Origin of the sequence: Streptomyces sp. NPDC059785 (assembly GCF_042732375.1) — a bacterium.
Taxonomy (GTDB): domain Bacteria; phylum Actinomycetota; class Actinomycetes; order Streptomycetales; family Streptomycetaceae; genus Streptomyces.
In genome coordinates, this window is the sequence record NZ_JBHWHV010000003.1 from 57,672 (window position 1) to 268,944 (window position 211,273).

Genomic DNA, 211,273 nt, shown 5'->3' on the forward strand with positions numbered 1-211,273 from the left:
ACGACCGTGTCCTCGTGGCGGAGGAGCGGACCGGACTGGCCTACCGCAAGCCGGCGCGGCTCGGACACTGGTCGCTGGAGAACGCGCCGGACGGCGTGAGCCCGGAGCGGAACGGCGGGACACCGCTGACCCTCGGTACGGGAGCGGACATCTATCGTAAGTCCGACACTTGCGACCCCTTCCTCGACCCGGAATGCGTCCCCGACCCGGAGCCGCTCGTCGGCGACGGCCACCTCCGGTTGGACGGCGAGACCGGTTACGCCACCACCGGCAGTGCCGTCGTGGACACCACCGACAGTTTCACCGTGAGCGTGGTCGTCCGGCTCGCCGACGCGGAACCGGACCACCCGATGACCGTGCTGTCCCAGCCGGGCGAGCACACGGACGCCTTCAAGGTGCGCTACGAACCGTCCGCCCACGCATGGCAGTTGGTGATGCCGCAGCGGGACGAGGCGGGCGCCCCGGAGACCGTGGTGTCCCAGACGGCCGTGGCGGACGGCGGCTCGGGCGGGGGCCGCAGGCTGGCCGTGGTGTACGACGACGCCACCGACCGGGTCACGCTCTACCTCGACGGTCAGGCGGCTGGAGCCGCGACGGCGTCCTTCGCCGGCAGCCCGCTGAGCTCGGGCGCCCTCCAGGTCGGCCGGGCCCGGGACGGCGACGGCTGGGGCGAGTACCTGCACGGCGACGTCGACGAGGTGCAGGCGTACGCCGGGGCACTGCGGGCCGGTGACATCGGGCTGCTCGGCGGCGGCGCGGACCTCTGCTTCTGCTGACCGGCATTCCGCACGACGACCGGCGTCAGGGGATGTCCTGGCGCCGGTGGTCGTGGCCGGGGCCGTGCTCGAGGGCGGCGGTGGCCGAGGTCCGTACGGTGGGCTCCGGGTCCCGGGCGAGGGTGAGGAGGATCCGTCTGGTCCCGGGGGCGAGGGGGGCGCCGTCCGGACAGCACGGAGCAGACGGCGCCGCGGACTTCCGAGTCCGCGTCGGCGGCGAGGGCGGACAGCGCGGCGGTGGCGGCGGGGGTGTTGAGACAGTAGGGCACCTGGCGGCGTACCCGGGGGTCCGAGTGGTCGGGGAAGCGGCGGCCGACGGCCTCCATGCCCGGGTGGTCGTACTCGGTGCAGGCGTCCAGGATCCTGGCGAGCACCTCGCTGTCCGTCTCCTCCGTCGCCCAGGCGGCGAGCAGGGGGCAGTCCTCCCCGGCATGGGCGGCGTACGCCGTGTGCCAGGTGGACGAAGGGGCGTCCGTGTCGATGGTGAAGGACCTGATCCACAGGTAGTCGGCCACGAAGCGGCGGTGGACGGGCGACGGGTGGTGACGGTAGGCGATCACGGCCGACCGGGTCTCCGCGCTCCGGCGCCTGCCGAGGACCGGGCAGGAGGCGAACCACGTCGCGTGGAACCGGTCGCGGTGACGGACGGCCCGGGCCACCAGCTCGTCGACCGGGGTGAGGATCCGGAAGGCCCACTCCAGCGAGGTGAGGACGGCGGTGTGCCCCGCCCGTACGGTGAGGCCGCCGAGGGAGACCTCCTCCACGTCGTTGAAGTCGTGCTCCACGACCAGGCGGGTGCGGGCCGGGGCCGCCGCGCCCGTTCTGCGGCGCAACTCCTCGGCCGCGCCCCGCTCGTGCCGGCTCCGGGCCAGTGCGAGCAGCCGCTCGCGCGCGGCCGGCGGCAGCCGCAGCCGGGGCTCGTCGCCCAGGACCGCCGCGACCGCGGCGGGAGAGCCTAGGTCCACGGCTCGCAGCAGGGGTGTCGTGCCGTCCGGCAGCGGCCGGTCCTGATCGGCGCCGCCCTCGATCAGCGCCTCGACGACCGGCGCGTCGTACGCCGCCACGGCCGCGCACAGCACCGGAAGTCCGCCGGCACCGGGGGTGTCGGGGTCCGCGCCGGCGGCCGGCGCCGCACGCACCGCTTCGGCGTCCCCCGCACGGCCGTCACGAGCACGTCAGGATCCGCCGCTCCACCGTCGCATGCCTGCGAGGGACCCACCTCCAGCCCCCGGCCCGACCCCATACCGACCTCTTCCCATCACCGTGACGCGGAGCGCGGGGAAGCGCCCGGCCGCCGACCGGCATCCTCAGCTCGCCGGGGCGCCGCTCGCAACCACGTTTCCCCGGCGACCGCCCACGGCCCCTCTCCGCCTCACTCGCCGCGCCAGATGTTGTCGAACGCCGCCTGCTCGACGCTGCGCTTCTGGCGGACCGCTTCCAGTTCCAGTACCGCTTCGTTGACGGCGGTGAGCACGGTCAGGGCCGCATCGTCCCCGACGTCCGGGAGGTCCTCGGCCGGTGTGCCGTGAATTCCGGCGGCCGCCGCGAGGACGGCCAGGACGGGGTCGCCCGCTGCCCAGCGGTCGGCGGCGCGGCTGCGGTCGGGTGAGTCGACCAGCGCGGTGCGGCTGGTCCTGACGGGTGCGAGGCGGCGGCGCTGCCGGGTGACGACCCCGTCCGCCTCCAGGGCCGCGAGGTAGACCGCGGACAGGCCGCGGCCCCGGCGCCACAGCCAGTCCTCGACCGGCTCGCGGGGCGTCGCCCGTACGAGCGCCGACGCGGCCTCGGCCAGCAGACGGTCGGCCGGTGCCCGCTGCTCACCCGGGACGATGCGGTCGCCGTCCAGCGTGACGGCCCCGGCGGCGAGGAGATCGATCAGCTCGGCCCCCGCGAGGGCGAGCGACAGATCACCCGCTTCCACCGTGCGGCCGGACTCGACGTCCATGGTGACGATCAGCAGATCCCGCGGTGTGCTCATCGGGCGCTCCTTGCACGAACAGGCCCCGCGCATCGGCCCCGGGCTGGGGTACGGGGGAGAGCAGCGTACCCGGCCCGGACCGGTACGGCGGCGGGGGCACGCGGCCGCGCCTCCCTCAGGCGAACGGCACGTTGACGCAGGCCAGTCGGGCTCCGGCCATGCCCGCGTGGCCCGGGGCGGTCTCGGTGGCGTGTTCGTGGATCACCACCGAGTGGGCCCCGCCGGAGCGGAAGTGCCAGTCGGACACGGAGACGGCTCCTCCGTTGCCGTTCGCGTTCGTCGTGAAGTCGAGCCACACCTCGTTGGCGGAGTTGGCGTACGCGGGGTCCACGGAGGGCTGTACCGGATCCTTGACGTTCTGGTAGTGCGGCCCGGCGTCCTCCGGTGCGGGGCCGCAGGGCTCGGTGTGGACGTGGGCGCCGTACGTACGGTCGGACTCCAGGCCCTTCAGGACGAGGGCGATGACGGTCGTGCCGTCCTTGTCCGGGTGCTCCATGACCATGACCCGGCTGCCGTCCGGGACGGAGTCGGGGTCGTAGGTGATGGCCGACTCCGGCGAGGACCCGAAGTGCTCGTCGACCATCACGCCGTGACAGTGCGGTCCCGCGGAGGGCGTGGTCGCCAGTGCCACGGCCAGCAGCGTCGTCGCGACTACGGACATCGGTGCTCCCTCTTCTCTCGGATCTTCGCTCTCGAGTCTTCCGTTGCGGATCTCCGGAACTCTCGCGTCCGCTGCGAACCCTCGTCCCGCCGGGCCGCGGGCACCACCGGATATCGAGCCATGCCGGACGCGCCTTGCCGCGGCGGGCGCGAGGCCGGTCCGCGGCGGCCCCGCCGCCGTCCCCGCACCCCCGCGCCCTTGTGAGGGCCGCTCACGTCCGCGACCCTGAGGGCGGCCGGGGTGACACGATCAAGCCGGGAGGACGGGACCAGTAACGTTATTGATCACTCGAGGGTTTGAACACCACGCTCTGACGCGTGACGGCAGCCATCCATCCCATGAGGAGCATCATGTCCACTGCCCAGCAGGTCCCCGACATCCTCTCGGCCGAGTTCGCGGCGGACCCGTACCCCGCCTACCGCGTCATGCGGGAGAAGGAGCCCCTGTTCTGGCACGAGGCCACGCAGAGCTGGATCATCTCCCGGTACGACGACGTCGAGCGCGTCTTCAAGGACAAGGCGTCGGAGTTCACCACCGACAACTACGACTGGCAGCTCGAGCCCGTGCACGGCAAGACCATCCTTCAGCTCAGCGGCCGTGAACACGCCGTACGACGGGCTCTCGTCGCACCGGCGTTCCGGGGCAGCGACCTGCAGGAGAAGTTCATGCCCGTCATCGAGCGGAACTCGCGTGAACTCATCGACACCTTCCGGCACTCCGGCTCCGCCGACATCGTCACCGACTACGCGACCCGCTTCCCGGTCAACGTCATCGCCGACATGCTGGGCCTGGACAAGGCCGACCACGGCCGCTTCCACGGCTGGTACACGGCGGTCATCGCCTTCCTCGGCAACCTCTCCGGCGACGCCGAGGTGACCGCGGCCGGCGAACGCACCCGCGTGGAGTTCGCCGAGTACATGCTCCCGATCATCCGCGAACGGCGGGACGACCTCGGCGACGACCTGCTCTCCACGCTGTGCGCCGCCGAGGTGGACGGCGTGCGGATGAGCGACGAGGACATCAAGGCGTTCTGCAGCCTGCTGCTCGCGGCGGGCGGCGAGACCACCGACAAGGCGATCGCGGGCATCCTCGCCAACCTGCTGCTGCACCCCGAGCAGTTGGCGGCCGTCCGCGAGGACCGCGGTCTCATAGCCGCGGCCTTCGCCGAAACCCTGCGGTACACGCCCCCGGTCCACATGATCATGCGGCAGGCGGCCACCGACGTCGAGGTCACCGGCGGCGTCATCCCGGCGGGCGCCACGGTGACCTGTCTGATCGGCGCCGCCAACCGGGACGAGAGCCGGTACCGCGACCCGGACCGCTTCGACATCTTCCGCGACGACCTGAAGACAACGTCCGCGTTCTCCGCCGCCGCGGGACACCTCGCCTTCGCGCTCGGCCGGCACTTCTGCGTCGGTGCGCTGCTCGCCAAGGCGGAGGTCGAGACGGGGCTGAACCAGCTCCTGGACGCGATGCCCGACGTGCGTCTCGCCGACGGCTTCGACCCGGTCGAGCAGGGCGTGTTCACCCGGGGCCCGCAGTCGCTGCCGGTGCGCTTCACCCCGGTGACCGCCTGACCCGAGGTTCCCGGCCGGCCCGCGCCCCGCCGTACCGCGATCGGTGCGGCCTCCGGGGGAGCGGGCCGACGGCCTACTGGACGACCGGTGTGAACAGCACCGGAAGCGATGCCAGACCCCGCATCCAGATGGACGGGCGCCAGGTCAACTCCTCCGGCTCGACGGCCAGTACGAGGTCCGGCAGGTGCTCGAGCAGCGTCTCCACCGCCGTACGCGCCATCACGTCCGCGAGCAACGGCGCGGGGTAGGGGCAGCGGTGTTCGCCGTTGCTGAACGACAGATGCGCGGAGTTCTCGGCCCCTACATGCGACTCGGGCCAGATCTGCGGGTCGGTGTTGGCCGCCGCGAGGCCGAGGACGACGCAGTCGCCGGCGCGGATCAGCCGGCCACCGAGCTGGGTGTCGCGCACCGCCCAGCGGCCGATGAAGTTCTGGGTGGGCGTGTCCAGCCACAGCACTTCGTTCAGAGCCTCACCGACGCTGAGCCGGCCGCCGGAGACGTTCACCGCGAACCGCTCGTCGGTGAGCAGGAGACGCAGTGTGTTGCAGATCCAGTTGGCCGTCGGCTGTTGCGCCGCGGCGATCACCGAGATCAGATCCTGCACGATCTCCTCGTCGCTGAGCCCGGCCGGGTCCAGGATCATGCGGGAGGTGACGTCCGGGCCCGGCCGCTCCCGCTTCTCCTCCACCAGCCGCTGGATGCGCTCGCCGACCCGCCCGTACGCCGCCACCGGGTCGTCGCCCTCGGCCGCGTCGAGCGAGATCCGCAGGTCGTCCACGAGCCGTTCGGTGTCCTGGCCGTCCTGCGGCATCCCGCACATCCACAGCACGACCCGGGCCGGGAGGGCATGCGCGTAACCGCTCATCAGCTCGGCCCGCCCGCTTCCGGAGAAGACGGCGATGAGCTGCTCGGAGATCTCCCGGCACACCCGGGCCAGCTCGAACTGGTCCACGGCCTCCAGGGCCTGCGTGATCACACCGGCCCGCCGCTGGTGCTCCCGGCCCTCGGCGAACAGTACGGACGGCTGGTACCCGACGAACGGCAGCAGCGGCCAGTCGGCGGGGATGGCGGGCCACTGGTTCCAGCGCCGGGAGTCCCGCGCGAACACCTCGTCGTGGCCGGTCACGTAACAGAGTTCCGAGTACCCGAGCACGAGCCACGCGGGGATGTCGCCGTCGAGCAGCACCGGTGCCACGGCGCCGTGCGTCCGGCGCAGGTCGCGATAGAGCTGCGAGGGCGTCTGCTGGTACTCCAGACCGCCCAGGCGCACCGCGCCCGCGTGGGCGGGGCAGCCGGGTGGCGGGGCGGGCGGGGAAGGGGATCCGGTGTCGGTCACGGTGTCCTCTCCTGTGACAGGGCCAAGGTGTGGACATGGTCCACGAGGGTGATCAGCACGTGCTTGACCGAGGACCGGACCCGGGCGTCGCAGTCGATCAGCGGTACGTGCTCGGGCAGGGCCAGGGCCTGCCGTATCTCGTCCAGCGAGAACCGGCTGCGGTCGTCGTCGAACCGGTTGACGGCCACCACGAAAGGAGTCCTGTGGTGTTCCAGCCGGTCGATCGCGTACCAGGAGTCGTCCATCCGGCGGGTGTCGACGAGCACGACCGCGCCCAGGGTGCCGGAGAACAGCCGGTCCCACAGGAACCAGAAGCGCTTCTGACCGGGTGCGCCGAACAGGTAGAGCACCATGCGTTCGCTGAGGCTGATCCGGCCGAAGTCGAAGGCCACGGTCGTGGTGGTCTTCTGCTGCACACCGGACGTCTCGTCCACGCCGACGCCGGCCTGCGTCATCACCTCTTCGGTGTTCAGCGGCCGGATCTCGCTGACCGAGCGGACCAGGGTCGTCTTGCCGACGCCGAAGCCGCCCACGACGACGATCTTCAGTCCGGCCTCGGCGGCGTCGGACAGCGGCTGGCGCTGCGAGGGCAGCTCAGAGATTGCGGAGCCCATGGAGCACTTCCTGTAGCAGGGCGGTATCGGGGAGGGCGGCGACGGACTCCGCCGCGGGCGGGTGGCGGAGGCTGATCCGGCCGGTGGCGTGCAGATCGCCGAGGAGGATACGGACGACGGTGATCGGCAACCGCAGCTCGGCGGAGATCTCGACCAGGGCCGAGGGATGCCGGCACAGCTCGAGGATCTTGACGTGCTCCGACTGCATGCCCGCGGTGGGTTCGCACTCGCTGACCACGAGGGTGACCAGGTCGAACGATTCGTCCGCGCGGGCGCGTCCGCCGGTGACCGTGTAGAGCCGGTCGGGATCACCGGTGTCGACAGGCTTGCGGGTCACGACGAGGCGTCCCTCGGGGCAGGCGTCCGGGGCTCGGCGCGCAGGTGGTCGCCGATCTGCTCCACCAGTTCGGTCATCTGGTGGCCCACCACGCCCGGATCGGCGTGCTCGTCGGCGACGACCGCGAGGTGGGCGCCCTGGCCGGCCTCGACGATGAACAGCAGGCCGCCGTGGAACTCGGTCATGGAGTGCCGGACGCCGCCCGTGCCGTCGCCGAACTCCATGGACGCGCCCTGTGCGAGGGCCTGGATGCCGGAGCAGATGGCCGCGAGCTGGTCCGCCTGGTCGGGGTTCAGATGCTCCGTCCAGCACAGCTTGAGGCCGTCCCGGGACAGGACGAGAGCGTGCCGGGTACCGGGGGTGCGCTCCAGGAGGTTCTGGAGGAGCCAGGTGAGGCTGTTGTCAGTGGTTTGCATGGTGGTTGGGGCGTGGTGACCGGTCGGCGGTCACCCGGCCCTGTCCTCCGAATTCAGCGAGTGGGTCGGTGCGTGGTTGCCGGTGGTGGCTGCGGGGAGAGGCGGGCCGGCGGAGGTTCCCGCCGGGGTACCGGCGGACACTCCCGCCGGGGGACGCCGGGACGCTCAGGTGAGGAGCGCCTAGGCGTCGTCGAGGGGCCCGGTACCCGGTCGGGCGGGTGTCGCGTCGCCGGTGTTCCCGCCCCGTCGGCCCCGGTGGAAGGCGCCGAAGCGGGACCCGGCGTCCCGCGCGGGACCGGCCTCGGTCTCACGGGCGGCCGCCGCCCTGGCCGCCGCCATGCGCTGTTCGCGCTCGGCGTCGGCCATGGTGCGGCCGGGCGCGCGGACCGGCAGCCCGTTGAGCGTGGAGCCGGTGGCAGGACGCGGGGCGTCGTGGCCGGACGGTTCCGGCAGGCCCGCCGGGCTCGGGTCGTCCGGCCGGGCGGCGGGCGGGGAGGGCGGCACGGGAGTCTCCTTCACGGCCGGCGCGGCGGGAAGACCCGGCACCGCGGAGGCCGCGACCTGCTCGCGCGGGCTGTCGTACGGGCCCGGGTCGCGCTGCTGGGCGATCAGCTGCGGCGGGAGCAGCACCACGACTCCGGTACCGCCGTGCGAGGACGGCCGGTAGTTGACACTGATGCCGTACTTGAGGGCGATGCGGCCGACGACCGCGAGGCCGAGGCGGGTGCCCTGCAGCGAGGCCAGGTCGGTGATCCGACCCGACACCGACTCCTCCGCCCGTCGCATGGCCGCGTCGGCCATCTTCAGGCCGCTGTCCTCGATGGTGACGACGATGCCGGCGCTGCGCTCGTTCACGTAGACGTGGACCTCGTCGATCGGGGGCGAGAAGTTCGCGGCATTGTCGACGAGTTCCGCGAGCAGGTGCATCACGCCCTCGGCGGCGAAACCGGCGATGGCCGCCTGGCTGGAGCAGTGAAGACGCACCCGCCGGTAGGCGGCGATGCGGCCGACGGCCCCGCGCAGCACGCTCTCCATCACGATCGGCTTGTTCCACGCGCGACTGGAGCGGCCGCCCATGAGCAGCGCCAGCCGGTCGGTCATCAGGCCGAGCTGGGAGGTGCTGTGGTCCAGGCGCAGCAGGTCCCCGAACACCTCCCCGGTGTGCCGGTCCTGCATCTCCCTCAGGTCGGCGAGCATGCTGACGGTCTTGGCCTGCACGCGGCTGAGCGCCTTGGCGGAGGCGGCCTGCGCGGCGGCGGACCGGCGCTCGCTGTGCGCGAGTTCGCGGACGAACGATTCAGCAAGGGTACGCAGCAGGGCGGAGCGCGGGCTGTCGAGCTCGGCGAGGACGGTGTCGGCGGAGCTGCCCGCGCGCAGCGCGGCCACCGCGGCCGGGAGCGTCTTGTGGACGAATCGTTCCGCTTCCTCGGTGGCGTCGGCCAGCTCGCGCCGCGTGTCCTGCCGTTCGGCCTCGGCCCGGGCGGCCTGCGCCGCCGCGTCGCCGAGCGCGGCGACGCAGGTGTGCAGCACCTGGCGCAGCTGCGGCTCCGACGGCGGCGTGACGCCCTCCAGGGCCTGGCCCGCACTGGCTCCCTCGCGTATCCGCTGCGCGACGGCCGGCAGGGTGACGTGGACCAGGTGCGCGGACTCGCCGTCCTGCCGGGCCAGTTGCGAGCGGAACCCGAGGCATTCACTGCCGCGTGCGGCGGCGAGACGCTGCGCGCGGCGGAGCAGGAGCCAGCCGGTGGCGGCGGCGAGCACGACGCACACCCAGGCGACGACCACCGTGACCAGGGTCCAGGTGCGGGCCGAGGCGGGCGCCAGGAGCGCCGCCGTCACGGCGCCGGCGGCGGCGACCGCCGCCGGCGCGGCCAGAAGCGCGACCGACGCGGGGCGCGGCCCCCTTTCCGTCCGTTGCTGACTGGGATGAGCAGGCACTGACATTCCGCGGTCCCTCGGTCCGTGAGAGGCAGGAGCAATTGCGAACAGCTGGAGGTGGGTCGACGGTCCACAAGGGTGGCCACATGGGAGCCGACTCAGGGACGACAAACTTCCGGATCAAGCTCGGCCTCATGGTAGTTACCGTCTCGAACGCGGGGGTCGAGCAGATGGATCGACGCCCGCGCGAGTGACTTTCACGGGAAAGATGCCATGTGAAAGCAGCGACGTGTTACAGGGGGTACGGACTACACCGGTCCTGCACTTCGTCTGCACCTTTCTCGCATCATCCGACGACAGGAACCGATGCCGCCCGCCTCTCCTCGGCGTCACGCGTGCACGCGTAGTACCTCGCGACCCGGGCACTCTCACTACGCACCGGTCAGGAACCGAGAGAAGGAAGCCGCGCGTGGCCGAACCCGTACCCGCCCGGAAGGCGATCCCCGCGAACGCCGAGGGCACCCGCGACGAGGTCGATCTGCTCGACGGACTGCTCGTCGACGAGGAACGGCCCGAGCAGCCGGTGCTCCTCGACCCGTCGGGCAGGCCTCTCGACACCTGGCGCGAGAACTACCCCTACGACACGAAGCTCGGCCGGGGGCCGTACGAACGGCAGAAGCGGATCCTCCAGATCGAACTGCTCAAGCTGCAGAAATGGGTGAAGGAGACCGGGCAGCGCGTCGTGGTGGTCTGCGAGGGACGGGACGCGGCGGGCAAGGGCGGCACGATCAAGCGCTTCACCGAACGCCTCAACCCCCGTGGCGCGCGGGTCGTCGCGCTGGAGAAGCCCTCGGAACGCGAGGCGGGCCAGTGGTACTTCCAGCGCTACGTGCCGCACCTGCCCACCCCCGGCGAGATCGTGTTCTTCGACCGGTCCTGGTACAACCGGGCGGGGGTGGAACGGGTCATGGGATTCTGCGAGCCCGCCGACTACCGGCTGTTCTACACCCAGGCACCGGTCTTCGAGCGGCTGCTGACCGATGACGGCATCATCCTCGTGAAGTTCTGGTTCTCCGTCTCCCGCGCCGAACAGCGCACCCGCTTCGCCATCCGGCAGGTCGATCCGGTACGGCGGTGGAAACTGTCGCCCACCGATCTCGCCTCGCTCGACCTGTGGGACGCCTACACCGAGGCCAAGGTGGAGATGTTCCGGGCGACGGACACGCCGTACGCCCCGTGGACCGTGGTGAAGAACAACGACAAGCGGCGCGGGCGGCTGGAAGCGATGCGGCACCTGCTGCTGCGCTGCGGCTACACGTCAAAGGACGAGGACGCCGTCGGCGCCGCCGACCCCCGTGTCATCGGCGCGGCCAACACCCTGCTGGAGAGCGGCGAGGAACCCACCGACCTGTCTCCCACACCGCTCGCCTCCCGGCAGCACGGCCCTGGGGAGCATCCCGACCGGGACGAGTAGCGGGTCAGCGGTCAAGTCTCCGTCACCGCCGGTGACTTTGCCCGCTCTTTACAACCCGGCCGGCCGCCGCCTCGTCTCTCCGCTCGATCCATCCGGCCCACCGCACCCCGTATACGGGCCGGACCGACGAGAGAGAGCGACCGATGCGCCGAACCGTTCCCAGCGCCATGGCCCTCGCGGCCACCGCCGTCCTGGCGGGTGCCGTACCCGCGTTCGCCGACGGGGCGAGCGCGTCCCCGGTGCCGAGCGCCACCACCGCCCGAACCTCCCCGACGCCCGTGCCGAGCAGCGCGCCCGCCGAGCGCACGGAACCGACCCGGGCGCCCGCCGGGGACCAGGTGACCGTCGTACCGGAGGGCGCGGCCGACACCGGTGTGGCGACGGACGCCCCGGAGTCGGGGAACACCGGCGGCCTGATCGGCGGGGGCGCCGCCGCGGTGCTGCTCGCGGGCGGGGCGACGGCCTTCGTCGTACGCCGCCGCCGGGCGACCGGGGAATGACGCCGCTCTCCAGGCGCGCGTTCGTGACCGCCGCGCCGGCCTTGCTCCTGGCGGGCTGCGGCGGCCACGGGTCCCGTCGGGGCACGCCCGGGGCGGCGATCGCGCCGGACAGCGGTACGCCGTCCCCGTCGGGTACGCCGTCCCCGTCGGGTACCGGAGGGGACGGGATGCCCGTCCTCGGGCGTTCCGTGCCGGTCCGGCTGCGGATCCCGGCCATCGGGGTCGACACCCCGGTCGTACGGCTGGGGCTCGCGGCCGACGGCACGGTGGAGGTGCCGCCCGTCACGGCGCACGACCGGGCGGGCTGGTACCGGCACTCGCCGACGCCGGGCCAGGTGGGCCCTTCGGTGATCCTCGGTCATGTCACCGTCGGCGCCCAGGGGGACGGTGTCTTCCGGCACCTGGCCGAGGTGCGCCGCGGCGACCGGATCACGGTGCGCCTGGAGAACGGCACGACGGCGGCGTTCACCGTCGGCGAGGTACGGACGGTCGGCAAGGCCGAGTTCCCGACCGACGACGTCTACGGGAACGTGGACCGCCCTGAGCTGCGGCTCATCACGTGCGGCGGCCCCCGTACCGGTGACGGCTACCGCGACAACGTGATCGTCTTCGCCGGGCCGGGCTCCGCCGCCCCCTGAGCCGTCCGCATGGACGCCGGACCGCCGGTTGCATGGAACGCGGCCCGGCGGTCCGGCATCCAACCCCACGAGCGCCCTTTCGACCCACATCCACCGAGAGGGCCCGCACGACCATGGAGAAAGTTGAAACGGTCCCGCGACAGGGCAGCGTCCGAGCTGTTCTCCGTCGTCTACCCGCGCCTCGCCGGCTGGTGCCGCCGGCTCGTCGACGACGACGAGACCGCTCACGAGATCGCCTCCGAGGCGTTCACCCGGCTCTGGGCCCGCTGGACGTCGGTCGAGGAGCCCCGCGGTTTCCTCTACGTCACCGCGGCCAATCTCGTCCGGGACCACTGGCGCAGACTGGAGCGTGAGCGCAGGGCCGTACGGCGGGCCACCACGGAGGCGGCCGTACGGCCGCACGCGGAACCGGCCGATCCCTCGGTGCGGCTGCTCGTACAGTCACTGCCGGAACGACTGCGCGTCCCCATCCTGCTGCACTACTACGCCGACATGACGGTCCGTGAGGTGTCCGCACTGACCGGACGCAAGGAAGGAACCGTCAAGGCCGACCTCCACGCGGCCCGGGAACTGCTCCGCGTCCACCTGAGGAGAAGCCTTGACCATTCGCTCTGACGACGACGGCCCGGAGTTCGGCTCCGCCGACGACCCGCTCGCGGTGCTCCTCGGGCCTCCCTCCGACCGTCTCGGGCCGCCGCCCGGCCGTTACGAGGCGATCCGCCGCACCGCGTCCCGCCGCCGACTGTTCCGCGCCGCCGCCGGGGCCGGAGTGTCCGCCGCCGTCGCCGCCGCGATCGCGGTCCCGCTGTTCTTCGCCGGGCCCGGGGCGCCCGCGTCCCCGGCGGTCCCGCTCGCGCCACCGCCCGCGCCAGGCAGTACGACCCCCGCTCCGTCCGCGTCCCCCGCTCCGTCCGCGTCGCTCACTCCGTCGACCACGCCCGTTCCGTCGGCGTCGGGGTCGCCGTCCCCGACCAGGGCGGGCGGCGACCCGTCGGAGAGAAGGCGCGCCGCCGCCACCCCCTCCGAGGACTCGCGCCGGTGAAGCCGGAGGGGAAGGCCGAACGGTGGGGGGCCCTCGGTCAGGCGTCGTCGGCGGGCAGCGCGTACAGCTTCGGGAGGTTGACCACGATCGCCTCCTGGGTGCTGCGGGCGATGACGACCACGGCTTCCTCGGCGGGGTCGGGATTCTCCTCGCGGTGCGGCACGAACGGCGGGACGAAGACGTAGTCGCCGGGGGAGGTGCGCAGCCGTACCTCCTGCGGCTCGTCGCCGGAGTCGTCGAGGAGGACGAACCCGGGGTGTCCGCCGACGCGCTGCTCGGCGCCGACTTCCGGCACCCCGACATCACCTCCGCCACCGCCCTGTTCGAGCAGGCCGCCGGGGTGGTCATCGGCACTGCGGTGCACAAGGCGGCGTACTCGGGTGTGTTGAAGTCGCTGCTCGATCTGCTGCCGCAGTACGCGCTGACGGGCAAGACGGTGCTGCCGCCGGCCACCGGCGGTTTTGTCGCCCACGTGCCGGCCATCGACTACGCGCTGCGCCCGGTGCTCAGCTCCATGGGCGCCGCGCACATCGTGCAGGGCTGGTTCACCCTCGACAAGGACTTCTCCGCAGGAGAGGACGGCCGGCCGGTGTTCGCGCCCGCAGCCGCCGAGGCCCTGGCCCAGGTCACCGACCGCTTCTCCGCCGCCCTGCCGACCTGCCGATTTGCCGAAACGGCAAGTCCGCTCGCCCCGGCCGGAACCGGCCGCGCATGATCGGGAACGCCGGGGCGCGGTGACCCGAGTACGCCCCGGCGTCACGTCGTACCACGAAGTACCACGGCTCCTGGAGGGCACATGCCGCAGCACGCCACCGCACTCACGCACCGGACGGTCCCCGCACCGGCGGGCCGGATCCATCTCGTGGAGCAGGGGACCGGGCCGCTGGTGCTGCTCGTGCACGGCTTCCCGGAGACCTGGTACTCCTGGCGCCGGCAGCTGCCCGCGCTCGCCGCGGCCGGGTACCGCGCGGTCGCCCTGGACGTGCGCGGCTACGGCCGTTCCTCGAAGCCCGCCGCGGCCGACGCGTACCGGATGACCGAGCTGGTGGCGGACAACGTCGCCGTGGTGCGCGCCCTGGGCGAGGAGTCGGCGGTGATCGTCGGCCACGACTGGGGCGCGACGATCGCCGCGAATTCCGCCCTGCTGGCACCGGACGTCTTCCGGGCGGTCGGACTGCTCAGCGTCCCCTACACGCCGCGCGGCGGACCCCGGCCCGGCGAGATCTTCGCGGGCATGGGCGGCGACGAGGAGTTCTACGTCTCCTACCTCCAGGAGCCGGGCCGCGCCGAGGCGGAGATCGAACCCGACGTACGCGGCTGGCTCACCGGTTTCTACGCGGCGCTGTCCGCCGACACCATGCCCGGACCCGGCGCGCCCGACCCGCACTTCGTCACCCGGGGCGGCACCCTGCGCGAGCGCTTCCCCGCGGACCGGCGCCCCGGCTGGCTCAGCGAGGAGGAACTGGACGTCTACGTGGGCGAGTTCGAGCGGACCGGCCTGACCGGCGCGCTCAACCGCTACCGCAACATGGACCGCGACTGGGCGGATCTCGAAGGCTTCGACGGTGCTCCCGTCACCCAGCCGTCCCTGTTCGCCGGCGGCACCGAGGACGCCTCCACCACCTGGCTCTCCGCCGCCATCGACGCCTTCCCCGTCACGCTGCCCGGGCTCGTCTCCTCGCATCTGCTGGACGGCTGCGGCCACTGGCTCCAGCAGGAGCGTCCCGCCGAGCTCAACCGGATCCTGACCGACTGGCTGGCGGCACTGCCCGGGTGAACCCGGTCGTACGCCGGCCGGGTCCACCCCGGGCCGCGCGCGAACCGGACCCGGGGCGGCGAGGTGGCGTGCCACCCGCACGGGTGAGGCCGCCCGGCCCCCGGGCGCGTCGTCCGTACGGGTCCTTCCGCAAGAGGTGACCTGGTGCTGGATCCTTCAGCGCGCGCCGCGACGGCGGGCCGGATGCGGAAGCGGGGCACATGGGACGCAGGGCGCACACATCGCACGCCAGGACCGGTGGCCGGCGCAAGCGGTCGAGGGCGGCGGCCGCGCTGCTGGCGGCGGCGGGCCTGACCTACAACGACTGGCTGCTCCAGTTCGTCGTGCCCACGGGCATGGACCAGCGCAACTCCTACGTCAGCGAGGTCTTCGCCGCCGACCAGCCGCACCGCGTGCTCTTCGGCGGCATCGAGACGGGCACCGCGCTGCTGGTCACGGGCGCCGCCGCGCTGGCCCTGCCCGGCGTGCGCCGGGACGGGGCCGGTGCCCGCTGGGCGGCGGCCGGCTGGGCCGCCGTCGCGGCGTTCGGACTGTGCTCCCTGGCGGACGTCGCATGGCCGATGCGGTGCGCGCCCTCACGGGAGGCGGGCTGCCCGACGGACAACGCCGCCCACACGCTGACCAGCGGCTCGGTGCACTTCGCGCTGTTCGCCTCGATGGCCGCGTTCCTCTGCGCGGCCCGCGCGGACCCCGCCCGGTGGCGGCGGCTCGCGCGCCGCACACGGTGGCTGCTGCCGGTCTCCATGACCGCCGCGATCCTCTCGGCGGGCCCGTACGTGGGACTACAGGGCAGCCAGGGCACCGCACAGCGGATCCACCTGGCGACCGTCGCGGTGTGGTTCTGGCTGCTGGCCGCCGAACTGCTCGGCGAGCGCCCGGAGCCCGCGCCCGCCCGGCAGCCCGGCGTGTCAGGCGAACGGCCGTCCTGGCCGGGTGTGCTGCTGCTCCTCGCCCGGGGCGGGAAGCCGCAGAAACAGAACTGATCAACCGCCGTTCGCCGGGCGCCAGATCTTGATCTCGGTCGGCGGCGGCTGCTCCGCGAAGCGGTCGTCGGGCGACGCCTCCCGCAGCAGCGCGCGCAGCTCGCCCTCGAAGTCCGCCAGCCGGTCGCCGAAGAGATGAGGGGCGGCGTCGGACCGGGAGAACGCCCAGGCCACCAGGTCATCGGCGGTGCGTTCCAGCTCCGCACCGGCCGGCACCACATGCCGTTCGAGGTGCACGAACCCGGCCCGCCGCAGCACCAGGTCCTCCCCGCCCGGCGTCCCCCCGACCAGCGTGCCCTGCCCCGCGCGGCGCACCGGCCCCAGATACCGCCGCACCAGCCCGCCGATCCGCTCGTACGGGGGAGCGGGCCGCGCCGACGGCACCGCCACGGGCGGCGGATCCTTGAGGTCGCTGATGTGGACGAAGGCGCCTGACGGCGCGAGCATCCGCCGCACGGCGGCGGCGACCCGCTCGCGGTCCGTCCAGTGGAAGGACTGGGCGAACACCACGGCCCGGAACGCGCCCAGACCGGCCGGCAGGTCCTCGGCGCGGCCGGTCACCCACCGCGCGTTGGCCACCCCGTGCCGCGCGGCCCGCCGCTCGGCCTCGGCCAGCATGTCGGCGTCCGGGTCCATGCCGGTCACCTCGGCGAAGTACGGCGCCGCCGCGAGCGTCACGATGCCGGGACCGCAGCCGACGTCCAGCAGCCGGTCGGAGCCGGTCGCGCCGAGGGCCCCGGCCAGTGTCCCGGCGAAGCCGGGCGCGTACGGCAGCCGCCCGCGTTCGTAGTAGGCCGCGCTCCCCCGGAAGAGCGTCGGGTCCCACTGCCATCCGTCAGGCATCTCGCGTCCTCGCATCCGTCGTTCCTCAGGCCCTGGCGGCTCCCATCCCATCCCACCGGGCGCCCCGGCCGCGAGCCGGTTTCCGCGGCGCCCGCCCGGCCGCGGACCGCGTTCACCCGCCGTGGGTGAGGCCGGAGGTATCGGGCGGGCGGACGCTGGCCGGGTGCGCGTCGGTGGCGGGAGCGGTGGCGGGCGCCTGGCCGCGCTGCTCAAGCGCCCGGGGCCCGGGGAGCCCGGGAGGCGCCTCGGTACGGGCCCGGCCGTGGGCGGCGCCGTCGCCGTGCTCGCGGTCGCCAACGTGACCGTCCACCGATGGGCGTCCCCGTTCGGCCTGCTGACCTCCCTCGTGGCCACCGCGCTGCTGCTGGCGGTGCTCTTCGCGGCCGGCGGCACCTGGGCCGACGCGGGCCTGGACGGAGCGGCCCTCCGGCGCGGCGCACGCTGGGCCCTGGTACTGACCGCACTGGTCGGCGCGGTCTACACGGCCGGCGCGCTGCTCCCGCCGACCCGCGGGCTCTTCGCGGACGAGCGGCACAGCGGGCTGACCGGCGCAGAGGTCGCGCTCCGCGCGCTGGTCACCGTCCCGCTCGGCACGGTGCTGCTGGAGGAGACCGGCTTCCGGGGCGTGCTGTACGGCCTGGTGCGCCGGACCCGGGGCACCGGCTGGGCGACGGCGGTGTCGAGCGCGCTGTTCGGCCTGTGGCACGTCCTGCCGTCGCTGCACCTGGTCACGGACAAGCCCGTACTCACGCCGGTGTTCGGCCACTCCGCGCTCGGCTCGGGTCTCGTCATGGCGGGCGTGGTGCTGTTCACCGGTGCCGCGGGCGTCCTCTTCTGCGAGCTGCGCCGCCGCAGCGGAAGCCTGCTGGCCCCCATGGGCCTGCACTGGGCCGTCAACTCGCTGGGCTACGTGGCCGGTCACCTGCTCAGGTGACGATGACGGTGATGCGGGGCAGCGGCCGGTGCCGGGGGTCAGTCGCCCGCGGCGATGATGCCCCTGAGGTTGTCGAGGTCCAGCGCGGTGACCCCGGCGGGCCGCAGCACGCTGTTCCAGCCGTCGACGTACTCGGCGGAGTACTTGTGACCGTGCCCGTCCGGCACCCCGGTGGCGAACGGCAGGTCGGCCGTGACCTGCCAGAACGTCACGAACGGTATCCAGACCATCTCCTCGAGCACGTCGTCGCCCGGCGACTGGCCGATCCAGTCGGGCTCGCGGTAGGCGAGCCGCGGACTCCACCAGACGATCGGGTCGGAGGGATGCATCAGGTAGAGGACACGGGTGCCGTCCCAGGGCCGGTCCGACGGCGGGACCGCCGCGCCGGGATCGCTCGCGAACCGGACGGTCCGCCCGTCCTTGTACACGGGCCGCGCCTCAGGACTGCCGGCGGCCCGGTGGTCGCTGAACTCTCGGAAGAGCGTGTTGAAGTTGGGCGGGCCCGCGAACAGCGTGCCCGAGGTGCGGTTGCGCAGGTCGTACTCGCCGCTGAAGGCGGTCTCGCCGCCGAACGAGCCCAGGCTCTCCCCGGCGACGAACAGCCGCGGCCGCGCGTCCAGGGGCAGCCTCGACCACGCTTCGTAGACGGCGTCGAAGAGCGCCCGGCCCGCCTCCCGGGCCTTCGTCTGGTCGACCAGGTAGGACATCCACGACGGCAGATAGGAGTACTGGATCGCCACGGTCGCCGAGTCGCCGCCACTGAGGTACTCGAAGCTGTCCACCGCCGCGGGGTCGACCCAGCCGCTGCCGGTCGTCGTCATCACCAGCAGGTTCGCACGCCGGAAAGCGCCCTGGCGGTCCAGTTCCGCGACCGCCTTCGCCGCCCGTGACTCGGTGTCGTCCGAGGAGGCGAGACCGGCGTACGAACGGATCGGGGTCGGGGCCGGGCGGCCGGTGAACTTCTCGATCGCGGCCGGTGACGGACCGGTGGCGGCGAAGATCCGGCCCTGCATGCCGAGCGAGTCCCACGGGACGAGCGAACCGGGACCGCCCGAGCGCAGCGTGCTCGTGGGCCGGTGCACGCCCTCGGGGGTGGTCGCGTCGCGTACCGAGAACGCCTCGTTGGCGGCGCCGACGAGGCCGTCGAGCAGCAGACCGGTGAAGAGCACCCACGTCAGGCCCGCGACCAGGGCCCAGCCGACGGCGGTCGCCGCGCGCGGTCCGATCCAGCGCCTGAGCAGGCCCACGACCCAGTGGTAGAGCCCGCGCAGACCACGCCCGATCAGCAGCAGGAGACAGAAGACCAGCGCCGCGACGACGGGGGAGAGGACGACGGACCAGACGTCGTAGTCGTCGACGCCCATCAGACGGCGGATCTCGTACTGCCAGTACTGCCCGAAGCCGAACGACACACCGAACAGGACACCGGCGGCGACGAGGAACCCGAGCCAGGACCGGCGTTCGGCGGGCCGCGGCTCCCGGTCGGCGAAGGCCCGCCCCACCCACGCGGCCAGCACGCCGAGCCCGTAGCCGATGGCTGCGGTGATGCCGCAGACCAGGCCCTGGAGCAGGCCGCCGCGCGGGAGCAGCGACGGGGTGAAGGAGAGGCACGCGAGGACCAGCGCGCCCCAGCAGCCGGGGAGCGTGAGGAACAGCAGTCTGCGCCGCTTCGGGGGTCCGGGGGCCGGTTCGGCGACCTCTTCGTCCGGCGCCCTTCGTACGTCCCTCACGACGGTCACCTCCGCCTGCGCAGGGTCCTCGTCCGTCCCCGTCCGTCCCCGTTCGTCCTCGCGAACCGAGACTAGGGCGGCGGTGCGCGGGGAGCCAGAGCGGACGAGCAGAATGGCCGGGGCGTCGCGGCCCGCCGGGTGGGGGGGTGACGTGACGGCAGGTGCGGGAAGAATCAAGGACGGGACAGGGCGCGGCCGGTGGCCGCGGCGCCGGACGAGGCAGAGGGGTGTCGATGGGGTCGGGCGACGGGACGGGGCGGGGTCGTGAGTGGACGGCGATGACACCGTCGGACTTCGACCGGGAAGCCCCCTTGCGCCTGCGGGTCGGCGGCGGCCCCGCCCTGGTGCCGGCCGAGCCGGACGAGTACGGCACGACACCGCTGTTCGGCAGCGAGAAGCCCGCGCCCCGCACGCGCCGCGCGCCCCGGCGCGGAACCCCGCCCGCCGGTCAGGGCCGGCTGTTCTGAGCGGACCGGCTCCCCGAAGTCTTCGCTAGGGTCCGTCGCACGGGGTCTTCGCCGGGGTCCGTCGCACGGGGTCTTCGCTGAAACCCTTCACACAGGGTCTTCGCCGGGGCTCGTCGCACAGTGCCCCGGGGCCGGAGCACCGGCCGCGGCCGTGTGTCCGCGTCCCGCCGACCGGGGCGGCCGACCCGTCTGCCTTCAGGAGTCCGGATGGATTACTACGACCTCGGTACCCACGGCCGGCCGGTCACGACGTCCTCGCCCGAGGCCCGGCTCTGGTTCGACCGCGGGCTCGTGTGGACGTACGCCTTCCACCACGAGGAGGCGGTCCGCTGCTTCGAGGCCGCCGCCGCGGCAGACCCCGGCTGCGCCATGGCCGACTGGGGCGTGGCCTACGCGCTGGGGCCCAACTACAACAAACCCTGGGAGTTCTTCGACGACCAGGACCTGGAGCGGACGGTCGAGCGGGCGCACGCCGCCGTGGAGCGCGCCCACGCCAAGGCGGCCGGTGCCACCCCGGTCGAGCGCGCGCTGATCGCCGCCCTGCGCGACCGCTATCCGCAGACGACGGCGGCCGAGGACTGCTCGGTGTGGAACACGGCCTACGCCGACCGCATGCGGGCCGTCCACGAACTGGCCCCCGGCGACCCCGACGTGGCCACCCTGTACGCCGACGCCCTGATGAACCTCACCCCGTGGCAGCTCTGGGACATCCGCACCGGCGAACCGGCCGCCGGGGCACGCACCGCCGAGGCGAAGGCCGTGCTGGAACGGGCGCTCGCCACGGACGCGGGCGCGGACCACCCCGGCCTGCTGCACCTGTACATCCATCTGATGGAGATGTCCCCGACCCCCGAGGCGGCCCTGCCGGCCGGCGACCGGCTGCGCGGTCTGGTGCCCGACGCGGGCCACCTCCAGCACATGCCGTCCCATCTGGAGGTGCTGTGCGGCGACTACCGGCGGGTGGTCGCCGACAACGCCGCCGCGGTCGACGCGGACGAGAAGGCCCTCGCCCGGTCCGGGGCGATGAACTTCTACACCCTCTACCGCTGCCACAACCACCACTTCAGGATCTACGGGGCGATGTTCCTGGGCCGGTACCGGGAGGCCGCCGACGCCGTCCAGCGGCTCGAAGCGGCCGTCCCGGAGGAACTGCTGCGGGTGGAGAGCCCGCCCATGGCGGACTGGCTGGAGGGGTTTCTCGCCATGCGGGTGCACGTCCTCGTCCGCTTCGGCCGCTGGGCCGACGTCCTCGCCCTGCCGTTGCCCGCCGACCCGGAGCTGTACTGCGTGAGCACGGCGATGCTGCGCTACGCGCGCGGCGTCGCGCTCTCCGCCACCGGCCGGACCGCCGAGGCCGGGGCGGAGCGCGAGCGGTTCCGTGACGCGGCTGCCCGGGTCCCGAAGACCCGCATGCTGTTCAACAACACCTGCGCCGACATCCTGGCGATCGCCTCGGCGATGCTCGACGGGGAACTCGAGTACCGCGAGGGCGATCACGACGCGGCGTTCGCCTCCCTGCGCCGGTCGATCGCCCTGGACGACGGCCTACCGTACGACGAACCGTGGGGCTGGATGCAGCCCACCCGGCACGCCTACGGGGCGCTGCTCCTGGAACGGGGCCGTGTCGCGGAGGCGGAGGCCGTCTACCGCGCCGACCTCGGGCTCGACGACACGCTGCCGCGCGCGTTGCAGCACCCGGGCAACGTCTGGGCGCTGCACGGCTTCCACGAGTGCCTGGTGCGGCTCGGCAAGGAGGGCGAGGCGCGGATCGTGGCCCAGCAGCTGAAGATCGCCGCGGCGCTCGCGGACGTACGGATCGAGGCGTCCTGCTTCTGCCGGCTTGAGACCGGCGCCGTGCCGGAGGCGGGCTGCTGCGACCCGGAGGCGTGAGACGGGGTCAGCGGCTGCCCGCGGCGGCCGTCCCGGCGTCCATGTCGCGGCGGAACAGGGCGGTCCAGAGGAAGGGTTCGCCGAAGCGGTCGGAGTCCTCGGGCTCGTCACGCATGCGCCGCAGCTCGAGCTCCGTCAGACCGGCGAAGACCCGGCGCAGCGAATCCGGGGTGTAGGCGAGGCCGCCTCCGAGGCGGCCGCGGCGGTAGAACTCCGCGTCGGGCAGTTCGGATCCGGTGGCCCCGGCGGCGAAGCAGGCGAGGCCGAACAGGCCGCCGGGCGCGAGCAGTCCGCCGAGGAGCGCGAGGTAGCTGATACGGCGGTGCGGCGGCAGCTGGTGGAAGCAGCCGGAGTCGTGGATCAGGTCGTAGGGACCGGCGAGTGCGCCGCCGAAGGTCAGCAGGTCACGCGCCCTGATCGTGCTTCGAGAGCGTGCTTTCACGCCGTAGGGCGACGCTTGTGCGCCGGGCGTCCGGGCGAACCGGCAGTGACCCCGGCGTCCGCCGTGACCCCGGTGGCGTCCTCCGGTACCCCGACGTCCGCGCGGATCACGGCGAACGCCTCCACCTCCAGCAGCAGTTCGGGGCGGAACAGCGCCGCCACCTGGACGGCCGTGCTCGCGGGCGGGCGTCGGGTGTCGACGTACGCGTCACGCGCCAGCCGTACGGCCGGCAGGTGTGCCACGTCGGTTACGTAATAGGTGAGTTTGACGACGTCGTCGAACGTCGCCCCGGCCGCCGTCAGGCAGCGGCGCAGATTCTCGAAGACCTGGCGTGCCTGCGCGGCGGGATCGCCGGGCCCGACGAGACCGCCCCGCTCGTCCACCGCCACTTGGCCGGACAGCGCGACCAGCCGGCCGGTTCCGGTGACCACGTGCGTGTATCCGCTGCCGGGCGCGACGCCCTCGGGTGCGGTGATGTGCGTGAGATGCGTTTCGTCCACGCGCCCATCGTCGGCGGTCGTACGCCATCCCGCCAGCGCATATGCCGCAGAGCAGGTATGCGCCCGGCGCATGGCGCGGTTACGATGCACGGCCGTGGACCTCATCGCGCTGCGCTCGTTCCGGGAGGTGTGCCGCACCGGTTCGATCAGCGCCGCGGCGGACACCCTCGGCTACACCCAGTCCGCCGTCTCCCGGCAGGTCGCGGCTCTGGAGGCCCGGTTGGGCACGCCTCTGCTGGAACGGCACGCGCGCGGGGTGCGGCCGACGCCCGCCGGAGAGGCGCTGCTGGGGCACGCCGTCGCGATACTGCGGCGGATCGAGCACGCGGAACAGGACGTCGCGGCGCTGCGGGACCGGCCCGTCGCACGGCTGCGGGTCGGCGCCGTGCCCAGTGCCGCCGCCGCGCTGCTGCCCGAGGCGCTGACCCGGTACGCCACGGCCGCGCCGGACGTACGCGTCACGTTCGCGGAGGACGTCACGCCCCGTCTGCTGCCCCGGCTCCTCGACGGCGAGCTGGACGCCGCCGTCGTCACCGACTATCCGCCGGGCCTCCCGGCCGGGGCCGCGCTCGCCCTGACGCATCTGCTCGACGACCCGCTCGTGTGCGTGCTGCCGCGGGACCACGCACGTGCCGGGCAGGACGTGGTGGACCTCGCCGAACTCGCCGGGGAGACCTGGGTGGAGGACTACGACGGCGCCGCGTCCGTGCTCATGTCGGCCTGCGCGCGGGCGGGGTTCGCCCCGCGCATCGACATCGAGTGCGGCAGCTGGCCGGCCAAGCAGGCGTTCGTGGCCGGCGGGCTCGGCGTGATGCTGGCGCCCCGGACGCTCGTCCCGGCCCTGCGCCGTGACGTGGCCGTCCGCGCCCTGACGGACCCGCCCCGCCGACGCGTGTACGCCGCCGTGCGCCGGCCCACGGGCGCGGCACCGGCACCGGCGGCCGACGCGTTCGTGGCGGCCCTGCTCGAAGCGGCGGCGGTCACCGTGGAGCGGACCTGAACACGGCGGCGGTCACCGTGGAGCGGACCTGACCGGCACGGGACCTCACCGTGCACGAGGTGGCCCGGGGCGGCCTGCCCGGACTTCGGCTCAGCGCATAACCTCCGGTGGGCGCGGCTCCTCCTTCGTTAGGGTCCTGGCATGGCCGAGGAGTTCGTGGACGTGGGAGGGGTGCGCCTGGCCCACCGGGTGTGGGGCCCGGCGGACGCTCCGCCGCTCGTCCTGCTGCCCGCGCTCGGCGAGGGCGCCCGGGACTGGGACGGCGTGGCGCCCCGCTTCTCCCGGAACTGGCGGGTGCACGCGCTCGACCTGCGGGGGCACGGTCGGAGCGACTGGCCGGGGGAGTACTCGCTGGAGCTCATGCGCGACGACGTGATCGGCTTCCTCGACGCCCTGGGGCTGGACCGGGTGGACGTCATCGGGCACTCGATGGGCGGAGTCGTCGCCTATCTGGTCGCCGAGGAGCGGCCGTGGCGGGTGCACCGGCTCGTCCTGGAGGACGTCCCGGTGCCCTGGCCCCGGGATCCGACGAACCCGGTCAGGCCCGAAGGGCCGCTGGAGTTCGACTGGGACATGGTGCTCGCCGTCAGGCGGCAGCTGGACACGCCCGACCGGACATGGCTCGACCGCCTGCGCGTCATCACCGCCGAGACGCTGGTGCTGGCCGGCGGGCCGGACAGCCACGTGCCCCAGGAGGGCGTGGTGGAGATGGTCCGCCACATTCCGCACGCGCGGAGCGTCACCGTTCCGGTGGGCCATCTGATCCACCGCACCGCGCCGCGCGAGTTCACCGACGCGGTCCTGGAGTTCCTGCGCTCGTAGGAAGCCTGCGTCGGCGCCGGTGTCGGTGTCGGCGCCGGTGTCGACAGGTGCCCGGCTGCTGGACGTACCCCGTCTTCAAATTCCCTTAGTGTCGCCAGAGTTCGCGCTATTTCTCTGTCACGCCTCTTGTTGGCGGCAAAGTGTCGACAGTAGTGTCCGAGTCGACCTTCACGTGAGGAGGGTGTCCCCCCGTGCCGTGTGGGTCCGGCATGCCCGAAAACACTGGAAGACAAGGGAGTTCACAGTGGTACGCAGCAGCAGTACGAGCGCCGGCCGGACGGCGGGCGCGAGCCTGATGGAGCGGGACGTCGCCTACCGGGCCCGCCCCCGCGCGCTCCTCGTGGCGGTCGCCGGTCTCGCGATGCCGACCCTCGCCGTGCCCGCCACGGCGCACGCCTCCACGAAGGGCGCGACGAGCGGCAAGCACGGCAAGTCCCTCGTGGTGAAGGCCGGGGAGACCCTGGAGCTGGAGAAGACCACCACGGTGAACGTGCTGACCATCGCCGAGGGCGGGGTCATCACCGTCCCCGAGGGCTACCGGCTCACCCTCACCGTCAACGGCGTGGAGACCGGCGGCCGCCTGAGCGAACTCACCGACGGCTACGCGGGCCTGGCCACCGCCATCGCCGCCGGCACCTACCGCGGCACGGTGATCCTCACCGTCGCCACCGCCAACGACGTCACCTACAGCGACCTCACCTTCCCCGTCCGGCAGGCCCTCTACGTCGACGCGAACGGCGTGGACGAGGCCAGGTCCGTCCCCTCGGACGTCCGCGGCGGCACCGTCACGAACAGCGCCGCGCGCGACATCACCCTGCTCTCCAACGGCGAGTCCTTCAACGGCGTGTACGTCACCGGGGGTGCCACGTACCGGCTCACCCGGCCGAAGGTCGCGTTCGCGGGCAACGGCCGCTGCGACTTCATCGGCTACGGCGCCTCCGTGGTCGGCACCGGCGAGGGCACCAACCTCGTGCTCGACGGCGCCGTCATCAAGAACGAGGGCGTGGTCCGCACCGCGGTCATCGCCGACGCCACCGCCAACGTCGTCGTCAAGAACTCCACGATCCACTGCGCCGACGGCGACCACGTGCCCGACGAGTACCCGGAGACCGGCACCGGCGACACCCGGTACATGATCACCGTGCCGTGGATGCTGGGTCTGTCGGGCAACGTCCGCGCCACCAACCTGCTCGGCGCGAGCACCAGAGCGTCGTACGTCAACTCCTCGGTCTCCTCCGAGAAGTGGGGCGCCCTGTCGGTCGACGGCGGCAGCAACTGCACGCTCACCGCCATCAACACCAAGATCGCCAACACCGGCGGCCAGGGCTACGGCAGCTATGCCATCGGCCAGGTCACCGAGAACTTCCTCGGCTGCACCTTCGACGTCGGCGACTACGCGCTCATCCACTGGGGCGCCTCGGCCCACTACGGCGACAGCACCCCCGAGGCCGTCGCCGCGCTGAACGAGTCGCTGGAGATCGGTCTGTCCCGCGCCGAGCTGAGGGCGCTGCCGCAGCGGCGGACCACCGTCGACGCCGGTCGCTTCATGGTCCTGTGGTACGCCGCGGGCTCGGTCACCATCGACGGCGGGACCCGGGTGCGTACCGGGAAGACCGCGTTCATGTGCAAGGCGGTCGCCGCGTCGCTCACCGTCGACGGCTCGAAGGGCGCCTCGATCACCCCGGGCAACGGGATCGTCTTCCAGCTCATGGACACCGACCGGCCCAGCAGCCAGGCGGTGACCGGAAAGCCCTGGTCCACCGAGATGACCGGCACGTACACCGACCCCACGGGCACTCCGGCCAAGTCCGCCACCTGGGACACCACCAGTGCCCAGGCCACCGACGCCAAGGCGTCCTTCACCGACATCGAGATCGAGGGGGACTTCTACAACGCGGTGCGCGGCGGCGGCAACGCGAACCTCCAGGGTCAGAACCTGGTCCTGACGTTCACCGGCTCGACCGTGGCGGGCGTCATCTCCGCCTCCACCACCAAGCACCACGTCACGACCATCGACTACACCCAGTACCGGCAGGTCAGCGAGGTCACCAACACCCCGGGCGCGGTGGTCAACAACGGCGTCGTCGTGACGCTGGGCGCCGGCTCCGTCTGGAAGGTCACCGGCACCTCGTACCTGAGCGCGCTGACGCTGGCCGCCGACGCCGCGGTCAAGGCGCCTCGCGGGAAGAAGGTGACCCTGACGGTGGACGGCACGGTCACGGCCATCGAGCCCGGCACCACCTACACCGGGGCGCTCACGCTGAGCGTGGCCTGACCGGGACGCCGCGGCGGGTCCCCGCGCACCGCGCGCCGACCCGCCGCGGCGGCGGCCGGACCGCCCGCCGCGCATGCGGCCGGCGCCCCGCCGCCGACAACGGCTCGTCTGCCGGGCGGTGACGTCGTACCGTCTTCGTGCACAGGTCGTCCCGGGTTCTCGTGCGCCTGCGGGAAATCGGGGAATGTCCGATTGTGTCGACACGTCTGCCCCGTGCGCGGTCAACTTCGGGTCAGTTCATGCGATAGTGTCGACACCGTTGCAGAAACTGTGAATCCGACCCGGCAGGGAGACGCACCGCATGGCTGAACAGGACACGCACCTCGTGCTGGACCGCCTGCTGCGGCTGCGCGACCGGCGTGAACCGCTCGTCGCGCAGATCGCCGAATGGGTCGGTGCCGGGATCATCGAGGGACGCCTCGAAGCGGGCCAGGACCTCAACAGCGTCGAGCTGTCACGGCGGTTCGACACCAGCCGCACCCCCGTGCGCGAGGCGCTGATGCTCCTCGAACAGGAGGGCCTGGTCGAGATGAAGGCGCGGCGCAGGCCACGGGTGGCCGCGCCCTCCCTCCAGGACATCCGGGACATCTACCAGGTGCGCCGGCGGCTGCTCGCGATGCTCGCAGGACTGCTCGTCGAGCGCGCCACGGACGAGGAACTCGCCGAACTGCGCGCCCAGGTCGAGCACATGCGGGAGCTGGCCGACGCGGGGGACGTGGACGGCTACTTCTGGAGCCACGTCCAGCTCCAGGAGCGGATGACGGAGATCGCCCAGAACGCCACCCTGAAGCAGATCCTCGACTCGCTCGCCCTGCGCACCCTGGTACTGCGCCATCTCAGCCTGACCCGCCCGGGCCGCATCGCCTACAGCGTCGACGACCAGGAACGGCTGATCCAGGCGTACGAGGAGCGCGACGGCGAACTCGCCTCTGCGCTGATCGCGGGGGCCACGGTACGGGCGCTGCGCGCGGTCGAGGAGCAGATCGAGCAGGACGGCGCCCGCCCCCGCAAGACCCCGCGCAAACGCCGTACCACGCCTGCCTGAGCGCCGGTGCGCGGGGGCTACTTGGCGAGCACCCCGCCGTCCACCGGGAAGTTGCCGCCGGTGACCCACGCCGACTCGTCCGAGGCCAGGTAGACCGCGCACCAGGCGATGTCCTCGGGCGTGCCGACCCGGCCGAGCGGAATGCGGCTCAGCAGCGCCTGCTGGGCCGCTCCCTCGTGGGCGCCGGCCGACTCGGTGGCGGGCGTACGCACCATGCCGGGGGAGATGGTGTTGGCGCGGATGCCCATCGGGCCGCCCTCCGCGGCCAGTTGCCGGGTCAGCCCGAGCACGGCCGCCTTGCCCGCGCAGTGCGCGACCATCCCGAACGTGCCGCTGCCCCGGAAGGCGTTCACCGAGGCGAAGTTGATGATCGAGCCGCCGCCCGACGCCTCCATGTACCGCCAGGCGGCCTGCACCGGCAGGAACACGACGTCGACCTCGCCCCGCATCGTCGGGGTCCACTGGTCCTCGAAGTCCATGTCGGCGGCGGTGGCCATGTGCGGCGCGATGGCCCCGGCCGTCACCAGCGCGTCCACGCGGCCGTACCGCTGATACGCCTCGTCGGCGAAGCGCCGGGCGTCGTCCGGGTCGGTCATGTCGTACGGCGCCAGCACGTCCAGGGCGAGTCCGCGCTCGGCGGCCAGCTTGCGGGTGCGCTCCGCCGCGGCCGGGTCGATGTCGCAGCCGACGACCGTCGCGCCCTGCTCGGCGAAGAGCAGCGCGCAGCCCTGCCCGATACCGGCGCCCGCGCCGGTGACGAGGGCGACCTTGCCGCCGAGCCTGCCGCCGGCGCCGTCCCGCTGCTCGCTCATGTTCTCCTTCTCCTCCTGGTCGTGAGGTGCCTTGCCGGACGGGTCCGCCACATCGAGGGCGACGAGAAAACGGGACACCATGTTGTACGCGGCCGCCGTCGCGGTCAGCTCCACCAGTTCCGCCTCGGCGAAGTCGGCGCGCAGCGCGTCGAACACGGCGTCGGGGACGTGTACCTGCCGGGTCATGGCGTCGGTGTAGGCGACGACCCGGCGCTGCCGCGCGTCGAGGTCAGGATGGTGCGCGGCGTCCGCTGCGCGGACGGCCGCGAGCTGCCGGTCGCCGAGCCCGGCGGCGCGCGCTTCGGGCTCGTGCGCCGTCCACTCGTAGCCGGCCCGGTTGAGCACGGCGATCCTGAGGATCACCAGCTCACGGAGGCCGGCGGGCAGCGTCATGCGCTGCCGTACGGCGCCCAGCAGGCTGTTCCAGCCGTCGGCGAGCGGGGGACTGTGCAGCAGCATCCGGTCGAGCGGCCGCAGGGCTCCGCCCCGCCGTGCCCGGATGCGGTCCGCGATGTCCCCGCTCCCGTCGGTACCCGGGAGTCGTGCCACGGTCTTCCTTTCTCACTGCTGTAGGGGAGCGCGCGGCTCACCGCTGCCGGGGCGCGCGCAGGACACCCGGTTCGACGGTGTCGCCGAAGAGCATCACGGGTGTCTCGTCGGGGCCGGTGAACCGCGGCCAGGGCGGCAACCCGGCCCCGCCCGGGTCGCCCGTGGCCACGAACCGCGCCCAGGTGCCGGCCATGACGGCCGCGAGACGCCGGTCGGTGTCCTGCCACGGCCAGCCGCGCCGCATCGCCAAAGTGTCCAGCGCGTAGGGGAGTTCGGCGGTGTGGTGGACGCCGAGGTCGGGCAGGCCCGGCGGCAGCGGTGGCCTGCGGGTGAAGCGGTACATCCAGGTGGCCGCGGTGGCGGCGTGCGTACGGGCCCACTGCCAGACGGGGCCGGTGAAGCGCGCGTCCCCCACGGTCCCCGCGTCCTCCGCGGCGGACGCGTACACCGTGCCTTCGTCGGAGTTGGTGCCGAGCAGCAGCGGGACGGCGTGCTGGCGGCCCGCGGCGAAGACGCCGTCGGTCGGCTCGGTGAGCAGCCTGCCGTCCACGACGGGACCGAAGTGACCGCGCACGACCAGCTCGACGCCCGAGACGCGGCGCAGCGCGCCGATGTCACGGGCGCCGAAGCCGTCCGCGTACGCAAGGCCCAGCTTCTGGGCGTCCTCCTGGCCCGGCAGCGGGCCCTCCGCGCGGCCCACCCCGGAGGCGCTCTGCCCGATGGCGCCACAAAAGAGCGGGCGGGCCGCCCGCGAGGCCATCAGATGGCAGATGTGGGCGGCTCCGGCGGAGTTGCCCGCCAGGGTCACCCGGTCCGGGTCGCCGCCGAAGGCCGCGATGTTCTCCCGGACCCAGGTCAGCGCGGCGAGGATGTCGAGCATCCCGTAGTTGCCCGACGCGCCGGCGTCGTCCTCGGCGGCCAGCCCGGAGTGGGCGAGGAAGCCGAGCGCGCCGAGGCGGTGGTTGAGGGTGACGACGACCAGGCCGCGGGCGGCCATGGCGGCGCCGTCGTGGATGTCCTGAGAGCCGTACCCGTAGCGGTTGCCGCCGCCGTGGATCCAGACCATGACCGGGAGCCCGGCGGCGGGGGAGGGCTCGGGCGTCCACACGTTCAGGTAGAGGCAGTCCTCGCTCATCACCAGGGCCTGCCGGTCGTCGAAGTTGGCGCGGTACATGACCGAGTCGCGCGGCGGCTGCGGTTGCAGGGGCGCGGGCGCGAAGCGGTCCGCGGGGCGCTCGCCGTCCCAGCCCGCCGCGCGCCGCGGGGGCCGCCAGCGCCCCGCGCCGACCGGCGGCTCGGCGAAGGGCACCCCGCGGAACACGGCCACGGAGCCGTCCCACGCGCCGAGCAGCCGCCCGGTGACCGTGCGGGCGCGCGGAGCCGTCATGCGCGCGCCTTGTGCAGCGCGCCGTCCTTCATGATCGCGGCGAGCCGGCCGGGGTCCTGGAGGACGGAGATGTCGTCCAGCGGGTCGCCGTCGACCAGCACGAGGTCGGCCAGGCAGCCCTCGCGGACCAGGCCGAGTTCGTCGCCCATGTCCATGACCTGGCCGCCGTACTGGGTGGCGGCCCGCAGTGCCTCGGCCGGGGTGAAGCCGAACCACTCCACGAACAGCTGGAGGTCGCGCAGATTGCGGCCGACCGGGTTCCACGGGAAGCCGTAGTCGCCGCCGGGGACGACCCGGATGCCGCGCCGCACGAGCTCGGGCACGACCTGCCGGACCGCCTTCTCGGTGGCCTCGACCTCCATACCGGGCTCGGGCTCGCTGTCGGCCTCGTGCAGATTGGCGTAGATGATGCCGGGGGTGGGCGCCACGAACAGCCGGTCGCGGGCCGCCTCCAGCAGGTCGAGGGCTTCCTCGTCGGCGAACGTGCAGTGGTAGACGGCCCGGATGCCGTGCCGTACGGCCATCTTGACCGACTCGGCGGCGTGCGCGTGCGCGGTGAGCCACACCCCGCGTTCGCGGGCGACGGCCGACGCGGCGGCGACCTCCTCCTCGGTGAACTGCACGATCCGGGAGGTGCCCTGCACCACCGCGCTCTCGCCCGACAGGGACAGCTTCACGATGTCGACACCCAGGTCCGCCATCTCCCCGACGAAGCCGCTCACCGAGTCCGGGTCGGAGGCCCGGCCGTCGATGCCGGGGAAGTCGTAGACCCCCGGTGTGCGCATGCCCGCCGTGCCCTCCCAGGAGGCGGCCTTGAACCGCGGCCCCGGCATCCAGCCCTCGGCGAACGCCTTGCGCGCGGCGGTCTCCGTACGGGGCAGCCGGTTGCCGCCCGAGTAGGCGCTGGTGATGCCGTGGTCCAGCATGACGCGCCCGGCGTGCGCGACCAGCAGGGCCTTCTCCTCGTCGGGTTCGTCCCGGCGCAGCGAGCGGTGTTCGACGGTGGAGCCGAAGCCGAGGTGGGTGTGGGAGTCCACGAGTCCCGGCAGCAGGGTGCCGCCACCGCCCTCGACCACCCGCGCCCCGGCCCACAGCCCGGCCGGTATGCGGTGTCCGACCTTCGCGATGCGGTTGCCCTCGACGAGGACCTCGGCGGCGAAGGGGTCTCGTCCGGTGCCGTCGAAGACCTGGACGTCGGTGAAGAGGGTCTTCCCGCTGCTGCTGCCGCTCATGGTGCGCTCCTGAAGGTGTGCCGCATCTCGCCGAGCCCCCCGATCCTGCTGACCAGGGTGTCGCCGGGGGTGAGGAAGCGTTGCGGGGTCCGGCGGTTGCCGACGCCCGCGGGGGTGCCGGTGAAGATCAGGTCGCCGGGCCGCAGCGGGCAGACGGCGCTGATCCGGGCGACCAGCTCCGGCACCGGGAAGATCATGTTCGAGGTGCGGTCGTGCTGGACCGGCTCCCCGTTCAGCTCGCAGGTCAGTTCCAGGTCGTCGCGGTCCGGTACGTCGCCGAGGCTCACCAGCGCGGGTCCCACCGGGCCGAAGCCGGGGAAGGACTTGCCCAGCGAGAACTGCGCGGGCCGCCCCGCGAGCTGCGAGACCCGCTCGGACAGGTCCTGTCCCACGGTCAGCGCGACCACCGGCTCCCAGCCCTTCTCGGCCGGCACCCGGTGGGCGTCGCGGCCGATGACGGCGACCATCTCCAGCTCCCAGTCGACATGACCGGGCGGCAGCCCGATCGTGGTGCACGGACCTGTGAGGCAGCTGGGGAACTTGGTGAAGATCAGCGGCTCGGCCGGTTCCTCGTACCCCGCCTCGGCGGTGTGCGGGCGGTAGTTGAGGGCGACGGCGAAGACCTGGCGCGGCTCGGGAACCGGGGCGAGGAGATCGGACTCCTGGTACGGGACGGCCGTCGCCGGGTCGACCCCGGCGGACCAGTCGAGCAGCGCGTCCCACTGGCGGAAGACCGCGTCCGGGCCGGGGTCGAAGCCGCCGGCGGCCACGTCGACGGCCCCGCCGCCGGTCAGCAGGGCCGGCCGGCCCGCGAGATTGGCGATCCGCATGCCGTCACACCCACTGTTCCGCTGGGGGCTCTTCGCTGCCGTACGCCTCCTGCCAGGACACCACCCGGTTGCGCAGCACGCCCAGCTTCTCGATCTCCGCCTCGACCACGTCACCGGGCTTCAGGTAGTTCGCGAACGGGTCGGCGGTGCTCGCCGCGACCCCGGCGATCGTGCCGGTGGTGATGAGGTCGCCCGCGCTGTAGGTCTGCGGGGAGTGGTACGCCACGAGCTGCGGGATCGACACCGACATGCGCGAGGTGTTGGACTTCTGGCGCACGTCGCCGTTGACCCGCAGCTCCATGTCCAGATCGTGCGGGTCGCCGATCTCGTCGGCGGTCACGATGTACGGGCCGATCGGGCAGAAGGTGTCGATGGCCTTGGAGAAGGAGAAGACGCCCGACTCCATCTCCTTGCGCTGGATGTCGCGCGCGGTGATGTCGTTGAAGACCAGGTAGCCCGCGATGTGTTCGGCGGCCTGCTCGGCGGTGAAGAACTTGCCCGGCTTGCCGATGACCACCGCGAGCTCCAGCTCGTAGTCCATCTCCCGGGTCAGATGGGCGGGATGGACGATCGGTTCGTCCGGGCCGATGATCGCGTCCACGTTCTGGAAGAAGACGATGCCCTTGTTGACGGGGTGGGACCAGTCGACGCGTTCCAGATCCTCGTGGTGCTCGCGGAAGTTCCCGGCCGTGTGGAAGAACTTCTTCGGTGTGATCGGGGCGCGCAGCCGGACGTCGGCGAGCGCGAACGTCCGCCCCGTCTCCCCGGCCCGGCCCTCGCGCTCGAAGAACGCCCGCGTCGACGGGACGTCGAGCTCGATCACCGTGTCCCCGTCGAGGCGCCCCACGAGCCCCTCGTCGAATGTCACCAGCTTCATCAAGACCTCCTAGCAACTGTCGACACTCAGCCTGCATCAAGCGATTGGGGCCGTCAATAGTGGGGTGAAGTGTGGACACCTTGTTCTCGCGTCCATTACGGTCCGATCCATGCAGACCCAGTGGAACTTCTCCGGGACCCGCGCGCTCGTCGCCGGCGCCGGAGGCATCGGAGCCGCCGTGGCCCAGGCCCTGGCGGACGCCGGCGCCGACGTGGTCGTGGTGGACCGCGACCCCGAACAACTGGCCAAGGTCAGCAGGACCCGTACCGCCGAGGGATTCGGCGCCGTGCACGGCCTGACCGCCGACCTCTCCGACGGCGACGGCTGCGCGCGCGCCGTCACCGAGGCCGCCGAACGGCTCGGCGGCCTCGACGTCTTCGTGCACGCCGTCGGCGCCAACGACCGCAGACCCGTGCTCGAAACCCCCGACGACGTGTGGGAGCGGCTGGTCGGCATCAACCTGAGCAGCGCCTTCCGGCTCGGCCGGGCCGTCGGCGCCCGCATGGTGGCGAGCGGCTACGGCCGGATCGTCTACCTCTCCTCCGTCTCGGGCCTGCTCGCCCACCGCGACCACGCGCCGTACGCGGCCACCAAGGGCGGCGTCAACCAGCTCATGCGCGTGATGGCCCGCGAATGGGCCGCCGACGGCGTCACCGTCAACGCGGTGGCCCCCGGCTACACCGAGACCGACCTGACCCGCGCCTACCTCGCCGAGCCCGGCATGCGCGCGTCGATGGAGGCGCTGGTGCCCGCCGGGCGCCTGGGCCGCACGGACGACCTGGTCGGTCCCGTGCTCTTCCTCGCCTCGGCGGAGGCCGCGTTCGTCACCGGACACGTGCTCTACGCCGACGGCGGCCGCACCCTCGTATGACAGCGCCGCCGCACCCTCGTACGACACCTCGTTGGAACGGAGCTCCCATGACCCACTCCCAGCGCTTCACCGGAAAGACCGTCCTGGTCACCGGCGCCGGTACCGGCTTCGGTGCCGAGATCGCGGTACGGGCCGCCCAGGAGGGCGCCGACGTCGCGGTCCACTATCGCAGTTCGCGCGCGGGCGCGGAACGCACCGCGGAGCGCGTGACGGCGCTCGGCCGCAAGGCGTTCGTCGTCCAGGCCGACATCGCCGAGCACGACCAGATCAAGCGGATGGCCGACGACGTCTTCGAGCACTTCGGCCGGCTCGACGTCGCCGTGAACAACGTCGGTGACGTGGCCCGCGAGCAGATGTCCTGGCGCGACATCACCGAGGAGTCCGTCGACCACGTCCTCGCGGTCGACATCAAGGGCACCCTGCTGTGCACGCACGAGTTCGGCGCCCGCATGCTGGAGCAGGAGGGCGGCGGCGCCATCGTCAACATCGGCTCCACGGTGGTGGCCCGGGGCAGCGCCCGCGCCCCGCAGTACGCGGCGGCCAAGTACGGGATCATCGGCCTCACCAAGTCCTACGCCCACGCCTTCGCCCCGGCCGTCCGCGTCAACGTCTTCGCGCCCGGCTTCATCGAGACCGAGGCGACGCTCGGCCGGGACGACTGGAAGAGCGGACGCGGGGACAAGCTGCGCGAGCTGACGCCGATGGGCCGCATCCCGGGCCCGCAGGAACTGGCGGGCGCCGCGCTGTTCCTGGCCACCGAGGACGCCCACCACATCACCGGCGGCTTCCTCATCGCCGACGGCGGCTACAACATGATCGGCGCCTGAACGGCGCACACGGGAGGGGCCCCGGACACCTGTCCGGGGCCCCTCCCGCATGGGGTCACTTACGGTCGAGCAGTTCGATCAGATTGCCGTACGGGTCGCGGACGAAGGCCATCCGGGCGCCGGGGCGCGGCGCCGCCTGCGGAGCCATGGCGGTCGTCGCGCCGAGCCCGGTCAGCCGGGCGAACTCGGCGTCCACGTCCTCGACGCACAGACACATGTGCCCGAAGCCCAGCGTGCCGGCCGCGTCCAGCGGGGTGTCCGTCACGGGGCCGGGCCGGGCCCCCGGGCGGTGCAGCAACTCGACGCGGTAGCCGCTGTCGTGCAGCAGCATCACCCCGCGCAGATCGGTGCCCGCGACCTGGAAGGCGGGTGCGGCACTCAGGCCGAGCGCGGCGCAGTACCACCGCGCCGCGGCCTCCAGGTCGGGCACCGAGAGCCCCACGTGGTCGAAGCGGATCACTTCTGGATCACTTCCCGCGCGGCCGGTGCCGTCCTCGTGGACCGCTCGGAAGTCTCTTGGTCCCCCCGGCCGCCGCGGATCAGGGTCAGCACGCGCGTGCGCAGGCCGGCGAAGCGGGGGTCGGCGCGGGTGGTGAGCTGGTCGCGGTCCCGGCCCAGGTCGACGGTGAGGTTGTCGACGACGGAGGTGGGCCGGCCGCCGAGCACCACGACCCGGTCGCCCAGGTAGACGGCCTCGTCGATGTCGTGGGTGACGACGATGACGGTGATGCCGAGCCGCTCGCGCAGCGACAGGGCCAGGTCCTCCAGGTCGAAGCGGGACTGGGCGTCCACCGAGCCGAACGGCTCGTCCATCAGCAGCACCGGGGCCTCGTAGGCGAGCCCGCGGGCGATGGCGACCCGCTGCTGCATACCGCCCGACAGCTGCCAGGGGTACTTGTCGCCGACGTCCTCGAGGCCGACGGCGGCCAGGCACTCGTCGGCCCGCCGGCGCCGCTCGGCCCGCTTGACGCCGACTCCCTCCAGCGGGAAGGCGACGTTGTCCCGTACCCGCATCCAGGGCATCAGCGAACCCCGGTAGTCCTGGAAGACCACCGCGATGTCGGCGAGCGGCCGGGTCAGGGGCGTGTCCCCGTAGTGGACGGTGCCGGAAGTGGGGCGGGTCAGTCCGGAAAGACAGCGCAGCAGGGTCGTCTTGCCCGCGCCGGACGGGCCGACGACACAGACGAACTCACCGGGGTCCACCCGCAGCGACAGGCCCTCGATCACCCGGTGCTCGTCCGCGCCGTGCCCGAACGACTTGCAGACGTCCCGTACGACCAGGCTGGATCCGCCCGCTTTCAGATGCCGCTGCATCACGACTCGACCTCGTTCCGGGTCTCGGTCCGCCGGGTACGGGGCGGACGCTGGTGGTACCAGCCGAGCAGCACGTACTCGGCCGCGAGGAGCAGCACGCTCAGGCCGTAGCCGAGGATGCCGATCAGGACGGTGCCGGCCCAGGTCTCCGGGACGGCGAAGCTGGAGCCGCTTTGCAGGATGAAGTTGCCGAGGCCCACCGGGGAGCCGTAGATCTCGCTGACCACCATCAGGACCACCGCGATGGACAGGGCGACGCGGATGCCGGCGAAGATCTGCGGCAGCGCACCGGGCAGCACCACCTTCAGCAGCCGCAGCCGCCAGGGGACGCGGTAGCTGTGCGCGGTCTCGTGCACGGCCGGGTTGATGCCGTGCACGCCGCTGATGGTGTTCAGCAGGATCGGCCAGAGCGAGCCGAACGCGATCAGGAAGATCTTCGGGCCCGAGCCGATGCCCAGGGTCAGGATGATGACGGGCACGAACGCCACGGTCGGCGTCGCGCGGGCGAAGTCCAGGAGCGGGGCGGTGATCTGGCGCAGCAGCTCGACCTCGCCGATGACGAGCCCGGCGCCGACGCCGACGGCGGTCGCGATGGCCAGGCCCGCGGCGATGTTGCGCAGCGAGAACAGCAGATCGCCCACGAGCCCGCCGTGGACCAGCTCCCGCCACAGGGTGGCGAGCACGTCGGTGGCCGGCGGGAAGTAGAAACTGGTGTTGCCGGCGGTGGCCAGCAGCAGTACGGCGACGACCAGGACCGGCAGCCAGAGCTGGACCAGCGCGGACCGCCACAGGGCGCCGGAGCGGTTGTCGTCCATGTCGGCCTCCCTTCTCAGTCGGTGTGCGCGGGCGGGCGCCGGCGCAGCAGCAGCCGTTCGGTGATCTGGGACAGCAGATTGATCGTGTAGCCGATCGCACCCGCGGTGAGGATGTACGCGTACGCCTGCGCGGAGGCGTCGCCCTGCTGCGACTGGACCACCTCGTGGCCGATGCCGGGCAGCGTGGTGAGCACCTCGACCCCGATGGCCACGAGCACCGAGGTGGTCGCCGCGAGCCGCAGCCCGGTCATGACCGAGGGCGTGGCGCTGGGCAGCACCACCTTGCGGAAGTGCAGATGCCGCGGGATGCGGTAGCTGCGCACCGTCTCGTCGATCATCGGGGTCACGGTCCGGGCGCCGTACTGGGCCTGGAGGAAGACCGGGAAGACGCAGGCGATGAAGACGACGGTGGCCTTCATCGTCGGGGTCGAACCCAGGACCAGCAGGAACACCGGCAGCAGCGCGATGACGGGGAACGAGCGCAGCACGTCGACCAGGAGCCGCGAGGAGCGCTCGGCGGCGGCGTAGGTGCCGGTGGCCAGGCCCAGCGGGATGCCGGCGACGGCCGCCAGGGCGAAGCCGGTGACGGCGCCGCGCAGGGTCTCGCCCACCGCCTGCCAGTACGTGGCGCTGCCGAGCAGCGCGGGGAACTTCCCGAACACCGCGCCGGGTCCCGGCAGGGCCGTCGCGGTCACCAGGCCCGCCGCCGCGACCGCCGCCCAGAGGCCGAGCGCCACCAGGACGGCGGCGAGTTGGAGGAGCCGGAGCCGGTGGCGTCCGGGGCGCCCCGCGCGGCGGGCGGGCGGCACCCCGGCTTTGGCGGGGCGCCGCTCGGTGAGTGAAGTAGCCATGGTGCTTCCTCGGCCGGGTCAGCTGGTGGAGGTGACGGTGGAGACCCCGTCCCAGTACAGGGCGTCGTCCTTCGGGGCGCTGGTGAGGATGCCGTACTCGTTCATCTTCGTGATGACGGTCCGCATCACCTTGGTGTTGATGGACTTGTCGTAGTAGGCGATCTCGGAGTTGTCGATGAAGTCGTCGGAGAGCTGGGTGTACTCCTTGTCGATCGCCTTGACCGCTTCGGGGTGCGCGTTGGCGTAGGTGATCGCCTTGGCGATGGCGCCGGTGAACTTCTTCGCCGTGGCGGCGTTCTTCGACAGGTACTCCTGGCCGGCGAAGAGCACGCCCTGGGTGATGCCGGGCAGGTCGTTCATGCCGTTGCCGATCGAGCGCAGCCCGGCCTGCTTGCCGGCCGCGTAGAAGGCGCCGAAGGAGTAGACGGCGTCGGTCTTGCCGCTGCTGGCCGCGTCGGTGAGCGAGGTGGTCGGCAGGGAGACGAACTTGACCTTCTCCGGGTCGCCGCCGTCCTTCTCGACCAGGTACTCGACGATGAACTGGATCGTGCCGCCGAGCGCCGAGAGGCCGACCGTCTTGCCCTCCAGGTCGGCGAAGGAGTCGATGGAGCTGGACTTCTTCACCAGCAGACCGTCGGTGGGTTCGGTCTTGTTGGTGGCGGTCACCAGGCCGGTCGCGATGCGGATGGGCATCTTCTTCGCGGCGCCCTTGAGGAAGCCGGAGCTGTCCGTCATCGCGAACTGGGCCTCGCCGTTGAGGACGGACGGGGCGTTCTGCGAGGTGTCCTGGGCGCCGGCCTTGATGGTGACGTCCAGACCCGCGTCCTTGAAGTAGCCCTGCTGCTGGGCGATGAAGAGCGGCTCGAAGAGCGAGCCGTTGGAGCGCAGCACGGTGATCTTGGCTTTGCCGTCACTGCTGGTGGCGGCGGTGGAGTCGCCCGAGCCGCAGGCGGCGACGGGCGCGGCGACGGCCAGCGTCACCACCGCGACGGAGAGTCGGCGCCACGGGTTTCTCCTGCTCTTCGGCATGACGTTGTGCTCCTTTGCACGGATGCGGCTCGATGAGGGTGCGGTGCGGGGCGTGCGCTGAGAAGGGGGGTTTACGGGCGGCGGTCGGCCGCGTAGGCGGTGGTGGACTCGGCGGGCGCCATGTAGGTGCGGAAGAGCCCGTCGGGGTCGTACACGGCGCGGATCTTCTCCAGCCGTTCGGCGTTCTCGGGGCTGAGGCCGTGGTCGAAGCGGTCCGCCACGTTGTTGTCGGAGAATTGCAGGCCCTTGGACAGGTGCTGCACCCCGGCCAGCGACCCGTGCACCCAGTCCTCGTGGCGCAGGTCCTGCGCCGGGTCGTGCCAGCCCGAGTTGGGGGAGAGGTACGCCTTGGCCTGCGCCGACCAGCAGGCGTTCGGGCGCGGCGGGTAGTGGCCCCACAGCATCCACAGCACGAAGCTGATGCCGCCGGGCATGGCGTCCAGTACGGGCGCGGCGGCGCGCAGCAGTCCGGCCGCGTCGCCCTCGGCCCACACCCCGTCCACGGCCCAGCGCAGGCCGGCCGGGTTGAGGCGGTCCGCGATGTCGTACAGCTCCTCGATGGTGGTCTCCTCGGCGACCACTGCGCGCAGGGCCCGGTCACGGAAGGGCGCGTCCTCCAGGGGCGCCAGCGCCTCGGGGCCGTGTTCCGGGGTGCAGAAGGCGGTGGCGGTCACGGAGACGGCCTGGGCGCCGAGTCCGGGCGTGAAGCCGACCTTGGCGGAGAACTCCACCATGCTGGGCAGGGTGTCCAGCAGGTCGTACGTCCAGGCCAGCACCTCGTCGCGCAGGGCGAGCGGGTAGCTGTGCACCGTGCGCACGATGCTGGTCGGGCGCTCGTACACGTCCAGGTAGAAGCGGGTGACGACGCCGAAGAAGCCGGGGCCGCTGCCCCGCGCCGCCCACAGCAGGTCGGGGTGGTTGTCGTCGGTGGCGTGCACCAGGGTGCCGTCGGCGAGCACCACGTCGATGGCGCGGATGCTCAGGCAGGCGGGTCCGAGATGGCGGGAGTTCCAGCCGTAGCCGCCGCCGAGGATGAAGCCGCCGATGCCCACGGTCGGCGCGTGCCCGGTGGGGAAGAACAGGCCGTGCGGCGCCAGCGCCTCCTGGACGGCGGGCCCCTTGGCCGACGGCTGCACGGCGGCGGTACGGGCCTCCGGGTCGACGGTGATCTCCGTCAGGCGGGAGAGGTCGATCAGCAGGCCGCCGTCCCGTACGCCGTTGCCGACCCAGCTGTGCCCGCCCGAGCGCACGGAGACCCGCATGCCCTCGGCGCGCGCGTGGCGCACGGCGAGGACCACGTCCCGCTCGTTCTCGGCCATGACGATGACGTCGGGGAACCGGTCCGGCTTGCGCTCGTTCCAGACCGCGTCGAGGCGGGCCGGTTCATAGGATTCGTCCCCTCGGCGGACGACGGCTCCGCGCATAGCCTGGGCAGAGTGCGGAGCGGGCGAGGGCTCGGGCGGCGTACCGGGCGACCTGGACAACTGTGTCTCCTTGGGATGGTGCGGCAATCGGGACGTTACTGTCGACACTAAGAGGGGGTCAAGGGGTCAGGAAGCCCTATTTCGCGGTCTCTGTCGACACTAATCGGCAGATGGTGACGGTGGAGCGCGAGTGCCGTCGTGGACTCCGCGGGAGACAGGTAGGTGCGGAACAGGCCCTCGGGGTCGTAGCGCCGCCGCAGCCGCTCCAGGCGTGCCGCCTGCGCCGGTTCGAGCCCGTGGTCGGGCCGGTCGGCCGGGTTGGCGTCGGCGAACTGCGTGCCGCGCGCGACCGGGGCCATGGCGCGCAGTGCCTCGTGCGCCCACAGCTCGGTGCGCAGATCGTCGGCGGGGTCCTGCCAGACCGCGTTGGGGGAGAAGTACAGCCGGGCCTGTGTGGACCAGCAGGCGTTCTCCCGGGTCGGCTGCCCGCCCCACAGCATCCACAGCAGGAAGCTCTCGCGGGTCGGCAGTTCTTCGAGCAGCGGCCGGCCGGCGTCCAGCACCTCCCGCGCCGGGGCGTCGGTCCAGATCCCGTCGACGGCGTACCGGTTGCCCTTGGGGGTGAGCGCGTCGGAGAGTGCGTACAGGTCGTCGAGTGTCGACGGCACGCGCTCCGCCTTGCGCAGGGCGTGCTGGAGGAAGGGCGCCCGCTCCAGCGGATCCAGCATCTCCGGGCCCGTGCCCGGGGTGCAGAAGGCCGCCGCGGTGATCATCGTCGTCGGCCGCCCGGCGCCCGGGGAGAAGGCCACCTTCGCGGACATCTCCAGGGCGTCGGACACCTCGGGCACGGTGTCGTACGTCCAGGCCAGCACCTCGTCGCGCAGCTCCTCCGGGAAGACGTAGAAGCTGCGCAGGATCTCGTCGTACGCCGGATACACGCGCAGGTGGAAGCGCGTGACGATGGCGAAGAAACCGGGGCCCGAGCCGCGCACCGCCCACATCAGGTCGGGGTGGCTCTCGTCGGTGGCGTGCACCAGGCTGCCGTCGGCCAGGACGGCGTCCACCGCCTCGACGCTGAAACAGGCCGGGCCGAGCGCACGGGAGTTCCAGCCGTAGCCGCCGCCGATCAGGAAGCCGCCGACCCCCACCGAGGGGCAGTGGCCGCTGGGGAAGACCAGACCCTCGGCCGCCAGCAGCGCGTTGAAGCGGGTGCCCTGGACGGCGGGCCGGACGGTGGCGCGGCGCTGCGCGGTGTCGATGGTCACCTCGTCCAGCGCGGACAGGTCGATCAGCAGGCCCCCGTCGCGGATCCCGCTGCCGATCCAGCTGTGCCCGCCGGAGCGCACCGAGACCCGCAGGCCGCGGACCGCGGCGTGGCGCACCCCGCGCTGGACGTCCCGGTCGCTCGCGGCGAGCAGGATGGCCTCGGGGTGGCGGTCGGGCTTGCGCTCGTTCCACACCGCGCCGAGCCGCGCGGCCTCGTAGCCCCGGGAGCCCCGGGTGAGAAGGACTCCGTCGAAGTCGGTCATACGTCCTCCACCGGCGGGAAGTCGAAGAGGCCGGCCGGGTTGTCGACCAGCAGCCGGTGCAGATGGGCGGGGTCCGGCGCGATGTCCGCGAGCAGGTCGACCAGCAGCCCGTCGTCCGGGGCGGCACCCTCGATGTTCACGTGCGGATAGTCGGTGCCCCACACCACCCGCTCGGGCGCGTACGTCACGAACGACGCGGCCAGCGCCACGGCGTCGGCGTAGGGCGGGCCCTGCCGCGACACCCGGTCGACGCCGCTGACCTTCAGCCAGACGTTCCCCGTGTCGAGCAGGGCGCGCAGGCTGCGCAGCGGGGCGCTGCCGTACCCCTCCGTCAGGTCGACCCGGGCCAGGTGGTCGATCACGACCCGGCCCGGGAACGCGCGGATGACGTGCTCGTACTCGGCCGCCTCCCGCCCGGCGAGATGCAGTTCGGCGACCCAGCCGAGGCCGTCCACGCGCGCGAGGACCGAGTCGATCTCCTCGCGGGTCGGCGCGCTGCGCAGATGCGGCAGGAAGTTGAGGCGGAAACCGCGCACCCCGGCCCGGTGCAGTTCCTCGATCTCCGCCCGGGTGGTCGTCTCGCCGATCAGCGCCACGCCGCGCAGCCGCCCCGCCCCGGCCTCCAGGGCGTCGACCAGCCCCCGGTGGTCGACTCCGCTGCACGAGGACTGCACCACCACGGCACGGGACAGGCCCAGGTGCGCGTGGAGCGCGGCCAGGTGCTCCTTGGGCGCGTCGAACGGGGTGAAGGTGCGCTCGGCCGCGTACGGGAAGACGTCGGCCGGGCCGAAGATGTGGCAGTGCGCGTCACAGCTGCCGGGCGGCAGCACCAGGCCGGGTCTGCGCGGGGAGGGGTGCGGGGGCGGGCAGCCGGGGGAGGGGGCGGTCGCGGGAGGCCGCGGGGCCGGTGCGCGGGGGACGGCGGTCGCCGTCTTGTCTGCCTCGGCGCGGGCGGCTTCGGCAGGGGCCGTCTCGGTACGGGCCGTCTCGGGACGGGCGGCTTCGGCCAAGGGGGTTCCGGCCAGGGGGCTCCCGGCCACGGGGCTTCCGGTCAGGGCGGCTTCGGTGAGGGCGGGCTCAGTCACAGCGGGCCGTCATTCCGCCGTCGACGACGATCTCCGTGCCGGTGACGAACCGGGCCTCGTCGGAGGCCAGGAACAGCGCGGCGTACGCGGTGTCGCGGCCGTCCCCCATGAAGCCGAGCGGGATGCGGGCCTGCCGCTGGGCGAGCAGCTTCCCGACGTCGCCGCCCGCGCGCTGCCCCGCGAGCCGCGCCTCGACCATCGGGGTGTGCAACTGGCCGGGGACCACGGTGTTCACGCGGATGCCGTCCGGCGCGTACTGCACGGCCGTGACCCGGGAGAGCTGGATGACCGCCGCCTTGGCCGACGCGTAGCCGACCTGGGCGGCGCCGGTCCAGCGCTGCCCGGACGCCGAGGCGGTGTTGACGATGGCGCCGCCACCGCCCCGCCGCATGATCGGCACGACGCTCCTGCACGCCAGGAAGGCGGTGGTGAGGTTGGTGCGGAGCTGGCTGTCCCAGTCCTCCAGGGAGAGTTCGGCCACCCCGCCGTGCCGGGAACCCCCGACGTTGTTGACGAGTACGTCGATGCGTCCGGCCCGCCGCGCGGTCTCCTCCAGGTAGCCCTGGACGCCGTCGGGGTCGGTCACGTCGAGGACCTGGGTGTGGGCGGTGCCGCCCTCCTCGCGGATCTGCCGGGCGGTGACCTCCAGCGCGTCCTCGTCGCGGTCGGTGAGGTACACGGTGGCGCCCTCGCGGGCGAAGACGATCGCGGTGGCGCGGCCGTTGCCCCAGCCGGGGCCGACACTGCCGGCGCCGCTGATCACCGCGATCCGGTCCGCGAGGCGCCCCCGGCGGGGCCCGTGTGCGTCGGAGTCGGGGCGGGGGCCCGGGGCTGCGCCGGGCGCGTCTGCCGTCACGGTGTTCTCCTTCGGTTCGGGTCGGACGGCGACTGCTTGCGCGAGCGGCCGCCGAGTTGTCGACAGTGTCGGAGAGTGTCGACAGAAAGTAAACACTCGGCGATGAAAATGCAGTACAGAGCGGTGAGTGGCTATCCGTTATCGCGTGAGTGTCGACAGAATGCGGGCGGAATGCTTGGATGGGGAAGCGGCCGGAGCGGTCGCGGAGGCCGGAAACGGACCGAGACACCCACCCGGGAGGGACCCATGGACAAGCCGGCGGTGTTCACCGAAGAGGAGATCGCCCGTTTCCGGGCCGAACTGGCCGCCAAGCGCGAGCCCGGCGCGTACGAGCCGGGGCGCTGGTCGGTCAGCCCGCTCAACCGCCGCCCGGAGGTCAGCGGGACCATGCCGCCCTCCGTACGGCTGCGCGACGCCACCCTGCGCTCGGTCGAGACCCTGCCCGGCGTCGTCGCCACCCCCGAGGCCAAGGAGGCGTATCTGCGCCGGCTCATCGGCGTGGGCGTCCGCGAGGTCGTCACCGCGGGGCTCGCGGGCCGCGACGACAACGCGCTGCGGGCCGAGGTCGAACGCGTCAAGGGCGAGGCCCCGGACTGCCGCGCCGTACTGCCGCTGCTGCGCACCACCGAGGACATCGACCGCGCCGCCGACGCCGGTTACGACGCCGTACAGATCTGGGTACAGGGCCTCGGCGAGGCGTCGCTGATCTACAACCCGGCCGTCTACCAGCAGGCCTGGCGTGGCGACGACTGGCGCGCCGGCGCTCCCGTGCGCAGCCGTGCCGACGTGCTCGCCCGCGCCGTCCCGCTCATCCGGCACGCCCGGACGCGCGGCCTCGACGCCATCGTGCCGATGCTGATGGTCTCCTACCTCACCGACGAGGTCCTGGAGGAGTCGGTCACCGCCCTGGCCGGCGCGGGCGCCACCGAGCTCACCCTCTTCGACGGGCCGGGCGCCGTGAGCCCCGAGGCCTACGCCCACCTGGTCACCCGCACCAAGCAGCTCGCCCCCGCCGTCCAGGTCGGCCTGCACCCGCACAACACCTTCGGGCTCGCCGTCGGCTGCGCCGTCAGCTCCGTACGGGCCGGGGCCGACGTCGTCGAACTGTCCGTCAACGGTTACTGCGGCGGCCCCGGCAACGCCGACCTGGCCGCCACCGCGACCGCCTTCGAGGTGCTGTACGGCGTGCGCACCGGCATCCGCACCGAGCGGCTGACGGACCTGGCCCGCGCCGGCGAGGACCTGACCGGCTACCACCTCGCCTGGAACCACCCGGTCACCGGAGTCAGCGCCTTCTCCTGGGGCGGGATGGACCTCATCACCCAGGAGACCGCCGTCGACCCGCTGCTCCACAACTGCCTGGAGCCCGCCCTCTTCGGCAACGCCCGCAAGGTCCCCTTCACCCCGGACAGCGGCCCCTACACCCTCACGGACAAGCTGACCGAGCTGGGTGCCGAGCTCACGACCACCGGTCAGGTCGACGAAGTACTGCGGCGGGCCCGCGCGCTGATGGCCCGCGAGCGCCGGCTGATCACGGACGCCGAACTGGCTGGGCTGGCCGACGAGGTGAAGGCCGGGTCCGGTTCCTGACGGGTCCGACAGGTCTGACGGGTCTGACGGGTCCGACAGGTCCGACAGGTCTGACGGGTCCGACAGGTCTGACGTCGGGCGAATCCTGCGCACGGCGTGAACCGAATCGCATGGCTCGTCCGATGAATGAGCAGAAGCATCCGCCGGCAGAGCACAGCATCCTTCCGCACGAGGACACGATTTGTATGCGCGAGCCGACCACCGACACCCCTGAACCCCGCACGCCCGCGTCCCCCGACGCCGGCCGGCTGCCCCTGCTCGAACCGCACCGGCTCGACGCCGGACAACGCGCCCTGTACGAGGAGATCACCGGCGGCCCCCGCGCCGACGGACCCCAGCTCTTCGCGCTCACCGACGCCGAGGGACGCCTCAACGGCCCGTTCAACGCCATGCTGTTCAGCCCGCCGCTGGGCGGCGCCCTCCAGGCCCTCGGCTCGGCGATCCGCTACCGCACAGGGCTGCCGCCCCGCGTCCGCGAGACCGCCGTCCTCGTCGTGGCCGCCGAGTGGGACAGCGACTTCGAGCGCTACGCCCATGAACCCGTCGGCCGGGCCGCCGGACTCACCGACGCGGAGATACGCGCCCTGCGCACGGGCGGCGACCCCGGCCTGACCGACCCGTTCGAGCACGCCGCCTGGTCCGCCGTCCGCGCCCTGTCCGGCCGCGCGGACGGACTCGACGACGCCTGGTACGCCTCCGCCCGCGCCGCCCTCGGCGAGCGCACCCTCTTCGAGCTGTCCACCCTCGTCGGCTACTACGCGACGCTCGCGCTGCAACTGCGCCTCTTCGCCGTCCCGGCACCCCCACACCTCGAGAACCCCGAGAACCCCGAGAACCCCGAAGATCCCGAGACTTAGGAGCCCGCCCCCGTGAACAAGGTGTGCGCGACCGCCGCCGAGGCGGTCCACGACATCGCCGACGGCTCGTCCCTCGCGGTCGGCGGCTTCGGCCTCAGCGGAGTCCCCGACGTCGTGATCGGCGCCCTGTACGAGCAGGGCGCCACCGGACTGTCGGTCGTGTCCAACAACTGCGGCGTGGACGGCGCGGGGCTCGGCATCCTGCTCGCCGCCCACCGCATCGACCGGGTGACCGGGTCGTACGTGGGCGAGAACAAGGAGTTCGCCCGGCAGTACCTCTCCGGCGAGCTGGAGGTCGAGCTCGTCCCGCAGGGCACCCTCGCCGAGCGGCTGCGCGCCGGGGGCTGCGGCATACCGGCCTTCTACACCCCGGCCGGCGTCGGCACCCAGATCGCCGAGGGCGGCCTGCCCTGGCGGTACGCGCCCGGAGGCGGCACGGCCGTGGCCTCGCCGCCCAAGGAGACCCGCACCTTCGGTGGCCGGACGTACGTGCTGGAAGAGGGCATCACCACCGACTACGCCCTGGTCCGTGCCTGGCGCGGCGACCACCACGGCAACCTGGTGTTCCGCCGGGCCGCCGCCAACTTCAACCCCCTGGCCGCGATGGCCGGACGGATCACCGTCGCCGAGGTGGAGGAGCTCGTCGCCCCGGGCACCCTCGACCCCGAACACGTCCATGTGCCCGGGGTGTTCGTCCAGCGCGTCGTCGTCCTCACCCCCGAGCAGGCGGCCGCGAAGAAGATCGAGAAGAGGACGGTACGGGTCTGATGGGCACGATCGAGCAGAGGACGGTGCGGCGCTGATGGCCTGGACCCGCGAGCAGATGGCGGCCCGCGCCGCCGAGGAACTGACCGACGGTTCGTACGTCAACCTGGGCATCGGACTGCCCACGGCGATCCCCGGCCACCTCCCGCCGGGCGTGCACGTCACCCTGCACTCCGAGAACGGCATCCTCGGCACCGGCCCCTACCCCTACGCGCACGAGGTGGACCCGGATCTGATCAATGCCGGGAAGGAGACGGTCACCGTGCTGCCCGGCGCCTCCTTCTTCGACTCGGCGCTCTCCTTCGGGATGATCCGCGGCGGCCACGTCGACATCGCCGTGCTCGGCGCCATGCAGGTCTCCGCCGCCGGCGACCTGGCCAACTGGAGCGTCCCCGGCAAAATGATCAAAGGCATGGGCGGGGCGATGGACCTCGTGCACGGGGCCCGCCGCGTCATCGTCCTCATGGACCACACCGCCAAGGACGGCAGCCCCAAACTGGTCCGGCGCTGCACGCTGCCGCTCACCGGCCGGGCGTGCGTGCACCGGGTCGTGACCGACCTGGGCGTCATCGACGTGACCCCCGGCGGCTTCGTCCTCGTGGAGAGGGCACCGGGCGTCCACCCGGAGGAGATAGCGGCCCGCACGGCCGCACCGCTGCGAACGGAAGCCACCGAGCCGGCCGCACCGCCGCGGACGTGAGCCACGAGCCGGGCGCGCCCCCGCGGCCGCCGGGCCCCTCATCCGACGCGTTCCCGCGGACGCACGCCGCTCAACGCGAGTAGCACACGCCGCGGAACGCAATAGTCCACACACGGCCCGTCATCGTCCACAGCCGTCCCCCTAGTCTCACAACAAGCCGACCGCGCGGCCCCGGTGGTGCACCCCCACAGCACGACACCTTCTCCACTAACCCCACGGACGGAGAACAACATGCGCAGGACGAGCGCACGGTTCACCCTGGCAGGGGCCACGGCGGCGAGCGCCGTCGCCCTGGCGGTCATCGGAGCCACCACCGCCAGCGGTTCCACCACCGGCGCGCAGGACACGACGGCGGCGCTGGCCGCGGCCCCCATCGGGTTCGGCGCCGCCACCACGGGCGGCGCCGGCGGCAGCACGGTGACCGTCACCACCGCCTCCGCCTTCATCTCGGCGGTGCAGAGCAGCACCACGCAGACGGTCCGGGTCAACGGCACCATCTCGCTGTCGTCGATGACGAAGGTCGCCTCGAACAAGACCATCGTCGGCGTCGGTACCGCAGGAAAGATCACCGGCTACGGCCTCAACGTCGCCAGCGTCAGCAACGTCATCATCCAGAACCTGACGTTCACCGGCTCCGCCGACGACGCGATCAACGTGCAGTACTCGACCAACGTGTTCATCGACCACAACGACATCTCGAACGCCTACGACGGCGCCGTGGACATCAAGCGGTCGTCCACCAACATCACGGTGTCCTGGAACCGCACGCACAACCAGGACAAGAACATGCTGCTCGGTCACTCCGACGACAACGCCAGCGAGGACACCGGCAAGCTGAAGGTCACCTACGCCTTCAACTGGTTCGACGGCACGACGCAGCGCAACCCGCGCGTCCGCTTCGGCAACCCGGTGCACGTGCTGAACAACTACTTCAGCAACGTCAGCTCCTACGGCGTCGCCTCCACCGAGAACGCCGGCGTACTGGTCGAGGGCAACTACTTCGAGAACACCGACGACCCCTTCCACCTCGGTGAGGGCGACTCGGACGCGGGCTCGCTCGTGGCGAAGAACAACTACTTCGTCAACTCCGGCTCCGGGCAGACCGGCGGCAGCGTGGCCTCCATCCCGTACAGCTACTCCGCGCAGTCGGCGTCGGGCGTCAAGGCGACGGTGACCGCGGGCGCCGGTGTCGGCAAGATCTGATCCCCCCACCGCCGGCGGAACGGGGCGGCCGGGCCGGTGATCCCCAAGTCACCGGTCTTGCCGCCCGACCGCCCCTCGTCTACGGTTCCGCCACCGCGGCCACGCCGGCACCGGAGCCGGGGAGAGCCCGGCCGCGGACGTGGCGAGGGAGCCCGTATGGAGGCAGAGCCGTCCTCCGCGCCCGGGTGGCCGGCACCGAACCGGCCCCTGACCATCGGCCTGCTCACCGCCAACATCCACCTCGGCGTCGGCGCCACCCTCTGGTCCGGTGCCCGCGCCGCCGCCGAACGCAACGGCGTCAACCTGGTCTGCTTCCCCGGCGGCAATCTGCGCCACCGCGACTCCGCCCGCAGCGCCCTGTACGAACTCGTCGGCCCGGCCCGGCTCGACGGCGTCGTGTGCTGGAGCTCCACCCTGGGCCTGCCCGCGCCGGGGGCCGCCGCCCGGCGGCTGCTGCGACAGCTCGCCCACCTGCCGGTGATCAGCGTCAACCATCCGCTCAACGGCGAGACGGACGTGCTGTCCATCGACTCGCACACGGGGATGCGCAAGCTCGTCGGCCACCTCGTCGTCCGGCACGGCCGCCGCAGGCCCGCCTGCATCCGCGGCCCGCTCGACAACCCGGTCTCCGAGGACCGCTACCACGCCTACGTCGACGCCCTGCGCCACCACGGCATCCAGTACGACCACACCTATGTGTGCGCGGCGGCCGACTTCGCCGCCACCTCCGGCGCCTCGGCGATGCGGGTCCTGATGGAGGCGCGCGGACTGAGACCGGGCACCGACTTCGACGCGGTGGTGGCGTGCAGCGACGTACTCGCCGCGGACGCGCTGCGGTTCCTCACCGAACGCGGCGTGCGGGTACCGGCGGACGTCGCGGTCGTCGGCTTCAACGACTCCCCGGAGGCGCAGCTCGGCGACCCGCCGCTGACCTCGGTGGCCCTGCCCTTCGCCGAACTCGGCGCGCTGGCCGTCGACACGCTCGTGGCCCGGCTGCGCGGCACCCGCCCGCCCGACCGCACCACCGTCCCCGCCACCCTGGTGCCCCGCCGCTCCTGCGGCTGCCGGCACACCCCGGCGCAGAGCCCGCTCACCCGGCCGCCGCCGACCGCGCAGCGGGCGGACCGGCGGGGCGGTGCGGGACCGCCCGGCTGGTCCGCGTTCGAACCCGTACTGCCCGGCGCGCGGCACTCACTCGCCCGGGCCTTTCACACCGACCTCGCCGGCACCGCCTCCGCCGGACCCGCCTCCGCCGGACCCGCCTCCGCCGGACCCGCCTCCGCCGGGGACGGCACCGGGGACTTCCTGCCCCTCGTCGAACGGCTGCTGCGCGCCCACGCCGACAGCCCGTCCGACGTGGACCGGTGGCAGGAGGCGCTGGAGCGGGCCCGGCGCGACGTCGTCGGCACGCTGCCCGCCGCCGTCCACCGGGAGGCCGAGGTGCTGTTCGGCCGGGCCCACCTGATCGCCGCGGAGCGCTCGCGCGGGCTGCTGGAGTACGAGCGCTGGGCGCAGGGCCGGCAGGACCGCCGGTTACGCGAGTTCGGCCGGGCCCTGACCATGGTCGTCGACCTGGAGGGGCTGGCCGACGTACTGGAACGGCACAGCGCGGAGCCCGGCCTGCCGCCGTGCCGGATCGTGCTGTACGACCGGGCGCGGTCACCGGACGACGCCCCCGTGCGCGGCATGGCGCGTCCCCTCCTCACCCAGCCGGAACGCCGGGTCCGCGGCCATCCGGGCGCGCTGGACAGCCCGCCGTTCCCGGCCTCCACGCTGCTGCCCGACGCCCTGCTGCCTCGCGAACACGATTTCCGGCTCGTCCTCGAACCCCTGCACATCGGCGACGAGCACCTGGGTTTCGCCGTCTTCGACGCCGACCGCCCCGGTGTGTCCGAACGCGACGGCGCCCTCTACCGGGAGCTGGGCGACCTGATCAGCGCCGCGCTCCAGGCCGTCGGCCTCTTCGACGAGGTGCGCCGGGCCCGGGACGCCGCCGAGCAGGCGAGCCGGTTCCAGACCCGGCTGCTCGCGCACGTCACCGGTGAACTCCGGTCCCCGGTACGGGCCATGCTGCGCCGCGACGGCGGCGACGACCCGGCAGGGGCGCTCGCGGAGGTGCGCCAGGACGCCGCCCGGCTGCTGCATCTCATCGACGACCTGCTCGACCTCGCCCGCTCCGAGGCCGACGACCTGGTCCTCGTGCGCCGTCTCACCGACCCGCTGCCGGTGGTGCGCGAGGCGTGCGACGCGGCGGCCGAACTGCTCCCCGGACACCCCCGCTGGGCGCTCGACCTCCCGGTCCGGCTGCCCGCCGTGCGCTGCGACGAGACCCGGTTGCGGCAGATCCTGCGGAACCTGCTGACGGCGGCCGCGGACCGGTCCGCCGACGGCCCGGTGACGGTCACCGCCCGACTGCACCCCCGCGGCGTCCGGATCACCGTGGCCGCGACGGCCGCGACGGCCGCGACGGCCGCGACGGCCGCGACGGCCCTATCGGCCCCGACGGACCAGACGAACGTGACGGACGACCCGACGACCCCGGCGATTGCGACGGCCCCGACAGCTCCGACGCACCCGGCGACTCCGACCGGTCCGACGCACCCGACCGGTCCAACGGCTGCGACAACCCCGCCAACCCCGGCAACCCTGGCGGCTCCGACGGACCAGACGAACGTGACGGACGACCCGACTACCCCGACGGCCCCGGCGATTGCGACGGCCCCGGCAGCTCCGACGCACCCGGCGACTCCGACGCACCCGACCGGTCCGATGACTGCGACAACCCTGTCAACCCCGGCAGCCCCGACGCACCCGACAGACCCCCGAGCCCCGGCCGACCTCACCGAACCGCCCACCGAACCGCCCGCCGAACCGCTCGCCGAACGGCCCCCCGAACCGCCCACCGCGCGGCCGTCCTCCCGCGGGCATCTCGACGTAGGGCTGGCGACCGCCCGGCGTCTGGCGATGATGCACGGCGGCTCGCTGACCGGCGGGGACTCGGCCGGCCCGGCGCGCTACCGGCTCGATCTGCCGCTGCCCTCGCCCGACGGGCACACCCACCTCGCCGCCCCCGACAGCGGCCCGCTGCTCGTGGTCACCCCGGGCGAGATCGCCGCGGACGTACGGCTGCTCGCCGTCCGGCACGGGCTCGGCGTGCAGCAGCCGGACCCGGCGTACGACACCGATCCGGTCGAGTCGCGCAGCCCGGCCGCCGTGGTCTGGGACGCCCGCGCCGACCGGCCGCAGGAGTGGCGCGAGATGGTGCGCCTGCACGACCACCCCGCCCTGCGGCACACCCCGTTCCTGCTCTACGGTGCGGCCGGCGCCGATCTGCGGCAGGCGCTGTGGGCGCTGCGGCCGCCCGGCGTCGCGGAACCGGTCGTCGTCGCGGGCCGCTCGCCGCGGTCCCGCGAGAGACTGCGGCGGCTGGCGGAGGGGGCGCTGCCGGACTACCCCACCCGGGTCGTGGCCGACGGCGCGACCGTGCTCGCCCTGGTCGCCGAGGAACCCCCGCACCTGGTGGTGCTGGAACGCTCGCTCTCCGACATGCAGGCGTGGGACGTCGTGGACCGCCTCCACGACGGTTCGGGGCACGCCCTGTGCCCCGCGGCGATCGTCGGCCACCTGGGTCTGACGGCCGTGGACGCGCGGCGCGCCCGGCCGCATCCGGCGCTGCTCGTCCTCGACCTGGACGTCTTCACCCAGGCGGAGGCCGCGTCGCTGGTGCGGCGGCTGACCCGGATGGACGGCCGGGCACCCGCCCGTACCAGCGCCTGCGTGCGCGAGGCACTGGTCTTCCTCTACGAGAACTACCGCGGTCAGTTCTCCCGCTGGCAGGTGGCGCGGGCCGCCGGGGTCAGCCCCGATCACCTCGGCAAGCTGTTCCGGCTCTGGTACGGGCTGACCGTGTGGGAGTACCTGACCCGGCTGCGGATCCGGCGGGCGGCGGAGCGGCTGCGCGCCGGTGACGACAGCATCCAGAGCGTGGCCCGCGCGGTGGGCTTCCGAGACCGTGCCTACTTCAGCCGCGCCTTCCGCAAAGCCACCGGCATCGCGCCGCACGCCTTCCGCGCCTCGCCCCCGACCGGTGCCGGCGGTTCCACCGGCTCCGCCGGGGAGAGCTGGTGGGACCCCTAGGGCGCGAGCCCGACGCAGGTGTGACTCCGCCGATGGCCGACCATGAGGTAATTACAGCGGTTCGACCCGGCAGAGAGGAAAGAAGCATGCTGATCGAGCACCGGGGGCGCAGGCCCGTCGTCCCGGACTCGGCCTATGTCGCGCCGTCGGCAACCCTGTGCGGGGCCGTCGTGCTCGGCGCGGGCGCGCGGGTGCTGCACGGCGCGGTACTGACCGCCGAGGACGGGGAGGTGCGGATCGGCGAGAACACCGTCGTCATGGAGAACGCGCTGGTGCGCGGCCGCGCGGGGCATCCGGCGGTGATCGGGGACGCCGTCATGATCGGACCGCACGCGCACGTCAACGGCGCGACCGTGCGGGACGAGGCGTTCGTCGCCACCGGCGCCGCCCTTTTCCCGGGGGCGGTCGTGGGCGCGGGCGCCGAGGTACGGATCAACGCGGTGGTGCACGTCAACTCCCGGCTCGAACCGGGCGCCACCGTACCGATCGGCTGGATCGCGGTCGGCGACCCGGCCTGGCTGTTCTCCCCGGACCGGCACGAGGAGATCTGGGCCGTCCAGCGGGAGTCGGACTTCCCCGGCACGGTGTACGGCGTGTCCCGGGGTACGCCGATGCGCGACATCATGGCCCGGCAGAGCGAGTTCTACGGCGCCCACCGGCAGGACGTCGTGCTCGACGAGGACCATTGACACCCGTGCGTCCCGCTCCCGTCGCCGTGCCGTAACGGAGTGGTCTCGGCCATTGGCATCGGCGGACGATCTTCGTTGTAGTGGCGGGATGAGGTACAAGCTGCTCGGGAGTTCGACAAGCGGGGCGCGATGGCGCGGGGGTGTCGCCGCCGTGGCCGTCGTGGTGGTGGCGTGCGGGGCGACGAGTTCGCGGAACCGGGAGGTCGTCGCCCCCATCGCGGACAGCGCCTGCACGGCGTCGGCCGGTGCCACCGGACCCGTCGGCCAGGCGGGCGGCGAGACCCCCGACGTCGACGGTGACGGCCGCTTCGATCTCGTCGTCGGTGTGTTCGGTGACGACGGCGACGACGCGATCGCGGTGGTACCCGGCTCCGCGCAGGGCCCCGACCTCGCGCACCGCACGCTGTTCACCCGCGAGGACTTCGGGCTCCCGGACGACCGGGAGCCCATGACCAGCGGCTACGCCGGGCCCATCGTCGCCGACCTGGACGGCGACGGGTATCCCGACCTGATCGCGGGCGGTGCCGCGCGCGTGCAGTGGGGCGGACCCGAGGGCCCGGATCCCGCCCGCGCGCCGACCCGGCTCGCGCTGCCGCACCTCGACAAGCACCGCCCGGGCAGGGCCGGACCGGGCACCTACCTGGACGTCCCGGTGGCGGGAGACTTCGACGGCGACGGTCACACCGATCTCGCCACCTACCGTACGAACGACCCCGAGCGGACGCTCGTGGTGATGCACGGCCCGTTCACGCGCGACGGCCGGCCCGCGCGGACGACGGAGCAGCCCGACCCCGATCCACGGGGGCTGAACGTCGCGCCCTCGCTCACCCTGTTCGCGGCGGAGGCCACCGGCGACGACGCCACCGACCTGATCGTCTACGAACCGTGGTCGGTGATGGAGCCGCTGCTGCTGGCAGGCGGCTCGGACACGGAGAGCGGGCTCGCCGCGGATCCCGAGCGGCTGCCGGCGGGGCAGTCCGTGGCCGTCGGCGACTTCGACGGCGACGGACGCCCCGACATCGCGGTCGGCGACAGCGGCATGGGGGACGGCGAGGTCGCGAAGCCCGACAGTCTGGGCAAGGTGACGATCCGCTACGGCAAGGCGCCGAAGGCCCCCGTCACCGTCGAGAGCGGCGACCGCGGCAGCGGTTTCGGCATGAACCTGCGGGCGGCCGACCTCAATGGCGACGGCTGCGACGAACTCGCCGTACAGCGCGGCCCCGACGTGTACGCGGAGACGGACAGCGTCGACGTCCTGCGGGGCGGATCGTCCCCCGGGCTCGGGTCCGAACCCTGGCGGCATCTGGAACGGCACGGGGTGAAGCCGGGCGCCGACGAACTCCAGGACGACGAGCTGTGGTCGGGCGAACTGGACGCCGTCGGCGACTTCGACGGCGACGGCGAGGAGGAACTCGTCCTGAACGCCGCCGCGGAGGACGACAGCCCGGACTGGTGGATCGTCGATGGCAACGGCAAGAACCTGCTGACCTTCACCGACGACGAGCTCACGGAGTAGGGACCCGGCCCTGGTCGGGCAGTTCGACGCGCTTGATCTCGCGGACGATGAAGAGGTAGCTGACCACGGCCATCGCGGCGCAGGCGCTGACGAAGGCCAGGGCGAGGTCGAAGGAGCCGGTGGCGTCGAGGATGTAGCCGATCACCAGCGGGGTGACGATGCCCGCGACGGCCCCGAAGGTGTTGAAGACACCGCCCGCGAGACCGGCGATCTGCTTGGGGGAGACGTCGGACATCACGGCCCAGCCGAGCGCGCCCATGCCCTTGCCGAAGAAGGCGAGGGACATGATCAGCACCACGAGCCAGGAGGCGCTCACGTAGTTGCAGATGATGATGCTGGTGGACAGCAGCAGTCCGGCCACGATGGGGATCTTGCGGGCGCGGGTCAGGCTGGTGCCGCGCTGGGCGAGCCGGTCGGAGAGGAAGCCGCCGAGGACGCCGCCGACGAAGCCGCACAGCGCGGGCAGCGAGGCGACGAAACCGGCCTCCAGTATCGACATGTCGCGCTCCTGGACCAGATACACCGGGAACCAGGTCAGGAAGAACCAGGTGATGGTGTTGATGAAGTACTGGCCGACGAAGACACCGAGCGTGGTGCGGTTCCTCAGCAGGGTGGCGATGTGCCGCAGGTTCTGCCGCCCCGAAGTGGTGTGCTTGGCGCTCATCTCCTCCTCGGCGGTGGGCGCGTCCATGTCCACCAGGGCGCCGCCCGCGGCGATGTGGTCGAGCTCGGCCTTCCGCATCCGCGGGTGGCTGCGCGGGGCGTAGACGACCTTCGTCCACACCAGGGCGAGGACGACACCGACGCCGCCCACGACGGTGAAGACGTGTTCCCAGCCCATCGCGGTGACCAGCCAGCCCATGAGCGGGGCGAAGGCCACGGTGGCGAAGTACTGCGCGGAGTTGAACAGGGCGGAGGCGAAGCCGCGTTCCTTCGTCGGGAACCAGGCGGCGACGATCCGGGAGTTGCCCGGGAACGACGGCGCCTCCGCCATGCCGACTGCGAAGCGCAGAATGAACAGCAGCACCACCGCGGCACCGGCGAAGAAGCCGATGGCGCCCTGGCCCATGGTGAACAGCGACCACACGAAGATCGCACCGCCGTAGACCTTCTTCGAGCCGAAGCGGTCGAGCAGCCAGCCGCCCGGTATCTGGGCGATGAGATAGGACCAGGAGAAGGCGGAGAACAGGACGCCGAGTTCGCCGGAGCTGATGTGCAGATCGCGCTGCATCGAATCGCCCGCGATGGAGAGCGTGGAGCGGTCGGCGTAGTTGATCGTCGTGACGGTGAAGAGCATGGCCAGAATCAGGTACCTGAGACGGCCGGGCTTGGCGGTGGCCATGGGGGCGGCGGTCGCCGGCTCGTCCTGCCGGTCGAGAGCGGGCATGGTCAAACTCCTGGACCTAGGTGATGCGGCTGCGCTGCCGCGTGTGGTCTGAGCCACAGCTCCGGTGGCTGAGATGACCGTAGAGACGCTTTCGATTCACGTCCATGTCGAATTTTGTTGGTTGCGATACCTTCCTTGGATGACTCGGCCGTGTCGGGCGGATGCCGGCCGTGTACCGGGCGCGTGTCGGCCGGATGCCGGGCAGGTGTCAGAGCGCGGGCCGGAGGTGCTGGAGCAGGCCCTGGAGCGCCGGATTGTCGTTGGTTTTGCGCCATACGTAGTCCAGCTCGACCGGCCGGGGATGCCCCGGCAGACGCAGCGGCCGGTAGACCACGCCCGCGTGCCGCATCCGCGTGGCCGCCTCCGGGACGAGTGCGATGCCCCAGCCGGTGTTGACCAGGGCGAGGATGCTGTGGACCTGGCTGAGGTACTGGGTGAACACCGGCCGCACGTCACCGGCCCGGAACGTGGTGAGCAGCAGCTCGTGGAAGTAGCGGGCCTCGATCGGCGAGTACATCAGGAAGTCCTGGCCGTCGAAGTCCGCGAGCCCGACCGGCCCGTCGGCGGCCGCCAGCGGATGGGCCACGGGCAGGGCGGCCACCAGCCCCTCCCGGACAGCCGTGCGCGAGGTCAGGTCGGCGCCGACCGCGGACGGGCGGATCAGCCCCAGGTCGAGGGAGCCCTCGCTGAGCGCCTCCAGCTGGTCGCGGGTCACCAGCTCGTGCAGCAGCAGCTCGACCCCGGGCAGCGCGCTCCGCGCGGTCTCGAGGAGTTCGCCGAGCGCGGAGTAGGCGCTCGCGGCGGTGAAGCCGACGGCGATCGCCCCGGCCTCCCCGGTGGAGACCTGCCGCACGGCGAGCGCCGCGTGCTCGGCCTGCCGCACGATCCGGCGCGCCTCGGCGAGGAAGGCACGGCCCGCCGGGGTCAGCCGCACGGTGCGGTTGGTGCGGTCGAGCAGCTTCACGCGCAGCTCGTTCTCCAGCAACTGGATCTGCCGGCTGAGCGGCGGCTGCGTCATGCTCAGCCGCTCGGCGGCCCGCGTGAAGTGCAGCTCCTCCGCGACGGCGACGAAACACGTCAACTGGGTCAGCGTGAACAACGAAGCGCTCCCTGCTCTAAATGATGCGCGTCCTGAATCGTGGTATCCAAAATCTATGTTGGACGTGGATCAATCGCGAACGTAGCGTCGAACGCATTCGACACGGCGACTCGACCCAGGGACACAAGTGGTGACGACGAACACGACAGCTCACGCCGCGCAGGCCGCAGGCGCAGCCACCCTCGACCGCATCGCCTGGCTGCGCCTGTCCTCCGTGACGCTGCCGCTGGCCGCGCCGATCAGCGACGCTAAGGTGCTCACCGGCCGGCAGAAGCCGATGACGGAGGTGGCGTTCCTCTTCGTGGAGATCACCACCGAGCAGGGCCACGAGGGCGTCGGCTTCAGCTACTCCAAGCGGGCCGGCGGCCCTGGCCAGTTCGCCCACGCCAAGGAGATCGCCGAGAACCTGATCGGCGAGGACCCCAGCGACATCGGCCGGATATGGACGAAGCTGGTGTGGGCGGGCGCGTCCGTCGGCCGCAGCGGTCTCGCCACCCAGGCGATCGCCGCCTTCGACGTCGCGCTGTGGGACCTCAAGGCCAAGCGGGCCGGGCTGCCGCTGGCCAAGCTGCTCGGCGCGCACCGCGACTCGGTGCGCTGCTACAACACCTCCGGCGGGTTCCTGCACACCCCGACCGAGCAGGTCCTGGAGAACGCCTCCGCCTCGCTGTCCAGCGGCATCGGCGGCATCAAGATCAAGGTCGGGCACCCGGACGGCAGGTACGACCTGGCCCGTCTGACCGCCGTGCGCGAGCACATCGGCGACGACGTCCCGCTCATGGTCGACGCCAACCAGCAGTGGGACCGGCCCACCGCCCAGCGCATGGGCCGCGCCCTGGAACAGTTCGGCCTCGTGTGGATCGAGGAGCCGCTCGACGCCTACGACGCGGCCGGTCACGCCGCGCTCGCCGCCTCCCTGGACACCCCCGTCGCCACCGGGGAGATGCTGGCCTCCGTCGCCGAACACGTCGAACTGATCCGGGCGGGCGCCGCCGACGTCATCCAGCCGGACGCCCCGCGCATCGGCGGCATCACCCAGTTCCTCAAGCTGGCCGCGCTCGCCGAGCACCACCAGCTCCAGCTCGCCCCGCACTTCGCCATGGAGATCCACCTCCACCTGGCCGCCGCGTACCCGATCGAGCCCTGGGTGGAGCACTTCGACTGGCTGGAGCCGCTGTTCAACGAGCGGCTGGAGATCCGCGACGGACGCATGCACGTCTCCGCGCGGCCCGGACTCGGCTTCACCCTCAGCGACCAGGCCCGCGCCTGGACCGTCGCCACGCACGAGGCGGGCGCCCGCCCCTGATCCGTCCCCGGCCCTCTTCACCACGACCCCGCGAATCCCCAGGAGCAGTACTCCCATGACGTCCTACACCCCGGCAGAGCTCCGCGGCCGTCTCGGCTCCGGTCTGCTGTCGTTCCCCGTGACGCACTTCAAGGACGACCTGTCCTTCGACGAGGACGCCTACCGCGAGCACATCGTCCGGCTGGCCAAGTACGACGTCGGCGGCCTCTTCGCGGCCGGCGGCACGGGGGAGTTCTTCTCGCTCACTGCCGCCGAGGTGGAGCGCGTCGTCTCCGCCGCCGTGGACAGCGCCCCCGACGACACCCCGATCCTCGCCCCGGCCGGCTACGGCACCCGCACCGCGGTCGAGTTCGCCGCCGCGGCCGAACGCGCCGGCGCGGACGGCATCCTGCTGTTCCCGCCCTACCTCACCGAAGCGGGCCAGGAGGGCCTGGCCCGGCACGTCGAGGCCGTCTGCCGCGCCACCTCCCTCGGCGTGGTGATCTACAGCCGGGCCAATGCCGTCTACGGCGCCGACACCGTGGCCCGGCTCGCCGAGAGCTGCCCCAACCTCATCGGGTACAAGGACGGCGTCGGCGACATCGACACCATGACCCGCGTCTACACCCGCCTCGGCGACCGCCTGACCTACATCGGCGGCCTGCCCACCGCGGAGACCTTCGCCCTGCCCTACCTGGAGCTGGGCGTCACCACCTACTCGTCGGCGATCTTCAACTTCCTGCCCGGGTTCGCCCTCGACTTCTACACCGCGGTCCGCGAGCGCCGTCACGACGCCGTCGTCCGGTCGCTGACCGACTTCGTGCTGCCGTACACCGAGATCCGCAACCGGCAGGCCGGTTACGCGGTCAGCATCGTCAAGGCCGGCCTCACCGCCACCGGTCACGCCGCCGGTCCGGTCCGGCCGCCGCTCACGGACCTGACGGCGACCGAACTCGCGGAACTGACCGCCCTGATCGGCAAGGTGTCCCCGGTCACGGCCTGACCGGCGGGACCGCGGGTGCCCGTTTCTCCGGCGGCCGTCTGACCGCCGGAGAAACGGGTACCAGCCGGCCCATGCAGCCGTCACCGCGTTTCACGCTGTCCGCGACCACCCTGGACGCCCCCGACGCCCGCGAACTCGCCCGGTTCTACCAGGACCTGCTCGGCTGGCAGGTCCGCGAGGAGGAGCCCGACTGGGTCGCGATCGGACCGGCCGGTGCCGGTGCCGGGCTCTCGTTCCAGTCGGAGCCCGCGTTCACCCGGCCGGTCTGGCCGTCCACCCCGGACGGGCAGCAGATGATGATGCACCTGGACATCGAGGTGGACGAGCCGGCCCCGGCCGTCGAGCGTGCCGTCGCCCTCGGCGCGGCCGTCGCGGACCTCCAGCCCCAGGACGACGTACGCGTCCTGCTCGACCCGGTGGGCCACCCGTTCTGCCTCTGGACACGGGCCCGGGGACACGCCTGACGGAACCGTCACGGCCCGGGCGGCACCGTGGCCGGCCCCGCCGGGCCGGCGTCGAGGGCCTGCTCGATACGGGAACGGATGTGGGCGATCAGGGCCGCCAGGTCGTGGCAGTAGACCGAGGGGTTCGCGAACCGGTTGCGGGCGTCGAAACGGTGCGCGTACAGGCCGCCCCCGCAGAGCTCGGCCAGGCGGCACCTCCCGCAGGTGTCGCTCAGCGCGGCCGACCCGGACTGGCGGGCGCGGAACTCCGGGAGTCGCAGCGCCTCGTCGAAGGAGTGCCGCAAGACGTCCATACCGGTCTCGGGAGCACCCGGGTACGAGGTCTTCAGCGAGTCCGACTGCTCGATCGTGCCGTCCGTCTCGATCACCACGAGGTCCACCGGTGCGAGGCCCACCGACTCGCTGCGGACCGTGCCGCCGAGGATCCCGGACATCAACTCCTCGAAGAGCCGGATGCCCGTCTCCCGTACCGGCGCGTCGAACCAGCGGTCGAAGACCCGGCACAGCCAGTCGGCGTACGGGGTGCCGCCCGCGCCGGTGGCCGCCGGTCCTGGCGGTGCGGCCGGCGGGACCGTGCGGTGCGCCAGACCGGGCGGCGGCGTCTCCCAGGTGCCGTGCGGCAGCAGCAGGTCGAGCCGCGGCGGGGCCGCGGACAGCAGTGCCTCGTAGGTCTCCAACGGGTCGTTGGCCAGGTCGACCGTGCACAGCAGGCCCGCGAACAGGTCTTTGTGGGAGGGAGAGTTGAGCAGTCGCAGGCCCCGGGTCACCCGGTCGTGGCTGCCCCGGCCGTCGGCGGAGCGGCGGTGCCGGTCGTGGGCGCGCCGGGAGCCGTCCAGACTCACGCTCACCCGGACCGACCGGCGCCGCAGCACGTCCAGCAGCTCTTCGTCGAGGAGTACGCCGTTGGTCTGCACGGAGAACCGCGGCGGGACCACGGGGGCCAGCCGTTCGGTCAGCGCGCCGAGCAGGTCGTCCAGGCGCCGCGGTCCGAGCAGGAGCGGTTCGCCGCCGTGCAGGATGATCCGAACATCGGGGAGCCCGTGCGTGCGGGCGTGTTCGGCGATCCGGCCGGCGACACGGCCGACCGTGGCCGGAGCCATGCTCCGCGGCTTGCGGCGCCAGCTCTGGTCGGGGGAGTGGTAGACGTAGCAGTAGTCGCAGTCGAGATTGCACCGGCTGTGGACCTTGAGAAGGAACTGCCGGAACGGAACGACACCCTCCGCCCCTGGCCCGCTCGTCCCGGACCCGCTCGTCCCAGGCCCGCCCGTCCCGGACCCGCGCGCCCCCGGCCCGCCCGTCCCGGACCCGCGCGGCACCGGCCCGTCCGATTCCGGCCCGTCCGGCACAGGCCCACCCTTCCCCGTCTCACCCGTCCCCGGCCCGTCCCTCACCGGGCCCTCGCCCGGCCCGCTCGCCCCGCCCCGTTCGGCCGGCTCACTCGGCTCACTCCATCGAGGACTCGAACGGTGCCCGGGGTCCGGTGCCGGGCACGGCGGCTTCCGCGGCGACCCGGCGCAGCACATGGGCGAGGACGGTGTCCCCGCCCGCCAGCCGGTCGACGGCCGGACCGCTCGGCCGGACCAGGCCCGCCGACGGCGGGGCACCACCGGCCGTGAGCGGCGGGTCTTTCGGGTTTGGCACCCCTACTCCCTTGTTCTGCTGCCGACTTGACTCCCCTGAGGCCGGGAGGCAGACGGAGGATACCGAGAACTGCTTCGGACATGCGGAAGGCGCCGGGGCGCGGCGCCGGCGATCAGGTGAACGGTGGTTCGATGTCGGCGTCGAGACGCTTCCCTTCCGCCACCGCCAGATAGGTGGGATGGGAGGTCCCCAGCGTGCGCGCGGCGAGCGCCAGGGTGTCCTGATGAAGTTGCGCCGCTTCGTCGTCCGCACCGGACGCCCGCAAGTCCACGGCCAAATTGGAACAGGCGCCGAGGACGTCGTAATGATCCGTGCCGAGGCTGGTGCGCAGTCCGTCCACGGCCTTGCGCTCCAGCGCGATCGCCTCGTCCAGCTCACCCGCCGCGACCAGGTCGTTGGCGTGGTTGAGCAGGCTGCCGAAGGAATAAGGATGGGTCGGTCCGAGGACCTGGTGCAGGGCGCGGGAGGTCTGGGCGGAGAGCTCGCGGGCCTCCGCGAGACGGCCGCTGAGCCTGAGGTAGATCGACAGGTTGTTGGCGCTGCCCAGGGTGTACGGGTGCTCGTCGCCCAGGGTCTGCCGCTGCCGGGCGAGGGCCCGCTCCGAGTGCTCGCGCGCGGTCTCGATGTCGCCGAGCGCGGCGCGCACGCTGGCCAGGTCGATGAGCGCGGCGAGGGTGTCGGGGTGGTCGCGGCCCAGGTTCTCCGCGTAGACGCGGTGGACCGACTCGACGAGTTCCTTCGCCTCCTCGTAGCGGCCCGCCCGGCGCAGCGCGACGGCGTGGTTGCGCTGGGCGGTGAGGGTCTGCGCGTGCCGCGGGCCGACCAGCCGTTCCAGGTGGCGGCAGGTCTCCTGGAGGATGTCCAGGGCCAGGCCGATGTTCCCCGTCTCGCGCAGGTCACGGGCGTAGTTGGCGGCCGAGCTGAGGGTGTACATGTCGGTGCGGCCCTTGTCCGCGATCCGGTCCTCGTACAGCTTCTTGTGGATCTCCAGGGCCGCCCGCCGGTCACCGCACAGGTACTCGGAGACCCCGAGGTTGCTGGCGTGCATCGTGGTGCGCAGGAAGTCGTCGTCCCACACCCGCCTGCTGGCGCGCAGCGTCTCGCGGTCCAGGTCCCGGGCCTCGTAGTACCGGCCGAGCGCGTTGAGGTCGGCGCCCAGGTTCGCGGCGGCGACGAGGGTGTGCGGATGCTCCAGGCCGAGCGTCCTGGCGAACCGGGCGTGGACGTCCTGGTCCGTGGCGTACGCCTTGTGGAACTCGCCCTGGGAGCGCAGCGCGTTGCTCAACTGCGTGCGCAGGTTGAGGACTTGGACGTCGTCCTCGCCGAAGCGCGCGGTCCACTCCGCGAGGACGCGCGTCGCGGTGTCCTGGGCGGCCGGGAACAGGCTGCGCCGCCACAGGCAGCGGACCGAGTTGATGATCCACTGCCGAACCTCGCGGACCGGGCTGCGCTCGGCGCGGCTGGGCCACAGGTGCGGTAAGAGCTGGTCGTAGCGCGGCCAGTGCTCCGGGTTGGCGGGGTGCTCGGGATCGCAGTCGGCCAGGGCGGCGTGCACCACGGACCGCAGGTGCAGGAAACGGTCCTCGGGCAGCGAGTCGCGGATCTCGGCCTGCACGAGCCGGTGCACGGTCACCGTGCCCTTGTCCTGGTCCGCCTTGGCCAGGCCGAAGCGGTTGATCTCACGGAAGATCCGGCTGATCGTGAGCGAGTCCCGCGGCTCCGCCGGGGCCAGCGACAGGGCGTCCGTCACCGGCGGGCTGTAGAGCAGGTCCATCGGGATGGGGTCGGAGCCGAAGAACGAGCAGATCTCCAGCAGGTCGGCGGCGGCCGGGCTGTGGCTGCGCACCTGGCCCATCGACAGCAGCCAGCCGGCCGCGGCCACCGAGTGCGGCTGGTCGTTGGCCCTGGTCCGCTTCAGCAGCTCGGTCATGTGCGTGCGCAGCAGGTTCAGATAGTGGTCGATGGGCATGGCGCTGGCGTGCAGCCAGGCCGCCGACTGGCCCACCGCGAGCGGCAGGTCGCCCAGCTCGTGGGCGACCGCGCCCGCTTCTTCGAGGGTGAGCGCGGGGTTGGTCCGCCGCAGGTGCTCCACGCTCTCCTCGCGGCTGAAGACGTCGACCTCGAGCAGATTGCCGTACCTGGTCCACGTCCGGTCGCGGGAGGTGATCAGCACATGGCCGCCGGGGAAGGCGACCGAGGGCAGCCAGGCGCTCATCTCGTCGGGCGCTCCGGCGCTGTCGAAGACCAGCAGCCAGTTGCGGTACGGCGTGCCGCGGCGCAGCGCCCTGAGCACCGAGCGGGCGGTGGCCGCGGTGTCGCCCGGCTCGATTCCCAACTCCGGTGCCAGATCGGCCAGTTCGGCGGCGATGATGCTGGGCTCCGCGGCGTGGATCCACCACATCACGTCGTAGGAGCCGCGGTAGCGGTGCGCGTACTCCAGCGCCACCTGGGTCTTGCCGACCCCGCCGAGACCCACGAGCACCTGTTTGTGCGCACTGTCGTCGGGGTGCGTGAAACGGTCGCGCAGCTCCTCCAGGAGCAGGTCGCGGCCGGTGAAACCGTCGTGCCGGGACGGCAGGTTCTCCACCTCGGGCGCCGCGGCGGGGAAGCGGGGCGCAGTCGCGGCCGGCCCGACCGGCGCCGGCTCCGGGGTACCGGCTGGGGCGGGGCCGACCGCCGCGAGCAGTGCCTGTGCGGCGGCCTGAGCCGGGACGTCGGCGAGATTCAGCACGGGCAGCACGTCGAACGGCGGGGTGAACGTCCCGTCGCCGGGGCGCACGGTGACCGGCAGCAGCGTCAGCGGCGTGTCCGCCTCCCGCTCGGTGGCGGCCGACCACAGGGCGACGGCGCGCGGCCTGCGGACGTAGTCACGGGAGAGCAGCGCGACGATCCGGCCGTCCCCCGCCAGCGCGCGGGCCGCCTCGGCCGGCGGTGTGCCGTCCTCGACCGGCCGGGCCACGCTGTGCAGGGAGACGTTGAACCCGGCCGTACGCAGGTGGGCCGCCGCCCATTCGGCCCAGACCCGCTCGTGCGGCGCGTAACTGACGAAGAGGCAGTTCGCCACCACGCGGCTCTTGCGGAGGTAGGCGCTCAGCAGCCGCTGCCGTTCGTCCGCGGGCAGCGGGCGCTGGCCGGTCACCGCCCCGTCGGTGATCCACTTGGTCAGCCGCTCGGTGGCCTTGAGCATGGTGCCCGTCTGGTGCGGCCCGTCCCCGACGGTCGCGGGCACCTCCTCGTACGCGAAGTACGTCTTGTACGGGATCTCGACCTGGCCCCAGTACTGCTCGCGCTGGTCCTCCGGAACCCAGTCCAGGTAGGGGCCGAACGCCTCCCGGGCGTGCTGCCGGCCGACGTCGAGCCGGTCCCGCTCGGCGTCCTCGACCCGCATCGGCACCGGCAGCAGCCGGATCGGCCGGATGTCGCTGCGGTCCACGGAACGGGCCACGTCCACCGAGCCCCGGATGTTCTGCGTGTTGAGCGCGAAGCACATCACGACCGTGTCGGGCAGCAGCACCGTACAGATGCCCGAGCTGTCGCTGACGCCGGTGCGGCTGTCCACCAGTACGTAGTCGTAGCGCGAGATCATCTCCTCGCGCAGCGCCTGGAGGAAGATCCCGCCGCCCAGCCGCTCGTAGAACTGGTGCCAGTTGAAGCTGGTCACGGCGTCCTTGTACGCCGCGTTCTGCCGGCCCGCGGGCAGGAAGTCGAGCCGGCCGCCCCCGTCGAAGTGCAGCCCGAGCCCCACGACATAGGGGTCGAGGTCCACGGTGTCCTCGAACCACGAGTCGTCCAGCGGGGGCGGCGCGTCCTGGCCGGGCAGCAGGACGGCCTCCTGGAAGGCCCGCAACATGTTGATCAGCCCGTCGGTGTCGCGCAGCTCCGGGTCGGTGAGCACCGGATGGAAGTAGCTCTGGAGGCCGGGCGCCTCCAGGTCCCAGTCCACCGCGAGCACGCGCAGCCCCCGGCTCGCCATGATCCACGCCACGTTGGCCAGCGCCATGGTCCGGCCGACTCCACCCTTGAACGAGTAGAAGGTGACGACCGAGCCCCGGCCGTCAGAACTAGGAGCCATCTGTACCTTCCTCACGGGCTGGGCGACCCCGGCTACAGGGACGGCATCGGCGGTGGCGGGTCACCCGGCGGGAGCCTGCGGACGCGACCGTTCTCCGCGATGCGGTTCTGCGTGACGGCCACGACTCTGGCCACCAGGTCGTCGAACTCTCGTTGACTGACGCGTATCCAGAAGACGGGGTCGTTCGGATTGTTGCGGCGGAGCCAGTTCCGGCTGAAGAGCTTCTTCAGATCCTTCCAGAGGTCTTCGTTGTCCGGACCCGATTCGTCGTCCGCGTCGTGGCACGGGATCAGCACGGCGGCGGTCGGGTGGTACTGCTTGTCGTAGGCGCCGAGCGGCTTGCGGTACGAGGGCGTGCGCACCGACCAGGCGTCGACAAGGAGCAGGCTGACCTGATTGAGCTGCATCGCCCGGTTGAGCTTGCGCGTGAGGTGCGTGTCCACCACCTCGACGCTGGTCAGATGGCCCGCGCCGACGACGACCTGCTGGGCCCGGTAGGCCGCCGTGGGCAGCGCGGGCGGGCTGTACGGGTTCCAGGACCAGGGCTGTTCGCCGTAGTAGCCGCTCGAACGCCCCGGCGGCAGCCGGTCGACGGTGCCGGCGGCGACGAAGATCTGCACGTGGCCCGAGGTGGTGGCCTTCACGAGCGGGACGGGGAAACACCCCTCGACGGCGGAGAGGTCGAAGTCCTCGGACATCGCGGGCAGGGCGAAGTGGTCCGCGGCGAACCGGACCCGCTGGGCGATGTGCCGCACCACGTGCCGGTACTCGGCGCCCTCGGGGTCCGACCGCATCAGGTGCAGCAGCCCGCGCTCGACGTACGTCTCGCCCATGCCGGGCTCGGTGTACTGCAGCGCCTTCACCTCGTCCGGCATGAGCTGCCCGGGCACCCGCTCCCAGACCACCGGCACCAGCGCGTGCGGCTCGACGCCGGTCTCCTCCTGGTAGCGGGAGTCACGGCCCGCGAAGGCGCTCCACTCCTTGCCGCAGTAGTCGCTGCGGAAGTAGGCCGGTGAGTAGAGCGCGACCAGGGTCTTGCAGGTGCCGACGGCCCGGCTCAGGCCGCGCAGCCAGTCCGCACCGAGGTAGAGGCACTCGGCGTCGCGGAAGGCGGGCTGTCGGCGCGAGCCGATCGTCGGCAGCTCCAGCTCGCTGAGCAGGTCTTCGTAGAACCGGCGGACATAGGCCGTGCGGTCGTCCGACCTGGCGTAACTGAGGAAGAAGTATGGAGTTTCCAAGGCACCCCCCGTGCCGACGCACCATAGGTGTTACCCCGGTCACACGGAATCCAGACATCGCCTGACCGGTTCCCGGCGGCGGACCGTACAGGCCCTGCTCAGCCTTGTTCGCGAGCTGTGGCGGCGGGCGCCGGGACCGCCGCCGGACCGGAGCCGGTCGCCGCGTGGATCACCTCGTCCAGGACGTCGCGGGAGCGGACCAGGTCGGTGATCATGCGGTCGATGCGTTCCCGCTCGGTGCTGAGGTCGGCGACCAGCCGCCGGGTGGCGATCGCGGACGGGCCGCCGTCCGTGTCCCGCATGCAGGGGAGCAGTTGCGCGATCTTCTTGCTGTGCAGTCCGGCGGCGAAGAGCGCCTGGATGCGGACGACCCGGTCGACCGCCCAGTTGCCGTAGTCGCGGTGCCCGCCCGGGGTACGCTCCGGCGTCAGCAGCCCCTGCATCTCGTAGTAGGGCAGCGAGCGCTCGCTGACCGCCGTGCGCCGGGCCAGTTCACCGATCCGCATGCCCCACCTCGTCCGCCGAACACCGGAGTTGAACCTGACACTGATGTCAACTCCTACCGTACCGGCATGACGCACACACCCGTGGCAGCCGGTCGATCCGGCCTCTTCGCACCCGCCCGCCTCGGCGGCCTGCGGCTCCCCAACCGCCTGGTGATGGCCCCGATGACCCGCAACCGCGCCACGGCCGACGGCGTACCGACACCGGTCATGGCCACCTACTACGCCCAGCGCGCGACCGCGGGCCTGATCATCGCCGAGGCGTCGACCCCGAACGCGGTCGGGCAGACCTATCCCGACATCACCGCGATCCACACCGACGCGCACGTGGCCGGCTGGCGCCGGGTCACCGAGGCGGTGCGCGCGGCGGGCGGCCGGATGTTCCTGCAACTCCAGCACGGCGGCCGGGTGGGCCACCCCGCTACCAGCGGACTGGTGCCGGTCGCGCCCTCGGCGGTGCCGCTCCCGGGGACCGTCTTCACGCCCGGCGGGCACCGGCCGGCCGTCGTACCGCGCGAGATGACCGCCGACGAGATCCGCTCCACGGTGGCCGACTTCGCCGCCGCGGCCCGCAGGGCCGTCGACGCGGGCTTCGCCGGGGTGGAGGTGCACGCCGCCAACGGCTACCTCCTGCACCAGTTCCTGGCGTGCAGCACCAACCACCGCACCGACGGCTACGGCGGCCCGGTGAGCGGCCGCATCCGGTTCGTCCTCGAGGTGGTCCGGGCCGTCGTGGACGCGGTCGGCCCCGAGCGGGTGGGCGTCCGCATCGCACCCGGGGTCACCGTCAACGGCATCGAGGAGGGCGACACCGACCGCATCTACCCGGCGCTGGTCGAAGCCCTGGCCGAGTTCGGCCCGGCGTACCTCCACGTCGTCTTCGCGGACCCGGACCAGCCCCTCTTCCGGCGGATCCGCGAACTCTGGGCGGGCACGCTGATCGCCAACCCGGTGCTCGGCTGGGGTGGTCCGCTGCCCGCCGACGGCGGCCGGCACGCGGGCGAGCGGCTGCTCGCCGCCGGCGCCGACCTGATCTCGCTCGGCCGCGCTTTCCTGGCCAACCCCGACCTCGTGGAACGCCTGCGCCTGGGCGCTCCCCTCAACCCCGTCCGCGACGAGGGCCAGATGTACACGGGCGGCACGACCGGCTACACCGACTATCCCGTGCTGCCCTGAGGGAGGGGCGACTGCGCGCGGGCCAGCCGGTGCAGGAGGTCCTTGCCGGCCGTGGCGATCAGCGGGGGTACGCCGAGGTCGTCCAGCATGTCGGCGGCGGCCTGCATCTCGGTGGTGCGGCGTACGGCGTGCCGGTGGCTGCCGTCGACCAGGCGCTCCAGGGTCGCGGCGTCCGCCCGGGTCAGCTCGTGGACGATGATCTCCCGGAGCCATTCCTCGCAGCCCGCGGCGCGGGCCGCGTCGAGGGCTTCGACGGCGGCCGCCGCGAGGCCCTTGTAGAAGACGCTGCGCAGCAGCTTGCGTTCGGCGGCGAGACCGGCGGGTCCTTCGAGCACGTCCACCCGCGCGCCGAGCGGCCGCAGCAGTCCGGCGTACTGCCCGGCCCGCGCCCCGGAGGCGAGCATCGGCGTCCGCAGCCCGTTCCCGGGCACCGGCGCCATCAGCGACACGTCGGCGAAGCCGATGCCGCCCGCCCCGGCGATCTCGCCGAGCCGCCGCTTCACGGCGGGCGACGCGGTGTTGAGGTCGGCCCACAGACAGTCCGGTGCCGCGCCCGGAAGGCCCGCGCGCAGGGCGTCCACGGCGGCCGAGGCGCTGTTGAGGCTCAGTACGAGAGCGCAGCCCGCGACCGCCTCGGCCTCGCTGCCGGTCTCCGTCACGCCCGGGGGCGCCGCGACCGCCGGATCGTAGCCGCGCACGCGCGCGCCCGCGGCGACCAGGTCGCCCGCGACGAGGCTGCCCGCCTCCCCGAGCCCGAGTACGGCGATGCGTATGTCCGCGACGGCGTTGGCACCCACAGTTCTTCCTCCTCGGCGTCGGCTTCAGCGGGAGGCTCCGGGTCCGGCGGTCCGGTGGCCGAAGCAGGCCCGCTTGCATTGTCAACACTATCGTTGACGAATGCCGTGCTCCCGTGCGCCCCCATCGGCATGCGGGTCCCGCGGGCCGGCCGTGGCGTGAGCCGGGGGCCGTGACCGGTGCGCAGGAGGCGGCAATGAAGAAGTCCGGAGTCGGACGCGGGTCCCTGGTCGTCGGACGCAGGTCCGTGGTCGTGGGGTTCGCGGTATCCGCCGGTGGTGCGGCGGCCGGCGGCTGTACGCCGGGCACCCGGGCGGCGGTCGGCGGCGAGCGGACCACCGGATCGGCGTCCCCGCGCCCGCTGTTCTTCGCCCCGGACGACTACCGCGAGGAGACCCGGAAGACCGACCGGGCCACCTTCACCTGGGAGGACTTCCTCACCCACGTCGGAGCGCGCAAGAAGTCCATCCCCGCCTTCGACGCCTTCGACCTGTCCACAGGCGAGAACAACGAGTTCGGCAAGGACCGCGTCAAGGCCCGCCACTTCACCCCGTACAGCCTCCGGCACACCACCACCGGCAGCGGCACCAGGCGCCTCGACGGGGACATCCCCGAAAAGCTCCGGCTGATGAACCCGATGCACTTCATCGAGCGGAAAAACCCCGGCAGGGCCAAGCACTGGTGGATCCGCCTGGGCACGAAGGACAGCGACACCTCGCTCACGGTGTCGTGCAACCTGGCCGCCGCGGCGGCCGCCGCCGGGGCCGACGTCGACCACCGCATGCACTGGGACGAGGGCCACGGCGCGAACACCGACGCCGCCGACTTCATCACCTGGGCGGCCCGGGTGACGGGCCGCCGGACGTAGTCCTGCCTGGTATCCCGGACGGGCCCCCGTAGGCCGGACGTAGTATCCGCGTATGAGTGACGGGTGCATGGCGTGCGATCTGATGTCCGGCCGGGCTCCGCTGCCGGGAGGCACCGTGCTGTCGACCGGTTCCTGGGTCGTCGAGCACTGCGTCGGACCGCTGGGGCTCGGCACCGTCGTGGTCAAGCCGGCCCGGCACGTGCTGCACGTCGCCGATCTGACGGCGCGGGAGACGGGCGAACTGGGGCCGCTGCTCCAGCGGGTGAGTGCCGCCGTCACCGAGGTGACCGAGCCGGAGCAGGTGTACGTGTGCCTGTGGTCGCACGCCGGCGGGGTCCCCGGCCATCTCCACTTCGTCGTCCAGCCGGTACGGGCGGCGGACCGGGCCCGCTTCGACGCCTTCGGCCCCGCGCTCCAGGTGGCCATGGGCCGGGCCGGTAACGTGCCCGAGACGGCGGAGACCGAGCGCGTCTGCGACCGGCTGAGGGAAGTCCTCGGCGCTCCCGGGCCCGTTCCCGATCCCGACCCCGAGCCCGCCTCCGGTCCTGGCCCCGCCCCCGTCACCTAGCCGGGCGATCGCCCGCCCCCGACCCCGGCCCCGGGTTCTGTTCGAGCTGCGAGGCGATCACCGCCGCCTGGACGCGGCGCTGCACCCCCAGCTTGGCCAGCAGCCGGGAGATGTGGTTCTTGACCGTCTTCTCCGACAGATACAGCTTCTCGCCGATCTCACGGTTCGTCAGCCCGTCGCCGATCAGGGCGAGGATGTCCCGCTCACGGGGGGACAGGCCCGCCAGCTCGGAGGGCACGGCCGGGGGCTGGGCGGGGTCCGCGCGCAGCGAGCGCATCAGCCGGGCCGTGGTCGCGGGGTCCAGCATCGACTGGCCCGAGGCGACGGTGCGCACCGCCGAGACCAGGTCGGAGCCCTTGATCTGCTTGAGGACGTAACCCGAGGCACCGGCCATGATCGCATCGAGCAGGGCCTCCTCGTCGTCGAACGACGTCAGCATCAGACAGGCCAGCTCCGGCATTCTGCTGCGCAGTTCCCGGCAGACCGAGATGCCGTCGCCGTCGGGCAGCCGGATGTCGAGGACGGCGACGTGCGGGCGCAGGGCCGGACCGCGGACGAGGGCGTGTTCGGCGGTGTCGGCGTCGCCGACCACCGTGATGTCCGGCTCGGAGTCGAGCAGGTCGGCCAGACCGCGCCGGACGACCTCGTGGTCGTCCAGCAGGAACACCCTGATGGGGTGCTCCGCGGTGAAGGCGGGTGTCTCGGTCATCTGGACCCCTCGTTCTCCCCGTGAGGTTCGGGCTTGCGGGCTCTCGGAAAGGATCATCACCCGAGGCGACCGGATGCACCAGGGCCGGTCGGCCCCCCTGGCCACCCGCGTATGGTGCGGCGTGCCCGCCCGTGCGTGGTGCGTGCCGCCCGCTCAGACGGGGCTGCCCGCGCCGTACGGTGCGTACAGGTCCAGCAGTCGCGTCCGCGCCGAGCGGAGCCGGTGCGCCAGCACCTGACCCACCCACTGGCCGATCTCACGGCCCAGGACGGGATCGTCCTCGCACGCGGCGCGGACGGCCGCCGCGTCGAACCGGTGGGCCCGTACCGGTGTCGTCGCCGTGGCGCCCAAGTGCCAGGTGTGCGGGGCGAAGAGCCAGGACCAGCCGACCAGGTCGTTGTGGCCCAGACTCTCGATGACCGCCGGACGCCGGCCGGGCACCCGCATGTCCAGCTCGACCACGCCGGTGCGGATGATCCAGAAACGGTCGGCGCGCGCACCTTCGAGGAACAGGCGCGTCCCCTGCGGAATGGACACTTCCCGGGCCAGAGCCATGAGCCGTTCGCGGTGTTCGGCGGGCAGGGAGCGGATCGTGGTGAGGGCGGGCGGGGCGTTCACGGCGTGCCTCCTGCGTCGGATCGTACGGACTGCCACGGCCAGCGTGGGCCGGGCGGCCGGAGCGGAACAGGGGCCACTCGGCCCGTCGGCCGGGCCACTCGGGCACGGGACTTCGGGGCCGCGCGGCGGGGAATGGCCGGTCGGCCGCGGCACGGGACCAGTGGCCCCGGGAGGGGACCATTGGCCCCTGCACCCGCCGCCCCGCCGACGGGACGCTGGGAGCGGATCCCTCCTCGGATCCCCCCTTCGAGGTGAAGGACCGTGGTGCGCACCATCACCGTAGGTTTCGACGGTTCGCCGGAGAGCCGGGCCGCCGCCGAGTGGGCGGCCCGCGAGGCGAAGTCGCGCGGTCTGCCGTTGAAGCTCCTCCAGGTCTGGGAGCCGGTGCCCGACCCCGTGGCCCAGGCCCCGCTGCTCGGGGCCGAGACGCGGCAGCAGTGGACCGGGCGCACCGCCCGCGGTTCCGCCGCGGGACTGCGGCTGCGCCACACCGGCCTGGAGGTGACGGGCGAGCATGTCACGGGGCGTGCGGGCGAGGCGCTGTGCGAGGCGGCGAGAACGACGGAGCTGTTGGTCGTGGGCTCGCGCGGGCTCGGCGGCGTCGCCGGTTTCCTGCTCGGCTCCGTCGGCCTGGCCGTCGTCGCGCGCACCGAATGCCCGGTGGTGCTGGTCCGCGAGGGCGAACAGGCCGCCGACGAGCACGAGCCGGACCCGGCGGGCGTCCCGTCCGTCGAGGCGTCGTTCCGGCCCGTCGTGCTCGGCCTCGACGTCGCGCACGCGGACGGCGCGCTGCTGGAGTTCGCCTTCGCCGCCGCCGTACGCAGAGCCGCGCCGCTGCGTGTCGTGCACGCCTGGAACCCGCCGCCCTCCTACGCCTACGCGCTCCCGGCCGACCCGGAACTGCACGGTGAGCTCGCGAGGCGCGCGGCGGCGGCGCTGACCGAGGCCCTCGTCCCGTGGCGGCGGAAGTACCCGGACGTGGAGATCGTCGAGGAGTGCCGCTACGGCAGCCCCGCGGTCGTCCTGGCCGAGGCGTCCCGCGCGGCCTCGCTGGTCGTCGTCGGCCGCCGGATCCGCCACCGCCCGCTCGGCGCGCACATCGGGCACGTCACCCACGCCGTCCTGCACCACGCCACCGCCCCCGTCGCCGTCGTCGCCCACGACTGACACGTCACCCCACCCGAGGAGTCACCCATGGAAGCCATCAGAGAAGCGGCCGCACGAGCCCCGGGCGGCGGCCCGGTCGTCCGCAAGCCTCCCGGCGCGGGACGGTGAGGGCGATGGGATCGCCGCTCGTCGTGGGCGTCGACGGCTTCGAGCCCAGTCTGCGCGCCGTCGACTGGGCGGCCGACGAGGCCGCCCGGCGCGAGCTGCCGCTCCGGCTGGTGCACGCCGCGCCGGAGGATCACCGCCAGGACATCGAGCGCACGGACCACTTGACCCGGTCACCGGGAACGGGACGGGCCGAGGACATCCTCGACGCCGCCGCGCGCCGTGCCCACCGCCGCCAGGCCGGCGTCAAGGTCACCACGGACGTCCTGCCCGGTGAACCCGGGCACGCCCTGGTGCGGGCCGGGCACGACGCCTCGGCCCTCGTCCTCGGCACCCGGGGCCGCAACGGCCTCGCGGAGCTGCTGCTCGGCTCCGTCAGCCTGGCCGTGGCGGCCCGCGCGGACTGCCCGGTGATCGTGCTGCGCGGCGACCGGACCCGCGCCGGGGCGCACGGCCGCGTCCTCCTCGGCGTCGGGGAGCACCCGGCGGACTCGGCGGCGGCCCGCTTCGCGCTGCGCCAGGCCGAGTCGCGCGGCGTCCGCCTGGAGGCCGTACGGGCCTGGCGTTGTCCCGCGCACGAGAGCACCGACCACCCGCTGCTCGTGGGGGAGCCGGCCCGGCTGCACGAGCAGCGGGCCGCCGAGACGCTGGAGGAGGCGCTGCGCGACGCACCGGCACGGGTACGGGTGCACCGGCGCACCGCCGAAGGCGCGGCGGGCCATGTCCTCCTGGCCGCGTCGCACGACGCGGACCTGCTGGTCGTCGGCGCCCGGCGCGGCCCGGGAGACAGCGGCCCGCGGCTCGGCGGCGTGGTCCACGCGGTCCTGCACCACGCCGCCTGCCCGGTCGCCGTCGTACCCGAGCGGGCGTGAGCGGGATGCCCGGCCGGAGAACCGGGCACGGGCCGGCGGACCGGGTGTCCCAGCGGCTCGCCGCCCACCATCTGCTCGACGCCGGACCGGCCGTACCGGGACCGCTCCGGCCGTGCCGCCGCCGCCCGGCGCCACGACCACGCCGTCCGGCACGGTCGTCCGCGACGACCTGAACCGCTGCCGCCGCCCGGCCGCGCGGACCGTGATGCGAAGTACGAGAGGCGAGGAAGGAGGCGTACGGACATGACCGGTTCCGTCCTGGTCACGTACGGCACGACGAACGGATCGACGGCACGGATCGCCGAGGCCGTCGCGGACGTCCTGCGCAAGGCAGGACTGACGGTGGAGACGCTGCCCGCCCGCTCCGTCGAGGGGGTGGCGGCATACGGCGCCGTGGTGGTCGGCGGCGCCCTGTACACCGGCCGCTGGCACCGGGACGCCCGGCGCTTCGTCCGCCGCTACGGCGGTGAACTCGGCGTCCGGCCGCTGTACTTCTTCAGCAGCGGGCCGCTCGACCCGTCGGCCTCGGAGCGGGAGATCCCGCCCGTGCGCGGTGTGCGGCGGGCGATCGCCCGGCTGGACGTCAGGGAGCACGTCACCTTCGGCGGCTGTCTCGAAGAGGGCGCGAAGGGCCGGACGGCCCGGATGATCCTGCGCTCCGGGAAGGGCGGCGACTTCCGGGACTTCACCGCGATCGAGAGGTGGGCGGAGCGCGTCGCGGGCGAACTGACGCGCACGTAGCCCGGCCTCCCGCCGACCGGTCCCAGGGCCCCGCCCGGCCCTGGGACCTTTTCACCGCCTCATCGGTACGCCGGCTCACCGCCTCATCAGTTCTTCAGTACGCCGGCTCACCGGCTCGTCAGTACGCCGGCGACTCGCAGTCCGTGCCCGCGGTCCGGCCGGTCCCGGGGGCGGCGGTCAGCCTGATGCCCGTCACCAGATGGGGGCGGATACGGACGGCGACGTCCATGACCTCGTCCACCCAGGGGACCAGCATCGCCTTGAACCGCGCGCGTTCCCTGGGATCGGTCACCAGATGCGCGTAGCCGGTGACCACCACGCTCCAGCCGAGGTGGGTGTCGGGGTCGATGGCGTCGGCCTCGTAGGCGACGACGACCCCGGCGCCGTCGGCCTGCCGGGCGTGCGGGGTCAGAGCGGCGCCCTCGTGGGTGCGGATGACGATGTCGCCGTCGACCAGCACGTGGTTGACCGGGCGGACGGTCGGCAGCGCGTGCCGGGTGAAGACGATCCGGCCCAGCGGCACACTGCCCAGCAGCCGCAGCGCCTCGCCGCTGTCCAGCCTGCTGCTCCTGCGCCGGCCGGCGGGTGCGGACGGCTTCTCGTGGTCGATCATGGCGCAATCCCCTACGTATGAGACTCGCGGCCGCCTGTCCCGGCGGCCGAGGGCGGCCGTCCGCCGCACCCGCGGGATACGGCGGTACGGCGACTGCACGCGGTACGGGCGGAGCGGCACCGCGGGGGACCGGCGCCGCTCCTGGCTCCACTGTCCCCCGCACCGTCCCCCCGCGCTGGTGCCGTTGGTCCCGGCCGTGGTGCCGGTCGGCCCTCACGCGTGGCGCGTTGTGCGCGGGCGGGGGCGGCGGGCCGGCCGCCCGGCTTGATCCGGTACCTTCGCCGGGCGGCGGCCACTACCGTGAGCCGTGCGGGGACCGGCCGGCCGGTGTCCGCGTGTCTAGGGGGAGCTGGAGGAGGGCGGGTGGAAGGCCGTGAGGAAGTCCGGGTACCGCTGCCGCACCTGAGGCTGGACGATCTGCTGGACGAGCTCCAGACCAGACTCGACGCCGCCCGCGGTACCCGCGACCGGGTGCACAGCCTGCTGGAGGCGGTCCTCGCGGTGGGCCGCGAACTGGACCTGGAGCAGGCGCTGCGCTCCATCGTGGAGGCCGCCGCGGCGCTGGTCGACGCCGAGTACGCCGCGCTCGGCGTGATCGGCCCCGACGGCAGGCGCCTGTCCGCGTTCCACACCGTCGGGGTCACCGAGGAGCAGATCGCCCGCATCGGCCCCTACCCCGAGGGCCACGGCATCCTCGGGGAGCTGATCCGGCACCCGGAGCCGCTGCGCCTCGCGAAACTCTCCCAGCACCCGGCCTCGTACGGCTTCCCGGAGCACCACCCGCCGATGAACACCTTCCTCGGTGTCCCGATCCGGGTGCGCGACCAGGTCTTCGGCAATCTGTACCTGACCGAGAAACGGGGCGGGGCGCAGTTCGACGAGGAGGACGAGTCGGTCCTCGCGACGCTGGCCGTGGCCGCCGGTGTCGCCATCGACAACGCCCGCCTCTACGCCAAGTCCCGGCTGCGCGAACGCTGGTTGCAGGCCAACGCGGAGATCACCCACCGGCTGATGTCCGGCGGCGAACGCGCCGAGGTCCTCGGCCTGATCGCCGAGCGCGCCCGGGACATCGCGGGCGCCGCCCTGGCCGTGGTCGCCATGCCGGTCAAGGACACGGCCTCCCTCACGGTGGAACTGGCCCTCGGCCAGGGGGCGGAGAGCCTGCGCGGCCTCGTGCTGCCCGTCGAGGGCAGCCTGATCGGCGAGGTGTTCACCCGGGCCACCGCCGCCACCAGCACCGACGTCACCCGGGACGAACGGGTCCCGGCGGGGCCCGAACGGTTCACCGGCCTCGGCCCGGCCGTGGCCGTGCCCATCGGGTCCGGCCCCGACGGCGTACGCGGTGTCGTCCTGCTGGTGCGGCAGGCCGGGCAGCCGCCGTTCACGGACAAGGAGTCCGAGCCCCTCCAGGTGTTCGCGGCGCAGGCGGCCATCGCGATGGAACTGGCCGAACGCCGGCGGGACGCCGAGGAGATCGCGGTGCTGAAGGACCGCGACCGCATCGCCAGGGACCTGCACGATCTGGCCATCCAGCGGCTGTTCGCCACCGGTATGACGTTGCAGAGCGCCGGACGCTTCATCGAGCACGCGGAGGCCTCGGAGCGGGTGCTGCGCGCCGTCGACGACCTCGACGAGACCATCAAAATCATCAGGTCCGCCATCTTCGGGCTGCGGACGCGTGACGGTACGGCCGACAGCGGACTGCGCGCCCGCGCCGTACGGCTGGTCGGCGAGGCCGCGCCGGTCCTCGGCTTCGCCCCCAGCGTCCGCATGGAGGGGCTGATCGACACCGACGTGCCCAGGGAGATCGCCGACCACGTGGTCGCCGTGCTGTCCGAGGCGCTGACCAATGTCGTCCGGCACGCGCGCGCCCACCGCGCGGAGGTGGCGCTGACCACCGACGGACGCGAACTGCGGCTGACGGTGGGCGACGACGGCGTGGGCATCGCACCGGACGTCCACCGCAGCGGCCTGCACAACATGGCGGAGCGGGCCGGGCAGCTCGGCGGCCGGCTCGAGGTGGACAGCCCGGCCGGCGGCGGTACGACGCTGGTGTGGCGGGTACCGGTGACGCGGCCGCGGAACCCCGCGTGACGGTGCCGGACGGGGGCTGAACGGCCCGGCGGGCGGACCCGGACGGCATCTTCCCGGCCTCCGGCCGCCGCGCGACGCTGGGAGCGACCGAGAAGTCCAGGACACCGGAGGTGTCGTGATGCTGCCGCCCGTTGCCGTCGGAGTCGACGGATCCGCCGAGAGCCTGGCCGCCGCCGGATGGGCGGCACGCGAGGCCGTACGGCGAGGGACCCGGCTCCGCCTGGTCCAGGTCACCGACCGGACGGCGCGCGGCAGGCGCGACGAGAGCGCGGGCGCGGCAGGACGGCGCGTGCTGCGTGAGGCGGAGGCACACGTCCGCGCCGGGTGCCAGGACGTCCGCGTCGAAGCGGAACAGGCGGCGGGCCCGGTGACCGGCACCCTGCTGGAGGCGGCCGGACAGGCCGGCCTGCTGGTGCTGGGATCGCGTGGACTGAGCGGCTTCACCGGCTTCCGCGTCGGTTCCGTCGCGCTCGGGGTGGTGTCGCGGGCCGTGCGTCCGGTCGTCCTGGTGCGGGCGGGCGAGACCCCGGAGGACGAGCACCTGCCCGCGGCCGACGGCAGCGGCTCGGTCCGTACCCGCCACCGTGACGTGGTGCTCGCCCTGGACGTCGGCGACCCCTGCGACGAGGTCGTCGACTTCGCCTTCGAGACGGCCCGGCTGCGCCACGCCCGGCTGCGCGTCGTCCACGCCTGGCGCGCGCCCGGCCCGCTCGGCCTGGGCGCGGGCGACATCGGTCTGGTCGACGGTCCGCGGCAGGCCGGTGAATGGCTGGGGTTCCTGGAGGCCGTGCTCGAGGTGTGGCGCGAGAAGTACCCGGACGTGGAGGTCGCGCCGACCGTGGTGGCGGACCGGCCCGCGACGGCCGTGGCGCGGGCCGCGAGCGGGGCGGGCCTGCTGGTCGTCGGCCGCCGCCGCCCCGAGGACCCGCACAGCCCCCGCCTGGGCCTCGTCACTCACGCCGCCGTCCGCCACGCGGACTGCCCGGTGGCGGTCGTGCCCCACGGGTGACCCGGCGTGCCGGTCGCGGGTCCGGGCGGGGGTCAGTTGTCGGGGGTGTGCGGGGCGAGGCCGTAGGCGATGCCGGTGTCCGGGTCGGTGTCGTATCCGGCGTGGATGGTGAGCTCGTTGGCGTTGTCCTCGAAGTGGCGGTCGTGCCCCACGGGTGACCCGGCGTGCCGGTCGCGGGTCCGGGCGGGGGTCAGTTGTCGGGGTGTGCGGGGCGAGGCCGTAGGCGATGCCGGTGTCCGGGTCGGTGTCGTATCCGGCGCGGATGGTGATCCGTGGGCGTGTTCCTGAAGTGGTGGTCGTGTCCTAAGGGTGACCCGGCGTGCCGGTCGCGGGTTCGGGCGGGGGTCAGTTGTCGGGGGTGTGCGGGGCGAGGGCGTAGGCGATGCCGGTGTCCGGGTCGGTGTCGTATCCGGCCTGGAAGGCGAGCTCGTAGGCGTCGTCCCCGATGGCGGCGCGGGCCTGTGCCTCGCTGGCCGCGCGGGCGGCCATCAGGTCGGGGGAGCCCAGCTGCGGGGTACCGACCGTCCGCCAGACCCGGTCCGCGACGCCGAGGATACGGGCCCCCCGCTCGGCGTGCCCCGAGGCGATCGTCGCGGCGGCGAGCAGATCGGTGGTGACGGCGATGCCGGTCCTGTCGTGCAGGCGCTGCTTGCCGTCGATGGCGGTGCGGGCATGGGCGGCGGCCTCCTTCAGCCGCCCCTGTCCCAGTTCGGCGAGGGCACAGACGTAGTCGCCGTACGTGCGGACCCAGGTCTCGCCGAGGCGGGCGCATTCGGCGCGGCCGGTCCTGGCGTCCACCGCGGCGTCGGCGAACCGGCCGAGGTGGACGAGAGCGAACGCACGGGCCATCCGGGCCAGGAACCAGGCCGCGTCGTACCGCCCGCCGGCCGGGCGGCCGCGCAGGACGGGGTCGAGCAGCGCGAGCACCGGTGACTGCCGGCCGAGCACCGTGAGACTGGCGGCCTCCAGGACCGCGGCGGCCACGGCGGCGGTCTCGTCGGGGTCGTCCGCCACGCTCGTACGGAACTCCTCGGCGAGGCGCAGGCTGGTCCCGGTGTCGCCGTGGGCGAAGGCGGCCATGCCGCAGGACCACAGGGCCTTGGCGCGCAGCGGCCCGGGGGCGTCCAGGGCGAGTGCCTGCTCCAGGTAGTGCTGGCCCTCCTTGCCGAAGCCGCAGCCGTACCAGAAGAACCACAGGGTTCCGCCCAGGTCCAGCGCGGCCGGTCCGTCCTTCTCGGCGAGGCAACGGGCCAGCGCGACGCGGAGGTTGGCGTGCTCGACGACCGTCCGCTCGTACCAGGTGATCTGGTCCGGGCCCATCCACGCCGCCTCCGCCTCGTGGGCCAGCGCCTGGTAGTACCGCCGGTGCCGGTGGCGCACCGCGTCCTGTTCACCCAGGCCGTGCAGCCAGAAGGCACCGAACTCACGGAGGGTGTCCAGCATCCGGTACCGCTCGCCGCCCCCGGTGGGCACCCACTCCAGGACGGAACTCTGCACGAGCGCGGCCAGCAGCCCCGGCACCTGTTCCGCGGGCAGGCTCTCGTCGGCCAGCACCCGGCAGGCGGCCGTCGCGTCGAACGACCCGGCGAACACCGACAGCCGTGCCCACACCAGCCGTTCGGCCGGGGTGCACAGCTGGTGGCTCCAGCCGATGGCGGTGCGCAGCGCCTGGTGCCAGGGCGGTTCCGCCTCGCAGTCCTCGTCGCTGGTGTCGCCCAGGACGGCGTAGCGGTCGGCGAGCCGCCGGTTCAGCTCGGACAGGGGCAGCTCGCGCAGCCGCGCCGCGGCCAGTTCGATGGCCAGCGGCAGCCCTTCCAGTCGGCGGCACAGGGCGTTCACACCGGCCCGGTTGGTGTCGGTGACGGTGAAGCCGGGCACCGCCAGGGCGGCGCGGTCGGCCAGCAGCACCACCGCGTCCGCCTCCGTCCCGTCCGCCTCCGGGGCGTCGTCGGCGGCCAGCGGGAGCGGATCGAGGGCGAGCACCTCCTCGGTGGCGAAGCCCAGCGGGCGGCGGCTGGTGGTCAGGACGCGCAGGCCCGGCGCCACGGCCAGCAGCGCCGCCACCGCCTCCCGGCAGTCCTCGACGAGATGCTCGCAGGTGTCCAGGACGAGCAGGGTGTCCCGGCCGGTGAAGTACTCGGCGATCACGTCGAGCATGGGCCGGTTGGTCTGGTCGGCCAGCGGCAGCGCGTCGGCGATCGCGTAGGGCAGCGCCTGGCCGTCGCTCAGCGGGGACAGCTCCACCCACCACGCCCCGTCGGCGAACCGCGGCTGGAGTTCGCTCGCCGCCTGCCGTGCCAGCCGGGTCTTGCCCACCCCGCCGACCCCGGTCAGCGTCACCAGCCGCGACCGCCGTACCGTCCGTGTCACCTGCGCCAGTTCCGACCGCCGCCCGACCAGCCGGTTCACCTCGTCCGGCAGGTTCCCCACCCGCCGTGGCTCCAGCGTCATCCCGGTCATCCCCTTCCCCGTACCACCCCGAGTTCCGCCTGTGTGCCCTCCGGTGCTAGCAGATGCGGGGTGCCGCGCGCGGCAGTTCGGCGGTACCGGGCACGGGGCGTGCCGGGGGTGGAAGAGTGCCGCGCTACAGCGGACCGGTGGAGTCGCGGGGAGGCGGGTCCCGATGGACGAGGCCGAGGGGGACGAGTGTGCGCGGACCGCGGCCGACTGCTGCCGATGGCCGAGGCGTCCCTCGTGCTGTCGGTCCGCGCCTGCCCCGCCGCGGGCGCCCGGCTCGGCGGTGATCTGTACGAGGCCTTACGCACCGCCGCCGGGCCGCGTCTGATCATCGGCGACGTCCGGGGGCACGGCACCGCCGCCGCTCCGCTGGCCGCCGAAGTGCTCGGCGCGGCCCGCTCCCTGGCCGTCACCGAGGCCGACCCGGTCCGGCTGGCGAGGGCCCTCGACGACCGGATCGCACCGGTCCTGGGCGCGGAGGACTTCGTCACCCTCCTCGTCGCCGACTTCCGCCCGCACGAGGTCCGCCTGGTCAACTGCGGTCACCCGCCGCCCCTGCGCATCGCCCGCCGCCTCGAACAACTCTTCCCCCCACAGATCTCACCGCCCCTCGGCCTGGGACCCGACCCCTGCCTCCAGCGCGTCTGCTTCCTCCCGGACCAGCGGCTGCTGCTGCACACCGACGGCCTCACCGAGGCCCGCGATCCGGACGGCGTCTTCTTCCCCCTCGACGCCCGCGCCCGCACCGCGCTGCGGGCCCCCACCCTCGACCAGGCCCTCGACGACCTGCTCGCCCTCCTGCACGCACACACGGAGAACGCCTCCGTGGCCGACGACCTCACCCTGGTCCTGGCCCAGCCGACGCCCGTCACCGGGGCGTGAGCAGAGGCGCGCGGGGGAGGACGACGGCCGGAGCGGACGGGCTGGCATACTCCCGGTCATGGGCGCTGGAGTGACGGAGGAGAGCGGGCGGGCAGACGCGGAGGGCGGCATACCGGACCCGTCCCTGTCCCTTCGAGGGGTCACGCACGCCGCCGGCTGGACGCTGCGTCCCGCGGTGGCCGCCGACCTGGAGGCGCTCGTCGAGCTGCGTGCCGTGGTCATGCGCCCGGACCTGGAACGGCTCGGACGTTACGACGAGCACCGGGTGCGGCAGCGGCTGCGGGACCGCTTCGCCCCGGGGGAGACCTCGGTCGTCATGGCCGGCGGCGCTCTCGCGGGCTGCGTCGCGGTCCGCCCCGCAGGTGACCGGCAATGGCTCGAGCACTTCTACCTCGCGCCGTCCCACCAGGGCCGGGGACTGGGCTCCGCCGTCCTGCGTACGCTCCTCGCACGGACGGACGCGCGGGGCGTGACCGTCGCGCTCAACGTCCTCCAGGGCAGCGCGGCCCGCCGGCTCTACGAGCGCCACGGCTTCGTGACCGAGACCGAGGACCCGGTCGACGTCCTCATGGTGCGCGAGCCGGGGGCGGGCGTTCGCACCCGCCCGTGACCGCGCCGCTCACACCGCCACGACCTCCACACCCCCGTCCCTGATCATGGCCAGCGACTCCGCCGGGGCGTCGGTGTCGGTGATGAAGCAGTCGATGTCGGACAGCGGGCAGATCCGGGCGAAGGCCCGTGCCGTGAGCTTGGTGCTGTCGGCGACGACGATCACCTTCCGGGCCTGACGCGCCATCAACTTGTTGATGCGCGCCTCCTCTTCGTCCAGCGCCTTGGCTCCGTACGCGGGGTCGAAGGCGTCGACGCCGAGCACCGCGTGGTCGAGATCCATCTGGGCGAGGGTGTCAAAGGCGAGCGGCCCGGTCAGCTCGAAGGACTGAAGCCGTGAGACCCCGCCGGTCACCACGAGCTTCACGTGCCGGCGGACGGTGAGCTCGCCCGCGATGTTGATGGCGTTGGTGACGATGGTCAGCCGCTCGGGGCCCTGGGCGTACTCCGGGACCTCCCGTTCGGCGAGCGCCCTGGCCACCTCGGTGGTGGTCGTCCCGCCGTTGATGCCGACGATGTCGAAGGGTCCGACGAGAGCGGCGGCGGCCTGCCCGATGCGCTCCTTCTGCGATCCCCGGCTGGCCCGCCGGTAGCGGATGGGCAGGTCGTAGTTGACGGTGGTGGCCACGGCCCCGCCGCGGGTGCGGGTGACGAGCTGCTGCTCGTGCAGATGGTTCAGATCGCGTCTGATCGTGGTCGGCGAGACCCCGAACTGCCTGGCCAGACCGTCGACGTCGACATGTCCCGCGGCGGCCACCGCGTCGAGCAGCGCGTTGATGCGGGCGTAACGGTTCATGCGAATTCCCCCACGGTACGAACCTCCGACTGCGTTACCGGATCGTAGCAGTAGTGCACGCAAGTGCTCATTACTGCCATTGATCGAGCACTTGTAAGCACCTATCGTCATGGCAACCACGGCGGCGGGGCGGCCTGGTCACCAGCCCGATCGGGGCCCGATGCAGGGGAAATGCAGGGAGAACCACATGCGTAGTAGGAAGCTGACGGTCGCGGCGGGCGCCGCGGCGATGCTCATGTCGCTGGCGGCGTGCGGCGGCGGGGAGTCCACGTCGGCGGACGGCAAGGTGTCGCTGACCTACGGGGTCTGGGACGTCACCCAGGTACCGACCGTCAAGAAGATCATCGCGGCCTTCGAGAAGAAGAACCCGAAGATCGAGGTGACGGTGCAGCAGACGCCGTACGAGCAGTACTTCACCAAGCTGCAGACCGCGGCGGGCGGCGGCCAGGCACCGGACGTGTTCTGGATGAACGGCCCCAACTTCCAGCTCTACGCGTCCAACGGCATGCTCGAACCGCTGTCCTCCCTGAAGACCGACACCTCGGTGTACCCGGAGTCGCTGGTCGACCTGTACACGTACAAGGACGAGCTGTACGGGCTGCCGAAGGACATGGACACCGTCGGGCTCTGGTACAACAAGAAGCTCTTCGACGCGGCGGGTGTCGACTACCCCGACTCCGACTGGACCTGGAGCGACTTCCAGCAGGCGGCGAAGAAGCTCACCGACCCGGCCGAGGACGTCTACGGCATCGGCGCGACGCTGACCGGCCAGGAGGGCTGGTACGACACGATCGCCCAGGCGGGCGGCTCGGTGATATCGGCCGACGGCAAGAAGTCCGGGTACGGCGACGCCAGGACGATCGAGGGCCTGAAGTTCTGGACGGACCTGATCGACGACAAGGTGTCGCCGACGCTGAAGCAGATGACGGACACCCAGCCGATCGACATGTTCGAGTCCGGCAAGATCGCCATGTTCTGGGGCGGCTCCTGGGACGCCGTGCGCTTCGACGCCAACGACGCCATCAAGGACTCGGTCGACGTCAGCGTGCTGCCCGAGGGAGAGAAGCGGGCGACCGTCATCCACGGCGTCGCCAACGTCGTGTCCGCGAAGTCCTCGCACAAGACCGAGGCGGAGAAGTTCGAGCAGTTCCTCGGCTCGAAGGAGGCCGCCGAGATCGCCGCGAGCACCGGCACGGTCATCCCCGCCTACGACGGCACCCAGGACGCCTGGCTCAAGGCCCACCCGAAGCTCCACCTCCAGAACTTCCTCGACCAGCTCGACTACGCCGTCCCGCTGCCCGTCTCCGGCAACACCGCCGCGTGGAACACCCTGGAGCTCGCACAGCTCACCAAGGCGTGGAACGGCAGCGAGCCGGTCGACAAGGCCGCGAAGGAACTGGCGAAGCAGATGGACGCCGCCCTCGCCAAGGAGCAGGGGTGACGAGCACGGCAGCGGGCCCCCGGGCCGCCGGCGCCGTCCGCAGGGACGGCAGCGGCGGCAAGGGCGGCGGGAACGGCAAGGACGGCGCGGGGCCCGCGCCCGTACGCCGCAAAGGGCTCGGCCCGAAGACGGTGAACAGCCTGTGGGCCCTGTTCTTCCTCGGCCCCACGGCCGTCGGACTCGGGGTGTTCTACCTCTGGCCCACGGTGCAGACCTTCTACTACTCCTTCACCACCTGGGGCGCCTTCGGCGGGCACAGCTTCAGCGGCCTGGACAACTACCAGCGGATGCTGGACGACCCGGACCTGAGGTCGGCCCTGGTCAACACCCTGCTGTACACCCTGTTCGGACTGCTCGGCATCCCCGTCTCGCTGCTGCTGGCCTCCGTGCTCGCCCGGCCGGGACGCAAGGGCGTCAGCGTCTACCGCGCGCTGATGTTCCTGCCCGTGGTGACCATGCCGGCGGCCGTCGCCGCGATCTGGCGGTGGCTGTACAACGGCGACTACGGCATCGTGAACTTCCTGCTCGGCAAGGTCGGCGTGCACGGCACGTACTGGATCAGCGATCCGAAGACCGCGCTGGTCGCCGTGGCGGTGGTCGGCATCTGGTCCACGGTCGGCTACAACATGGTCATCCTGATGGCCGGTCTCCAGGCCCTGCCCCGGCACTTCTACGAGGCGGCCGAACTCGACGGCGCGGGCCCGGTACGGCAGTTCTTCTCCATCACCCTGCCGCTGCTCAGCCCCACGATGTTCTTCGTCTCGGTGACCTCGGTGATCGGCTCGTTGCAGACCTTCGACCTGGTCTACGTGATGGTCGGCAAGACCAACCCGGCGCTGCCGCAGACACGTTCGGTGCTCTACCTCTTCTACCAGGACGCCTTCCTCACCAACGACCGCGGCTACGCCGCCGCGCTGGCCTTCCTGCTGTTGGTGATCATCGTCCTCATCACGGCCGTGCAGTTCCGGCTCCAGAAGAAGTGGGTGCACTATGTCTGACGCCGTACGGACCGCGCCCGCCCGGCGCCGGCTGCGCTGGGGACCGATCGGCGCGCACGCCCTGCTGGTCGTCGCCGCCGTGGTGCTCGCGGGCCCCTTCCTGTGGCAGCTGCTGACCTCGTTCAAGACGCTCGGCGAGTCCACCCACGTACCGCTGACCTTCCTGCCGGAGAGCTGGCGCTTCTCCAACTACGGCGACGTCTTCGACGCCATGCCGTTCGGGCACATGCTGGCCAACAGCGTCCTCAACGCGCTGGCCCGCACCGCGGGACAGCTCCTGTTCTGCTCGATGGCCGCCTACGCCTTCGCCCGCCTGGAGTTCCCGGGCCGGAAGATCGCCTTCGGTGTCTTCCTGTCCGTCCTGCTCGTACCGAGCCAGCTCCTGATCATCCCGCAGTACGAGATCATCCAGAACCTGCACCTCCTCAACACTCTGCCCGCGCTGTTCCTGCCCGGCATGTTCAGCGCCTTCGGCACCTTCATGCTGCGCCAGTTCTTCCTCGGGCTGCCCAAGGAACTGGAGGAGGCGGCCCGGCTCGACGGGGCGGGACCGCTGCGGATCTTCTGGAGCGTCATGCTGCCGCTGGCCCGCCCCGGACTCGTCGCGCTGGGCATCCTGACCATGATCTGGTCCTGGAACGACCTGCTGTGGCCGCTCGTGGTCAACACCGACAGCTCCAAGATGACCCTCAGCGTCGGCCTCGCCTCGCTCCAGGGCACCTACCTGACCAACTACCCGGTCATCATGGCGGGTTCACTCCTTGCCACGCTGCCGGTGCTGCTCGTCTTCGTCATCCTCCAGCGCCGAGTGGTCGAGGGCATCGCCCTGTCCGGAACGAAGGGGTGAGCCATGCCCGTACCGTCATCCACCGAACTGCGCGTCGGCGTCGTCGGCGTCGGCCAGCGCGCGCTGCTCGCCACCCTGGCCGACCGCCCCGGCACCGCCCGCGTGGTCTCCTGCGCCGACCCGGCCGAACGCGGCCGCGCCGACGCCCGCCGGCTCTTCGGCCCCGGCGTCCGCGTCCACGAGGCGTACGAGGACATGCTCGCCGACGACCTCGACGCCGTGTTCGTCCTCACCCCCGACGACGCGCACACCGGCCCCGCCCTGTTCTTCCTCGAAGCGGGCGTCGCCGTCTTCGTCGAGAAGCCCCTCGCGGTCGACCTCGCCGACTGCGACCGCATGCTGACGACCGCCGCCCGCACCCGCACCCGGCTGTACGTCGGCCACAACCTGCGCCACCTGCCGGTCCTGCGCCGGATGCGGGCGCTGATCGACGCGGGCACGATCGGCCGGGTGCGCGCGGTGTGGTGCCGGCACTTCGTCGGCCACGGCGGCGACTACTACTTCAAGGACTGGCATGCTGAACGGGCCAGGACCGCCGGGCTGTTGTTGCAGAAGGGAGCACACGACCTCGACGCGATCCACTGGCTCGCGGGCGGCTACTCGCGCACGGTGACCGCCATGGGCGACCTCGCCGTGTACGGCGCCAATCCGCACCGCCGCACCGAGCCGCAGGGGCCGCAACGGGTCACGGACTGGTTCGACACCGGGGTCTGGCCGCCCGCGAACCTGCGCGACCTCAACCCCGTCATCGACGTGGAGGACATCAGCATGATGCTGACCCGCCTCGACAACGGCGTACTCACCAGCTACCAGCAGTGCCATTTCACCCCCGACTACTGGCGCAACTACACGGTCATCGGCGACGAGGGCCGGATGGAGAACTTCGGCGACGGCGTCGAGGGCGCCGAGCCGGTGATCAAGGTCTGGAACCTCGAACGCACCGGCTACCGGCCCGACGCCGATCTGACCCTGACGGTCGGCGAGGGCGCGACCGGCGAGCACGGGGGCGCCGACGAGGCCATCGTCGGCGAGTTCCTGCACTTCGTCGCCCACGGCGGCGCCACCGACACCTCGCCCGTCGCCGCCCGCGAAGCCGTCGCGGCGGGACTGGCCGCCACCACCTCCCTGCGCTCCGGCTCCACGCCCGTCGAGGTGCCCGCCCTCGACGCGGACACCGTCGGCTACTTCGCGGGCCACCAGGCGGGCTCCCGGGGCCCGGCCTCCCACGGCCCGGCCTCCCGGGCCCGCTGAAGCAGCCCCGTACCCGCGCCGCACCCGTACCCGCCCGCGCGTCCATACGCTCAACACGCTCACTGAAGGAGCACGCATGTCGTTCATCGGCGAGGAAATCGCCCGTCAGCCCGCCGCCTGGCTCAAGGCCGCGGCCGTCGCCGCCGCGCCGGACAGCGGACTGCCCGAGCCGGGCGAGCGGGTCGCCGTCGTCGGCTGCGGCACCTCCTGGTTCATGGCCGAGGCGTACGCCGTGCTGCGCGAGAGCCGCGGCCTCGGCGAGACGGACTACTTCGCGGCCTCCGAGTTCCCGCACGAGCGCGCCTACGACCGGCTGGTGGCGATCTCCCGCTCCGGCACCACCACCGAGGTGCTCGAACTCCTCGACCGCCGGCGCGGCCGGTACCCCGCGGTCGCCCTGACCGCGGACCTGACCACCCCGATCGTGGACGCCGCCGAGCACATCCTCGACCTGTCCTTCGCGGACGAGAAGTCCGTCGTGCAGACCCTCTTCGCCACGACCGCGCTCACCGCGCTGCGGGCCGGTCTCGGCGAGGACGCCGAGCCCCTGGCCGAGCAGGTCCGCACCGCCCTCGACGCGCCGCTGCCCGAGGAGTGGCTCGCCGCGGAGCAGATCAGCTTCCTCGGCCGGGGCTGGGCGCACGGCATCGCCCGCGAGGCCGCCCTGAAGATGCGGGAGGCCACCCAGGGCTGGACGGAGGCGTACCCGTCCATGGAGTACCGGCACGGCCCGATCGCCATCGCCGCGCCCAGCCGCCTCGTGTGGCACTTCGGCCCCGACGCCGACGGACTGCGCCCCGACGTCGCCGCCACCGGCGCGCTCTTCGTCGACCACCCCGAGGACCCGCAGGCCGACCTGGTGCGCGTGCAGCGCCTCGCCGAGGCCACCGCCGTGCGCAAGGGACTCGACCCGGACCGGCCGCGCGCCCTGACCCGCTCCGTGATCCTCGAGCCGGCCGGTTCGTGACCGGCCATCTCGCCGCCGTCGACGTCGGGGGTACGTCCGTGAAGGCGGGCCTGCTCACCCCCGACGGCGACGTCCTGTACGAACGCCGGTGGCCCACCCGGGCGGCCGGCGGACCGGACGCGGTGGTCGCCGTCGTCCTCGACGCCGCCCGCGACATCGTCGCCGCCGGGCGCGCCCGCCTCGGCGGCGACCCGCTCGCGCTCGGCGTCGCGGCCCTAGGGCGTGTTGCGAAAGTCCCGTCGTTCGCCCGAAGGGCGGGCCGCGCGGCGTCAGGTGCGTGCTCCCGGCGTGCCGGGCGGAAACCCTCGTACTGGACGTACTCGGGCTTTCGCCCGGTGCGGCGAGAGTGCGTGCATGGCGTCGCGCGGCAGGCGGAACTTTCGCAACACGCCCTAGGCCCGGTCGACGAGGAGCGCGGCGTGGCACGGCGGTCGGCAGCGGCCGGCCGGCGCGACGTCCCCCTGCTCGACCTGGTGCGGGACGCCGTGCCGGTGCCGGTCGCGCTCGGCCAGGACCTGCGGGCCGGCGCCCTGGCCGAGGCACGGCTCGGCGCCGGGTGCGGGCTGCCCGGCTTCGTCTTCGTCGCGCTCGGCACCGGGGTCGGCGGCGCCGTCGTCCTCGACGGCGTCCCCCTGCCGGGCAGCGCAGGGCGGGCGGCGGAGATCGGACACCTGCGGGTGCGCGCCGCCGGGGACGCGCGCTGCGGCTGCGGCTCGCACGGCTGCCTGGAGACCGCCGCCTCCGCCACCGCGCTCACCCGGGGCTACGCGGAACTGACCGGGCGCCGGCTCCCGGCCGCCGAGATCGCCGGAGCCGTACGGCAGGGCGACTCCGCCGCGATCCGGGTGTGGCACCGGGCCGTCGACGCGCCGGCCGAGGCGCTCACCGACTGCGCGGTGCTCCTCGACCCGGCCGCCTTCGTACTGGGCGGCGGCCTCTCCCTCGCCGGTGACCTGCTGCTCGACCCGCTGCGCGCCGCCCTGGCCCGCGGCTTCCCGCTCGGCGATCCGCCTCCCGTACGGGCCGCCGCACTCGGCGACCGCGCGGCGCTCATCGGCGCGGGCCTGCCGGCCCGCGACCGCACCGCACCAACCGTCACCCCCGCCCTCGCCCCCGCCCCTTGAACGCACCGACGCCCCGACGCCCCGAAGTCCAGGAGGACCCCTCATGCTCTGCCGCAGCGCCGATCTGATCGCCGAAGCCCGTGCGTCGGGCAGCGGCATCGCCGCGCTCAACGTCATCACCCTCGAACACGTCGAGGCGGTCGCCGACGCCGCCGAGGCCACCGGGCTGCCCGCGATCGTGCAGATCAGCCACAACGCCGTCCGCTACCACGGCGGGAACGTGCTGCCGCTGGCCGCCGCGGCCGCCGCCGTCGCCCGCGCGAGCGACGCCCGGCTCTCCCTGCACCTCGACCACGTGGAGGACGTCGAACTCCTGCACCGCACCGCCGAGTGCGGCGCCAGCTCGGTCATGTACGACGCCTCCAGGCTGCCGGACGAGGAGAACATCGCCGCCACCCGCGCCGCCGCCCGATGGGCCCACGACAACGGGCTGTTCATCGAGGCGGAGCTCGGCGAGATCGGCGGCAAGGGCTCCGCGCACACCCCGGGCGTGCGCACCGACCCCGGGGACGCGGCGCGCTACGTCGCCGCGACCGGCGTCGACGCTCTCGCCGTCGCCGTGGGCAGCAGCCACGCGATGCTCACCCGTACCGCCGCGCTCGACCTGGAGCTGATCTCCCGGCTGCGCGACGCGGTCCCGGTGCCGCTGGTGCTGCACGGCTCGTCCGGCGTACCGCACCCGGCGCTGCGCACCGCCGTCGAGCACGGCATGACGAAGATCAACATCGGGACGCTGCTCAACGTCTCCTTCACCGAAGCGGTGCGCGGCACGCTCCGCGAGGCGCCCGAACTCGTCGACCCGCGCCGCTATCTGGGCCCCGCCCGCACCGCCGTGACCACCGCGGTCGCCGACTGCCTCACCGCGATCTCGGCGGTCACCGCGGTCACCTCCGAGGCTCCGGCCGCGACGGCGTAGCCGTCGCCTCCTCCCGCCGGGCCCCCGGCGCCCGATCTCCCGCGGATCACTTGCGGTGTCCCGGGCGCGCCTTACGATCAACGCGCGGACACGATCGATGAGTTGGGGGCGGGATGGAGCGGGTGGGGTTCTCGGACGAGGTGCTCGAGGCGTTCAGCGAGGCCGTCAGGGGCACGGGCTGGGGTGAGTCGCGGTACTCGGTCGGCGCGCGGGTGTGGGGCGGCTCCTGGCGGGCGCTGGTCATCGGGCTCTTCTTCGCGTGCGTCCTCGGCGGGCTGACGACCTGGTTGCTGGTGTCCCTGTGGCCGGACTTCCCGTTCCCGGCCCTCATGGCCCTCGCGATCGGCTACCTGCTGACCGCCGGGATCCTCTGGGTCACGTGGACGAAGCGCCCGAGCATCCGGCACCCGGCGACCTGGGTCGTCGTCTGGGAGGAGGGGCTCGCCTGGCTGACGGAGGGCTCCCGGCCCGTGGCCTGTGCCTGGGACGAGATCGCGGAAGCCCGGCACACCGTGACGTCCGTACGGGACGGCTTCGGCAAGGAGTTCAACCGGACGCACCGGCTCACGGTCGTGCCGGTGCCGGACCCGCTGACGCGCAACCGGCTGAACCTGGCGCCGGAGTTCCCGTTCGTGGAGGAGATCGCCACGTTCGTGGCGCGGCAGGTCAACACCGACTGATCCACTGTCACGAGGCGGGCGCCACCCCATGAAGGGGCGGCGCCCGCCTTCGTCGTACGGCCGCGGGACCGCGTACCGGAATGTCTCAGGATCTTGACAGCCACGACTGATCGTCCATACTCCCTTCTTGGCCGCATGGCCGATATACCGAGTGTGGTTCGACATATCGAACCGAACGATGGATGAGGAACGGCGCGCGCACGACCCGCAGCACACCCCGCCGCGCACCGGCGGCAGCGGCACCCGCACTCGCACGACACCCGCACCCGCTCCGTGAAGGAGGGCCACCTCACGTGACGCACCATCAACTGCCCGGACGCGGCTTCCTCAGCGCCGTTGACACCGCCTGGCGCACCTGCTCCTGGTCCAGCGCCATGGCCGTGCAGGGACTCCAGGAACTCATCTCCGACAACCCCTGGGACGGCGACCCCGAGGCGCTCATGTTCGGCAGCCTCACCCTGCCCGGCACCAGCACCATCGAGGGCGTCCGCCTGCGCGGACATACCTACGCCGTCTCCGCGGGGCCGAACCGGACCAGGCTCGCCCGCGACGGCCGGACCGTGTTCCGGGCGGCCGGCGCCCGCGTCGCGGTCCGCGACTTCGTACTCCGCGCCTCCGGAGCCTCCTTCGACGTCAACGCCGACGGACCGGCACGCATCGAGGTGATTCTGCGCGGCGGCAGGACCCGCGGCCGCAAGGTGCCAGCGGGCCGCAGCCGCGTCGAGCTGTGACACGAACCGCCGAACCCGAGGAGAAGTACGTGTTCAGCACTTCGAGACGTACCGGCGCGCGGCGATCGTCGCGCGGCCGCGCCGGACGGGCCCTCAGCGCCCTGGCCGTGCTCTGCCTGACCGTCGTCGCCCCCTCCGCCGCACACGCCGAGACCAGCACCCCTGCCGCAGCCGCCGCCCAGCAGATCACCGTCGACAGCGCGGGCACCGGGCGCACCTTCGACGGCGTCGGCGCCATCAGCGGTGGCGGCGGCACCTCACGGCTGCTCGTCGACTATCCCGAGCCGCAGCGCGGCCAGATCCTCGACTACCTCTTCAAGCCCGGCTACGGCGCCTCGCTCCAGATCCTCAAGGTGGAGATCGGCGCCGACACCAACTCGAGCAACGGCGCCGAACCGAGCCACATGCGCACCCCCACCCAGGTCGACTGCGACCGTGGCTACGAGTGGTGGCTCATGGAGCAGGCCAGGAAGCGCAACCCGCAGATCCGCTTCTACGGTCTCGAATGGGGTGCCCCGGGCTGGTTCGAGGACGGCTTCTGGTCCTCTGACAACGTTGCCTACCTGATGAAGTGGCTCGGCTGCGCCGAGCGGCACGGGCTGGACATCGACTACCTCGGCGGCTGGAACGAGAAGGGCTGGGACGCCGCCTGGTACGGCGAACTCAAGAAGGCCCTGGTCCGAGGCGGCTACGGCAAGGTCAAGGTGGTGGCCGCCGACAACGCCGGCTGGGACGTCGCCACCGACATGAAGAACGACCCCGCCTTCGACGCCGCGACCGATGTCGTCGGCATCCACTACCCGTGCTCGGCGATCCACTGCTCCAGCTCGCAGGACGCCCTCGACCTGGACAAACCGCTGTTCGCCAGCGAGTCGGGCTGGAACAACTACCTCACGGGGGCGGTCCGGCTCGCCGCCGAGATGAACCACGAGTACGTCGACTCGCGCATCACGGCCTTCATCAACTGGCCCGCGGCGTACGCCTGGTACCCGACCGTGCAGATGCAGGGCAGTGGTCTGCTCCGGGCCAACGAGCCGTGGAACGGCCACTACGAGCTGGGCCCGACGCTGTGGACCATCGCCCAGACCGCGCAGTTCACCCGGCCAGGCTGGCGCTACGTCGACTCCGCGAGCGGCTACCTCGACGGCGGCGGCACCTATGTCACCCTGCGCTCCCCGGGACGGAAGCCGCAGTACACCACCGTGTTCGAGACCACCGGCGCGACGCAGCCGCAGACCGTCGACCTCACGGCCGCCGGACAGCTCCCGCGCGGCGCGCTGCACCGCTGGTCCACCACGCTGGAGTCGACGGACTCGGCCGACTGGTTCGTCCGGGGCGCCGACGTACGCCCGGACGCGACGGGCGCGCACCGCGTCACCCTTCAGCCGGGCACCGTCACCACACTGACCACCATGTCCGGCGGCAAGAGCGGGGCCGCAGAGAAGGCCCCCGCCTCCCGGCCCATGTCCCTGCCCTACCGCGACACCTTCGACGGCTACCGGACCGCGGCCACACCCCGCTATCTCTCCGACATGGAGGGCGCGTTCGAGGCCGCCCGCTGCACCGCCGCGCCGCAGGCCGCGTCCGGCAGCCGGGGCACGGGGAAGTGCCTGAAGCAGGTCATCACCACCGAACCCACCAAGTGGTCCAGGGTGGCGAGCCCGCTCACCCTGGTCGGCGACGCCCAGTGGACCGACTACACCGTGTCCGCCAAGACCCTGATCGACCGCACCGGCACGGCGTCGCTCGCGGGCCGGATCGTGAACCAGCTCAACAACGCCGGCACCGGCCGCGTCAACGTCTGGGAGGGGTACTACCTGAGGCTGTCGGACGCCGGTACGTGGTCCCTGGAGGTCATCGCCCCCGACAAGGCCACTCGCGTCCTGGCGAGCGGCGGCCTGCCCGCTGCCGGAGCGGACACCTGGCACCGGCTCGCGCTCGGCTTCTCGGGCGACACGATCACGGCCCGCGTCGACGGGGGCGTGGTCGCCAGGGTCACCGACGCCACCTACGACCACGGCCAGGTCGGCCTGGCCCTCGACTCCTACACCACGTCCCAGTTCGACGACCTGACGGTGAGGGCCGCTGGGCACTGACGGCCCGTCGGTACCGGACATCGGGCGTCACCGGCTCTCTGCGGGCCGGTGGCGCCCCCTTTCACGCCTTGGTATTGAACGTTTCAATTATCGACTCTTTGCGGACTCCTGTGAGAAGTCTTGACGCTCGCCATGGCTGCGCTTAGCGTCTGCGCGGCGTTGTAAAACGATTCAACCGCCTTCGGTTCGTACCGCATCCAGCAGGGAGTCCCGCACGTTGCCGACCTCACGCGACACCGCCGGCCCGTCCCGCCGCCAGATCCTGTTCACCGCCACGACCGCGGCGGCGGCCGTCACGGCGGCAGGGCCCGCCGCGGTCGCCTCCGCAGCCGTACCCGCGGCCCGTCCGGCCGTGGACCGGACGGGCGCCGCTCCCGCCCTCGCCGCCTTCGACCTCTCCGAGGTCCGGCTCCTGGAGAGCCCCTTCCTCGCCAACATGCGCCGCACCTGCGCGTACCTGCTCTTCGTGGACGCCGACCGGCTGCTGCACACCTTCCGCCTGAACGCCGGCCTGCCGTCCCCGGCGGAACCCTGCGGCGGCTGGGAGGCCCCCGACGTCCAGTTGCGCGGCCACACCACGGGACATCTGCTCAGCGCCCTCGCCCAGGCGCACGCGAACACCGGCGACTCCGCCTACGCCGACAAGGGCCGCGCCCTGGTCGCCGCGCTCGCCGAGTGCCAGCGGGCCGCGCAGGACGCCGGATTCACCCGCGGCTACCTCTCCGCGTTCCCCGAGTCGGTCTTCGAGCAGCTGGAGGCGGGCGGCAAGCCCTGGGCGCCGTACTACACACTGCACAAGATCATGGCGGGGCTGCTCGACCAGTACCGGCTGAGCGGCAACCGGCAGGCCCTGCACGTCCTGGAGGAGATGGCCGCGTGGGCCGACGCGCGCACCGCGCAGCTGTCCCACGAGCGGATGCAGAGCGTGCTCAAGGTGGAGTTCGGCGGCATGAACGACGTGCTGACCCGGCTGTACCAGGAGACGGGCGACCCGGCGCACCTGCGCACCGCCCGCCGCTTCGACCACGAGGAGCTGTACGCCCCGCTCGCCGCCGGGCGCGACGAGCTCGCCGGACGGCACGCCAACACCGAGATCGCCAAGATCGTGGGGGCGGTGCCGTCGTACGAGGCCACGGGGGAGTCCCGCTACCTCGACATCGCGGACACCTTCTGGACCACCGTCGTACGCCACCACTCGTACGCCATCGGCGGCAACTCCAACCAGGAGCTGTTCGGGCCGCCCGACGAGATCGTGAGCAGGCTCTCCTCGGTCACCTGCGAGAACTGCAACAGCTACAACATGCTCAAGCTGGGGCGCCACCTCTTCCTGCACCGGCCCGAGCGCACGGACTACATGGACCACTACGAGTGGACCCTCTGCAACCAGGTGCTGGGGGAGCAGGACCCCGACTCGGAGCACGGCTTCGTCACCTACTACACCGGCCTGTGGGCGGGTTCCCAGCGGGAGCCCAAGGGCGGACTCGGCTCGGCGCCTGGCAGCTACAGCGGCGACTACGACAACTTCTCCTGCGACCACGGCACCGGCCTGGAGACCCACACCAAGTTCGCCGACTCCGTCTACTTCCGCTCCCGCGACAACAAGTCGCCCGCCCTGTACGTCAACCTCTTCGTCCCGTCCGAGGTGCGCTTCGAGCAGGGCGGGGTGACGCTGCGTCAGGAGACGCGGTACCCGTCGGAGGGGCACACGCGGCTGACCGTCACCGCGGGCCGGGGGCGGTTCGCGCTGCGGATCCGCATCCCCGCCTGGGTCGCCGACACCGGGCGCAACGCCGTGCTGAAGGTCAACGGCCGCTCCACCGGCGGCCGGTCGCACCCCGGCACGTACGCCACCGTCGAACGGTCCTGGCGCACCGGCGACACCGTCGAGCTGACCCTCCCGCGCAAGGCGGTGTGGACCCCGGCGCCCGACAACCCGCAGGTGACATCGTTGTCCTACGGCCCGCTGGTGCTGGCCGGGCAGTACGGCGACACCGCGCTCGCCACGCTCCCGGTGATCCGCCCGGAGTCGCTGCGCGCCGTCACCGGCACCGCCACGCGGTTCACCGCGCTCGCGGACGGCGGATCCGTGGAGCTGCGGCCGTTCCAGGAGGTGCACCACCAGCGCTACAACGTCTACTGGGCGGTGACCCCGCGCCGCAGGCGCGAACGGGACGTCGCCCGCTATCAGCTGGACGAGGGGACGGGCACCACCTCCGCCGACGCCACCGGTGCCTTCGCCGCCGCGAGCCTGGCCGCCGGTGCCGCCTGGGCGGACGACGGCACGGGCCCCGCCGTGGCACTGGACGGCACCAGTGGTCATGTGGCCCTGCCCCCGGGCCTGTTGAGCGGCCTGGACGAGGTGACGGTCAGTGTGCGCGTCCGCGTCGACGCGCTCGCCGCCTCGGCCCGCGTGTTCGACTTCGGCTACCACAAGGACACCTACCTCTTCCTCGCCGCCACCACCGGAGCGGGCCGCGCCCGCGCCGCGCTGAAAATCGCGGGCATGGAGCGGGAGGACTACGTCGACGCGGGCGGCCCGCTGCCCGTGGGGCGGTGGACGCACGTGGCGCTCACCCTGGGCGGCGGCACCGGCGTGCTCTACCTCGACGGCGCCGAGGCAGGCCGCAACCCGGCCATGGTGGCGAGCCCGCTGCTGCTCGGCGTCACCACCCGTTCGTACCTCGGCCGCTCCCAGAACACCACCCACCCCTACCTCCGGGGCGCCGTACGCGATCTGCGGGTGCGCAACCGGGCCCTTTCCGCGTCCGAAGTGGCCCGCCTGGCCGCCGGCTGATCCCTCCCGCCCCCGCACCCGCACCCGCACCCGCACGCCGTACCGAGGAGCACCCACGCATGACCGAGAACCCCCTGTCCAGACGCGGTTTCGTCGCCGCCGCCGGGGTCGGCACCGCCGCGGCGGCGGGCCTGACCGGCCTCGGGCTCGCCGTACCGCCCGCCTCCGCCGCGACCCCGGCCACCGCACCGGGCTCCGCCCCAGCCGCACCGGGTCCCGCCCCCGCCGCCTTCACCACCCGCCGCTTCACCGACCCGCCGAGGGACAGCCGCCCCACCGTCTACTGGTACTGGAACGGCCCCGTCACCCCCGAACTCGTCGACCGGCAGCTGGCCGATCTGCGGGACAAGGGCATGTACGAGGTGATCCTGTTCTCGTTCGACAACGACGCGATGCGGCCCGTCTTCTTCACCGAGGAATGGTTCGACATCGTCGGGCACGTGCTGCGCACCGCCGAGCGCACCGGTATGCGGGTCTGGCTCTTCAACGACGACCACTTCCCGAGCGGCCGGGCCGGCGAGTACATCGTCAAGGGCGGCACGGTCGGCTCCCGCACCTATGCACCCCGCCCGGACCTCAGGCTCAAGGCGCTGTGGCGGTCCACCACGGTGGTCGAGGGCCCGGCCCGCGCCGAGCTGCGCCGCTCCACCGGCGTGGGCGTGGAGGCCGGACACCTGGTCGCCGACGCCGCGGTCCTCGACGGGGCCACCGTGCTGCGCGGCGGGGCGGACTGGAGCGATTACACCGTCACCGCGAGCGCCAAGGCCGACCACACCGCCGCCGGGCTCGTGGTGCGCGCCTCCACCGACGCCCTCGACGGCTACGCGGTCGCCTTCGACCAGACCGGCGTCACCACCGTGCTCCGCCTCGCCCGCGACGCCGACCCCGTCGAACTGCTCCGCAGCACCCGCACCGACGGCTTCAACAAGACCAAGTACCACACCCTCGCCGTCACCGTCCGGGGCGGCTCGCTCTCGGTCACCCTCGACGGACGCGACAAGGGCACCGCCACCGACGACACGTACGCCTGCGGCGGGGTCGGGGTGCGCGCGACCGGCGACGAGCGCGGTCTGTGGGACAGCCTCACCGTCACCGCGGCCGACGGCGGCGAGCTGTACGCGACGACGTTCGACGACGCGGCCGCCGCGGGCGACTTCCCCGAGCGGGCGTCCCTCGGCGTCGAGGCCGTCGCCGCGGCGGCCCGCCCGGCCGGTGCCACGGACGCCGACGACGTCGTGGACCTGACGGCGCGGCTCACCGCCGACGGCACCTGGCAGGTGCCCAAGGGACGCTGGCAGATCGACCTGTTCGGCGGCGTCCCGCTCATCGACGACTCCCAGGGCTACAGCCGCAGTTACGTGGACCTGCTGGACGACGAACCCGTACGGCTCTTCCTCGACATCGTGCCCGGCGAGTACCACCGCCGCTTCCGCCGCTACTTCGGCACGGTCGTCCCCGGCTTCTGGGACGACGAGCCGTTCTTCGCCTCCGCCGAGGCCCACTTCAAGCGGCTGCCCTGGTCGCCCACGCTCGACAGGGCGCTGCGCGCCGTGGACGCCGAACCCGGCGTCGCGTACGCGAGCGCCTTCGACGACCTCGGCCGCACCGGGCGGACCGTCCGCGGCCTGTACTGGCAGGCCGTCTCCAACCGGTTCGCCCGCTACTTCCGCGCCCAGTCCCGCTGGTGCGAGGAGCGCGGCGTCGCCCTCATCACCAACCCGCTCTACGACGAGGCCGCGCCCAGCAAGCGCGTGGTCACCACCGGCGACCTGCACAAGGTCAACCAGTGGGCGCAGGTGCCCGGCGGCGACATCATCACCGCCGAGTACGTCGCGGGCGAGCAGACCATGCTGCCGCGCAACCCCGTCTCGTCCGCCCACCAGATGGGCCGCGAACGGGCGTTGATGGAGATGTTCGGCAACATGGGCTGGCAGGTCACGCCCGGCTTCGTGCACGCGACCGTCGGCGCGCAGGCCGCCCGCGGCGTCAACCTGACCGTGCTGCACGCGCTGTGGACGGACGAGGCCGTCGTCTACTTCCCGCCGCCGTTCGGCCCCCGCGCACCGTGGTGGTGGTCCATGCGCCCGCTCGCCGAGTGGATCGGCCGGGTCATGGAGGCCGCCCGGGGCACCTCCGCCGCGCGGACGGCGCTGCTCCAGTCGCAGCGGGCCGCCGAACAGTTCACCGGCACCGACCGGCAGGGCGACCTCGACGGCGCGCTCGCCGGTGCCGCCTACGCCCTCGAACGCGCCCAGGTCGACTTCGACCTCCTCCACGACGGCGCCCTGACCGGCGACCCCGACCTGCTGGCCCACGCGAAGGTCAGGGACGGACAACTGGCCGTGGGCGCCGCCCGCTACGACCTGGTCGTCCTGCCGGTCACCCCGACGCTGGACGCGGCGGCCGTCCGCGCCCTGACCGCCTTCGTCCGCTCCGGCGGCACCGTCGTGGCCGTCGGCACCCTGCCCGCCGACGACGCCGACGGCAACGACCGCTCGCTGGCCCGCGCCCTGCACGACCTGTTCGGCGACGCGGTCCCCGGCAGCCGCCGCGTCGGCCGGGGCCACGCGGTGCGCGTCGCCGACGTCGCGGCCCTGGGCGCCGCCGCCGTCGACGCCGGTGCGGCGGTCGCCGTCCTCGAACCCGCCCGCGAGACGGTCCGGGCCCTGCGCGTCACCCGGGGCAAGGACACCGCCTTCCTCTTCAACAACGAGAGCGCCGACGCCGTCTCCAGCACGGCCGTCCTGCCCGCCGAGGGCGTCCCCGAACTCTGGGACCCGGCGACCGGCCAGGCCGCGCCCGCCCCCGTGTACCGCACGAGCAGGCGCGGCCTCCACCTGCCGCTCACCCTCCAGCCGTACGAGACCCGGATCGTCGTCGTCCGCCGGAACGCGACGGCCGGACCGCATCTGACGGACGCCCCCGTCGACGTGCTCTCCGTCGAGCGCCACGGCCGGGCCCTGCGCGCCACCGTCGAAGTGTCCGAGCCCGGCAGCCACCGGCTCACCGGCACCGACGCCGGCCGCACCTACCGCGGCACGGTCCGCGTCGACGACCCGCTCACCCCCGTCCCCGTCACCGGCGACTGGACGCTCACCCTGGACCGCGACGACGACACCCCGGTCACCGGACCGCTCGGCAGCTGGACCGCGCACGCCCCGCTGTACTCCGGCACCGGCACCTACACCACCGAGATCGACGTGGCCCGCGCCGACCTCACTGGGCGGCGCGTGCTGCTCGACCTCGGCGACGTACGGGACGTGGCGGGCGTGACCGTCAACGGCAAGGAACTCGGCCCGCTGCTGTGGGCGCCCTTCGCCGTCGACGTCACCGGCCTGCTCGTCCCCGGCGGCAACCGGCTCGCCGTCCGCGTGGCCAACACCCTTTCCAACGAGCGCAACAAGCCCCTGCCCTCCGGTCTGCTCGGCCCGGTCACCCTGCGCTTCAGGCGCCGCGTCACCGTCGGCCTCGACCGCGTCTGACCCGCCCCGACCTCTTGCCAAGGACTCCCATGCCCCGACCCAGACCGCGCGCCCGGCACCGGCGCCTCGCCCTCCTGCTGCCCGCCGCGGTGACCGCCTTCGTCACCGCCGTCTCCGGCACCGTCCAGGCTGCCGCCGCGACCGGCGGCACCCTCACCCCCGTCCACCCGCGCACCCAGCACCTCGACGAGGCGCTGGGCATCGACGACACCACCCCGCAGCTCAGCTGGGAGACCAGCGCCCGCGGCGGCACGGGCGTCACCCAGAGCGCCTACCGCGTCCAGGCCGCCACCTCGGCCGAGCGGCTGCGCGCCGGACGGCCCGACCTGTGGGATTCCGGGAAGGTCGCCTCGGCCGTCCCGGAGACGACCTACGCGGGCCGCGCGCTCGGCTCCCGCACCCGCGTCCACTGGCGCGTCATGCTCTGGTCCGGCGGCCACCGCGACTCCGGCTGGAGCGACACCGCCGTCTTCGAGACCGGCCTGACCCGGGCCTCCGACTGGAACGCCGACTGGATCACCCACCCCGACTGGCGGCTGAGCGAGCGCGAGATCGAGCCGGTCGTCGTCAAGCTGCCGCGTACGACGGCCCGATACGTCCGTCTCGACGTCACCAAGCTCGGCCTGCCGCTCAAGGAGGCCGTCGACGCCCGTACCTGGCGGCTCCAGCTCGGTGAGATCGACGTACGCGACTCCGCGACGGACACGACCGGACTCGCCAAGGGCGCCGCGGTCACCGCCTCCGAGACCAACACCATCCGCAAGACCTACGAACCGGCCCTCGCCGTGGACGGCCTGCCCAACAGCGCCCTCCAGACCGCCGCCGGCTACTCCAGCGCCGCCCACACCTCCGCCGACACCTCGGCGACGCCCGTCACCCTCACCCTCGACCTCAAGTCCGCCAAGACCTTCGACCAGGTCGCCCTCTACCCGCGCGCAGACGTCCTCACCGAGGACGGCAAGGTCCCCGACTTCCCCGTCGACTACGCCCTTTCGGCGGCCGACGACGCGGCCGGACCGTACACCACGCTCTCCCGGGTCACCGGGCAGCAGCCGCCGAAGCCGTACCTGCCCGCCGGACTGCCGCTGCTCGCCGACGACTTCACGCTGGAGCGCGGCGTGCGCAGCGCCCGCCTGTACATCGCCGGGCTCGGCATCTACGACGCCACCCTCAACGGCGAACCCGTCGGTGACGCGGTCCTCGAACCCGCCAACACCGACTACCGCGAACGCGTCCAGTACGCCACGTACGACGTCACCGACCGGCTGCGCAAGGGCGCCAACACGCTCGGCGTGGCGCTCGGCAACGGCATGTCCAACGTGGTCAGCACCGCCGACCGCTACCGCAAGCTGTACGGCAACATCAGCGACCCCAAACTGACCGCCCAGCTCGAGGTCACCCTCGCCGACGGCAGCGTCCGCACCGTGACCAGCGGCGACGACTGGCGCACCACGCTCGGTCCGACCACCTCCAGCAACTGGTACGGCGGCGAGGACTACGACGCCCGCCGCGAGATCCCGCACTGGGACGAGTCGCGCGGCGACCGGCGCGACTGGGACCGCGCGGTCACCGTGTCCGCTCCTGGTACGGCCGACGTGCCCGCCGCGCTCAGCGCCCGCGAGACCGAACCCATCCGGGTCGTGGAGACCCTCACCGGCAAGCAGGTCGACGGCGCCGACGGCAGCCGCGTCTTCGACCTCGGCCGCAACATCGCGGGCTGGCCGGAGATCACCGTCAGTGCGCCCGCCGGTACGGAGATCCGCGTCTACCCGGCCGAAAGCCTCAAGGACGGCCACGCCTTCCAGTCCATCAGCAACGTCGGCGCCCCCCTGTGGGACGGCTACACCACCCGCGACACCCGCGAGGCCACCTGGCACCCGACCTTCAGCTACCACGGCTTCCGCTACCTGGAGCTGAAGGGCCTGCCCGAGGGCGCGAAGGTCACCGTACGCGGCAAGGTCCTGCGCACCGACAACACCTCGGCCGGCACCTTCACCAGCTCCGACGACCTGATCAACGGCATCCACGGGCTGATCCGCCGGGCCGTCGAGGGCAACATGATGAGCGTCCTCACCGACTGCCCGAGCCGCGAGAAACTGGGCTGGCTCGAACAGGACCAGCTCGTCTTCCCGGCCCTCGCCGCCAACTACGACATGCGAGCGTACCTGCGCAAGATCGTCCGTGACATGGCCGACGCGCAGACCGCCGAGGGCCTGATCCCGAGCACCGTCCCCGAGTACACCAGCCTGCCCGGCGCCTACCGCAACGACTCCAACTGGGGCGGCGCCTTCGTCCTGGTGCCCTGGCAGCTCTACACCACCTACGGCGACCGCGACACCTTGCGCACCTACTTCCCGCGCATGAAGCAGTACGCGGCCTTCCTCCGGACCCAGGTCTCGGACGGCATCCTCGACTACGGCCTCGGCGACTGGTTCACCCCCGACCGCACCTTCCCGCGCGCGGTGGCCGGCACCTACGGCTACTGGCGCGTCGCCGACACCCTCGCCCGGATCTCCGCCGTCCTCGGCGACGACACGGCCGCCGCGGACTACCGGACGAAGGCCGACACCGCTGCCGGGGCGCTGGCCGCGAAGTACTACGACCAGGAGACCGGCACCTTCGGCGGTGGCGGCCAGGGCGCCGAAGCCCTCGCCCTGGACATGGGCGCCTACCCGGCAGGGGAGAAGGACCGCCTCCTCGCCCACTTCACCGCAGCGGTCGAAAGCGCCGGCTACCACCTCCAGCTCGGCGAGATCTCCCTGCCGTCGGCGTTCCGCGTCCTGTCCGCGGCCGGTCGCGACGACATCGTGGAGCGCATCGCCACCCGGACCACCAGTCCCAGCTACGGCTACCAGGTGGTCGCCGGGAACACCACGCTCGGCGAGTCCTGGGACGGCGGCCCGGGCCAGTCGCAGAACCACTTCATGCTCGGCGCCATCGACTCCTGGTTCACCAGCCGCGTCGCGGGCCTCGCGCAGACGCCCGACTCCGTGGGCTACGCGGAACTCCTCGTCGACCCGGCCGTCGTGGGCGACCTCACCTCGGCGTCCGGCTCCTACCGCACCCCCTACGGCACGGCCCGTACCGACTGGGCGCGCACGGGCGACCGGTTCCGGCTCACGGCGGACGTCCCCGCGGGCAGCCGTGCGGAGATCCACGTACCCGCCGCCAAGGGCGCCGCCTCCGCCCCGAAGGGAGCGAAGCTGATCCGCACCACGTCGGACGAGGCCGTGTACGCGGTCGGCTCGGGCCGCTGGACGTTCCGCTCGTCCCTGCCGTCCGCCGGGGAGACGGGCACCGGCTGACGGCGCCGGGGGCCGGCCGACGGTGCCGGGGGCCGGCCGACGACGGCGGGGCCGCCGGTCCGTGGCCGGGGCGCGCCCTTCCCGGTCGGCCCCCCGGACCGGCGGCTCGGCGCACCGCGGCCACCAGCACACCGCGGCCACCAGCGCGTCGCTCGCCGAGCAGGGCGAAGCGCCGGGCCGTCGGCTCGGCGAGCAGCGGGTCGGCCGCCGCCTGAGTCCACCAGTCGGCCCAGTCCCGCGCGCCCTGCCGCCGCTGCCGTTCCTGACGGGCCGTGTGCGGGCCGCGCAGGGCGGCATCTGTTTCCTCTTGCCCGGCGTCGGCCCACGCCGGACACCGGGGTGCCGGCCCTCACCGCGGCGGTGCACGCCCGGCCGGTGTGACGGCGGGCGGCCCGGTGGTCAGCGGGTCCGGCGGGAGAGCCAGGCCGCGGTCAGCGCGCCGGAGATGTTGTGCCACACGGAGAACACCGCGGCCGGCAGGGCGGCCAGCGGGCTGAAGTGGGCGGTGGCCAGCGAGGCCGCGAGCCCGGAGTTCTGCATACCGACCTCGAAGGCCATGGCACGGCTGCCCGGCTCGCCGAGCCGGCCGAGCCGCCCCGCGCCGTAGCCGAGCGCGAGACCGAGCCCGTTGTGCAGCACGACGGCGGCGAACACCAGCAGCGCAGCCGACTTGATGCTCGCCGCGCTGCCCGCCACCACCACGACCACGATCACGGCAATGGTCAGCGCGGACAGCCAGGGCAGCACCGGCAGCGCCCGCTGCACGTACCGGCCCGCGAGCAGCCGTACGACCAGACCCGCGATCACCGGCAGCAGCACCGTCTTGAGGATGTCGGTGACCATCGAGCCCGCGTCGACCGGCAGGTACTCGCCGGCCAGCAGCAGCGTCAGCGGCGGCGTGACGAGCGGGGCCACCAGCGTGGAGACGGTGGCGACGGACACCGACAGCGCGACGTCACCGCGCGCCAGATAGGTCACCACGTTGGACGCGGTGCCGCTGGGCGCGCAGCCGACGAGGATCACACCGGCCGCGAGCTGCGGCGACAGATGCAGGAGGTGGGCGATGGCCCAGCCGAGCCCCGGCATGATGACGTAGTGCGCGACCAGGCCGAGCGCCACCGCCCAGGGCCGCTTCGCGACACCCCGGAAGTCCTGCGGTGTCATCGTGACGCCCATGCAGAACATCACGACACCCAGCAGGTACGGCACCGCCTCGCTCCAGCCGCTGAAGCTCCCCGGGAACAGGAGCCCGAGGGCGCCCGCCGCCAGGACGAGGATCGGGAAGACGGTGACGGCGCGCCGCGCGGAACGGTCGCCGCCCGGGTCGGCGGCGACCGCGTCGGTGGCACCGGCGCCGTCCGCACCGGGGGTGCGGTGCTCGTCCTGCTCGGGCTGTCCGGGACGTTCCGGGTGATCGGGGTGTTCGGGGTGTTCGGTTCTCACCGTCCGAGACAACGCCTGGTCAGGCGGCCGACGCAAGCCCGTCTCGCGATGTGATCAAGCACGGCCCGGACGCGCGTGTCGCCGGACCGCGCCGCGTCGGACACGGTGACGCGCCGCCGGGCGCTTCGATGTGCCGCCGGGCGTCGCGACGTACCGCCGGGCGTGGCGACGTACCGCCGGGCGTGGCGACGTACCGGCGGGCGTGGCGACGTACCGGCGGGCGTGGCGACGTACCGGCGGGCGTGCCGCCGGTACGCCCGGTCACGCGGGGTCAGTCGGCCGCGGGCAGCACCAGCAGTACGTGCTCCTCCTCGCCGTACCGGACCGTCCCGGAGCGGCGGAAGCCGTGCTTCTCCAGCAGGCGGACCGAACCCGTGTTCCCGACGTGGGGATCGGCGTGCAGCGGACGGGCCTGCTCCCGCTCCAGGAACAGCGCCAGCGCCCGCGTACCGACACCACGACCCCAGAACTCACGGCCGAGCCAGTACCCGATGAAGCGCCGGTCCTCGTCCCACCACGCGACCACGTTGCCCGCGAGCTCCCCGCCGACGGTGACGGCCTGGACGAAGACGCCCGGGTCCCCGACGACCTTCGTCGTCCAGTGGGTCATGAAGGCATCCCGCTCCCGGGGCGGGAACTTCGACCGCCGCACGGCCTCCGGATCGTGCTCCTGCGCGAAGAACACCTCCAGATCGGCCGGTTCCACGTCCCGCAGACACACCTCGTCCGCACGCACCACGTCCACACGCACCTCGTCACTCATACCGACGGAGTCTGCCACCGGCCACTGACAACGCCGGGACCGTGCTTGCGTACGGTGCCCACCACCGCAGGCATCACCCTGGAGGATCCGTGACTTTGGCACCGACCCCGCCGATGGGCTGGAACAGCTGGGACTGCTACGGCACCTCGGTCACCGAGGAAGAGGTGCTGGCCAACGCCGAGTTCATGGCCCGGCACCTGCTGCCGCACGGCTGGGACACGGTCGTCGTCGACATCCAGTGGTACGAGCCCGCCGCCCGCGCCGGCGGCTACAACAAGGGCGCCGCCCTGCACCTCGACGAGCACGGCCGCCCGCTGCCCGCGGTCAACCGGTTCCCCTCCGCCGCCGACGGCGCGGGCTTCCGGCCGCTCGCCGACCGCGTACACGCACTGGGGCTCCGCTTCGGACTGCACATCATGCGCGGCATACCCCGGCAGGCGGCCGACAGCGGCCACCCCGCACTCGGCGACATCGCCGACCGCACCTCGGTCTGCCCCTGGAACGGCGACAACTACGGACTCGACCACGGCCACCCCGGCGCCCAGGACTACTACGACTCCCTGGGGCGGCTCCTCGCCCAGTGGGCCGTCGACTTCGTCAAGGCCGACGACATGCTCTGGCCCTACCACGAGCGGGAGATCGCATCCCTCGCGACGGCCCTGCGCCGGTCCGGCCGCCCGATGGAGCTCAGCCTGTCACCGGGCCGGACCATGTCGCTGGAACGGCTGGAACACCTGCGGGCCCACGCCACCATGTGGCGCATGTCCGACGACCTGTGGGACCGCTGGGACGACGTCGCCGCACAGTTCGACCGGCTCGCCGCCTGGGCGCCGCACGCCCGCCCCGGCGCCTGGCCGGACGCGGACATGCTGCCCCTGGGCCGGATCGGCATCCGCGCCGAACGGGGCGGCGACCGGATGTCCCGGCTCACCCCCGCCGAACAGCGCACCCTCATGTCACTGTGGTGCCTCGCCCGCTCCCCGCTGATGTTCGGCGGCGACCTGCCCACCTCACCACCCGAGACGATCGCGCTGCTCACCAACGACGCCCTCCTCGACGTGCTGCGGCACAGCCGCGGCAACCGCCAGGTCGTCCGCGACGGCGGCCTCGCCGTGTGGACCGCCGAGGCCACCGACCGCGACGCCCGCTACGTCGGCCTGTTCAACCTGCGCGACACCCAACTCGCCGTCCGCCTCCGCACCGGCGACCTCGGCTTCCGGCGCACCGCGACGCTCACCGACCTGTGGACCGGCGCACCGCTGCCGAACGGCGGACCCGACCTGGCGGCCGAACTCGCCCCACACGCCTGCCTGTTGCTGCGCGCCGACCGGCCGGAGCGCGACCGCGACACCGCCTGACCCGGATCAGGCGGCCTGACCCGTCCGCCCCGCCTTGAGCGCCGCCGCGGCCGCGACGACACGACGGGCCTGATGCCGGCTCGCCTCGTCGGCCCGGCGCCGGCTTCGCCAGGCACGGCCGTCCTACGCCGCACGGTCCCGCATGCCCGGCGCGACGTTCCTGGACGGCCGGCCCCGGCGTCACCAAAGGCGGGCTTTGAGGTCCTCAAAGTTAAGGTGTTAAAGTTTTCGTATGAAGTCAGCAGCCGCGCCCGCCATGCCCCAGAGCGTCCCGCTCGTGGCGCGCCTGCACGTGGACCTGTGCCGATGTACGGCCACGACCTGACGTCCCCGGCGTAACGGCACCACACCGCGGCGGCACTGCTGACCACCTCCTGTTCCCAGGGGCCCGCTGCTCCCGTACGTCACCTTTCCCGCACACCCGCGCGTCCCCAACGGAGCATGTCCGTGTCTGCGAACACGAAGTCCTTCAAGGTGCCCTTCTGGGCCCAGATAATCATCGGCCTCGCCCTGGGCGTCCTGCTCGGCTGGCTCGCCCGGTCCTTCGACGCCGGCTGGCTCGTGACGACCCTCGAGAAGATCGGCAGCACCTTCGTCGGCCTGCTGAAGCTCGCCGTCGCCCCGCTCGTCTTCTTCGCGATCCTGGTCTCCATCACCAACCTGCGGAAGGTCAACAACGCGGCCCGCCTGGCCTCCCGCACCCTCCTCTGGTTCATGATCACGTCGCTGATCGCGGTGACCATCGGCATCGTCATCGGCCTGCTCACCAACCCCGGCGCCGGCACCGGCCTCACCCCCAAGGACGGGGCGAAGCCCGACCACACCGGTTCCTGGATCGACTTCCTGACCGGCATCGTGCCGACCGACGTGATCACCCCGTTCACCGAGCTGAACGTGCTCCAGATCGTCTTCATGGCCGCCGTCGCCGGTATCGCCGCCCTCCAGCTCGGCGAGAAGGCGCAGCCGATCCTCACCCTGAGCGAGTCCGTCCTCGAACTGCTCCAGAAGGCCCTGTGGTGGGTCATCCGCCTCGCGCCGCTGGGCACCGTCGGCCTCATCGGCAACGCCATCGCCACCTACGGCTGGGACCTGATCGGCAAGTACGCCACCTTCACCGCCGACATCTACGCCGGCTGCGCGATCGTCCTCTTCGTGGTCTACCCGGCGCTGCTCGCGGGCGTCGCCCAGCTGAGCCCGCTGAAGTTCTTCAAGGGCGCCTGGCCCGCGATCCAGCTCGCCTTCGTCTCCCGCTCCTCCGTGGGCACGATGCCGCTGACCCAGAAGGTCACCGAGCGCCTGGGCGTGCCGAAGGAGTACGCGTCCTTCGCCGTGCCGTTCGGCGCGACGACGAAGATGGACGGCTGCGCGGCCATCTACCCCGCGATCGCCGCGATCTTCGTCGCCCAGATCTTCGACATCCAGCTCAGTGTCGGCGACTACCTGCTGATCGCCTTCGTGTCGGTGGTCGGCTCCGCCGCCACGGCCGGCCTCACCGGCGCGACGGTCATGCTGACCCTCACCCTGTCCACCCTCGGCCTGCCCATGGAGGGCGTAGGCCTCCTCCTGGCGATCGACCCGATCCTGGACATGATGAGGACGGCGACAAACGTCGCCGGCCAAGCTCTCGTGCCCGTCCTGGTCTCGGCCCGTGAGAACCTGCTCGACCGGAAGGCGTACGACGAGGCGCACAGTTCGCCCGTGGACGGTGACGAGGCGGAGCGGCAGCCGTCGGACCGGGTGCCGGTCGCGGCCTGACGGCGGCGTACCCGGTATCTCGGTATGACCGTGCCCCCGGCGCCGAAGCGGCCGGGGGCACGGTCATACCCGGGTACCGCTCGCTACGCCAGGATCGCGGCCAGCCGGCGCCAGCCCTCCAGGGGGAGGCCGTCCCGGGGGCCGTCGTCGACGAGTTGCAGGGCCACATGGTCCGCGCCCGCGGTGCGGAACGCGTCGATGCGCGCACGGACGCGGCTCTCGTCGCCCCAGGCGAACACCGCGTCGATCAGCTTGTCGCTGCCGCCGTCCGCCACGTCGGACTCGGTGAAGCCCAGGCGCAGGAAGTTCTTGGTGTAGTTGGGGAGCTTCAGGTACATGGCGAGGGCCGCGCGGGCCTGGGTGCGGGCGCGGTCCGGGTCCGTCTCCAGGACGACCTTGAGCTCCGGGGCCAGGAACGGGTCCGCGCCCAGCGTCTCCCGGGCCTCGGCGGTGTGCTCGGGCGTGACCAGGTACGGGATCGCGCCGGCCGCCCGGTCGCGGGACAGCCGCAGGGTCTTCGGGCCGAGCGCGGCGAGCACCCGGCGGTTCTCGGGCACGCCCGCCTCGTCCAGGCCGTCCAGGTAGGCGACCAGGGTCGAGTACGGGCGGTTGTACCGTTCGACGCGTGGTGCGTGGCTCACCCCGAGGCCGAGGACGAAGCGGCCGGGGTGGGCCTCGGCCAGGCGCCCGTAGGCCGCGCCGGCCTCGGCGGCCTCCTGCTGCCAGATGCTCTGGATGCTGGTTCCGACGACCACGGTCGAGGTCGCGTCGAGCAGCGGGGCCGCGTGGTCGGCGGTGCTGTTGCTGCCCAGCCAGAGGGCGCCGTAGCCGAGTCGTTCCAATTCGGCGGCGGCCGCGTTCACCGCGTCGCGCCGCGCGGGGTCCTCGGAGCGCAGGCCGACGCTCCAGATGCCGTACCGTCCGGCCGTTTCCTTCAGAGAAGCCGTGCCGTCTTCCTTCGGAGAAGCCGTGCCGTCGCTCATCGCTGTGCGGTCCCTTCGCGTGGGGGAGTGGTGCGGTGCGGTTCGCTCGTACACCACGTCCTAACCTCCGCGACGGCGCGGCTAATCCCCCCGTTGGAGTCCCGGCGGCCCGCCGGGGCTCTCCTACCTCTTCCTGCTCCTGGCGCCCGTCGCCGCGGCGATCCACTGGACGAACGCCTGCGGGTCCTGGTTCGCGCCGTGGCCGGCGTCCCAGTAGTAGCGGGTGTCGACGGCGTCGCCGAGGTTCTCCAGCGCGAGCGCGAGGTTTCCGACGACCGTGAGCGAGGTGTCGGAGTCCTTGGCGCCGACCCGGATGAACCAGTGCCTGGCCCGGTGCGGGTTGCCCTCCTGGAGGAACGGCATCGGGTTCATCAGGCGGAGTTTGCGCGGGATGTCGGCGTCGAGGCGGGCGCCCGGGTCGCCGGTCGCCCTGCGCAGGCTCCAGTCGGTGAAGTGCCGGGCGGCGGTGGTGCCGGCGCCGAAGAGGTTGTTCTCCGGGGTGGTCAGGGCGAGCCCGTCGAAGGACGGGACGTTCTTCTTCCGGGCGCCCACGTGGGTCAGGAAGTCGGCCCAGGTGAACGTGGCCTTCGTGCCGTCCCAGCCGAGCCAGGGGTTGGCCGTGAGGTAGGCGGCGCGGGCGTCGTCGGCCAGGCCGGTGAGGTAGCGGGTGGCCGAGGGCTGCATGTGGGTGCGGACCAGGTACGTGTCGTAGTTGCGGGCGGTGACCTGGCCGAAGCCCCGGGTGCCGCGCAGCCGCAGTGACGCCTGGTACTCGGCGAACAGGTTCCGCAGCTCCGTGGAGAGCGTCTGGTCGACCTGGGCGCCGGTGGCGAGCGGGTTGGTGCCCCAGTTCCACTCGTAGGCGGCGTCCGCGTGCCCCAGGTCGGTGATGGGGCAGTACGGGGCCGCCGCGAAGATCGCGTCGCTCGCGTCGGCGGCGCCGATCCCGGCGAGGTAGGGCTCGTACTCCTTGCTGTCGCCGGTCGCGCCGAGCAGGGAGGTGAGGGCGCCGCCCGCCGAGACGCCGGTGGCGACGATGTGGCCGGTGTCGCCGGGGACGCGGCCCTCGTTGTGGCGCAGGTAGCGGACGGCGGCCTTGAGGTCGACGATCGCGGCGGGTGCCACGCCGTAGTACTCGCCCGCGGAGTTCACCAGGGTGCGCCCGCGGGCCCCCGGTTCGACGACGACGTAACCCGCGGCGAGGGCGAGCCTGTTGTTGGGGCTCATTCCGCCCATCGAGGTCTGCGAGGCGGTCGAGGACGGCATGTATCCGCCGACCGCGTTGGAGAACACGATGGGGGCGCGGGACGGGTCGACCGCCGTGCCGCCGATCTCGACGGGGGCGCTGATGTTGAGCGACTGGTAGGCCGCGTTCAGCGGCTGGGCCACGTAGACGACGGCCTGCCAGAAGCGGTAGGTGACGGGTATGTCGCCGTTCGCGGTGGTGATCGTGGTGGTGAGGGTGGTGTAGGCGTCGGGGTCGAAGGCGAGGGCGTCCGACGCCTTCGGGTTCCTCCGCCGCGAGGCACGTGCCGAGCCGCCGGGCGCGGCCGCCCACGAGGTGCCCGCCGCGGCCACCACCGCGGGCACGGCTGCCGCTGTGGCCATCGCCTTCACGATCTGTCTGCGCTCCATTGCGTCTTCTCCCGTGTCGGACGTCGCGAACGCGCACCGTTCGCGCCAGGCGAGTCACGCGCGCCAGGCATGTCATGCGCGCAGGTCAAGTCACGCGAGCCAGGCATGTCATGCGCGCAGGTCAAGTCACGCGCGCCAGCGGGCACTTGCTCGCCACCGGCCTCAGCGAACCTAGGGAGTCATCGACGGAATCGTCAACAATATCGCTGACCTTTTAGGGTCAACCCTCGGTCGGGACCATCGCCCGGCCGGAGCATGCCGCCGGACGGTGGCGCCAGGTGGGCCCACGCCCTGTCGCCGGACTGCCGGGCCAGTAAGGTCCGCGTCATGAAAGACCGCCCCCGGGACATCGGCGACGCCGAGCTGCGGCGTGCCCTGCGCGCGTGGGAGATCGACGCCGTGTCCCTGGCCCACGCACCCGTCGGTTTCGGGGACCACCACTGGACGGTGACCGACGCCGGACGGCGCCGGTGGTTCGTCACCGTCGCCGACCTGGCGCACAAGAACCACTGCGGCGCCGGACCCGCGGCCGCCTTCGACGGTCTGCGCCGAGCCATGGACACCGCTGCCGCCCTGCGCGTGGACGGCGGACTCGACGCCGTCGTGGCACCCGTCCGCACGGCAGGCGGCGAGACCCTGCGCCCGCTCGGCGACGGCCGGTACGGCATCAGCGTCTTCCCCCAAGTGGACGGTGAGGCAGGCGAGTTCGGCGACCCGCTCACCGGCCATGATCGGGGCCGCGTCCTGGACCTGCTCGCGCGCCTGCACACGACGCCGCCCCCGGCCGCGGCCCCACGGGCCATGCTGCACCTCCCGGCCCGCGCGGAACTGGACAGCTGCCTCGCCGCGCTGGACCGGCCGTGGGCCGGCGGGCCGCACGCCGAACCGGCCAGGGAGCTGACGTGCGCGTACGCCTCCGTCCTGCGCCGCCGTCTTGACGAGTTCGACCGCCGAGCCGCCGCGCTCGGCGCCCGGGACCGCCCGCACGTGGTCACCCACGGCGAACCGCACTCCGGCAACCTGCTGCGACGCGACGGACAGGTGCTGCTGGTCGACTGGGACACCGTCGGCACCGGACTGCCCGAGCGCGACCTGTGGCACGTCGTCACCGGCCCCGACGACTGCGAGCGCTACGCCGGTACGACCGGCCGCCGCCCCGACCCGGAGGCGCTCGCCTTTTTTCGGCTGCGCTGGGCGCTGGACGACGTCGCCGCGTTCCTCGCCGGTTTCCGCGGGCCGCACGACCGCACGCCCGACGTCGAGGAGTCCTGGACGTACCTCACCGCCACCCTCGCGAGCCTGGCCTCGGACGACTTCTGACACACCTGGTCATGGCGGCGGCCGGGCGACGCGGGGCCGGTCAGGCGACGGGCCCGCGCAGCACCGAGGCGACGGCCTGGTCGAGACCGGCCGGCGGCCGGCCCAGGACGTGGGCGAGGTCGCCGGTCTGCCGCTCCAGGGCTCCGGCGCGCACCTGGTCCTCCAGCCAGCCCTGCGCGCCGGGCGAGCGGTCGTCGCGCGCGCGGTGGACGACGGTCGTACCGGTGACGCGGCCGAGCGCCTCGGCGAGCTGCGGATACGTCCACAGGGTGCCGGTGAAGTCGTAGGCGCGGCCGAGGTGCTGGTCCTCGGTCAGGACGCGGGCGGCTGCCTCGGCGAGGTCGTCGCGCGAGGCGGTGTTGATGCCGCGCGCGCCGGTCCGGTCGACGAGCTCACCGGCGGCGACCGCGGCCTTAAGGCCCGGGTTGAGGAAGGCCTCGCTGTAGAAGGGGTGGCGCAGCAAGGTGTGGGGGAGACCTCCTGCGCGCAGTACGTCCTCGGTGGCGTGATGGGCCGCGGCGGCGCCGTCGGTCTCGGTGTCGGCGCCCAGGAAGCTGGTGTAGACGACGGCGCCGACACCGGCGGTGCGGGCCGCCTCGACGGCGGCCCGGTGCTGGCTCACGCGGCGCTCCGGGTCGAGCTCGGGTGAGGAGATCAGCAGCAGCCGGTCGGCGCCCTCGAACGCGGTGCGCAGGGTGTCCGGGGCGTCGTAGTCGCCGAGGCGGACCCCGATGCCGCGCGCGGCCAGGTGTGCGGCGCGGTCCGGCCGGCGTACCGCGGCGACCACCCGCTCGGCGGGGCGCCGCGCCAGCAGCGCGTCGACGACCCGTACGCCGAAGGCCCCCGAGGCGGCCGACACAACGATCACGTGGAACTCCCTCACCGGATGCGGCCGCCGACTCCCCGGCGGCCCTGGGCCGTGGCGGCCCGGACGTCCGGCACACCTTCGGCGAACGGGCCCCCGGACGTCAAAGCCTTTTCAACGCGCGTCGCCAGAGCCGCCGTTGAGGCAGTCTCCGAACGGGCCGCCGGCCCAACTCCCTCTATACAGGCCGTCTACAGGCTATGTAGAGTACGAGTATGGCGATGCCGCGAATGACCCTGCAAACCCAACTGGTGCTGCGGGCCTTGCTGGAGGACCCCGCCAAGCAGCGGTACGGCCTGGAGCTGTGCGAGCTGGCGGGGCTGCCGTCGGGCACGATCTATCCGATCCTGGCCCGGCTCGAACAGGTCGGCTGGGTGGACAGCACCTGGGAGGACCCGGCGGTGCACGAGAAGGCCGGCCGACCCCGGCGGCGCTTCTACCGCATCACCCGGGACGGCGCCGAACAGGCCCGTGAGGCACTGGCGCGCGTCTACCGTTCCCGCAGGCAGCCGCTGCCGGGATGGGCCGCCGCCCGCCCGGCTCCCGGGGGAGGGGTGTCATGAGGCGACGGGGGAGTGGCTCGAGGCGCACCGTGCGGCCGGGGCCGTGGCGGCGCGAGCCCGCGGACGGCTCCCCGACCCGCGCCGAACTCCTGGCGAGCGTACGGGCCCACCACCCCGCCGCGGACCTGACGCCGCTCGAACTGGCTCATGCGGAGGCCGAGTTCTGGCACCGGGGCCAACTGCGGCGCAGCGGCGCGCCGATGCTCACGCACTGCGTGTCCGTCGCCGCGATCGTCGCCGGGTGCGGTATGCCGCCCGACGTGGTCTGCGCCGCGCTGCTGCACGACCTCGAGGACACCGCGTGCCCGCCCGAACGCGTCGCCGAACTCTTCGGCTCCTACGTGGCGGAGCTGGTGCGGGCGCTCCCGGCCGCCCCGCTGCCCCGGCCGGCCGGGGCTCCCGACGCGACCGGCTCCGCGCCGTCCTTCGAGGCGGCCGTGCTGGTCATCCGCCTCGCCGACCGGCTGCACAACATGCGCACCATCGCGTTCCTGTCCCGGGCCACCCGCTACCGCAAGGCCCGCGAGACCGTGGACGTCCTCGCCCCGCTGGCCCGAGCGGCGGGCCTGCCCCGAGTGGGCCGTGAGCTGCACGACCTGTCGTCGGCCGTGCTGCGGGGCCCGGTCCTCACGTACGCGGTCACCGGGCGGACCCTGACGGTCGTCGCGCTGCTGCTGCCCTCACGCCGGCGGGCGCGGTGGCGGGAGGAGTGGACCGCCGAGCTGACGGCCCTGCCGACCCGCCGTGACCGCGCCCGCTACACCCTCCGCGTGCTGCTCGGCACACCGCGCCTTTCGCTGACACTGCGTCGGCCCGTGGGCCGGAGGCGGTCGTCGTGAGCGCGCTCGTCCGCGCCGGGAGCGTCATCGGGGCGGCGGCGGCCGCGTGCGTGCTCGCCCTGGCGGGAGGCGGCCCCTCGGCCTGGGCGACCGCGGGCGTGTGGGGCGGTGTCCTGGCACTGGCGGCGGCCGTACTGTTCTGGCCCACCGAGACCCCGTCCCGCCGCCTGGGGCAGCTGATCCGGGCGTGGCGGGAACCGGACTCGCCGCGCGGACCGGACCCGCGACAGGGACCGGACCCGTGACAGGGACCGGGATCGGGACCGGGATCGGGACCGGCGGCTCCGCCCGGTGGAGAGGGCTGCTGAACCACCGGCCTGACCGGCCTGACCGCCCAGACCGGTCCACCCGCGCGTGCGCGTACCGTCCGGCACCCCGGTGACCCGGCCCGCATGCCGTCGCTCACCGTACTCAGTGAACTTATCGAGTCAGTTTCACTGAACGGGGTGAGGGAGTGTGGTCCGCACATGCCGAACCGAGGGGACCGAGGCGGGGCGCGGACCCGGGCGCGCATCGCCGAGGCCGCGACCGGACTGTTCCTCGAGCGCGGCTTCGAGGACGTCACCATCGCCGAGGTCGCGGCGGCGGCCGGCGTGTTTCAAGGTGACGGTCTTCGCGCACTTCGACCGCAAGGATGACCTGCTGGTCGACCGCATCCCCGGCGCCCTCGACGTCGTACGTGACGCCGTCCGCGAGCGCCCGGACGACGTCGACGCCGTCGAGGCGATCCGCCGGACCGTGTTCGCCCTCGTCGACGAGCGGCATCCGCTGTCCGGGCTGACGGAGGGCACCGAGCCGTCCCTGCGCACCGTGACGGCGTCCCCCGCGCTCCTTTCCCGGCTGCGCACCTTCGCGTACGAGGTCGAGACGGAGCTGTCCGCGGCGCTCGACGCCGACCCCCGGTTCCCGGGCGACAGCGCGCTGACCGCGGCGCTGCTGGTCGCCGCCTACCGGACGGTCGCCGTCGAAACGGCCCGGCGACGGCTGGCCGGAGATGATCCCGCGGAGATCGAGGCGGCGCATCGCGAGCGTCTGGAGGCCGCGTTCGAGGTAGTGACCGGCGGTCTGCCGGGCCGGTCGCGTCTGCCGCGGGACGCGTGATGCGGATGCGGGGGAATGACGTCGCCGATCGCGGACATGTTCACAGTGAGCAGGTGCTTGGGCAGCAGGCACGACCGCGCGATGTTCCGTGCACGCGATCGCCGTAGATCGCGGCGGACGGTACGGCTCCGGGCGGCGTCGCACGCCGCGTGCTGCCCGGGCAAGGAGATGATGCAGTGACCGACGACGTTGCAGGCAGCGCCGCGACCGGTGCCCCGGGGGCCGGCGGCACTCGGCACGGCGACGGGGACGGCGAGGCGGAGCCGGACGCGGTCGAGGCGCGCAACCGGCGGCTGGCGCACGCGGGTGTGGCCCGTGCCGAACGGCTGCTGCTGGCCCGCTACCGGCTCGGCTCGCAGCGGGAGGCCTTCGAACTGCTCCGCACGGCCTCGCAGCGCCGCAACATCAAACTGCACACCCTGGCCGACGCCGTGGTGAACCTGCCCGCCCCCGAGCGCACGGCCCGCACCTGGTTCGCGAGCCGGCCGCGCAGTGCGGCACCGTCCCTGTCCGGTCTCGACCTCGGCCAGGACGCGGAGCCCGCGAGCCACGGCGCCGTGCTCAAGGCCGCGCTGCGCCGTGTCCTGCACATCACCGAGGCCGGCATGGGCAATGTGCAGCTCGCGGAGAACGGCATGCTGCGCATGGAGAAGCACACCGGGCTGAACCGGCCCTTCACCGATTACTTCGCGTTCGTGCAGGACTCCACGACGTCCTGCGCACAGGCCGCCGAGCAGCGCCGGCAGGTCACCATCAAGGACGTCGCGGTCTCGGACGTCTTCGACGACGTCTCCCGGGCCGTGATCCTCCAGGCCGACAGCCGCGCCTGCCACAGCGTTCCGCTGACCAGCCCCAGGGGCGCCGTCCTCGGCATGATCTCCTCGCACCACGAGCGGCCGCTCGCCGAGTTCGCCGACGCGCAGCTCGGCGCGTTGCAGCAGCTCGGCGCGCAGGTCGGCCGCTGGCTGCTCTGGCACCGCAGCACCGTCGTCCTCGACGCGCTCGAAGACGTTCACACCGCCGCCACGGCCCGGCGCTGAGGCACCGGGAGGGGGCGGGCGGCTCAGCGCGCGGGTTCCAGCACGAGCAGCGGAATGTCACGGCCCGCCCTGCGCCGGTACGTCTCGAAGGGCCCGTAGACCCCGACCAGCACCGGCCAGAGCCGTCCGCGCTCCGCGGCGTCCGCCTCGCGCACCCGTACCGTGTGCCGCCGCGCGCCGACCTGGACCCGGGTCAGGGGATGCGCGCGGAGGTTGTGCAGCCACGCCGGGTGCCGCGGGTGGCCGCCCTTGGAGGCGACCACGACGAAGCCGTCCCCGTATGCCGCGTAGACCAGCGGTGTGGTGCGCGCCGTCCCGGTCCTGGCGCCGCGGTGGTCGAGCAGCAGCACCGGTGGCGCACCGGGGAACCGGTGCCCCACGACTCCGCGCGTGGCACGGTAGACGGCCGCGTGGAGCCGCGTCACCCGGCCCAGCAGCCACCAGTTGCGGTCGGCCCAGCGCAGCAACGCGTCCATCGGCAGGGCACCTTCGGCGGTCAGGAAGTGGTGAACACGAGGGCGGCGTTCTGCCCGCCGAAGCCGCAGGAGGCGGAGACGGCGGCGGTCATCCGGGCGGGCCGGGGCACACCCGCGACGACGTCGAGTTTGCGGTCGCCGTCCTGGTGGCCGAAGTTCGCGGTCGGCGGGATCGTCCGGTGCCGCAGCGCCAGCACCGTGTACGCGGCCTCGATCGCGCCTGCGGCGCCCAGGGTGTGGCCGATCACCGACTTGGAGGCGGTGACGGGCGGGGCGTGGCGGGTGAAGACCCGGGTCAGGGCCGTCGCCTCGACCGCGTCGTTGAGGCGGGTCGAGGTGCCGTGCGCGTTGACGTGACCGATGTCCGCGGGCGTGCAGCCGGCGTCGTCGAGCGCGGCCCGCAGCGCCCGTACGGTCCCGTCGCCGTCCGGCTGCGGGGCGATGGGATGGTGGGCGTCGCAGGTGGCCCCGTAGCCGCGGAGCAGGGCGAGGACGCCGGCGTCGCGGGCGCGGGCGTCCCGGGCACGTTCGAGGACGAGCACGGCGGCGCCCTCGCCGAGCACGAAACCGTCGCGCTGGGCGTCGAAGGGGCGGCTGGCCAGGTGCGGGGCGTCCCGGCGGGTCGACAGGGCGCGCATCCGGTGGAAGCAGACGGAGGCCATCGGACTGCACCCCGATTCACTGCCGCCGGCCAGCACGAGGTCGCAGGAGCCCGCGCGCAGCAGGTCGCGGGCGACACCGAGGGCGGTCGCGCCGGAGGCGCACGCGCTGGCGGTGGTGAAGTTGGGTCCCGCGGCACCCAGGTCGATGGCGACCTCGGCGGCCACCATGTTGGGCACGCTGCGCGGCAGTGCGAGCGGGGAGACGCGCTCGGGCCGGCCCGCGTTGTAGTGCCCGAACTCGCCACCGTAGCCGAGCAGACTGTTGGAGCCGACGCCGAGGACGACACCGACCCGGTTCCGCGGCCAGGACGCGCGGTCGAGGCCGGCCTGCGCGACGGCGCGCCGGGCGGCGCCCACGGCGAAGCGGGCGGGCGGGTCCAGACGCCGGGCGAGCGCCGGACCGAGTTCCGCGGCGGGGTCGTAGCAGGTGACCCGGCAGGAGAAGTCCACCGGGAGCCCGGCGAGCGTCGGGTCCTTCGTGGCCCGTGACTGTCCGGCGCAGAGCGTCTCCCAGTTCGCCTCCGCGGTCGTACCGGCCGGCGTGACCAGCCCGATCCCGGTGACGGCGATGTCGTCAGCCGGCATGGGCGGCCTCCTCGCGCGCGTGGCCGTGCTCCGGGCGGGCGTCGGTACAAAACCGCGACGGCAGGGGGCGGACGACATGTACGCGAGGTGCGGCCGTGGTCCGGGTCCCGGCCGGGGCGGTCACGACGCCTCCAGTGCGGACGGGGTGTCCGCGCCCTGCTGCGAGGGGACCGCCGCGGACAGCACCCGGGCGGCCTCGTCGAGCCTCGTACCCGGAGTCAGGTCCATGGCGCGCTCCGGCAGGACCAGGCCGCACTCCTGCTCGGCCGAGACGACCAGCTCCATCAGGGCCAGCGAGTCCAGACCGAGGTCCTCGAAGGTGGTGGACGGTGTCAGCCGGTCCGCGGTGATCCGGAAGAGGTCGTTCAGCAGCCGGACGAACTGCTGGGGGAGAACGGGCTGGTCCATGAGGTGTCGGTCTCCTGTCGTGGCGGGGGCGTCGCCCGGCCGGGCGGGCGCGGGACACGTCGTGCGGCGCGGCCGGCGGGTACGTGGTGCTCGGCCAGGCGACCGGCCGTGCGGACGAAGGCGGTGCTGATCAGCTCGGCGGTGAGCGGCTCGATGCCGAGCGCCCGCACCTCGGCCGGCGGGAAGTCCTCGGCGCCGTGCAGCACGGTGGACTGGGCCAGCAGCTGACGCGTCAGCCGCCTCGCCGCCGTACCGGCCGGACCAGAGGCGAGCCGCTCCGCGCAGACGACAGGGTCCACCAGCTCGACGCCGCCCAGGCCGAACGCGCCGAGCAGCGGCATGAGTTGCGCGTACGTGGGGGCGAGCGGCCCCGCCGTCACCCAGAGGTCGCCCCGCACCCGGACATCGGTGACCGCGGCCCGTACGACGCGGGCCAGATAGTCGCTGGGCACCATGTCCAGCCTGGTTCCGGGGGTGCCCGGCAGCCGGTCCAGCCAGCCGGCACCCACCGCGACCAGACAGGCGAGCAGCCCCTGCACCCGCTCCACCCGGCCGGTGCGCGCGTCCCCGATGACCAGCGACGGCCGCACGACGACGGACGGGACACCGGCCTCCCGGACCCGCTGCTCGGCCCGCGTCTTGCTCTCCAGGTAGGCGCTGACGGGAGCCGCGGCGGCACCGGCGTAGGCGGCCGCGTTGCGCCGCACCAGGGCGGACCGGACGACGAACGCGCTGGAGAGCTGGACCAGACGGGCACCCGCCCGGGCGGCGAAGGCGACGACGTGGTCGGTGCCCCGGACGTTGACCTCCATGGTGCGGCGCGTGTCCGCCCGGAAATCGGTGTCGGCCGCGCAGTGCACGACGGCGTCCGTGCGCCGCGCCAGCTCCCGGTACCGCTCGGGCGGCAGCCCGAACGACGGCCGCGTGATGTCACCGCGGACCCCGTGTGCGGCACCGGGCACCTCGGTACGGTGCACGAGCGCCACCACCCGGCACCCGGCCGCGGTCAGCGCCCGCAGCACGGCCGCACCGACCTGACCACCGGCCCCCGTGAGCAGCACGGTGAGCGGCGGAGGCGGGAGTTCGGCGCGCGAGACTTCGCTGTCCGGGACTTCGGCACGCGAGGCGTCGGTGCGCGGGCGCGCGGGCGGCACGTGGTCCCTCATCGCGGTACGGCACCGGCCCGCGGCTGCCGGCCGGGCGCCGGTACGACGGGCGGACCCGCGGCGTCCGGGCCGACGGACGCCTGGTCCGACCCCACGGACTCCGGCCGCCGCGCCGGTACGGGCAGCAGACGGGCGGTCGTCCAGCGGGCCGTACGGCTTCCCGGGCGCGCCAGCAGCAGCGCCCCGGCGAGGGTGAGCACGCCGACGGCGACCGGGCTCCAGAGGACGGCGCCCGCGGCGGCGAGCGCCGCGACGGCCGGGCAGGGACCCAGCGCCCAGAACGCGAGCAGGCCGGCGAAGGCGTAACCCGGCCGTGCGGAGCGGCTGTCCAGGGCCCGGTTCCGCAACCGGGCCCCCGTCCACACCAGAGCGGGAATCACGACGAGCCCCATACCGAAAAGCGTCCAGACGACGGACGACTGCAACCACTGCACCACCGTCTCGGTGTCCACAAAATTCCCGCTCTCCGCGCCGGTGACCGCATCATGCGATCCGTCGTCCGTCATCAGGAATCGCCGAAGTCCCGTGCCGTCCCAGCCGTGCAGCAGGACGAAGAACATCGCGGTGTACGGCCACACCCATTGCAGAAAGGCCCACCACGTACGGTCGCGCCGGATCAGCCGGGCCGTGCAGAGGAATCCGCCGACCGCCGACACAATGACACCGAGGCAGAAGACACCGGCGAACCAGCCCGGCGGAGCGGCGGTCACCTGCATGGTCTCCCAGCCGGGGAATTCCGTCAGCAACCACATTCCGCAGGGAATGAACACCACCGACAGATAGGAAAGCGTGGCGGTCAGCGCGACAGATCGACGACATCGCGAGGAGAGAATCGGGGCTTCGGCGAGTGCCGTCGCGGCGCCGATTCCATAAGCCCAGAACACATCGATCTGCACCATGACTGAGTGAACGATCCTTCCCGGAGGCCGACGCGCTTTCACAGCGAACGCGACTGTGCCAGAACGTCGCGGGCAAGGTGAAAACCCCGTCGGGCAAACGGGTGACGCCGCTCGGCCGGGACCGGCTCCGGGGCGTCAGTCCGCCGGGACGGGGTCCAGTTCGAGTGTCGTGTGCTGGGCGGGCAGCGCCTCGATCTGCACGAGCGTGCAGGAGACGGCCCTGCCGCGCCACACCCTGGCCACCGGCAGGTCCCGGCGCGGCGTGAGCGGATAGCGCTTCGGGGTGAAGACGTTCGCGCTGCTGTCCCGGCATGCAGGGGCCGGTGAACACTGCCGGGATCAGGCAGTGTGCGGACGGGTTCCGGTCGTGCAGGATGGCCCGCGGGGAGCACTACGGATGGTTCCGGTGCCGGGCACCGGCAGGTGTGCCGGTGCCCGGCACCGGAACTCGGGGGAGCCGTGCGACGCCGGTCCCGGCGGACGCGCGGCACAGGGGGAGAGGGGGGACCGGAGGATGAGCGTCTTCCTGCCGGCCGCCACGAAGGTGACCGCGTTCCGGCCGGCCGCGGCCCTCGGCGTGATCGTCCACTGCCGGCCGCCGCACAGTCTCCCTCCCGACGAACCCGGGCCGCCCCGCTGAGCGAGGCTCGAACGGGCGGCACTTGAGCGGCACTTGGGCGTTACCCGGGCGGTATTCGGGTGCCATCGTGCGGTGTCGGACGGCGCCGGACGGCCTGGACGCCGTCGGCCGCGAGCCGCACGCGGACGTGACACGAGCCGCACGCGGACGTGACACGAGCCGCACGCGGACGTGACACGAGCCGCACGCGTACGTGGCGCGAGCCGCACGCATATGTGGCGCGCGACGCCGGGCCGGCGTGCGGGGCCGCTCCGTCCGAGCGCTCCGCCGCAGACGCTCCGCCTTCCCGGCCCGTTGCCCTGCCCCTCCTGCTTCCTCAACTCCCCACTCCTTTACGACTGACTGAAGGACGTACGTCATGGTTGCCATGCTCGTGGGTGTCGGCGCGCTCGTCGCCGTCTGTCTGCTCCTCGTACTCGTCGTCGCCCGTCTGTTCCGCAAGGTGGAGCAGGGCAAGGCGCTGATCGTCTCCAAGATGCGCAAGGTCGACGTGACCTTCACCGGGCAGGTCGTGCTGCCGGTGCTGCACAAGGCCGAGGTGATGGACATCTCGGTGAAGGCCATCGAGATCACCCGGGCCGGCAAGGAAGGGCTGATCTGCCGCGACAACATCCGCGCGGACATCCGGATCTCGTTCTTCGTCAAGGTCAACAAGACCGTCGAGGACGTCGTCAAGGTCGCGCAGGCGGTCGGCACCGCCCGGGCGAGCGACCGCAACACCCTCCAGGAGCTGTTCCACGCGAAGTTCTCCGAGGCGCTGAAGACCGTCGGCAAGCAGATGGACTTCACCGACCTCTACACCAAGCGCGAGGAGCTGCGGTACCGCATCATCGAGGTCATCGGTGTCGACCTGAGCGGCTACCACCTGGAGGACGCGGCGATCGACTACCTGGAGCAGACGCCGCTGACCCAGCTCGACCCGGCCAACGTCCTCGACGCGCAGGGCATCCGCAAGATCACCGAGCTGACGGCCGTGGAGCACGTGCGCACCAACGAGGCCCAGCGCGCGGAGGAGAAGGAGATCACCCGGCAGAACGTCGACGCCCGCGAGGCCATCCTGGAGCTGGAGCGCAGGCAGGCCGACGCCGAGATCAAGCAGAGGCGGGAGATCGAGACCGTACGGGCGCGCGAGGAGGCCGAGACGGCGCGGGTGGTGGAGGAGGAGCGGCTCGGCGCGCAGTCCGCGTTCCTCAAGACCGAGGAAGCGCTCGGCGTACAGCGGGAGAACCAGGCCCGTGAGGTCGCGGTCGCCGCGAAGAACCGCGAGCGGGTCATCGCCGTGGAGAGCGAGCGCATCGAGAAGGACCGCCTGCTCGAAGTCATCGCGCGGGAGCGGGAGACGGAGCTGACCCGGATCGCCGCCTCCAAGGAGGTCGAGGCGGAGAAGCGGGACATCGCCGAGGTCATCAGGGAGCGCGTGGCCGTGGACCGTACGGTCGCCGAGCAGGAGGAGTCCATCAAGAAGCTGCGGGCCGTGGAGGAGGCGGAGCGGCAGCGGCAGGCCGTGATCATCGCCGCCGAGGCGGAGGCGCAGGAGAGGCTGGTCAAGGACATCAAGGCGGCGGAGGCCGCCGAGCAGGCCGCCACGCACCGGGCCGCCGAGGAACTGACGCTGGCGGAGACCCGGTTGAAGGCCGCCGACCTGGACGCGCGGGCCAAGCTGCGGCTCGCCGAGGCGATCCAGGCGGAGGCCGCGGCCGAGGGCCTTGCCGCGGTCCAGGTCCGCGACAAGGAGGCCGACGTCATCGAGAAGGCCGGCCGCGCGGAGGCCGAGGCCACCGGGGCGCGGATGCGGGCCGAGGCGGAGGGCGCGCGGGCGAAGGCGCTCGCCGACGCGGCGGCCATCGGCGAGAAGCTCAAGGCGGAGGCGGCCGGACTGACCGAGAAGGCGGCGGCGATGGCCGCGCTCGACGAGGCGTCGCGCGGTCACGAGGAGTACCGGCTGCGGCTGGAGGCCGAGAAGGACATCCGGCTCGCCGGGCTCGACGTGCAGCGACAGGTCGCCGAGGCGCAGGCCACGGTGCTTGCCACCGGCCTGGAGAACGCGGACGTCAACATCGTCGGCGGCGACTCCGTCTTCTTCGACCGGCTGGTGTCCTCCATCGCGCTGGGCAAGGGCGTCGACGGGTTCGTGCAGCACTCCGAGACCGCGCAGGCGCTGGCGAAGCCCTGGCTGGACGGCACGTCGAGCTTCACCGACGACCTGAGCCGGATCCTCGGCCCGGCGTCCACGGCCGATGTGCAGAACCTGACCGTCTCCGCGCTGCTGATGAAGCTCATGAACAGCGGCGGCGCGAACGCCGGGCAGATCCGGCAGCTGCTGGACAGGGCGGGCGAACTGGGCCTCGCGGACACCCCGCTCACGGCCGCCGTGAACGGCAGCGCCAAGCACTGACCCGCCGACCGGCCGGGGCCACCGTCACACCGCGACGGCGGCCCCGCCCGCCTCCCGAGCCGCTGAGACGGTGACGGCGGCTCCGCCCCGCCTCCCGAGCCGCCGAGACCGCGACGGCGGCCCCGCCCCCGCCTCCCGAACCGCCGAGACCGCGACGGCGGCCCCGCCCCGCCCCCTGAACCGCCGCTGAGAGGGACGCCATGACCACCGGCCCGGACACCGGAACGCACACCAGCCCGGAGACGGGCACGCCCGCAGGCCCGGAGACGGGCACGCCCGCAGGCCCGGAGACGGGCACGCCCGCAGGCCCGGACACCGGCACGCATGCCGCCGGTCCGAACTCCGGTACGCACACCGCCGGTCCGGACACCGGAACGCACACCGCCGGTCCGGATTCCGGTCTGGACACCGGTATGTACGAGGTGCTGCGCGACCGTCTCACCGCGCAGGCCGCCGAGCTCGCCCGCCGCGCCGAAGCGCTCAACGCCCGCCGTACCGAGGAGTTCGGCGCCACCCGGCTCGAACTCGCCGGTACCGGGCAACTGGCCACCGAGCAGCCCTGCGTGCCCCGGGACATCGTGCCCGTGGGCGACGTGCTGCTCTTCGGCCACACCGCCGCCCGCGGCCACCGGACCGAGGCGACGGCCGTCTCCGACGTCTTCGCGCTGCACGACCGCGACCTGAACCGGCTGCCCGACGACGCCGTGCCCGGGCTGCTGGACGACCCCGGTTTCGTCCGCGAGTTCGCCGCCCTGCACCGCTACTACCGCCAGGCCCGCCTGCTGCGGCTGCGCCGGGTCGACGGCAAGCTGCTCGCCGTCTTCCAGACCGGCGAGAAGGCCGGTGACATCCGGGTCCTGCGCTGGTCGGTGGCCGACGGCGGCGAGGCGGGTTTCCTGGACGCGCGCGGCGAACGCGACGACGTCTTCCCGCCCTCCCACGCGTTCTCCTGGACCGCGACGACCCGCGCGGACCACGTGCTCGGCCGCCACCCGCACATCTCCGTCCAGGGCGAGATCTTCGTCTCGGCGGTCGGCGGGAGCCTGACGGTCAAGACCGAGGACGACACCGAGACGGGCGAGGGCGTGTACGCCGAGCCCGTGGACGAGCCGCTCCAGTCCCTCGCCGACGCAGCCGTCGCCCACGCGCGCGTGGGCCCCCTGATCCTGCTGGACGTGCTGCCCTACAAGGAGGACGTCCACCGCTACCTGGTCTTCAACACGCTCACCAGGAACGTCGTACGCCTGGACGGCATCGGGCAATCCTGCCGGGCCCTGCCCGAGGAGCAGGGCATCGTCTTTCCCGGCGGCTACTGCCTGGCGACCGGCGAGCACAAGACGTTCGACGGCGTCGACACCGGTCACCTGGAGTTCGAGCGGACGGTCCGCTCGCCCAACGGCGAGGACGTCCTCTTCGCGTTCCGCGCGCGCGGGACGGGCCGCGGTCTGCTGCTGCCGTACAACATGATCCGCAAGGAGGTCGCCACGCCGCTGTCCTGCCGCGGCTGGGCGCTCTTCGACGACGGCACGCTGATGCTGCTGCGGGCGGGCGGCGAGGAGCCGCAGCGTGTCCACCCGCTCCAGCTGTGGACCTCCCCGTACGTCTCCGACACCCACGCCGCCGCCCGGCCCGCCGGCACCGGGCCGCTCGCCCGCGTCGGCAACGCCGACCTGGTGCGCGGCATCTCCGACTGCCTGTCCCTGACCCGCGCGGTCGCCGGGACCACCCCGACGAGCGAGGTCTACGCGGCGCTGGCCGCCGCCTGCGTGCGGGCCGCCGACACCTATCACTGGCTGGCCGAACCCGGCCTCGGCGACCTGCACGAGCCGCTGGAGCGGATCAGGGTCACCGCCGAACAGGTGCTGGCCGAGTTCGAGGCCGTGCAGACGCTCACCCGCCGCGCCGCCGACGCGCTCACGGAGGCCGCCGCCCGCGCCGCGACCCTCGTCCGGCGGTTGCGCGGCGAGGCCCCGCGCGGCGCCGCCGCCTGGGTGAGCGGACTGACCGAACTGCGCCGCGCCCAGGGCCACGTACTCACCCTGAAGGACATGCGGTACGCGGACACCGCCCGTATCGACGCGCTCGCCGCCGAACTGGAGGCCGACCTCGCCGGGTTCGGGCAGCGGGCCGTCGCCCACCTCGCCCGCGAGGACGCCTTCGCCGGCCCCCAGGACGACGCGGAAGGGCTCGTCGCCGACGCCGAGGCCATTACCACCGTCGCCGGGGCGGCGCCCGTCACCGCCCGCATCGACGCGCTCGCCGACGGGCTGCACACGGTGACCGAGGTGGTCGCCGGGCTCGACATCGGCGACGCCACCGTCCGTACCGGCATCCTGGCGCGGATCGCCGAGGTGCTCGGCGGCGTCAACCGCGCCCGCGCCACCCTTGACGGCCGCCGCCGTGAACTCCTCGACCGGGAGGGGCGCGCCGAGTTCGCCGCCGGGTTCGCGCTGTTCGGGCAGGCGGTCACCGGCGCCCTGGCGGCGGCCGAGAGCCCGGAGGCGTGCGATGACCAACTCGCGCGCATGCTCGTGCAGTTGGAGGACCTGGAGTCCCGGTTCGCCGAGTTCGACGACTTCCTCGGCGAGCTCGCGGACAAGCGCGACGAGGTCCACGAGGCGTTCTCCGCCCGCAAGCAGGCCCTCGCCGACGCCCGCGCGCGCCGCGCCGGGCAACTGGCCGACTCGGCGGACCGGGTGCTGCGCACGGTCGGCCGCCGCGCCGTCGCCCTCGCCGACGCGGACGCCGTCGCCACGTACTTCACCTCCGACCCGATGCCCGCCAAGGTCCGCCGGATCGCCGACCAGCTCCGCGGACTCGGTGACGCGATGCGGGCGGAGGAGCTGGACGGCCGGCTGAAGGCGGCCCGGCAGGAGGCGCTGCGCGCCCTGCGCGACCGCACCGACCTCTACACCGACGACGGCCGCACCGTCCGCCTGGGCACCCACCGCTTCGCCGTCAACACCCAGCCCCTGGACCTGACCCTGGTCCCGCAGGGCGACACCCTCGCGTTCGCGCTCACCGGCACCGACCTGCGTTCCCCGGTCACCGACCCCGGCTTCGCCGGCACCCGCCCGTACTGGGACCGGCCACTGCCCTCGGAATCCCCCGGCGTCTACCGCGCCGAGCACCTCGCCGCCCGGCTGCTGGCCGAGCACGGGCCCGCCGCGCTCGCGGAGGCCGACCTGCCCGCCCTGGTCCGGCAGGCGGCGGAGGCGGCGTACGACGAGGGGTACGAACGCGGGGTGCACGACCACGACGCGGCCCTGATCCTCGGCGCGCTGCTGCGCCTGTACGAGGGGGCGGGGGCGCTGCGCCACGAGCCCGCCGCCCGCGCCGCCGCCCAGCTTTTCTGGGCGCACGGCACGACGGCGGGGGAGCGCGAGAGCTGGACCCGGCGTGCGGTGTCCATGGCCCGCGCCCGCGACACCTTCGGCCTGGCACCCGCGATCGCCGAGCTGGAGGAGGAGCTGACGGCGGCCATCGGCGGCGAGCGCGCGCGGGCCGCCGCCGCGTACCTCCTCCAGGAGCTGACCGAAGGCCCCGACGGGTTCGTCGTCAGCGGCGGCACCCGCACCCTGCTCGACAAGTTCCGCCGTACCGTGGGCGATTCCGCCTACGACGACGACCTCGCCGCACTCGACGACCCGGCCGCCCGCAGGCAGCTCGTCGAGGCCTGGCTGAGCGCGTACGCCTCCGCCACCGGCGCCGACGCCGCCCCCGGCGACCTGGCCGAGGCGGTCGCCGCGGAGCTCTGCCCGGAGCTGGTCCGCTACGAGTCGGACGCGCCGCTGACCGTGACCGTCGAGGGGCTGCTCGGCGCGCACCCGCGCGTCACCGGCCGCGCCCTCACCGTCCGCGTGGACGAATTCCTGGCCCGGACAGGGGAGTTCCGCGACCACGAGGTGCCCGCCCACCGTGCGTACCAGCGCCGCCGCACGGCCCTCGTGGCCGCCGAGCGCGGCCGGATCCGCCTGGACGACCACCGGCCGCGCGTGCTGTCGTCCTTCGTGCGCAGCCGGCTCATCGACGAGGTGTACCTGCCGCTGATCGGCGACAGCCTCGCCAAGCAGATCGGCACGACCGGCGACACCAAGCGCACCGACACCGGCGGCCTGCTGCTGCTCGTCTCCCCGCCCGGCTACGGCAAGACGACGCTGATGGAGTACGTCGCCGACCGGCTCGGCATGATCCTGGTCAAGGTCGACGGTCCGGCCCTGGGCCACGGCGTCACCTCGCTCGACCCGGCCGAGGCGCCGAACGCGACCGCGCGGCAGGAGGTCGAGAAGATCAACTTCGCCCTCGACGCGGGCACCAACACCCTGCTCTACCTGGACGACATCCAGCACACCTCCCCCCAACTGCTCCAGAGGTTCATCCCGCTGTGCGACGCCACGCGCCGGATCGAGGGCGTGCGGGACGGCGAGCCGCGCACCTACGACCTGCGGGGCAAGCGCTTCGCCGTCTGCATGGCGGGCAACCCCTACACCGAGTCCGGCAGCCGCTTCCGCGTGCCCGACATGCTCGCCAACCGCGCCGACGTGTGGAACCTGGGCGACGTCCTCACCGGCAAGGAGCACGCCTTCGCGCTGAGCTTCGTCGAGAACGCCCTCACCGCCAACCCGGTCCTCGCCCCGCTCGCCGGACGCGACCGCGGCGACCTCGAACTGCTGCTGCGCCTGGCCGAGGGCGACACCACCGCTCGCGCGGACCGTCTGACGCACCCGTACGCGCCCGCCGAACTGGACCGGATCCTGGCCGTCCTGCGCCATCTGCGCACCGCCCGCGACACGGTCCTGGCGGTGAACGCCGCCTACATCGCCTCGGCCGCCCAGTCCGACGCCACCCGCACGGAGCCGCCCTTCCGGCTCCAGGGCTCCTACCGCAACATGAACAAGATCGCCCAGCGCGTCCAGCCCGTCATGAACGATGCCGAACTGGCCGCCCTGATCGACGACCACTACACGGCCGAGGCCCAGACCCTCACCACCGGCGCCGAGGCCAACCTGCTCAAGCTGGCCGAGCTGCGCGGCACACCGACCGACGAGCAGGCCGCCCGCTGGGCCGAACTGAAGGCGGCGTACGTGCGCGGTCAGGCCCTGGGCGGCCCGGACGGCGACGCCCTCGCCCGGGCCGTCGCCGCCCTCGGGCTGCTCGCCGACCGGATCGCGGCCGTGGAGTCGGCGATCACCCGGGCCGCCGGTCCGGATCGCGCCTGAGGCTGTCGCGGTAGTACGCGACGGCCTGCTCGACCGGGTAGTTGGGGACGGTGACGGTCTCGCCGGTCTCCTTCGACACCACGATCCCGGCCCCGCCGGGCGGCGCGGGCCGGGGCGGGCCCGGGGCGTCGGTGGCGCGGGGCGGGGACGCGGGATACACCAGGTAGCCGGTGTCGAACTCGTACACCTCCAGTTCTGCGGGGGTGCCGTCGGGGAGGCGGGGCCGGGCGTAGCGGGCGCGGACGACGGCGAGGGCCTGCTCGGGTGTGGCGGGCGGCGTGGGCTCGGTCATGGTCATGGTCATGAGTGTGTCCTGTGGGCCCTCACGGGGTCATCCGGAGAAGGGGTCTCTCGACGGGGTGTCCGAGGGGTCCCTCAACTGGTCATCCGGAGCCGAGGTAGGTTAGGTTAGGCAAACCTAAGTTTCCGTCTGGTCCTGGAGGGCCCGGATGCGTCGTACCCCCACACGTGCCAGCGCGCCCGCACCCGCTGAGCGCGTCCGCTCGATCCTGGCCGCCGCCCACTCGCTGACCGTGCTGAGCGAAGGGCGGCACAGCGAAGTCCGCAGTCTCGACGGCACCGGGAGCATGGGCCACTTCCACCTGCACGCTCCCTTCGAGGGCACCGGCACTCCGCCGGGCGCCCGGATCCCCGTCCGCCTCGAACTCACCGACATCGCCCCCACCCCCGTACGCGACCGGCTGCGCGCCCGGGTCACCCTGACCGGCCTGCTGGCGGAGCCGTACGACCCCGCGTCCCCGGAGAGCACCTGCATGGAGTTCGGGCAGGGCGTGCTGGAGGACGGTACGGGGCGCGCGTTCGTCACCCTCCAGGAACTGGAGGCGACCGAACTCGACCCGCTGGCGACGGCCGAGGCCCGCATGCTCACCCACCTCGTCGACGACCACGCCGAACTCGTCCCGCTGCTGCTGCGGCTCACCCGTCCGCTCCCGGACAGCGGAGTGCGGCGCGTCCTGCCGGTGGCGATCGACCGCTACGGCCTGACCCTGCGCCTCGAACACCCGCGCTCACACCGCGACGTCCGGCTGCCGTTCAGGACGCCCGTGCACCACATCGACCACGTCGGACCCCAGATCCACGCCCTCCTGGCCGCGGCACGCCGCCTCTCCCACACGGGCCACCTGCTGACCTGAGCCGAGAAAGGCCAAAGCCCATGACGTCGTCCTCCACCGCCCCCTACCCCATGCCCGGCGCGGCGTCCCCGCCCGCCGACGGCCCGCCGGGCGGCATCATCGACCCGCGCCGGTCGGTGCTCGTGGTCCAGCACGTGCAGAAGTACCTCCTGCACGCCCTCCGCGACAGCGCACCCGTCGGTGAACTCCTCGGCAACATCGACCGGTTGACCCGGTCCGCCCGCTCGGTCGGCGTGCCCGTCGTGTACGCCGTACGTATCCCGGGACAGCGGGCCAGACAGGCCGAGGTGGCCGGCGGGGCGCGGCACGCGCTGCTCGAACCGCCCGCCGAGGCCGAGGCCCGCGCCGTCGCCGACGTCGTCAGACCCCAGGCCGGTGACATCGTGTTCACCGCCAAGCAGTACAGCGCGTTCGTCGGCACCCGGCTGCGGGCCCGGCTGACGGAACTGGGCCGGGACCAGCTCGTCGTGGTCGGCGCCGCCGCCCGCACCGAGGTACTGCTGACCGCCGCGGAGGCCTGGATGCAGGATCTGGACCCCTTCGTGGTCGGCGACGCCGTGGTCGACCGGACGGCCGGCGACCACGAGATGGCCGTACGGTGGCTGGCCGCCACCTGCGCCACGGTCGTGACCACCGACGCCGTGCTGGAGGCGTTCCGCGGGGGGCGCGCCGACGCCGCGGCGGGCTGAAGGGCGGGGACGGTCACCCGGGCGGGGGACGGTTCCCCGGGCGCTGCCGGCGCCCGGCCGCTCAGGCGACGGTGGAGGCCAGCAGGCTCAGCTTCTCGGCGCTCTCGCTGCCCTGGTCGGCGTAGTACAGGACCAGGAGCAGATCCTCCACGGGGAGCTTGTCCCGGTGCAGGCACAGCTCGCCGACGACCGGATGGCGCACGGTGGTGGTGCCGCCGTCCAGGCCGCGCACGTCGTGGCGCGCCCAGAGCGTACGGAACCGCTCGCTGGACAGGGACAGTTCGCCCACGAGATCCACGAACCGCGGGTCGCCGGTGTCGTCGCCGATGGCCCTCCTGAGGGCGGCGACGAACCCTTCCGAGGCGCGCGTCCAGTCCTGCTGGAACGCCTGCTCCTCAGGGTCCAGGAGCAGCGACCGCAGGCGGTTGTGCCCGGGCCGCAGCCGCGGTGAGAACGCCACGGCGAGCCGGTTGGAGGCGAGCACGTCGAACGCGCGCCCCTCCACGAACGCCGGTACCTGAACGCTCGCCAGGAGCTGGTGCAGCCGCGCGGGCACGCGCTCCGGTCTGCGGCGCCGCCGCGGCTTCGGGCGCGGGGCGGCCAGGCCGAGCAGGTACTCCTGTTCCAGCTCGTCCAGGCGCAGGACCCGCGCGAGCGCTTCGAGCACCTGGACCGAGGGATTGCGGTCACGGCCCCGCTCCAGGCGCAGGTAGTAGTCGCCGCTGATGCCCGCGAGCAGGGCGACCTCCTCCCGGCGCAGTCCCGGGACACGGCGCTTGGTGCCCGGCGGGATCCCGGCCTGCTCCGGGGTGACCAGCGCCCGCCGGGCCCGCAGATAGCTGCCGAGCGGGTTGGCGTGGCCGTCGTCGCTCATGTCCCGAAGCGTAGTTCAGGGCGCTCCTCGTCAAGGGGGCCCTGACAGGACCCCGGAAGACGGGGGCTCTGTCTGCGCGCCGCGGCCGGACCGACACTGAAGGCTCCATCGACCGGGCCGGCCGCTCGTCGCCGCCGGCCCTGTGACCAGGAGCGTTCAGTGGACATCAGCAACCGCACCGTCTTCCTCGCCGGAGCCACCTCGGGCATCGGCCTCGAACTCGCCCGCCGCTTCGCCGCGGCCGGCAGCACCGTCGTCGTCGGCGGGCGGCGCACCGGCCTGCTCGACCGGCTCGCGGCCGAGGGGCTGGCCACCGTGCCCGTCGACGTGACCGACCAGGACAGCGTCGACCGGGCCCGCGACACCGTCCTGGCCAGCCACCCGGGCCTCGACACGGTCGTGACGATGTCCGGGGTCATGCTCCCCGAGGACCTGCGCGACCCCGCGCACTTCGATGCCGCGCGGCAGACGGTCGAGACCAACCTGCTGGGCACCATCCGCGTCGTCGACGCCTTCACCCCGCACCTGGTCGGGCGCGGCGCGGGCACCGTCGTCACGGTCACCTCGGGCATCGCCTTCCTGCCGTTCCCGGTCATGCCGACGTACGCCGCCACGAAGGCCGGCGTGCACGCGTACTCCGAGGCGCTGCGGGCGCAGCTCGCCGGTACCGGCGTCGAGGTGTCCGAACTCGTCCCGCCGGCCGTCGCGACCACACCGGAACTGGCGGAGCGCATGCCCCACGCGCTCGGCCTGGCCGAGTTCGCCACCGAGGTGATGGACCTGCTGCGCACCGAGCCGACCCCGCACGAGATCCTCGTCGAGGGCGTGCTGATGCACCGGTGGGCCGAGCGCGACGGCACCTACGACGAGCTGGTCGCCCAGCGGTCCCGGGCACTCGCCTCGCTCCCGGGCCGCCGGTAGGGACACCGGTCCCTCGCGGGGTCAGGCCGTGCGGGCGCGCAGGCGGCGCAGCATGCGCGGGTCCTCGAAACCCACCGAGCGGGCCGCGGCGTCCATCGTCGCGCCGTGACTGATCAGGTGCTCGGCGCGTTCGAGGCGCAGGGTCTGCTGGTAGCGCAGCGGGGTGAGCCCGGTGGCCCGGCCGAAGAGCCGGGTGAGGGTGCGTTCGCTGACGCCGACGGCCGAGGCGAGGGCGGCCAGCGGCAGCGGCCGGTCGAACCGGGCGTCGATGAGGTCCTGGGCGCGGTGCACGGTGTCGTCCAGGTGGGAGCGGTGCCGGAGCATGGCGCTGGCCTGCGGCTCGTGACCGTTGCGGCGGGCGTAGACGACCATCTCCCGGGCCACCCGGGCGGCGGCGGCCGGACCGTGCCGCGCCGCGACCAGGTGCAGCGCCAGATCGATGCCGCTGGCGATGCCCGCCGAGGTGACCACCCGGTCGTCGGCGGTGAACAGCACGTCGCGCACGACCACCGCTTCGGGGTGCCGCAGGGCCAGCTCGTCCTGCACGTCGTGGTGGGTGGTGCAGCGCCGGCCGTCGAGCAGCCCCGCCCGGCCGAGCGCCTCGGCGCCGGCGCAGACGCTGGCCACCGTGCCGCCAGCGGCGTGGTGGTCCCGCAGCGCCCGCAGCGGGGCGGCGCCGATGACGGGGCCGCCGGCCAGGGTGCGGCCCCGCCAGCCGGGCACCAATATCAGGTCCTCGGGCCCGAGCGCGGGCCAGTCCGGCCCGGCGCCCAGCGGCACCCCCTGGGCGGACGGCACCTGCGCCCGCTCGGCGACGTAGGAGAGCGTGTACGGGTGCCCGAAGTCCGCGGCGGTGGAGAAGACCTGCGCGGGTCCCGCCAGGTCCAGCAGATGGACCCCGGGCACCAGGAAGAAGACGACGTGGCTCACGATCCGGTCATCATGCCCGCTGGCCGGCCGCGGACTCAAGGCCGTCCACCGTGGCGATGGTGGCGAAGCGTCCCGCGAGCGCGTACTCCGTGCGCCTGACGATCTCCTCGGCGGGCAGTGTGCGCGGGTCGGCCAGCAGTTCGCCGACGCTCTGGCCCTCCGGGGCGTCGCGGTGCGGGATCGGGTTGGTGGCGGTCGCGTCGACGACGAAGGTGACCCGGTAGCCGAGGTCGGAGGCGAGGCGCGTGGTGGTCTCCACGCACTGCTCGGTACGCAGGCCGCAGACGGTGAGCGCGCGGACCCCGCGCTCGGTCAGGAGCTGCTGGAGGTTGGTCGTGGTGAAGGCGTTGTGCGAGGTCTTGTGCAGCAGCGGCTCGCCCTCCGCCCGCGTCAGCTCCGCCATCAGCCGTACGTGCCCCAGCTCCGGGTCGAAGACACCGCCGCTGCCCGGTTCGCAGTGCAGCACCCACACCACGAGGTCCCCGGCCTCCCGGGCGAGCCGGACCAGCCGGTCCACCTTGTCGGCGATCTTCAGATCGGAGGTGGTCTCCCACAGCGGCCGGGCCCGGAAGGACTCCTGCACGTCGATGACGATCAATGCGTTGCTCATGCCCCAAGCCTGATCCGCACCCCTACCCCGCCGACAGGCCGCATCGGGTCGGGGAGCGGACGGATCCGGTCAGCGGTGGAAGCACCCGGCAGCCGTCACGAACCTGTCGACGGGCTCTTTGCCCCGCCGAACACGGCCCGCAGCGCCGCACCGGCCCGCGCGCGCAGCCACGCGTGGGCGCGGTCGTTGTCGTGGCGCTGGTGCCAGAGCAGGTGCAGGGGGATCGGTGGCATGGCGAAGGGGAGGGGGCGTGTCCGCAAGGTGTGGGTGTGCAGGGCGCAGGCCGTGATGGCTTCGGGGACGGTGACGACCAGGTCGGTGTCGTGGACGAGGCGCAGCGCTGTCGCCGTGCTCGGTGCCGCGGCGATGACCCGGCGGTCGAGTCCGAGGGCGGCCAGGGCGTCGTCGACGGGGTCGCGCAGCCGTCCGCGCCGGGAGACGGTGACGTGCTCGGCGGCGGCGTAGCGCTCGGCGGTGAGCGGCCCTTCGGCCAGCGGGTGACCGGGGCGGACCGCCACGACGAGACGGTCCTCGCCGATGACTTCGTGCCGGACGTCGGGCACCGACGGCGCGGCGGAGCTCGACTCCAGATCGACCTCGCCGCGCCGCAACTCCGGTGTGTCCGAGCCGGATTCGGCCACCAGGCGCAGCCGGACGCCCGGGGCCTGCCGGTGGACCTCGGCGAGCAGGGCGGGCCCGCAGGCCGAGACCAGCGCGTCGTGCCAGCGGACGGTGAAGGTACGGCTCAGGCCGGCGAGGTCCAAGTGCCGCTCCCGGCTGAGGAGTTGGCGGGCCTGGTGGACGAGGTCGTGGACCTGGGCGCGGATCTCCAGCGCGTGCGGGGTGGGGACCATCGTCCGGCCGGTGCGTACCAGGATCTCGTCGCCGGTGGCATGCCGGATCCGGCCCAGGGTCCGGCTCATCGCCGGGGCCGTGACGTGCAGCCGGGCGGCGGCACCGGCCACGCTGCCCTCTTCGAGCAACGCGTCCAGCGCCGTCAGCAGATTCAAGTCCAATTGCATGAGAGTAATGCTAGGGCTTACAAGCATGCACTTGCTGTTGCTTCACGGCTTGCCTACGGTCGGAGCACGGACGGCGGAGCAGCACACGCCGGCCCGACTTCCCCACCAGCCTTCGAGCGCCGGCGCCGCTGTGTCCGGCCGTAACCGTCCTTTGAGCGCCGGCCGCTGTGTCCGGCCGTACCGGGAGCAGCCATGACCACCAGGACCACCAGGACCAGGACCGCCGACAGCACCGGCGGCCTTGACCAAGACCTGCTCGACCGGGTCACCGTGATCGTCCGTGCCGCCGGTGACCGGCTGCGCGAGCGCTTCACCCCGCACGCCGACGCCACCGGCACGGACGAGATCGTCGCGGCGATCCACGCCAACGACGACGCGGTCCTCGACGTACTGAAGGCACCCCTGCTGGCCGCCCGGCCGGGTGCGGCCTGGGCCGACGACGAACTCGCCGGCGGCGCACTGCCGCCGGGGGAGTGGTGGGTCGTCGACCCGGCCGAGGGCAACATCAACCACGTCCACGGCATGCCGGACTGGGCCGTGACCGCCACCCTCGTACGCGACAACGAGCCGGTCCTCACGGTCGTCCACCTTCCGCTGACCGGCGACGACTACACCGCGGTCGCCGGACAGGGCGCCCGGCTGAACGGCGCGCCGCTGCGGGTGTCCGCCAAGACCGACCTGGGCGCGGCCCTGACCGGCACGGGGCAGGCCCGGCCCGGCGAGGACGAGGACACGCTCCGGCGGATCGGCGCCTCCGTCACGCGGATGCTGGTCAGCGGGCTCGTCGTCCGCGTCTCCGTGCCCGCCACCCTGCAACTGATCCACGTCGCCGCCGGACGGACGGACGCCTTCTGGCAGTTCTCCGACGTGCGCTCGGGTCTGGTGGCCGGCGCCCTGCTGGTCGCCGAGGCCGGCGGCACCGTCACCGACCTCCACGGCGAACCGTGGAGCCTGGTCAGCTCCGACTTCCTGGCCGCCGCCCCAGGCATCCACGCCGCGGCCGTCGGGGTCCTGTCCCCGCTCGCCTGACCATCTGTTACGAGTTGGGCCGTTCCGGCCATCACCCAGTCAGGAGCACATCAGCATGACCGCCATCGGCACCACCCGCATCGGCATCCTCGGCGCCGGCCGCGTCGGCACCGGCCTCGCCCGCGCACTCGCCGCCGCCGGACACGACGTCACCCTCGGCCACCGCCGGCCGCCCGAGACGTCCGCCGCCGACGCGACCGGTTCCGCCCGGCCGATACGCCACGCCGACCAGCGCACCACGGCCGCCACCACCGACGTCGTGGTCAACGCGACCCCGGGCGACAGCGCGCTGGCCCGCCTGTCCGCGCTGGACGGCGAACTGGCGGGGAAGATCCTCGTCGACGTCTCCAACGCCACCCGGCACGACCCCGACGGGCTGCCCTCGGACCTCTGCTATCCCGGGAGCAGCCTCGCCGAGCGGCTCCAGCAGGCGCTGCCCGCCACCCGGGTCGTCAAGACGCTCAACACCATGCTCTTCACGGTCATGACCGACCCCGCCGCCCTGGCGACCCCGCCCACCGTCTTCCTGTCCGGCGACGACGCGCACGCCAAGACCGTCACCGAGGGCCTCCTCGCCGACCTGGGCTGGCGGCCAGAGTGGATCGAGGACCTCGGTGGCATCGCCACCGCCCGCGCCACCGAGGCGGCCGTCCTGCTCGTCCCGCACGTACTGCGCCGCCACGGACTGAAGCCGTTCGCCGTGTCCCTCGCCCGCTGACCGAGTCGGCCGGCGGCGCCCGCCGCGCGACGGCTCCCTATGCGCCGCGGGCGTCAGGCTCCCGCGGTCACGTTGGCCGTCAGCAGCCGCAGCAGGCGCAGGGCCGTGTTCCGCTGCTCGGTGGTGAGACCCATGGCGTCGCCGATGGCCGTGGGGACGGCGCGGGCCTTCTCCTTCAGGGCCGTGCCCGCCCCGGTCAGGGTGATGGAGACCGAGCGCTCGTCGTCCTTGCGGCGCTCCCTGTTCACCAGGCCGTTCGCCTCCAGCCGTTTGATCAGCGGGGACAGTGTGCTGGACTCGAGCTGAAGGGCGGTGCCCAGGGCGCGTACCGACGCCGAGCCGTGCTCCCACAGGACGAGCATCACCAGGTACTGCGGGTAGGTCAGGCCAAGCTCGTCCAACAGCGGCCGGTAGCGGGCGGTCACCGCGCGCGAAGCGGCGTAGAGCGCGAAGCAGAGCTGGTCGTCCAGCAGCAGGGATGCCTCTTGCGCGGCCCCTGCGCCGGGTGCGGCGGCGTGCGGGGGTGCTGCGGTCATCTGTGGCTCCTCGGCTCGGCTCCATGGGGTCGAACGACCGATCTTTCACCTTACCTTTATGAGCGCCCACGCCTCAGTCGGACTCGATTCGGTTGCGCACGACTTAGTCGAGGGCTACGTTTGCCTCGTGCTCGCCGAACGGCCCGCACGAACCGCCGAGGGCTGCCCATCCCGGTGCCGCCCCGGCATCCGACGAGGAGCCACCGTGACTGAGAACTCCGCACCCCGCCCCGTACTCGAGCCGGCCGCTGCCGCGTTCGCGGAGGCGACCGCCAATCCGCCCTATCTGTTCGACCTGGCGCCGGCCGAGGGCCGCAAGGCGGTCGACGAGGTGCAGTCCGGCCAGATCGACAAGCCGGCCGTCGACGAGGAGTGGATCACCGTTTCGGGCGGGCCGACGGGCAGTGTCCGGGCCCGGATCGTGCGGCCCGCCGGCGCCGCGGGCACCCTGCCGGTGATCCTCTACATCCACGGGGCGGGCTGGGTGTTCGGCAACGCCCACACCCACGACCGGCTGGTGCGCGAGCTGGCCGTGGGCACCGGCGCGGCGGTGGTCTTCCCCGAGTACGACCTGTCCCCGGAGGCCCGCTACCCCGTCGCCATCGAGCAGAACTACGCGGTCGCCCAGTGGGTGGTGCAGCAGGGCGCGACGAAGAACCTGGACGGCACGCGCCTGGCGGTGGCCGGGGACTCGGTGGGCGGCAACATGAGTGCCGCGCTGACGTTGATGGCCAAGGAGCGCGGGGACGTGGCGCTGGTGCAGCAGGTGCTGTTCTACCCGGTGACCGACGCGAGCTTCGACACCGCCTCCTACCACCAGTTCGCGGAGGGGTACTTCCTGCGGCGGGACGGGATGCAGTGGTTCTGGGACCAGTACACCACCGACGAGGCGGAGCGGGCGCAGATCACCGCCTCCCCGCTGCGCGCGAGCACCGGGCAGCTGGCCGGGCTGCCGCCGGCGCTGGTCATCACCGGCGAGGCGGACGTGCTGCGCGACGAGGGCGAGGCGTACGCGGGCAAGCTGCGTGAGGCCGGGGTGCCGGTGACCGCGGTGCGCTACCAGGGCGTCATCCACGACTTCGTGATGCTCAACGCGCTGCGCGAGACCCACGCCGCCCAGGCCGCCATCACCCAGGTCGTCACCGTCCTGCGCGGGGCGCTCGGCACGAACTGACCTGCCGTCCGACGGAGGGCCGGGCGTCTGCCCGGCCCTCTCGTTTCGCGCGGGGCGGGCCGGTCACGCCGGTGTCGTGACGGTCCCGCCCGACTCCCCCTGCGGACCGGCGAGCCCCGCCAGCTCACCGGCCGACTCGGGCGTCAGCCGGTAGAACCCCTGGAGGCTGATCGAGCGCTCGAGACGGCCGTCCACCACGTACTTCAGGCCGCGCGTCCGGCCCCGGCCGTTGCGCCAGGTCAGCGTCGCCAGAAGGGAGCCGGGTACCGGGGTGCCGAAGCGTACGGGGGTCGCGTCGACGTGCACCGCCGTGGCGCCGCAGCCTTCGGCACCGAGCGCCGACCAGTCGTCGTGCCCGGGGAACGCCGGGTCCTCCCACGTCGCGGGGGCGGTGCCGCAGCAGTCGCGCCGCTCCGTGTCGAGCACCCGCATGCGGCTGACGACGTACACGACGCTCCGGTTGACGTGCAGCGCGTAGACCGGTGTCGTGGTCCTCGTCGCAGGGATGCACACCGCGAGCCTGGCCGCGTTCCTCACCGGCGGCGTGCTCGCGGGTGCCGGGGCCGGGGTCCTGTTCAAGGCCGCCGTCGGTACGGTCAGCGCGATGTCCGCCCCGGCCCGGCGCGGCGAGGCGCTCGCCGGTCTTTTCCTCATCGCCTACCTCGGACTGACCCTGCCGGTGGTCGGCGTCGGCCTGGCCACCCTGAGCCTCGCCGCCACCACGGTCATGACCTGGTTCGCCGGACTCCTGCTGGTCCTGCTGACGGGGGTCGCCGTCCTGGCCCGGCGCCGGTCGCACGCTCCGCACGCCGCCTGACCCGGCGGGCGGCCCGCCGCTGCGGGTCAGCCGGCCTTGCCGGCCTTGGAGCGCTGCTTGGCGAAGCGGTAGAGGTCGTGGGAGGACTCGATCAGCTCGCGCTGCTCCTCGGGCGAGCCGACCATCGGCTGGGAGCCGTCGAGCGGGACCTGCGCGCTCTCCGGCAGGAACTTGACGGTCACCAGGCCGATGACACCGGCCAGCATCAGGTAGTAGGCGGGCATCAGGTCGTCGCCCGTGACGTTCACCAGCGCCTCGGTGACCAGCGGGGTGGTACCGCCGAAGGCCGCCACGGCGAAGTTGAAGCCGATGCCCATGGCCGCGTAGCGCACGGCGGTGGGGAAGAGGGCGGGCAGGGTGGCGGCGCTCGGTGCGGCGAAACAGGCCAGCAGGGTGGCGAGGATCAGCACGCCGACGACCGGCTCCCAGGTGCTGGAGGACTTCAGCAGCAGGAAGGACGGTACGGCGAGCACGATCATCGCCGCCGCGCCCACGGCGTACAGCGGTCGGCGTCCGACGTGGTCGCTGAGCCGGCCGAGGAACGTGATCAGGAGGACGATCCACACCATGCCGATCAGGACCAGGATGTCGGCGAAACCGCTGGAGCGGCCCACGGTCTCCGTCTGGTAGGTGGGCAGATAGCCGGTGACCATGTAGTTGGTGACGTTGTAGAGCAGCACGATGCCCATGCAGAGCAGCAGCGGACGCCAGTGGGTCTTGACGATGGTCTTGAACTCGCTGCCCGCCGACTCCTGGGCCATGCTCTTCTCGTGCTCGTCCAGCTGCTGCTGGAAGGCCGGGGACTCCTCCAGCTTCATCCGCATGTACAGGCCGATGACGCCCAGCGGGCCCGCGATCAGGAACGGCAGGCGCCAGCCCCAGGAGAGCATCTGGTCGTCCGTCAGCGCCAGGTTCAGCACGGTGACCAGCGCCGAGCCGAGCGCGTAGCCGACGAAGGTGCCGAAGTCGAGCCAGCTGGAGAGGAAGCCGCGGCGGCGGTCCGGCGAGTACTCGGCGACGAAGGTGGTGGCGCCGCCGTACTCGCCGCCGGTGGAGAAGCCCTGGACTATCCGGGCGATCAGCAGCAGGATCGGCGCGGCGATGCCGATGGTGGCGTAGCTGGGGATCAGGCCGATCAGGAAGGTGCCGGCCGCCATCATGATCATGGTGGTGGCGAGCACCTTCTGCCGGCCGATGCGGTCGCCGAGCGGTCCGAAGACGAGACCGCCCAGCGGCCGGACGACGAACGCCGCGGCGAAGGTGGCGAAGGACGAGATCAGCTGGGCGCCCGGGGAGGCGCCGGGGAAGAACACCTTGCCGATGGTGGCGGCGAGGTAGCTGTAGACGCCGAAGTCGAACCACTCCATGCAGTTGCCGAGCGCGGAGGCGCCGACGGCGCGTTTGAGCAGGGGACCCTCGACGATCTGGACGTCCTCCTTGCGGAAGCCGCGCTTGCTGCGGCGGAGCCGGCGGGCCAGCTCCTCCCGGACCTGGTGTGGCATGTTCGCGACTGTCGCGGGCATCCTCACCCGGCCGAGGGGACCGGACGGGCCGTCGGGCTGGGCGTTGATCACGCTGCCGCCGCCTTTCTGTCGCTGTACCGCTGCGTTACCACTGATCGCTGTTCGCCTCAGTGAATTCTGTGCCGCACTGATCGTTCGGCGCATGTCGGAGCTGATGCCCAGGGTTACGCAGCGCACACCGGTGACCTGTGATTCGCTTCCCCGGGGTCACCGGATCTCCGCGTGCGGGCCGGCCGGGGACGGCGGTGTTCTCCCGCACACGGCGGCGGCGGTTTCGCAGCGGTTCGGCGTCAGATGACGGTGCCGACGTCCTCCGTGGTGAGGGCGTCCATGGCCCGCTCGGCCACCGCGGCGATGGTCATCGACGGGTTGCACGCTCCCGTGGTGCCGGGGATCAGGGCCCCGTCGAGGACGTACAGACCCTTCTGGCCTAGCACCCGGCCCTCCAGGTCGCACACGGTGCCCATGTTGGCGCCGCCGAGAGCGTGCCAGGTGCTGTTGACGAGGTTGTTCGTGTCGGTGAGGGCGCCGATTCCGCGCGACACCCGGGACACCCGTTCCTCGATCCGCCCGTGGACGGCGGAGTCGCCGTCCCGGGGCCAGTACAGCCCTACGGAGTCGGTGGCGGAGTCGTACCGGAAGTGGCCGCGGTCGGCGCTCACGCCGAAGCCGACCAGCATCGTCGTCCTGGTGTCGAGGCCCAGCGGCGGCAGCGACGCCTGGATGACCGTGTTCGCGGTGGCCGGGTCGCTCCAGTCCTTGCTGCCGTAGATCACCGGTCCGCCCTGTTCGGCGCCGAAGTCCTCCTGGAGGTCGGTCCAGGCGTAGATGCGGTCGCCGTTCGTGCCCCAGCCCTCGCCGAGGCCGTCGGGCAGGTCGGGAACGGCCCCGGTGGCGCTCGCGCGGACCAGCAGCCTGCTGGTGTTGAGGCTGCCCGCCGCCATGACGAGCGCCCCCGCGGTGAGGATCTTCTGCTCCAGCACCTCGCCGGTGTCGTCGGTGCGGTCGGCGTGCACCTCCCAGCGGCCGTCCGCCGCCCGGGCGACGGCGGTGACGTTGTGGTGCGTGGCGACGGTGACCCGGCCCGTCGCCTCCGCCTGCTTCAGATAGGTGACGTCGACGGAGTGCTTGCCGCCGTTGTTCACGCCGAGCGCGCAGTCGCCGTTGGTGTACGACGGCTTCATCTCGCCGCGCAGTTCGGCCAGCGCGTAGTCCCAGTCGATGGGCATGGGGATCTTCTCGACGCCGTAACCGGCCGCTCGGACGCGTTCGGCGAAGACGCGCGCCGCGTAGTACGTGGGCGACTGGATCAGCGCGTCGGGCGCCGTCGCCGCGCCCAGCATCCGGGCCACCCGCGGATAGTGGACCTGGTCCATGCGCCGGTAGTCGAGCAGCTCGGGCAGCCAGGTGTCCAACACCGCCTCCGACGGCTGGAGCGTCATGCCCTGGTAGACGAGCGAGCCGCCGCCGACACCGGCCGCGCACACGCCCAGGATGTTCTGGCCGAGCACCGGCTCGAGGAGCCCGGCGTAAGGAGCGAAATTCAGCGGCGTGCCGATCAGCCGGGCGAGCGGCCTGACGGCCTCCGGGAAGGTGCCGTACCACAGCGCCCGTTCGTCCAGACTCGACATGCGCGGGAACGTGTCGGCGTCCGGGCCGGTCGGCCAGCGCCGCCCGCGCTCCAGGACGGTCACGGGCACACCGGCCTCGGCGAGCCGCAGCGCCGCGACACCGCCGCCGAAGCCCGAGCCGATGACGACGACCCGGTGCTCCTCTCTGGTCAGCCGGACGCGGCGGGGGGACGCGGCGGCCGAGCGTCCGGGGGTCATGAGGGTGCCCGCCGCGGCGAGTCCGGCGGCGGAGGCGAGGAAGGTGCGCCTGGTCGTGGGGGACATGGGCTGCTCCTGTGAGAGGGGAGGGAGGCAGGCCGACGGACGGGGCGGGGGTGGGGCCCGGTGCTTCGACGGCCTGGACGGACCGGTCCGGCGGTCGGCGGTACACACGAATTCGCTTGTGGCGCACGTGAGTTACTGGGCGGTCACATCGGGAGGGTAGGGCTTGCTGTCACTCAGTGACAAGATGTCTACAGAGATGTCTGGGGATGTCTGCGGGCTTCGTTCTCCCGGTTCCGGCCTCTGCCGTCCGCGCCGTCCTCCCGCGCGGGCGGTCGTCCTCTCCCGTACGGGCACAGGTAAACGTTGAGGAAAGGGCTGGTCCCGACGGTCGGCCCGGTATTGGTCGGGCACCGGACGGCGAGTACGGTCGTGGTGATATCGACGACGGCAGAACGGAAGCCGGTGGGAATCCGGCACGGTCGCGCCACTGTGTGCCACCGCCCCGCGAGGGGTGGCGGCGAGTCAGACCCGTAGCCGTCGTCCAGTGCACCACCGAGACGGGACGCGAATTCCCCAAGGAGGCCCTGCCATGGCGCAGCACGTCGCCCCACCGACCGCCACCACCCCCGCCCTCCCGGCCAAGCTGCCGATCGGCGCGATCGTCCCGTGGGCGGTCTTCTTCGGCATCCTGATGCTGGTCCTGCTGTACTTCGTCGGCGCCGAGCAGGGCGCCACCGCCGTCGTCTCCGGCGAGGACGTCCACGAGTGGGTGCACGACGCCCGCCACCTGCTCGGCTTCCCCTGCCACTGACGAGGGGCGCCGACCACACCCATGAACTCCGCGACCGTACGGAACCTCCTCGTACGGGGCATGCTCGCCGGCCTCGCCGCCGGCGTGCTCGCCCTGCTCGCCGCCTACTTCCTCGGCGAACCGAACGTCGACAAGGCGATCGGCTTCGAGGCGGCGCACTCCCACGAGCACGAGACCGAGGTCTTCTCGCGCTCCTTGCAGTCCACCGGCGGTCTCGCCACCGGCGTCCTGCTCTACGGCGTCGCATTCGGCGGCATCGCCGCCCTCGCCTACTGCTTCGCCCTGGGCCGCGTGGGCCGCTTCTCCCCGCGGGCCACCGCGCTGCTGCTGTCCGGCTGCGCCCTGCTCGCGGTCTACGTCGTACCGTTCCTGAAGTACCCGGCCAACCCGCCCGCCGTCGGCGACCCCGACACCATCGGCAGGCGGACCACCCTGTACTTCCTGATGATGCTGCTCGGCGCGCTCCTCGCGATCGGCGTCACCGTCCTCGGCAAACGGCTCGCGCCGAGGCTGGGCACCTGGTGGGCGACCGTCGCGGCGGTGGCCGCCTTCGCCGTGCTGACCGGGGCGGCGTACGCGCTGCTGCCGGCCTTCGACGAGGTGCCGGCCGACTTCCCGGCCACCGTGCTGTGGCGGTTCCGGCTCTCCGCGCTGGGCATCCAGGTCGTCCTGTGGGGAGCCTTCGGGCTCGTCTTCGGCGAACTGGCCGAACGCCTGCTGAATCCCCGGCCCGCCGAGGCGGCGCGCCCTCCGGCGGTGACCGTGCCCCACTGACCGCGGCGTTCAGGAAACGCCGTCGGCCGTCCCGGGACTCAGCGGCTGTCCGAGGCCGAGGTTCCAGCGGCCGGCCCGACCGGTGATCGAGGTCGACGTCAGCGGGGGAACGTCCGCGCGCCAGAAGGCCGTTGGGGGTGCGCCGAGCACGTGCACCACCACGGCGCGTACGACGTCCGGTTCCACGACGGCGAGCAGGCGGCCGTCGCTCCCGGCCACGGTGTCCAGCCACCGCCCGACCCGCGCGCACATGTCCCGCACCGACTCGCCGCCGTGCGGCGCGGACGCGGGGTCGGCCGGCCAGCGGGCCAGTGCCGCCGGTTCGGCGGCGCCGACCTCGTCCAGGGTCAGGCCCCGCCAGCGTCCCGTGTCCAGACCGGCGAGCTGAGCCTCCGGTGCGGCCGTCCCGCCGAGCCCCAGCGCCGCGGCGGTCTCCCGGCAGCGCGCGCCGGGGGAGACGACGACGCGGGCGGCCGGCGGCAGGGTTCCGGCCGCCGCGCGGGCCTGCGCCCTGCCGGTGTCGTCGAGCGACGCCGTGCCGTCGTCGAACCGCGCCCGGCGCAGCGCGGTGTTCATCGCGGGCGAGATGAAGACGACTCGAGTGGTCATGGGGCGGTCCTCCAGCGTCCGGTCGGTGTGCGCGTGCGTGTCGGGGTCATCGGTCCTCCCGTACGTCTCGCGCGGCTTCGCCGCCCGGCGCGTCCGACCGGGCGGCGGGCAGTACCTCGGCCACAGGCCCGCGCCGTACGCGGCGACCGGCGTCGAACAGGACCGCCTCCACGGCCGGCGCGCGCACCGCGGGTCGTCACGGTCGATCCTCTCCGGGGTGTCCTCGCCCCTGCCGTCGGACCGGCGACACCGCTCCCCGGTCACAGTGGCGGGACCGCGCCGGATTCGCACCGGCTTCCTGGCTCCCGTCGCCCAGTGCGTTGATTGTGGCGCATGCGGCGGCGGGGCCGTGACCTGGGGCCGTGCGCGGACACGGGAAGGCCCGTGCGTTCCCGGGACGGGACCGCACGGGCCTCCCGCCCCCCTCGTGACCTCAGTTCCAGGGAGCGGACAGCGGCCGGCCGGGCACCGGCTTGGCGATGAGCGCGATCACCGTGAAGAAGTTGACCTGGCCGATCGCGAACATCAGCGTCGCGAGCGCCTTGCCCTCGTAGTACTCGGTCGCCTCCGCGTACAGCTCGTCCGGCACTCGCTCACCGTCCGTGCGCGGGTGCAGCACGGCCTCCGTCAGGGCCAGCGCGGCCCGCTCGGCACCGGTGAAGTACGGCGAGTCCTGCCAGGACGCCACGGAGGCGATGCGCTCCTCCGACTCCCCGGCCTTGCGCAGGAAGTTGGTGTGCAGAACGGTCAGATAGGTGCTGCCGGCGATCTGCCCGGCACGCAGCTGCACCAGCATGACCGTCGACCGCGGAACCGACCCGTTCCCGGTGACCTTGAACAGCGCCGCCGCCACCTCGGACAACTCGGGCACCAGCTCCGACGGATCCTCGGTCATCCGCGGCCCCGTCGGAACCTCCGCCGTGATCGAACGTGTGGTCATGGCCATCTCCTCAGCGTTGGCTCGTGCTTGTCACCGCACTGACGGAGCGTGCGCGGGAGATGTGACCGGCGCGGGAGATCATTTCTGCGGAAGGTGAGAGCCGGCGGGGCCGGTGATCTCCAGTCGTGCTCCCTGCGTGCGGTCGGACGCCGGGCCCGTTTCCAGGTCGGCCGTTCCCGGCTCCACCGCCGGGCGGAGGGCGCGGTCCAGTGAGGCCAGGGTGTCCGGGCCGATGGGGAAGACCGCCTCCGCCTCGTCGCCCGGAGCGATGTCGAGGTGGACGAAGCCGCGCAGTTCGCGTACGCGGGGCCAGGAGGTGGTGCCCGTCAGGCGGCGTACGTAGAGCTGGACCGTTTCGTGGGCCGGTCGGGTCCCGGTGTTGCGGACGGTGACCCGGCAGGTGAGGGCCGGGGCGTCGGCGGTGACGGAAGTGCGCGACAGGCGGGGTGGTCCGTAGGCGACGGTCGTGTACGACAGGCCGTGGCCGAAGGCGTGGCGGGCGGCGGCGCTCTGGTCGACGTAGCCGCGGTAGCGGTGGTCCTTGCCGTTGTAGAAGACGGGGAGCTGGGCGGCGGAGCGGGGCCGGGACACCGGGAGGCGTCCTCGGGGCTCGGCGTCGCCGAGCAGTACGTCCGCCACCGCACGGCCGCCTCCCGGGCCCGGGTACCAGGCGCTGAGCACGGCCGCCGCGGTGCCGGTCAGGTCGGGCAGGGCGTGCGGGCGGCCCTGGACGAGGACGACCACCACGGGGGTGCCGGTGGCCGACACGGCGTCCAGGAGGGCGAGTTGCGCGGGCGGCAGTGCGATGTCCGCCAGGTCGACGCCCTCCCCGCAGGTCATGTCGGGTGCCGTTCCCGAATCGGTGACGGCCGCCCCGTTCTCCTCGAAGGCGGTGTCGGCGGAACGGGCGCTGGAGCCGCCCAGCACCAGGACGGCCACGTCGGACCCGGCCGCCAGCGCGGTCGCCGCGGGTATGTCCGAGAGGTCGTCGCCCACCAGCGCGCACCCGGGCGCGTACGCGACCTCGGTGCCCGGCGCGGCGGACGCGCGGACGCCCTCCAGGACGGTGACGCCGGTGCCCGGCCGCTGCGGCGCCGTGTAGTCGCCGATCTGCTGCGGTACGGAGTCGGCGTTCGGGCCGAGCACCGCGACCCGCCCCGCCGCACGCGACAGCGGCAGGACATGTCCGTCGTGCGCGAGCAGGGTCACGGAGGCGCGGGCGATCCGCTCGCCGAGCTCGGCCGCTTCGCCCGGCTGCCCCGCGTGCGCGCGTACGGTGTCCTCCGTCAGGTCCTGCTCGAACAGGCCGAGGCGGAACTTCAGCGTCAGTACCCGGGACACCGCCGCGTCGAGCGCACCCTCGGACACCAGCCCGCGTTCCACCGCCTCGCCGAGCCGGGGGAAGCAGTCGTCCCACAGGCTCAGATCGCAGCCCGCGTCCAGGGCCAGCGCCCCGGCGGAGACGGGATCGCCGGTCAGCCGTACCAGCCGGTCCACCGCCGTGCCGTCCGCCATGACGATGCCGTCGAAGCCCCACTGCTCGCGCAGCAACTCGGTGAGCAGGCAGCGGTTCGCGACGCAGGGCAGCCCGTCGAACTCGTTGTAGGCGGCCATCAGCCCGGCGGCCCCGGCCGCCACCCCCGCCCGCGCGGCCGTCAGGTGGATCTCGTGCAGTTCGCGCAGCCCCAGCTCGGTCGCCGCGCTGTTGCGCCCGCCGACGGTGGCGCCCTGCCCGGCGAAGTGCTTCAGCACCACGCCCACCCCGGCCCGCCGGCCGTGTGGGACGCGGCCTTCGCGGACGCCGACGACTGCCTGCTCTCGTCGGACCAGTGCGTGATCGACGCGCAGCACTACGTCGTCAAGGGCCTGATCGAGATGCCGGTCGTCGGCAGCGGCGAGCTGTTCTCCTGGGGTGTCTGGGTCTTTCTCAGCCGTGAGAACTTCTCCCGCGCGGCAGACCTGTGGTACACGGCCGGCCGGGAGTGTGAGGAGCCGTACTTCGGCCGGCTCACCACCGAGCTGCTCGCCTACCCGTCGACCACGCTGAACCTGAGGAACCGTGTGCACATCCGCCCGGTGGGCGAGCGCCCCTGCGTCGAGCTCGAACCCACCGGCCACCCGCTCGCCGTCGAGCAGCGGACAGGGATCACCCTGGAGCGCGTGCGGGACGTCGCCGCCGGCGTGCTCCACCCCGGCGGCGACAGAGGACGGCAGCCATAGGGGCGGAGACCGCAAGGCCGCGCGGGGGTACGGTTCCCCCGCGCGGCCGGTGTGCGCTGCCCGGTCTCAGCCCGTGGTCTCGACCGGCTCCAGGCGGATGCTGAAGTGGCGGAGGATCGGGGACTGGCCCACGATGCGGTAGCCGTGCACCGCGCCCGGGTTCTTGGCCACGTCGGCCAGGGTGCGGGCGACGTGGTCGTAGTGGCTGCGGGTGTAGACCCGGCGCGGCAGCGCCAGCCGCACCAGTTCGTACGGCGCGCTCCTCACCGGGTTGCCGTGCTCGTCCTCCTCGCCGAGGTAGAGGGAGCCCAGCTCCGCGGAGCGGATGCCGCCGCGCAGGTACAGCTCGCAGACCAGCGCGGTGCCCGGGTACTGGTGCGGCGGGATGTGCGGCAGCAGGCGCCCGGCGTTGAGGTAAAGGGCGTGCAGGCCGGAGGGCTCCACGATGTCCACGCCGACGTCGCGGACACGGTCGGCGAGGTAGGCGGCGGCCTCCTCGCGCTCCGCCAGGTAGGCCGGCTCGGTGACCTCGATCAGGCCCCGGGCCATCATGTCGAGGTCACGCCCGGCCAGACCGCCGTACGTGGAGAAGCCCTCCGTGGCGATCAGCAGCCCGTTGCACCGCTCGGCCAGCTCGGGGTCCTTGAGCCCGATGAAGCCGCCGATGTGGACGATGCCGTCCTTCTTGGCGCTCACGACGCAGCCGTCCGCGAGGCGGAACGCCTCCTCGGCGACCTGCCGGGGGGTGCGGTCCCGGTAGCCGGGCTCCCGGCGGGTCACCAGCCAGGCGTTCTCCGCGAAGCGCGCGGCGTCCAGGATCATCGGAACGCCGTAACGGCGGCACAGTTCCGAGGTCCGCCGCAGGTTGTCCATGGAGACCGGCTGTCCGCCGCCGCCGTTGTTGGTGATCGTCATCAGCACGGCGGCCACGGGTGACTCGTGTGAGTTCTCGAGCGCCTGCTCCAGCGCCACGAGGTCGATGTTCCCCTTGAAGGGGTAGCCGCTGTCGAGGTCCTTGGCCTCGGCGCAGGGCAGGTCGCGCGCCTGGCAGCCCGTCAGCTCCACGTTGGCGCGGGTGGTGTCGAAGTGGGTGTTCGACAGGACGGTGGTGCCGGGTTTGAGGAGCGAGGCGAACAGGATGCGTTCGGCCGCTCTGCCCTGATGGGCCGGCAGGATGTGCGGGTAGCCGGTGAGTTCGGAGACGACCTCGTGCCAGCGGTAGAAGGAACGGCTGCCGGCGTAGGACTCGTCGCCGATCATGCCGGCGGCGAGCTGATCGGCGGAGAGCGCCCCGGTTCCCGAGTCGCTCAGCAGGTCGATGGTGACCTCGTCGGCGCGCAGGTCGAAGGGGTTGTAGGCGACCCGCCGCAGGGCTTCCCTGCGCTGCTGCGGGGTGGTGATGGCGATGGGCTCGACGACCTTGATGCGGTACGGCTCCACTTGGGTTTTTCCTTTTGCACGGGGGTGGATTGCGTGGTGTTGCGGCCTGCCTCAGGCCGTTCTGGCCTCGTCCGGCCGGTGGGCGGTCAGCGGCGGACGGACCGCGTACGCCTCGGAGGAGACGTAGGCGGTGATACGAGGCTGGCGGTGCTGCTGGTGCGCGAGAGCCAGGTAGGCGATCAGGCCGACGCCGTCGCCGAGTTCCCGCGGGGTGAGGGCGGCCAGGGCGCGGGTGAGCACCGAGGCGTCCATGCCGAAGTCGGTCAGCAGGGCCGTGGCCCGGGCGTGGGCCTCCTCGTCGCTGTGGACGTAGTCCCGCACGGGAATGTGCAGCGTGAAGCCGCTCGCCGTGCCGGTCCCGCTGTCCGTGAACGAGTGGGTGGTGAGCGGCGGCCGCCGCAGCGGCTCTCTCCCGTCGGTCTCGCGGCCGAGCGCCGGTGCCGGTTCCGTGGCCCGCTGGAAGAAGGCCTTAGTCTGACCTCCCGCCAGATCGGAGTAGGCACGGCTGAGCACCCGCGCGTGATCGGTGGACAGGCGGGTGTGCCGGACGTACACCTTGACGCGGGGCATCGCCCAACTGCCCAGGTCCAGGGCGAAGAAGGGGTAGCCCGCGGCCTCCGGGAGCGCCGCGAAGGCGCCCCGGTGCCCGAGGCGGCGCAGCGCCTCGCGCACCGTACGGGCGGCGTGCCCGGCCCCGCCCGCGGACGGGTTCAGATAGACCTTGACCCCGGGGACCCCGCCGGGACGCAGTTCGAGCGCGTACCAGACGGCGAACGGGCCTTCCGCGGCGGCCGGGAAGAACAGGTCCTCCAGGGTGTCGAGCCGGTCGGTGGAGAAGTTCCACCGCCCCGCCCACTCCCGCAGGACCTCCAGGCCGGCGCGGCCGCTGCCGCCCATGTCGGCCGAGTCCCACCCCGGCTCCACCAGCATCCGCAGCACCGGGGCGGCGCCCGGTGTGAAGGCGAGGGAGAACTCGACCGGGGTGTGGTCGTCGGAGATGAAACTGGGCGAGGCCGGCGGCAGGGACAACGGCCGGTGTGCGCTGTCGCCCAGCGCGTCCAGCAGGACCCGGCCGTAGGCGGCGGTGTCCGACGCCGCCAGTCCGACAACGTTGCCCAGGGCTGTGAGCTGGCTGTGCACATGATCGCCGAGTACGGCTTCGCTGGGGCCGGCGTCCGCTGCGCCGGTCATCGGTACCGCGGTCACCGCACCCCCCGCACCGGTCGGGGCCGGGGCCGGTGGCAGGCCGGTGGTGCGCCCTCGCGCGGCGGGGAGGCCGACGCGGAGGCATAAAGATACCCGCCGCGAGCGGCGGGTGTCCGACCGTGCGATTCCTCGGGCGCGGTGCCCGTCCGGGCGGTTATTCGCCCGGTGAGCGGGTGCCGCTGGGGCGGCCGGTGCGCGGACCGGTGAGCGGGTATGTCGTTGGGCTCCAATGCCTCTCCTTCACCAATAGACAACCCCTGACACTCCGCGCAGTCCTACCCCAGCGGTTAAACGATCATGCGGCCGGCTGCGACCCTCTGTGTCGCGTACGTCACACTGGGTCCGCACAGCTCCCGCCCTGGTCTCAGCCTTGCAGCCAGGTGAGGAAGGCACTCCAGCGCCCGGGACGCTTGCCCTTGTCCGGGTCGGGACCGGCCGCCGGGGACTGCACCGTCTCCGGCTGCTCGGGCGTCTCCTGCGGCTGCGGCTGCACGGGGACGCGCGACTTGACGGGGTCGAACTGCACGGGCAGCGAGGCCAGCGCCCGGTTGAACGGGCCGGGCCGCCAGACCAGGCTCTCGTCGGGCACCGCGAGGACGACATCGGGCAGTTCGTTGAGCAGGTGCTCGATGGCGGCCAGGGTGATCAGCCGGGCGGGCTGCTGCGACGGGCAGGCGTGCGGACCCGCGCTCCAGGCGAGGTGGGCGTGGTTGCTGCCGCCCTGGTGGGCCAGCGCGGCGTTGGCGGCGGCGAAGCTCACCAGCACCAGCTCCCCGGCCTTGACCTTGTGACCGGCCACGTCCGTGTCCACGGCCGGGTAGTGCGGCGCGTAGTTGGCCATGGGCGGGTTGCGCCACAGGGTGGCGTCGAGCGCCTCGTCCAGCAGACCGCTGCTCGCGAACTGCTCGTCGGTGAACACCTGGTGCAGGGTGTTGCCGATGAGACCGCGCAGCGGTTCGGCGCCCGCGCCGAGGAGCAGCACGAGCTGGTGGGTCATCTCCGTGTCGGAGAGCTGGGCCGGGTGTTCCATCAGCCAGGAGGTGACGTCGTCGCCCGGCTGCGCCCGCTTGGTCGCGACGAGCTCGCTGACGGCCTGGAAGAGCACCTGGTTGGCCTGCTCGGCGTTGACACCGTCGAACATGCCGGCGATGCCGAACATCACGCGGTCGCCGATCTCCGGCGGGCAGCCGAAGAGCTCGTTGAAGACGAACAGGGGCAGCGGCTTGGCGTAGTCGTTGAGCAGGTCGGCCGAACCCCGGCCGCTGAACTGCGCGATGAGGTACTGGGCGATCCGCTCGACGGTCTGGCTCAGCCGGACGTCGCTGACCCGGGCGAAGCTGTCGGTGACGGCCTGGCGCAGCCGCAGGTGCTCGGCACCGTCGGTGAACATGCAGTTGGGCCGGGGGACCAGCAGCGGCAGCACCGGGCTGTCGGCGGGGACGCGTCCCTCGCTGAGGGCGCGCCAGCCGTGCGCGTCCTTGCGGAAGACTCCCGGGTTCTGGAGCATCTCGAGCGCCGCGCCGTAGTCCGTGACCAGGGTGGCTTCCACGCCGGGAGCCAGCTCGACGGGGGCGGCGGGGCCGTGCTGCCGCATGTAGTCGTAGAAGGCGTGCGGGTTCGCGGCGAACTCGGTGGTGTGCAGGGGTATCGGCCGGCCGCTGTGGTGAGCGGGGCAGCCGGGCGGCGGAACGGGGGCGGTGGTCATGCGTGCTCCAGGGCGGCGCGTTGCTGTAGATAGCGCACCAGCGTGATCAGTGCGTCTGTCGAGGATCTTTCATCACGTGCGTCGACGACGGCGACGGGGGTGTCGGGAAGCAGATCGAGCGCCTCGCGTACCGCCGCCTCCGTACGCTCCGGAGTACCGTCGAAGCGGTTGACGGCGATGGCGTAATCGAGCCCGTGCTCCTCGACCAGGTCCATGATGGCGAAGGAGTCGGCCAGCCGCTCGGGGTCCACCAGGACCAGGGCGCCCAGAGCGCCCCGGGCCATGTCCTCCCAGAGGTTGACGAACCGCTGCTGCCCCGGGGTGCCGAACAGGTACAGCACCACGCGGTCGCTGAGCGTCAGCCGGCCGAAGTCCAGGGCGACCGTGGTCGTGGTCTTGCCCCGCACCCCCTTGAGGTCGTCCACCGACTCGGAGACCTGCGTCATGCTCTCCTCGGTGGACAGCGGCGGGATCTCCGAGAGGGTGCCGATGAACGTGGTCTTGCCGACCGCGAAGTGGCCGACGACCAGGATCTTCACCGCCGTCTGCTCCGCGCCGCGCTGCACGTAGGCGTCATCACCCAAGGCGGGCATGGAGACCATCAAGCACCTCCTGAAGAAGCTGTACGTCGGCCAGGCGAGCCTGGGGCACGGGCGCCCGCGTGACCAGGTAGCCGCCCTCCGCGAGGGAGCTGAGCAACACCTTGATCACGCCCAGCGGGAGACGGGCGTGCCCGGCGATCTCGGCGACGGAGAGATAGCCGCCGGAGCACATCTCCATCAGCTGCTGCTCCTCGGGGGAGAGCCGGGTGGGACGCTGCTGCTGGTCGGAGGCGGTCGTGACGAGCGTGATGAGCGTGAACTGGTCATCGGCGGGCAGCTCGCGCCCGCCTGTGATGACGTAGGGCCGGACTAATTCGGCGGCCTCGAATTCCGACTCGGGCTCGGGCAGGTCGTGGTCGCTCATGGGCGTTGGCCGATGCCCTCGCGGAGCGGTGTCGACAGCTCCTTGCCCAGCTGGCCGACGAGCTGCTGCATCCGGAAGGTGATGTCGGCCATGTCGACCTCGGGCGACGCCGCGACCGCGAGGTAGGCGCCGGTGCCCGCGGAGACGAGGAAGACCCAGCCCCCGTCGAACTCCACCAGGGTCTGCCGCCACTCCAGAGTGCGCCCGCCGGTATAGGTGTTCTCGCCGACGAAGAACCCGAGGGACCGGCTGAGCGACTGCATGCCGCTCATCGCCGCGGCGACCTTGTCGGCCGAGTCCCGGTCGAGGTCCTTGGTACGGGACATCGTCAGGCCGTCGGCGGAGACCAGGACCGCGTGCAGCGCCCCGGGGATCTCCAGCGCACTGTTGAGCATCCAGGACAAGTCAGTACTCACTGGGCGTCAGGTCCTTCGTGTGCATCGGCGGGGCTGGGCTGGCGCGCGCTGTCCGTCGGAGTCATCCGGCCGGTCACGGTGCCGCGCTGGAAGGCACCGATGATGGATGCCGTCTCCGCGCTCGAACGGGCCGGCTGACGGGCGGGCGTCTCTCTGTGCGGAACGACGGACATGGGCCGTTTGCGCTTGCGTTTGGGCAGTCCGTCGGCCGTGGTCGCCGAGGCACCCCGCTCACCTCCCTCCACGCTCGACATCGCCTCGGGGGCAGCAGTGAGTTTCTTCGGCTCGGGCATGCTCGTGAGCAGCTCCTTCGGAAGCAGCACCACCGCGCGGACGCCACCGTAGGGGGAGGTGGAGTCCACCGTCACCGTGAAGTCGTAGCGCGCGCACAGGGCGCCGATCACCGCGAAACCGAACTTCGGCGGGTTGCCGAGCGACGACACACTGGCCGCACGGGTACCCGACAGCAGCTCGGACGCGTTGGTCCGCTCCTCCTCGTTCATACCGACGCCCGCGTCGTCGATCACGATGCAGATGCCGCTGGGCACCGTCCTGACGTTGATCTCGACAACGCTGTCGGGCGACGAATAGCTGGTGGCGTTCGCCAGGAGTTCGGCGACCGCGAGCGCGACGGGCTCCACCGCCCGGCTGGTCACGGCGAAGTCCACCTGGGAGAGGATCTCGACGCGCTCGAAGTGGCGGATCCTGCCCTGGGCGCTGCGGACCACGTCGTAGACGGACGCGGGGTCGCGCTGCCGGCCGAGGTAGCCCTGGCACAGCACGGCGATGGACTGCGCACGCCGGCCGAACTGGCTGTTCATGTGGTCGATGTCCAGCAGATCCCGCAGAATCGCCGACTCGCCGTACTTCTGCTGGAGCTGGGAGATGACCTTCTGCTGCTCCGCGGCGAGACCCTGGAGCGTCCGCATGGCGGACTTCAGTACGGTCTTCGTCGCGTTCTCGGCCTCTTCCTTGGCCTGGCGGACGACGTCCTCGTAGCCGTTCCGCAGCTTGACGAGGTCCATTTCGAGGCCGTCGCGCGCGGCTTCCAGGGCGGCGTAGGAGGATTCGAGTCTCTGCTGCTCCTGTCGTAAGGCTCTTATCGCCCTGCGCTGGCGCGTGATGATCGTTGCCGCGACAGGAACACCGGCGGCGACGGTCCAGACCGCCGGGTCCTGCAAGTAGTTCGTCATTTGACTCTCTTTAAGCGACTGGAGTCCAGTTACTGGAACCTGTCCGTGCAGACCCTTGGCGGCGGCCGCACGCGCCGCATGGATCATCCTTGCGGCAGGCGTCACGGGGGAAGTGAACATCCGCTCGGCAAGTGCCAAGATCATATCATCGGCGTCGTCTGACGCCTCGTCAACTTGGGGCGAAGTGCCCGGGTTTGGGTAAAACCGGCGGTAACTTCGCGTTGCTGCCGAGTAGTCGTCATCGGGGTTTGTCGAGTCGGACACGCCGTGGGCATGTGATCGCTCCGGCCGGTCGGGACTGTACTCGCGGTGAGGTGCCGGGGGGTTACCGGGGGGTTTCGCGGCGCTGTGACGCTCCGCCTTTCTTGCAGTTTGTGCAATCTTTGCGGGATCTGCAAGAATGAGGAGGTGACCTCCTCTTCCCGTGACCCGCGCCCCAAGGCGTCCGCCGCCGCACCGGAGGGCCTGCGCGCCCGGCGCCGGCGCGAGACGGCGCAGGCGATCCATGTCGCCGCCGTGCGACTGGTCGAGCGGCACGGGTACGCGGCGGTGACGGTCGACATGATCAGCGTGGCGGCCGGGGTGTCACCGCGGACCTTCTTCAACTACTTCCCGGCCAAGGAAGCCGCCCTCGTCGCGGGGCCGCCGCCGCTCACCGACGAGATGCGGCAACGGCTCGCGGCCGGGGACCCGGACCCGCGTCGCGTCCTGGACGACCTGGTGGACGCGCTCGTCGGCCGGCTCGACGACGAGCACCCGCTGCCGGGCGGCCGCCGGCACTTCCGGGCGATGTTCCGCGTCGCGTCCGCCAACCCCGAACTCGGCGCCGTCCTGCACGCCCGCTTCGACGCCTTCGAGAGCGAGCTGACCGGCGTCGTCTCCGAACGCCTCGGCGTCCCCGCGGCGAACCCACTGGCCGCCCTCATCACGGGCATCGCCCTGTCCGTCGTCAGGGTCGGCCTCGAACGCTGGTCCGCGGACGGCGACGAGGAGGAGGGGGAGGACGGCGAGCCCGTCGGATCCGGTGAGTCCGGTGGAGGCCTCTCGCCTGCCGCCGACCTGAGGCACGTCGCCGCCCTGCTCCGCGACCTCATGCCCGACCAGCCCCGGTGACGACGCCCCCGGCCCTCTGACGACTCACCCTCCGACTCGGCCTCCCGGCCGGCAACTCGACCCCGGCCGGCGACCGCCCCTTCGACTCACTCTCCGGCGACCGCCGCGGCCTCCGCGGCGCCGGCCGCCCGGCCCCGGACGGTCGCCGACCGTCCGCACCCCTTCTACGACCAGAAAGACCCGCTCATGCCCACCGCATCCACCGCGGCCCGACCCGGCCCCGGCATACCCGGGCAGCGCACGGGTGACGGACCGTCCGTCGAACCCACCGCGCTGCCGCGTCACTTCGGGCTGATCTTCGCCAGCCTCATGATCGCGATGCTGCTGGCCGCGCTCGACCAGACCATCGTCTCCACCGCCCTGCCCACGATCGTCGGCGAGCTCGACGGCGTCAGCCACATGGCCTGGGTGACCACCGCGTACATCCTCGCCGCCACCATCGGCATGCCCGTCTACGGCAAGCTCGGCGACATGCTCGGCCGCAAGGCCGTGTTCCTGACCGGCATCGCCGTGTTCATCCTGGGCTCCGCCCTCGCGGGCATGGCGCAGTCCATGACGCTGCTCGTGATCGGCCGGGCCGTACAGGGCCTGGGCGGCGGCGGCCTCATGATCACCTCGCAGGCGATCATCGCCGACCTGGTGCCGCCCCGGCAGCGCGCCAAGTACATGGCACCCATGGGCGCGGTCTTCGGCCTCGCCTCCGTCGCCGGACCGCTGCTCGGCGGCTGGTTCACCGACAGCTCCGACTGGCGCTGGTGCTTCTGGATCAACCTGCCGCTCGGCGTCCTCGCCCTGGCCATCTGCGCCTTCGGCATGCGGCTGCCGCGCCACCCGGTCAAGGTCGTCTTCGACTACGCCGGCTTCGTGCTGATGGCCGCTGCCGTCGCCTGCACGGTGCTCGTCGCCACCTGGGGCGGCAACGACTACGGCTGGACCGACCCGCTGATCCTCGGCCTGGCCGTGGGCGGCGTCGTCGCCTGGGTGCTGTTCTTCGTGGTCGAGCGGCGGGTCGCGGAGCCGATCATCCCGCCGGGCATCTTCCGCAGCAAGATTTTCAACATCTCCACACTGATCGGCCTGCTGGTCGTCGGCGTCGGCATGTTCGCCGTGATCGGCTACCTGCCCACCTACCTCCAGATGGTCTACGGCAAGACGGCCACGGAGGCCGGTCTGCTGATGCTGCCGATGGTCGTCGGCATCATGTCCACCGCCATCTCGTCCGGCTCGCTGATCAGCAAGACGGGCCGCTACCGCGTCTACCCGATCGCCGGCTCGATCGTCACCGGCCTCGCCGTCTTCCTGATGTCGACGCTGGACGTGGACGACTCGATCGTGCTCGTCTGCGTGTACGTCTTCCTGATGGGCGCCGGTGTCGGCCTGCTGATGCAGACCCTCGTCCTCGCCGTGCAGAACGACTTCCCGGCCAGTGAGGTCGGCACCGCCACCTCGTCGAACAACTTCTTCCGCGAGATCGGCGCCACCCTCGGCACCGCCGCGGTCGGCTCGGTCTTCGCCTCCCGGCTCACCGACCAGCTCGCCGAGACCCTGCCCCGCGACGCCACCACGTCCGTCGGCAGCTCCGAGTCGCTCACCCCGGCCCTGGTCCACCAGCTCCCGGCCGAGCTCCAGACCCTGGTCATCGACGCCTACCAGCACGCGCTGACCCCGGTGTTCCTCTACCTCACCCCGGTCTTCGTCATCGGCCTGGTCCTGGCGCTGATCCTGCCGGAGAAGCCCCTCGCCGACACCCAGCCCGGTGTGGTGGCCGCGGGCCCCGCCGACGCCGCCGGCGCGGACGCGGCGAACGGGGCGGCGGCCGAGGCACCCGCTCCGCCCGCGGCGCGGGCGGAGTCGTAAAAGGAACGGAGTCCTGAGAGGGACGGAGTCGTAAGAGGGACGGCCGGGCTCCGGCGCGCGGGTCCGCCGGAGGAGGCCGCTCCGGGCTCAGGACCGGGGCCGTCACCACGTCACGGTGACGGCCCCGGTGAGCACCGCGAAGGCGTTGCGGGCGAGGGAGACGGGGATGCGTCAGTCCTCCTCGTCCCCGCCCTCGTCGTCCTCGTCGCCCTCGAAGAAGTCGCCCACCTCGTCGACGACTTCGGCCGCGACCAGGCCGCCGACGACGCCGACGGCCAGTCCCGCCGCGCCCGCCGCGATCGCGGTGCCCACGCCGGGGCCCGAACGGTGACCCTCGTGGTGGTGGTCCTCGTGGTGTACGTGACCGTGGCCGTCGTACGCGGAGCCGCGGCCGTCGTACACGGGGCCGCCGTGGCCGTACGCCGAGCCGCTCGCGTACGCGGAGCGGTGCTCGACCAGGCCGCGGACCCAGCCGTCGACCAGGTCCTTGAAGTCGTAGCGGTGGAGGTCGTCGTGGGCGACCGTGAAGCGGGTGAGCGCGTCGTGGCCGGCGGAGAAGAGCCCGCCGCGCTTGTCCGCCTCCAGGATCACCTCCATGCCGCCCGGCGTGGCCAGGAAGGTCACCTCGATCTCGTTGACCGCGTGGGCGTACTGCGGCGCCGGGGTCAGCTCGATCTCCTGGTAGAAGGGGAGCTGCTGGCCGGTGCCGCCGATCCGGCCGTACTCCAGGTCGGCGGACCGGAAGCCGAAGCCGAGCTGCCCGAAGGCTTCGAGGACGGCCTCCTGGACCGGGAGGGGACCGACGGTGAGCGCGTCGAGGTCGCCCTTGTCCCTGGCGCCGGCCACGGACAGTTCGGTGCGCACGCCGAGGACGATGCCCAGCGCCTGCCCGTACAGCTCGGTGACCGGGGTCTCCCACGGCAGGTGCACCGTGAAGGGGACGCTGTGCTGCCCGCCCTCGGCGAGCCGGAAGCCGCCGCCGACGACGTACCGTTCGAAGGTGACGGTGCCGTGGGACTCGCCGTCCTCGTGCTCCGCCTCGACGTGGGCGACCAGTTCCAGGGTGATGTGCTCGATGTCGAAGGGGGCGTCGCCGCCCTTGAGGTGGACCTGTCCCGTGAGCCCGCCGCCGGGCAGTACCGGGCCGGGATCGAGAACCGTGTCCACCGTGGGACCGCCGACGCCGAGCGAGCCGAGCAGCCGTTTGAACACCATCGTGGCGTCCACTCCCTATGTCTTGCGTTGTCTACATGTCTCGCGTGTCCACGCGTCGTGCGTGACCGCGTGGGTGGGGCAGGAGGAGTCCGCGGGCGCCGGCGGCCGGGAACATCGCCGCGGAGGTCCGCGTTCTACAGATGTGTAGAAGCATATGCGGGGGCGCGACCGCGTCCAGCACCTTTGAGGCCGAGTGGCGACAACGTCCGAAAAACGTCGCGCGACCGGCGGCATGACGCCCTTGACTAGGGTATTTTGCCGTGCTTTTACGATGAACGCGAGGGTGCCCCGCCCTCGTGACCGCCCAGGATCACGCCGATCCTCCGCACCGGAAGGAGCCCAGCCCGCGATGGGTGAGCCCCCCAGCAGCCGGCCCCGTGCCGTGACCCGCCGGCCGCGTGTCCGCAGACCCGACCGTCTCGACCGGGAGGTGGCGGCACGGTGACCGAGGTGCTGTTGCTGCTGCTGGCCCTGCTGCTGACGCTGGCCTGCGCCCTGTTCGTGGCGGCCGAGTTCTCGCTGACCACCGTCGAGCGCGCCGATCTTGAGCGGGCCGCCGAGGCGGGGGAGCGGGGTGCCGACGGTGCGCTGAAGGCCGCGCGGACCCTGACCTTCCAGCTCTCCGGCGCCCAGCTCGGGATCACCATCACCTCGCTGGTGATCGGCATGCTCGCCGAGCCGTCGCTCGCCGCGCTGCTGCGCGGCCCCCTCGAAGCCCTCGGCCTCGGCGGCGCCGCCTCCTCGGTCGCCTCCGTGCTCGGCGTCGCGCTGTCCACGGTGATCCTCATGGTGGTCGGCGAGCTGGTGCCGAAGAACTGGGCGATCGCCCGTCCGGTGGCGGTGGCCAAGGTGGTGGCCGGACCCCAGCGCGGTTTCACCGCCGCGTTCGGGCCGTTCATCCGCAACCTGAACAACACGGCGAACCGTTTCGTACGCCGCTTCGGCCTGGAACCCGCCGAGGAGCTGGCCTCCGCGCGTACCCCGGAGGAACTCGTCGCCCTCGCCAGGCACTCCGCCGCCGAGGGCGCCCTGGAGGCGGACTCGGCCGAGCTGTTCGTCCGCACGCTGCACCTGAGCGAGCTGACCGCGCAGAACGTGATGACGCCGCGCGTCGACGTACAGGCCCTTGAGGTGCACGCCACGGCCGCCGACGCCGCCGTCCTCGCGCACGCCACCGGCCTGTCCCGCTTCCCCGTCTACCGCGACAGCCTGGACGAGGTGGTCGGCACGGTCCACATCCGTGACGTGCTCGCCCACGAGCCGGGCGCGCGGCGGCTGACGCCGGTCTCCGAGCTGGCGACCGAACCGCTCCTGGTCCCCGACAGCCTGCCCGCCGACCGGCTCCTGGAGCGGCTGCGCGAGACCCGCACCATGGCCGTCGTCATCGACGAGTACGGCGGCACGGCCGGAGTGGCGACCGTGGAGGACATCGTCGAGGAGGTCGTCGGCGAGGTGCGCGACGAGCACGACCCGGTCGAGACCGCCGCCCTGGAGCCCGCCGCCCCGGCCGCGGACGGACGCGCCGTGTGGGAGGCGGACGGCGGCGTACGCATCGACGAACTCGCCTCGATCGGACTGACCGCGCCCGACGGACCGTACGAGACCGTGGCGGGACTGATCGCCACCCGCCTGGCCCGCATCCCCGCGCGGGACGATGCCGTCGACGTCGACGGCTGGGAGCTGGTGGTGCTCGACGTCGAGCACCACCGGGCCGACCGCGTCCGCATCACCGAACCCACGCCCGCGGCGAAGCAGCTGATGGAGGACGCCCGATGACCGTCCTGCAACTCGCGATCGGCGCGCTCACCCTGCTCACCAACGCGTTCTTCGTCGGCGGTGAGTTCTCCCTGATCTCCGTGCGGCGCAGCCAGATCGAGCCCCGCGCGCAGGAGGGCAGCAAGCGCGCCCGGTCCACCCTGTGGGCCCTGGAACACCTCTCGGCGATGCTCGCCACCGCCCAACTGGGCATCACCGTCTCCTCCCTGGTGCTCGGCGCCGTGGCCGAACCCGCGATCGCGCACCTGCTGGAGCCGGGCTTCGAGGCGGTGCACGTGCCGCACGCGCTCGTGCACCCGATCTCGTTCGTCATCGCCCTGGCCGTGGCGACGTATCTGCACATGCTCTTCGGCGAGATGGTGCCGAAGAACATCGCGCTCGCGGCGCCCGTGCCGACCGCGCTGCTGCTCGGCCCGCCGCTCGTGGCGCTCACCCGGGCCCTGAAGCCGGTCGTCTTCGGCATCAACGCCTTCGCCAACACGCTGCTGCGGATGCTCAAGGTGGAGCCCAAGGACGAGGTCGAGTCGGTCTTCACCGACGACCAGCTCGCCCGCATGGTCCTCGACTCCAGCGAGGCGGGACTGCTCTCCGCGCAGGACGGCGAGCGGCTGCGCGACGCCCTCGAACTGGGCACCCGGCCGGTCGGCGAGATACTCGTCCCGGCCCAGCGGATGACGACGGTCGACCGGGGCATCACCCCCGTCCGTCTCGAACGGGTCGCCTCGGCCGCCGGGTTCTCCCGCTTCCCGGTCACCGGACCCGGCGGCACGCTCCTGGGCTACCTCCACATCAAGGACACCCTGGGCGTCACCGACCGCGAGCGGCCCTTCCCGGACAGCGCGCTGCACCCGCTCACCCGGGTCCGGCTCGACACCCCGCTCGACGACACGCTCACCGCGCTGCGCGCCGCGGGGAGCCACCTGGCGGCGGTCACCGGCGAGAAGGGCACCGTGCTCGGCTTCGTCACCATGGAGGACGTGCTGTCGGAACTGGTCGGCCCGGCGGCACCGGCCAAGTAGGGCGCGCCGCGCATGTGTCGGGGCCCGGACCCCGACACATGCGCCGCGTCGTCGCCTCCCGCTTCACTCCGCCCGCGCGCACTGGGCCTTGGCGAAGTCCAGCAGGAGCGCGGCGGTCCGCTGCGGGTCCTCGATGATCGGCGTGTGCCCGGACCCGGGCAGGTACTCGACGTGCGCGCCCGGCACCACGCGGTAGTCGGCGGCGGACCCGGGGCGCCAACGCCGGTCCCGATCACCGAAAATCACGTGCAGCGGCTTGCCGAGGGCCGCGAGCCGGTCAGGCAGCGACCGCTCGGCCGGATAGGCCGGCGACGCCTGCGACGAGCCGGTGAACGCCTGGAAGGTCATGCCGCGTACGTCGTCCACGAGTTCCTGCGGGACCGGGAAACCGTCCCGGAAGGCGGTGCTCGCCAGCAGCCGGACCTGCTCGTCGGACGGCGGCCACAGCGCGGGCTCGATCGCGGCGGACGCCTGCCCGGCGAAGGCGTCCGGGCGGGGACCGGTGTTGACGAGGGCGAGCGCGGTCACCAGATCGGGGCGCTGCTCGGCGAGCGCGGTGGCCGTGTAACCGCCGCCGGAGTGGCCGACGACGGCGTGCCGGACGCCGAGCCGGTCCAGCGCCGCGCCGACCGTGCGGGCCTGCCCGGGGACCGCGTGGCCGTGGCCGGCCGGTTCCGGTGAACGGCCGTGTCCGGGCAGGTCGACGAGGACGACGTGGTGGGAGGGGGTCAGCAGCGGGACCAGCGCGTCCCACGAGCGGGTGGAGGCGGCGGACCCGTGGACGAGCAGGAGCGCGGGCGCGTCGCGCGGGCCGTCCCGGCGTACGTGCAGGTCGCCGCCGTCCAGGGACAGCATCATGTCCTCGGCGCCGCCCCGTACCCGCGCGGCCGATCGCCTTTCCGAAGTGGTCATGGGCCCACCGCCGGACGCATGCGGGCAGGTGGCTCGGACGGATGTTCCCGGCCGGTCCCCGCCCCGGCCGCACGGCCGGTCAGCGGTGATCGCGGAAGAACTCGGTGATGTCACCGGCCAGCAGGCCGGGTTCCTCGTGGGCGGCGAAGTGGCCGCCGCGGGGCATGTGCGTGTACCGGGTGAGACGGTACGTCCGCTCGGCCCAGCTCCGCGGCGGCCGGCTCAGGGCGGCAGGGAACAGGGCGAGGGCCGTCGGGACGTCCACCCGCTCCACCCGCCGGGTCAGCCCGTGGCCGTACTCGTAGTAGGGCCGGAACGAGGTGGAGATCGTGCCGGTGAACCAGTACAGGGACGCCTGGGTGAGCAGGAAGTCGTCGCTGAAGCGCGTCGACAGCGCGCCTGCGCAGTCGGTCCACGCGCGGTACTTCTCGACGAGCCAGGAGAGCAGGCCGGCCGGTGAGTCGGTCAGGGCGGGGGCGAGCGTGAGCGGGCGGGTGGTCTGCTGGTGCTGGTAACCGCCCTCCTCCGCCACCCATTCGGCGACCGAGTCGAGGTGGGTCCGTTCCTCGGGGGTGAGCCCGGCCGGCTCGTACGCGGCCGGGGCCGCCGCGGCCAGCAGGTGGATGCCGGCCACCGCCTCGGGGTGGGCCTCGGCGAGCCGGGAGGTGATGCCGGCGCCCAGGTCGCCGCCGTGGGCCGCGTACCGGTCGAAGCCGAGGTGGTCGTGCATCAGCCGGTGCCAGAGGCGGTGGGTCTGGTCCGCGCCGGTCAGGGTGGGGCGCTGGGGGGAGAAGACGAAGCCGGGCAGCGAGGGGACGACGACGGTGAAGGAGTCCCGCGCCGCACCGCCGTACCGGGAGGGCGTCGCCAGCCGTTCGGCGAGGGCGGTGAGCTCCAGGACGGAGCTGGGCCAGCCGTGGGTGAGGACGATCGGCAGCGCGGCGGGGTCCTCGCCGTCGTAGCGGAGGTAGTGCACGGGGGTGCCGTCGAGATCGGCGAGGTGGTTGGGCAGGGCGTTGACGACGGCCTCGTGCGCCCGCCAGTCGTAGCCGTCGGCCCAGTACGTGACGAGCCGGCGGAGTTCCGCGGTGTCGGTACCGGCCTCCCAGCCGCCGACCGGCCAGGGCTCGGGCCATCTCGTGGCCCGCAACCGGGCGCGCAGATCGTGCAGTTCGGCGTCACTGACCGAAATCATGGGGCTGCCGCTGGACATGGGTCTCTCCTGGGTGAACGGGACGGCTGGCGGATCGGCTGGGTGAACGGGACGGCTGACAGGTCGGCCGAGGGGCGGGGGCGGGGGCGACCGTGGTGGCGGTGTTCACATCCGTCGCCCGGTGGCCGGAGCGAGGGCCTGCACGACGGCCGCCCGCGTCTGTTCCCGCGGCTCCGGCTCTGTCGCCAGCAGCGCGTGCATGATCATGCCTTCGAGCAGCGCGTCGAGACGGGCGGCCGGCTCCGGTCCGGTGAAGCGGGCCAGGACGGCGCGGGCGGCGGAGGTCCACTCCTGGGTCAGCGTGCGCAGCGCGGGGTCGCGCAGCGCCGCCAGCCGCAGTTCGAAGCCAAGGACCGCGCTGCGGCGCCGGGAGGGTCCGCCCTGTACGAGCTCCACCAGGACCTCGACCAGATCGTCCGGTGTCGCCACGGACGTGAAGAGGGCCTCGAACTCCGCGCTCCGCTGCTCGACGTACCGGGCGAACGCCCGGGCCCGCAGCTCGGCCAGGCTCGCGAAGTGGTAGGTGACCGAGCCCAGCGGGACGTCCGCGCGGGAGGCGACCTTGCGGTGCGTGAGACCGGCCACGCCGTCCGCCACGAGCACGTCGAGCGCGGCGTCCAGGATGCGCGCCCTGCGCTCCGGATCGTGCCGCCGCGCCCGCCGCCCCGCTCCCGTTGGGTCTCCGGTGCCTTCTCTCGTGGTCATAGGAACAAACGTACAGTACGTAGGAACGGACGTTCTTACCGGGGGCGGCGGCGTTCGCGTGTCACGAGGGCGGCGTGGCCGGGGCCGGGGTCTCGACGTCCAGGGCGGCGGCGCGGAGGGCGGCCGCCACCCTGGCGACCGGCTCGGTCCACGGACGGGGAAGACGGGCCAGGAGCAGACGCCGCTGTTCCTGCGGGCCGCCGCGGACGGGGAGGACGCGGACGCCCGCCGGTGCGGCGGCGGCGAGGACGGCGGGCACGGTGGTCAGTCCGCATCCGGCGGCGACGAGGTGGAGTTTGGCGAGCCAGTCGCGGGCGGTGTGCGCGATGTCGGGCCGTTCGCCCAGTCCCGGCCACACACCCATCAACCGGTCCTCGCCGGAGTTCGAGCCCGCGATCCAGCGCTGCCCGCGCAGGTCGGCCACGTCGGCGTAGTCGCCGCGGGCCAGCGGGTGGCCGGCGGGCACCGCGAGACACAGGGCGCGCTCGGTGAGCGTCCGCAGTTCGAGCGCGGGCGACTCGGAGTCCGGCGGCCGGAACGGCGGTGCCGACGCCAGCAGGGCGAGGTCCAGACTGCCGGCCCGCAGCGCGCGCACCAGCGCCGGTGTGCTGCCCTCCCGGCCGACGACGTGCAGCTCAGGGTCCGAACGGCGCAGCGCGGTCAGGGCGCGGGGGGCGAGCACGACGCCGGCGCTGGGGAACCAGCCGAGGCGGACCGTGCCGGCCTGTCCGGGCAGGCCCGACAGCTCGCGCGCGGTCGCGTCGATCTCGTCGAGCACGACGGTGGCGCGGCGCATGACGATCCGGCCCGCCGCGGTGAGCCGTACGCCGTCGCGCCGCCGCTCCAGCAGCTCCCCGCCCGCGGCCCGTTCGATCGCGGCGATCTGCCGGGACACCGCCGACTGGGTGTAGCCGAGCGAGGCGGCGGCCGCGGTGAAGGTGCCCTGGTCGGCGACCGCGCGGAAGACCCGTAGCGCGGTCAGTGACACATCCGAGAAGTCCATGACGTTTACGCATAGCATGAGTTCCGTACTCTCGTTGGACTCATGGATGACGGGTTCCTAGCGTGGTGCGCATGACCTCTTCACGCATCGCCCTCGTCACGGGCGCCAACCAAGGACTCGGCCGCGCCCTCGTCGAAGGACTCGCGGCCCGCATGAGCCCGGACGACCTGGTCCTGCTCACCGGCCGCAGCCCGGAGCGGGTGACGGCCGCCGCCCGGGAGACCGGCCGCCTGCCCGGCACCCGCGCCCGCGTCGAGGGCCGGGTCCTGGACGTCACGGACACCGACGCGATCGCCCGCCTCGCCGCGGACCTCCGGGCCCGGTACGGCGGCGTCGACGTCGTTCTCTCCAACGCGGTCGCCCGCGTCCTGCCCGAGCAGTCGCAGGCCGCGCGGGCGGACGAGTTCATCGACGTCTCCAACACCGCCACGCACGCGGTGCTGCGCTCCTTCGGGCCCGTCCTGCGCCCGGGCGGGCGGCTCCTGGTCGTGGCCAGCAGCCTGGGCACTCTCGGCCACCTCGACCCGCGCCTGCACCACCTCTTCGACGGCGCGAGCCTCGACCAGGTCGAGTACGCCGTCGAGTCGTGGCGCTCCGCCGTCCACCACGGCACCGCGCGGGAGGCGGGCTGGCCGGTCTGGCTGAACGTGCCCTCGAAGGTCGCCCAGGTCGCCGCCGTCCGGGCGGTCGCCGCGGAACGCCGCGCACAGGACCTCGCCACCGGCACGCTGATCGCGTCCGTCTGCCCCGGCATGGTCGACACCGCCACCTCGCGCCCCTGGTTCAGCGACTTCAGCCAGGCGCAGTCACCGGCCACGGCCGCCGCGGCCGTACTCGACCTGGTCTTCGCCGAGCGCGCCGACCGCGCCCTGTACGGCGAACTGGTCCGCTTCGGCAAGCCCCTGGACTGGCACGACGGCACACCTCCGGTGGAGCAGGACGCTCTGGTCACTCCCTGAGCGTGACCGCGGGCAGGACTGGTCGATCACCTCCGGAGCGTGACCGTGGGGGCGGGACGGGCTGGTCAGCCCCTGACCGTGACCGTGGGGCGCGACCGGCTGGTCACCCCCTGGGCCACTTCGCGCTCGCCACCGGCCAGCGCGACACACTCGCGGCGGACGGCAACGCCCGCCGCCTGTGGGCCCTGTCGCAGGACCTGCTCGCCGGGGTGGCGTGACACCGGCCGTACGGGGCCGGGCGCGCGGTGAGTCGGCTCGTCGGCCGGCGGACCGGTCAGCCGGCGGCGTCGTCAGCCGGCGGAAGCCCGGCTCGTGCCGACGGTTCCCGCGCGGACGTGACGACGGCCGCCAGTTCGGCGCCCGCCCGCAGCAGCGCCACGCTCCGCTCGGCGATCAGGTCGAGCCGCCGCCGCAGCACGCGCCGGGTCTCCTCCAGGCCGTCGAGCCGGTGCAGGGAGCCGATGATGTCGCGCACCGCGGGGATGCCGTAACCGCCCGCGCGCAGGGCCGCGACGATACGGGCGGCCCCGATGGCCGACCGGTCGTAGCGGCGCGCTCGCAGCGACGTCACCCGCTCGGGGACGACCAGCCCCTCCTGCTCCCAGAACCGCAGGGTGGAGGGACGTACGCCGAGCGCTCCGGCGAGCTGAGTGATCGTCATCGCGTCACCTCCGCGCCCGGGTGGGTCGCCGTCCGCCGTGTCCGCCGTGTCCGCCGCGTCCGCCGTGTCCGTCTCCGTCTGGATCGCCCGCAGCGCCCGCAGGGCGTGCAGCGCCTCCTCACGCTCCTCGGCGAGCCGGACGTGCACCGCGCCGACCGCCGCGGCCGCCTCCGCGAGCGTCGCGGTCCGCAACTCCGTGAGCAGGCGCCGGGCCGCCACCGGACCGGCGGCAGCGGCGAGTCCCCGATAGGCGCGAAGCGCCTGCACGTGGACGGGCGCGTAGGCGCGATAGCCGTTGTCCGACCGGGCGGCCGGGGGGATGACGCCCAGCCGCTCCAGATCGCGCACCTGCTGCGGCGAGTAGCCCGACTGCCGGGCCACGTCGACCGTCCTGAGCGGCACGCGGCGCACACGTCGCACGCGTCGTACGTCGCTCCCCGGCTCCTCCATCGCCAACCCCGCCAACTCCCGCCAACCCCACACAAGCACTTGAAGCAGATGCTTGAACCATGCCCATCGACATGAGTATGGAACAGATCATCGCGACCGTGCGCGGCCTCGACGGCGCGCTCGTCGTCGTCGCCGAACCCGGCGGCGACCTCCCCGAGCCGGTCTGGGGGGACGCGTTCTTCTACTACGCCCCCGACGGACGGATACCCGGCCGCACCCAGCCCTACGGGACGATCGTCACCAAGAACCTCCCCGGCGACGAGGCCTCGGACCTCGATGCCGCGGACCGCTGGCGCGTGAACGTGCACGTCGACCGCGCGACGTTCCGCGAGCTGACCGGCGAGGAGCCGCGTGACCTGAAGCGCCGCCGCGACTTCACGGTGGCCGACCGGGTGCTGCCGCATCCGGTGTACGGCGCGCAGAGCTGGGTCTGTGTGGTCCGGCCCGGTGAGCGGACCGGTGACACGGTGGTGCGGCTGCTGCGCGCCGCCCACGACGCCGCCCGGGCCCGGTCCGGGCGGCGGGACGAGCGGGGGAGTACGCCGGGGACCACGGCGTAGGCGCGCCGAGGGCGGCGATGAGGTGCGGCGGGTAGCCGGCTTCGAGCGGGGGTGCGGACGTCCCGGCCGAGGCCGGGCGGGTAGCCGAAGGCGTCCCCGGCGCCCGCACGTACAGTCCCGCGCCGCCCGCCGCCCGCCGCCCGCCGCCCGCGCGCCTGCCGCCCCGCCCCCGCCGCCCCACGCGTCCCGGCAATCTCCCGCAAGGCGATTGACGCGCTCTCGGACCGCCTCTAACTTCTGATCGACTCACCGCACCGCGTTCGAAATCTCGACCAGCTTCACAAGCCAGCTCGACAAGCCGGCTTGACAGGCCGGCTCGATCGATCAGCCCTGTCCGGATGCCGCTCCACACCCCCCTTGGAGAGCAGATGAGCGCACCGTCCCGCCCCGGTCCGTACCCCTCCCGCCGCTCGGTCCTCGGTCTGGCCGCGACCGTCCCGCTGGCGGCCACCGGCGCGCTGGCGCTCGGTGCCGGGACCGCCCACGCCGCCGACTCGGCGTACGTCATGTGCTACTTCACCGAGTCCCCGGACATGCTGGCCGCCAACTACGGTCTGCATCTGGCCGTCAGCACCGACGGCCTTCAGTGGACGCCGCTCAACCAGAACGCCCCCGTAGCCGTGCCGACCGCGGGCTCCCAGGGGCTGCGGGACCCCTTCGTCCTGCGCAAGCAGGACGGCACGTTCGTGGTCATCGCCACCGACCTGTACGGCACGGACTGGACCTACGTCAGCCAGTACATCCACGTCTGGGACTCCGCCGACCTGCGCAGCTTCACCGGCTACCGGCGGCTGAAGCTGCACTCCATGAACACCCACAGCTGGGCGCCCGAGGCGTACTGGGACGCGAGCCGCGGCACGTACGGGGTGATCTACTCGGCCGTCAACAGCAGCGGGCACAACGTCATCATGGTCAACTACACCAGTGACTTCGTGACCGCGGGCGACCCCCAGGTCTTCTTCGACCCCGGCTACGACGTCATCGACGGCGACCTGGCCATCGGCGTGAGCGGATACAACTACCTGTACTTCAAGAAGAGTTCGACCCTCGTCGGCGCGCGCTCGACCTCACTGAACCCCGGCAGCTTCACCGAGTTCAGCACCGCCGTCTCGCACGGCGGCACCGAGGCCCCGACCCTGGTCAAGTCCCTGGCGTCGAATACGACTTGGTACCTGTGGGGCGACACCTGGAGCCCGAACGGCGTCTTCTACGCCTGGCAGACCAGCAGCCTGGCCGCGGGCACCTGGACGGCCCTGGACCAGAAGAAGTACACCCAGCCGCTCAACTCCAAGCACTGCGGCATCCACCCGATCACCTCGGCCCAGTACAGCAACCTGCTCGCCAAGTGGGGCACCCCCACCTGGAACCGGCTGAAGTCGTACAACTACCCGGCCCGTTACGTCCGCCACTCCAACTACGCCGCCCGCATCGACGAGTACGCCTTCGATCCGTACGCCGACTCCCAGTGGAAGCTCGTGGCGGGCCTCGCCGACAGCTCCGGAGTGTCCTTCCAGTCGGTCAACTACCCGACCAGATATCTGCGGCACTACGACTACAACCTGCGGCTCGACGAGAACGACGGCACGTCGACGTTCGCCGCGGACGCCACCTTCTACCGGACGTCGGGCCTGGCCGACTCCTCGTGGTCGTCGTTCCGCTCGTACAACAACCCGACCCGCTACATCCGCCACTCCAACTACGTCCTGCGGATCGACCCGGTCTCCACCACGACGGAGCAGCAGGACGCCACGTTCTACGTCGGGTACTGACCCCGCGGCCGGGCTGTCGGCCCCTGACCGGCCCGGTCGCGTCAGCCCTTGACCGACCTGGTCCCGGCGGCGGGGAACCCCTTGTCCCACCAGTGCCCGTAGCGCCCGTAGACGGCCGGGTCGCGGTCGGCGAGCAGTGCCGACAGCCGCTCGGCCTCCTCGGTGAGCCCCTGCCACGCGGCCCTGCCGAGCTCGCGGAAGGCGGTCATCTCCACCCCGCCGCCGCTCGCGCGCCACACCCCGGCGACCTGCCCGTCGACGAGCAGGCAGGGCAGTACGTCGCCGTTGCGCCGGACGACCAGGGGCCGGTACTCCCGGGGCATGAGCCGGCCGGGTACGGCGTGGGCCAGCAGCGTGCTGTCCCACATCGGCAGCAGCCGGGGCGGAGCCGGGGTGTCGTCGGCGGGCACGGTGGCGCCGGGCAGGTCGAACAGGACGGCCCGGCCCGGTCCCGGCACCCGCACCAGCCGGTCGCCGAGCTCGTCCAGCGCCCGTGCCGTCGCGGCCCGGGTCAGCAGGGTGAACCGGGCGAAGTCCTGGGCGGAGGCGGGCCCGAACGCGCGCAGATGGGCGAGCAGCAGCCGCCGTACTCCGGCGGCGGCCTCCTCCGGCGTGGCCGCGGGAGCCGCCCAGGAGGCGCGGTAGGAGTTGCGCTGCGCGAACGACCAGGGGCCGCCGGCCGGCGCGTGATGCACGGGCGCGTACGTGCGCAGCGCCCACCACACCCGGTGCGCGTGCGCGCCGAACCTCCCGGTGATCTCCGCCTCCACCTCGGCGCCCGTGCGGGGCCGCTCCAGGAACGCCGCGAGTGCAGGGAGGAGCGCGTCGGCGTCGGCGGGGGACAGCCCCGTCGCGGTGAAACGGCGGTCGTACAGCCGGGCCGCCCGCAGGCTGCTCAGCATGGCGGCGCGGAAGGGCTCGTAGTCGTCGGCGTGGACGGCGTGCAGCGTGATCCGCATGAGGGTCGCCTTCACGATCCGGCGGTCCGCGAACGCCGCGTCGAGGTCCTTGGGCGCGAAGTCCTTCACGCGGTTCCACAGGGCCAGGTACGGCGATGCCGGTGACTGGGCCTGGAGCGCGCCGACCCGGCGCACCGCCTCCGCCACCTCTATCTGCCCACGGGCGAGCAGGAGTTGACGGTCGAGGGTGGCCAGGGCGAGCTGTCGCGCGGTGAGTGTCACGCCAGGAGTATCGCGGGCCCCGGCCGCTGCGCAGCGGCCGGGGCCCGGCGGGCAGCGCCGGTCAGGCGGCGAGGGGCACCTCGGTGCCGGGCTCGGCGCCCGGGTACTTGTCGACGACCAGGTTGAGCTGGCGCTGCATGTACCAGATGTTGAGGCCGAAGACGAAGGCCAGCCAGGTGCTCGCGGCGGGGCTGCACGTCACCGGCAGGCCGGCCGCGCGCTGGGCGTTCGCGATGGCCTTGCCGGTGTTGTGGAAGGAGACCAGCGGCGCGATCAGGGTCCAGCTCAGGAAGAGCAGGACCAGCATGCTGCCGGCCGGGCTCAGGGTGCGGCGCCGGTCGAACTCCTGGAGCTCCTTGTGGATCTTGTAGTACCAGACCAGCTGGTAGATGCCGAGGGTGACGATGGGCAGCCCCAGCCATACCGCGACCGGGCCGCGGCGCTTCATCGCGAGGCCGGGCAGGCGGGCGGCGACGGGGGCGCCGGCGGTGCCGGGCACGACCGCGGCGCCGGCCGGGGCGGTGACGGTCTGTCTGGGCTCGGTGGTGGGCTGGACGTCGTCCATGTCATGTGCTCCATATGCCGGTTCTGACTTCAGCCGGAGCAGCATGGCAGTAAGTGAAGGTTCAACGGCCTCGGTTGGCGGTTTCGTGAAAGTTCGTCATCCGATCGTGATCGTCCTGTGTTCCGTGGGCTCCGGCGACCGTTCCGCCGTACCGTCCGCCCGCCGCCGTGGCCGGACGGCAGCGGGTCGCCGACGGGACGGAGCGAGCCGGGTGGGGCACGATGGAGGTATGCGAACCCGGCCTGTGCTGCTCTTCGACGGGGACTGCGGCTTCTGCACCTCGGCGGTGGACGTGCTCCAGCGCGTGGTGCGGCCCCGCTGCACCGCCGTCCCCTGGCAGCGCGCGGATCTCGCGGCGCTCGGCGTCGCCGCGGAGCGGGCGCGGCACGAGGTGCTGTGGGTGACGCCGGCCGGCACGGTCTACGGGGGTGTGCGGACCGTGGCGAAGCTGCTGCTGAGCGCGGGCGGCCCGTGGCCGGTCGTGGGAGGGGCCCTGATGGTGCCGCCGGTGCGCTGGGTCGCACACGTCGGCTACCGCTTCGTGGCGGACCACCGCGGGAGCCTGCCCGGCGGAACACCGGCGTGCGCGCGGCCGGACGGCGGTACACGTCACGCGTGAGTCAGACCGGCGGTACGCGCCGCGCGTGAGTCACATGTGTCGTGGGGCGGGCGGCTCACGGGCCGATGGGTTCGGTGGTGCGGGTGACCGAGTCGTAGTGGCGTGCGCCGGTCCACCGGCCGGTCAGGACACCGGAGGGCGTCGTCGTCCCCCGGAACGGGTCCTCGTCAGGGTCGGGCTCCGGGCCCGGCGGTACGGTGTCGCGCCCCCGGCCGAGCGTGATGTGCGGAGTCCAGCGGGCCGGGTCGTGCAGCGGGTTCGGACGGCCGCCGCCGGGCGCGTCGCGCAGGGCCCGCCAGACCGTCTCGTGCAGGCGCAGCAGGGCGTCGTCGGCCCGTACCGCCCAGGCGAGCACCGGCTTGCGGCCGGCGAACCGGACGGTCCCGTCCAGGCACAGGGGCAGCGGCAGCACCGCGAGGGCGCACCGCACCCGGTCACCCGTCTCCGGCGGCAGGGCGTCGGCGGTGGCCAGGGTGAGGTGCGGACGGTTCGTCGGATGGCGGTGGGTGGCGAGGCTGGGCCGCCCGGACTCCTCCAGACGGCGCCACACGTCCTCGACCGCCCGCTCGGTGGCGGGGTCGGGCAGCAGTTCCACGCTGTGCACCGTGCCAGGCTACGACCTCTCCGGCCGGTCGGCCGGTTCCCGGGTGCCGTCACGCGGAGACACCGCCCCGCCGCCTCAGAGCCCGAGCGGCAGCGGCTCGGCCGGCACACCGGAGGCGATGAGCGCAGGCAGGAGCGTGGACAGGTCGCGCGGCGAGAACAGGTCAGGGCCGTCGTAACCGGCGATCTCACCCGGGTGCCACCACCTCAGACCGCTGATGTTCTCCGCGGCGAGCGCGTCGTCGGACAGCGTCCCGCGCGGCTCGAACCTGGCGGTGCGCACGAGGTAGTAGTCGTTGACGACACCGTCGTAGCCGGGCGCGTGTCCGGGGGAGACGACTTCCTGGTGCCACACGTGCGGCGGTTCACCCACGAGCGCGAGGCCCACCTCCTCCTGGAGCTCGCGCCGCAGCGCCGCCCGCGGCGACTCGTCCCGCTCGATCCCACCGCCGGGAGCCGTCCACACCACGCTCCCGGGCGGCTCCGGCACCTCGAACCGGCAGAGCAGAACGGAGTCCTCCTCGTCGAGGAGAACGGCACGGACCGCGTGACGCAGCTTCAGGGAGGGCATCGGGCCACCGTAACGGCCCGCGAAAGGCCGGACCGAAGCGGGCGCGGTGCGGGGCGGTGGCACGGCTCAGCGGAGCCCGAGCCCGGCAAGCAGGTCGCGGGTCTGCCGGGTGTGGGGATGGTGGGGGCCGAGGACTCGGTCTCGTCCGTGCAACACCTCGCGAACGGTGGACACCGCCCCCGCGCGGTCACCGCTCACCGCCATCCACCGTCCCAGTTCGTGTCGCGTCAGCAGGGTTCGCGGATGGTCCGGCCCCTGCACCTCTTCACGTATCGGCAACAGCTCGCGCAGCATGTCCAGAGCCTTCTGCGGTGCTCCGGCCTCGCCGGTCCACCGCGCGTGCTCGTGCCGGGTGGTCAGCATGCTGATGTGCCGGGGGCCGAGGACGCGTTCCCTCCTGGGCACCAGTTCCTCGAAGAACTCTGCAGCCGCTTCGGGCTTTCCGGTCTCACCTGTACGGCGGGCGATCTCATGCCGTGCGGTCAGCGTGTCCGCGTGCTCCGTTCCTTGCCGCTCGACGCGGATGTCCAGCAACTCCTCGAACAAGGACAGGGCGGCGGCGGGATCGCCCGACTCACCGATCCAGTAGGCGAGACGGTGCCGGGTCAACAGGGTGTCGGGGTGGGCGGGACCCAGGACGAGTTCACGTACCGGAAGGAGTTCCCTGCTCAACTTGGCTGCCTGCGCGAAGTCGCCGGCCTCTCCCGTCCAGTAGGCGACGTTCTGCCGGCAGTGCAGGGTGCCCGGGTGCTCAGGGCCTGCCACACGCTCCCAGACCGGCAGGTACGACTGGAACGCCCGGAGCGCCGGCAGGAAGTCGCCGCCCTCGGCCACCCAGTGTGCGTGGATGTCCCGGGCGATGAGCGTCTCCAGGTGCTCAGGACCGTAGACACGCTCGAACGCGGGGAGCAACTCGCCGAGTCTCATGGCCGCACGTCGGGGGCGTTCCTCCTCGCCGAGGCGGTCGGCCTCGGCCCGCTGCGCCGGCAGATCCGCCGGATCATGTATGCCCGAGCCGGAGTCTGCCGCTCGCGCGTTCGCCGACCTCGACCGAACCCAGTCGATGAGCCCGGGCACGGCGGCCTGGATCACCGTGAGGACGTCGTCGAAAGCACGGTCGTCTCCGTAGTAGGGGTCCGGCACCCCACTGCTTTTCTCGGAATCGCCGTCGAACGAGCGCAGCATTCTGATACGGCTCGCATCCGCGACGATTTCCTCCAGTGCAGCCTTGTGCTCGACATCCATGACGACGTAGAGGTCCGCGTCCATATTTCGTTCCCCTAATGGTGCGGCCACATGATGGGAAGGATATCCGTGCTCGGACAGTGCGCGGGCCGCACGGTGGTCGATCGGCTTTCCCGTGTGCCAGGTTCCGGTGCCCGCACTGGTCACCGTCACGCAATCACTCAAGCCCGATCTGCGCAGCTGTTCCCGGAATATGATCGCCGCCATCGGGGAGCGGCAGATATTCCCCGTACAGATGAAACATATATGCATGAGCGATACCCTAGGAGGCCGCATCGGCGCCAGGCAAGAGGTGGTCCCGTGCCCAGATCGCCATGGAACGACGTGCGCTTGTGGCGCGGTTCGTCGGTAATCGATCCAGTGCGGGTGATAGAGGTACGCGACCGGCAAGCGGCGGTCTTGACTGCCGGTATCGCGTATCGGAGGATGCGTCGGAGATCTTCCGGGGAGCCGGCGGCCCGAGGCCGCCGCCGACCATCACACTGAAATGGAACGGGGTAGTGTGCGGCGCCCACCAGGTTTCCCCGTGACCGGGACCGGAGCGTTCGATGTGGCCGCCTGGCGGCACATGGTGGCGCAGGCGGCAAGCGGCGCGAGTCCCCGTATTCAGGCGATCTGCCCTTTCGGGTTCGAGGTGACGCACGATCCGAGATTCATTCGGCGGGATCTCAGCCGTTTCTACGTATACCTTGGCATTCCTGCGGGGCTCGGCCCGCCCGCCGACTGGGCTGTCTCCTTCGCCCGGAGCTTCGGGGAGATCGCGGCACGCCGGGCTCCCGACTACTGGGGAGTCGCCAACTGCGGTCCCGGTGACGCAGTGGTCCGCCTGGGCGGCGGGCACCGGTCGATCGATATCCGGGCGTTCCAAGTCGACGAGGATCTGCTGGACGTCTATGCGAGGTTCGTCTGCACCGTTCCGCTGGCGATCGCGGACGGACTGTGTGTCGCGCCCGGTATGTTTGATTCCGAAGGCACCTGCAGATACTTCTTCCAACTGTCGGTGATGTTCCACCACTTGCCCTTCCGGTCGTGTGGTGGGGAACTCTCGTCCAAGGAGATGGAGACCCTCAGTCTGCTGATGAGGGAGATTTCCGCACGGGAGCGGGCGACCGGAACAGCAGTCGGAGCCAAGTCGACTCCGGAACAGCGCAGCGCCGTTGAGGAGATCGTCATGCCGCAGACCGGACGCCTGCGTGACCACATGCGCGAGTCGGTGGCGAGGTCCGACGCGGTAGCCGTTCGGGTACAGGACATCAACACGCCCCTCACCTGGGAAGTGACCCTCCCCAGCGCTCTTTACGAGGCGAATGGTGCGGCACTTCTGCATGCCTACCGGCATTACGGCCACGGGCTCTGAGCGCTGCTCGAAGGCCCGGGGCGCCGGGCTCAGGAGTTCGGGCGCCCGGCCCGGTCGGGCAGGAGCAGGTGGTCCGCGCGGGCCGACGCCGCGGAGGGCATGACCAGTGAGGCGGCGCCGATGGCGCCCCGTCCTCGCCGAGCGCGGTGCCCCGTACGTCGACGGTGCGGACGTCGCTGACGGTCGGCGCGGGCGCAGCGGCAGTACGCGGAGAAGGGGCTGTCCAACGTCTCGCTCGTGCCGTTCGGGTTCGGCGACGGCGGGGGCGGTCCCACCCGGGAGATGATGGAGGCCGCCGCCCGTACACGCTCCCTGGAGGGCTCACCGACGGTCGGGGTCGGCACACCGCGGCACTTCTTCGACCTCGCGAATCCGGGGGCGGACCAGGGCGAGCATGTGCTGCGTACCGCCGTGCGGCCCGCTCCTACCGTGCTGGAGGCCCTCGATACGGGGTACCGGCTCGATCTGCCGGTGCGTACGGTGACCGGTGCCGGGCCCGTGGCGCCGCTCGTCGCGGTGGACGCGCCCTCGGTCGTGGTCGAGGCGGTCGAGCTCGCCGAGGACCGGTCCGGGGATCTCGTCGTACGGCTCTACGAGGCGCGGGGTGGGCGTGCGCGGGCCCGGGTCGAGGTGTCGGAGCCGTTCGACCGGGCCTGGACCACGGATCTTCTCGAACGTGAGCCGGGTGGGGTGGGCAACTCCGCGGTGCGGGCCGCCGCTTGGGGGGCAGGGGAGCCGATCGACGTTGACTTCCGGCCCTTCGAGATCGTGACGCTTCGGGTGCGGAGGGCCTGGTCAGGCGGATGCGAGGAGGCGCTTCAACGGCTCTGGTACGCGCTCCGGTTCCAGGCGCGCGACCAGGGCCTGGGCGTAGAGGGACTTGCGGCCGCTGTGTGTGCCCATGAAGCGGCGCAGTTGGTGCTCCACCGGCCGGTTCCGCTGGGCCGGCTGGCCCTGGAACGTGCGGAAAGGGCGCGTCTCGCCCTGGGTCTCTATCACCTGCTGTACGACTTCGGCGCCGAGTGCGCGGATCAGTTCGTCCTCCAGGTCGGCGACGCACACGTGGAAGCCGAGGGTGTCGAGCTTGGTGGTGGGTGTGAGTCCCGGGGCGAGGCCGACCCGTCGCAGGTGGCGTCGGAAGTGGCGTTCCTCGCCGATGTCGTAGAGGCCGGCCAGGGGGATGTCCAGGCCCGCGGGGCCGCACACGTCCAGGAAACGGCCGATGTTCGTCGCGCCGCCCAGTGGCACCACGGCGACGCCCTCCGCGGCGAGGTCGCGGCCCGCTTGGGCGGCCAGGGCCTCCAGCGCGACCTGGTCGCTGTTTCCCTCGACGAGCACGACCGTGCGGACGGCGCCGGCCAGTTCGCGCGCTGTCGTGGCCGCGGTGTCCGCGTCCGCGCCGCCGGCCGCCCATGTGACCAGCGCCCGGCGCAGTCGTCCCGACTCGTTCACGCCACCTCGCTCTCCGAGGTCATGCTGACACGGCCGTCTTCGGTTGCGCACGCGCGTTTCGTCGTGGGTCGGGGCCGCGCCGGTACATCCGCCCGTCGCTCCCGCGGTCACCGAGGGGGTTCGGATGACCAACCTGGTGAGCGACCACGTGATCGACGGGCATGTGATGTAGCGGCACGGCCCCTTCCGTGCGATGGCGGGTCGAGGCCCGGGCCGGCAGGGCCGCGAAACCGGTTTCGGCAAGTGCGTCGGGCGGGGCAGGACGGTCAGGAGGCGGTGGAGGCGGTGGAGGCGGTGGAGGCGGTGGAGGCGACCGTGGTCGGGGTGGCGTCGGCCGGGGAAGTGGTGGCGTCCTCGCCCTCTCCCTCGTCCAGCGACACGTCCTTGGTCTCCTTGCCGAGCAGCAGCGCGGTCAGCGTCAGCACGGCCATCGCGGAGAGGTAGACACCGACCAGCCACGGCGAACCGTCACCGGCCTCCCACAGCGCCACCGCGATGAACGGCGCGACCGCCGCCCCGAGGATCGAGCTGACGTTGTACGAGATGCCGGAACCGGTGTAGCGCACGCTCGTCGGGAAGAGCTCGGGCAGCAGCGCGCCCATCGGGCCGAACGTCATGCCCATCAGCGTGAAGCCGAGCACGAGCCACAGCACCACGCCGAGCGTGCCCAGGCCGATCAGCGGCACCCAGACCAGTCCGAACACCACGATCGCCGCGGTGATCCAGATCAGGGTGGTGCGCCGGCCGTACTTGTCGGCCAGCGGTCCCGAGACCAGGGTGAACACGGCGAAGAACAGCACGCCGAAGATCATCATCAGCACGAACGTGGTGTAGCTGTAGCCGAGCCCCGGCACGGCGGCGTCCTTCGCGGTGCGTCCGTAGCTCAGCGAGAACGTGGTCATCAGGTAGAAGAGCACGTACGTCGCCAGCATGATGAAGGTGCCGAGGACGAGCTGCTTCCAGTGGCTGTGGACCACGGTGGCCAGCGGCAGCTTCCGCACCTTTCCGGCCTCGCGGGTCTTGGCGAAGACCGTCGACTCGACGAGCCGCGAGCGCACCCACAGGCCGATCGCGACCATTACGGCCGAGAACAGGAACGGGATGCGCCAGCCCCAGTCGGTGAAGGCCTGCGAGGGCTGAGTGGGGTCGGCGCCCGCCGTGGACGGCAGCAGCGCGCCGATGACCAGGAACAGGCCGTTGCCGATGATGAAGCCCAGCGGGGCGCCGAGCTGCGGGAAGGTGCCGTACAGGGCGCGCTTGCCCTTGGGCGCGTTCTCGGTCGCGACCAGCGCGGCACCGCTCCACTCGCCGCCGAGCGCGAAGCCCTGCGCGAGCCGCATCAGTACGAGCAGCGCGGTGGCGACCCAGCCGACCTGCGCGTAGGTGGGCAGCACGCCGATGAGGAAGGTGGCGATGCCCATGGTCAGCAGGGAGACCACCAGTGTCCGTTTGCGGCCGAGCCGGTCGCCGAGGTGTCCGAAGAAGACGGCCCCGATCGGGCGGGCGACCATGGCGGCGCCGAAGACCGCGAACGACGACAGCAGCGCCGTCGTGGGGTCCGCGTTCGGGAAGAAGAGGGACGGGAAGACCAGGACGGCCGCGGTCGCGTAGATGTAGAAGTCGTAGAACTCGATCGTCGTGCCGATGAGGCTGGCGATGAGGACGCGGGACCGCGGATTGACGGGCGTCTGGGCCGATCCGGTGGCTGTGGCTGGTGCGGGCATTGCTCGGTCTCTCGCGCGAGGTGAAGGTCGGTCGCCGAAGGCCTGGACCTGCGCGTACGTCCCCCTCGCCGAAGAACCCCGCGCACTGTACGGGCACCGTGAACGATCTCAGGCGTCTTAGTTTTCGGAAAGCGAATATCAACATGTGAGACCAGTGGGGCGACTCCTGGGGCGCCGGGCGGGACGCCGCCGGGGCATCGCCCGACGACGTCCGCAAGCGCCTCGGCGCGGCGGTATGGCGCGGCGGGACGGCCCTGGGCCGGCGCCGTCGCGGGCCGAGGAGCCCGCTCCTACGCGCCGCCCCGACCGACCGCCCCGCCGTGCTCGGCGTGTGCCCCGCGTCGGCCGTGTGCCTCGCGTCCGTCGCGCTCGCCGTATCCGTCGCGTTCCCCGGCATCCTCATGTGTGTCGAGGAAGCGTTGCAGTACCGCTGCCTCCGCGCGCAGTCGTGCGACGTGGTCGGCGTGGGCGGGCGCCGTCAACCGGGCCGCCGCGTCCAGCCGTTCGGCGGCCTCGGCCCGTACGACGGCCGTCACGTCGTGCTCGCTCAGCTCACGCCGCGCCGCCTCGGTGGTACCGGCCCCGACCGGCGACTGTTCGAGGGCCGTACCACGCGACTCGGCCTCGCCCACGGGTACCGCCTCGGCGTTGTCCAGCGCGGCGAGCGTCGCGCGCAAGGCGCTCACCGCGGCCTTGTCGCGGGCACGCATCGCTTCCGGGAGGGCCTGGCGCATACGAACACGTAGAGACATGCAAGGACTCTATGATCACGCTCCCGGCCCCTCCAACGGGATTTGTCCTCAAAGGCGACCCGAGTCAGACGGGACGGACCGGCGCCTCGACGGCCGGGTGCGGCTCGGTGGTCTCCGGCACGACGCGGCGGCGGCGCGACGGCAGGCCGAGGGTCGGGTTGGCCACGGCCCAGGCCGCGCCCTTGCACACCAGTTCCTTGTAACCGGCGGCCAGCCGGCCGGCCAGCACCGCGTTGACGGAACGGTCGTCGGCGGTGACGTACTGGATGAGTCCTTGCCTGCGGCCCAGCGAGAGGCACTGGTTGAAGTACCGGATCGGGGTCTTCGGCAGCTTGCGCCGGGTCAGGCGGGCCGCGATGGCGTCGGCGGCCTGCCAGGCGGCGGGCAGGCCCGAGGCGCACGACATCCGCAGCGGCTTGTCATCGGGGCCGGGTGCCAGGGCCGCGTCACCGATGGCGTACACGTCCTGGTGGGAGAGGGAGCGCATGGTCGCGTCGACCACGATCTGCCCCGTGTCGCCGACTTCCAGCGTGGTGGCCCGTGCGATCGGGTGGACCGCGAAGCCGGTGGTCCACACCGTGACCGCGGCCGGGACCGCCGTGCCGTCGGCGGTGCGGACCCGGCCGGCCTCGACGGCGGTGACGGTGGTGTGCTCGTGGGCGGTGATGCCGAGCCGCCCGAAGACCTTGCGCAGCTGGGCGCGGCCCCTGTACGAGAGCCAGTCGCCGAGCGCGCCGCGCGCGACGAGGGACACGGTGAGGTCCGGGCGGGCCTCGGCGATCTCCGTCGCGGCCTCCAGACCGGTGAGCCCGCCGCCGACGACGACCACGGGCTGCCCGGCCTCCAGGGCGGCCAGGCGGGCGCGCAGCCGGAGCGCCCCGGCCCTGCTCGCGATCTGGTGGGCGTGCTCGGCGGTGCCGGGGACACCCTGGTCGTTCCAGCCGCTGCCGAGGGCGTACACGAGGGTGTCGTACGCGAGCTCCTCGGTGGTGCCGTCGGCGGTGACGGTGACGGTCCTGCGGTCGGCGTCGACGGCGGTGACCCGGGCGAGCCGCAGCTCGACGCCGGTGTCCGCGAACATCTCGGCGAAGGTCCTGGCCTTGAGGTCCTGGCCGGTCGCGAGCTGGTGCATCCGGACGCGCTCGACGAAGTCGGGCTCGGCGGTGACGAGGGTGATGGCGACGTCGTCACGGTGCAGCCGCCTGGCGAGGCGGCCGGCCGCGACGGCTCCGGTGTATCCGGCCCCGAGGACGATGATGCGGTGCTGCATTTCCTGGCTCCTGTCTGCGCGGCCCACCGGCTGTCCGGCGTGGTTCCGCCCCTTGAACCGGACAGCCCGTCGTTTCCTGACAGGAAGGTGATGTGAAGCGGGTCACAGGAGCCTCGCTCTCCTCCCGGGCGCCCGCATCGCCGTCAGAACGCGTGGAACAGGGGCTCTCCGTGATCGCCGGCCGCCCACACCCGGCTCGCCCGCTCGAGCTTGTCGGGGTTCACCTGGTTGCGGAACGCGGCGATGCCCTCGGCCGTGATCTCCAGGCACATGACGCCGACGACCCGGCCGTCCAGGACCGCCACGACGGCGGGGCCGCCGTTGGCGGTGGTGACGTGGACCTCGGGGGAGCCGCCGACGAGGGCGCGCTTGGCGTGCGCGGGCTTGAACAGGCCACGGATGAACTTCGCGACCGCGACAGCGCCGCGGAACGGCTTGGCCGCGGCCGGGATCCGCCCGCCGCCGTCACCGATCGCGACGGCGTCGGCGGTGAGCAGCTTCACGAGCGGTTCGGTCCTCCCGCTGGTCGCGGCGGTCAGGAACTCCGCGACGATGCGCTGGGCGGCGGCCCTGTCGATCTCGTTGCGGGCCCTGCCGTCCGCGATGTGCTTCTTGGCGCGGTGCAGGAGCTGCTGACTGGCCGCCTCGGTCAGGTCGAGGATCCCGGCGATCTCCCGGTGCGGATAGTCGAACGCCTCCCGCAGCACGTACACCGCGCGCTCGTTGGGCGACAGCCGTTCCATCAGGGCGAGGACCGCGTACGAGAGGGACTCGCGCTGCTCGGCGGTGTCGGCCGGGCCGAGCAGCGGGTCGCCGTCGAGCAGCGGTTCGGGCAGCCACTGGCCCACGTAGGTCTCGCGCCGCACCCGCGCCGAAGTGAGCTGGTTCAGGCACAGGTTGGTGAGCACCTTCGTCAGCCAGGCCTCGGGGACCTCGACGCGCTGGACGTCGGCGGCCTGCCAGCGCAGGAAGGTCTCCTGCACGGCGTCCTCGCTCTCGCTCACGGAACCGAGCAGGCGATAGGCGATGGCTTCGAGGCGGGGCCTCGCGGCCTCGAACCGGTCGACACCCTTCGTGGTCAGCGGCATGCACCGGATCCTAGCCGGGCACGGCGAAGGGGCCGCCGGGGCCACCGGCGCGCACCTGGGATCCGCCGCGCAGGCCGGCCCTTGTGCGACAGCAGCCGGTCAGCCCTTGTGTAACAGCCGTGTCTTGACGTGACCCTGCGGGGAACGCGCCCAGCGCGGCCCGCCATCTTGATGATCAAAGAGCCCGCTCGCCAGGAGCGGGGGACCCCTTCGGAGGAAAGAACATGCGCGTACGCAAGATCTCGGCCCTGACCCTTGCCGCTGTGGCAGCCGGCCTGGCGCTCACGGCCTGCGACAGCGGCAGCGACTCGGCCGCCTCCTCGACCACCGCGTCGTCCGCCACCGCCACGAAGACCCCGCAGGCCGGCTCCGCCACGGACGAGAAGACGGAAGGCTCCAGCGAGGGCACGCAGGCGGCGAGCACCCCGTCGGGCACCGCGAAGAAGTCCGGTGTGAAGTGCACGGACCAGATCGACTACGCGGGGGACTCGCGGTCCAACGCGGTCATCAACACGATCGGCGAGGAGACGGGCTACTGCCCGGAGCCGGAGGCGGCGAGCACGCCGGCGGGCACCGCGAAGGAGTCCGGTGTGAGCTGCACGGACCAGATCGACTACGCGGGGGACTCGCGGTCCAACGCCGTCATCAACACGATCGGCGAGGAGACCGGCTACTGCCCGCCGGTGCAGAAGTAGGGCCCCCGGCGCTCGGCGGCCGTCGCGCCAGCGAGCCTGAACGCTCCGCCCGGGTGCGCGGGGGACACTGCTCGGACAGGGGCCGACGCAGGGAACCGCACACCCGAGGAGTGGAGCAGTGACCGACCCGACATGGGCGTACGACGGGTACGTGGCGGAGGACGAGCGGCTCAGGGAGTCCCTGTGCACCCTGGGCAACGGCTACTTCGCCACCCGCGGCGCCCTCCCGGAGTGCACCGCGGACGACGTGCACTACCCGGGCACGTACGCGGCGGGCGTCTACAACCGGCTGACGTCGGAGGTGGCCGGGCGGCGCGTCGAGAACGAGGACATGGTCAACCTGCCGAACTGGCTGCCGCTGCGGTTCCGCATCCCGGGCGGAAGGTGGCTCACCCCGGACACGGCGCCGGTGCTCGACCACCGCCTGGAGGTACGCCTCGCCCCGGGCGTCCTGGAGCGCACCTCGCGGTACGGGATCGGCGACGGCCGCACCCTGACCGTGCGCCAGCAGCGCCTCGTCCACATGGGCGACGCCCATCTCGGCGCCCTGCGCACCGAGTTCACCGCGGACGGCTACGCGGGCGACCTCGAGGTGGAGGCGGCGCTCGACGGCGGCGTCACCAACTCCGGCGTCCCGCGCTACCGCGATCTGGACGGCCGCCACCTCACCCACCTGCACACCGGCGACGCCGCTCCGGACACCGTGTGGCTGCGCTGCCGCACCCGCACCTCCGATCTCCGTATCGGCATGGCCGCCCGTCTGACCTGCGACGCGGACATCACCGCCGAGCACACACCCCCGCGCGCCGCGCAGCGGCTGTGCCTGCGGCTGACGGCGGGCCGCACCGCGACCGTCGACAAGACCGTCGCCCTGCACACCTCGCACGACCCGGCCATCAGCGACCCGCTCCAGGCGGCCGTCACCCGGGCCTGCCACGCGCCGGACTTCGACGCGCTGCTCGACACCCACACCACCGCCTGGGACCAACTGTGGCGGCGGGCCGACCTGGAGGTGCCCGGCGAGGCCGGCCGCATCCTGCGGCTGCACCTCTTCCACGTCCTGCAAACGCTCTCCCCGCACACCGCCGACCTCGACGTCGGCGCACCCGCCCGCGGCCTGCACGGCGAGGCCTACCGCGGCCACGTCTTCTGGGACGAGCTGTTCGTCCTGCCCTACCTGAATCTGCACTTCCCCGAGGTGTCCCGGGCGCTGCTGCGCTACCGCCACCGGCGCCTGGAACGAGCCTGCGCGGCCGCCCGCGACATCGGCCGGCGCGGTGCCCTCTACCCCTGGCAGAGCGGCAGCGACGGCCGCGAGGAGACCCAGCGGCTGCACCTCAACCCGCGTTCCGGGCGCTGGCTGCCCGACCACTCCAGCCTCCAGCGGCACGTCGGCTCGGCGGTGGCGTACAACGTGTGGAAGTACTGCGAGGCCAGCGGTGACGCGGAGTTCCTGCACACCAAGGGCGCCGAGATGATGCTCCAGATCGCCCGCTTCTGGGCCGACTCGGCCGAGTACGACGAGCGGCTGGGCCGGCACCGTATCCGCGGGATCGTCGGACCGGACGAGTACCACGAGTCCTATCCCTGGGCGAGCGAGCCCGGACTCGACGACAACGCGTACACGAACGTCACCGCCGCCTGGGTGCTGGCCCGCGCGCTCGAACTCCTCGAAGCCCTGCCCGAGCCGCGGCGCCGGGAGCTCGTCGAGCGCACCCGGCTCGGCGACGGCGAACTCGAACGCTGGGACGAGGTCTCGCGCACCCTGTACGTGCCCTTCCACGACGGGGTGATCAGCCAGTTCGAGCGGTACGGCGAGTTGGAGGAACTCGACTGGGAGGGGTACCGCGAGCGGTACGGGGACATCCGGCGCCTGGACCGGATCCTGGAGGCCGAGGACGACACCGTCAACCGCTACCAGGCGTCCAAGCAGGCCGACGTGCTGATGCTCGGCTATCTGTTCTCGCCCGCCGAACTCCGGGAACTCTTCGCCCGGCTGGGGCACCGGCTCGACGCGGACACCTGGCGGCGCACCGTCGACCACTACCTGGCCCGCACCAGCCACGGCTCCACCCTCAGCGGTCTGGTGCACGGCTGGGTGCTGGCCCGGGACCGCCGTGCCGAGGCGTGGGAGTTCTGCCAGGAGGCGCTGCGCGGCGATGTCGCCGATGTGCAGGGCGGCACCACCGGCGAGGGCATCCACCTCGGCGCCATGGCCGGCACCCTCGACCTCGTCCAGCGCGGACTGACCGGCCTGGAGACCCGCGACGGCGCCCTGCGGCTCGACCCGGTGCCCCTGCCCGAACTGTCCTCCTACGGTTTCTCCCTGCGCTACCAGGGCCACTGGAACGTACGGCTGCGGCTGGAGAAATGCCTCCTGGAGATCTCCGTACCGGCCTCCGACCGGTCGCCGATCGGTGTCCGGCTGCCGGACCGGACGCTCTCCGTGCGGCCGGGGGAGACGCGGCGGCTGGTGCTTCCCGGCTGACCCCGCACGGCCGGCCCCGCAGGGGCCGCTGCCGCCGCCGGGGATTCACCGCACGGCATCACTTGCATATGGAATATGCCTGTATGTGTCTCGATTTGATTGCGTCACAAGAGGGGCAGTGACAAGCCCAAAACCGAAACCTACTGTGGGGCATCCGCTCACCCGGACGACCCTTTGCCGGTAACCCGTCACGTGGTTTCTTCGGGTGAGCTTCGGGGTGGGGCGAACGGTCTGGAAGGTGTTCGGTGAACGGCACGGTCTCTCAGTTCAACTACGGAATGGTCACTCCCGTCGTGGCGTTCCTGACGACCTGCGTCGGTTCGGCGCTCGGACTGCGGTGCACGGTCAGATCGGTGCGCAAGGGCAGAGAGGGCAGACGCGGCGCCTGGCTCGTGCTCGGCGCCGTCTGCATCGGCGCGGGGATCTGGACCATGCACTTCATCGCGATGATCGGCTTCACCATCCAGGGCGCGGAGGTCGGTTACGACCGGTCGACGACCCTCCTCAGCCTGGTCGTCGCCGTCGCCGTGGTCTCCCTGGGCGTGTCCATCGTCGGCTACCGCGGCACCTCGCCGTTCGTCCTGGGCGCGGCCGGGGTCATCACCGGCCTGGGCGTCGCGGCGATGCACTACATCGGCATGAGCGGCATGCGCTTCGACGGCCACATGTCCTTCGACGCGGTCACGGTCGGCCTGTCCGTACTGATCGCCGTGGTCGCCTCGACCGCCGCCCTGTGGGCCGCGGTCTCCCTGCACACCCTGGCGTCCGCGGCGGCCGCGAGCGCCATCATGGGCGTGGCCGTGACCGGCATGCACTACACCGGCATGGCCGCCATGAGCGTCCACGTCAGCAAGGGCGCGGCGGTCGTCGACCAGTCCTCGGTGGAGCTGCTCGGCTTCCTCCTGCCCATGATCGCGGGACCCGTCGCCGTGCTCGCCCTCGCGGCCGTGATCGTCATGTTCGACCCCGACATGCTCCTCGGCGACGGGCCCGCGGCGGGGGCGGACGGCGCCGCGGAGCAGCCGGCGCCCTCCGCCGCGAAGCAGCGGCACACGGGGTCCTGGCCCGCCCTCTGACCGCCGTCCCGGTGCCGGGGCGGTTACCCGGGGGAAACCAGGTGAGCGCAGAGTGCCGTCTTCCCTGAGCGCGGCCCGCTTTCTACGGTGATCGAGCAAGCCGAGAAATTCGCCACGAAGGCGAGAAGGCGAGAAGGCTCGATGACGGTGGAATTGAAGCGGATCCGCGCTCACGGCGTGGAATTGAATGTGGCCGTGGGCGGGGAAGGCCCGGCCGTGGTGCTGCTCCACGGTTTCCCGCACACCTGGCGGATATGGGAACCGGTCTTTCCCGAACTGACCAGAGACCGCACGGTGATCGCACCCGATCTGCGCGGTCTCGGCGATTCCGCGCGTCCCGCGTCGGGTTACACGGCGGCCGATGTGGCGGCGGACGTGGTCGCGCTGCTCGACGCACTGGACATCGGACAGGCCGACGTCGTCGGCATCGACCTCGGCACCCCGCCCGCCTTCCTGACGGGCCTGACGCATCCGGAGCGGGTGCGGCGCCTGGTGGTGATGGAAGCGCTGCTCGGCGGCCTGCCGGGCGCCGGGGAGTTCCTGCGGAACGGGCCTCCGTGGTGGTTCGGTTTCCACGCCGTCCCGGGTCTCGCCGAGAACGTCCTCACCGGCCACGAGGAGGAGTACCTCGACTTCTTCCTCCGGGCCGGCACGCTGGGCGACGGTGTCACCCCGGCGTTCCGTGCCGCCGTGCACGCCGCGTACACCGGACGGGACGCCCTGCGCGCGGCATTCGCCCACTACCGGTCTTTTCCGGAAAGCGCTCGGCAGATCGAGCGGGCGGCGGCGGACACCGGACTGGAGGTGCCCACGCTGGCGATCGGCTCCCATCCGGTCGGAAACGCCACCTATCGGCAAGTGCGGCCGATTGCCGAGGACGTGTCGGGAATCGTTCTGGAGAACTGCGGCCACATCGTCCCCCAGCACCGCCCGCGTGAACTCCTCGCGGCGCTGCGGCCGTTCCTGGCGTGAAAGCCCGCCCGCGGCACACTCACATCCCGGCGGCCACGGTCTTCACCGGCTGCCTGGTTACGATGGGCGCGAACGGTGAAGCCGTACGGAAGCCGGTGAGCGCGATGGGACGACGGGGTGATCTCTTCAGCCCCGCGTGCCCGACGCGGAACCTGCTCGACCGGATCGGCGACAAGTGGACGTCCATGGCCGTCAAGGTGCTCGCCGGGGCCCACCCCGCCGAGGTCCGCTTCTCGGAGCTGCGGCGCGCCATGCCCGGCGTCTCGCAGAAGATGCTGTCCGTGACGCTGCGCGGCCTGCACCGCGACGGCCTGGTCACCCGCCGGGTGGAGGACACCGTCCCGCCCCGCGTCCACTACGGCCTGACCGAACTGGGTCTCTCCCTCGACGCTCCGCTGGCCGCGCTCCGCGACTGGGCCGAGGCGCACATGGCCCGGATCGACGAGAACGGCCAGGACTGGGACGCGGCCCACGGCAAGGCGGCCGACTGACACGCCGGGGCCGGGGCGGTCAGTGGAAGATCCGGCTGTCGACGTACCCGCTCGCCACGAGCCGGCCGTCCGCGTCCCGTACGGCGACCTGGGTGTGCGTCGAGCTGCGGGCCCGGTGCACGACGGTCGCCGTCGCCCGCAGGCCGGTACGGGCGGGGGCGAGGTAGGTCACCGACAGGTTCGAGGTCGCCCCGCCGGTGGCCTCGTCCCCGGCCGTCAGACCCGAGGCGGACGCGGCGGCGCCGGCGGTGTCGACCAGGGCCGCGACGACACCGCCGTGCAGCGTGCCGGGGGTCGTCGTCAGATGGTCGGCGAACGGCAGCGCCAGGACGACCGAGTCGGCCTCGGCTGCGACGAGCGTCATCCCCATGCTCTTCGCGACGGGGGACGCCATGACGGCACTGTCGATCCACTGGCGCGCGATCTGATCCATCCGCGTGTCCTCTCTCGACGAACGGTGCCCTGTGATGCTCCCGGCACGGCGGACGGCTGTCGATTACCCGTGAGGTAAAGGGAGTCGCCGCGGGCCGGTGCCGTCAGGCCCCGGCCTCTACGGGACATCCGCCCCCTGACGGCAGCGACAGGTGCTTCCGCCGTGGCGGCGGGCGTACCGTCACGGCCGCGCTCCGAGGGGCGGGCGCGCGGGGCGCGCTGCTCAGCGGCCCAGGCGCCGGTTCCGGTCGAAGCGGACCAGGACCAGCACCAGCCGCCAGAACCCGGCGACCGCCCCGACCAGCCCGCCGGCCGTCAGCACGGTCCTGCCCGCCGGTTCGTGGACGCCGAGGAGCAGAGCGGGGATCAACGCCACGCCCAGCACGGCCGCCGCCAGCAGCACGGCGGTCACCAGGGCGAACCCGATCTCCACCGTCATCGCATCCTTCTCCACCCGCGATTCGCGCCCCGCGTCCATGGCGTCAGTGTCACACAACACGCCCTAGAAGGGCCGGTCACCGGCGATGGCGACGCGCTCGGCCACGCGGCGGTGGGGCCCGTAGTCGTTGACCGCGTAGTGCTGGGTCGCGCGGTTGTCCCAGAAGGCGACATCGCCCTGCTGCCAGCGGAACCGTACCTGGAACTCGGGCACATGGGCCTGCTGGAACAGCAGCCGCAGCAACCGGTCGCTCTCCGCCCGCTCCAGGCCGACGATCCGGGTGGTGAAGGACGCGTTGACGAAGAGCATGCGCCGTCCGGTCTCCGGGTGCCGCCGCACCACGGGGTGCTCGACCGGCGGGAACCGCTCCTGGAACGGTGCGAGTCGCCCGGCCGGGTAGAAGCGGGCGAAGCCCGGCAGGAAGTCGTGCACGGCACGGGCGCCGTCGATCCGGGCCTTCACCTCCTCCGGCAGGTTGTCGTAGGCCGCGGCCATGTCCGCCCACATGGTGTCGCCGCCGAACGGCGGTACCTCGCGCAGTTGCAGTACGGCGCCGAGCGCGGGCCGCGGGCGGAAGGTGACGTCGGTGTGCCAGACGTTCTCGAATGTCGGGGTGGCCCCGGCCGCCTTGTCGAAGCGCACCACCTCGTCGTCGTCACCGGTGGCCAGCAGCGGGTTCGTCTCCAGCTCGCCCCAGTTGCGGGCGAAGCCGCGCTGGGCGGCGGAGGTGAGGTGCTGGCCGCGGAAGAAGAGCACCTTCCACTCCAGCAGGGCACGGTTCAGCTCGTCCCGCAGCGCGTCCGTCAGCGGGCGGGACAGGTCCACGCCCCGTATCTCCGCGCCGATCGTCCGTGCCTGCGGCACCAACTCGAAGAGACTGTAGGGACGTTCGGGGACTCCGGCGGGCAGCCGGTCGAGGACGCGGGCGCCCTCGTAGAGGCCGTCGGCGGGGATGCGGTGGTCGCGCAGGACGGGCGGGGCGACGGGTGCGGTGGTCATCGGGGCATCTCCTGGTGATCGGGGCGGACGACGGGAGCCGCCGAACGGAGGGTGGTGCGGCATCGGCCCGGGAGCCCGGCCCGGGGTCGGGGGACGGGGCACCGGTGACGGATGCGGGCGGACCGCGAGAGGAGAGGGCCGGCTACGGACCAGGGTGTGCGGGGATCGGGTCCGGCCGGGGCGTCGGGGTCAGCGACAGCTACGACAGCGACAGGAACGGCCGGGGGCCGGGGGAGAACCGACCCGGCCGCGGCGGCGCAGGAAGCTCAGGCCGCGGGAAGCGCACGCGCCGTACTCGCCGCGGCACGTCGGCCGGGCTTCGCACAGGATCGGGTACGCGGTCATGACCAGCACGGTAGCACCAGCTTTCGCATGCGTGCGCTCCCCGGGACGGCAAAGATCTACTCCGGCCCTCGGGACGTCGCCCCGGCCGCACCCACCCCTCCCGGGCCGTCCGCGTGCTCAGGAACCGCCCCGCTCGCGGGGCAGCTTCTGGCCCGCCTCGACCGCCACCGGCAGCCGGTTCTCCGCGGGCGGCAGCGGGCAGGTGGCCAGATCCGTGTAGGCGCACGGCAGGTTCGCCGCACGGTTGAAGTCCAGTACGACCGTGCCGTCCGCCGTGGACGGTTCCACGGTGAGCACGCGGTTGGCGGCGTACGTGGTGACGCCGGACGTGGCGTCGGTGAACAGCACCGTCAGCCGTCCCGGGGCGGGTCCGGGGAACGCGGTCAACGACATGGGCTGCCCGTCCAGTTCGAACTCGATCCGGCCGGGTGCGTCGTACACGTGCTCAAGTCCCTCGACCGCGGCGCCCACGGTGGTGGGACGCGGTTCGTCGAAGGGCACGTAGCGGCCGGTGACGACCCAGCGCGGGTCGGGCGCGTAGGCGGGCGTGCCGGTGAAGGCGGTGCGCAGCGGAGCGGTTGGATGGCGGGGCCGCACGATGTCGTTGCCGCCGCGCCTGGCCACTTCGATCACGGCGTCGCCCCAGACCGCGTTGACGCTGCCGCGATCGGGGATCACCCCGAAGCGGTGCTCGCCGCGCACCGCGGTTCTGTCCACGACCAGTTCCTCGTCGCCATCGAGGATCACGGTGACCCCGTCGGCGCCGGTGCGCCAACTGCCGGGGGCGTCCGGGAAGCGCCGCGGCCGGTCGTCGAGCCAGTGCAGGCCGGTGATCGCGAGGAACCCGTGCGGGCCGGCGAGCCGTTCCTCCTGCGCCCGGTACCAGTCCAGCCAGTCGCGGGTGAAGGCCTGAAGCTCAGTGGTCTCGGCCTGGGTGGTCATCATGTCTCCTTCGCCTCGAAGTGATTGCGTCGGTCGCCGCGGGCCGGGTCGGGCGTCAGGCCAGTTCGCCCAGGAGCGCCCAGGTGCGGCGCCGGTCGGCGTCGCCGGCGATCTCCGTGCTCGTGAAGACCACCTCCGTCGCGCCGGCGTCCCGGTAGCGCCGTACCTCGGCGGCGACCGCCTTCTCGTCGCCGATCACGGCCAGGTCGGACGCCCGCCGGACGCCGGAGAGTTCGATCACCCGGGCGTAGGACGGGATCTGGGACGGGCGCGGAACGCCGACAGGAACTGCTCGACGTAGCCGGGGGCGTCGCCGCTGGCCGTCGGGACGAAGCACACCCTCGGCCGGGACGTCCGCGCCTGACCGAGCACCCAGTCGTCCAGCAGACCGTCGCCGTCGATGGAGAAGCCCCCGCCGAGGAGGGCCAGACGGCGTTGTGGAACGGCAGCCACGCGGGGCCTCCTCGGTGCACGGCACGGACGCGGACGACGCCCCGAACGGTGTCAGGACACCGGCTGTGTCCGCAATCGGAAAAGACCGGTCCGCGCCCCGGCCGGTGACGGCGTCACGCCGCCCGTTCGGCGTCCAGGGGCTCGGCGGAGGACGGGACGGCGGGGCGCCGGCCCGGCAGGGAGTACCGCAGGACGCGCATCCAGGCGGAGGTGTACTGGCGGGCGAGCGAGCCCGTGTTGTAGGGCAGGCCGTACTTCTCGCACAGGGCCCGCACCTGGGGGGCGATCTGGGCCAGGCGGTTGTTGGGCACCTCGGGGAAGAGGTGGTGCTCGATCTGGTGGCTCAGGTTCCCGGTGGCGATGTGCAGCAGGGGGCTGCCCTCGATGTTGGCCGAGCCGAGCAACTGGCGCAGGTACCAGTCGCCGCGTGTCTCGTCCCGTACCTCGTCCGGGGTGTAGGTCTCCACATCCTCGTGGAAGTGGCCGACGAAGATGACCGAGGCGACCCAGAAGTTGCGGACGAGGTCCGCGCCGACGTTGCCGAGCAGGCACGGCACCGCCGAGGGCCCCGACAGCAGCGGGATCAGCACATAGTCCTTCGCGGCCCGGCGCACCGCCTTGGCCAGCAGGGCGCCGGTGTCCCTGAGGAACGCCCCGGTGCTCTTGCGGCCCTCCCGCACGGCGTCGTACTCCAGCTCGTAGACGGCCAGCGACCAGTCGAAGAGGAGGTTGAGCATCAGGTAGTAGAGCGGCTGGGGGAGGTTCAGGGGGTGCCAGGGCTGTTCGTCGCTCAGCCGCAGGACCGTGACACCGAAGTCGCGGTCCTTGCCGACGACGTTGGTCCAGACGTGGTGGTTGTCGTTGTGGCCGTGCTTCCAGCCCTCCTCGGAGGTGAGCAGGTCCCACCGGTAGGTGGTGGAGTGGATCCGCGGGTCGCGCATCCAGTCCCACTGGCCGTGCAGCACGCTGTGCCCGATCTCCGCGTTGTCCAGGATCTTGGAGCAGGCGAGCAGGGCGGTGCCGGCGAACCAGGCGGGCGGGAAGAGCGACACCGCCAGGGCCGCGCGGCCGCCCACCTCCAGACCGCGCCGGACGGCGAACAGACGGCGGATGTAGCGTGCGTCTGTCTCCCCGCGCGAGGCGAGTACCTCGTCGCGGATCCGGTCGAGCGCGGCACCGAACTCCTTGATGCCGGTCTCGTCCAGGTGCGCGGTTGAGGTTGCGGTGCTCATGGACTGGCTCCTCACAGTTCGATTGCCACCGGGCCGGCCGCGGCCGACACACAGGTCTGGATCAGGTCTCCTTCCTCTCCGTGCGCCCGGCCGGTCCGCAGGTCGCGCACCCGGCCGTGGACGAGGGGCAGGATGCAGCCGAAGCAGATGCCCATCCGGCAGCCGTACGGCATGGGCAGGCCGAGGTCCTCGCCGACGGCGAGCAGCGGCGTCGAGGCGTCGGCGTCGGCCTCCACCCCCGTTTCGGTGAACCGGACCCGCCCGCCGCCCCCGCCGCCGTCCGCCGTCCGGAACACCGGGTGGAAGCGCTCGGTGTGCAGCCGGTCCGCCAGCCCGTGGCGGTCCCAGTACCGCTCCACGTCGTCCAGCATCCCGGCGGGCCCGCAGGCCCAGGTCTGCCGCTCCCGCCAGTCGGGGCACACCTCGGGCAGCCGCGCCGTGGTCAGCCGGGCCCGCGGACCACCGCCCGCGCGCGTGAAGTGCTCGTGCAGCCGGAAGCGCGGGAACCGGGCGGCCAGCCCCCGCAGTTCGGCGCCGAAGATGACGTCCTGCCGGGTCGGCGCCGAGTGCGCCATCACCGTGTCGGGCAGCCGGCCCCGGGCGGCCAGCGTGCGCAGCATGGCCATCACCGGTGTGATGCCGCTGCCCGCGGTCAGGAACAGCAGCCGGCGCGGCACCGGCCGCCCGAGCACGAACCCGCCCCGCGCCGGGCTCAGCCACAGCAGCGTGCCGGGCACCGTCCGGTGCGCCAGGTGCCGGGACACCGTCCCGTACGGGCTCGCCCGGACCGTGATCCGGATCCGGCCGTCGCGGGCACCGGCGGGGGAGGACAGGGAGAACATGCGCCAGTGCAGCACCCCGTCGATCTCGGTGCCGACCCGCACGTACTGGCCCGGGAGATGGCCCCGCCAGCCCAGCCCGGGGCGGAGCACCAGGGTGGTCGCGTCGGGGGTCTCCGGCAGTACGGCCTCCACCCGCCCGCGCAGGTCGCGCACGGCCCACAGCGGGTTCGCCAGGGCCAGGTACTCGTCCAGGCGCAAGGGGGTCGTCAGCAGGCTCGTACCGCGCACCAGGCCGCGCGTGCTCCAGGAAACCACCGATGCCGCGAAGTTCACCGATTCCTCCCGTCACGAGGCGCGCAGGTGCCCCGCGGTGATGGGTCGGTCGCACAGTGATGGGTCGGTCGCGCCGTGACGGACCGGTGCCGTCCGGCCGGGGCAACTTACCAACCGGGCCGCGCGGTGAGCCACGCCCGCCCGGACCGGCGGCCGCCTTTTGCGCCGATTCCGCCGCGGCCCGGGCGGCGGGGCCGCGGAGCCGTGCCCCGGGTGCCGGGCGCGCCGCTGACGTGACCGTGCCCCGCCGGGCCGCGCGGCCGTCCCCGGGGGCGGTCCGGGGCCCGGCGCCGGCGTACTGGCCGGTGGGTGTGCCCGGTGGGGCCACGTTGCCCCCGAGACACGGGGGCGGTCGCACAGCCGTCCCGCCCGGCCTGTCCTGATACCGGCCCGGGGGGTTCAACTACCGGAGCCTTACCCGGGGTTCGCACCTAGCGTGAGGGCCCGACACGAAGCCGGGCCGGTACATGGACCTGAAGCCGGTCCCGCACCGCATTCCGCCGGGAGGACCCGTGTTCCCTGCACAAGGACCCAGGCTGCCGATCAACCCGCTCGAGGCCGCCTCCGCGATGACCGCCAAGGCGGCCGGGGCCCTGCCCATGGTGGGCGAGGGGCTCGCCGCGGCCCAGTCCGCCGCGGTCGCCACGCAGGTCGCCGCCGCGCTGACCCAGGCGCCGGGAATCGACGACTGGTCCGCCCGCCCCGACGAGGAGCATCCGCGCCCGGTCGTCCTCGTCCACGGCACCTTCGGCAACGCCGAGACCTACTGGCTCGTCACCGCGCCCATCCTGGCCGCCGCCGGCTACAGCGTCTTCCGGGCCGACTACGGCGCGGACCCGCGCATCCCCGTCTTCCACGGCCTGACCTCCATGGAGAAGTCGGCCCAGGAGCTGGCCGCCTTCGTGGACCAGGTGCTGGCCGCCACCGGCGCGGAGCAGGTCGACATGATCGGGCACTCGCAGGGCGGGATGCTGCCGCGCTACTACCTCAAGTTCCTCGGCGGCGCGAAGAAGGTGCACCACCTCATCGGGCTGTCCCCGAACAACCACGGCACCACGGCGCACGGCATGACCGCGCTGATGAAGCAGTACCCCATCACGCTCGAACTGACCGACGTGGTGTCGCCCGCGTGCACCGAACAGCACAAGGACAGCGCGTTCATGACCAAGCTGAACGAGGGCGGCGACACCGTGCCGGGCGTGAAGTACACCGTCATCGCCACCAAGTACGACGAGGTCGTCACCCCGTACACGTCGTGCTGGCTCAAGGGCACGGACGTGCGCAACGTGCTGCTCCAGGACGTGTGTCCCACCGACCTGAGCATGCACGGCACCATCGTCTACTCGCCGTACGCGATGCGTGAGGTGCTCAACGCGCTGGCGGGGCGGGTCCCGGCGGCCAAGAAGAAGGAGGGCACGGCCGCCGCGAAGGAGACCACCACCGCGTAGCGGCGGGGGCGGTCAGGTGCCCGTGCGGAGCGCGGGCACCAGCCGCCGTGCCGCCTCGGCGAGCTGGGCCCGCTGGGTCTCCGGGTCGAGGGAGCCGATCCGCAGCACCACGTGCCGGGCCCCGGCGCGCACATAGCCGCCGAGCCACCGCGCGCACTCCGACGCCGTGCCGTACCCGTACGCCTGGAAGGCCGTCATCCGTTCCAGCGGCTGCCCGTAGTAGGCGTGCGTGTAGGCGTCGAGCTGTTTGCGCGCACGCTCCCGGTCGGGGTCGATGAGCACGGTGGCGTACAGGCCGGGGACGATCGCGTCCGGTGCCCGGCCGTGCTCGGCGGCCAGCCGGCGGATCCGGCCCCAGGCCCGCGCGTACAGCCCGGCGTCCGGCAGGAACGGCAGCCAGCCGTCGTAGAGCCGCGCCACCCGCCGGACGACGCGCGCGGTGTCGCTGCCCGCCAGCCACAGCGGAGGGCCGCCCGGCGCGGCCGGGGGCGGCAGCCGGTCGAGGCCGGCGCCCTCGCGGTCCGGGCCGCCGGGCGCGCCCCAGGGGTCCTCGTCCGGCCACGGGCCGGTGGCGGCGGGACGGCCCCACGCGCGCCGCCACACGGCCGCGGTTTCGTCCAGGCGCGCGGCCCGCCCGGCGAACGGCACCCCCACCGCCGCGAACTCCGCCTCGGTCTCCGGCACCGGGAAACCCGCACCGAGCCCGACGACCAGCCGGCCGTCGGCGGCCCGGTCCACGCTCGCGACCTGGTGCGCGCCGATCGCAGGAGGGCGCAGGGCCGCGGTGAGGGCCGCCGTGCCCAGCGTGATCCCGCTGGTCACGGCCGCCGCCGAGGCGAGCACCACCAGCGGGTCGAGCCGGGGGCGGGCGAGCAGCGAGTCGCCCGTCCACACGGAGTCAAAGCCCAGTCGCTCGGCCTCCCGGGCGAAGTCCAGCAGAGGTGCCATCGCCCACTCCCCGACGGCCGCCGACTCCCGGGAAGGGAGCAGCACCCCCATCCGCACACGGTCCCCTCCGGCAGTCATCTCACGGCCTCCTCGGTCGGCAAGTCCGTCGGCTCACACTTCAGTTGACCTTGCGTTCCCGGCCCTCCCACAGCCGGTCGCGCAGCGCACGGCGCAGCACCTTGCCGTTCGCGTTGCGCGGCAGCTCCGCCAGGAACTCGTACGCGGTCGGGATCTTGAAGTCGGCGACGCGGCCCTTGAGATGGAGCATCAGCTCGCGCGGGGACGCCAGCTGTCCCGACCGCAGGGTGACGTACGCGTGCACGGACTCGCCCCAGCGGTCGTCGGGGGCGCCGACGACCGCCGCGCCGGCCACCGCAGGGTGCGCGGCGAGCGCGTTCTCGACCTCGACCGGGTAGATGTTCTCGCCGCCGACGATGATCGTGTCGTGCAGGCGGTCGCACAGGAACAGATAGCCGTCCGCGTCGAGCCGGCCCGCGTCGCCCATGCGGATCCAGCCGCCCTGGACCGTGGCGCGGGTGGCCTCCGGCTGCCCGTGGTAGCCCAGCATGCGGGCCGGGCTGCGCACCCAGACCTCGCCGACCTCGCCCGGCGGCAGCGTCTCACCGCGCTCGCCGACGACCTTCAGCTCCACGCCCGGGTACGTACGGCCCGCGGACGGCAGCCGCGGGCTGTCCGGGACGTGGTCCGCGGGCGGCAGACAGGCGGCGAAGTTCCCGGTCTCGCTGCTGCCGTAGATCTGGGCGAACGCGCAGTCCAGCGTCCGCAGGCACTGGCGCAGCAGCGTCGGGGAGATCGGCGCGCCCCCGTAGACGACCTTGCGCAGGGTGCGGAACGCGGCGGGCGTCGCGCGGGGCTCGGCCAGCAGCATCTGGAGCATGGCGGGGGTCAGCAGGGCGCCGGTGACGCCGAGTTCGCCGATCAGCCGCAGCACGTCCTGGGCGATGAACACCGGAGTGCTGACCATGGTGACCCCGGCGACGAACCCCTGCATCGCGTACGACAGACCGCCGGCGTGGAACCCGGGCATGCCGATCAGACACCGGTCACCGGGCAGGAAGTCCACCCAGTCGCAGCCGTGCCGTTCGACGGCCTCGGCGACGCCGAAGAAGCTGCGGTGCGCGAGCACCACACCCTTGGGCAGCCCGGTGGTGCCGCTGGTGTAGATCTGCGCCACGGCGTCGTCGGGCCCGGTGCCCGGTTCGAGGTCGCGGTCGGGGCTGTCCGCCTTCCACGCGGCGAAGCCGGTGCCGCGGCCCGTGCGGGGGTCCAGGGACACCACCTGCCGCAGCCGCGGCAGCGCGATGCGCAGCCGTGCCGCGGCGGCCGGCTCCGCGGTCTCGGTGAACAGGACCTCCGCGCCCGAGTCGCGCAGGATGTGCGCGGCCTCCTCCGGGGCGAGCTTCCAGCTGACCGGGACCAGGACCGCCCCGCTCTTGGCACAGGCGAGGGCGATCTCGTAGAGACTCTCCGACTCCTTGCCGAGATAGGCGACGCGGGAACCCGGGCGGGTGCCCGCCGCGCGCAGCGCGTGCGCGGTGCGGTTGCTCTCCCGGTGCAGCCGCCCGTAGGTGACGGCACGGCCCTCGCACAGGACCGCCGGGTGGTCCGGGCGGTCCGCGGCCCGGCGGGCCGCCACCTCGGCGAGCGTCCGGGGGCGCGCGGTGGTGCCGTCGTCCGTGGCGTCCATGGCGTCCATGGCCCCTCTCAGTCGCGGGCGAGCTGCTGGTCGAGGAAGTCGGTGAGCCGCCCGACGGACGGGTGGTCGAAGGCGGCCGAGGCGGGCAGCGGCACCCTGAGGGCGGTCTCCAGGGCGTTCTTGAGCTCCACGGCGGCCAGCGAGTCCAGGCCCAGGTCGAGGAAGACCGCGTCCGGCTCCACCTCCTCCGCGCTGTCGAACCGCAGGACGCCCGCGGTCTTCGCGCGGACGAACGCGTTGAGGGCGGCCTTGCGTTCGTCCGGCGGCAGCGCGGCCAGCGCGGCGGGGTCGGGCAGGTCCTGCCGCCGCGCCGGGCGCCGGCCGTCCAGGAGGTGCCGGTAGAGGCTGTGCGTCTCGGCCTTGCCGTCCGCGTACCGGTCCCAGTCGCAGTCGACGGCCAGGACCTGTGGCGCGGACTGCCCCAGCAGCGTCCGCAGCGCGCGCATGCCGTCGGCGGGCCGCATGAACGTGACGCCCTGGGCGCGGATGTTCCCGGCGAGCGGTGCGCTCAGCCGGGCGGACATGCCGACCTCGGACCACGGGCCCCAGTTGATGCTCAGGCCGGGCAGCCCGCGGGCCGCGCGCCAGCGCAGCAGCCCGTCCAGGTAGGCGTTGCCCGCCGCGTAGTTGGCCTGTCCCGGTCCGCCGAGGACGGCGGCGACGGAGGAGTAGCCCACAAAGAACTCCAGCTCGGGGAAGGACGCCACGGCCTCGTGCAGCAGCCGGGTGCCGTACACCTTGGGCCGGAGCACGGTGTCGATGTTCTCCCAGGTCAGCGCGGACACCGGCATGTCGGCCAGCACGCCCGCCGCGTGCACGACACCGCCCACCGGGTACGGGGACGCCTTCAGCGCGGCCGTGATCCGCGCCAGGTCGGCGGGGTCGGCGACGTCCCCCCGGACCACGCTGACCTCGACGCCCTCGCCGAGCGCGGGCGGGGACGTGGGCGCGGCCCCGGCGGCCTTCCCGCGGCCGACCAGCGTCAGGTGGCGGGCGCCGAGCCGGGCTAGTTCGCGCGCCGTCACCAGACCGAGCCCGCCGAGCCCGCCGGTGACGAGGTACGTGCGGTCGGGGCGGACGGCGAACGGCGGCGCGGGCCGGTCCACGCCGTCGCCGGACATCCGCAGCACCAGCTTGCCGGTGCTCGCGCCCCGGCCGAGCACGGAGAACGCCTCCTCCGTCTCGTCCGGTGAGTAGACGGTGGTGGTGACCGGCCGGAGCCGGCCGTCGGCCATCCGCTCCATGACGGTCCCCAGGATGCGGCGGGTGTGCTCCTGCGCCTGCTCCTCGGGCAGTTCACTGAGGTCGAAGCGGTGGTACGTCACGTCCGGGCGCTCGCGGCGGACCTGCTCGGGGGTCCAGGTGCCGACCTTGCCCAGCTCCACGAACCGTCCGCCGGACGCCAGGCAGCGCAGGCCCGCCGGGATGAAGTCCTTGTTGAGGCTGTTGAGTACGACGTCGACGCCCCGGCCGCCGGTGGCGGCGAGTACCTCGTCGGCGAAGTCCAGGGTGCGGGAGTTCATGATGTGCCCGATGCCCTGGGCGCGCAGCAGCGGCCATTTGCCGGGGCTCGCCGTGGCGTACACCTCGGCCCCCGCGAGCCGGGCGACCTGGACGGCCGCCTGCCCGACCCCGCCGGCCGCGGCGTGCACGAGCACCCGGTCGCCCGGCCGCAGCCCGGCGAGGTCGTGCAGCGCGTAGTGCGCGGTGACGAACACCGTCGGCACCCCGGCCGCCTCGGTCAGGGTGAGCGAGGCGGGCTTGCGCACCGCGAACCCGGAAGGGACGGTCAGCCGCCGGGTCATGCAGCCGAGGGCGGCGACGGCCACCTCGTCGCCCGGCCGGAAGGCCGCGTCGGGGCCCGCCGCGAGGACGGTGCCCGCGCATTCCAGACCGAGCGGCTGCGCCTCGTACGCGGTGCCGGTGTCCTCGGCGTGCGCCTTGATCAGGCCCAGGGCGTTGAGCACGTCCTTGAAGTTCAGCCCGGCGGCGTGCACGGCGACCTGGATCCGGTCGCCGGTGGGCGGCACGTCCTCGGCGGGCTCGGGGCGGACGCCGGCGAACGAGCCGTACTCCCCGACGGCGAGCCGCACGTTGGCGTCCCGCGGACCGTCCGGATCGACGGGGAACAGCCGCCGCACATGCCGGTGCCCCGCCCGGTAGGCGACCTGGAACTCCGCGGAGTCGCCCGGCCACTCCTGGAGCAGTACGGCGGCGCCGCCGTCCGCGCCGTCCGAGGCGGACAGGTCGACCAGGGTCACCCGGTGGCCGGGGTACTCGTGCCACAGCGCCTGCCCGAACCCCCACAGGGTGGCGGCGGCGGACGGCCCGGTCCCGCGCGGGGAGTCGCCCGGCAGCAGCTGGGCGTCCTCGGTGACCAGCCACAGCCGCTGCCCGGCGCCGAAGCCCGCCTTGTCCAGGGCGGCGAGGAGCGCCAGGAGTTCGCGGTAGTTGTGCTCGCACTCGGCGCGCAGTCCGGCCGCGTCCGTGCCGTCGCCCGGCCGCCAGAACCAGCACACGTCGGTGGGCCGCTGGTCGCGCAGCACCTCGGCGGCCTCGTCGGCACCGGCGGCGAACACCAGCTCCGTCGCCGCCGTCGCCGCCCGGACGGTCAGGGCGGCGAGTTCGCGCTCGGTACGGCCGAGCACCAGGACCCGGCGCGGCTCCCGGGCCGGCTGCCCGGCCTGCGAACGCTTCACCCACCGCGGTTCGTGGAAGACCCGGCGGGCGGCGGGGGAGTGGGCGGCGACACGCTTCAGGCCGATGCCGGTCAGCTCCAGGACCGGCTCGTCGCCGTCCAGCAGGACGAGATCGGCGAGCACGTCCACGTTCCGGGCGCCCTCCGGCGGTGCGGGGGAGATCCGGGTCACGGCGCGCAGCTTCCCGGCCACGGGCCGCCGCAGCAGCCGCAGCCGGCCGAACCGGACCGGCAGACACGGTTCGCCGTCCTCGTCGAGCACCGCCATGGCGTGCATGGCGCTGTCCGTCAGCGCGGGCGGCACCTGCTCACCGGCGCCGGGGCGCAGCCCGCGCAGAGCGCCCACGGCGGTCCGCGCGTCCAGCCGGTGGGCCCGGCGCACCCGGCGGAACTCCGGGCCGTAGTCCACGCCCACGGCCGACATCCGGGCGTACAGCTCCTCGGCACCGACGGCGGAGCCGGACTCCTCGGCCGCCCCGGCCGCGGCACACAGCTCCGTCCCGGCGCGGGTGAGCGGTTCCCCGGGGGCCGGCTCCACGCCCAGTACGGCCCTGGCGTGGCACCGCTCGAAGGTCCCGTCCCGGCCCGCGATCCGGGTGACGATCTCGGCCTCCGCCGTGCCGTCGTCCCGTGGCCGCAGCCGGGTGACCAGTTCGGCCGTCCGGTCGGCGGCGAGGAAGAGGGGCTCCAGGACGCGTACGTCCTCGACCGGGCGGCGGGTGTGGCCGTACACCGCGTCCTGGAGGGCGAGCAGCACCTCCAGATGGCCGGTGCCGGGGAAGACCACCTGGCCGAGGACGACGTGGTCGGCGAGCCACGCCGGGTGCGCCGCATCCACCCGCGCGCTGAACTCCCGTACCCCGCCCGGCCCTTCGCCGCTTTCCGCGCCGAGCAGCGGATGGTGCCGCCCGCCCGCGGCGGCCACCGCGCCCCGGTCGCGGCCGCGCGGCGCGGGCATCCAGTACGGCTTGCGGTCGAAGGCGTACGTCGGCAGAGAGGCGGGCCGGGTGACGGCGGGGCCGTGGAAGCCGCGCCAGGACACCGGGAGCCCCGCCGTGTACATCCGGGCGAGCGCGTTGAGGACCGTGCCGTCGTCGGTGTCGGACGGGCGCGGCCCGCCCAGCCACAGCTGGTCGTCGGCGGGCACGCAGCGCCGGGCGAGGGAGGTGAGGGTCGAGTCGGGGCCGATCTCCACGAAGGCGTGCGGGCCGCGCCCGGCCACCGTGGCCATGCCGCCCGCGAAGTCGACGGTGCCGCGCAGCTGGGAGGCCCAGTAGTCGGGGTGCGTCAGCTCACCCAGGCCGGCGACCCGGCCGGTCAGTGTGGAGACGAGGGTCAGCCGCGGCTCACGGAAGCGGATGTCCTTGAGCGCGTCGCGGAAGGGGCCGGTGATGTCGTCCATCAGCGGCGAGTGGAAGGCGTGCGAGACGGCCAGCTCCCGGACCTCCACACCGCGCCCGCGCAGCACCGCACACACCTCGTCCAGCGCCTGCCGGCCGCCCGAGACGACGCACTGGAGCGGCGCGTTGACGCAGGCGACCGCGAGATCGGGATGGTCCGCCAGCAACGGCGCGACCACGTCGGCCGGGGCGGACACCCCGGCCATGCCGCCCGGCGCGGTGACCGAGTCCATCAGCCGGGCCCGCGCCGCCACCAGCGCCACGGCGTCCTCGAGCGGGAACACCCCCGCCACGGCCGCCGCCGTGATCTCCCCGATGCTGTGCCCGATCAGCACGCCCGGACGCACGCCCCAGGACAGCCAGAGCTGCGCCAGCGCGTACTCCAGGCAGAACAGGGCGGGCTGGGTGTAGACGGTGCGGTGGATCTCGGTGGGGTCCGCCGCCCGGCCGAGCACCAGGTCCCGCACCGACCGGCCCAGATACGGCGCGAACAGCCGGCAGCACTGGTCCAGGTGCTCGGTGAAGATCTGATGCCGCCCGTACAGCGCCCTGCCCATGCCCGGGTACTGCGAGCCCTGACCGGTGAACAGGAACGCCGTCCTGCGGCTGCCGCCGCCCGTCCCGGCACCCGGCCCGGGGCCCCGGTCGAGCAGCCGCGCCAGCTCGTCGCGGTCCCGGACGACTCCGGCGAGCCGCAGCGGGAAGTGCGCGCGCCCGAGCGCCGCCGTCCGGCACACATCGGCGGCGGAGACCTCCGGATGCTCCGTCAGATACGCCCGGTAGCGGGCGATCTGGCGGTCCAGGGAGGCGGGGCTGCGCGCCGACAGGGTGAAGACCTGGGGCCGGCCGACCGCGATCGGCGCGGGCTCCGGGGCCGGGGACGGCGCCTCCTCGACCACGACGCAGCCGAGCGTGCCGGCGATGCCGAAGCCGTTGACCAGGGCGCGCCGGGGCCGTCCGCCGGTCCAGGGGGCGGGGCGCAGCGGCACCGTCACCGGGCAGCGGTCCCAGGGGATGCGCGGTGAGGGGGCGGTGAGGTTCAGGTGCGGGTAGAAGACGCCCTCGCGCATCTGGAGCAGCACCTTGACGATGCCGCAGACCCCGGCGGCCGACTCCAGGTGCCCCACATTGGTCTTGACGGAGCCGACGACCACCGGATCGGTCCTGCTGTGCGAGCCGGCGAACGCGTCGCTGATGGAACCCAGCTCGATGGGGTCGCCCAGCGGGGTGCCGGTGCCGTGCGCCTCGACGTACTGGATGTCGCCGGGCGCGCAGCCCGCGTCGGCGAGCGCGGCCCGCATGACGGTCTCCTGCGCCAGGCCGTTGGGCGCGGTCAGGCCCGCGCTCTCGCCGTCCGCGCACACCGCCGAGCCGCGCAGCAGCCCCATGATCCGGTCGCCGTCGCGCTCCGCGTCGGACAGCCGCTTGAGTACGAGGACGCCGCAGCCCTCGCCCCGGCTGTAGCCGTCGGCGCTCTCGTCGAAGGTGTTGCACCGGCCCGAGCCGCCGAGCATGCCGGCCTTGACCAGGATGCTGTGGATCAGCGGGTGGTGGACGGCGTTCACCCCGCCGCACAGGGCGAGGTCGCACTCGCGGCGGCGCAGGCCCTGGGCGGCCAGGTGCGCGGCCGTCAGCGAGGAGGCACAGGCGGTGTCGACGCTGAGGCAGGGGCCGCGCAGCCCGAGGAAGTAGGAGAGCCGTCCGGCCACCGCGCTGTGCGCGGACCCGGGGACGAGCGAGCCGTCCAGGTCCCGGCCCGCCAGGGCGACCGACTCCGCCACCCAGTCCATCGACATGACGCCCATGTAGACGCCGCTGTTCCCGTGCCGCAGCCCCGTGGGATCGATGTTCGCGTCCTCCAGCGCCTGCCACGCGGTCTCCAGCGCCAACCGCTGCTGAGGGTCGATGTAAAGGGCTTCTTTCGGGGACGTACGGAAGAACTTCGCGTCGAACCGGTCGAGTCCCTCGATGAAATGACCCGCCGGTGTGTCCCTTTCTTTTCCGCCGTTCTCGGACACCCAGCGGTCCGCCGGGACCGGGCCTTCGGCGGAGCGGCCCTCGCGCAGGAAAGCGGCGAATTCGTCGAGACTCTCGCTGCCGCCGGGAAAACGAAGGCCCGCCCCGACGACGGCGATGGGCTCGTGCTTTTCCCGGTGCAGCCGGTCGATGGTGCGCCGCTGTTCGCGTACGGTGTCCAGCGCCTCCTGGAGCCGGTCGGTGACGTCCTTGGACGCGGACGCGTCTGACATGGCTGGTTCCTTCCTCGGCGGCACTCGGGGGGACGCTCGACGGGGCGCGCGACGCGGCTCAGCGGGCCGGTTCCTCGAAGAGGTCGGACAGGACGTCGGTGACCATGTGCTCCAGCAGACGGGCCAGGTTCGGCGTGTTGAAAAGGACATTCGAGCTGATCTCGCGGCCGAACAGCACCTCGAGCCGCTGCTTGAGCTCCGTCGCGCGCAGCGAGGTGAGGCCGAGGTCGAAGAAGTTCCCGTCCAGCGGGAACTCCTCCTCCTCGCTCATCAGGAGACTGGCCCTGAACTCCCGGGCCAGCAGGGTGCGCAGCGCCTCCCGGCGTTCGGACAGCGGCAGCCGGCCGATCCCGTCGGCCGTCCGTGTGCGGTGTGTCGTCAAGCGTGCCCCCTCGTTGTGCGGCCGCCGTCCCGGCGAAACCGGGAATACACCCGGAATGCTGCGGAGAATGATTACGCGGTTGAATTCACGCCTGCTCAGGATTCCGGTGACGTCACTCAACCAGAATCGGCTGACGTACCGCTGACACGTCGCTGACTCTCCATTTCGCGAGCGGTCGCGCGATGGCACACTGCAAAGCCGTTGGCGGCCTTCGAATGGGGTGAGCGATGGAAGACGGGACGGACATCGCGGGGGAACTGGACCGGACACTCAAAACGATCGGCCTGAACCGGGAAGGCGCGGTGAGCACCTTGTCGGTGACCGGCCGGGACCCCCTGGTGCGGTCGCGGCTGCGGATGGGCGCCGCGATCGGCGTGCCGCTGCTCGCGGCGGCGGTCGGCGCCGCGCAGATCTGGCAGCGGCGCACCGGACGGACCCAGCGCCTCGCCCTCGACCTGGGCCAGGGGCTGCACCGCATGTCCCCGTTCCTGGGCGGCGGCTCCACCCTCAACGGCGCCTTCTCCAGCATGGGTTCGCTGACCGGCCTGGACGGCATGGCACCGGTGATCTGGGACTTCTACCGCACGGCCGACGACCGCTGGGTCATCCCGATCGCCTGCTACCCCCGCATCCGCGACGAACTGCTCGCCCTCCTGGGCTGCCCGCACACCAGGAAGCACATCGCGGCCGCCGTCGAGCGCTGGGACTCCGCGGCTCTGGAGGAGGCGGCCGCCGCGCAGGGCGTGCCGCTCGCGATCGCGCGCAGCCGCGACGAATTCCTCGACCACCCGCAGGGCCGGGCGGTGCTGCGGACACCCGTGGTGACGGTCGAGCGGATCGGCGACGCGCCGCCCGTCGCGCTGCCGACGGGACCCCGGCCGCTGTCCTCGCTGCGCTGTCTGCAATTCACCCACGTCCTGGCCGGTACGGCCACCGGGCGGGCCCTGGCCGAGTACGGCGCGGACGTGCTGCACGTCTGCGAGACCGACTCCTTCGAGCACGAGGTGGTCTGGCACGAGTCCGCGGCGGGCAGCCGGTCGGCCCGCCTGGACCTGCGCGAGCGCGACGCGGGCCGGGACGCCTTCGACGCACTGCTGCGCGACGCCGACGTCTTCGTGCACAACCACCGGCCCGCCAAGGCCGCGCGGCTCGGCCTGACCGCCGAGGAGTGCGCCGCCGCGGCCCCCGGCATCATCCACTGCGCCGTCACCGCCTACGGCGACACCGGACCCTGGCACCGGCGCGGCGGCTTCGACCAGCAGGCACAGGCGTTCACCGGCATCAGTCTGCGCGAGGGCCGCGACGGCCGGCCCGCGCTGCCGCCCGGCCGGATGCTCAGCGACTACGTCGCCGCGCACCTCGCCGCCGCCGGCATCATGGCCGCCGTCGTCCGCCGGGCCCACGAGGGCGGCAGCTACGCCGTAAGGCTCTCGCTCACCTCCGTGGCCAACTGGTGCTGGGAACTGGGCAGTCCGGGCAGGGCCGAGCTGGACGCTCTGCCCGAGGACGCGCTGCCGCCCGCGCCCGAGTGGCAGGTCCGTGACACCCCGCTCGGGGAACTGCGCCACCCCGCCCCGCCCGTCCGGCTCAGCGAGACCCCACCGGCCTGGGACGATCCGGTCCTCGTGCCGCGCGGCTCCAGCCGGCCCGCCTGGCGCCCCCGGCCCGCCGGCTGAACGGCACCGCGCCAGTGCGCCGACGGACGATCACACGGGCCGGGAAGCGGCCCGCACCACCGAACCGTGGGAGGACGCCGTGGTGACGCCCCGCGACCGGGCCACAGCCGTGCGCAACGCACCACCGCCACGCGAACAGACCCCGACGGAGGGGCAGCCGCCGCCGCGTGAGCAGCCCCTGCCGGGTGAGCGGTCCTCGGCGGGCGAGCGGTCCTTGGCGGACAGGCGGTTGTCGCCCCGCGAGCAGCCCTCGACGGGTGAGCAGACGCCGTGCCATGAGCTGTCACGGCCGCACGGACCATTGCCGTCCCGTGAGCAGCGGTCCGGGGTGGGCGGGCAGCCGTCGGTCCGCGAACAGGTCCCGGCAGCCGACCGGTTGCCGCCGCGCGAGCGGCCCTCGGCGGACAGCCGGTCGTCGCCGCGCGAGCAGCCCCCGCCGGACAGCCGGTCGTCACCCCGCGAGCAGCCGCCGACCGGTGACCAGGCTGCGCCGCGCGAGGAGCCGTTGCGCAGCTATCAGTCGTACATCGATGGCCGGGACGTCGCGGGTGAGGGATGGGTCTACACCGTCAGTGCCGGGTCGTTGCTGGAGGACGTCTTCACCAGCGTGTGTCTGAAGCGCGCGCTGGAACGCGACCCGGACCCGGACTCCGCCGCCGCCCGCCACCCCTACGTCGTCGGCCGGGTCGCCGTCGCGGGCGACGCGGGCTGCGAGGCGGCCCTGCGCGCCGCGGCGGCCACGGCCCCGGCCTGGGCGGCCGTACCGCTGGAGCGGCGCATGCGCCTCGGCCCGCTCTTCCGCGAGCGACTGGCCCGCCACCGCGAGGAGTTCCTGGACCTGCTGGTGGCCGAGGGGCACCCGCTGCGGCTGGCCCGCTGGCAGCTCGGCGGCCTGATGGAGATGTACGGGCCGGAGAGCTGCGCCTGGTACCTGCGGTGCATGCACACCGAGTTCCGGCACGCCGGACGCCGTCTCGTCGTACGCCGCCAGCCCGACGGAGTCGTGTGCCTGAACCCGCCGCAGAACGCCCCCGGACCCAGCGCCGCCCTCGCGGTGCTGATGCTGATGGCGGGCAACGCCGTCGTCGTCCGCGCCCCGCGCAGCATCGCCCTGAGCACCATGTTCGTCCTGCGTGAACTGGTCGCCCCGGTCCTCGCGGAGGCCGGCGCCCCGCCGGGCGTCCTCGGCGCCGTGTGCGGCAACCCGGGGCGGATGATCGACCAGTGGCTCGACAGCCCCCTGGTGGACGACATCTTCTACATCGGCGGCAGCGAGGAGGGGCTGCGCTTCCAGCAGCGGTGCGTCGCCGCGGGCAAGAAGCCCGTACTGGAACTGGGCGGCAACGACGGCGTGGTCGTCTGGAAGGACGCCGACCTCCCCCTCGCCGCCGAGGCCGCGGCCGAGTCCTTCTACGGCTCGGGCCAGATCTGCATGGTCCCCAACTACGTCGTCGCCCACCCGGACGCCGCCGACGCCCTGCTCGCCGAACTGAAGCGGACGGCGGCCGAGATCCGCCCCGGGCACCCCGGGCAGGAGGACGTGCTGCTCTCCCCGGTACGGCGCAGCGAGCGGTTCTTCGCGCTGCTCGGCGGGGCCCTGGACGCCGGGGCGGAGCTGGTCTGCGGCGGGCACCGCATCGAGGCGGACGGCACCCGCTCCGACACCGGCGTGTTCCTGGAGCCCACGGTGGTCCGGGTGAACGGCCTGACGGCCGCCCGGAACCTGGAGACGGTGCGCCGCGAGACGTTCTTCCCGCTGCTGCCCGTCGTCGTCGCCGAACCGGCCCCGGACCACGTGCTCCTCGACCGGTTCATCGACTTCGTGAACGCCAACGACTACGGCCTGCGCAACTCGCTGTGGGCCCGGGACGACGCGGTCGTGGACGCCTTCGTCCGCCGGGTGGTCAACGGGGGCCTGCTCAAGGTGAACGACTCCCACATCGGCTTCCTGCCCTGTCTGCCCACCCACGGCGGCACCGGCCTGACCGGCGGCGTCCACGGCGAGGGCAACTACCCGATGCTGAAGACCTCGCACGTGCAGGGCGTCAGCATCAGCCCCGGCGCCGGCCCGCGCGCCACCGTCTTCGGCGTCTGACACCGGTCCGCGGGCCCGTCGCGGGCCCGCGG

The 211,273-nt window shown here is 72.9% G+C and carries 182 protein-coding genes, 6 pseudogenes and 2 riboswitches (1 of these 190 running past the window's edge); of the genes and pseudogenes, 92 read left to right on the plus strand and 96 right to left on the minus strand.

The annotated features are described in order from the left end of the window. On the plus strand, positions 1-776 hold the end of the coding sequence (locus ACFV6E_RS02830) for a LamG-like jellyroll fold domain-containing protein (protein WP_385459187.1). The gene continues 1,330 nt to the left of window position 1, outside the view; only the last 776 of its 2,106 coding nucleotides appear in the window; its start codon lies off the left edge, out of view; it ends in the stop codon at positions 774-776. A gap of 1,372 nt (positions 777-2,148) precedes the next feature. Here the strand turns inward: ACFV6E_RS02830 and ACFV6E_RS02835 are convergent. Together ACFV6E_RS02835 and ACFV6E_RS02840 are read right to left on the minus strand one after the other, a co-directional pair. After that, positions 2,149-2,754 carry a GPP34 family phosphoprotein gene (locus ACFV6E_RS02835; protein WP_385458997.1) on the minus strand — a complete coding sequence of 202 codons (606 nt, stop codon included), beginning with the start codon at positions 2,752-2,754 and terminating at the stop codon, positions 2,149-2,151. Between the two features lie 115 nt (positions 2,755-2,869). Beyond that, positions 2,870-3,415 carry a superoxide dismutase family protein gene (locus ACFV6E_RS02840; protein ID WP_385169048.1) on the minus strand — a complete coding sequence of 182 codons (546 nt, stop codon included), beginning with the start codon at positions 3,413-3,415 and terminating at the stop codon, positions 2,870-2,872. 350 nt (positions 3,416-3,765) lie between these two features. On the opposite strand from ACFV6E_RS02840, the gene ACFV6E_RS02845 reads away from it, so the two are divergent. Continuing rightward, entirely contained in the window at positions 3,766-4,992 is a 1,227-nt protein-coding gene (locus ACFV6E_RS02845; RefSeq protein WP_385169051.1) for a cytochrome P450, read from the plus strand. A 73-nt stretch (positions 4,993-5,065) separates the two neighbouring features. On the opposite strand, the gene ACFV6E_RS02850 is transcribed toward ACFV6E_RS02845, so the two are convergent. The 5 genes from ACFV6E_RS02850 to ACFV6E_RS02870 all read right to left on the minus strand — a co-directional run bounded on the left by ACFV6E_RS02850 (position 5,066) and on the right by ACFV6E_RS02870 (position 9,639). Further along, positions 5,066-6,328 carry a cytochrome P450 gene (locus tag ACFV6E_RS02850; protein ID WP_385169054.1) on the minus strand — a complete coding sequence of 421 codons (1,263 nt, stop codon included), beginning with the start codon at positions 6,326-6,328 and terminating at the stop codon, positions 5,066-5,068. After that, positions 6,325-6,942, minus strand: a complete 618-nt coding sequence (locus ACFV6E_RS02855) for an ATP/GTP-binding protein (protein WP_385169057.1) — start codon at positions 6,940-6,942, stop codon at positions 6,325-6,327. Before ACFV6E_RS02855 ends, ACFV6E_RS02850 begins: the two co-directional genes overlap by 4 nt. Further along, positions 6,923-7,279 carry a DUF742 domain-containing protein gene (locus tag ACFV6E_RS02860; RefSeq protein ID WP_385169060.1) on the minus strand — a complete coding sequence of 119 codons (357 nt, stop codon included), beginning with the start codon at positions 7,277-7,279 and terminating at the stop codon, positions 6,923-6,925. Before ACFV6E_RS02860 ends, ACFV6E_RS02855 begins: the two co-directional genes overlap by 20 nt. Then, positions 7,276-7,695, minus strand: a complete 420-nt coding sequence (locus tag ACFV6E_RS02865) for a roadblock/LC7 domain-containing protein (RefSeq protein ID WP_385169063.1) — start codon at positions 7,693-7,695, stop codon at positions 7,276-7,278. Before ACFV6E_RS02865 ends, ACFV6E_RS02860 begins: the two co-directional genes overlap by 4 nt. 180 nt (positions 7,696-7,875) lie before the next feature. Further along, positions 7,876-9,639 (minus strand): ATP-binding protein, encoded by a 1,764-nt coding sequence (locus tag ACFV6E_RS02870; protein WP_385169065.1) that lies wholly within the window; start codon positions 9,637-9,639, stop codon positions 7,876-7,878. 433 nt (positions 9,640-10,072) lie between these two features. Between ACFV6E_RS02870 and ppk2 the strand changes: the two genes are divergently transcribed. The 5 genes from ppk2 to ACFV6E_RS02895 all read left to right on the plus strand — a co-directional run bounded on the left by ppk2 (position 10,073) and on the right by ACFV6E_RS02895 (position 13,227). After that, positions 10,073-11,047, plus strand: a complete 975-nt coding sequence (gene ppk2 / locus ACFV6E_RS02875; protein ID WP_385169114.1) for a polyphosphate kinase 2 — start codon at positions 10,073-10,075, stop codon at positions 11,045-11,047. 143 nt (positions 11,048-11,190) lie between these two features. Continuing rightward, positions 11,191-11,547: a sortase-dependent protein gene (locus tag ACFV6E_RS02880; protein ID WP_385169068.1), complete on the plus strand. Its 357-nt coding sequence runs from the start codon at positions 11,191-11,193 to the stop codon at positions 11,545-11,547. Beyond that, positions 11,544-12,185, plus strand: coding sequence for a class F sortase (locus ACFV6E_RS02885; RefSeq protein WP_385169071.1), 642 nt, complete (start codon positions 11,544-11,546; stop codon positions 12,183-12,185). The genes ACFV6E_RS02880 and ACFV6E_RS02885 overlap by 4 nt, the downstream gene beginning before the upstream one ends. A 123-nt stretch (positions 12,186-12,308) precedes the next feature. Further along, on the plus strand, positions 12,309-12,800 hold the full coding sequence (locus ACFV6E_RS02890; RefSeq protein WP_385458999.1) for an RNA polymerase sigma factor: 492 nt from the start codon (positions 12,309-12,311) through the stop codon (positions 12,798-12,800). Beyond that, entirely contained in the window at positions 12,784-13,227 is a 444-nt protein-coding gene (locus tag ACFV6E_RS02895) for a hypothetical protein (RefSeq protein WP_385459001.1), read from the plus strand. The genes ACFV6E_RS02890 and ACFV6E_RS02895 overlap by 17 nt, the downstream gene beginning before the upstream one ends. Before the next feature lie 37 nt (positions 13,228-13,264). On the opposite strand, the gene ACFV6E_RS02900 is transcribed toward ACFV6E_RS02895, so the two are convergent. Beyond that, positions 13,265-13,642 (minus strand): hypothetical protein, encoded by a 378-nt coding sequence (locus tag ACFV6E_RS02900; RefSeq protein ID WP_385459189.1) that lies wholly within the window; start codon positions 13,640-13,642, stop codon positions 13,265-13,267. Between ACFV6E_RS02900 and ACFV6E_RS02905 the strand changes: the two genes are divergently transcribed. The 3 genes from ACFV6E_RS02905 to ACFV6E_RS02915 all read left to right on the plus strand — a co-directional run bounded on the left by ACFV6E_RS02905 (position 13,529) and on the right by ACFV6E_RS02915 (position 15,987). After that, positions 13,529-13,942 carry an NAD(P)H-dependent oxidoreductase gene (locus tag ACFV6E_RS02905; RefSeq protein WP_385459191.1) on the plus strand — a complete coding sequence of 138 codons (414 nt, stop codon included), beginning with the start codon at positions 13,529-13,531 and terminating at the stop codon, positions 13,940-13,942. The genes ACFV6E_RS02900 and ACFV6E_RS02905 overlap by 114 nt on opposite strands. A gap of 81 nt (positions 13,943-14,023) precedes the next feature. Further along, positions 14,024-15,004 (plus strand): alpha/beta fold hydrolase, encoded by a 981-nt coding sequence (locus ACFV6E_RS02910; protein WP_385459003.1) that lies wholly within the window; start codon positions 14,024-14,026, stop codon positions 15,002-15,004. Between the two features lie 200 nt (positions 15,005-15,204). After that, positions 15,205-15,987, plus strand: a complete 783-nt coding sequence (locus ACFV6E_RS02915) for a DUF998 domain-containing protein (RefSeq protein WP_385169082.1) — start codon at positions 15,205-15,207, stop codon at positions 15,985-15,987. Here ACFV6E_RS02915 and ACFV6E_RS02920 read toward each other — a convergent pair whose 3' ends face one another. Further along, positions 15,988-16,830, minus strand: coding sequence for a class I SAM-dependent methyltransferase (locus ACFV6E_RS02920; RefSeq protein WP_385459005.1), 843 nt, complete (start codon positions 16,828-16,830; stop codon positions 15,988-15,990). It lies immediately after the preceding gene. Between the two features lie 163 nt (positions 16,831-16,993). On the opposite strand from ACFV6E_RS02920, the gene ACFV6E_RS02925 reads away from it, so the two are divergent. Next, a complete protein-coding gene (locus ACFV6E_RS02925) occupies positions 16,994-17,764 on the plus strand; it encodes a CPBP family intramembrane glutamic endopeptidase (protein ID WP_385169088.1) in 771 nt (256 codons plus the stop codon). Between the two features lie 38 nt (positions 17,765-17,802). Here ACFV6E_RS02925 and ACFV6E_RS02930 read toward each other — a convergent pair whose 3' ends face one another. Then, positions 17,803-19,494, minus strand: a complete 1,692-nt coding sequence (locus ACFV6E_RS02930) for an alpha/beta hydrolase (RefSeq protein ID WP_385459007.1) — start codon at positions 19,492-19,494, stop codon at positions 17,803-17,805. 278 nt (positions 19,495-19,772) lie between these two features. Here ACFV6E_RS02930 and ACFV6E_RS02935 point away from each other — a divergent pair, with 278 nt between their 5' ends. Next, positions 19,773-19,961 (plus strand): hypothetical protein, encoded by a 189-nt coding sequence (locus ACFV6E_RS02935; RefSeq protein WP_385169093.1) that lies wholly within the window; start codon positions 19,773-19,775, stop codon positions 19,959-19,961. 207 nt (positions 19,962-20,168) lie between these two features. Beyond that, complete coding sequence (locus ACFV6E_RS02940) at positions 20,169-21,851, plus strand: hypothetical protein (RefSeq protein WP_385169096.1); 1,683 nt, start codon at positions 20,169-20,171, stop codon at positions 21,849-21,851. A gap of 7 nt (positions 21,852-21,858) precedes the next feature. Here the strand turns inward: ACFV6E_RS02940 and ACFV6E_RS02945 are convergent. Together ACFV6E_RS02945 and ACFV6E_RS02950 are read right to left on the minus strand one after the other, a co-directional pair. Continuing rightward, positions 21,859-22,236 (minus strand): annotated as a pseudogene (locus tag ACFV6E_RS02945) (SAM-dependent methyltransferase); the annotation flags it as partial. 53 nt (positions 22,237-22,289) lie between these two features. After that, positions 22,290-22,865, minus strand: a complete 576-nt coding sequence (locus ACFV6E_RS02950; protein ID WP_385169099.1) for a RidA family protein — start codon at positions 22,863-22,865, stop codon at positions 22,290-22,292. Between the two features lie 22 nt (positions 22,866-22,887). Between ACFV6E_RS02950 and ACFV6E_RS02955 the strand changes: the two genes are divergently transcribed. The 4 genes from ACFV6E_RS02955 (at position 22,888) to ACFV6E_RS02970 (ending at position 27,935) form a co-directional block, all read left to right on the plus strand. Beyond that, positions 22,888-23,793: a LysR family transcriptional regulator gene (locus ACFV6E_RS02955; protein ID WP_385459009.1), complete on the plus strand. Its 906-nt coding sequence runs from the start codon at positions 22,888-22,890 to the stop codon at positions 23,791-23,793. 141 nt (positions 23,794-23,934) lie between these two features. After that, a complete protein-coding gene (locus ACFV6E_RS02960; RefSeq protein ID WP_385169104.1) occupies positions 23,935-24,615 on the plus strand; it encodes an alpha/beta fold hydrolase in 681 nt (226 codons plus the stop codon). 244 nt (positions 24,616-24,859) lie between these two features. Further along, the gene (locus ACFV6E_RS02965) at positions 24,860-26,890 is read left to right on the plus strand and encodes a hypothetical protein (protein ID WP_385169106.1); all 2,031 of its coding nucleotides are present in this window, start codon (positions 24,860-24,862) and stop codon (positions 26,888-26,890) included. A 301-nt stretch (positions 26,891-27,191) separates the two neighbouring features. Beyond that, complete coding sequence (locus ACFV6E_RS02970) at positions 27,192-27,935, plus strand: GntR family transcriptional regulator (protein WP_385177910.1); 744 nt, start codon at positions 27,192-27,194, stop codon at positions 27,933-27,935. Positions 27,936-27,952: 17 nt separating this feature from the next. On the opposite strand, the gene ACFV6E_RS02975 is transcribed toward ACFV6E_RS02970, so the two are convergent. Genes ACFV6E_RS02975 through ACFV6E_RS02995 form a run of 5 tightly spaced genes read right to left on the minus strand, consistent with a single transcriptional unit; the run spans position 27,953 to position 33,622 of the window. Continuing rightward, entirely contained in the window at positions 27,953-29,296 is a 1,344-nt protein-coding gene (locus ACFV6E_RS02975) for an SDR family oxidoreductase (RefSeq protein WP_385459011.1), read from the minus strand. 37 nt (positions 29,297-29,333) lie between these two features. Beyond that, positions 29,334-30,683 (minus strand): carboxylesterase/lipase family protein, encoded by a 1,350-nt coding sequence (locus tag ACFV6E_RS02980; protein ID WP_385459013.1) that lies wholly within the window; start codon positions 30,681-30,683, stop codon positions 29,334-29,336. Beyond that, the gene (locus ACFV6E_RS02985; protein WP_385459015.1) at positions 30,680-31,915 is read right to left on the minus strand and encodes an amidohydrolase family protein; all 1,236 of its coding nucleotides are present in this window, start codon (positions 31,913-31,915) and stop codon (positions 30,680-30,682) included. The genes ACFV6E_RS02980 and ACFV6E_RS02985 overlap by 4 nt, the downstream gene beginning before the upstream one ends. Beyond that, the gene (locus tag ACFV6E_RS02990) at positions 31,912-32,745 is read right to left on the minus strand and encodes a fumarylacetoacetate hydrolase family protein (protein ID WP_385177776.1); all 834 of its coding nucleotides are present in this window, start codon (positions 32,743-32,745) and stop codon (positions 31,912-31,914) included. Before ACFV6E_RS02990 ends, ACFV6E_RS02985 begins: the two co-directional genes overlap by 4 nt. A 4-nt stretch (positions 32,746-32,749) precedes the next feature. Beyond that, positions 32,750-33,622 carry a fumarylacetoacetate hydrolase family protein gene (locus ACFV6E_RS02995; RefSeq protein WP_385177774.1) on the minus strand — a complete coding sequence of 291 codons (873 nt, stop codon included), beginning with the start codon at positions 33,620-33,622 and terminating at the stop codon, positions 32,750-32,752. Between the two features lie 109 nt (positions 33,623-33,731). Between ACFV6E_RS02995 and ACFV6E_RS03000 the strand changes: the two genes are divergently transcribed. Beyond that, positions 33,732-34,493: an SDR family NAD(P)-dependent oxidoreductase gene (locus ACFV6E_RS03000; RefSeq protein ID WP_385459017.1), complete on the plus strand. Its 762-nt coding sequence runs from the start codon at positions 33,732-33,734 to the stop codon at positions 34,491-34,493. A 47-nt stretch (positions 34,494-34,540) separates the two neighbouring features. Beyond that, on the plus strand, positions 34,541-35,320 hold the full coding sequence (locus ACFV6E_RS03005) for an SDR family NAD(P)-dependent oxidoreductase (protein ID WP_385167386.1): 780 nt from the start codon (positions 34,541-34,543) through the stop codon (positions 35,318-35,320). 55 nt (positions 35,321-35,375) lie between these two features. On the opposite strand, the gene ACFV6E_RS03010 is transcribed toward ACFV6E_RS03005, so the two are convergent. From ACFV6E_RS03010 to ACFV6E_RS03050, 9 genes are all read right to left on the minus strand, one after another. Then, positions 35,376-35,780, minus strand: coding sequence for a VOC family protein (locus tag ACFV6E_RS03010; RefSeq protein WP_385167387.1), 405 nt, complete (start codon positions 35,778-35,780; stop codon positions 35,376-35,378). Next, positions 35,777-36,634: an ABC transporter ATP-binding protein gene (locus ACFV6E_RS03015; RefSeq protein ID WP_385167389.1), complete on the minus strand. Its 858-nt coding sequence runs from the start codon at positions 36,632-36,634 to the stop codon at positions 35,777-35,779. The genes ACFV6E_RS03010 and ACFV6E_RS03015 overlap by 4 nt, the downstream gene beginning before the upstream one ends. Continuing rightward, positions 36,634-37,449 (minus strand): ABC transporter permease, encoded by an 816-nt coding sequence (locus ACFV6E_RS03020; protein ID WP_385167390.1) that lies wholly within the window; start codon positions 37,447-37,449, stop codon positions 36,634-36,636. The genes ACFV6E_RS03015 and ACFV6E_RS03020 overlap by 1 nt, the downstream gene beginning before the upstream one ends. 14 nt (positions 37,450-37,463) lie before the next feature. Continuing rightward, positions 37,464-38,300 carry an ABC transporter permease gene (locus tag ACFV6E_RS03025; RefSeq protein ID WP_385459019.1) on the minus strand — a complete coding sequence of 279 codons (837 nt, stop codon included), beginning with the start codon at positions 38,298-38,300 and terminating at the stop codon, positions 37,464-37,466. 18 nt (positions 38,301-38,318) lie between these two features. Beyond that, on the minus strand, positions 38,319-39,329 hold the full coding sequence (locus ACFV6E_RS03030) for an ABC transporter substrate-binding protein (protein ID WP_385459021.1): 1,011 nt from the start codon (positions 39,327-39,329) through the stop codon (positions 38,319-38,321). 71 nt (positions 39,330-39,400) lie between these two features. Further along, positions 39,401-40,753 carry an FAD-binding oxidoreductase gene (locus tag ACFV6E_RS03035; protein ID WP_385459023.1) on the minus strand — a complete coding sequence of 451 codons (1,353 nt, stop codon included), beginning with the start codon at positions 40,751-40,753 and terminating at the stop codon, positions 39,401-39,403. Positions 40,754-40,860: 107 nt separating this feature from the next. Beyond that, positions 40,861-42,282 carry an FAD-binding oxidoreductase gene (locus ACFV6E_RS03040; protein WP_385459025.1) on the minus strand — a complete coding sequence of 474 codons (1,422 nt, stop codon included), beginning with the start codon at positions 42,280-42,282 and terminating at the stop codon, positions 40,861-40,863. Then, complete coding sequence (locus ACFV6E_RS03045) at positions 42,279-43,367, minus strand: amidohydrolase family protein (protein ID WP_385459027.1); 1,089 nt, start codon at positions 43,365-43,367, stop codon at positions 42,279-42,281. The genes ACFV6E_RS03040 and ACFV6E_RS03045 overlap by 4 nt, the downstream gene beginning before the upstream one ends. Further along, the gene (locus ACFV6E_RS03050; RefSeq protein WP_385459029.1) at positions 43,360-44,223 is read right to left on the minus strand and encodes an SDR family NAD(P)-dependent oxidoreductase; all 864 of its coding nucleotides are present in this window, start codon (positions 44,221-44,223) and stop codon (positions 43,360-43,362) included. The genes ACFV6E_RS03045 and ACFV6E_RS03050 overlap by 8 nt, the downstream gene beginning before the upstream one ends. A 246-nt stretch (positions 44,224-44,469) precedes the next feature. Between ACFV6E_RS03050 and ACFV6E_RS03055 the strand changes: the two genes are divergently transcribed. The 8 genes from ACFV6E_RS03055 (at position 44,470) to ACFV6E_RS03090 (ending at position 55,680) form a co-directional block, all read left to right on the plus strand. Beyond that, a complete protein-coding gene (locus tag ACFV6E_RS03055; protein ID WP_385459031.1) occupies positions 44,470-45,813 on the plus strand; it encodes a hypothetical protein in 1,344 nt (447 codons plus the stop codon). Positions 45,814-45,998: 185 nt separating this feature from the next. Beyond that, positions 45,999-46,670, plus strand: coding sequence for a carboxymuconolactone decarboxylase family protein (locus tag ACFV6E_RS03060; RefSeq protein ID WP_385459033.1), 672 nt, complete (start codon positions 45,999-46,001; stop codon positions 46,668-46,670). Between the two features lie 12 nt (positions 46,671-46,682). Further along, a complete protein-coding gene (locus ACFV6E_RS03065; protein WP_385459035.1) occupies positions 46,683-47,438 on the plus strand; it encodes a CoA transferase subunit A in 756 nt (251 codons plus the stop codon). A 34-nt stretch (positions 47,439-47,472) separates the two neighbouring features. Then, positions 47,473-48,135: a CoA transferase subunit B gene (locus ACFV6E_RS03070; RefSeq protein WP_385459037.1), complete on the plus strand. Its 663-nt coding sequence runs from the start codon at positions 47,473-47,475 to the stop codon at positions 48,133-48,135. A 231-nt stretch (positions 48,136-48,366) separates the two neighbouring features. After that, positions 48,367-49,338: a polysaccharide lyase family 1 protein gene (locus ACFV6E_RS03075; protein WP_385459039.1), complete on the plus strand. Its 972-nt coding sequence runs from the start codon at positions 48,367-48,369 to the stop codon at positions 49,336-49,338. Positions 49,339-49,494: 156 nt separating this feature from the next. Next, positions 49,495-53,475 carry a substrate-binding domain-containing protein gene (locus tag ACFV6E_RS03080; protein WP_385459040.1) on the plus strand — a complete coding sequence of 1,327 codons (3,981 nt, stop codon included), beginning with the start codon at positions 49,495-49,497 and terminating at the stop codon, positions 53,473-53,475. 86 nt (positions 53,476-53,561) lie between these two features. Next, on the plus strand, positions 53,562-54,164 hold the full coding sequence (locus tag ACFV6E_RS03085; RefSeq protein WP_385167413.1) for a gamma carbonic anhydrase family protein: 603 nt from the start codon (positions 53,562-53,564) through the stop codon (positions 54,162-54,164). 88 nt (positions 54,165-54,252) lie between these two features. Further along, on the plus strand, positions 54,253-55,680 hold the full coding sequence (locus tag ACFV6E_RS03090) for an FG-GAP and VCBS repeat-containing protein (RefSeq protein WP_385459042.1): 1,428 nt from the start codon (positions 54,253-54,255) through the stop codon (positions 55,678-55,680). Here ACFV6E_RS03090 and ACFV6E_RS03095 read toward each other — a convergent pair. Together ACFV6E_RS03095 and ACFV6E_RS03100 are read right to left on the minus strand one after the other, a co-directional pair. Continuing rightward, on the minus strand, positions 55,670-57,067 hold the full coding sequence (locus ACFV6E_RS03095; RefSeq protein WP_385459044.1) for an MFS transporter: 1,398 nt from the start codon (positions 57,065-57,067) through the stop codon (positions 55,670-55,672). The genes ACFV6E_RS03090 and ACFV6E_RS03095 overlap by 11 nt on opposite strands. Positions 57,068-57,275: 208 nt before the next feature. Next, entirely contained in the window at positions 57,276-58,166 is an 891-nt protein-coding gene (locus tag ACFV6E_RS03100; RefSeq protein ID WP_385167418.1) for a LysR substrate-binding domain-containing protein, read from the minus strand. Between the two features lie 127 nt (positions 58,167-58,293). On the opposite strand from ACFV6E_RS03100, the gene ACFV6E_RS03105 reads away from it, so the two are divergent. The 3 genes from ACFV6E_RS03105 to ACFV6E_RS03115 all read left to right on the plus strand — a co-directional run bounded on the left by ACFV6E_RS03105 (position 58,294) and on the right by ACFV6E_RS03115 (position 60,918). Then, positions 58,294-59,472, plus strand: coding sequence for a mandelate racemase/muconate lactonizing enzyme family protein (locus ACFV6E_RS03105; RefSeq protein WP_385167420.1), 1,179 nt, complete (start codon positions 58,294-58,296; stop codon positions 59,470-59,472). Positions 59,473-59,527: 55 nt separating this feature from the next. Continuing rightward, complete coding sequence (gene kdgD, locus ACFV6E_RS03110) at positions 59,528-60,454, plus strand: 5-dehydro-4-deoxyglucarate dehydratase (protein ID WP_385459046.1); 927 nt, start codon at positions 59,528-59,530, stop codon at positions 60,452-60,454. A gap of 71 nt (positions 60,455-60,525) precedes the next feature. Beyond that, on the plus strand, positions 60,526-60,918 hold the full coding sequence (locus tag ACFV6E_RS03115) for a VOC family protein (protein WP_385459048.1): 393 nt from the start codon (positions 60,526-60,528) through the stop codon (positions 60,916-60,918). A gap of 8 nt (positions 60,919-60,926) precedes the next feature. Here ACFV6E_RS03115 and ACFV6E_RS03120 read toward each other — a convergent pair whose 3' ends face one another. The 5 genes from ACFV6E_RS03120 to ACFV6E_RS03140 all read right to left on the minus strand — a co-directional run bounded on the left by ACFV6E_RS03120 (position 60,927) and on the right by ACFV6E_RS03140 (position 68,375). Further along, on the minus strand, positions 60,927-62,234 hold the full coding sequence (locus ACFV6E_RS03120; RefSeq protein ID WP_385459193.1) for an FxsB family cyclophane-forming radical SAM/SPASM peptide maturase: 1,308 nt from the start codon (positions 62,232-62,234) through the stop codon (positions 60,927-60,929). A 127-nt stretch (positions 62,235-62,361) separates the two neighbouring features. Beyond that, a complete protein-coding gene (locus ACFV6E_RS03125; RefSeq protein ID WP_385167427.1) occupies positions 62,362-62,559 on the minus strand; it encodes a hypothetical protein in 198 nt (65 codons plus the stop codon). A gap of 112 nt (positions 62,560-62,671) precedes the next feature. After that, positions 62,672-66,631: an FxSxx-COOH system tetratricopeptide repeat protein gene (fxsT, locus tag ACFV6E_RS03130; RefSeq protein WP_385459050.1), complete on the minus strand. Its 3,960-nt coding sequence runs from the start codon at positions 66,629-66,631 to the stop codon at positions 62,672-62,674. Between the two features lie 32 nt (positions 66,632-66,663). Further along, positions 66,664-67,869: a TIR-like protein FxsC gene (locus tag ACFV6E_RS03135; protein WP_385167431.1), complete on the minus strand. Its 1,206-nt coding sequence runs from the start codon at positions 67,867-67,869 to the stop codon at positions 66,664-66,666. Positions 67,870-67,967: 98 nt separating this feature from the next. Continuing rightward, positions 67,968-68,375: a MerR family transcriptional regulator gene (locus ACFV6E_RS03140; protein WP_385459052.1), complete on the minus strand. Its 408-nt coding sequence runs from the start codon at positions 68,373-68,375 to the stop codon at positions 67,968-67,970. A gap of 66 nt (positions 68,376-68,441) precedes the next feature. Here ACFV6E_RS03140 and ACFV6E_RS03145 point away from each other — a divergent pair, with 66 nt between their 5' ends. Continuing rightward, positions 68,442-69,548, plus strand: a complete 1,107-nt coding sequence (locus tag ACFV6E_RS03145) for an alkene reductase (protein ID WP_385459054.1) — start codon at positions 68,442-68,444, stop codon at positions 69,546-69,548. Here ACFV6E_RS03145 and ACFV6E_RS03150 read toward each other — a convergent pair. Further along, positions 69,530-70,345, minus strand: a complete 816-nt coding sequence (locus tag ACFV6E_RS03150; RefSeq protein WP_385459056.1) for a DUF1932 domain-containing protein — start codon at positions 70,343-70,345, stop codon at positions 69,530-69,532. The genes ACFV6E_RS03145 and ACFV6E_RS03150 overlap by 19 nt on opposite strands. Positions 70,346-70,539: 194 nt before the next feature. Here ACFV6E_RS03150 and ACFV6E_RS03155 point away from each other — a divergent pair, with 194 nt between their 5' ends. Together ACFV6E_RS03155 and ACFV6E_RS03160 are read left to right on the plus strand one after the other, a co-directional pair. Beyond that, positions 70,540-71,211 carry a hypothetical protein gene (locus tag ACFV6E_RS03155; protein ID WP_385459058.1) on the plus strand — a complete coding sequence of 224 codons (672 nt, stop codon included), beginning with the start codon at positions 70,540-70,542 and terminating at the stop codon, positions 71,209-71,211. Between the two features lie 52 nt (positions 71,212-71,263). Continuing rightward, the gene (locus tag ACFV6E_RS03160; RefSeq protein ID WP_385167437.1) at positions 71,264-71,779 is read left to right on the plus strand and encodes an HIT family protein; all 516 of its coding nucleotides are present in this window, start codon (positions 71,264-71,266) and stop codon (positions 71,777-71,779) included. On the opposite strand, the gene ACFV6E_RS03165 is transcribed toward ACFV6E_RS03160, so the two are convergent. Both ACFV6E_RS03165 and ACFV6E_RS03170 read right to left on the minus strand, forming a co-directional pair. Then, a complete protein-coding gene (locus ACFV6E_RS03165; RefSeq protein ID WP_385459060.1) occupies positions 71,772-72,488 on the minus strand; it encodes a response regulator in 717 nt (238 codons plus the stop codon). The genes ACFV6E_RS03160 and ACFV6E_RS03165 overlap by 8 nt on opposite strands. A gap of 153 nt (positions 72,489-72,641) precedes the next feature. After that, complete coding sequence (locus tag ACFV6E_RS03170) at positions 72,642-73,043, minus strand: cyclic nucleotide-binding domain-containing protein (protein WP_385167443.1); 402 nt, start codon at positions 73,041-73,043, stop codon at positions 72,642-72,644. Positions 73,044-73,367: 324 nt separating this feature from the next. Between ACFV6E_RS03170 and ACFV6E_RS03175 the strand changes: the two genes are divergently transcribed. The 3 genes from ACFV6E_RS03175 to ACFV6E_RS03185 all read left to right on the plus strand — a co-directional run bounded on the left by ACFV6E_RS03175 (position 73,368) and on the right by ACFV6E_RS03185 (position 75,991). Then, a complete protein-coding gene (locus ACFV6E_RS03175) occupies positions 73,368-74,273 on the plus strand; it encodes a universal stress protein (protein WP_385167441.1) in 906 nt (301 codons plus the stop codon). Positions 74,274-74,386: 113 nt separating this feature from the next. Continuing rightward, positions 74,387-75,250, plus strand: coding sequence for a universal stress protein (locus tag ACFV6E_RS03180; protein WP_385167442.1), 864 nt, complete (start codon positions 74,387-74,389; stop codon positions 75,248-75,250). A gap of 243 nt (positions 75,251-75,493) precedes the next feature. Beyond that, positions 75,494-75,991, plus strand: coding sequence for a flavodoxin domain-containing protein (locus ACFV6E_RS03185; protein WP_385459062.1), 498 nt, complete (start codon positions 75,494-75,496; stop codon positions 75,989-75,991). 118 nt (positions 75,992-76,109) lie between these two features. On the opposite strand, the gene ACFV6E_RS03190 is transcribed toward ACFV6E_RS03185, so the two are convergent. Beyond that, positions 76,110-76,604 carry a pyridoxamine 5'-phosphate oxidase family protein gene (locus tag ACFV6E_RS03190; RefSeq protein ID WP_385175532.1) on the minus strand — a complete coding sequence of 165 codons (495 nt, stop codon included), beginning with the start codon at positions 76,602-76,604 and terminating at the stop codon, positions 76,110-76,112. Between the two features lie 363 nt (positions 76,605-76,967). Here ACFV6E_RS03190 and ACFV6E_RS03195 point away from each other — a divergent pair, with 363 nt between their 5' ends. Both ACFV6E_RS03195 and ACFV6E_RS03200 read left to right on the plus strand, forming a co-directional pair. Beyond that, complete coding sequence (locus tag ACFV6E_RS03195) at positions 76,968-78,698, plus strand: GAF domain-containing protein (protein WP_385175534.1); 1,731 nt, start codon at positions 76,968-76,970, stop codon at positions 78,696-78,698. 118 nt (positions 78,699-78,816) lie between these two features. After that, positions 78,817-79,707: a universal stress protein gene (locus ACFV6E_RS03200; RefSeq protein WP_385459063.1), complete on the plus strand. Its 891-nt coding sequence runs from the start codon at positions 78,817-78,819 to the stop codon at positions 79,705-79,707. Positions 79,708-80,052: 345 nt separating this feature from the next. Here ACFV6E_RS03200 and ACFV6E_RS03205 read toward each other — a convergent pair whose 3' ends face one another. Next, positions 80,053-82,158, minus strand: coding sequence for an ATP-binding protein (locus ACFV6E_RS03205; RefSeq protein ID WP_385459065.1), 2,106 nt, complete (start codon positions 82,156-82,158; stop codon positions 80,053-80,055). 195 nt (positions 82,159-82,353) lie between these two features. Here ACFV6E_RS03205 and ACFV6E_RS03210 point away from each other — a divergent pair, with 195 nt between their 5' ends. Beyond that, the gene (locus tag ACFV6E_RS03210) at positions 82,354-83,046 is read left to right on the plus strand and encodes a PP2C family protein-serine/threonine phosphatase (RefSeq protein ID WP_385459067.1); all 693 of its coding nucleotides are present in this window, start codon (positions 82,354-82,356) and stop codon (positions 83,044-83,046) included. 58 nt (positions 83,047-83,104) lie between these two features. Beyond that, the gene (locus tag ACFV6E_RS03215; RefSeq protein WP_385459069.1) at positions 83,105-83,656 is read left to right on the plus strand and encodes a GNAT family N-acetyltransferase; all 552 of its coding nucleotides are present in this window, start codon (positions 83,105-83,107) and stop codon (positions 83,654-83,656) included. A 9-nt stretch (positions 83,657-83,665) separates the two neighbouring features. On the opposite strand, the gene ACFV6E_RS03220 is transcribed toward ACFV6E_RS03215, so the two are convergent. Beyond that, on the minus strand, positions 83,666-84,451 hold the full coding sequence (locus ACFV6E_RS03220; protein WP_385459071.1) for a DeoR/GlpR family DNA-binding transcription regulator: 786 nt from the start codon (positions 84,449-84,451) through the stop codon (positions 83,666-83,668). 187 nt (positions 84,452-84,638) lie between these two features. Between ACFV6E_RS03220 and ACFV6E_RS03225 the strand changes: the two genes are divergently transcribed. The 13 genes from ACFV6E_RS03225 to ACFV6E_RS03285 all read left to right on the plus strand — a co-directional run bounded on the left by ACFV6E_RS03225 (position 84,639) and on the right by ACFV6E_RS03285 (position 105,083). Next, entirely contained in the window at positions 84,639-85,892 is a 1,254-nt protein-coding gene (locus ACFV6E_RS03225) for an ABC transporter substrate-binding protein (RefSeq protein WP_385175550.1), read from the plus strand. Then, the gene (locus ACFV6E_RS03230) at positions 85,889-86,890 is read left to right on the plus strand and encodes a carbohydrate ABC transporter permease (protein ID WP_385175553.1); all 1,002 of its coding nucleotides are present in this window, start codon (positions 85,889-85,891) and stop codon (positions 86,888-86,890) included. The genes ACFV6E_RS03225 and ACFV6E_RS03230 overlap by 4 nt, the downstream gene beginning before the upstream one ends. Next, a complete protein-coding gene (locus ACFV6E_RS03235; protein WP_385175556.1) occupies positions 86,883-87,737 on the plus strand; it encodes a carbohydrate ABC transporter permease in 855 nt (284 codons plus the stop codon). The genes ACFV6E_RS03230 and ACFV6E_RS03235 overlap by 8 nt, the downstream gene beginning before the upstream one ends. Before the next feature lie 3 nt (positions 87,738-87,740). Continuing rightward, complete coding sequence (locus ACFV6E_RS03240; protein ID WP_385175559.1) at positions 87,741-88,988, plus strand: Gfo/Idh/MocA family protein; 1,248 nt, start codon at positions 87,741-87,743, stop codon at positions 88,986-88,988. 76 nt (positions 88,989-89,064) lie between these two features. Continuing rightward, a complete protein-coding gene (locus ACFV6E_RS03245; protein ID WP_385459073.1) occupies positions 89,065-89,955 on the plus strand; it encodes an SIS domain-containing protein in 891 nt (296 codons plus the stop codon). Further along, complete coding sequence (locus ACFV6E_RS03250) at positions 89,952-91,079, plus strand: ROK family protein (protein ID WP_385459075.1); 1,128 nt, start codon at positions 89,952-89,954, stop codon at positions 91,077-91,079. The genes ACFV6E_RS03245 and ACFV6E_RS03250 overlap by 4 nt, the downstream gene beginning before the upstream one ends. A gap of 43 nt (positions 91,080-91,122) precedes the next feature. Continuing rightward, entirely contained in the window at positions 91,123-91,995 is an 873-nt protein-coding gene (locus ACFV6E_RS03255; RefSeq protein WP_385169590.1) for a class II fructose-bisphosphate aldolase, read from the plus strand. Between the two features lie 113 nt (positions 91,996-92,108). Then, positions 92,109-92,675 (plus strand): hypothetical protein, encoded by a 567-nt coding sequence (locus ACFV6E_RS03260; RefSeq protein WP_385169593.1) that lies wholly within the window; start codon positions 92,109-92,111, stop codon positions 92,673-92,675. 293 nt (positions 92,676-92,968) lie between these two features. Continuing rightward, complete coding sequence (locus ACFV6E_RS03265; protein WP_385459077.1) at positions 92,969-93,406, plus strand: hypothetical protein; 438 nt, start codon at positions 92,969-92,971, stop codon at positions 93,404-93,406. Positions 93,407-93,435: 29 nt separating this feature from the next. After that, positions 93,436-95,502, plus strand: a complete 2,067-nt coding sequence (locus ACFV6E_RS03270) for a galactosylceramidase (RefSeq protein WP_385459079.1) — start codon at positions 93,436-93,438, stop codon at positions 95,500-95,502. Positions 95,503-95,719: 217 nt separating this feature from the next. Then, complete coding sequence (locus ACFV6E_RS03275; protein WP_385459081.1) at positions 95,720-98,296, plus strand: beta-L-arabinofuranosidase domain-containing protein; 2,577 nt, start codon at positions 95,720-95,722, stop codon at positions 98,294-98,296. Between the two features lie 59 nt (positions 98,297-98,355). Beyond that, positions 98,356-101,778, plus strand: a complete 3,423-nt coding sequence (locus ACFV6E_RS03280) for a glycosylhydrolase-like jelly roll fold domain-containing protein (protein WP_385459083.1) — start codon at positions 98,356-98,358, stop codon at positions 101,776-101,778. A 29-nt stretch (positions 101,779-101,807) separates the two neighbouring features. Then, positions 101,808-105,083 (plus strand): family 78 glycoside hydrolase catalytic domain, encoded by a 3,276-nt coding sequence (locus ACFV6E_RS03285; protein WP_385459085.1) that lies wholly within the window; start codon positions 101,808-101,810, stop codon positions 105,081-105,083. Positions 105,084-105,482: 399 nt separating this feature from the next. Here the strand turns inward: ACFV6E_RS03285 and ACFV6E_RS03290 are convergent, their stop codons facing one another. Both ACFV6E_RS03290 and ACFV6E_RS03295 read right to left on the minus strand, forming a co-directional pair. After that, positions 105,483-106,526 carry a bile acid:sodium symporter family protein gene (locus ACFV6E_RS03290; RefSeq protein ID WP_385459087.1) on the minus strand — a complete coding sequence of 348 codons (1,044 nt, stop codon included), beginning with the start codon at positions 106,524-106,526 and terminating at the stop codon, positions 105,483-105,485. A gap of 271 nt (positions 106,527-106,797) precedes the next feature. Continuing rightward, the gene (locus ACFV6E_RS03295; RefSeq protein ID WP_385459089.1) at positions 106,798-107,289 is read right to left on the minus strand and encodes a GNAT family N-acetyltransferase; all 492 of its coding nucleotides are present in this window, start codon (positions 107,287-107,289) and stop codon (positions 106,798-106,800) included. A gap of 89 nt (positions 107,290-107,378) precedes the next feature. On the opposite strand from ACFV6E_RS03295, the gene ACFV6E_RS03300 reads away from it, so the two are divergent. Together ACFV6E_RS03300 and ACFV6E_RS03305 are read left to right on the plus strand one after the other, a co-directional pair. Then, complete coding sequence (locus ACFV6E_RS03300; RefSeq protein ID WP_385459091.1) at positions 107,379-108,647, plus strand: glycoside hydrolase family 27 protein; 1,269 nt, start codon at positions 107,379-107,381, stop codon at positions 108,645-108,647. Positions 108,648-109,088: 441 nt separating this feature from the next. Continuing rightward, entirely contained in the window at positions 109,089-110,402 is a 1,314-nt protein-coding gene (locus ACFV6E_RS03305) for a dicarboxylate/amino acid:cation symporter (RefSeq protein ID WP_385169616.1), read from the plus strand. 83 nt (positions 110,403-110,485) lie between these two features. Here ACFV6E_RS03305 and ACFV6E_RS03310 read toward each other — a convergent pair whose 3' ends face one another. Both ACFV6E_RS03310 and ACFV6E_RS03315 read right to left on the minus strand, forming a co-directional pair. Then, positions 110,486-111,385, minus strand: coding sequence for an LLM class F420-dependent oxidoreductase (locus ACFV6E_RS03310; RefSeq protein ID WP_385459093.1), 900 nt, complete (start codon positions 111,383-111,385; stop codon positions 110,486-110,488). Positions 111,386-111,508: 123 nt separating this feature from the next. Next, complete coding sequence (locus ACFV6E_RS03315) at positions 111,509-113,020, minus strand: subtype B tannase (protein ID WP_385459095.1); 1,512 nt, start codon at positions 113,018-113,020, stop codon at positions 111,509-111,511. Between the two features lie 327 nt (positions 113,021-113,347). On the opposite strand from ACFV6E_RS03315, the gene ACFV6E_RS03320 reads away from it, so the two are divergent. After that, positions 113,348-114,340: a phosphotransferase enzyme family protein gene (locus ACFV6E_RS03320; RefSeq protein WP_385459097.1), complete on the plus strand. Its 993-nt coding sequence runs from the start codon at positions 113,348-113,350 to the stop codon at positions 114,338-114,340. A gap of 40 nt (positions 114,341-114,380) precedes the next feature. Here the strand turns inward: ACFV6E_RS03320 and ACFV6E_RS03325 are convergent, their stop codons facing one another. Then, positions 114,381-115,199 carry an NAD(P)H-binding protein gene (locus ACFV6E_RS03325; protein WP_385459195.1) on the minus strand — a complete coding sequence of 273 codons (819 nt, stop codon included), beginning with the start codon at positions 115,197-115,199 and terminating at the stop codon, positions 114,381-114,383. A 221-nt stretch (positions 115,200-115,420) separates the two neighbouring features. On the opposite strand from ACFV6E_RS03325, the gene ACFV6E_RS03330 reads away from it, so the two are divergent. The 6 genes from ACFV6E_RS03330 to ACFV6E_RS03355 all read left to right on the plus strand — a co-directional run bounded on the left by ACFV6E_RS03330 (position 115,421) and on the right by ACFV6E_RS03355 (position 118,748). Continuing rightward, positions 115,421-115,768 carry a PadR family transcriptional regulator gene (locus tag ACFV6E_RS03330; RefSeq protein WP_385169626.1) on the plus strand — a complete coding sequence of 116 codons (348 nt, stop codon included), beginning with the start codon at positions 115,421-115,423 and terminating at the stop codon, positions 115,766-115,768. Further along, positions 115,765-116,607, plus strand: coding sequence for an HD domain-containing protein (locus ACFV6E_RS03335; protein WP_385169629.1), 843 nt, complete (start codon positions 115,765-115,767; stop codon positions 116,605-116,607). The genes ACFV6E_RS03330 and ACFV6E_RS03335 overlap by 4 nt, the downstream gene beginning before the upstream one ends. Then, entirely contained in the window at positions 116,604-116,852 is a 249-nt protein-coding gene (locus tag ACFV6E_RS03340) for a hypothetical protein (protein WP_385459099.1), read from the plus strand. Before ACFV6E_RS03335 ends, ACFV6E_RS03340 begins: the two co-directional genes overlap by 4 nt. 222 nt (positions 116,853-117,074) lie before the next feature. Then, complete coding sequence (locus ACFV6E_RS03345) at positions 117,075-117,245, plus strand: TetR family transcriptional regulator (protein WP_385459197.1); 171 nt, start codon at positions 117,075-117,077, stop codon at positions 117,243-117,245. Then, positions 117,211-117,708, plus strand: coding sequence for a TetR family transcriptional regulator (locus tag ACFV6E_RS03350; protein WP_385459101.1), 498 nt, complete (start codon positions 117,211-117,213; stop codon positions 117,706-117,708). Before ACFV6E_RS03345 ends, ACFV6E_RS03350 begins: the two co-directional genes overlap by 35 nt. A 176-nt stretch (positions 117,709-117,884) precedes the next feature. After that, positions 117,885-118,748: a GAF and ANTAR domain-containing protein gene (locus tag ACFV6E_RS03355; protein WP_385459103.1), complete on the plus strand. Its 864-nt coding sequence runs from the start codon at positions 117,885-117,887 to the stop codon at positions 118,746-118,748. Between the two features lie 23 nt (positions 118,749-118,771). Here ACFV6E_RS03355 and ACFV6E_RS03360 read toward each other — a convergent pair whose 3' ends face one another. From ACFV6E_RS03360 to ACFV6E_RS03380, 5 genes are all read right to left on the minus strand, one after another. Then, a complete protein-coding gene (locus ACFV6E_RS03360; RefSeq protein ID WP_385459105.1) occupies positions 118,772-119,224 on the minus strand; it encodes a nitroreductase family deazaflavin-dependent oxidoreductase in 453 nt (150 codons plus the stop codon). Between the two features lie 20 nt (positions 119,225-119,244). Continuing rightward, complete coding sequence (locus tag ACFV6E_RS03365) at positions 119,245-120,471, minus strand: beta-ketoacyl-[acyl-carrier-protein] synthase family protein (protein ID WP_385169642.1); 1,227 nt, start codon at positions 120,469-120,471, stop codon at positions 119,245-119,247. 120 nt (positions 120,472-120,591) lie between these two features. Further along, entirely contained in the window at positions 120,592-120,879 is a 288-nt protein-coding gene (locus ACFV6E_RS03370; protein WP_385459107.1) for an acyl carrier protein, read from the minus strand. Continuing rightward, entirely contained in the window at positions 120,837-122,045 is a 1,209-nt protein-coding gene (locus ACFV6E_RS03375; RefSeq protein WP_385459109.1) for an SDR family oxidoreductase, read from the minus strand. The genes ACFV6E_RS03370 and ACFV6E_RS03375 overlap by 43 nt, the downstream gene beginning before the upstream one ends. After that, the gene (locus ACFV6E_RS03380) at positions 122,042-122,944 is read right to left on the minus strand and encodes a hypothetical protein (protein ID WP_385459111.1); all 903 of its coding nucleotides are present in this window, start codon (positions 122,942-122,944) and stop codon (positions 122,042-122,044) included. Before ACFV6E_RS03380 ends, ACFV6E_RS03375 begins: the two co-directional genes overlap by 4 nt. A 998-nt stretch (positions 122,945-123,942) precedes the next feature. Between ACFV6E_RS03380 and ACFV6E_RS03385 the strand changes: the two genes are divergently transcribed. Continuing rightward, entirely contained in the window at positions 123,943-125,979 is a 2,037-nt protein-coding gene (locus ACFV6E_RS03385; protein WP_385177790.1) for an SPFH domain-containing protein, read from the plus strand. A 413-nt stretch (positions 125,980-126,392) separates the two neighbouring features. Next, on the plus strand, positions 126,393-131,198 hold the full coding sequence (locus ACFV6E_RS03390) for a DNA repair ATPase (RefSeq protein WP_385459199.1): 4,806 nt from the start codon (positions 126,393-126,395) through the stop codon (positions 131,196-131,198). Here ACFV6E_RS03390 and ACFV6E_RS03395 read toward each other — a convergent pair. Then, entirely contained in the window at positions 131,167-131,496 is a 330-nt protein-coding gene (locus tag ACFV6E_RS03395) for a hypothetical protein (protein ID WP_385176875.1), read from the minus strand. The genes ACFV6E_RS03390 and ACFV6E_RS03395 overlap by 32 nt on opposite strands. Positions 131,497-131,647: 151 nt before the next feature. Here ACFV6E_RS03395 and ACFV6E_RS03400 point away from each other — a divergent pair, with 151 nt between their 5' ends. Both ACFV6E_RS03400 and ACFV6E_RS03405 read left to right on the plus strand, forming a co-directional pair. Then, entirely contained in the window at positions 131,648-132,352 is a 705-nt protein-coding gene (locus tag ACFV6E_RS03400; protein ID WP_385459113.1) for a DUF2470 domain-containing protein, read from the plus strand. Positions 132,353-132,372: 20 nt separating this feature from the next. After that, entirely contained in the window at positions 132,373-133,041 is a 669-nt protein-coding gene (locus ACFV6E_RS03405; RefSeq protein ID WP_385459115.1) for an isochorismatase family protein, read from the plus strand. 61 nt (positions 133,042-133,102) lie between these two features. Here the strand turns inward: ACFV6E_RS03405 and ACFV6E_RS03410 are convergent, their stop codons facing one another. After that, entirely contained in the window at positions 133,103-133,915 is an 813-nt protein-coding gene (locus ACFV6E_RS03410) for a helix-turn-helix domain-containing protein (RefSeq protein WP_385176879.1), read from the minus strand. Between the two features lie 159 nt (positions 133,916-134,074). Between ACFV6E_RS03410 and ACFV6E_RS03415 the strand changes: the two genes are divergently transcribed. Then, positions 134,075-134,836, plus strand: coding sequence for an SDR family oxidoreductase (locus ACFV6E_RS03415; protein ID WP_385459117.1), 762 nt, complete (start codon positions 134,075-134,077; stop codon positions 134,834-134,836). Between the two features lie 21 nt (positions 134,837-134,857). On the opposite strand, the gene ACFV6E_RS03420 is transcribed toward ACFV6E_RS03415, so the two are convergent. From ACFV6E_RS03420 to ACFV6E_RS03430, 3 genes are all read right to left on the minus strand, one after another. Continuing rightward, positions 134,858-135,766: a GlxA family transcriptional regulator gene (locus ACFV6E_RS03420; protein ID WP_385176881.1), complete on the minus strand. Its 909-nt coding sequence runs from the start codon at positions 135,764-135,766 to the stop codon at positions 134,858-134,860. Between the two features lie 10 nt (positions 135,767-135,776). Beyond that, complete coding sequence (locus ACFV6E_RS03425) at positions 135,777-136,376, minus strand: isochorismatase family protein (RefSeq protein WP_385176883.1); 600 nt, start codon at positions 136,374-136,376, stop codon at positions 135,777-135,779. A gap of 95 nt (positions 136,377-136,471) precedes the next feature. Next, positions 136,472-137,398, minus strand: coding sequence for a LysR family transcriptional regulator (locus ACFV6E_RS03430; RefSeq protein WP_385176884.1), 927 nt, complete (start codon positions 137,396-137,398; stop codon positions 136,472-136,474). A 192-nt stretch (positions 137,399-137,590) separates the two neighbouring features. Here ACFV6E_RS03430 and ACFV6E_RS03435 point away from each other — a divergent pair, with 192 nt between their 5' ends. Then, positions 137,591-138,427 carry an inositol monophosphatase family protein gene (locus ACFV6E_RS03435; RefSeq protein ID WP_385459119.1) on the plus strand — a complete coding sequence of 279 codons (837 nt, stop codon included), beginning with the start codon at positions 137,591-137,593 and terminating at the stop codon, positions 138,425-138,427. Between the two features lie 49 nt (positions 138,428-138,476). Then, positions 138,477-139,145, plus strand: coding sequence for an NADPH-dependent F420 reductase (locus tag ACFV6E_RS03440; protein WP_385459201.1), 669 nt, complete (start codon positions 138,477-138,479; stop codon positions 139,143-139,145). A 53-nt stretch (positions 139,146-139,198) separates the two neighbouring features. Here ACFV6E_RS03440 and ACFV6E_RS03445 read toward each other — a convergent pair whose 3' ends face one another. Then, positions 139,199-139,681, minus strand: coding sequence for a MarR family winged helix-turn-helix transcriptional regulator (locus ACFV6E_RS03445; RefSeq protein ID WP_385459121.1), 483 nt, complete (start codon positions 139,679-139,681; stop codon positions 139,199-139,201). 205 nt (positions 139,682-139,886) lie between these two features. On the opposite strand from ACFV6E_RS03445, the gene ACFV6E_RS03450 reads away from it, so the two are divergent. Beyond that, entirely contained in the window at positions 139,887-140,855 is a 969-nt protein-coding gene (locus ACFV6E_RS03450; protein ID WP_385459123.1) for an alpha/beta hydrolase, read from the plus strand. A 63-nt stretch (positions 140,856-140,918) separates the two neighbouring features. Here the strand turns inward: ACFV6E_RS03450 and ACFV6E_RS03455 are convergent, their stop codons facing one another. Beyond that, a complete protein-coding gene (locus ACFV6E_RS03455) occupies positions 140,919-141,305 on the minus strand; it encodes a hypothetical protein (protein ID WP_385459125.1) in 387 nt (128 codons plus the stop codon). A gap of 37 nt (positions 141,306-141,342) precedes the next feature. Here ACFV6E_RS03455 and ACFV6E_RS03460 point away from each other — a divergent pair, with 37 nt between their 5' ends. Then, positions 141,343-141,672: a hypothetical protein gene (locus ACFV6E_RS03460; RefSeq protein WP_385168220.1), complete on the plus strand. Its 330-nt coding sequence runs from the start codon at positions 141,343-141,345 to the stop codon at positions 141,670-141,672. Between the two features lie 26 nt (positions 141,673-141,698). On the opposite strand, the gene ACFV6E_RS03465 is transcribed toward ACFV6E_RS03460, so the two are convergent. Together ACFV6E_RS03465 and ACFV6E_RS03470 are read right to left on the minus strand one after the other, a co-directional pair. Further along, positions 141,699-143,174, minus strand: a complete 1,476-nt coding sequence (locus ACFV6E_RS03465) for an MFS transporter (protein WP_385459127.1) — start codon at positions 143,172-143,174, stop codon at positions 141,699-141,701. A gap of 311 nt (positions 143,175-143,485) precedes the next feature. Then, complete coding sequence (locus ACFV6E_RS03470; protein WP_385459129.1) at positions 143,486-145,090, minus strand: GMC oxidoreductase; 1,605 nt, start codon at positions 145,088-145,090, stop codon at positions 143,486-143,488. Between the two features lie 394 nt (positions 145,091-145,484). Continuing rightward, positions 145,485-145,558, plus strand: a riboswitch (cobalamin riboswitch). A gap of 61 nt (positions 145,559-145,619) precedes the next feature. Between ACFV6E_RS03470 and ACFV6E_RS03475 the strand changes: the two genes are divergently transcribed. After that, complete coding sequence (locus ACFV6E_RS03475; RefSeq protein WP_385168228.1) at positions 145,620-145,841, plus strand: CbtB-domain containing protein; 222 nt, start codon at positions 145,620-145,622, stop codon at positions 145,839-145,841. A gap of 21 nt (positions 145,842-145,862) precedes the next feature. Further along, a complete protein-coding gene (locus ACFV6E_RS03480) occupies positions 145,863-146,615 on the plus strand; it encodes a CbtA family protein (protein WP_385459131.1) in 753 nt (250 codons plus the stop codon). Positions 146,616-146,624: 9 nt separating this feature from the next. Here the strand turns inward: ACFV6E_RS03480 and ACFV6E_RS03485 are convergent, their stop codons facing one another. From ACFV6E_RS03485 to ACFV6E_RS03495, 3 genes and pseudogenes are all read right to left on the minus strand, one after another. Continuing rightward, the gene (locus tag ACFV6E_RS03485) at positions 146,625-147,224 is read right to left on the minus strand and encodes a histidine phosphatase family protein (RefSeq protein WP_385168234.1); all 600 of its coding nucleotides are present in this window, start codon (positions 147,222-147,224) and stop codon (positions 146,625-146,627) included. Positions 147,225-147,456: 232 nt separating this feature from the next. Beyond that, positions 147,457-147,562: riboswitch (cobalamin riboswitch) on the minus strand. A 95-nt stretch (positions 147,563-147,657) separates the two neighbouring features. After that, positions 147,658-148,164, minus strand: a complete 507-nt coding sequence (locus tag ACFV6E_RS03490; RefSeq protein WP_385168237.1) for a carboxymuconolactone decarboxylase family protein — start codon at positions 148,162-148,164, stop codon at positions 147,658-147,660. Between the two features lie 78 nt (positions 148,165-148,242). Next, a pseudogene (locus tag ACFV6E_RS03495) lies at positions 148,243-149,943 on the minus strand (glycoside hydrolase family 3 C-terminal domain-containing protein); the annotation flags it as partial. Between ACFV6E_RS03495 and ACFV6E_RS03500 the strand changes: the two are divergent. Further along, complete coding sequence (locus ACFV6E_RS03500; protein WP_385459133.1) at positions 149,905-150,384, plus strand: DUF2199 domain-containing protein; 480 nt, start codon at positions 149,905-149,907, stop codon at positions 150,382-150,384. The pseudogene ACFV6E_RS03495 and the gene ACFV6E_RS03500 overlap by 39 nt on opposite strands. A 66-nt stretch (positions 150,385-150,450) precedes the next feature. On the opposite strand, the gene ACFV6E_RS03505 is transcribed toward ACFV6E_RS03500, so the two are convergent. From ACFV6E_RS03505 to ACFV6E_RS03535, 7 genes are all read right to left on the minus strand, one after another. After that, the gene (locus ACFV6E_RS03505; RefSeq protein WP_385168257.1) at positions 150,451-151,824 is read right to left on the minus strand and encodes a tryptophanase; all 1,374 of its coding nucleotides are present in this window, start codon (positions 151,822-151,824) and stop codon (positions 150,451-150,453) included. 51 nt (positions 151,825-151,875) lie between these two features. Continuing rightward, on the minus strand, positions 151,876-153,015 hold the full coding sequence (locus ACFV6E_RS03510; protein ID WP_385459135.1) for a tryptophan dimethylallyltransferase family protein: 1,140 nt from the start codon (positions 153,013-153,015) through the stop codon (positions 151,876-151,878). Between the two features lie 379 nt (positions 153,016-153,394). After that, the gene (locus ACFV6E_RS03515; protein WP_385459137.1) at positions 153,395-154,735 is read right to left on the minus strand and encodes a cytochrome P450; all 1,341 of its coding nucleotides are present in this window, start codon (positions 154,733-154,735) and stop codon (positions 153,395-153,397) included. Next, positions 154,732-155,337, minus strand: coding sequence for an ATP/GTP-binding protein (locus ACFV6E_RS03520; RefSeq protein WP_385168265.1), 606 nt, complete (start codon positions 155,335-155,337; stop codon positions 154,732-154,734). Before ACFV6E_RS03520 ends, ACFV6E_RS03515 begins: the two co-directional genes overlap by 4 nt. Further along, positions 155,312-155,701 (minus strand): DUF742 domain-containing protein, encoded by a 390-nt coding sequence (locus ACFV6E_RS03525; RefSeq protein WP_385168268.1) that lies wholly within the window; start codon positions 155,699-155,701, stop codon positions 155,312-155,314. Before ACFV6E_RS03525 ends, ACFV6E_RS03520 begins: the two co-directional genes overlap by 26 nt. After that, positions 155,698-156,117: a roadblock/LC7 domain-containing protein gene (locus ACFV6E_RS03530; RefSeq protein WP_385168270.1), complete on the minus strand. Its 420-nt coding sequence runs from the start codon at positions 156,115-156,117 to the stop codon at positions 155,698-155,700. Before ACFV6E_RS03530 ends, ACFV6E_RS03525 begins: the two co-directional genes overlap by 4 nt. After that, the gene (locus ACFV6E_RS03535; protein WP_385168272.1) at positions 156,114-157,310 is read right to left on the minus strand and encodes an ATP-binding protein; all 1,197 of its coding nucleotides are present in this window, start codon (positions 157,308-157,310) and stop codon (positions 156,114-156,116) included. The genes ACFV6E_RS03530 and ACFV6E_RS03535 overlap by 4 nt, the downstream gene beginning before the upstream one ends. Positions 157,311-157,718: 408 nt before the next feature. Here ACFV6E_RS03535 and ACFV6E_RS03540 point away from each other — a divergent pair, with 408 nt between their 5' ends. Both ACFV6E_RS03540 and ACFV6E_RS03545 read left to right on the plus strand, forming a co-directional pair. Beyond that, the gene (locus ACFV6E_RS03540; protein WP_385168275.1) at positions 157,719-158,423 is read left to right on the plus strand and encodes a TetR/AcrR family transcriptional regulator; all 705 of its coding nucleotides are present in this window, start codon (positions 157,719-157,721) and stop codon (positions 158,421-158,423) included. Positions 158,424-158,609: 186 nt separating this feature from the next. Next, positions 158,610-160,280: an MDR family MFS transporter gene (locus ACFV6E_RS03545; RefSeq protein WP_385168278.1), complete on the plus strand. Its 1,671-nt coding sequence runs from the start codon at positions 158,610-158,612 to the stop codon at positions 160,278-160,280. Between the two features lie 171 nt (positions 160,281-160,451). Here the strand turns inward: ACFV6E_RS03545 and ACFV6E_RS03550 are convergent, their stop codons facing one another. Continuing rightward, the gene (locus ACFV6E_RS03550) at positions 160,452-161,495 is read right to left on the minus strand and encodes a sporulation protein (RefSeq protein WP_385168303.1); all 1,044 of its coding nucleotides are present in this window, start codon (positions 161,493-161,495) and stop codon (positions 160,452-160,454) included. 441 nt (positions 161,496-161,936) lie between these two features. Here ACFV6E_RS03550 and ACFV6E_RS03555 point away from each other — a divergent pair, with 441 nt between their 5' ends. Beyond that, the gene (locus ACFV6E_RS03555) at positions 161,937-163,271 is read left to right on the plus strand and encodes a hemolysin family protein (RefSeq protein WP_385168280.1); all 1,335 of its coding nucleotides are present in this window, start codon (positions 161,937-161,939) and stop codon (positions 163,269-163,271) included. Beyond that, complete coding sequence (locus tag ACFV6E_RS03560; RefSeq protein ID WP_385168283.1) at positions 163,268-164,290, plus strand: hemolysin family protein; 1,023 nt, start codon at positions 163,268-163,270, stop codon at positions 164,288-164,290. Before ACFV6E_RS03555 ends, ACFV6E_RS03560 begins: the two co-directional genes overlap by 4 nt. Before the next feature lie 63 nt (positions 164,291-164,353). Here the strand turns inward: ACFV6E_RS03560 and ACFV6E_RS03565 are convergent, their stop codons facing one another. The 4 genes from ACFV6E_RS03565 to ACFV6E_RS03580 all read right to left on the minus strand — a co-directional run bounded on the left by ACFV6E_RS03565 (position 164,354) and on the right by ACFV6E_RS03580 (position 168,123). Continuing rightward, a complete protein-coding gene (locus ACFV6E_RS03565; protein WP_385459139.1) occupies positions 164,354-165,202 on the minus strand; it encodes an alpha/beta fold hydrolase in 849 nt (282 codons plus the stop codon). Between the two features lie 79 nt (positions 165,203-165,281). Beyond that, positions 165,282-166,415 carry an epoxide hydrolase family protein gene (locus tag ACFV6E_RS03570; RefSeq protein WP_385459141.1) on the minus strand — a complete coding sequence of 378 codons (1,134 nt, stop codon included), beginning with the start codon at positions 166,413-166,415 and terminating at the stop codon, positions 165,282-165,284. A gap of 105 nt (positions 166,416-166,520) precedes the next feature. Beyond that, positions 166,521-167,120, minus strand: a complete 600-nt coding sequence (locus tag ACFV6E_RS03575; RefSeq protein ID WP_385168291.1) for a TetR/AcrR family transcriptional regulator — start codon at positions 167,118-167,120, stop codon at positions 166,521-166,523. A gap of 61 nt (positions 167,121-167,181) precedes the next feature. Next, positions 167,182-168,123: a LysR family transcriptional regulator gene (locus ACFV6E_RS03580; RefSeq protein ID WP_385459143.1), complete on the minus strand. Its 942-nt coding sequence runs from the start codon at positions 168,121-168,123 to the stop codon at positions 167,182-167,184. A 71-nt stretch (positions 168,124-168,194) separates the two neighbouring features. On the opposite strand from ACFV6E_RS03580, the gene ACFV6E_RS03585 reads away from it, so the two are divergent. Further along, entirely contained in the window at positions 168,195-169,082 is an 888-nt protein-coding gene (locus ACFV6E_RS03585; protein ID WP_385459145.1) for an SDR family NAD(P)-dependent oxidoreductase, read from the plus strand. A 274-nt stretch (positions 169,083-169,356) separates the two neighbouring features. Here the strand turns inward: ACFV6E_RS03585 and ACFV6E_RS03590 are convergent, their stop codons facing one another. Then, on the minus strand, positions 169,357-170,193 hold the full coding sequence (locus ACFV6E_RS03590; RefSeq protein ID WP_385459146.1) for a MerR family transcriptional regulator: 837 nt from the start codon (positions 170,191-170,193) through the stop codon (positions 169,357-169,359). Between the two features lie 77 nt (positions 170,194-170,270). On the opposite strand from ACFV6E_RS03590, the gene ACFV6E_RS03595 reads away from it, so the two are divergent. Both ACFV6E_RS03595 and ACFV6E_RS03600 read left to right on the plus strand, forming a co-directional pair. Then, positions 170,271-170,753: a DUF6194 family protein gene (locus ACFV6E_RS03595; protein WP_385459203.1), complete on the plus strand. Its 483-nt coding sequence runs from the start codon at positions 170,271-170,273 to the stop codon at positions 170,751-170,753. A 368-nt stretch (positions 170,754-171,121) separates the two neighbouring features. Continuing rightward, a complete protein-coding gene (locus tag ACFV6E_RS03600; protein WP_385459148.1) occupies positions 171,122-172,522 on the plus strand; it encodes a glycoside hydrolase family 43 protein in 1,401 nt (466 codons plus the stop codon). Between the two features lie 41 nt (positions 172,523-172,563). On the opposite strand, the gene ACFV6E_RS03605 is transcribed toward ACFV6E_RS03600, so the two are convergent. Then, complete coding sequence (locus tag ACFV6E_RS03605) at positions 172,564-173,703, minus strand: winged helix DNA-binding domain-containing protein (RefSeq protein ID WP_385459150.1); 1,140 nt, start codon at positions 173,701-173,703, stop codon at positions 172,564-172,566. A gap of 61 nt (positions 173,704-173,764) precedes the next feature. Next, on the minus strand, positions 173,765-174,268 hold the full coding sequence (locus ACFV6E_RS03610; RefSeq protein WP_385168895.1) for a DUF4234 domain-containing protein: 504 nt from the start codon (positions 174,266-174,268) through the stop codon (positions 173,765-173,767). A gap of 229 nt (positions 174,269-174,497) precedes the next feature. Here ACFV6E_RS03610 and ACFV6E_RS03615 point away from each other — a divergent pair, with 229 nt between their 5' ends. After that, a complete protein-coding gene (locus tag ACFV6E_RS03615) occupies positions 174,498-174,887 on the plus strand; it encodes a thiol-disulfide oxidoreductase DCC family protein (RefSeq protein ID WP_385459152.1) in 390 nt (129 codons plus the stop codon). A gap of 55 nt (positions 174,888-174,942) precedes the next feature. On the opposite strand, the gene ACFV6E_RS03620 is transcribed toward ACFV6E_RS03615, so the two are convergent. From ACFV6E_RS03620 to ACFV6E_RS03630, 3 genes are all read right to left on the minus strand, one after another. Continuing rightward, the gene (locus tag ACFV6E_RS03620) at positions 174,943-175,491 is read right to left on the minus strand and encodes a 2'-5' RNA ligase family protein (protein WP_385459154.1); all 549 of its coding nucleotides are present in this window, start codon (positions 175,489-175,491) and stop codon (positions 174,943-174,945) included. Positions 175,492-175,566: 75 nt separating this feature from the next. Next, entirely contained in the window at positions 175,567-176,061 is a 495-nt protein-coding gene (locus ACFV6E_RS03625; protein ID WP_385459156.1) for an NUDIX hydrolase, read from the minus strand. 66 nt (positions 176,062-176,127) lie between these two features. Further along, on the minus strand, positions 176,128-177,558 hold the full coding sequence (locus tag ACFV6E_RS03630) for a tetratricopeptide repeat protein (RefSeq protein WP_385459158.1): 1,431 nt from the start codon (positions 177,556-177,558) through the stop codon (positions 176,128-176,130). Positions 177,559-177,832: 274 nt separating this feature from the next. On the opposite strand from ACFV6E_RS03630, the gene ACFV6E_RS03635 reads away from it, so the two are divergent. Both ACFV6E_RS03635 and ACFV6E_RS03640 read left to right on the plus strand, forming a co-directional pair. After that, on the plus strand, positions 177,833-178,663 hold the full coding sequence (locus tag ACFV6E_RS03635) for a hypothetical protein (RefSeq protein WP_385459160.1): 831 nt from the start codon (positions 177,833-177,835) through the stop codon (positions 178,661-178,663). A gap of 201 nt (positions 178,664-178,864) precedes the next feature. Next, positions 178,865-179,428 (plus strand): annotated as a pseudogene (locus tag ACFV6E_RS03640) (glycosyl hydrolase-related protein); the annotation flags it as partial. Positions 179,429-179,458: 30 nt separating this feature from the next. Here the strand turns inward: ACFV6E_RS03640 and ACFV6E_RS03645 are convergent. The 5 genes and pseudogenes from ACFV6E_RS03645 to ACFV6E_RS03665 all read right to left on the minus strand — a co-directional run bounded on the left by ACFV6E_RS03645 (position 179,459) and on the right by ACFV6E_RS03665 (position 184,949). Then, entirely contained in the window at positions 179,459-180,115 is a 657-nt protein-coding gene (locus ACFV6E_RS03645) for a TOPRIM nucleotidyl transferase/hydrolase domain-containing protein (RefSeq protein ID WP_385459162.1), read from the minus strand. Positions 180,116-180,381: 266 nt separating this feature from the next. Then, positions 180,382-181,839, minus strand: a complete 1,458-nt coding sequence (locus ACFV6E_RS03650; protein ID WP_385459164.1) for an MFS transporter — start codon at positions 181,837-181,839, stop codon at positions 180,382-180,384. A 407-nt stretch (positions 181,840-182,246) separates the two neighbouring features. Beyond that, positions 182,247-182,549, minus strand: a pseudogene (locus ACFV6E_RS03655) (hypothetical protein); the annotation flags it as partial. 106 nt (positions 182,550-182,655) lie between these two features. Beyond that, entirely contained in the window at positions 182,656-183,861 is a 1,206-nt protein-coding gene (locus ACFV6E_RS03660) for an NAD(P)/FAD-dependent oxidoreductase (RefSeq protein WP_385459166.1), read from the minus strand. Positions 183,862-184,004: 143 nt separating this feature from the next. Next, complete coding sequence (locus ACFV6E_RS03665) at positions 184,005-184,949, minus strand: RNA polymerase sigma-70 factor (protein WP_385459168.1); 945 nt, start codon at positions 184,947-184,949, stop codon at positions 184,005-184,007. A 224-nt stretch (positions 184,950-185,173) separates the two neighbouring features. Between ACFV6E_RS03665 and ACFV6E_RS03670 the strand changes: the two genes are divergently transcribed. From ACFV6E_RS03670 to ACFV6E_RS03690, 5 genes are all read left to right on the plus strand, one after another. Next, a complete protein-coding gene (locus ACFV6E_RS03670; RefSeq protein ID WP_385168918.1) occupies positions 185,174-185,644 on the plus strand; it encodes a hypothetical protein in 471 nt (156 codons plus the stop codon). 118 nt (positions 185,645-185,762) lie between these two features. Next, a complete protein-coding gene (locus ACFV6E_RS03675) occupies positions 185,763-188,132 on the plus strand; it encodes a glycoside hydrolase family 65 protein (RefSeq protein WP_385459170.1) in 2,370 nt (789 codons plus the stop codon). 245 nt (positions 188,133-188,377) lie between these two features. Next, a complete protein-coding gene (locus ACFV6E_RS03680; RefSeq protein ID WP_385459172.1) occupies positions 188,378-189,208 on the plus strand; it encodes an MHYT domain-containing protein in 831 nt (276 codons plus the stop codon). Positions 189,209-189,349: 141 nt separating this feature from the next. Then, positions 189,350-190,180, plus strand: coding sequence for an alpha/beta fold hydrolase (locus tag ACFV6E_RS03685; protein WP_385459174.1), 831 nt, complete (start codon positions 189,350-189,352; stop codon positions 190,178-190,180). A gap of 104 nt (positions 190,181-190,284) precedes the next feature. Further along, complete coding sequence (locus tag ACFV6E_RS03690) at positions 190,285-190,671, plus strand: winged helix-turn-helix transcriptional regulator (protein ID WP_385168927.1); 387 nt, start codon at positions 190,285-190,287, stop codon at positions 190,669-190,671. 19 nt (positions 190,672-190,690) lie between these two features. Here the strand turns inward: ACFV6E_RS03690 and ACFV6E_RS03695 are convergent, their stop codons facing one another. From ACFV6E_RS03695 to ACFV6E_RS03730, 8 genes and pseudogenes are all read right to left on the minus strand, one after another. After that, a complete protein-coding gene (locus tag ACFV6E_RS03695; RefSeq protein ID WP_385168929.1) occupies positions 190,691-191,104 on the minus strand; it encodes a PaaI family thioesterase in 414 nt (137 codons plus the stop codon). Between the two features lie 222 nt (positions 191,105-191,326). Beyond that, on the minus strand, positions 191,327-191,581 hold the full coding sequence (locus ACFV6E_RS03700; RefSeq protein ID WP_385168932.1) for a DUF6332 family protein: 255 nt from the start codon (positions 191,579-191,581) through the stop codon (positions 191,327-191,329). Positions 191,582-191,605: 24 nt separating this feature from the next. Beyond that, positions 191,606-192,541, minus strand: a complete 936-nt coding sequence (locus ACFV6E_RS03705; RefSeq protein ID WP_385459176.1) for a TauD/TfdA dioxygenase family protein — start codon at positions 192,539-192,541, stop codon at positions 191,606-191,608. Positions 192,542-193,003: 462 nt separating this feature from the next. Continuing rightward, entirely contained in the window at positions 193,004-193,828 is an 825-nt protein-coding gene (locus ACFV6E_RS03710) for a DUF1684 domain-containing protein (protein WP_385459178.1), read from the minus strand. A gap of 55 nt (positions 193,829-193,883) precedes the next feature. Beyond that, positions 193,884-194,090, minus strand: a pseudogene (locus tag ACFV6E_RS03715) (LLM class F420-dependent oxidoreductase); the annotation flags it as partial. 2 nt (positions 194,091-194,092) lie between these two features. Then, positions 194,093-194,281 (minus strand): annotated as a pseudogene (locus ACFV6E_RS03720) (Type 1 glutamine amidotransferase-like domain-containing protein); the annotation flags it as partial. Between the two features lie 113 nt (positions 194,282-194,394). Continuing rightward, complete coding sequence (locus ACFV6E_RS03725; protein ID WP_385168944.1) at positions 194,395-195,513, minus strand: fatty acid desaturase family protein; 1,119 nt, start codon at positions 195,511-195,513, stop codon at positions 194,395-194,397. A gap of 11 nt (positions 195,514-195,524) precedes the next feature. Then, the gene (locus ACFV6E_RS03730) at positions 195,525-196,628 is read right to left on the minus strand and encodes a ferredoxin reductase (RefSeq protein ID WP_385459180.1); all 1,104 of its coding nucleotides are present in this window, start codon (positions 196,626-196,628) and stop codon (positions 195,525-195,527) included. Positions 196,629-197,197: 569 nt separating this feature from the next. Between ACFV6E_RS03730 and ACFV6E_RS03735 the strand changes: the two genes are divergently transcribed. After that, positions 197,198-198,076, plus strand: a complete 879-nt coding sequence (locus ACFV6E_RS03735; protein ID WP_385459205.1) for an esterase/lipase family protein — start codon at positions 197,198-197,200, stop codon at positions 198,074-198,076. A gap of 12 nt (positions 198,077-198,088) precedes the next feature. On the opposite strand, the gene ACFV6E_RS03740 is transcribed toward ACFV6E_RS03735, so the two are convergent. Genes ACFV6E_RS03740 through ACFV6E_RS03755 form a run of 4 tightly spaced genes read right to left on the minus strand, consistent with a single transcriptional unit; the run spans position 198,089 to position 207,470 of the window. Further along, positions 198,089-199,102, minus strand: a complete 1,014-nt coding sequence (locus tag ACFV6E_RS03740; protein WP_385459182.1) for an LLM class flavin-dependent oxidoreductase — start codon at positions 199,100-199,102, stop codon at positions 198,089-198,091. A gap of 40 nt (positions 199,103-199,142) precedes the next feature. Further along, on the minus strand, positions 199,143-200,741 hold the full coding sequence (locus tag ACFV6E_RS03745) for a long-chain-fatty-acid--CoA ligase (protein WP_385459183.1): 1,599 nt from the start codon (positions 200,739-200,741) through the stop codon (positions 199,143-199,145). A gap of 8 nt (positions 200,742-200,749) precedes the next feature. Continuing rightward, positions 200,750-207,088, minus strand: a complete 6,339-nt coding sequence (locus ACFV6E_RS03750; protein ID WP_385459185.1) for an SDR family NAD(P)-dependent oxidoreductase — start codon at positions 207,086-207,088, stop codon at positions 200,750-200,752. A 58-nt stretch (positions 207,089-207,146) separates the two neighbouring features. Beyond that, positions 207,147-207,470: an acyl carrier protein gene (locus tag ACFV6E_RS03755; RefSeq protein WP_385177430.1), complete on the minus strand. Its 324-nt coding sequence runs from the start codon at positions 207,468-207,470 to the stop codon at positions 207,147-207,149. Positions 207,471-207,697: 227 nt separating this feature from the next. Between ACFV6E_RS03755 and ACFV6E_RS03760 the strand changes: the two genes are divergently transcribed. Together ACFV6E_RS03760 and ACFV6E_RS03765 are read left to right on the plus strand one after the other, a co-directional pair. Next, positions 207,698-209,146 carry a CoA transferase gene (locus tag ACFV6E_RS03760; RefSeq protein ID WP_385177432.1) on the plus strand — a complete coding sequence of 483 codons (1,449 nt, stop codon included), beginning with the start codon at positions 207,698-207,700 and terminating at the stop codon, positions 209,144-209,146. Positions 209,147-209,651: 505 nt separating this feature from the next. Further along, positions 209,652-211,241: an aldehyde dehydrogenase family protein gene (locus ACFV6E_RS03765; protein WP_385177434.1), complete on the plus strand. Its 1,590-nt coding sequence runs from the start codon at positions 209,652-209,654 to the stop codon at positions 211,239-211,241. Positions 211,242-211,273: the final 32 nt, after the last annotated feature.

Excerpts from the sequence above, each read along its gene's own strand:
- ACFV6E_RS02835 (WP_385458997.1), bottom strand. The coding sequence starts at position 2,754 with ATGAGCACACCGCGGGATCTGCTGATCGTCACCATGGACGTCGAGTCC.
- ACFV6E_RS02840 (WP_385169048.1), bottom strand. The coding sequence starts at position 3,415 with ATGTCCGTAGTCGCGACGACGCTGCTGGCCGTGGCACTGGCGACCACG.
- ACFV6E_RS02845 (WP_385169051.1), top strand. The coding sequence starts at position 3,766 with ATGTCCACTGCCCAGCAGGTCCCCGACATCCTCTCGGCCGAGTTCGCG.
- ACFV6E_RS02855 (WP_385169057.1), bottom strand. The coding sequence starts at position 6,942 with ATGGGCTCCGCAATCTCTGAGCTGCCCTCGCAGCGCCAGCCGCTGTCC.
- ACFV6E_RS02865 (WP_385169063.1), bottom strand. The coding sequence starts at position 7,695 with ATGCAAACCACTGACAACAGCCTCACCTGGCTCCTCCAGAACCTCCTG.
- ACFV6E_RS02870 (WP_385169065.1), bottom strand. The coding sequence starts at position 9,639 with ATGTCAGTGCCTGCTCATCCCAGTCAGCAACGGACGGAAAGGGGGCCG.
- ACFV6E_RS02880 (WP_385169068.1), top strand. The coding sequence starts at position 11,191 with ATGCGCCGAACCGTTCCCAGCGCCATGGCCCTCGCGGCCACCGCCGTC.
- ACFV6E_RS02885 (WP_385169071.1), top strand. The coding sequence starts at position 11,544 with ATGACGCCGCTCTCCAGGCGCGCGTTCGTGACCGCCGCGCCGGCCTTG.
- ACFV6E_RS02910 (WP_385459003.1), top strand. The coding sequence starts at position 14,024 with ATGCCGCAGCACGCCACCGCACTCACGCACCGGACGGTCCCCGCACCG.
- ACFV6E_RS02915 (WP_385169082.1), top strand. The coding sequence starts at position 15,205 with ATGGGACGCAGGGCGCACACATCGCACGCCAGGACCGGTGGCCGGCGC.
- ACFV6E_RS02920 (WP_385459005.1), bottom strand. The coding sequence starts at position 16,830 with ATGCCTGACGGATGGCAGTGGGACCCGACGCTCTTCCGGGGGAGCGCG.
- ACFV6E_RS02935 (WP_385169093.1), top strand. The coding sequence starts at position 19,773 with ATGACACCGTCGGACTTCGACCGGGAAGCCCCCTTGCGCCTGCGGGTC.
- ACFV6E_RS02940 (WP_385169096.1), top strand. The coding sequence starts at position 20,169 with ATGGATTACTACGACCTCGGTACCCACGGCCGGCCGGTCACGACGTCC.
- ACFV6E_RS02950 (WP_385169099.1), bottom strand. The coding sequence starts at position 22,865 with ATGCGCCGGGCGCATACCTGCTCTGCGGCATATGCGCTGGCGGGATGG.
- ACFV6E_RS02960 (WP_385169104.1), top strand. The coding sequence starts at position 23,935 with ATGGCCGAGGAGTTCGTGGACGTGGGAGGGGTGCGCCTGGCCCACCGG.
- ACFV6E_RS02970 (WP_385177910.1), top strand. The coding sequence starts at position 27,192 with ATGGCTGAACAGGACACGCACCTCGTGCTGGACCGCCTGCTGCGGCTG.
- ACFV6E_RS02980 (WP_385459013.1), bottom strand. The coding sequence starts at position 30,683 with ATGACGGCTCCGCGCGCCCGCACGGTCACCGGGCGGCTGCTCGGCGCG.
- ACFV6E_RS02985 (WP_385459015.1), bottom strand. The coding sequence starts at position 31,915 with ATGAGCGGCAGCAGCAGCGGGAAGACCCTCTTCACCGACGTCCAGGTC.
- ACFV6E_RS02990 (WP_385177776.1), bottom strand. The coding sequence starts at position 32,745 with ATGCGGATCGCCAATCTCGCGGGCCGGCCGGCCCTGCTGACCGGCGGC.
- ACFV6E_RS02995 (WP_385177774.1), bottom strand. The coding sequence starts at position 33,622 with ATGAAGCTGGTGACATTCGACGAGGGGCTCGTGGGGCGCCTCGACGGG.
- ACFV6E_RS03000 (WP_385459017.1), top strand. The coding sequence starts at position 33,732 with ATGCAGACCCAGTGGAACTTCTCCGGGACCCGCGCGCTCGTCGCCGGC.
- ACFV6E_RS03005 (WP_385167386.1), top strand. The coding sequence starts at position 34,541 with ATGACCCACTCCCAGCGCTTCACCGGAAAGACCGTCCTGGTCACCGGC.
- ACFV6E_RS03015 (WP_385167389.1), bottom strand. The coding sequence starts at position 36,634 with ATGCAGCGGCATCTGAAAGCGGGCGGATCCAGCCTGGTCGTACGGGAC.
- ACFV6E_RS03020 (WP_385167390.1), bottom strand. The coding sequence starts at position 37,449 with ATGGACGACAACCGCTCCGGCGCCCTGTGGCGGTCCGCGCTGGTCCAG.
- ACFV6E_RS03025 (WP_385459019.1), bottom strand. The coding sequence starts at position 38,300 with ATGGCTACTTCACTCACCGAGCGGCGCCCCGCCAAAGCCGGGGTGCCG.
- ACFV6E_RS03030 (WP_385459021.1), bottom strand. The coding sequence starts at position 39,329 with ATGCCGAAGAGCAGGAGAAACCCGTGGCGCCGACTCTCCGTCGCGGTG.
- ACFV6E_RS03035 (WP_385459023.1), bottom strand. The coding sequence starts at position 40,753 with ATGCGCGGAGCCGTCGTCCGCCGAGGGGACGAATCCTATGAACCGGCC.
- ACFV6E_RS03040 (WP_385459025.1), bottom strand. The coding sequence starts at position 42,282 with ATGACCGACTTCGACGGAGTCCTTCTCACCCGGGGCTCCCGGGGCTAC.
- ACFV6E_RS03055 (WP_385459031.1), top strand. The coding sequence starts at position 44,470 with ATGGACAAGCCGGCGGTGTTCACCGAAGAGGAGATCGCCCGTTTCCGG.
- ACFV6E_RS03060 (WP_385459033.1), top strand. The coding sequence starts at position 45,999 with ATGCGCGAGCCGACCACCGACACCCCTGAACCCCGCACGCCCGCGTCC.
- ACFV6E_RS03070 (WP_385459037.1), top strand. The coding sequence starts at position 47,473 with ATGGCCTGGACCCGCGAGCAGATGGCGGCCCGCGCCGCCGAGGAACTG.
- ACFV6E_RS03075 (WP_385459039.1), top strand. The coding sequence starts at position 48,367 with ATGCGCAGGACGAGCGCACGGTTCACCCTGGCAGGGGCCACGGCGGCG.
- ACFV6E_RS03080 (WP_385459040.1), top strand. The coding sequence starts at position 49,495 with ATGGAGGCAGAGCCGTCCTCCGCGCCCGGGTGGCCGGCACCGAACCGG.
- ACFV6E_RS03085 (WP_385167413.1), top strand. The coding sequence starts at position 53,562 with ATGCTGATCGAGCACCGGGGGCGCAGGCCCGTCGTCCCGGACTCGGCC.
- ACFV6E_RS03090 (WP_385459042.1), top strand. The coding sequence starts at position 54,253 with ATGAGGTACAAGCTGCTCGGGAGTTCGACAAGCGGGGCGCGATGGCGC.
- ACFV6E_RS03095 (WP_385459044.1), bottom strand. The coding sequence starts at position 57,067 with ATGCCCGCTCTCGACCGGCAGGACGAGCCGGCGACCGCCGCCCCCATG.
- kdgD (WP_385459046.1), top strand. The coding sequence starts at position 59,528 with ATGACGTCCTACACCCCGGCAGAGCTCCGCGGCCGTCTCGGCTCCGGT.
- ACFV6E_RS03115 (WP_385459048.1), top strand. The coding sequence starts at position 60,526 with ATGCAGCCGTCACCGCGTTTCACGCTGTCCGCGACCACCCTGGACGCC.
- fxsT (WP_385459050.1), bottom strand. The coding sequence starts at position 66,631 with ATGGCTCCTAGTTCTGACGGCCGGGGCTCGGTCGTCACCTTCTACTCG.
- ACFV6E_RS03140 (WP_385459052.1), bottom strand. The coding sequence starts at position 68,375 with ATGCGGATCGGTGAACTGGCCCGGCGCACGGCGGTCAGCGAGCGCTCG.
- ACFV6E_RS03145 (WP_385459054.1), top strand. The coding sequence starts at position 68,442 with ATGACGCACACACCCGTGGCAGCCGGTCGATCCGGCCTCTTCGCACCC.
- ACFV6E_RS03155 (WP_385459058.1), top strand. The coding sequence starts at position 70,540 with ATGAAGAAGTCCGGAGTCGGACGCGGGTCCCTGGTCGTCGGACGCAGG.
- ACFV6E_RS03160 (WP_385167437.1), top strand. The coding sequence starts at position 71,264 with ATGAGTGACGGGTGCATGGCGTGCGATCTGATGTCCGGCCGGGCTCCG.
- ACFV6E_RS03165 (WP_385459060.1), bottom strand. The coding sequence starts at position 72,488 with ATGACCGAGACACCCGCCTTCACCGCGGAGCACCCCATCAGGGTGTTC.
- ACFV6E_RS03170 (WP_385167443.1), bottom strand. The coding sequence starts at position 73,043 with ATGGCTCTGGCCCGGGAAGTGTCCATTCCGCAGGGGACGCGCCTGTTC.
- ACFV6E_RS03180 (WP_385167442.1), top strand. The coding sequence starts at position 74,387 with ATGGGATCGCCGCTCGTCGTGGGCGTCGACGGCTTCGAGCCCAGTCTG.
- ACFV6E_RS03185 (WP_385459062.1), top strand. The coding sequence starts at position 75,494 with ATGACCGGTTCCGTCCTGGTCACGTACGGCACGACGAACGGATCGACG.
- ACFV6E_RS03190 (WP_385175532.1), bottom strand. The coding sequence starts at position 76,604 with ATGATCGACCACGAGAAGCCGTCCGCACCCGCCGGCCGGCGCAGGAGC.
- ACFV6E_RS03200 (WP_385459063.1), top strand. The coding sequence starts at position 78,817 with ATGCTGCCGCCCGTTGCCGTCGGAGTCGACGGATCCGCCGAGAGCCTG.
- ACFV6E_RS03205 (WP_385459065.1), bottom strand. The coding sequence starts at position 82,158 with ATGACGCTGGAGCCACGGCGGGTGGGGAACCTGCCGGACGAGGTGAAC.
- ACFV6E_RS03215 (WP_385459069.1), top strand. The coding sequence starts at position 83,105 with ATGGGCGCTGGAGTGACGGAGGAGAGCGGGCGGGCAGACGCGGAGGGC.
- ACFV6E_RS03220 (WP_385459071.1), bottom strand. The coding sequence starts at position 84,451 with ATGAACCGTTACGCCCGCATCAACGCGCTGCTCGACGCGGTGGCCGCC.
- ACFV6E_RS03225 (WP_385175550.1), top strand. The coding sequence starts at position 84,639 with ATGCGTAGTAGGAAGCTGACGGTCGCGGCGGGCGCCGCGGCGATGCTC.
- ACFV6E_RS03235 (WP_385175556.1), top strand. The coding sequence starts at position 86,883 with ATGTCTGACGCCGTACGGACCGCGCCCGCCCGGCGCCGGCTGCGCTGG.
- ACFV6E_RS03240 (WP_385175559.1), top strand. The coding sequence starts at position 87,741 with ATGCCCGTACCGTCATCCACCGAACTGCGCGTCGGCGTCGTCGGCGTC.
- ACFV6E_RS03245 (WP_385459073.1), top strand. The coding sequence starts at position 89,065 with ATGTCGTTCATCGGCGAGGAAATCGCCCGTCAGCCCGCCGCCTGGCTC.
- ACFV6E_RS03255 (WP_385169590.1), top strand. The coding sequence starts at position 91,123 with ATGCTCTGCCGCAGCGCCGATCTGATCGCCGAAGCCCGTGCGTCGGGC.
- ACFV6E_RS03260 (WP_385169593.1), top strand. The coding sequence starts at position 92,109 with ATGGAGCGGGTGGGGTTCTCGGACGAGGTGCTCGAGGCGTTCAGCGAG.
- ACFV6E_RS03280 (WP_385459083.1), top strand. The coding sequence starts at position 98,356 with ATGACCGAGAACCCCCTGTCCAGACGCGGTTTCGTCGCCGCCGCCGGG.
- ACFV6E_RS03285 (WP_385459085.1), top strand. The coding sequence starts at position 101,808 with ATGCCCCGACCCAGACCGCGCGCCCGGCACCGGCGCCTCGCCCTCCTG.
- ACFV6E_RS03295 (WP_385459089.1), bottom strand. The coding sequence starts at position 107,289 with ATGAGTGACGAGGTGCGTGTGGACGTGGTGCGTGCGGACGAGGTGTGT.
- ACFV6E_RS03305 (WP_385169616.1), top strand. The coding sequence starts at position 109,089 with ATGTCCGTGTCTGCGAACACGAAGTCCTTCAAGGTGCCCTTCTGGGCC.
- ACFV6E_RS03310 (WP_385459093.1), bottom strand. The coding sequence starts at position 111,385 with ATGAGCGACGGCACGGCTTCTCCGAAGGAAGACGGCACGGCTTCTCTG.
- ACFV6E_RS03315 (WP_385459095.1), bottom strand. The coding sequence starts at position 113,020 with ATGGAGCGCAGACAGATCGTGAAGGCGATGGCCACAGCGGCAGCCGTG.
- ACFV6E_RS03320 (WP_385459097.1), top strand. The coding sequence starts at position 113,348 with ATGAAAGACCGCCCCCGGGACATCGGCGACGCCGAGCTGCGGCGTGCC.
- ACFV6E_RS03330 (WP_385169626.1), top strand. The coding sequence starts at position 115,421 with ATGGCGATGCCGCGAATGACCCTGCAAACCCAACTGGTGCTGCGGGCC.
- ACFV6E_RS03335 (WP_385169629.1), top strand. The coding sequence starts at position 115,765 with ATGAGGCGACGGGGGAGTGGCTCGAGGCGCACCGTGCGGCCGGGGCCG.
- ACFV6E_RS03345 (WP_385459197.1), top strand. The coding sequence starts at position 117,075 with ATGCCGAACCGAGGGGACCGAGGCGGGGCGCGGACCCGGGCGCGCATC.
- ACFV6E_RS03360 (WP_385459105.1), bottom strand. The coding sequence starts at position 119,224 with ATGGACGCGTTGCTGCGCTGGGCCGACCGCAACTGGTGGCTGCTGGGC.
- ACFV6E_RS03365 (WP_385169642.1), bottom strand. The coding sequence starts at position 120,471 with ATGCCGGCTGACGACATCGCCGTCACCGGGATCGGGCTGGTCACGCCG.
- ACFV6E_RS03370 (WP_385459107.1), bottom strand. The coding sequence starts at position 120,879 with ATGGACCAGCCCGTTCTCCCCCAGCAGTTCGTCCGGCTGCTGAACGAC.
- ACFV6E_RS03375 (WP_385459109.1), bottom strand. The coding sequence starts at position 122,045 with ATGAGGGACCACGTGCCGCCCGCGCGCCCGCGCACCGACGCCTCGCGT.
- ACFV6E_RS03380 (WP_385459111.1), bottom strand. The coding sequence starts at position 122,944 with ATGGTGCAGATCGATGTGTTCTGGGCTTATGGAATCGGCGCCGCGACG.
- ACFV6E_RS03385 (WP_385177790.1), top strand. The coding sequence starts at position 123,943 with ATGGTTGCCATGCTCGTGGGTGTCGGCGCGCTCGTCGCCGTCTGTCTG.
- ACFV6E_RS03390 (WP_385459199.1), top strand. The coding sequence starts at position 126,393 with ATGTACGAGGTGCTGCGCGACCGTCTCACCGCGCAGGCCGCCGAGCTC.
- ACFV6E_RS03395 (WP_385176875.1), bottom strand. The coding sequence starts at position 131,496 with ATGACCATGACCGAGCCCACGCCGCCCGCCACACCCGAGCAGGCCCTC.
- ACFV6E_RS03400 (WP_385459113.1), top strand. The coding sequence starts at position 131,648 with ATGCGTCGTACCCCCACACGTGCCAGCGCGCCCGCACCCGCTGAGCGC.
- ACFV6E_RS03405 (WP_385459115.1), top strand. The coding sequence starts at position 132,373 with ATGACGTCGTCCTCCACCGCCCCCTACCCCATGCCCGGCGCGGCGTCC.
- ACFV6E_RS03410 (WP_385176879.1), bottom strand. The coding sequence starts at position 133,915 with ATGAGCGACGACGGCCACGCCAACCCGCTCGGCAGCTATCTGCGGGCC.
- ACFV6E_RS03425 (WP_385176883.1), bottom strand. The coding sequence starts at position 136,376 with ATGAGCAACGCATTGATCGTCATCGACGTGCAGGAGTCCTTCCGGGCC.
- ACFV6E_RS03430 (WP_385176884.1), bottom strand. The coding sequence starts at position 137,398 with ATGCAATTGGACTTGAATCTGCTGACGGCGCTGGACGCGTTGCTCGAA.
- ACFV6E_RS03435 (WP_385459119.1), top strand. The coding sequence starts at position 137,591 with ATGACCACCAGGACCACCAGGACCAGGACCGCCGACAGCACCGGCGGC.
- ACFV6E_RS03445 (WP_385459121.1), bottom strand. The coding sequence starts at position 139,681 with ATGACCGCAGCACCCCCGCACGCCGCCGCACCCGGCGCAGGGGCCGCG.
- ACFV6E_RS03465 (WP_385459127.1), bottom strand. The coding sequence starts at position 143,174 with ATGCCACACCAGGTCCGGGAGGAGCTGGCCCGCCGGCTCCGCCGCAGC.
- ACFV6E_RS03470 (WP_385459129.1), bottom strand. The coding sequence starts at position 145,090 with ATGTCCCCCACGACCAGGCGCACCTTCCTCGCCTCCGCCGCCGGACTC.
- ACFV6E_RS03475 (WP_385168228.1), top strand. The coding sequence starts at position 145,620 with ATGGCGCAGCACGTCGCCCCACCGACCGCCACCACCCCCGCCCTCCCG.
- ACFV6E_RS03480 (WP_385459131.1), top strand. The coding sequence starts at position 145,863 with ATGAACTCCGCGACCGTACGGAACCTCCTCGTACGGGGCATGCTCGCC.
- ACFV6E_RS03485 (WP_385168234.1), bottom strand. The coding sequence starts at position 147,224 with ATGACCACTCGAGTCGTCTTCATCTCGCCCGCGATGAACACCGCGCTG.
- ACFV6E_RS03490 (WP_385168237.1), bottom strand. The coding sequence starts at position 148,164 with ATGACCACACGTTCGATCACGGCGGAGGTTCCGACGGGGCCGCGGATG.
- ACFV6E_RS03510 (WP_385459135.1), bottom strand. The coding sequence starts at position 153,015 with ATGACCGGCGCAGCGGACGCCGGCCCCAGCGAAGCCGTACTCGGCGAT.
- ACFV6E_RS03515 (WP_385459137.1), bottom strand. The coding sequence starts at position 154,735 with ATGACCACCGCCCCCGTTCCGCCGCCCGGCTGCCCCGCTCACCACAGC.
- ACFV6E_RS03520 (WP_385168265.1), bottom strand. The coding sequence starts at position 155,337 with ATGGTCTCCATGCCCGCCTTGGGTGATGACGCCTACGTGCAGCGCGGC.
- ACFV6E_RS03525 (WP_385168268.1), bottom strand. The coding sequence starts at position 155,701 with ATGAGCGACCACGACCTGCCCGAGCCCGAGTCGGAATTCGAGGCCGCC.
- ACFV6E_RS03535 (WP_385168272.1), bottom strand. The coding sequence starts at position 157,310 with ATGACGAACTACTTGCAGGACCCGGCGGTCTGGACCGTCGCCGCCGGT.
- ACFV6E_RS03545 (WP_385168278.1), top strand. The coding sequence starts at position 158,610 with ATGCCCACCGCATCCACCGCGGCCCGACCCGGCCCCGGCATACCCGGG.
- ACFV6E_RS03550 (WP_385168303.1), bottom strand. The coding sequence starts at position 161,495 with ATGGTGTTCAAACGGCTGCTCGGCTCGCTCGGCGTCGGCGGTCCCACG.
- ACFV6E_RS03560 (WP_385168283.1), top strand. The coding sequence starts at position 163,268 with ATGACCGTCCTGCAACTCGCGATCGGCGCGCTCACCCTGCTCACCAAC.
- ACFV6E_RS03565 (WP_385459139.1), bottom strand. The coding sequence starts at position 165,202 with ATGACCACTTCGGAAAGGCGATCGGCCGCGCGGGTACGGGGCGGCGCC.
- ACFV6E_RS03570 (WP_385459141.1), bottom strand. The coding sequence starts at position 166,415 with ATGTCCAGCGGCAGCCCCATGATTTCGGTCAGTGACGCCGAACTGCAC.
- ACFV6E_RS03575 (WP_385168291.1), bottom strand. The coding sequence starts at position 167,120 with ATGACCACGAGAGAAGGCACCGGAGACCCAACGGGAGCGGGGCGGCGG.
- ACFV6E_RS03580 (WP_385459143.1), bottom strand. The coding sequence starts at position 168,123 with ATGGACTTCTCGGATGTGTCACTGACCGCGCTACGGGTCTTCCGCGCG.
- ACFV6E_RS03585 (WP_385459145.1), top strand. The coding sequence starts at position 168,195 with ATGACCTCTTCACGCATCGCCCTCGTCACGGGCGCCAACCAAGGACTC.
- ACFV6E_RS03590 (WP_385459146.1), bottom strand. The coding sequence starts at position 170,193 with ATGGAGGAGCCGGGGAGCGACGTACGACGCGTGCGACGTGTGCGCCGC.
- ACFV6E_RS03595 (WP_385459203.1), top strand. The coding sequence starts at position 170,271 with ATGGAACAGATCATCGCGACCGTGCGCGGCCTCGACGGCGCGCTCGTC.
- ACFV6E_RS03600 (WP_385459148.1), top strand. The coding sequence starts at position 171,122 with ATGAGCGCACCGTCCCGCCCCGGTCCGTACCCCTCCCGCCGCTCGGTC.
- ACFV6E_RS03610 (WP_385168895.1), bottom strand. The coding sequence starts at position 174,268 with ATGGACGACGTCCAGCCCACCACCGAGCCCAGACAGACCGTCACCGCC.
- ACFV6E_RS03615 (WP_385459152.1), top strand. The coding sequence starts at position 174,498 with ATGCGAACCCGGCCTGTGCTGCTCTTCGACGGGGACTGCGGCTTCTGC.
- ACFV6E_RS03625 (WP_385459156.1), bottom strand. The coding sequence starts at position 176,061 with ATGCCCTCCCTGAAGCTGCGTCACGCGGTCCGTGCCGTTCTCCTCGAC.
- ACFV6E_RS03630 (WP_385459158.1), bottom strand. The coding sequence starts at position 177,558 with ATGCATATATGTTTCATCTGTACGGGGAATATCTGCCGCTCCCCGATG.
- ACFV6E_RS03650 (WP_385459164.1), bottom strand. The coding sequence starts at position 181,839 with ATGCCCGCACCAGCCACAGCCACCGGATCGGCCCAGACGCCCGTCAAT.
- ACFV6E_RS03660 (WP_385459166.1), bottom strand. The coding sequence starts at position 183,861 with ATGCAGCACCGCATCATCGTCCTCGGGGCCGGATACACCGGAGCCGTC.
- ACFV6E_RS03665 (WP_385459168.1), bottom strand. The coding sequence starts at position 184,949 with ATGCCGCTGACCACGAAGGGTGTCGACCGGTTCGAGGCCGCGAGGCCC.
- ACFV6E_RS03670 (WP_385168918.1), top strand. The coding sequence starts at position 185,174 with ATGCGCGTACGCAAGATCTCGGCCCTGACCCTTGCCGCTGTGGCAGCC.
- ACFV6E_RS03685 (WP_385459174.1), top strand. The coding sequence starts at position 189,350 with ATGACGGTGGAATTGAAGCGGATCCGCGCTCACGGCGTGGAATTGAAT.
- ACFV6E_RS03690 (WP_385168927.1), top strand. The coding sequence starts at position 190,285 with ATGGGACGACGGGGTGATCTCTTCAGCCCCGCGTGCCCGACGCGGAAC.
- ACFV6E_RS03695 (WP_385168929.1), bottom strand. The coding sequence starts at position 191,104 with ATGGATCAGATCGCGCGCCAGTGGATCGACAGTGCCGTCATGGCGTCC.
- ACFV6E_RS03700 (WP_385168932.1), bottom strand. The coding sequence starts at position 191,581 with ATGGACGCGGGGCGCGAATCGCGGGTGGAGAAGGATGCGATGACGGTG.
- ACFV6E_RS03705 (WP_385459176.1), bottom strand. The coding sequence starts at position 192,541 with ATGACCACCGCACCCGTCGCCCCGCCCGTCCTGCGCGACCACCGCATC.
- ACFV6E_RS03710 (WP_385459178.1), bottom strand. The coding sequence starts at position 193,828 with ATGACCACCCAGGCCGAGACCACTGAGCTTCAGGCCTTCACCCGCGAC.
- ACFV6E_RS03725 (WP_385168944.1), bottom strand. The coding sequence starts at position 195,513 with ATGAGCACCGCAACCTCAACCGCGCACCTGGACGAGACCGGCATCAAG.
- ACFV6E_RS03735 (WP_385459205.1), top strand. The coding sequence starts at position 197,198 with ATGACCGCCAAGGCGGCCGGGGCCCTGCCCATGGTGGGCGAGGGGCTC.
- ACFV6E_RS03740 (WP_385459182.1), bottom strand. The coding sequence starts at position 199,102 with ATGACTGCCGGAGGGGACCGTGTGCGGATGGGGGTGCTGCTCCCTTCC.
- ACFV6E_RS03745 (WP_385459183.1), bottom strand. The coding sequence starts at position 200,741 with ATGGACGCCATGGACGCCACGGACGACGGCACCACCGCGCGCCCCCGG.
- ACFV6E_RS03750 (WP_385459185.1), bottom strand. The coding sequence starts at position 207,088 with ATGTCAGACGCGTCCGCGTCCAAGGACGTCACCGACCGGCTCCAGGAG.
- ACFV6E_RS03760 (WP_385177432.1), top strand. The coding sequence starts at position 207,698 with ATGGAAGACGGGACGGACATCGCGGGGGAACTGGACCGGACACTCAAA.